This is a genomic window from Candidatus Erwinia haradaeae (genome assembly GCF_900698885.1).
In the GTDB taxonomy this organism is placed as follows: Bacteria; Pseudomonadota; Gammaproteobacteria; order Enterobacterales; family Enterobacteriaceae; genus Erwinia_E; species Erwinia_E haradaeae_H.
The window spans coordinates 57,672-288,357 of record NZ_LR217705.1 but is presented as its reverse complement, the minus strand read 5'-3'; the positions used below and the strand labels follow the sequence as shown (position 1 = coordinate 288,357).

The following is a 230,686-nucleotide window of genomic DNA, read 5'->3' as shown; positions in this document are numbered from 1 at the left end:
TTTTATTAGTATCATTTTATAAACATAAAGCAAGTTTTGATTCAAAACAAAATAAAAGTTAATATTTACTATCTATATTAATATTGGTAATAAATAAATTACAAGAATTAATGGATTTATTATTATAAGAATTCATAAATGGATCTTATCAGGAAATAAGTTAATCATTTAGATATTAATAATCCTATATCTAAATCAATAAAAATCACTTTATTTCTATTTAATTTTTAATAAATATTTAAAAGGTTATGCATATGCATATATAAAATATATATTTTTTCTCTTTATATAAATAGTAACCATGCTACTTATATCAAAATTTCATAATACTAGATATTAAAAAATTTTTACTAAACATTAGATTCATCTTGAGTAATTTTAGTGGAAATATTATATTTTTTTGCAATTTTCTTAATTAACTGTTGCAATTCGCCTTTTTGAAACATCTCAAGAATAATATCACATCCACCGCATAACTCACCATCAATCCATAATTGCGGAAAGGTTGGCCAATTAGCATATTTTGGCATTTCAGAACGTATCTCTGGATTCTTTAATATATCTATGTAAGCAAAACGCTCACCGCAGGCTTTAATAGCCTGTACAGCCTGAGCTGAAAAACCACAACTTGGTAATTCAGGAGAACCTTTCATATACAGTATGATAGGGTTCTCTATAATTTGACGTTGAATTTTTTCCAATACACTCATGAGTTTTTTCCTTCAAGTTACACTACATGCTATATTTTTTAGTAGTAGCTCTAATATCTAAAAATCCCTTTTATATTTAAATAATTCTTAAAAATGTTATACTATAAACAAACCTATAAATAATTATTTAATCAAATTTTGATCATAATTGCAATATTATCTTCCAGATAAAATACAAAAGAAGTAATATGAATTAGATAATATCGAACAAACATATTCTATTCGAACCACAAAGTATAAAACACTAGACGGATAAGACAGCTAATATTACTATACCAATAGCATAATGCAACCTTTCTCTGATATATGCATCTAATCATTATTAAGGTATAACAGATTTGGAAAAAATTTAATGCCTACTTGTCACTTAAAAATAAAAAAAGCAGTAATCCCAGTCGCTGGCTTTGGAACGCGCATGTTACCTGCTACAAAATCTATCCCTAAGGAAATGTTGCCATTAGTAGATAAGCCATTGATTCAATACGTTGTTGATGAATGTATTATGTCTGGGATTAATAATATTATACTAGTAACACATTCCTCTAAAAGCTCAATTGCAAATCACTTCGATACTAATTTTGAGCTAGAGACTATGTTAGAAAGGCATTCTAAACAGAAATTTCTGCAAGAAATCCAGTCTATCTGTCCGCCATCTGTTAATATTATGCAAGTTCGTCAAGGGACACCTAGGGGGCTTGGTCATGCATTAATGTGTGCATGGCCATTAATTGGTAATCATCCTGTCGCTATAATGTTACCTGATGTTATTTTAGATCAGAGCACATCAGATCTATCATGCGATAATCTCGCCGAAATGATTAAAAGATTTTATAGTACTAGATGCAGCCAAATTATGGTAAAACCAGTAATTAATGTTACTACTTATGGTATTGTGGATTGCTTAGGAGAAAAATTGACTCCTGGTGATAGTAAAATAATAGCCGGTATAATAGAAAAACCCAATATTAATCAAGCACCATCAAATCTTGCAGTAGTAGGTCGTTATGTTCTCTCTGCAAAAATTTGGCCTTTGCTAACTCAAATATATCAAAAAACTAACGAAGAAATACAACTAACTGATGCTCTATCTTTACTGATAGAGAAAGAAGCAGTACAAGCTTATTGCTTAAAAGGTAAGAGTTATGATTGTGGTAATAAATTTAGTTACATTAAAGCTTTTGTTACATATGCCATGCATCATAAAACACTAGGTAATGATTTTAGAATTTGGATAAAAAAAGCTTTGAATTATATCAATAATTAATATATTTAAAGATCTATCCATAAAATATGTATTAAAAACTTTTACCTACTTATATTATTTATAGCTTATAAATTTTATTAGTTTCTTAAAAAGAAACTATCAGTAGTTGCTGAATTTAACTAGATTTTAAATTTTTTCAATTTTTCTTTAATATCACTTACCTATAGTGTTCTGATTTTTTCTAGCCCAACTAAATTACGTAAAGAGTTTACAGAAAATAAATCTAGCTCTCTCCAATCTCCTCTTAATAAATCTCTAGGTAAAACCATACTACCATAACGTACACGTATTAGACGACTAACCTGTGCGCCTAATGCTTCCCAAAAACGACGTATCTCACGATTTCGTCCTTCTACTAAAATCATCTTATACCAACGATTGATACCCTCTCCACTAATAAACTCTAAAGATTTATATCCTATCGATTTATCTTTTAAGTTGATATTAGAACGCGCAAACTTAAATTCTTTATTATTAATTACCCCGAAAACCCGAACCATATACTCACGCTCTACTGCGTACTTAGGATGCATCAAACGATACGCTAATTCACCATCAGTAGTCAACAGCAGCAAACCTACAGTATTAATATCTAAACGCCCAACCAAAACCCAACGACTACCCTTTAACTTTGGTAAGCGATTAAAGACAGTATGGCGCCCTATTCTATCATAACGAGTACATAGCTCTCCATCTAGCTTGTGATAAGCTATTACCCGGCTTGCTACTAGCAAAGATGAAGCGATATTTGATACTACATGATTATCTATACTTATTTTTGGTAAATGGCGCGGTGCCACTCGATCTCCTAATATAGCTAATTTATTATTAACTCTCACACGTCCACTACTGATCATATTTTCAATTGCACGTCGAGAGCCACATCCAGCTCTTGCTAAAATTTTTTGTAATTTTTCAGTCATTTAGTCCTCTATAAAAATCAGCTTAGCTATTAAACGCATATAACAAAATAAAAAATCAAGTATTCCATTATATATTTTTATATTATCTTGATCTTATTCATTATATAATATGTGCAATTAAATTAATAAATTACAATAAGATTTTTAATGATTCTTTATGTATAATTATTCCCTATATATAAATGTAATTTATCTAAAAAATATTTTTACATAAAATTATTTAGGATAAAAATCCTTATCTACTAAGATTATTTTTATAAGTTAAATATTTGATATTAAAAAATGGAACTGCGCTAGAGAAATTGTTTTTTAATTTTCACTCATAGAGACCATATCTTATTATAATAATTTTTAAATTTTTTATAAAATGTCTCTAAAGATGGAATGAACAAACTGCATAGCCTCTTTCTCTATTGTCTTGCAATGCTCTATACCGATAAGACTTTCACAATATAGTTTATACGAATCTTCTGTACCAGATGGTCGTAAAGCAAACCAACCATTTTGTGTTATAATTTTTATACACCCAGAAGATTCCCCTTGGAATAGGGAATCCGTTTGGCAAGAAATAATAGCCTCTCCTGCTAAAACATCACTATTAATTCTACTAAGTGATACTGTTGATAAAGCCAGTTTTTCCCTAGGTGTGGCGGGAGCTTGAATACGAATGTAACTAGAATTTCCAAAACGCTTGCTAAGCTCATTGTAGTATTCCTGTGGATTTTTTCCAGTAACTGCAGTAATTTCTGCCGCTAATAAGCACATAATTATCCCGTCTTTATCAGTAGACCACGGCGTTCCATCAAAACAAAGAAATGAAGCACCTGCGCTTTCTTCACCTCCAAAACCCAAACTTCCATCAAACAAACCATCTACAAACCATTTAAAGCCAACTGGCACTTCTATTAGCGGACGCCTAAGATCATGCACTACGCGATCTATAATAATACTAGAAACTAATGTTTTTCCTACCGCAACCTGATCTCCCCATTTTGGTCTGTTTTTAAATAGATAATGAATTGCTACCGCCAAATAATGGTTGGGATGCATTAAGCCCGCAGGAGTGATAATACCGTGACGATCGTTGTCTGGATCGTTAGCAAAAGCTAAATCAAATTTATCACGCAATGCTAGCAAACCAGCCATTGCAGATTGAGATGAACAATCCATACGAATTTTTCCATCATAATCAAGATGCATAAAACGAAAAGTTTGATCCACAGAATCATTCACAATAATGAGATCTAGTTGATAGATATCTGCAATACGCTCCCAGTATGCAATACCTGCGCCACCTAAAGGGTCAATACCGATTTTTAATTTAGCTCTCTGTATTGCCGGAATATCTATAATATATAATAAATCCTCAACATATTTCTCTATAATATCCTTTTCTGTCAAATAACCACTAGCCCATGCATCGTCTAATTTCATTTGTTTTACTTCTTTCAACTCACCGCGAATTAACGCATTAGCGCGAGTTTCCAAAATTTTAGTACAATTATTATTTGCTGGACCACCATTAGGTAAATTATACTTAATTCCACCATCTTCCGGTGGGTTGTGAGAAGCTGTAATGATGATACCATCTGCTTTTAGACCACTGCGTTTATTATGCTCGATAATAGCATGAGAAATCGCAGGTGTTGGTGTATAACCATTCTCTTTTTGAATAATCACCGGTATTCTATTTGCAGATAAAACCTCTAATACAGATAACATTGCTGGTTCTGATAATGCATGAGTATCTTTCCCTAAAAATAATGGACCAGTCACGCCATTTTTTTCTCGTTCTTCTGCAATAGCTTGTGTGATCGCTAAAATATGTGTTTCATTAAAACTATAGCGCGTAGAACTACCACGATGCCCTGAAGTACCAAATTTAACCTCGTGCTCAATATAACCTTTCTTTGGGATAAGCGCATAATACTGAGAAGTCAATCTTGCCACATTAACTAAATCACTCTGCTGAGCAAGTTTTCCAGCTCTGGAGTGATACTGCATAAAACTCACCTCCCTTAAAAAATATAAGCGCTAAAGAATAATCTATGTACTACAGTAAAATCAAACCAAACATTGCGTGTAAAACACACCTAACTCCAGCTAAATGAAACGCCCCATGACAGTCTATTCTATCTGTGATTTTAATATATCGAATAACTACATTAATCTTTTTAAAAAATAAATTTTCCTAGTAATAACTAAGAATCAATTATTTTACAAATATATCTCCTCAGCAAAGATAATTTATTAGTTTTATGAACTTTTATAGACCTTATACTAAATACAATAACCTCAATTTTTTAATTCAAATTACAAGAAGTTAAACCAATGCTCTCTTAATTTTAAAAATTTTTCTATTATGTATAATAATGTTTTATTAGTATCTAGTAAATAAGTTCAATAAGCTTAATAGGTAATAATTATGGTTATACATCTTTAAGAAAAAATATCTTAATTATGTATTTATAATAAAATAATTTTTCATGAAGACAAAACGCCTTAAGTCACCAGCATAAAATGTTAGATATAAAAAATAATTTAATCTCTATTACTATTAATTATATAATCATAACTAGAAGTAATTTTATCTTATTAACAGATACATATAAAAATATAATTATTAATACAAGAGAAAATATTAGATCAAGGACAATCAATGTCGCTATATTGTCAAACTTTCAGATATGTAGTGCGAAAACATGACATGTAATGAGCACAGCTTTATTTAAAATCTCTCCAAAAAATCAACACAGACTTTCAGAGAAATTATGTATGAAAAATACATTAAAAATTTTATTTTCAAAACCCATAAACATATATAGTAATCTACTATATATCTCTTAGTTTAAGAATATTACTATTTTTACCCAGTAACACATGATACTGCTTACATTAACCAATAATCACTGTAATTATTATGATGATCTGTTAAAATATTTTTGATCTATTTCTTGGCGACTAACTAACATTATATGGTAAGCAACATGAGGCAGAAAATTGTAATATTTTAATTATTTCACCAATCTCAATATACGGTAAGTTTAAAAAAAGAAGTAAGACTAAAAATCTAATGACACAATTAATAATTAGTTATATTATATATTCTAGTATATAATCTTATAAATTAAGTATTTTTATACATTCTCTTTTTAACTCTACAGATACAAAATTTTTAGCACAATACATCTACATTATTATCTAATACAACTCTTTTATTCTTGCTATATTGCCATATTGCTCACACACTCCATTGTATCATGTATCGTATACATTAAATTTTATATTAAAATAACTCTATACTAATACATTATATTTTGTTGCGATATTAAGGTCTTGAGGTTTATAGATCACATAACTTACATAATATTATCTATTAAACTGACCTTAATATTCCTTGATGTTAATCATTAAATAAGTAAAATTTCATCTTGTTATTATCATATATTTCAACACATAAGCATTACATCAACAAATACAGATAAAAAATATTATAAGATTAATATTGATTTAATTATATTAAATGTCATAAATACGTAGGATCTACTATCATGGATACTATACGATTTGTAATTGTTCGACAAAAATATCGTCCAGATGGGGGGGCAGAAAAATTTATTTCTCACACGCTAGAAGCTCTAGCAACATCAAGAACCATCGAGCTAAATATTATTGCCCGTAAGTGGAAATACAAACCAAAAGAACGTTTAACTCTACATAAATGCGATCCTCTGCAATGGAATAGAATTAGCCGTGAACGCAGATTTGCTAATACTGCACGTGCACTTTGGCAACGAGAAAACTTTAATATTGTGCAGAGTCATGAACGTATTGCGGGATGCGATATATATCGCGCGGGAGATGGTGTGCACCAAATCTGGCTAGAACAACGCAGCCGCGTTCTTCCAAAATGGCATCAAAAACTACTATTCCTAAGTCCCTACCATCGTTATGTAATCAAATCAGAACAACTAATGTATCAAGCTCCAGAACTCAAAGCAGTTATATGTAATTCACGTATGGTTCAAAAAGAAATTACAGATCAATTTGGTTTACATAAAAATAAAATTCACGTTATCTATAATGCAATTAATACAAAAGAATTTTTCCCAGCTGATGAATTGCAGCGTCTCAAGATTAGAAAACTATTTTCTTTACCATTAAAAGCTTCACTTATGATTTATGTTGGCTCTGGTTTTGAACGTAAAGGGCTCAAATCAGCTATTTATGCAATATCTAAAACTCACTATTACCTCATAGTAGTGGGACGAGACAAAGCAGAAAAAAAATACCACAATATAGCTAAAGACCTTTCTTGTTTTAATCGCATAATTTTTGTTGGTGTTCAGATCAATATGTGTCTATGGTATCAGGCTGCTGATGGATTGCTCCTTCCTACTTTATATGATCCCTGTCCTAATGTTATTTTAGAGGCAATGGCTTGTGGTTTGCCGATTATTACCTCTACTACTTGTGGAGGAAGTGAATTTATCTTACCAGGTAAAAATGGCTATATTTGCGATGCAATGGATATTAAGTCTATAGCAGATGCTATTATGGCACTACCTCCATGGACCTTTAATAGCTCAGCTAGTAAATATGCGCGTTCACAAGTAGTGCCTCTATCGTCTCGGTACTTATCCCAACAACTTTTCTCTCTTTATAGAAAAATTCTTCATTAAATTGATTAAAATCATGCGTATATTAATGATTATTGATGGGCTACCTGGCGGAGGAGCTGAAAAAGTTGTACTTACTCTCTGTCAGGAGATGCATCAACTAGGGCACAAGATACAACTATTATCATTACGTGATATCTGTCAATATTCACTACCTCATGGCGTTAACTATCAGATACTTAATAGGTTAAATTATAGATCATTCTATAAAAAATTCATAGAGCGTACTAACTTTTCTGATGCACTCAGTCAAGTGATTAAGCTACATGAGAAGAAAAAAGGTAAATATGATCTAATTTTTTCTCATTTGCATAATACTGACCGTATCGTCTCTCAAGCTGATTTTGACTCTGTAGAAAAAATATGGTTTTGCATTCACGGGATGTTATCCATTTCTCACCTTGAGCATCGTCATGCTCTAGATCTTTGGCGAAAAAAAAGAACAATCACTAAAATCTACACTAATAAAAATATTGTATCTGTATCCAATGCTGTAGCAAAAGACTTAACAGTCGATCTTTCTGTCCAGCCTAATAGATTAGTTGTTATTAATAATCCCTTTCAGATTGAACGCATCCTGGCGCAAGCAGATGAAAAATTTCATTTACCAAGAGCACCATACCTTATCCATGTAGGTCGTTTCCATGCTCATAAACGTCATGATCGTCTACTCTTAGCCTATGCAAAATCAGGTATTAAAGCTAAATTGGTGCTAGCAGGTTCTGGAACTGTGCAGCAAATCGATATAATTAAAAAACTAGCGGAAAAATTAAAGATTGCAGAACGGTTGATTTTTACAGGTTTTCAGAGAAACCCCTATCCACTAATAAAACATGCAAAAATGTTAATTCTTAGTTCAGATAGCGAAGGTTTTGGTAATGTTCTAATAGAAGCCTTACTCTGTGGAACACCAGTCGTGAGCACACGCTGTCCAGGGGGTCCAATTGAAATTCTAGAAAATGCTGGCATAGGAGATGTTTTAACAGATTTAAATAGTGATTCTCTAGCAGAAAAAATGGTAAAAATCTATGACTTTCCACCTGACCCAATTGATCAAAAACACTTAAAAATTTATGATTGTAAAAATATCTGTCAAAAATATTTAAAACTTGCAATAGGCTCTTAAACAGCCATACTATAAATATAGATAATATATAATAGATTAAATAATAATTTTTATATAAAAGACCGCATAAAACTCCCGAAATATACATAATCCAGTGTAATCAGCGTAATATTTAAATCATGTTAAAATTATATATTCCTTGCATCAGACTTTATGATCAAGTTCATGATATATCTACTTTAGTATGATAACTTTTGTTCAAAATTATGGTAGCTATATTATTACAGATATAAACTATTTTAATATATTTCTATATATTTTTACTACTGCATAAAATATTAATCACATTATTATAAACAAAAATATCACGGAAAATCATATGCTATGATTTATTAGAGATAAATTTGTTTTAAATACAAAAATCACTTCTAAAATAAGAAGATGTACTAAGAGCTATACCGAGAAATATAATAAGACCAACCCAATTATTTTTTGAAAATGCCTTAAAACAGCGATCTTCCTGACGATCCGCAATCAAAAACTGTTGATAAACAAATAATATCGATGCTCCTAAAATTGCAAAGTAAAAAATTGGATGTAACGCTAACTTCCAACCAACCAATGTTAAAAATATTAATGATAATAATTGTAAAAAAGCAATAATGCGCCTATCATAATTATTGAATAAAATTGCAGTGGATTTAATACCTATTTTTAAGTCATCCGAACGATCAACCATTGCATATTGTGTATCATAAGCAACCACCCAAAAGAAATTTCCAAAAAATAGCAACCAACAAGAAATAGGTAGTTTATGACTTATTTCCGACCAAACCATCGGAATGGATAGACTAAACGAAATACCTAAAAATATCTGCGGAAAATAAATATATCGTTTCATAAATGGATAAACCCAGGTTAAAACTAATCCTAATATAGAAAATAAGATTGTTTTAATGCTCATAGTTAACACAATCAAACAAGAAATAAGTAGCAAACTTAAGTGCAATAACTTTGCCTTTTGCACAGAAATCTTTTGACAAGGTAATGGTCGATTTTGTGTGCGCTGAATATAGACATCAATATCTCGATCAATGATATCATTAATTACGCAACCTGCTGAGCGCATACAAAAAACCCCAAACGTAAATAAAAATAAAACTTTAAGTGGTGGAACTGACATACCTGATAGCCATAATGCCCACAAAGTAGGCCATAATAACAAAAACAAACCATTAGGTTGATTAATACGCATTATCTGACAATAGGTTACCAAATTACGTACTGGTAATATGTCACCCATATAATATTCTCCTGTTAAATTCTCCATCAAAAAACAAATAAAAAAACTTATAAACACTAATAAAGAACTATTCAGATGCATCAATATATATTAATATACCCTTAAAAAGTATTTTTTTATTATTTTAGATTTAGTTGAGGATTTTTAAAGCTAAAAATAATAGACACAATATAATACATATGATATCCTTAGATATTGCTAGCTAATTTTTTCAAACTCAACATTACACTAGTTGTTGTATGAGTTAAAATAACTAACATATAATCTAATTATTATAACATAAATTATTTTTGACAATCATAGTAATATTTTATAACGTTTCTTTTATGGTCATATAATCATTATTAACTACCTCTAAAGAGAGTTACTACATTTTAAATACAAATACCAACTCTTAATCACTCACTCATAAATATGTTTATCATACTAATTGTCCCGCGCTATAAAATTAAGTTGTAAGTATAAAATATTAGATAATATTACCTATAGCACACCTTTCAATTACCACGAAATATTAGACACTGGTAATAATTTAATATTACAAGACTAGTATCAATGATACATATCATAGTTGTATGATCAGTCATTATTAATCTTTACTATATTTTTATTTCTAAAGGATAGAATATTAATTCTCTCAGATAATTTCAAGTATGTAACTAACTAGACTCTACAGAATGCAGATGTTAGTATGATGAAAGTTTGTACTTAATAGCTATCTCTGAATCAACCAAATCTAATAGTACAGCTGTTAAAATTTTAAAAATGCAATAATTAAATCATGCGCCTCCTTAATATTAAAACAGATCTCTAAATTAATCTCTTATTAGGTAATGATATAGATAATGATAATTAATAGGTAATAATAATTACATTATAAATTCACCAATTAATTAAATTTTATTGCACCTGGATTCCAAGAAACTATTTTTATAGTTAAGAATATCTTTTATCAGTATATTAAGATATTAGTGATAATCAACTTACTATTGAATATGATAGGAAAAACTCCGTATAATTAATAATTTTGCATTAAGTATGTTCTATTATATATCGCATATAATATACTAACGTACACAGAACACAAAAATATCAATTAAAAACTAAAATATACTGAAATACTCTCAAGTAACCTCATTACAGAGCAAGCATTTTACTAGGAGATAAAAATGGTATATGGTGACAACAAAAAGATAAATCAATCGAATATGACATTAGTTCCTATGGTAATTGAGCATACTTCACGAGGAGAGCGTTCATATGACATCTATTCACGTCTGCTTAAAGAACGTATTATTTTTTTAACTGGACCGATTGAAGACCATATGGCTAATTTGATTGTGGCTCAGATCTTATTTTTAGAGGCTGATAACCCAGAAAAAGATATTCATCTTTATATTAATTCTCCCGGGGGAGTAATTACTGCTGGTATGTCTATTTATGACACTATGCAGTTTATTAAGCCAGATATTAATACAATTTGCATGGGGCAAGCATGTTCCATGGGAGCGTTTCTGTTAGCTGCAGGCACAAAGGGCAAGCGTTACTGTTTAGCTCAAGCACGCATAATGATCCATCAACCTCTAGGTGGATTCCAAGGTCAAGCTTCTGATATCGATATTCATGCACGTGAAATTATTAAAACTAAACAAATTATGAATCAACTTATGGCTAAGCACACTGGTCAAACCATTAAAACTATTGAGCAAGATACTAATCGAGATCATTTTTTATCGGCAACAGAATCTGTGGAATATGGCTTAGTAGATGCTATTTTTTTAAAACGTAATTAATTAACTGTTTTATCTCAATAACAACACAATCAACAAGAAGTAATTTTACATAATGAACAACTATATCAATATATGCGATAATAAAAGTAGAATTTTGATTCTATTTCCTCTATTGGAAACAGTTAATATCATTATAAAAATGAGAGGGAAATAAATGACAGATCAGCGCAAAGACGGTTCAGGGCAGATCCTCTACTGCTCTTTTTGCGGCAAAAGTCAGTATAAAGTTCGCAAGTTAATTGCTGGACCATCAGTATGTGTCTGTGATGAATGTGTGAATTTATGTAACGACATCATTCGCAAGGAAAGTCAGGAAGTGACACCTCCTGCTGATTGTAGTTCTCTACCCACTCCAAAAGAGATTCGAACTCATTTGGATGAATATGTGATAGGGCAAGGTCAAGCTAAAAAAGTACTATCAGTGGCTGTTTATAACCATTATAAACGCTTACATAACAGCGATGCTGGTAATGTTATTGAACTAGGAAAAAGTAATATTTTGTTAATTGGGCCAACAGGGAGCGGTAAAACTCTTCTAGCTGAAACCATGGCTCGCCTCCTGGACGTTCCATGCACTATGGCGGATGCTACAACTCTCACTGAAGCAGGATACGTTGGTGAGGATGTAGAAAACATTATTCAAAAACTTCTGCAAAAATGTGATTACAATATACAAAAAGCTCAAAGGGGTATTATTTATATTGATGAAATCGATAAAATCTCACGTAAATCAGATAATCCATCTATTACTAGAGACGTCTCTGGTGAAGGCGTGCAACAAGCTTTACTTAAGCTTATTGAGGGAACAATGGCCTCAGTTCCACCTCAAGGTGGACGAAAGCACCCACAGCAAGAATTTCTTCAGGTAGATACTTCCAAAATTCTATTTATTTGCGGAGGAGCATTTTCAGGACTTGATAAAGTTATTTCACAACGAGTAGATAATGGAGCTGGGATTGGTTTTAGTGCATTATTGAGCAACCAGTCACAAAAAACAAAAAAAAATAATATTTTATCTCAAGTTGAACCAGAAGATCTAATTAAATTTGGCCTAATTCCTGAATTCATTGGACGTTTGCCGGTGCTTGCAACACTTAGTGAACTAGATGAAATAGAGTTAATTCAAATTTTACATGAACCAAAAAATGCACTAACAAAACAATATCAAGCTTTATTTAGTTTAGAAGGGGTAGAACTAGAATTTCAAAAAGAGGCACTGAAAGAAATTGCATGTCAAGCAATACGACGAAAAATTGGCGCTCGAGGATTACGCTCTATCATAGAAAACATCTTATTAAATACCATGTATGAATTACCTTCCATACATAATATCAAAAAAGTTATTATTAACAAATCTGTAGTTACTGGAGAAAATGAACCAATAAAAACCTACAAACAAGAAGAACCTATGCAAAATTCAGACAACTTATTAACAAAAAGCTCTTTATTACCCTTGGAAAATTCAAGCACATCTCATTATATTCTCGAGAATGACAAAAGTTAATTTTAATACTAAATAGATGAAAATGGCTTGTAGAATTACTTTATATTTTAAATTATCACTAAATATTGTTGCATGAGAAAAATCTCATTTATGATTAGATTCTACTAATCCTTAGATCTTATGTGAACATTACAGTCATTAATGCGATATATTAAAAACTAATGAACAGATATACCTCTACAGCTTGATGATAAAAATATCATCTATAGACTGCATCAGTCTATGCTGTATAACACTATTAAAAAGATTTTTCATATACTTCTCACCTTCATGAGTAAATTAGTATATATGTAATCTTCCGAGTTAAAGAAAAAATATTACTCTGCGATTAATTGAAAATCGGAGTATATATTCTTTTTTTATTTTAAAGAAAACTTAAAGAAACATATTCTAATCAGACCTTCTTTTATAGAGAGCTAATATCTATTATTATCACACAGACTATATGATGCAAGAAATGTCTTATGCGCCTTAATGATTACACATAAAAGACCTTATGTTCTAAACGTTATTAAATGTGATCGTTTTAATAAACTTTAACCAAAATAAGTAAAAATTATTCTCAATCAATGATGATAAAATGCACTAGAAGCACTAAAAATTATCTGATAAGTCCAGGAAATGGCTTAAAATCTTTTCCCATCAAAGATCTTTATAAGAGCAAATCTAATCTTAATATGCAAGATAAATGTAAAAATAACTATTAGATTATACCTGAGATACTACAATAATGGATATTTTAAAATTTCTGTCTCAAGCCTTGTGGCAACATGACTATACTGTACTTACAGATCCATCTCTTGTCTTATCATTGTATTGTATATTCTTTTTAATCTTATTTTTAGAAAATGCTTTATTGCCAACATCTTTTTTACCAGGTGATAGTCTTTTGGTGCTAGTTGGTATCTTAGTGGCCAAGGGAGTAATCAATGGTGTACTTATATTATGCGTTTTAACAATCGCCGCTGCTCTTGGTTGTTGGGTAAGCTATGCGCAAGGTAAATGGTTAGGAAACACACTAATAGTGCAGAAATGGTTATTGTATCTTCCATTACATTATCATCAAAAGGCAGAAAAATTATTTCACCAGTACGGTATGTCTGCATTATTAATTAGTCGCTTTATTGCTTTTGTTCGTACACTATTGCCAACTATTGCAGGACTTTCTAGTTTAGATAATGTAAAATTTCAATTATTTAATTGGACCAGTGCTTTTCTTTGGGTGCTGGTATTGATTATGGTAGGTTTTTTATTTGGTAGAACACCAATTTTTATTTATTACGAACCTCAATTTATGCTATGCCTAATATTGTTACCAATAGGTCTAATGCTATGTGGTTTGATAAGCACACTATACGTCTTATATAAGAAAACCTATCGAAAAAATAAGACTACTCACTTATAGATCCTACTGTAGTAAAAGTATAAAACTTTTATAAAATTTTATCTCACATACTTTATAAACACTAAACTATTATAGAGTATATATACTCTAATGATGACATGATATGTGTTTTCAAATCATTAATAACCTACTTAACATATCAAGAAATAATCCTTATAAAAATAACACATTCTAATCTATCTAATGCAATGCTCATACTTAAAAAATAAGAGAGGTATAATACTTATATGCTGCACATACATATTCCCTTCTAAGACGCATTAAAATTAATCTATTAAATTACTATTTTACTATTGTTCATTTATCTGTAATAACTAGTCTAGAATATTTCTTAGTAATTAAGATTAAATATAGAATCATGAAGCTCTGACTTAAGATAGAAGATAATGTCGCTAATTTTAAATATCCTTTTTTGATTTAACGCTCTAGATTTATACTCAATTTCTTTATTTTGTAGATTATGCTCGCTAATTATTAAAATATGCGGTATCCCAATAAGCTCCATATCTGAAAACATTACACCTAGTCTCTCTGCTCTATCATCTAAAATTACATCAATACCTTCAGCTAATAAACGCACATAAAGATCTTCAGCTAAAGATCTTACATGAGATGACTGTTTTATATTAATTGGTAATATAGCAACTTGAAATGGCGCTAATACTGATGACCATATAATACCACGTTTATCATGATTCTGCTCAATTGCAGCAGCAATAATGCGGCTAATACCAATACCATAACAACCCATTCTAATAATCTCACTACAGCCATTTGAGGTTTGCACAATGGCTTTAAGAGCTTTAGAATATTTTGTCCCCAACTGAAAAATATGACCAACTTCAATCCCACGTTGAATTAATAATGTACCTTTACCATCAGAGCTCATATCACCTTCCACTACATTACGAATATCTTCAATACGCGGAAGTGGTAGGTCGCGCCCCCAATTAATACCCCTAAAATATTGACCATCAACATTAGCACCAACGATAAAATCACTCATAACGGAAACACTACGGTCAGCTATAATAGGCATGTTCAGGCCGACCGGCCCTAGTGATTCGAGTCCAGTTTGATAATATTGACGAATTTCTTGATCACCAATAAGGCGCAATGGAGCGGCTATGATATCAATCTTTTCCGCTTTAATTTTATTAAGTACATGATCCCCTCTTACTAAAAGAGCAACAAAACCGTTAGAGCTGTCTGTATTTGCTTTTACTACTAATGTTTGAACTATTTTTTTTATTGGAATATGGAGCTTTTCAGAAAGATCCTGAATAGTAGTGATGTTTTGTGTCGAAAATTGCGTTTTTTTTTGTATACCTGGTTTCCGTTCATCACTTGGAGGCAATGCTTCAGCTATTTCTAAATTTGCTGCATATGTAGATCCTGTAGAATATGCAATCACATTATCTCCACTTGGCGCTAAAACCTGAAACTCATGAGAAATATAACCACCGATAGATCCAGTATCTGCTTCCACAATACAGAAATTTAAATTCATCTTTTTTAAAATATTGCTGTACGCTTTATACATAACGGAATAAGTTTCTTGTAAAGATTCCTGTGTTGCATGAAAAGAATAACCATCCTTCATAAGAAATTCTCTAGAGCGTATAACACCAAACCGTGGTCGCACCTCGTCACGAAATTTTGTTTGAATCTGGAAAAGTTTTATAGGCAATTGCTTATAAGAGGTAATCTCATTACGAATAAAATCAGTCATGACCTCTTCGTGTGTAGGGCCGATCACAAAAGAACGGCGATTCCGATCAACCAATTTAAGTAATTCAGAGCCGTATTGCTCCCAGCGCCCACTTTCCTGCCATAAACTAGCTGGTTGCACAACTGGCATAGATATTTCAAAAAAACCAATACGCTGCATTTCTTCTCGTATAATAGCTTTTACTTTTTGCACTACCCGAAACCCAGTTGGCAACCAAGTATATAGCCCTGATGCTAATTGGCGTATCATCCCGGCGCGCAGCATAAGTTGATGACTTATTGTTTCAGCACTAGATGGCTTTTCTTTTAGAGTGGCAAGTATATATTGAGTAGTACGCATAGATTTATGAATTCACGTGAGCTGATCAGCTATAGAGCTAGAAAAAACTAATATTATATATCATACAAAAGTGATAAAAAATCATATATTATGCTCATATCAGTATCATAAAATTATATTTATTTAAAATATAAATTTCTCCATTCAATGCAATAATTATAGATATGATCTACGTCACCTTTAATACTATACATTACTGTTATGTTAAATAAAAATATTTTAATTCAGATAACGAAGTCCGTTGCTCATCTTAATTTATAAACATTGTTAATTGAAATAAATAATTTTATAAAAAATAAAAATATTAGTATTTATACCATTATATATAACGTAAGCTATATTTTTATATATCATTGCACCGCGTTACATGAAAAACTATTTTTAAAACTCTTTACAATATCGAAAAGAAATATTACTGCTTCTCTTAAGTGTATAAATTTCTTCTAAATTTGAAGAGACTTGATCATATTACGTATATAAACTATAGTCTAAGTATCTCTCAACAAAGTGTTTTTAAGTTTAACAATCACCTTAAAGCAAAAAAATATAACATACTCCATTCAGAATGCTTAATAGTTAATAGCCATTAATTTATTAATATAACTTCTACTAATAGAATCTCTTACCTATCGTTTCTGCACATATCAATAATTACTGCTATCTATCAATAATTCTTGCTATCTTAGAAAGATCTCGATAATTCTATAAGCATTGCATACATAAAATTTTATCTCTATAATCTATTTTCGGTGATCGTCTATTGTAACCCCTGGGGGTATACTAAATTGAAATTTTTCAGAATTAATAGGAGTAAAATTCGGTTTCGATAAAATATAACGAATGTATACTCCGTCTTTTTCAAAGAGACTGAGCTGATTAATATTGCCATTCTTTGAGACATTTATAGTAAATTCTTTGATATTACTATATAATTCTTTAGGAGTAAAAATAAACTTATCACCTTGCTGCAGTAAATAATATTGCTTCCAGTCATGGGACCTGTTACATATTGCTAACATTAATGGAGTATTTTGAATAATATTTTTCATACAATAGATACTGACCTGTTTTATGGATGGATTATAAAACCACAATGTATTCCCATCTGATATCAAATCACTTTCATTAGGGTAAAGCATCTTCCAGTATAACTGATTCGGTCGATGTAACCACATACAACCGTAACCTTCTTGAATTAAAATATTATTTTTGTCAATTACTTTCTGATAAAACTGAGCCTGAAAGTTTTTATTTTTCTCAAGGCGCTTTTGTAAAATAGTGGCTATATCATATTGAACACTACTAGAAAAACCAGGTATTATTAATAAAAAGAGAAAAATCAATATTTTATTGATCATTTTTTAGCTTTTATCAATAAAACTGTAACTCTTAATTTATACACCACTGCAGGTGCAATACTTGTAATATTAAACATTTTATTTTACTCTTTATGAAATTAAAATATTAACAATTGCATTAAAACTATTCAAAACCAAATTAATTTAAGAAGAAGCTGATCACCTACAGATGATTCTTGCAATTTTTCACAATTTAACATATCATCCATTAATTTACACTGACAAAAGATCTTATAAATAGCTAAAATTTATCACCCTATCAAATTAACTCATTTAAAAAATATCAATATATATTGCTCACATGTAGAGAGAAGGCTATGGAATGAAAGAATTAATTACCTAGTGCTGTGACCTGATCTTATAGATAACTATTAACAGTAACAGGTATTGTATATTGCTCTCTTAATTTATATGAAAATTAGTTATTATCCAATTGATTTTTAAAAATCTTTTTTAAAAAATTACTAAATTATTTTTTATGTAAAATCTCACTTCTCTTAATGAAATCAACACATAAAATATATAGATTATCTGCTAATTATTAGTAACTGCTAACCTAGTTCTTTTTGCAATTATACCATCATCTTACTATAATAAGTTTGCATTATATGGAGAAAAATCACGTTTACGAAAACCTACTATTAATAACATCAAGAAATAAACACTAATACCAATAAAACATACAACTACTAGTCGGAATAATCTTTCTGGCATATTTCCTATCGTCCAGTCTTGGACCATATTAGATACTTCAAATAGGACCATGGCCATAGCGAGCACAGCAATAAATAAACGTACAAAAAACTTCATCCATCCTGGCTTTGGTACGAAAAATCTCTTTTTAAGTAATTGCCAATAAAGCAGTCCAGTATTAAGACAAGCAGATAATCCAATAGATAGTGACAAACCAGCATGCTTCAGAGGACCAATAAAAGCCAAATTCATAACCTGTGTTACTATAAGAGTCAATATGGCAATTTTAAATGGAGTATGCATATCCTGCCTAGCATAAAAACCTGGTGCTAATACTTTCATGACAATTAACCCTATTAAACCTACTGAATAGGCTATCAAAGAACGCTGCGTCATGATTACATCACAGGATGTAAACTTACCATATTGAAATAAAACAATAGTAAGTGGCTTAGCTAAAATGCAAAGTGCGACAGAGCCCGGTACAGCTAAAAGAAAACAGAGACGTAATCCCCAATCCATTATCTGTGAATATAACTCTTTCTGACCCAACATTACACTTTTTGATAAAGCTGGTAACAGAATAGTTCCTAATGCCACGCCAAGCACTCCGATAGGGAACTCCATTAATCGGTCAGCATAATATATCCATGATACAGAACCTATTTCTAAAAAAGAAGCTAGAATCGTATTAATCATTAAAGACAACTGGCTAGCTGAAACGCCAATAATTCCTAATGTTATTTGACAAAAAAGTCGCCGAATAGTGTGGTTATGTACATCAAAACGTGGTAAAACTAATAATCCCAATTTTTTTAGAGAAGGTAGCTGATACAAAAATTGCAGAATTCCACCAACCAATACCGCCCACGCAAGTGCCATAATAGGTGGATGAAAGTACGGAGTCGCAATCAATAAAAAACTAATCATACTAAAATTGAGAAATATAGGCGATAGCGCGGGTACTATAAAATAATTCCATGTGTTAAGGATCGATCCAACTAATGACGCCAAGGAAATAAATAATATATAAGGAAATATAATACGAATCAGTGACAATGTCATAACATACTGCTCTGTAGTATCAGAAAAACCAGGTCCAGTGATAATAATGACCCAAGGTGCTACGAAGATTCCCAGTAAGCTCACTAATGATAACATTAATATAAGAAGACCAGATGCATATTGTATAAAAATTCTCGTAGATTCTATATTTTTTTCATTCTTATGCTCAATTAGCATTGGAACAAAAGCCTGAGAAAATGCACCCTCAGCAAATACACGACGCAATAGATTAGGTAACTTAAAAGCAACAAAAAAAGAATCAGTTACCATACCCGAACCAAAAATATAAGCTATAAGAGAATCGCGCAAAAAACCTAAAATCCGTGAACAAAAAGTTACAAAACTCACTCCTGCTAGTGATTTTAAAAGATTCATGTATGTCCTACTTTCAGCATTTAAATAATCTAGCCTATTAATTAATATACTAACAACTGCATTCGTGGTAACTATCGCAGGATAAACTGAGGCTGCTATAATATTAAAGCATTTCTTGTAGATAATCAGAGCTATTTTAAATAGAATTACTATAATTCTTGAATGCTATTTTTTGATATAAATGGATACGCCAGGTATCAATAATATATCTAAATAGTAAGGTGTGTTAATAACACATCTTATTTATTATCGTGCAATCTAATCTAAGTAATAATTATAAAACAATTAGCTCATACACCTAACTATCAAAGTAATATCTTAATTCTCTAATCTTCTGTGATAGTCTTTATTTTTAAGTAATATGTACATATGTAAAAAATTACACTAACTATAAAATCTTAATAAAATGACTCTCGGGCTCGCACCTATCTTATAATCTCTATCATATCTACTGATATACCCCGCCATACTTACAATACATGTTAGTTTAGCTCTATAAGAGCTATAGTCATTACTTTAATAACCTATATAAGATAGATGATACTAATTATTGAATTATTCCATAATACACGTTAACTAAAATATACATATCATATCTTTCACAGATGATCATCATTCTAATAAACATTAGAAAATGTATTGTGAGACATATTCATGAAATATCTTGATATATAATATATATATAAATTCTTATTATGTATAATACATACATTTATAATCATAAAAATCAATATATATATCGAACCCTTCCTTAATAAGGACCCCTTTTTCTTATACCTTATAAAAATCAAAAATAAAAAGATTTTATTCTATTTAATATGGCACTCAATTAATACAACATTATCCCTTCATTAGGAATTAACAATTATCTTCTTTTATCATCTTGTTTTGTAACTCGTATTAAGTCAATTCGGTAAGCAGTAGCCTCTACAATTTGAAATCTGAGGGGGTAGATATTAATGATATCACCAATTTTAGGTAATCTACCTATATGCTCAATAATTAGCCCAGCTAACGATGCATGGCGATCTTCCGGTTTAATTAATTCTTTATTATTGAATAAATGCTGTAATGAATGTAAATCGGCTCCACCTTTAACCAGCCAACCATCCCCATCAATAACAATATCTGGCGTCTCATCTTCATCAGGAAATTCACCAGCAATAGCTTCTAATACATCTAATGGCGTAATAAGTCCTTGAACCGCGCCAAATTCACCAGTTACCACAACAAAGCTACCTTTTGCTCGGCGCAATACACCAAGAAGATTCAATGGATTTAAAGTATCTGGTATAATAATAGGCGGGGTAGCACTTGCAAAAGCAAACATATCCACACCATGATCTAAAGCCACCAACAATTCTTTAGCTCGCACAACACCTATTATAGAATCTAATTCTCCACTACACACCGGAAATAAACTGTGCGGTGTATCTAACAACTGCATACGCACTTCATCTAACGAGCCAGTTAAGTTAACCCAGGAAATTTCTCTACGTGGTGTCATTATACTACGCACTGAACGAGCAGCAAGAGTTAACACTCCGTTCATCATATAGCGTTCTTCATCTTTAAATGCTTCTTTTGGGGATAGTGTTGTTACACTGCCATCTTCGATTCTATGATTAACGTGTTGCCTGTGTCCTCCCATTAAACGTTGAATCGCTTCCGCAGTTCTCTCGCGCATAGGGCGTCTTTCTTGATGACGCATAAAATTACGCCGTGCCATTTGATTGAATAATTCAATTATAATTGAAAAACTAATTGCAGCATACAAATAACCTTTCGGTATGTTAAAGTGTAAACCTTCAGCTAAGAGACTAAAACCGATCATCAGTAAAAAGCTTAAGCATAAAACCACTACGGTTGGATGAGTGTTTACAAATCCAGTTAATGGTTTAGAAGCAATCACCATCACACTCATAGCCATAATTACTGCAAGCATCATAATTGATAAATTGTTTACCATACCCACCGCAGTAATCACTGCATCAAGAGAAAATACTGCATCTAAGACAACCACCTGTACCACAACTGACCAAAAACTAGCATAACCTTTATGGTTTAGATCATGAATATCTCGATTTTCCAAACGTTCGTGCAACTCTGTCGTAGCTTTAAACAACAGAAAAACACCTCCCATAAGCAACATTAATTCACGGCCAGAAAAACTAAAACCACCTATACTAAACAGTGGGCGACTCATGGTAGACATCCATGACATTAAAGATAAAAGACCCAAACGCATCACCATGGCTAGCAGCAAACCAGTTAGGCGAGCTTTGTCACGCTGCTTTGGTAAGAGCTTATCTGATAAAATAGCAATAAATACTAAATTATCGATACCCAGGACAATTTCAAGAAGAATAAGAGTAAAAAGACCCGCAAAAACTGAAGGATCTAAAAGAAATGACATGGGCAGCTCCGGAAAAAAACACGGGACAGCATTAGCAATACTTGCATGGATGAGTTATAAATAGCTTTTATTAAAGTATAAGCTGAGGCTAAAAAAAACATCAAAATAATCATTTGACTAATAAAAAAAATATAATAACAGTACATCTTGGAGCGGAATCCCTGCATTCTTATATTGTAAAAATTGTTACTATTCTTAATTTCTCAGTATAGAAAAAGCAATAACTATTGGTGACCGCATTGATACTGATCACCCTAATTATATTAGAATCAAAGATGACTTTGATTCTATCAAAGCAAAGCTTTTATAAAATTTCTAGACTATTATAATCAAAATTACATAAACGATCTATTTGTTAATAGTAAACTACTATCTGCATACACTGTCACTACTGTATACACTATTATTAGCAATATAATATAATATTATATGTTATCATAATTGACAATTATCGTTATTATATAAATAATCTACTTCTAATATCGCACATCTTATACTGAGCATATTACTTCTCTTGCGTACTTCTTTAGGACTTCCTTGAAATTCTATGCTATTTCTACCTTATCAAGTTTTTGATTCATCTGCATGTTAATGTTTTTAATAAAAAAAGTAACATCTAGACACAATCCCTTTATACCTATATTATTTAATGAAGAGATTAGATAATACTTATCAGTCCATTGAATAGCTTTAACAACAGATGCTACACGTAGTTGCGCTTCTTTGTAATCTAAAAGATCTATCTTATTAAAAACTAACCAGCGTGGTTTTTGAAGGAGATTGATACTATATCTCTCTAACTCATATAAAATAATAGAGATATCCCTTGTTAAATCTCTTTCATTTATTGATGCTATATCAACAATATGCAGCAATAGGTGACAACGTTCAAGATGCTTTAAAAAACGAATGCCTAGCCCTGAACCATTAGAAGCTCCATGAATTAAACCGGGTATGTCCGCAATCACAAAACTATTATTAGAGTCTAATCGAACCACACCAAGACTAGGAACTAATGTTGTAAAAGGATAATCAGCTATTTTTGATTTAGCGGCAGATACTATACAGGTAAAAGTTGATTTACCTGCATTCGGTAACCCTAACATGCCAACATCTGCTAATAACATCATTTCTAACTGTACATTCCGTTTTTCACCCAATGTACCCATAGTCTTTTTACGTGGGGCGCGATTAATTGATGATTTAAACCGCGTATTTCCCATGCCATGCCAACCACCCTTTGCGAGAATCATTCTCTGAAGATGACAAGTCATATCACCTAGTACCTGAGTTGTATCACAATCAATAATTCTAGTCCCAACAGGAACCTGAATAACTAAATCCTTGCCTCGCTTCCCTTTACAATCACCACTCTGACCATTTTGACCATTATTAGCACAAAAAGTTTTTTTTAAATAAAACTGAACTAATGTATTCAAATTCTCATTAGCTTGTATATATACGTCACCTCCATCACCGCCATCACCGCCATCAGGACCACCACGAGGGATATACTTTTCACGACGAAAACTAACACAACCGCTTCCCCCATGACCAGCAATAACTAGAATCTTTGCTTCATCTACAAACTGCATTTAACTGCTCCACTATAGATACAACACTGTATCTTCCAGAATGGATAATATCTAAAGGTATCGAGCGCATAACTCTGAATAAATATTCACCATGAAACATAAAATTCTTGACGCCTGATTAACATTCCGCACAGTATAAAACGACTCGCTAATGCTCAAGAGATACAAACCATTCATGACTACTAGTCAGAGACTATGCGCTGACCTCAATATACACATTCATCTTTTTCAGTAAAAAGATAAAATAATATAATACTCTGACTTTATAAAAACAATTCAGCGATATCATTGCTTAATATTTTGCACTAAAAAACCATCTAGGCAACTCAACTGCTCTCTTGATAAGAATCCAAAATTTTTATGCCATATATAAAAATTTAATATTTTTACTATATATTCCACTAACACTCTTAGATAATATAGTTTTTAATAAAATTAGATTTTATCTAAATGCTATTATGTATAAATACAATAAAACACGTCACCTCATTTCTAAATAGCATAACCTGTGTTCATCTTTACAGATTGTCCATCTTCTCAATACAGAAAGCCATGAACTATGAGAAATAAATCACTCACAATAAAAATCCCATTCACAACCAGCCTTAACTAAAGAGTCACTGATCTATAAAGATAGATAAAATCTTTTAACTATTACGAGTAGCAGTGTTTAATAAATTCTATGTCTAATAACATATTTATATGACCAAAGAATAGAATATCAAATAACGATAAGATCTCAATAGTGAGTCTAATTCATAAAATCACACGTTTAAATCAGATGCTAAGCGAGAATCTTCTAATCTTTAGTTATGATTACCAGGGTGTAGATTCAGAAGATAGCTTAAATATTAGCTTGAAGTATATAAATTTTATATATCATCAAGATATGCTATATTTATAGGAAAGTGAATGGATGAACCATATCATATTGGTGATAACTATCTACCATAGCTAGTAGCACCTGTATATTATTTACACTAAAAAATCGTAACTAATATTTTCTGTACTTAAAATAAATAATATTTTTAGATGTGTTCTTGTCTATCAAAAACTCTCTGATGTTAGACATAATATTTTTATTATACTATGAATCTGTATTCTATTAAATTTAAAAAAATCTATATTTTTGAACTCTTAATCTTATTTTTAAAATTTTTTAAAATGCGTTATAGAAACACATACTATTATGCTAGTCCGTACAATTCGAAATTATGCTAATATATTTTCTTCCTTTTGCTCCTTTAATTTCAAATTTCACCTGACCATTAACAGTCGCGAATAGCGTATGGTCACGACCACACCCTACATTCTCACCGGCATAAAAATGAGTTCCTCTCTGCCGAACGATAATACTACCCGCTGATACAGTTTCCCCTCCAAAGCGCTTTACTCCCAGTCGTTTTGCATGAGAATCTCGACCGTTACGCGTGGATCCGCCTGCTTTTTTATGTGCCATGTGTTAAGTAATCCCCTGAGACTCTCACTGAATCTCTAATACTAATAATCTTAACGTCAGTAAAATGCTGACGATGACCTTGATGTTTTCGATAATGCTTTCGAGCACGAAATTTAATAATTTTTATTTTTTTACTACGACCATGAGCGATAATTTCTCCGTATATTGCTCCACCTATTATAAAAGGTGAGCCTATATTGATACGCTCATCATTGGCTATCATAAGAACTTGATTAAATACCACCATTTTACTAATCGAGCTATCTATCTTCTCTAGTCGAACCACCTGACCTTCGCTAACTCGGTGTTGCTTTCCACCACTTTGAAAAACCGCATACATAGCCAACTCCATTTCTGCGCCTTCCTGATAAATATAATGCTGCGCTATAAGTTTTATTAGATACGTAATTATACAAAACTCTTTGCTAAAAACAAGCATTTATTATCAATACAAAATAAAACACTATACAAAAAGTAAATATTTCTCAATACATAATTCGATATAATATACTGTATAATTTATTGTATATATACAGAATGTAGGTATACATCTATAACTCCCGTCGCAATAAAAACTAGGTGATAACTAAAAAATCATGAATTTAGAAGAAATAAACGTACTTATAAAACACGATATGGAAGATGTCAACACTGCTATAAGCAAACAGCTTGCCTCAAATATTCCTCTGATTAATCAACTTAGTTGCTATATAATTAGCAGCGGAGGTAAACGTATTCGTCCAATCATTACATTATTAGCAGCGCGAGCCATTCACAGTTACTCAGGAAAACAACATATTACTATGGCGGCGCTCATTGAATTTATCCATACTGCAACCTTGCTGCATGATGACGTCGTTGATCAATCAGAAGCTCGTAGAGGACAACCTACCGCTAATATTGCTTTTGGGAATGCAGCTAGCGTGTTAGTAGGTGACTTTATATATACTCGTGCATTTCAAATGATGACTAATCTTGGATCATTGAAAATTCTAAGGATAATCTCAGAAGCTGTTAATGTCATTTCTGAAGGGGAAGTACTGCAGTTACTAAATTGTAACAATCCAGATCTCACTGAAGAAAAGTATATGCATATTATCTATGCTAAAACAGCACGCCTTTTTGAAGCTGCAGCACAAACTTCTGCGATTTTAGCTGGATCTAGTCTAGCTCAAGAGCAAGCTTTACAGGCTTATGGACGTTATCTGGGTACTGCATTTCAACTTATTGATGACATATTAGATTATAGTTCTAATAATAAAACATTAGGTAAAAATACAGGTTCTGACCTTAAAGAAGGAAAGCTAACCCTCCCTTTATTACACGCAATGCATCATGGAACTCTTGAGCAAGCTAATTTAATTCGTTCAGTAATCAGTAAAGGAAACGGGCGCCACTTTTTTGATATTATTCGATCAACAATAAAAGAATGTGGTTCTCTAGAATGCACTAAAAAAACCGCTCAAAAAGAAGCCGATAAAGCCATTACGGCACTAGAAATACTTCCTGAATCACCATGGCGTAATGCATTAGAGGCATTAGTACATATTTCAATGAAGCGTATAAATTAATATCTTTAATATGATTAAACTCAATTTTATTTAAATTATATACTTTATTTAAATTATATACTTTATTTTAAATTTTTTTCAAACTATAGGATTATGTCTTTTGAAAAATAACTATTCTCAATAGAAAGCACATACCAGAATTAAAGTAAACATTTTGCTTATCTTTTATCAACTATACCTGTAAAAACAAAAAAAAATACTTTTAATGATTTATTTTTAAAATTATATTTTCATTACAAATGAATAACATCTTCAATAAAAACAATAAAAAATCTTTAGATAGATACACTGATGATGATGCATGTAAATACAAATAATCTTTTAGATATCAGAAATTTCAAAAAATTAATAAAGCTTACTAAAAGTAAGCTTTACATAAACTAATATTAATTATATCGGAGGATTAATCTAATTTTAAAAATATCAATAGAGATGTTATAAATTCTGAGTCTGCATATTCTTAGTATATCAATCTGTAGAAATCAATTATTATAAATTCTAAGATAGATATATCTGAATATCATTTTACTAATTAAAATAATTGCAAAATTTAATAATTTTATCTTTACTTTATATAATTACTTTTACTTTAAAGAATTTATGTTCTTTGCTAAGACTTCTTCACAAAAATCAATGGAAAATATATATCTAATTTTATTATGGCTCCCCTGACTGGATTCGAACCAGTGACATACGGATTAACAGTCCGCCGTTCTGCCAACTGAACTACAGAGGATTACTGAAAATAAAAATTAAATTTTAACTTATAAACCGTAAAATGTCAAATACTGCGAGTTACTTTTTATGGTTTATAGTGCAATAATGTTTATTATGGGTATATTCAGGACGTATCTACAGATCTACAGGGTGCATTACCTGATATATTCAAAAAAAAATTCTTATAAATCTACCAAAATATTAAAATTCATCTGTAATCTAATTACAATAAATGATAAAAATAAAAAATATATGGTTCTGACAACTAAGATATGAGAAATAATATAAAAATATTAACTTCACTTAATATCTTCAAAGCACTTTATGATTAATATCATATTGTGCATGAACCATGTAGTTCACATCAACATTAGAGGTTAATCTACAAGAATTACTAAGAGGATTATAACACAATCCAATCATGTCATATACACACAAATGTGTTGTATCTATCCATTCTAACAATTCATTAGGACGAATTAATTTTTTTATATTATGCGTCCCGCGAGGTAAAATTTTAAAAATATACTCTGCACCTAAAATTGCTATTAACCAGGATTTTTTAGTACGATTTAAAGTGGAAAAAAAAACACTTCCAGAAGGCTTAACAAGCTTGGCGCAAGCATAGATAATTGAATACGGATCAGGAACATGCTCTAACATTTCCATGCAAGTTACGACCTCATACTGACCAGAAAACTGCGCAGCATAAGCTTCTACTGTTTTTTTGACGTAATATACCTTTATATTATTTTTCATAGCATGCAAACGTGCGGTATGTAATAATTCTTCACTCATATCTAAACCAGTAACATTTGCCCCTTCTCGGGCCATGCTTTCTGTGAGGATTCCCCCGCCACACCCAACATCTAGAATATTTTTACCAAATAAACCATTCGTATGTTTTATTATCCACTCCAAACGTATTAAGTTCATACTATGAAGGGGTTGAAAGGGACCTTGTAAATCCCACCAAGACGACGCTAAGCGTGAGAATTTAATAATCTCATCACTATCAATATTCTGTGACCTATCTAGATGTTCTTCATTCATCCTTTAATTACTCCAGAGAAGCTAAAATTTAAAAATCCTTTTATTATTAATATGCATTAATAATGCATGACTTTAGCTATTCTAATGATCCTGTCCATTCTGAATTTCATGCGATTATTAGACCACGAACATTATTTCATCAGAAACTAGATATGGCACCTACTGCGTCTTATATTAAAACATAATAAAACATCTAATTTCATTAGTAAAATAAGTAATATTTTACTTTTACTATTTTTTCTTAATTAAAAAGATAATTAATTCCAAAAGTACCTAAAATCACTATATGATGCAAATCATACAAATTTCTTCATCGTGATCACTATCATATCCAAGCGATTATCATAGTAATCACGATTATTTTAGTTATTCTACTAATTAAATCTGATTAATAATCTGATTATTAATCTGATTAATAAAATATCTCAAAAAAAAGAAGACGTTTTATTAGAAAATAAAACAATAGTTATATTTTATATAAAAATAAGAATTCACTATCCAGTGATTATAATAAATATTCAAACATTATTAATAAACACAATTAATAAAAAAAACACTTAAAAACACCAACTTTCTTTATGCTGTCATAAACATTTTATAAAGCACACTCAAAAGTATAATTTTATACTTCATGAGGCCACTTTTATTTATATTGAAATATAATTAAGCATCACAACATAACGCTAATAGATCACTATTTATTCAATCAGTTCACATGAACATAAATAAAAAACATCATTAAAGTAAGTCAAATTTATTTATTTTTAATAAGTACACTTATGCTACATTATTAAGTATTGGTTACTTCATGATGCATATTAGTAGCGCGTCAAATCATCAAAAAACTGCTTTACACCATCAAAAAATGTTTTAGAACGCGGACCATGCCGCCCCTCCGAAGATCTAACAAAGCTATCATTTAATGTACGTAATATCATTTTTTGATCTTCATTTAAATTCACAGGAGTTTCAACTACTATTCTACAAAGCAAATCACCTGCAACACCACCGCGCACTGATCTAACACCTTTTCCTCGCATGCGAAATAATTTTCCAGTTTGTGTTTCAGGGGGAACTTTTAAACTTACGCGCCCATCTAGAGTAGGTACTTCAATTTCTCCACCTAATGCCGCCATTATAAAATTAATTGGGACCTCACAATATAAATTATTTTCTTCACGCTCAAAGATGTGATGTTTTCGCATCTGAATTTCAACATATAAATCACCTGACCGAGATCCTTTGTCACCGGGCTCACCTTCTCCACTCAAGCGAATGCGATCACCGGTGTTGACTCCTGCTGGTATTTTAACTGATAAAGTTTTCGATTTAGAAACCCGACCCTTTGCATCACAAACCTTGCATGGATCTTTAATTATTACCCCTCTACCTTGACAATACGAACAAACTTGCTGAACAGTAAAAAAACCTTGTCGCATTTGAACCTGACCTGCGCCCTGACAAGTTGAGCAAGTTTTTGGTTTAGTTCCTGCTCTAGCTCCATTTCCATGACATTTTACGCAATCTTCCATGGTTGGAATATGAATCTCTTTAGATACACCGCGTACTGCCTCTTCTAATGATAACTCTAAATTATATTGAAAATCGGATCCACGTGTAGCACGTTGCTGGCGTCGTCCTCCTCCAAAGATATCACCAAAAACATCACCGAAGATATCACTAAAATCAGCACTACCACTACTAAAACCACCTTGTCCGCCTCCACCTGAGCCACTATGCTCAAAAGCAGCATGACCATATTGGTCATAAGCTTTACGCTTCTGTGTATTCGTTAGAACCTCATAAGCTTCTTTAATCTCTTTAAATCGAGCCTCGGACCCCTTATCCCCAGAATTTCGATCAGGATGAAATTTCATTGCTAGACGTTTATAGGCCTTTTTAATTTCACGCTCATCTGCTGACTGAGTTATGCCTAAAATCTCGTAATAGTCTCTTTTCACCATTGCTCTTTATCCTGACATTAACCAACACACACGGATGTGGATTATATCCACGCCCGTGCAGTTATCATCGGTACTTTCGACGAGACACCTTACTATATTTAAAATAATTATTTTTTGCTGTCACTCACTTCTTCAAATTCAGCATCGACAACGTCATTATCTTTTTTAGTATTTTTAGTAGCGCTTGTGGAACCCCTAGTAGACTCCGCTTGTTGTGTAGCGCATTCTATAAGTTTAGAAGAAGATTCCATCAAAATCCGCATCTTGGCTTCAATTTCCGATTTATCTTCACCTTTCAGTGCTGAATTTAATGCATTTAGCGCAGATTCTATAGTCGCTCTATCACTTGCTGCTAATTTATCACCCATTTCATTTAATTGCTTACGCGTGCTATGTACTATCTGGTCGCCTTGATTTCTTATTTGAACTAACTCTTCAAACTTACGATCTAACTCGGCATTAGCTTCTGCATCATGCACCATTTTTTCAATTTCTCTATCATTTAAACCTGAAGAAGCTTTAATAGTGATTTTTTGTTCTTTTCCAGTGTGCTTATCTTTTGCAGATACATGTAAAATTCCATCAGCATCAATATCAAAAGTAACCTCAATTTGCGGCATTCCACGCGGAGCATTTTGAATACCATCAAGATTAAACTGTCCAAGAGACTTATTGTCAACTGCACGTTTTCGTTCACCTTGCACGACATGAATAGTCACTGCAGATTGATTATCCTCTGCTGTGGAAAATATCTGACTATGCTTAGTTGGAATGGTAGTATTTTTACTAATTAGCGAAGTCATAACACCACCCATGGTTTCAATACCCAAAGAGAGCGGGGTTACATCTAACAATAAAACATCTTTTACTTCTCCAGCCAGAACACCACCCTGCACTGCAGCACCAACAGCTACTGCTTCATCTGGATTAACATCTTTTCGCGGCTCCTTACTAAAAAAATCAGCCACTTTCACTTGCACCATGGGCATGCGGGTTTGACCACCCACAAGAATTACATCATTAATATCAGATATAGATAAATTTGCATCTTTTAAAGCCATTTTCAATGGCTCAATTGAGCGGATAATCAAATCTTCAACCAAAGATTCTAGCTTTGCACGTGTGACTTTAATGTTTAAATGTTTTGGACCATTAGCATCTGCTGTAATATACGGTAAATTAACATCGGTTTGTTGGGCAGAAGAAAGCTCTATCTTAGCTTTTTCAGCGGCTTCTTTCAAGCGTTGCATAGCTAAAGGATCATTATGTAAATCAACCCCTTGATCTTTCTTGAATTCAGATACAAGGTAATTAATCATACGGCTATCGAAGTCTTCACCACCTAAATGAGTGTCACCGTTAGTTGCTAATACTTCAAAGGTTTTTTCACCATCTACCTCATCAATTTCAATAATCGAAATATCAAAAGTACCACCACCTAAATCATATACCGCAATTGTACGATTACCTTGACCCTTGTCTAAACCATAAGCTAACGCAGCGGCAGTAGGCTCATTAATAATGCGTTTAACATCTAAACCTGCTATACGTCCAGCATCTTTAGTGGCTTGCCGTTGCGCATCGTTAAAATACGCAGGTACTGTTATAACCGCTTCACTCACTTCTTCTCCTAAATAATCCTCCGCGGTTTTCTTCATTTTTTTTAAGACTTCAGCAGAAATCTGCGGTGGCGCAATACGTTTGCCCTTAATATCCAGCCAAGCATCACCATTATCAGCATTAACAATTTTAAATGGCATTATTTTTATATCACACTGAACCTCTTTATCATGAAAACGGCGACCAATGAGACGCTTAATGGCAAATAAAGTATTTTGTGGATTAGTAATCGCCTGACGCTTAGCAGGCTGTCCAACTAAAGTTTCACCATCTTGAGTATAAGCAATAATAGAAGGCGTGGTTCTATCACCTTCTGAATTTTCCAATACACGCGCCTTTCCGCCATCCATAATAGCAACGCATGAATTTGTTGTACCCAGGTCAATTCCAATAATCTTACCCATAGAAATATCTCCCACTAAATTCTGATCGTCATTAGACGTATGTATAATTATATTTTCTTTAAAACTTAAATGCGGGCATATGTTATAATTTCAACTGCTTGTGTAATGTTTTTCTTAATTATCGGCTAGCGCATAAAACATTATTGATACAAAAATTATGTACTATTGATCTAGCATAATTATGTATAATTAATATTATTAAATTACATGTTTATCAATTTTTAAAAAAACTCTATCTTTCTGCTAACATCTCCATCTGTAATAAATAAAAATTTCATATATAAAACTATAATTTGGAATTATCCTTAAATAATTTTCTATTATAAATTCATTATAAATTCTATGAATAAAATTCAATCTTAAATAATTTTCTATTATAAATTCATTATAAATTCTATGAATAAAATTCAATATTAACAATTCGATTTTAACTAATTCAGATTTTTGACACATAACAAATAATTTTTGATACATAACAAATAATAAATAACAAATCATTTAACATATCTAAAAATTCTAAAAAATTTAATTAAAAAATTAAATAAAAACAAAAATATAAAAATAAAATACCTATATATTTAAATAAAAAATTTCACTCTATTAATTCTAATAAAAACTAAAAACAACTAATTCTAATAAAAACTAAAAACAACACTAAAACAGCTAATAAAGATAAAATCTTTACTTAGATATAGTATATAGTATATAGTATATAGTATATAGTATATAGTAAAAAATATAATAAGGGTATCTGTAAGTGAAATAAAAAAATTTATATAAATTTAATATAAATAATATAATAATATAATAATATAAAAAATTAATTATAATTATATAATTATTATATATGACTATATATTTTTTATATATGACCATATATTAATAAAATTTAATTTTAATAATCCATTATTTTTTATTATTTTTAATAATAAGGCTTAATATAAAGGTTAAAAGATTAAGTTAAAAATTAAATTAAAATAAAACAAAACTGTATGATGATAAATTTATTACTGTATTTTTCTATCATATGTATGATTTCTGTATCATAAAATAGATCACAATGATCAAAAATCTTGCATATTGATTTCATACATCATATGATAGGTTACTTTAGTACCTTATCAGGACATTATTGTATCGTAAATAGCTTTTAGTTTATTTAATGTATATGTAATGTAATAAATTAATTGAATTAATAAATAATTGAATTGTAATTTAATGAATTTAATGAATTAATAAATAAAATTTATAAAATTATCTAATACTAATAATTGCAGACATAATTATTTATTATAAGATAATATCTGGAAATAATATCTAGACATAAATAATATCTGATTGACATTACATATAAATGTAATAAATATTCGGCACGTAGCGCAGACTGGTAGCGCGCCGTCATGGGGTGGCGGGGGTCGGAGGTTCAAATCCTCTCGTGCCGATCAAAATAAATATTCTAAACATAATCTTCCTTAATTAATCAGAATTAATCGGTGTTACCAATAATAATTGAATAACTAATACCTTAATTTATCTTTTTATAATAATTTTTTATTTTATAATTTAAATAAATTTAATTATTTATTTTATATTATTTAAATATTATTTAAATTTAAATGTAATTAGTAATTAGTAAATTTTCCAAAATAATACTCGTTCTTTTTTTTAGACTGACTCATATTTTTAGTTTTTAGACTGATTTATTAAATAAAACTTTCCTAATAAAAATAAATATAAATAAAACTCTCATGTAAATATCATATAAATAATATGAATAAATAAAAACGACTAATACTAATATATTTTTTTGAAGCACTTTGAAAGTTTTAAAGAACAAAATTTAAAGAACAAAATTCTTAATGAAACAAGATGAGATAGATGAGGTGTAAACATTATACTTCAACCTGATATCTTAATATATTCCTGATATCTTAATATATTCCTGATATCTTAATATATTCCTGATATCTTAATATATTCCTGATATCTTAATATATTTTACTAAATTAGTTTGATTAACTTATTTTAAGATAATGCATGCAAATATTGAAGATTAAAGAATTTTATATTTAAATTTATACAACTTTTAAATAAGTTTTTAATTCAAATTTTATTACCTATTAATCGAACATTAATCGAGTAATTTTATACAAAACAAAACATTAGACAAATAGACATATAAATAGACATAGACATAGACATAGACATAGACATAGACATAGACATAGACATAGACAAGTGAGATCATTCTCATCATTGTAAAAATTACACATAACAGTTTATAAAATTTATAAAATAAAAAATAAAATTGTAAAATAAAAAATAAAAATTACTCTAGAAATTCTAATAAATTTAATTTCTATTTTCTATAGATAAACTAATAATTTTTATTTATTTTATTTCTTTTTAGAAAATATCTGTTATTTTATTTTTTTTTTCTAAACGTCTGGCCTAAATATAGATATATTACAAAGATGTAAGCTATAAAGTATATAAATCATGTAAAAATAATAATACATTACTATATGTATTCATCTATTATTATAATATTTGATATACAAAAAAATCATGTTAATAATCTTAATCTTAATCTTAATCTTAATCTTAATCTTATTATAATTATAAATTATAAAGTTAACTATTAGATTCAATTAATATTTAATGAATAAAAATCTATCTAAAATCTATCTAAATAGATATTTAATTTTTTTATTAATACTCACTTAAATATTTTTATATTAATTGACAATAGACAATATAGAGAATAAAATATAAAATTATACATATAATTTCTTCGTGACATTCTAAGATAGGCAAAAAGGTTATATGATATCCTTGTGCCCAGCTCTCAACTAAAATAAAATAATATATTTAATTGATTTTTTAAATCAGAATTACAGACCTATTAGAAGTATAGAGTAAGAATAGTAGGAATAGCTTTCTATACTGACTGCCACTTATTTATTTTTTACTTCTATTTTACTTCTAAAATCTAATAACTTCTAAAATTTAATAAATATACCCCCAATCAACTTATCATCCTTTCTGCCCTAAGAAGACAAGTGACATCATGCTTACTATTTATACAGCTTTTCTATATTTTCTTCAACCTATTATCTGGGTACGTCTCTGGCTCCGTGGACGAAACTCCGCTGCTTATCGCCAACGGTGGGGAGAGAGATACGGATTCTGCGCAGGAAAAGTGAAAGCGCAAGGTATCTTGCTTCATGCGGTATCCGTTGGTGAAACATTCACTGCAATTCCACTTATACGAGAACTCAATCGTCGTTATCCAAAGCTACCTATTGTCATCACCACCATGACGCCAACCGGCTCAGATCTTGCTGTATCTTCTCTTGGAAAAATGATTTCTCATGTATACTTACCGTATGATCTTCCTGGAGTCATGAACCGTTTTTTGGATGTTATTCGCCCAAAATTAGTGATAGTAATGGAGACCGAGCTTTGGCCGAATATGATCACATTATTATATACTCGTCACATTCCCCTCATCATAGCTAATGCCCGTTTATCAGAGCACTCGGCTAAAATGTATAAAATATTTGGCACCTTTACAAAATCCCTATTTCAGCGCATTACTCTAGTTGCCGCCCAGAGCAAAGAAGATAGCGAACGTTTTATTAATCTAGGTGTAAAACAATCTCACATAGTAGTTACAGGCAGTTTAAAGTTTGATGTTACTATCACACCAGAACTAACTAAAAAAGCTATACAGCTGCGGAGTAATTGGCTACTTAACAAGAGATCTGTATGGATTGCCGCAAGCACCCATCATGGCGAAGAGCAAATAATCTTAAAGGCACACTCTAAACTGCTTAAACGCTTTCCAGACCTTTTATTAATTTTAGCACCCAGACATCCAGAACGTTTTTCCAGCATTCATTGTTTAACTCAACAACACCATTTACGGTTTATTTCACGTAGCAATGGTCAAACACCTTCCGATAGCACACAAGTGGTAATTGGAGATACCATGGGTGAACTAATGTTATTATATGCTATTTCAGATCTAGCATTTGTTGGCGGTAGTTTAGTTAAACATGGCGGTCATAACCCATTGGAACCTGCAGCGCATACCATTCCAATATTAATGGGTCCACACACCTTTAATTTCAAAGAGATTTGCAAGCTCTTGCAACGAAGCAATGCTTTAATTACTGTTAGTGATGCTGAATCATTAAGCAATGAAATTGCCGCATTGCTCACTAATACAAACTATCGCCTCAATTCTGGATTATATGCACACAATGTCCTACGTAAAAACAAAGGTGCATTAAAACATTTACTAAAATTAATTAACCCTTACCTTTCGCAAGAAGATGATTGAATGCAACAAATACAAAAAATCTCGGTAGTAATTATCACTCATAATTCAGAAGAAGTACTAGTTAAATGCCTAGAATCAGTAAATTGGGCAGATGAAATTATTCTTTTAGATTTTAAAAGTAGTGATCAAACTCTAGATATTGCCGTTCGTTACGGAGTTACGGTTTATCACTCTAACGTATGGTATGGCTATGGTAAGCAGAGACAGATTGCACAAAATTATGCTACTTATGGAATGATTTTAATGATTGATAGCGATGAGCGAGTAACGCCAGAGTTACAGAAATCAATTAATTTAATACTAAAAAAACCGCCAGAAAAAATCGTATACAGTATAGCACGGTGTAATCTATTTCTCGGAAGAGCTATGCGACATGGTGGGTGGTACCCAGATCGTGTAATCCGTTTATATCCATCCTTTTGTGTCTATAATGACAACTTAGTTCATGAATCTTTAAATGTACCTGAAATACCTATTCAACCAATATATGGCGATTTATTACATATAACTAGTAGGGATTTTTGCGACTTTCAGTTTAAACAGTGTGCCTATGCCAAGGCTTGGGCTAAACAATGCTATCAACAAGATAAACATTATGGTATAATAAAAATTATTTACCACAGCTTATGGTCATTTATCAGAACATTAATAGTCCGTCGAAGTTTTTTAGATGGGACTCGGGGCTGGTTGCTAGCGATAGTTGTTTTTCAATATACTTTTAATAAATATGCTGCTCTATGGGCTCTTAATTGCACCTCTAGGGATAAAAACTAATGAGACAGAAAGCTATCTACCCTGGTACTTTTGATCCAATAACCAATGGTCATCTTGATATAGTTACACGAGCGGCAAGAATATTTGAAAAGATCATTCTTGCAATCGCAGATAATCCGAAAAAAAAGACAATGTTCTCTCTTCAAGAAAGAGAAAGCCTAGCACAAGAAACAGTCAAACATCTTCCAAATATATCAGTAATAAAATATAGTAATTTATTAGTAAACTTTGCTAAAGAACAAAAAATTCAGATAATTATTCGCGGTTTGCGAACAATATCTGATTTAGAATATGAAAGAAAAATAGCTGCCATAAATCATTTATTAGCTCCTGATATAGAAAGTGTTTTTTTTATGACAACCACAGAACATGCTTATCTTTCCTCATCCTTAATTAAAGAGGTAGCTCAACATGGTGCCGATGTGCAAAAACTTTTACCAATGCCGGTACATCAAGCGTTGAAACTACGTCTTTGCATGAATATAGATTGTTAAGAATATCGCATAAGCCCTAAAAAAACCTCCTTGTGAGCCTTCTTAACATTACATAATAAAATATTTAGTCTAATTAATTAATGGGCATATTTTTATATATATGCTAAAAATAATTATTCTATTTTAATTTAATGTAAGTGATATCAGCACTAAAAGACATCTTATAGATAGAACTAGCTGCACAGCATCTAATACACAGAAGCAGATGATTCATAACTAATAATTATTATTTTAATTCTTGTAATAACACTATAGATAATCATGACCAAATCACTATTTTTCATCATTGTTATAGAACGCATATATATTATTAATAAGCAGTATCAATAGTTAAAATTACATCACGATTCAAAGACGCTCCCACTATAAATAAAAATCTCTATCAAGAGATAACACAAAAAACTGCGTAAAAATATATTCTGTAAAAAAACTCTAATGACGGAATCAATTTTTATTTTTAGTGAATAATGAATATCCTAATTTTAGTTCACTCAAAGACCTACATTTTATCTTAAAACTTAAAAAACTAAACATAAGAATTATAATTTCATAATAAATTATTAAAAATTATTAATTGCGTTTAAATAACACTCTGTAATTATGATGAACACTATATTAGTTGTTTCTAGTATTGATATTTTATTGATATTTACCCAAAAACATAACATATATAACGTAATATATTTTACCTCCTTTTAATAATGACTATTTTCTATATTCATAAAAAAATAAAAAATATAAGCTGTAATATCTATTATAGATAAAAGCAATTGACAATATTAAAAAATATCTTTTAATGAATCCACTTTGTAAAATAAACCTCAGTTTAGCGTCACTAGGTCTATCTATAGTAGAGTATATTGAAGGTATTCCTATTTACACAAAGATATAGTACATCTTTGGATTAATTTTTAGGAACACATAAATTTCAGCTCATTATTTATACTGTGTGATATAAAACCTCTGAAACCGTTATAGATGCATATCTTTATTATTTTTTATAATATTATTATAATGCATTTAGTTAGCCTCATTATACTATCCTCATATAACATCATAAATAATAATTCTTACTACAGTATTATAAAGATACTAATGTTGTTTAAAGAAATTAACTAAAAAATTAAACTACTTATCAGATTTACTCACACTTATAGACACTGAATATCTTTAATCTGATAGCCATTTAAAATGTCACTGACAATAAAAATATAGACGTCAACCTAGAAATAGATTATGATTATTTTTTACCATTACGTTAAGTATACACGGTATAGAAGTATCTAATTTATAACTTTAGTTCTAAATTAGAGATGATTTTTCTTTTTTAAAAAAATATTTAAATTACCATAATATCTACTTGAATCTATTACCTAGCTGCTGCTATCTAAAATTCAAAAACTGTCAATATATGTCTATATAATATTAGAGATAGGTAAATAGATAGATAGACACCAACCTTACGATAATTTAGTCTTCTCTAAACAAAAAAAAATTCCCTTACTAATAGATACATATTTATTGTTTATTCATGATAAAATACATATTCATGAAAAATATATATTTACGAAAGATCTTAATATGTATTATTGTTCATTGTTTCCTGCATATACTTTCTTATAATCATACATTTATTCACTACAAATTACACAATTACCTGTTGTTATTGAATATAAAAAAATGTAAACAAAAACTTCTCAAAAATAATTTATGATAGGAGGATGCCATGTCAAAACAACAGATTGGTGTGATAGGTATGGCAGTCATGGGGCGTAATTTAGCTCTTAATCTTGGAAATCAAGGTTATTTGGTTTCTGTATTCAATCGATCTGATGCAATAACCAATGCGTTTCTTGAAAAAAATCAAACCAATATGCTAGTACCGTACTATACAATACAGGATTTTGCTCGCTCCCTAGAAAAGCCGCGATGCATAATGTTAATGATAAAAGCCGGCAAAGCCACTGACGCGACTATTTCATCATTGATTCCCTATCTGAATGCAGGTGATATTCTCATCGATGGTGGTAACACATTTTATAAAGATACCATAAGACGCCAGAATGAACTCTCTAAGAAAAACTTATATTTGATTGGGACTGGAGTGTCTGGTGGTGAAAGAGGAGCCTTAATTGGGCCATCCTTCATGCCAGGAGGCCATAAAGAAGCGTACGCGATTATAGAGCCAATATTAACTAAGATTTCAGCTATATCTGAAGGCAAAGCCTGTATTTCTTACATAGGGCCAGATGGTTCTGGTCATTATGTAAAAATGGTGCACAATGGTATTGAATATGGTGATATGCAGCTTATTTCAGAAGCATATTCTCTTCTAAAGGGTCCGCTAAATTTAAATAATGAAACTTTATCTCAAATATTTAGCGCTTGGAATAAAGGTGAGTTAAGCAGTTACTTAATTGATATCACTAAAGATATCCTGAGGAAAAAAGATGAAGATGGTAATTATATCCTAGATTCTATCTTAGACGAAGCGAATCATAAAGGTACAGGGCAGTGGACTAGTCAAAGTGCATTAGACCTTAATGAGCCAGTATCATTAATTACTGCATCAGTATTTGCCCGTTATCTATCCTTATTAAAAGATCAACGAATAGAAGCATCCAAAGTGCTATCCGGACCTAAGCTACAAACAATAAACATGAACAAAGAAGAATATATTGAAACAGTGCGTAAAGCACTTTATCTTGGAAAAATAATTTCCTATGCTCAAGGATTTTCCCAACTAAAAGCTGCATCTATAAAATATAACTGGCAGCTCAAATATGGTGAAATCGCAAAAATATTCCGCGCAGGCTGCATTATTCGCGCGCAACTACTTCAAAAAATTACTGACGCTTATGAAGAAAACGCAAACATTTCCAATCTAATTTTAGCTCCTTACTTTGAAGACATTGCAAATAAATACCAAAAATCACTACGTGATATAGTAGCTTATGCAGTTTTAAACGGTATACCAGCGCCTGCATTTTCTGCTGCTATTGCTTATTATGATAGTTATCGTACAAAAAAACTACCTGCTAATTTGATTCAAGCGCAACGCGACTACTTTGGTGCTCATACTTATAAAAGAATAGATAAACGCGGAATCTTTCATACAGAATGGATTATGTGATTCATATCAAATAAATAATCCTCAGAGCTTCCTGATAGAACTTCTGAGGACCAAATCAATATCGTTTAACATCGAATTATGAAATAACATCAACAATAAAGCGATGTCTATTGTTATTCTTTATTGTGATCAATTAAGACACACTAATAATAACTTAATTCTGATAAAAAAGAATTTTGTCTTATACCGAGATCATGCGATCAATACTGTATTGTTGCACAATAAAAAGCTATAAAAAGCTATAAAAAGTTGAATGTGATAAATAATTGAATAGATATGGGATCCGATCAGTATGTACTGATAGTTTTTATCTACTTTAATTAGATCTACTTTAAATATTATAATGCAAACAAGATATAGTTTTGCAATAAAAATAAAATATATAAAAATAAAAACAGTGTCGTTTTTCTAGTCTCGAATAATTAAAAAAGTATGATATCACCTTTTACTATTGATTCCGTCAACTATAGAGCCCTTTCAAAATAAACGACTTCACGCTGATCATGCGTGAGAAAAAAGTCATACAACCGATAAAATTTTTTTTACTCAAACTGCAAAATGATTTAGTCCTATAGATACAAGAAACAATCAGCTCATAACGTATGAATGACCACTTTCAATCTATCTTAGTGAAGAGTATAGATAAAATAAGTTAGTAAAAATAAATATTTTTCCTACTTTCATACTGATGTACTGGCATAGTATATACTTTAATAACAAATATTTATTTATTAAATACATATAGGTGCAAACTATTAGCGCCAAAACATGACATAGAAATCAGCTATGCTTTATCACCATCCATCAATTACTTACAGGATCATGACATATAAGAGAGCACACAAAAAAACAAAAATCATGATAATGTATGATTTTACAAGACACTTCTCCTCTTTAAAAATATGCTATGCATATATACTCAAGATATAAGATAATACATTTAGTTAATTTATACATTGATGTAACATAAAATATGATCTAATGACTTAAGTCAAAACAGATAATAACATTATGCGCATTCACTAACTCTAAGTCTTATCAAGACAATATCAATGGGTGTTGCCATAATAAGGAAAATAATAGTAAAAATATAAAAATAATTTTAAATAAAGCTTTATAATATATATTAATAATAACCATATTTAACTAAGCAAGCGATTTTTATATGGTACATATTATTATATGTATAAAATGATTACATATTAATTAGACTATTACGTTATGCGAATAACTTTTTTCTAAAACTAGGTGAATAGTCAGCACCACTTACTTCTACAAATTAAAAAACTAATAATATACAGTAATGCTACATCTTACAGCACGCATGTACTGTAAAGGTATCTTGTCTTAATCTGAACTTGACTGCTTAGGTTATAGTAAAGCAATTGTCAAGATCTGCAGATTAATCGTCAAATTCTGAAAATGGCGACAATACAGTAATTAGGTAATATTTAAACTACATACGAATATCCGCCTAATGGTTTAATGAATCACCCGTATTAGCACTACCATATGTATCAATACTACTTACCTGTAGCTCTACAGTAATAGCTAACATGCATCGCGATAGTAAAACATACGCTATCCTATAATAACTCCCAAGCATAACAACTTTCAGGAGGTAAGAGCTAAAATTTGCACACGTTTCGTTTCGTTTAAAGATCCAGCCTCGTTCAGCAAGCTAGGACTATAAGCCTACTAATTATTATAGTATATAATTATATATTTTATTATATATGATTATCCGTTGTGGTTAAAACTACCACCACTCCCATCCTATATGTAACATTGATCAACAAGGTAACTACAAAGATCTATCTGTATAGGACTATAGGAATTATTTGTTAAAGATAGGTAAAGCCCGACATGAATCAGAGTCTTTTTGTAACTAAACGCGATGGCCGAACTGAGCGTATCGATCTAGAAAAAATACACCGCGTACTCAACTGGGCAGCAGAAAATCTACATAATGTCTCTGTATCTCAGGTAGAATTGTGTTCTCGTATCCAATTTTACCCAGGTATCCGCACATTTGATATTCATGAAACCATCATCAAATCAGCTGCTGATCTTATCTCAGCAGATGCACCTGATTACCAATACATGGCCGCACGTCTAGCTATTTTTCATTTGCGAAAAAAAGCATATGGTCAATTTGAACCGCCTAAGCTCATTGATCAAGTGACACGCATGGTATCTATGGGAAAATATGACGCCCATCTTTTAACAGACTACAGTTTAGATGAATTTGAAAAAATGGATAACTTTATTGATCACTGGCGTGATATGAACTTTTCCTATGCCGCGGTAAAGCAACTAGAAGGAAAATATCTCGTTCAAAACCGTATTAACGGTGATATCTATGAAAGCGCTCAGTTCTTATATATCTTAGTATCCGCTTGCTTATTTTCTAGTTATCCCAATAGCACTCGTCTAGATTATATTAAACGTTTTTATGATGCTATCTCAACTTTTAAGATTTCATTACCCACACCAATTATGTCTGGAGTTCGTACCCCAACACGACAATTTAGCTCTTGTGTCCTTATTGAGTGCGACGATAGTCTAGATTCGATAAATGCCACTGCTAGTGCTATCGTTAAGTATGTATCCCAACGCGCTGGAATTGGTATTAATGCTGGTCGTATTCGTGCTTTAGGTAGCCCTATACGTGGAGGAGAAGCTTTTCATACTGGATGTATCCCATTTTATAAACATTTTCAGAGCGCGGTAAAATCCTGCTCACAGGGAGGCGTGCGTGGCGGCGCTGCTACTCTATTTTACCCTATGTGGCATCAAGAAGTAGAAAGTCTTTTAGTTCTAAAAAATAACCGCGGCGTAGAAGATAACCGGGTGCGTCATATCGATTATGGCATACAACTAAATAAATTAATGTATCAACGATTACTTCAAGGTGAAGATATTACTTTATTTAGTACATCAGATGTACCAGGACTCTATGATGCGTTTTTTGCTAACCAAGATGAGTTTGAGAGACTCTATACCCAATATGAGAGAGATGCAAACATCCGAAAACAACGCATTAAAGCAGTCCAGCTTTTTTCGTTAATGATGCAAGAACGCGCCTCCACTGGTCGAATCTATATTCAAAATGTTGATCACTGTAACACTCATAGTCCTTTTAATCCCACGATTGCACCAGTACGTCAATCAAATCTATGTCTTGAAATTACTCTTCCAACCAAACCACTTCAAAATATAAACGATGAAAATGGAGAGATTGCGTTATGCACTCTATCTGCGTTTAACCTTGGTGTAATTGACAATCTCGATGATCTGCAAGAACTAGCAACACTAGCGGTACGAGCACTTGATGCGTTACTAGACTACCAGAATTACCCTATTCCTGCAGCTAAACGTGGCGCCATGGGACGACGTACTCTTGGTATTGGTGTGATTAATTATGCGTACTACTTAGCAAAACACAGAGTTCGTTATTCTGATAGTAGTGCCAATGTATTAACACACCAAGCATTTGAAGCAATTCAATACTGGTTATTAAAAGCATCTAACGAACTTGCTATTGAACAAGGCGCTTGCCCATGGTTTGCAGAAACAACTTACGCTCAAGGTATTATGCCAATTGATACTTATAAAAAAGATCTAGATACTATCTGTAATACCCCCCTATTACTTGATTGGGAAGGTTTACGTCAATCAGTAAAAACTTACGGTCTTCGTAACTCAACACTTTCAGCGGTTATGCCAACAGAAACGTCTTCACAAATTTCTAATGCATCCAATGGAATTGAGCCACCTCGAGGTCATGTCAGCATAAAAGTCTCAAAAGATGGAATCCTTCGCCAAGTTATACCAGAGTATGAACGCCTTAAAGATTATTACGAGTTGCTCTGGGATATACCAAATAATGATGGATATCTGCAGCTCGTTGGTGTAATGCAAAAATTCATTGATCAAGCAATTTCATCGAATACACATTATGATCCGATGCGATTTATAAATGGCAAAGTACCTATGAAACAACTTTTAAAAGATTTACTAACGGCGTATAAATTTGGTATTAAAACACTATATTACCAAAATACCCGCGATGGAACAGAAGACTTAAAGGATGACTTTTTACCTGCTACGCCAGATGAAGACTGCGAAAGTGGTGCTTGTAAAATGTAACTGTTATTACAAAGGTAAATTTAGAAAAAAATTACGACTACTAGCTCAATGTTTTGGAATATAAAATGACTTATACAATCTTTTCTCAACATAAAAATAATCAGCTATTAGAGCCAATGTTTTTCGGTCAACCAGTGAATATTTCACGATTTGATCAGCAAAAATATCGAATATTTGAAAAACTCATAGAAAAACAGCTATCATTCTTCTGGAGACCAGAAGAAATCGATGTCTCACGTGACCGAATCGATTATCAGTCCCTGCCTGAACATGAAAAACATATCTTTATTAGCAACTTAAAATATCAGACACTATTAGACTCTATTCAAGGAAGGAGCCCAAATATTGCACTATTACCAATAATCTCAATTCCAGAGCTAGAAACATGGGTAGAAACATGGGCGTTTTTTGAAACAATTCACTCGCGTTCATATACTCACATTATTAGAAATATTGTTAATGAACCCGCACTAATATTTGACGATATTGTCACACACAAACAAATTTTATCGCGTGCTAAAGATATTTCTAAATACTATGATGATCTCATTCTCATGACAAATGCTTGGAATCTCTTAGGTGAAGGCGTGCACCAGATTAATCATTCCAGAACCATAAACGTCAATATACACCTATTAAAAAAACAATTATATCTTTGTTTAATGAGCGTCAATGCCCTAGAAGCTATCCGCTTCTATGTGAGCTTTGCTTGCTCATTTGCTTTTGCTGAACGTGAACTAATGGAAGGTAATGCTAAAATTATCAAGATGATCGCTCGTGATGAAGCACTTCATGTTACTGGAACTCAGTATATTTTAAACTTGCTTCGAAATGGCGATGACGATGCAGAAACAGCAGAAATAGCTAAAGAATGTCAACAACAATGTTATGATTTATTTTTTTTAGCAGCAAAACAAGAAAAAGAATGGGCTGAATATCTATTTAGAAACGGATCAATGATCGGTCTCAACAAAACCATTTTGTGCCAATATATTGAATACATCACCAATATTCGCATGAATGCTGTTGGTCTAGATCTACCTTTTAAAGCCCATTACAATCCAATTCCATGGATTAACTCTTGGCTAATCTCAGATAATGTACAAGCAGCTCCTCAAGAAGTAGAAGTAAGCTCATATCTAGTAGGCCAGATTGATTCTGAAGTTAATGCAGATGATTTTATTGATTACCGGCTATAATCTCATGCAAGAAACTATTATTACACTCAATCCTTCTGGTATAAAGTTAATATGGTGTGATCTACACCATAACCTTCTAACAACTCTAGAGTTACATCATATCTATTCTGCATACCAGTGCCGTGCAGGATATTGTGGCTTATGTCGTATACGCTTATTACGGGGCTTAGTAAAATATAGAACGCAGCCTCTTACTTTTGTCCGATCCGGTGAAATTCTCCCCTGTATATGTCACGTATGCAGTAATATTGAAATTGCAATACCTTATCAGTAACTATCTCTAATAGAGACCTGATTAATACATAAAAACGCATGCATAGATGCTTGTTTATGTGACCTCTTATATATCAACACAATAATAACTTATTTCAATTAATTTTTTAAATTAAAAGAATTACATAAAGTCGATATTATCAATTACTTTTATGAGTTCTCATGATACATGATGACAATCACAATATAGTAAGTTATTTTATGTAAAAATTTTAAAAACTGCCACTGCAGAAGAACTACTTGCATCCTAATTAGTTATAATTAAACTTTATAGAAGAAGAATTAACATGAAATTATAATGATAACTTTAAACTTTAATATTAAAAGAATGAGTATATGGATATATATAGCCATCAAACCAAAAAACTATTATAATATCGTTATCAAAAGAATATGAAGATTTCTCTTTCATAAATCTTAAGAAAATTATACTTCTCAATAGGAGAATCATATGATATACGCCTGTAAAACTATCATGCAGAAGGACCAGAATCTTAATAAAATAGAGCAAGTTTTTAAATACGATCAGAAATATATTGTTCTAGATATTCGCTCAAAAGATGAACAAGAAGACCAACCTTTAAAGCTTGCTAATTTTTTAGTAAAAACTTTACCATTCTATTATCTAGATAGCCAATTTAGCTCCTTAGATCAAAAAAAATCTTATCTTCTATATTGCAGTAATGGATTAATGAGTCGATTACAGATGCTTTTTTTACGTGAAAAAGGGTTTGACAATGTTTCAATCTATTTTACATAAATAAAATAGATAGGGTGTTAAAATATAAGATTGCTAAATAAAAATTTCACCAAACAAGATCTTTTTAATATCACTGTCTTAATGAGAGACCATGTCTCACAAAAAAACCATTTGAGTTAACTAATAAATTAGATACATCCATCGCATAAGTAATGCAAAACCAAAAAAAAGAAGAACAATTATAGCAATACTATCAAATCAGCTAGAAACACAGACAACTATAAAATCACAAACAAATATCTTATGGTATTAAAATTAACAACAATGTTGCTAAGTAAGTTTATATGTCTTTTCATATAAAAATACAGAACCTCCATAATCTCTCTTAGATATAGGTAGTAACACAGTAGATAATTAACACTTAATAAAATTTTCACACTGGATTAAATGCTTTTCTATAGGTTCTGTGCTTAAATTACTAAATATTTTTAAGATTCACCTGCTAATTAGATATTAGAAATTATATTATTTATTTTGATTCTAATATAATTTCTGATTACTAGATTTTACCCCTTTTTTTCCCTGCATTGTTTAAATAAAATACCTAGATAAATAATTATCTTACAAATTTTTAAAAAAAATAAATTTGATCTATTGAGGGTCTCATATAAAACTACCACAGAGATAGATTATTAGTAACAAATTCAAAACCAGTCCCATCTAGATCTGTTTCATGTCATTATTCGTTTATCTTGTGTTTTTATTTTTTTTTGTTTGCAATATTACGCTGGTACTATAATTCTTATAACTGCTTTATTTGATTCTAGAGAAACTTATATCTAACGTTTTCTATCTAAGATAGCGTGCGCAACGCCATTAAAAAATACGTTATCCTGCCTCATTAACAATTAAATATTAAATAATCATCGACACCTGCCTAACTATTGATATAATCTTTATAGATATATATATTATAAATAAGATTTCTCATACCTTGTAAACTAAGGTATCGTCAAGGATAGTGTCTATATTTATCATGGTACAATAATATTGTATTAATTATCTTAATAGCCCTGAATTATTATTCAGATCAATAGTTCCTGTTAATCGTCAAACTTAATTAATAACAAACACTTGATCTCTATAATCAACGTGGTACTAATGGGTCATAGGTAAATATTAGGCATGTTGTTATGATATAATAATCAAAAGTGTGCACCTATACTGCATTAATAAAAGGCACTGACATGACAAAATCATGCTTCATAATGAAATATTTATCACTGTATCTATCTGCTATATAATTTTGAAAGACTGTAAAGAGATCTAATATACATGCGCTTATATCCAAAGACAGATAATAAACTTATATAGATCTTTAGTGTTCTTTTTACGTATAATGCATTTGAAAAACTTAATCAAACAGCCGATTTACAGGACTAGTTTTATACACTTTTAGCGTAACTTTATAAAAGTATAAGAGCATATACAAATATATTAAAAACTCAGAGATTAAAAATACATAAAGATACACATAAAGATACAGTGATTATTAGATTAAGCATAATTAAACAAAATCACAGTCGGTCTTTTCAAGACTAGATTAACTTTCTGTTCTGTTAAAGCGATTCCGTCAATTCAAGCTCTAATAATAAAAATATATCATTTTTAAGCTAACATGCAGTAAAATTCTTCTATATTTTTTGCGAACTTAAGGAAATAAGACTAATAATAAGGCACGAATCTCTAATTTTAGAAATTAACTGAGATATACCAATATAGTATAAACATATAAGAATAAACCTTAAAACATATTTACCATCATACTAGTTTAAGTGATACCCTAATATTTTAAAAACATTACAATCAGCTATGTTCAACTAAAATAGTATATAAGATACTAATCTTATACATTGATTTGATGTTCATATAATCTCATTAAAAAATCATTCAAATATTAAAAAATTCATCATTGTTTACCACTATTAAATATTAACTCTAAACCCATGGTAAAAAACTTGTTATCACTATCCACACTATCTACGACTCTTGATTTTATAAACTCATCAACCTTATAAAGCTCAGTCATGTTTTGTCTTCTTTTATCTATGTTAACAACAATAATCAAAAATCATAATAACTACAGTAGTTATTTCATACTTATTAGATTTATGATTATAACAAATCCAGAATCTTATAGATTTTTACGCAATACGCATAATTGAATATTCTATATCAAGATATAGCTCTCTAATAAATGAAAAATTTCTAATACAACCAACCAATATAAAAAATTTTCATCAAATAATAATAAAGGTAACATTAAATTTAATCACCAGTGCCATATGATCAATAATATGTAATGTTACATATAAAAATCGTGTCAGCTATATCAGCTATATCAGCTATATCAGCTATATATTACAGATGGCTATAAGCCTTATTATATATTTTAATAGTATATATTTTTACTAGACGCTAGGAATAGCAATAGTACCAAATTAGTATATACGCTATCACATGATACATGCCAAACTAAAATCACAAGGTCTCAATTATATTTATCTATATAACTATAATTTTACGCATCTCAAGTGATTGATACGCTACTACAATATAATTGTTAAAATACCCCCTATAATAAGTCAATTAGCTTCAAAAGACTAAGAGAACGTTATTAGTCTCCGCACTGCATGTAAGATACACCCAAATTTTCTTAACTCTGGTGATAAAATTACTTGAGTAATCAAGAATAAGATTTATTATAAATTTTTTTCAAAAAAATAAACCACCATAAATCTATAAAAAGCTATTACCTCATATTATATTTATATTCCAGAAAAAATTTAGTAACATACTATCAACGTTACTCAGAATTAACGCAGTTCTTAAGATTAAATTGAGATTATCAAACACTAACATTACTATTAGTAAAATATCAAAAAATTAAAGCGTTAATAGTTACACCCAAAAAAAAAGATCAAATATGATTGTTTTGAGATAAATTTTCACACTTACAGATATTTAGAGATTATTTTATGTAAAAATATTATTTATAACAACTGACATCCAAGTATATAGTTCGCTCTATATACCCTTTCTTTAATACATTTGTATATAAAATACTCACCTAGAACCCTAAAGCAAGATGTTTAATCATATAAGATATAAAAATAAATAATACAAGGGGGCGAATATACACCTTAGTAACTGTTGTCTCATAATAAAATTTTTCGTCTTAAGAATAAAAATAGCGCTATGCTTGCTTCAAGTTTTCTTTTAAAAATAAATAGATAAAATTATCTATTAATCTCACTCTCACTAATCTCTTAAAAAAAACATTCGATTTTTATAAATTACTTCTTTATAATCTTGTAAATTAAGTATAATAATAAGTTTATTAAGCTTATAATGAAGATCTGCTGTACTCTATGACCTATGTGTCCAAAAGAAACAAAGGTGAAATCATTAATGTATTATATAGATTGATAAAATCTATAAAGATTTTAGCAACGCTTAGATTTTATCAATATACAATTTAACATGGATACGTATTTAGATGAGAACTTTTACAGCTAAGGCAGAATCGATCCAGCATAACTGGTATGTTGTTGATGCGGCATGTAAAACCTTGGGTCGTTTAGCAACAGAACTAGCCCTTCGATTACGTGGAAAACATAAAGCGGAGTATACTCCACATGTAGATACAGGTGATTATATTATAGTCCTCAATGCAAAAAAAATAGCTATAACTGGCAACAAACCCAATGATAAAATTTATTATCATTATACTGGACATATTGGTGGCATCAAAACACTAACTTTTTTAGAGATGATGAATCGTTACCCTGAAAAAGTAATTGAAATAGCAGTTAAAGGTATGCTACCAAAAGGTCCGTTAGGTCGTCAGATGTACAAAAAACTCAAAGTATATGCCGGTGATAAACATAAGCATACGGCACAAAAACCACAAGTTCTTGACATATAATTAGGATGTTAGAAAATGGTTGAGAATACAAACTATGGAACTGGTCGCCGAAAAAGCGCCTCTGCGCGTGTCTTTCTCAAGACAGGTAGCGGTGGTATCACCATTAACCAGCGTTCTTTAAAAGAGTACTTTAGTCGCAAAACTGCTTGCATGGTAGTTTGTCAGCCACTAGAACTATTAGACCTGGTAAATGCCTTTGATTTATATATTACCGTGAAAGGCGGAGGTATCTCAGGACAAGCAGGTGCTATTCGCCACGGTATTACACGAGCTTTAATAAAATACAATGAATCATTTCGTAGCGAATTACGTAAAGCAGGATTTGTAACACGAGACGCTCGACAGGTGGAGCGTAAAAAAGTTGGTTTTAGAAAGGCTCGTCGTCGTCCGCAATTTTCCAAACGATAACTTCTAAAATTATTAAAAATCTCACCCAGTGTTAAACGCTGGGTTTCTAGTTTTTAATAAAATAGTATCTTGATGAAATTATCATCATACACTTTCATTCTATAATTATATATTTGATATAGATTACAAGATCTGACTTAATAATAAGCGCCTATTTTATATATATTAATATGTATTGATATGTACATTAATATCTTCATATCAATACATATTGAATAACACATAAATTTAGCAACCTGCTAATCTGCTAATTTACTAACTAAAACAAAATAAAAAATAAAAAACCTAAAACTATTATAATTTTTCATCTCATATTGAAGTACATATGGTAGTCTCTACCATTTTAAGCTCTCTTATTTAATGCTACTGTTTTAACTTAACTGATTTTTTTTGAGTTATCAAATAAACATATACTAGTACGGGCATGTATAAACATTACTATATAGACAAATAAGATCACTGATCTACTAGAGATTTATTAATCTTGAACTGGGTCGCATCATGTTTATTCTTAGTTCATGGGCAGTTGACACCACATTAATCTCATATTAGTATAATATATAAAGCTGAATATTATTTTCATCAAAATCTAATATCAGATTGCCTACTACTTTTATTATGTACTACAATTTATTACACTAAAATTGATAAAATCTTATATGTCAGATAAATAAAACTATAATAAATCGCATTAAAAGAAAACGCTTTAAGACAAAAGCGTAAAAGGAGATATAAGCGATCTTAGAATTATTCTTGTAAATAAAAATTATTGTTGAGTAAAAATCGCACTTAGTATATTTTTCTTAAGTTCCTCTACTCTATATGCCTGCTCAAATAAAAACTTATCTTACAGCATTCATTCAAAAGCTAAAACTATATGAACAGCGTGTTTTAACATCATTATTTTGATACTCTAATAAAATTAAAATGTAAAATAATAATAAAACTATGGAGCTGTATACAATGACAGATTCTAAATTTACTTCTTGTCGTCCTTATCTAATACGTGCATTTTATGAATGGTTAATTGATAATCACCTCACGCCGTATTTAGTGATCAATATACATGTACCTAATGTTTTAGTTCCTTTAGAAAATTCATGGAATGGTCAAATTGTTCTAAATATTTCACCAAATGCAGTAAGTAATCTTGAATTACACAATGATAAAATCCTTTTTACAACCTGTTTTAGTGGTCTTTTGAAGAAAATTTCAATACCCCCGATATCTGTAATAGCGATTTATGCTCGCGAAAATGGAGAGGGAATGATCTTTGAGCAAGGAATGGAAGACAGGATAGATCAATCTCCATCTTTAAATAACTACACGAAACCAATCAAAGACAATACAATGCTATCCATAATTAAGAATGATTATAAAAATCAATATAACATGCTAAATAACAGTCCAGATAAAAATAACAAAAAACAATCTACAGAAGATAAAAATAATTTAGGCCTACATCTTGTTCAATAAGATATTATTCTTCTCTTTAACATAAAAGTTGACAGTGAAATATGCATCTTGATATAATTTATTTTTAATATTTATGTTATTTTATCTTAATATATAAATATATTTAATAAATATATATATACATGTACATTATGTCACACTAATTAAAATTTAATACAATAATGGATATTATATTAGTAAATAAATTTATATCACTATCTAATGCACTTAAAAAGTGTTCTACCGATAATTAATATTCACTTAAAATTCATTTATTATAAAAATAATAATTAATGTACAATCAACAAACATAGAATACTACTCCACAGACTACTGAAAATAATTAAATATTCTATAAGAAATTAGAAATTAACTAAGATTCTATTTAGTAAAAAAATAAAATTTCATATATATATCCTCTTACTATTAGAGATATCATATTTAATATCAAAGAAGTCGATCTAATACATTTTAGTTCTATCCACAATGTGTGATAGAATAATATTCGTAATTATTTTAGACTGTATGTTTTATACAGACCACAATATATATACTAATATTATGAAATAAAAGTTAATAAACAAACCAATATAACTTATAAACCATAGCTTGCGACTGGTAATATCAATAGAGTGATATGACAGAATTTAATTCTAAAACCTTTCAAGGGTTGATTTTTAATTTACAGACTTACTGGTCCAAAAAAGGTTGTAGTATTATACAACCCTTAGATCTAGAAATTGGCGCCGGGACATCTCATCCGATGACTTGTTTATGTGCTATCGGTCCAGAACCAATTTCTATAGCCTATGTTCAACCATCTCGACGACCCAGTGATGGCCGTTATGGTAATAACCCTAATCGTTTACAGCATTATTATCAATTTCAAGTTCTTATTAAACCGTCCCCTCCTGATATTCAGATGCTCTATTTAGAATCCTTAAAAGCACTGGATATAGACTTAAAGATGCACGATATTCGATTCGTTGAAGATAATTGGGAAAATCCAACCCTAGGCGCATGGGGCTTGGGTTGGGAAGTATGGCTTAATGGTATGGAGATCACACAATTCACTTATTTTCAACAAATCTGTGGATTAGAGTGTAAACCAGTCAGCGGAGAGATCACATACGGATTAGAGCGACTAGCTATGCACCTTCAGGATGTTGATAGCATTTATAATTTAGTCTGGAATCAAGGCCTGGAAAACACAATAACTTATGGTGATATATTTCATCAAAATGAAGTAGAACAATCCACATATAACTTTGAACATGCTGATATAAATTTTCTGATGACTTGCTTACAAAAACATGAAGAAGAAGTTAAATATCTCTTAACACTGGATCAACCTTTAGCAATCCCAGCATATGAGCGTATTTTAAAAGCAGTACACAATTTTAATCTATTAGATTCACGCAAAGCCATGTCAACTACTGAGCGTCAAGGCTGTATGTTGCGCATTCGCGCGCTTACTAAACATGTAGCACAGGCCTACCTAAACTCTAGAAAGATGCTAGGATTTCCACGCTGCAAAAAATATCCAATCAATGCAAATGACTGAAGAAAATTTTCTGGTAGAAATTGGCACGGAGGAATTACCTCCAAAAATATTACGTTACTTAGCTGAAACGTTTGCAAAAAACTTTATTTCTGAGTTAAAAATTTCATCTTTGACTTATAAAGAGATACGCTGGTTTGCAACGCCGCGGCGTTTGGCTTTATTTGTTGAGAAGCTAACCCTTATGCAACCTGATCGCAAGATAATCAAATATGGGCCAACAATAAGAGCAGCTTTTAATAAAAACGGAACCCCTACGCAAGCCGCTATAAGCTGGGCTCGTAGTTGTGATGTTAACCTTGAGCATGCTAATCGCGTGGAAACTAACAAAGGTCAGCGGCTTATGTGCTGCACTAAACAAAGCGGACAAAGGACGGCCTACCTATTACCACAAATCATTTCTACATCTATCAAAAAGCTCACACATCTTAAGCAAATGCGATGGGGGGAATCTAATTTTCAATTTATACGCCCTGTTCATACTGTGATGCTAATTTTTGGGGATACATTAATTCCTATTAATATTTGCGGCATTTTCTCTTCTCGTGTTATTCGAGGCCATCGCTTTATGGGGCAATCCATCCTTACTATTAATCATGCTGACAATTATCTTAAGGTTCTATTAGAGAAAGGAAAAGTTCAAGCAGATTATTCCTTGCGTAAACAAATAATTATCGCCAATGCGACTGCTACTGCAGCACGCATTGGCGGCTTAGCTGACCTACAAGAAGAGCTTCTAGAAGAAGTCACTGCTTTGGTAGAGTGGCCAGTGATTTTAATGGCTAAATTTGATAAAAAATTTCTCAAAATACCAACTGAAGCATTAGTACATACCATGGTCGATCATCAAAAATACTTTCCAGTTTATAACCAAGAAGGAACGTTGTTACCTTATTTTATCTTTGTGAGTAACATTGAATCCAGCAATCCTCAGAAGATTATATTAGGTAATGAAAAAGTTATCCAAGCCCGATTAGAAGACGCCGCCTTTTTTTTTCACAAAGACTGCCAACATCTTCTTGATGATTATCTTCCACGTCTCAAGAGCGTATTATTTCAGAAAGATCTAGGTAATCTACTCGATAAAACTTGTCGCATCAAGAAACTATCAGGATGGTTAGCAAAGAAAATAAATAGTAACGTTCAGAACGCAACACGCGCTGGACTGCTCTCCAAATGTGATCTAATGACGCACATGGTACGTGAGTTTGCGGAAACTCAGGGCATTATGGGTATGCATTATGCTCGACGTCAAGGCGAGCCAGAAGAAGTAGCTATTGCTCTAATGGAACATTATAAACCACGTTTCGCTGGTGATTCCATTCCCTCTAATCCTACATCCTGCGCGCTAGCAATAGCTGATAAAATAGATACAATAGTAGGGATATTTGGAATTTCTAAACACCCTACAGGGGATAAAGATCCGTTTGCGTTACGTCGTTCTGCACTTGGTGTTTTACGTATTATTCTCGAAAAAAAATTACCTATAGATTTACAATCTCTAACTGAAGAATCTATAAAACTATATGATAGAAAACTGTCAAATACTAATGTAGCAGAGGATATAATAAATTTTTTCTTTGGTCGTTTGAGTTCGTGGTATCAAGAGATAGGTTATAAAACTGACGCCATTAAGGCAGTTCTAGCATGTCGACCTACTAGACCAATAGATTTTCATACGCGAATAGAAGCTGTAACATACTTCTGCGCTACAAAGCACTCAATGAGATTATCAGCAGCGCACAGACGTATTTCTAGTATTCTCAATCAATCTAAAGAAATATTAAACCATAACGTGTATCATTCTCTACTATATGAAAAAGAAGAAATTCAGTTAGAAACTCGTATTAAAACTATCAAAACTAGCCTAGACTTATTCTTACTTGAAGAACGATACCAGGATGCATTGATTGCTCTCACACCGCTTCATAAAGACATCGAACAATTTTTTTCCAAGGTTCTGGTGAACACAAAAATAAAAGAGTTACGTATCAACCGCCTTACCTTATTAAATCAGTTAAAAAATTTATTTCTACAGATCGCCGACCTCTCTTTATTAGAGTAAGCCAAAATTTGGTATCATCTCAACATGTATATAATTTAATACTTTTTCTATAAGAACACCCTAACAGTTATATCTAATCTCTTCTAAAAAAGACACCTCTTAATAACCTAACCATCAATAAACAAGAAAAATTATCTATCTCAGAATATTTCGTGTAATATTTTATACGATATTGCCAAATGCTTTCATTTAAACCCCTAAAATGATGAATTAAAAACAACAATCAACGTATTACACCACAAAGGTTGTGTGCAATACGTCTGAAAAACATTAATACATCTGTAATATTTCATGGCATGTAATCTATCTTCACTTAGATTGCATATAATAAATATATAAATATTGCACCATCTTTTTATATGATCTTAATTATATCTTAATAGATTATTTAAAATTTTCTGGTTTAATGCTCTCATCCAAAAAACTACTCAATATGTTATCTTTATACAAATTACAATTAATATAAATATATTCAATTGAATATTAATAATAAATCTCTTAATATACTACTATTTTCTTAAAAATCTAAAATACTATTCTATAATAGAATTAATTATTTAAAGCATTATCATGTTCTATACATTAGAAATATCAGGTGTTATATGTAAAGTCACTATAATAAGCAATGCGTAAATGGTACTCTATATTTATATATTATACCATCACATGATCATGATACTATATACTAAATTCACACATATAAGGATACTTATTTTTTGTAAAATTCTTCACAAGGAATTTATAGACAGAAATAGAGCTTCTTATTAATATTATTATTAAATATAATTTTCTAGTATATTGATATCAGCTAAGTATATTTTAAAATTATTCTCTAGATTTTGTATTTAAATTATTTTATAGACATCAGAGGGAAATATAAGTATAATATTAATTATTATATAATTATAATATTTTAATGTTAATGAATTATTATAGTAGATATTGCTATTCTAGACAGGAAGAGTCATCATTATATTAAATTTATCATTTATAAAAAATTAACATTGATCATACTGAGAGACGTATGAGACATACTTAACAGATGGTATTTTCTATAAAAAAACATAAAAAACCTATAAAAATTATGCTGCAACATAATCTTACATCAGAATGATCATATAATAATATTTAATATGATCAAAAAAATCGATCTTATGATAATACATGTTACTACAACATGATTCACTTCATCCTAATTAATATCAGCCATGTAGTGAAATTTACCAAATTTATTTTCTACAATGAAAAGGTTAGTAACATGTTAGTTCCAATTTTTGAAGAATTAGAAACTAAAGTACATCAGGCCATTGATACAATAGCATTATTACAAATGAAAATTGAGGAATTAAAAGAAACAAATGACACCCTTAGTCATAAGATACAAGAGCTCTCTAAAAATAATGAAACGTTAGAGTGTAAAAATCAAAAATTAACAACCGATCAACAAATTTGGCAGGATCGTCTTAACAAACTTCTTGACAAAATACAAAAATTTGATCTTACTTGCCTGAAATAATTACACTTAAAACACTTGAAATAAAATACCAAGACTTTTCATAACATAAAGTAACTGTATGCTTTAAAAATACAATTTTTTATAACATTTTTTATTATTTACAATAGAAAATTAACGGTTTATCTAAAGATATAATATCAGAACATAATAAATTATTAGATATAAAAATGCGCAATGATATTAATCATTACATTAAAATTAAATCAGTTTTGCCTCAACTAAGATTATTAGGCATCGTAAATTTTAAAAATTACGTATATTTTATATTTTAAACAATATACGGGTCCATAATCCGAATTTTTCTATATAAAAAATTTTAATAACCTCCAGTAAGTGCTGATTAATTCTATTAATAAAAAATTTTTTTTCAATTAATATCTACTATAATTATTTATATCTAAAAATATCTTTAAATAATCAAATACAAGTGTCATTATATAAATAATTACATTACAAAAAATTTTTTTTATGTTTTAATCTGAAAAAATCACTAATGTATATATAATTTTCTTTCTTTATGTCATATATATTTTATTACTATAATCTATTATTATATCATTTTTCATGATACACTTTTTAAAAACATATCCTTAAAACTTTTAGTAGTTAGTGTTTCTCAGAAAACAACATATAAAATAATAAATATAAATATATATAAATATAAACAGTGCATATACAATACACAAGTAGATCAAAAAAGACTAATCCTAATTTCCTAATTGAAAAATTATCTTATTAATACTTATCAAGTCGTAAATAAAAAATACAATTTTACTAAATCATTATTAGATAATAAACCATTAACTTATCATAAGCCAAATCTTTGTTTTTAACATATATCGAGCATCTTTGTAATTTAAAAGCTCTAGCCACATTTTTAAAAAATATATCATATCCAGAAAACGCTACTTCTAACCCATCATAGACCTAAATAAGACAATAATAAATTTCAAAGAGAATCCTATTCGAAATTATTTTTAGAAAACTTCTAATTTTATATATAAAATAATCAATTCTAAATGTTATTATGTTTTTATTATATAAAAAATAATATTTATATATTATAAAGCTCAGCAATCAATACAATCAAATAATGTATAATAATTTTTATTATTCAAGTATATATAAAAATTATTATAAATATGATATAAAATTACAAATCATAGATAGACTAACCTCAATCATACTTAACTGTGGATATTTCTGCTTATAAAAGAATTTATTAGTTTAAACTCAACATCTCAATATGTATCTAATATCCTGATATAATAGAACCTTGAATTATGTGATAACATTTTTCTTAATAAGGTTAAATATCTTTTAAAACATACTGAGTCTTTTACTTCAGACTCTACACTGATTCCTATCTTAATAAATTGTATTATAATACTTTCCTGATATTATTTTTTAAATACCATATGGCCTCTTTTTTCACAAAATAAACCAAATGAAACAACAGAAATCCAATTACTCTGACAGTGCTCTAATTATTTTATATGATAACCATCCTCTTTTATCTCTTATACATATAACACTATTATTTATGTCAAATATTACCTAAAAATAGTCTAAATAAACTTTTCTGATTTACTATCAACAAGCAATACAACAACTGACACTCTACTTAAAATAATAAATCTAATAGCTATTATGATCCTAGATGTTCTTTTTATTTGTTTTTGCTAAAATAAATATTTTTGCAGGTCGCTTGCTATTTTTTCCCGTAAATTGTATAATTTTTTTGGTTTAATTTTTATATTACTCCATCTTATCATAATAGTGATAAGATATATAGATTAGAGAAATCGCATAATTTAGCTTTTTTATTAAAAACTCATTTATCAGAAAATATATAATATTAATAGGATTCTAGTAGAACTAGAAAATCTAGCTTAATACATATATTATATTATATTCTGTTTAAAACACTAAGTTACCTTCATAACTTTTAAAAATATTATTTCCTTAAGTGCACATCTTAATTACTTAACCTATATGTATGTTTAATGTATGCTTACCCTGTATTGATACTTTGTTTGATATGCCACAAATAAATAAAACATATTCTACGTAGTAGTAAAAATGTACAAAAAAAAATCTTCTAGAATTAGACGAATACGTATTATTTCTGGTCAATGGCGTGGACATTATATATCAGTTCCTAATAATGCAGAATTACGCCCTACCACTAATCGAACTAGAGAAACACTGTTTAATTGGATTGCAAACACTGTTATAAGCTCCAAATGTCTTGATTGTTTTTCTGGTAGTGGTGCGCTAGGACTTGAAGCGCTATCACGTTACGCTGATAGTGCCACCTTTCTAGAAATACAAAGATCTGTCACAGAACATCTAAAACGTACTCTTTTTACGCTAAAAGCAAAAAATGGAAATATCATTCATACAAATACATTAAAATTTCTCTCTAAAGAGAATGAAAGCTATAATCTTGTCTTCGTTGACCCACCTTTTCGCGCAGGACTCGTGGAAAAAACGCTTACATTATTAGAAAAAAATGCTTGGCTAAAAAATAAATCCTTGATTTATGTAGAGAACGAAGTGGAGCATGGACGACCTATAGTTTCAAAAAATTGGCATCTAGATCGTGAAATTATATCTGGTCAAGTAGCTTCTCGCTTGTATTATCGCTTGGATAAATAAAAATATTTTTAGATTTTATAATCAAAAAAAATTACCTAATCTTATATAAAACATTCAATAGATAACTGCACGAATAGTGGTATTCTTTTATCTATTTTAAAGCATCCTTTAAAATTTAGTTTTGTAATTTCATATTCACACCTTATAAATATTCAAAAAAATAACATTTTTAAATAATTTTATAAAAATTAGGTACTATGTGACATAGTGCGTCTCTCCTTATGATATAAAAACTAAAAACAATACTTAATCATTCTTCTCTTTATTCTACAAGCTACCCATTAAATACAAAACAACATATTAACAATAAAGCCCAGAATATTCTCGAATAATAGCGACGCCTTTAGATACCCTTTTAGCTTACCTAAAAACCATTCAATCTTATCTTATAGCCTGTATAATCTGATCCTCATGTAATTTTTGGTAACCTTATTATATATAACACTGAGTAAATATGTAGTATAATTGCATATTTACTCATATAACCTTAAAAATTTCTCGACTATATTTAAAATTTATAAAAAATTTACTATAAATGATAATTTGAATATAAAACAAAGGTAAGCTTAAAGCTTACTATGCTAGTATATCGAATAGTGTTTATTTTTTATATTATTAATATGTATTGTACTTGCTAAATATAAAACGCATATTAATTTATCTTTTATCAAAATTAAGCTTACATAATAATATATTGATTAAATTTTAAATATTTCGTATATCTGTCGCGGTTTGATAAAAAGAAATACCTCATTATTAATATCATTATCAATCACATATCATTTGTAATGTATATATTTTATAAATACATATAAAACTTATTTTTATGTATAAATTAACGTAATCCTGTGTAATACAAAACATAAAAACTCATTGAGTAATAATTAATATTAACAAAAGAAGCATCAATTAATAATACTCTATGTAAATTATGAATTATTAAAACATGTTATTAATATCTTTATAGTATAAAATATAAATTATTAATGATTCTACTCTATATGTGTTATAAGTAAAATGACATAATACATAAGATGTTGCTATTCTAAACTTCTCAACAAACTCTATTTATAATAGTAGTTGTTTATACAACTCAATTAAGAGCCTAATCCTGAGACTAAATAATATTTACTAATATAAATTTTTAAATATGGTCAATATAAAACATATAGATTCCAGTAAGATCTTTAACAATACTACTGTTAGTAGTATAATTTTTGCCACCTAATCTAATAATCACATTGTCAAAAGTTTTTAAACAAATCTCATAACAATACATAATGACTCTACGGTAAAAACAGCATATTTATTAGCATAATTATTAAGATCACTTAACCATGTTTTAATAAAAATTACTTTAAAATACCTATTAGCAATAATAACAACCTGCATCTGATACACTTATAAAGTAGATTTTACTTTTATATATAAAAAATTGCCTAAACAACAATTATAAAATTATTTATCAAAATACTAAAATACACACTACCAATAATTATTTATGTTGTGGGGTTATACTCTATAAGGGATACTGCTCTCTAATTAATTTTTAAGTATTTTTTAAAAAATACATACTTAGATAACAAAACTACAAAAAAATATTAAGCGAGTTTTTGAATCCTTTATAATTCAATGTGTAGATGCAGGATAAAAAAATCTATGTAATATAATATAATAATAAATATTAAAAGAAAATTACAAAACAGAGATTATAAATAAAGGTCATAACAATGTTTTATATAGATAGATAGATTGTATTATGGAATATATCCCAATAAGATTACTACCTATTAGATCCTCTATTATTGCTATAATATGTAAGCCTTTGTCACTCAAATCAACACATGATTCTAGTTAAATAGCATGAAAGATATATACTAAATATAATAAGATTAAATAAAACCCTATAAAATTGATACTATCTAAATCATCAATTGATGAAATTATCTAAAAAATATAATTAGGAATAGATTAAAGAGGAATATTGGTTTTGAAGCTACATTGTATCGCGACTCTTGCACTAGGAGTTTTTTCTCTTATATCTTGCTCTAGTAATAACTACACAAAAGCACCTGTGAGCATAATAAATAACCATATTTCAAAAAAAATAATATCAAATTCACCTTATATTAGAAAGATAAGCAATACACATATCGATCACATGATTCATACTAAACCCGTTGATAAATCATCTCAAGAAAAAAATATTCAAACGCAACATGAAATAAAATACTTAATTACGCAAAATAACTCTATATTGCACTTGCATTCTTATGATAACTTTTCTAAAAATAGCTATAAAGGCAAAACATATATAGTTCAAAAAGGAGATACGCTCTTTTACATTGCGTGGATTTCTGCAAATCAAGTCGATAATCTAGCAAAATACAATCACATTACTAAACCATATCTTCTTGCGGTGGGCCAAAAACTACAAGTGCCTCATTCAACTCTTCCATTGCTTTCCATGAAAAATATGGCAGCTATTCATGATAAAATACATAAAGACTATTCTGATTTTCTTATTGTGAATCATAAAATAAATACTGAAAAATCTATCCGAAAAATAAGTAAAACACATTCTAAAATGTTTTACTCAATACATAATAATGATGAATTTCAAGAAGATTTTAAAACGATAAAGATAAAAAAACTTACAAATAAAAATAAAATCAATCACATTTTCAATAAAAGCAATCCTATACAAATTTGGTGCTGGCCTAGTAATGGGAAAATTATTAATTACTTTTCTACTTCTGAAAGAGGAAATAAAGGAATTGATATTGAGGGTAATTATGGCCATGCTATCGTGGCTGCGGCGAATGGACGAGTAGTGTATACTGGCAATGCATTACGTGGCTATGGTAATTTAATTATTATTAAGCACAAAAATAATTATCTCAGCGCTTATGCACATAACGCAAAGATCCTCGTACAAGAAAACCAAGAAGTTAAATTAGGTCAAAAAATTTCTACAATGGGGAATAGCGGTACAATATCCGTTAGATTACATTTTGAAATTCGATATAAAGGAGAATCTGTTAACCCATTACTTTATTTACCAAAAAAATAACATACTAAAATCTGATCAAGGTATATATGTATCATAAATATCAACTACTATCTCAACATTAGATTCTCTAGTTAAAATACGTCTTACCATATCACGCATAAGATTAAGGTATAAACTAGTAACAAAGGTTATAGGCATAATAAATATTAAGTGCCGCAATACCCTACTATACTTAATAAATTATTATATATTTTCAAAATAATCAATATAAACAAAACGCTTAGTGATCTAGTTAATTTAACTAGCACGGATATCACAATATGTTATTATACATGAAAAAGATGTATCTAAGATCGTAGGATGTAATGGATGTAATTAAATTCTTCTAATACAAGTAGCTATTTTTATAAAAGACTCTTATAAAAAATAATATAAATGTATTATAATCATTGATTTAGAGATAAACCTGAATATCTTATAAGTAGTATATATACTACCATAATTTATGTTATGTAACACAAATTAGTCCAATTATATACTTAATAAAGTATAGATGCTACAAAAATAATAATCTTAAATATCATGATTATTATTTGAAACTACCAATCTTATGATAAATTATCACATACTTTACCAAAGATTATATATAATATATATAACTATAATATATTTATAATATAAAAGATATCGATACAGAATATAAAATATAAGATACCAACAGGTAATCCTGACAGCTTACCCAAATTTAATCACTTTAATATAACTTGAATAGTATAATATATATACTATAAAAGTCAAAATATAAATCTATATAAATCTTGTATTATATGCATCAACTTTAGGAGTATGCCTAAATATTACATCATAAAAATAATATAAAACTATATTAGTAATGCAATTACTACTGTTATATAACATATAAGGTTAGATATTCCAACGAATTATTCATGCATATATTTTTCTTTTGATTATAAAATTTTAATATTAATTCAAAGTAGATAAAATAAAATATGTGTATGTGATCTAATAGTATTATTTTGCACAATGAATGACATGATTATAATAAATAATATCTAAAATAAAATTTATGTATCATCATACGTTTGCGGCCAGGCGTAATTATCAAAACGAGACCACTGACCGTTAAAGGTTAATCTTATAGTGCCAACTGGACCGTTACGCTGCTTGCCAAAAATAATTTCTGCAACACCTTTAAGAGCGCTATTCTCATGGTAGACTTCATCTCGATAGATAAACATAATCAAGTCAGCATCTTGCTCAATAGCACCTGACTCGCGTAAATCAGAGTTAATTGGTCTTTTATCAGCCCTCTGCTCTAAAGAACGATTAAGCTGAGAAAGTGCTATGACAGGTACTTTAAGCTCTTTAGCTAAAGCTTTAAGTGAACGAGAAATTTCGGCAATCTCTAAAGTACGGTTATCAGATAGAGCAGGAACGCGCATCAACTGTAAATAGTCAATCATTATTAAGTTTAGTCCACCATTCTCTCGAAATACGCGACGCGCACGTGAACGCACTTCTGTGGGGGTTAAACCAGAAGAATCATCAATAAACATATTTTTTTTCTTTAAAAGAATCCCCATTGTACTGGAAATTCGCGCCCAATCATCATCATCAAGCCGCCCAGTACGAATACGAGCCTGATCAACACGTGATAAAGATGCCAGCATTCTTATCATAATTTGCTCACCTGGCATCTCCAGGCTAAAAATTAATACTGGCTTATCTTGTAGCATAGCTACATTTTCACACAGGTTCATCGCAAAAGTAGTTTTCCCCATTGAAGGACGGGCGGCTACAATGATCAAATCAGACTTCTGAAGACCTGCAGTTTTTTTATTAAGATCTTGGTATCCAGTATCTACTCCAGTAATACCATCATTTGGATTCTGATATAAAGATTCAATACGCGCCATGGTACCTTCAAGAATTTGATCAATACCCCTAGGCCCTGCATCCTGTTTTGCTCGATCTTCCGCAATTTGAAATATACGCGATTCAGCAAGATCAAGAAGATCTTCACTGCTACGACCCTGTGGATTATATCCAGAATCAGCAATCTCTTGCGCCGCGGCAATCATCTCTCGAACCACTGCGCGCTCATGAACTATATCTGCGTACGCACTAATATTAGCCGCACTGGGTGTATTTTTTGATAATTCTGCCAAATAAGCGAAACCACCTACTATATTTAGTTTTCCCTGCGTCTCCATCGCTTCAGAAAGAGTGATTAAATCAATTGGCTTGCCTTGATTTAATAGATCTTGCATTGCTAAAAAAATCATTCGATGAGGGCGGCTAAAAAAATCTTTAGCAACCACGCGCTCTACAATATGTTCCCAGCGATTATTATCTAGCATTAATCCACCTAGTACTGATTGTTCTGCTTCTATAGAACGTGGGGGTAACTTTAATCCTTCTAGCTGATGATCATATTGTTCATAGTTTATATAGGATTTATTGCTAGTTTTTTTATCTGTCATAGGTATGTAATACCAGAAATCTCGTAATGAAATGCAAAATGTAATTATCAATTTAGCACTATTAAAAATATTCATGTCCTATATTACTGCATATCTATACCTTGCAAATCTATAATAACAGCAAAATAATGCCAATAATTAGGAATCTCGTAACGAAAAAGCTCGATTGTTATTTATAATCTCAAATAACTGAGAAAGCAGTAAACTATATATCTTTATATACATATGTTAATATATATATGTTAATCTGCAAAATCTTAAATCTTTGTAAATATCCAATATATAAAAATACATCAGACTTTACTGAAAGACCTGGCATAATACAATCCACCTAAATTTTAGTGCTAAGAGACTTTACTAATTGAATCCACTCCGTGTTCTTTTATTTAGCATAAAATCATTGTATTTTGAGAGAAGTTATATACTGCTGAAATATTTCTTATGGAAACCTTCTATGTATGCTTTATATAAAATAAATGTTCAGAACACATAGAGCTCATCGTAGGATAGACATATCTTCCATCCTACAAGTTTTTTCTATTGATTCTTTATAGCATACATCGTTACATGGCCAGCCATCAGCATCCAGTGGTCACGGATCTGCCTTATTTCATTATGTGACTAATCAAGTCAAGCACTTTACTAGAATATCCTGTTTCGTTATCATACCAAGATATTAGCTTAACGAAATTATCATTGAGTGACATACTCGCACGAGAATCAAAAATAGAAGTCATTGTTTCACCATTAAAATCAGTAGACACTACCTGATCTGAAGTAAAACCAATAATCCCTTTCATCTCACCTTCAGATGCTAATTTCACTGTTTTACATATATCCTCGTAAGAGGCAGATTTTTCTAAACGAGCAGTTAAGTCCACTACGGAAACATTAGGGGTTGCAACACGAAATGACATCCCTGTAATCTTGCCACAAAGCTCAGGAATAACCTGACCCACTGCTTTCGCAGCACCAGTTTCGGCAGGTATAATATTCTGTATTGCACCGCGACCACTTCTCCAATCCTTAGAAGATACACCATCAACCGTTTTCTGAGTTGCTGTAGTGGCATGAATAGTTGTCATGAGAGCCTCTACAATACCAAACTGATCATTAATAACTTTAGCTAATGGAGCTAGACAATTGGTTGTACAAGAAGCATTAGAAATAATATCCTGCCCTTGATAAGACTGATGATTAACTCCCATTACAAACATCGGAGTTGCATCCTTAGATGGCCCAGTTAACACAACTTTCTTTGCACCAGCAGTGATATGTGGACGCGCAGATTTATCTGTTAAAAAATGACCAGTAGATTCAACCACAACCGAAGCATTTGCTACTGCCCATGGTAAATTAATAGGATTGCTCTCTGAACTAACAAAAATAATTTTATCGTTAACAACAAGATTACCATCAGAGTTTACTGCAATTTTTCCATGAAATCGTCCATGAGTGGAATCATACTGAAGCATATAAGCCATATATTCTGCATTTAATAAATCATTAATAGCTACAATTTCTATATCAGGTCGATTCACAGCAGCACGAAAAATCACTCGACCAATGCGCCCAAAACCATTAATGCCAACTTTAATAGTCATATATATCACCAACGTATTATTTTTATTCATGTGAGGATTTTAACTAGAACACAAATCATTACTATTCTTCTAGTTAATTATTATTAATCTTATAAAATTATATGCTCATGTGTTAAGCTTATTAAATGTTAGTAATTGGAACTCATAAAAGCTTACGTTCAATAAATCATTGATAATTATTAAAATCTCTACTTGTATTAAAAATACGAATCTATCTCACAAAACAATAAGTTTTATTTTTCAATAATTCAATTTTTTACTCTAATAGTTACTATTGTGTTATATTTTATATGATCACTGACAGCTTTATGTATTTTATAATGAATATGTTCATTAAAATATTAAAATAACTTTTACTGCTTATGTTCAGTAAAATATACCCAAATCTTTTAGAGATATTCTAATGGCGTATCCAAAATATAATCCTACTGAAGGTTTTATTATTTTTTAATATACAGCATCTATATATCCATAGCATACACAATAGAAAAATTTTTAAAAAAAATTAAAAAGACTGCACTCTAAGTTGGAATAACACATACAATCTTTGGATTCCTATATTCCGTTTTACTGAATTTTATTATTTTATTATCCGGATCTAATGAAAGCCTCTTACTATTCAAGAGGATTAATAAAAATATAAATTAAAATAAAAAAATAAAATATAAAAACAATACTCAAGCTTAGATGATGTAAATAATAATTTTTTAAATAGCACAATGCAGGAATTAGCAAATCTTTCTATTATGATCTATTTGCCTTCCTTGAAAATCGTACCTTATCATATGGCATGATGAAATCATACACACACTTCTTTAGTTTGTGAAACATATATCCGTGTATACTACATTACAATAGAATACTAATAATATTATATATTATTATCATAATAATACCCTAAAATTCTTAAGCGTTGGGTATATATTACCGTTACTAAATTACTCTTAAAAACTATCGATAGTGTTAAATTGATATAAAATTAAACATGATAGTTTTTATTATGTACGAATTTATCTTGCTCACTTTACTTGAATAAAAACTTCTATAAACCAAAATAGTGCAGGTATATTGTCCGATCTACTGTTGAATAACATGCGCTTATATATAATATTACACAAAACTATTTCAGTTTTTGCACAAAAAAGAAGCGCATAATATGTAACAAAAAATATATTATAATTTTATAGCATATAGTAGCTTTATTTTTTAAAGTTTTCTTCAGTAATAGGTACTGTGTCTTCTAATCTATTATGAGAGATATCATTATGAATAATCCAATCACATTGCTATCTGATTTTATTATCAGATAAAACAAGCGCATATAATAACACATGTTTAATAATACATGTGTGATCATACAAAGACAAAATCTCAAACACTATTCACATAAAACATTACTTTATAAATAAAATTTATTCATCTCTCCTAAGTTTTACATAATGTTAGTAAAAGATTTTTATAAAATGAAATGATAGAATAAGAGTGATTCAACCCCCTACAAACCATTATCCTATGCCATTCACTAATAATTAAAGCGAACTCTAAACCTACTATGCTGGATATTCTAGCTTATAGGCTTGAGATCTGCATCTTCCTTATTACGACTAAAGAGTAATGATGTTTCATCATCTAATATTGAGACCTCTGTAATGGAAATTTTTGTTACCGGTGCATAAGAGTGATTTATATAACGACCAGGTACTATCAAAATATTAGACTGATGAATAACCTTATTCTTATTTTGTCTTGGAGTGCAATCATCGGAGGTATTTTTTTTCTGAGCTATAACTCTGATTGAATGAGTACTAACAGATGGATGATCTACAGCGTTCTTTATTGTATTTCTTGGTTCTATGGCTACAATTCTTTTAGCATCACCACTTACTCCTGGTTTAGATACTACAGTAAAATCATTTTTGGCGCTTTTTAAGACACCTGTAGCATCTTCATTGATCGTCGTAGAGTCAAATTGACCTTCGAAGACTAACTTACTTTGCGCATTGATTGCTTCTATGTCACTAGAAGGCATATTACGATAATTTGATTTATAAGTTTTAAGTGGTATCATTGGATGTACAATCCAAATCTTACCCAATGCAAGCTCAAGTGATGCCATGGCATGCATTAATGGCATTGATGAATGTCTTCCATCATACTCATCAGAGTATCGACGACGACGATAACTACTAAAACGCGAATTTCTCATTGACCTGCGTGGTCGACGAGCGGTGGGACAATTACTTCTATTATCATTTTCAGATAAATCCAATGCGATTTTGTTAGGTTCTAAAATAGGAACTATTTCAGATAAGTTAGTTTCTTTTGATTGAGTAATGGAATCCATCATGCCATCAGGACTTTTAAAATCTTTTTTTATTTTTTTTAGTTCATATAAGGTATGATGACTTGATGCCATTGAGGAGCCATCAGTCTGTTTTTCTATCTTATCAGCCACTGGGATGATCGACTCAACACGTTGTTCATGTCGCCCTATTAAAGCATGATCTAACTGTTTAGAATCTAAACGACGACGATAACGAGACTGTCTCGATTGAGTCTGTGCGCTAACTTCAGACGCTTCTGAAGAAATTGGCTTATTATGATGAGACATCTGATGCGTATAGCGACGATTTCGGTAATCATTTCGCACCCCCCTAATATCGCGTTCATTTCGGCTGAGGCTATGATTACGATCATGGCATCGATGGTTATTAGAATTGATATTCTTATGAGAATGATCAACAAAATCATAATTTTGACCAGGATCCTGTGGATGACTGGTAGCAAGCGAGGATGGTTTGACAATCTTTTCAGAGGCTAGAGTATTCTCTGATTGTTTATTAAATTTCTCTGTTGCAAAAAATAATTTTTTCCATTCTGTTATAAGACGACTCACTAAGCTAGGTTTCCTTATGCAAGTATATCCAGATGTTTCAATAGAAACATTCGATTCTCTTATTGAATTATCAAGTCTATGTGATGTCAGTGAGGAGCCTGGAATTACAACAGTAGTGATAGCTGGCGTCTCTGGACGTTTACGCTCAGTCTGCGTAGAATCTATAAAAACCCCCATCTCATCTTGATGAAGTTTTGAAAGATGATAACTTAAAGTTTGCGTTTCTTCTCCGCTACGTATACGCAAAACAGAATAATGAGGAGTTTGCATATTATTATTTGGAACGATAATTGCACGTACACCACCGGGACGCTTTTCAATAGCGCTTACAGCATCACGTTTTTCATTTAGTAAATATGAAGCAACCTGCACTGGAACAATAGCATGTACTTCTTTTGTATTTTCTTTTAATACTTCCTCTTCTATTAATCGTAAGATAGATAATGATAATGACTCATTATCACGAATGGTCCCTGTACCGCTACAGCGAGGACATACGTGATGGCTAGACTCACCAAGTGACGAGCTCAGACGCTGACGTGACATTTCTAATAATCCAAAACGTGAAATATGACTCATTTGAATACGAGCTCGATCTTGGCGAACTTCTTCACGAAGTCGATGTTCTACGGCTCTTTGGTGACGTACTGGCCCCATATCAATAAAATCAATTACAATTAAACCTCCCAGATCACGTAGCCGTAGCTGACGAGCAATCTCATTTACTGCTTCTAGGTTTGTGTTGAATGCCGTTTCCTCAATATCAACACCTCGGGTAGCCCGAGCAGAGTTGATATCTATGGCAGTAAGAGCCTCAGTGCTGTCAATAACAATAGAACCACCGGATGGTAGGCGAACTTCACGTTGAAAAGCTGATTCAATCTGTGACTCAATTTGGTAATGACTAAATAATGGAATTTCACCTGTATATAGTTTAATTTTGCTAGTAAAATCTGGACGACCGAGTGCCGCGATATGCTGACGAGCTAAATCTAATACCTGGGGGTTGTCTATTAAAATTTCACCAATATCTTGTCGCAAATAATCACGGAAAGCGCGCACAATAACATTACTCTCCTGGTGAATTAGAAATGGCGCTGGCCGACTACCTGCTATCTTCTTAATTGCCTCCCAGTGTTTAATCCGAAAACCCAGGTCCCATTGCAATGCTTCAACAGATTTACCGACCCCAGCAGTACGCGCAATTAAACCCATACCATCGGGAAGCTTCAGTAAAGATAAAGTAGCCTTCAGCTCGATTCTATCATCACCTTCAATCCGTCGAGAAATACCACCAGCACGAGGGTTGTTAGGCATTAATACTAAATATGTTCCAGCTAAACTAATAAATGTAGTAAGGGCCGCCCCTTTATTACCACGCTCTTCTTTATCAATTTGCACAATAACTTCTTGTCCTTCACGTAAAAGATCTTTAATATTAGGACGACCGTGACTATTATCATTTTCTAAAAAATATTCACAAGAAATCTCCTTAAGAGATAAAAAACCGTGTTTATCTGCCCCATAGTCAACAAATGCAGCTTCCAGACTAGGTTCAACGCGAGTAATCTTACCTTTATAGATATTAGCCTTTTTTTGTTCATATCCCGGGGTCTCAATATCTAGATCATATAGGCACTGTCCATCGACAAGTGCAACACGCAACTCTTCTTGCTGCGTGGCGTTTATCAGCATTCTTTTCATCATAACTTACTCATTATTATTACATGATTAATAAAGCGACAGATAGAATCTTACTTTAAATAAGGATACAGATAACCCAGTTTTATTTAACTATTAATCTGATGGATGTCGCCAGAGAAGGGGTTAATAATATTCAGTAACCTATTATATGATACATAGAGAAGTGAGCCTTAGACACAAACGCTCGAATAGCTTAACCAATCTTAAATACATCATCTATCTGTAATTTTATATAATCTACCTGTAATCTCGAAATTCATCAATAAGCTCATATTTTCTTAAAGACCATCATACCTTATAATACTGTTCTTAATATAAAATATCGGTCAAGCTTTCTAACCAATATTAATCATTCGTATCTGATATCAATTCTATATGAAGCTATATATCTTATAGATTTTTAGGAAAGCACTGTTCTAGATGTTCTAGATAAAAGTATAAATTTATACTGTATTATCTCAGTCACTTGTATATCCATGATATAACATTTCTAAATAACTGATAAAAATAATTTTAATTTACCTAAATAAGGTATTTGTGTTTAGTTAAAAAGATCATTACGCCAATCTATAACTGTTATATTTATATAATAAATCTCAACTTATTTTGTCAGTATACTATATCTTTTTATGAGCAGAAATTATAACTACAACAATATCGCTCGAGTAACCTTTTGAATATCTGCATAAATCTCTAGATAAAAACAAACTAGTAATCATAAACAAGATACTATGTTTACCTTAAATGATATATGCATTCATTAGGTTGTATTATATCTAATTTTTAGATAATTCATATAATTTCTGTATGATTTTATATGTAGATATAATATTTTATATATTACTATCATCTCGTTTATGCCTCATCGAGAAGAGACGCTTAAAATCTCAGATTAGCTCAATACTTATGTAACTCCTTTAGATTAAATCTATAATCTTAAGATTAATGTCATTACATAAAATTGTATTTCTAGTACAACCAATATTGACCGATCAATAGTATTAAATACTTATATTATATATGGATGGGATGTATATTCCTGTACAGCGTCATTGCAGATCGAGGATCAAGCTAGTTAAGGAGTTAAAATCTAAACACGAATAAAAGAAGATGTTAATATTAAAAATAAAGTGACATCTTGCTCAGATCACTATATCATCTCTTAATATCTGATAAATTGCTTGAGGAATTTAAAATACTTAGAATAATAATTAATACTATTTTAAACGAAATATATTTTCCATATAGGGTATAGTTGTTATTTGATCTAATTGTTATTTTATCTAGTTCCAATGCTTATATTGTTCTTATATTATATTGCTTGCGTTGTATTTATGAGACCTTCTATAGCCACAAATATAATGCAACACAAAATATAACATCTAATCTATACGAAATAAACTGTAATAAACTGTAAAATTTATGAATATACTTATGATATTAATGATGATATCTTGTAATTCTACAACTTCCGATGAGATCTTATCTAATTAGCACTATACAGCACAATACTCTGCAGTACTGTATAGTGGAATATTAACTACAGATTCTATCATCAAAATAGAAAACATTAAAAACAACAACAATAAAAATAAACCTATTACTAAACTAATTATTATTAGTGCATTAATACCACTATTAATAATGATTTTTTGATCATACAATTTTTATATTTATATATGCAATACTAAAATAATTTTGAATTCATTAATTAAAATTCTTCTATTTCACCAGATATATAACCATTCATGTAATATGTCCCTGGAGAAAGAATGCGGTTAAATTCTAATCTAGCTACGAAGATAAATAAACGATAAAAACTAACTCATAAAATAGTTCACTGGAAAGATACACATAAATCTTTTCTTGTTTCTTAAATATTTTTCTTGCTTTTGAGCATTAAAGAAAAATAAGATAATTATATCATTTTTTTATAAAAACTTTTATAATCAATAATCTCATATTTTCATAAATTACAGTGCTATAAATAAGATGTAATCTTATGAAATTTTCTAAAAATTCACAAATTATCACTTATTATAACTCTAAACCAGTTAACTTAAAGTAAAAAATCTTCCAATTTTTTATTTTGTTCGTCTATAGCAATTCTAATCACTGCTGGAGTTCTGCCTTGTCCAGTCCATGTTTTATTTTCTCCATTCTTATCAGTATAAAAATATTTTGCAGGGCGCGCTAAGCGTTTAGACTGAGCTGTCGACCTTATTTTAATCGATTTTATCAATAATTCATTAGGATCGATACCATCAGTTATGAGCATATCACGGTATTTCTGAAGTTTACGGTAACGTGCCTCTACTTCTGCCTGCGCCTGTCTTTCTTCTGTACGACGCTCATTTACTACAGTTTCAAATTTAATCAGCATCTCTTCTAGAATGTCTAAATTACATTCTCTTGTTTGTGCACGTAACGTGCGAATATTATTCAGAATCTTAAGGGCCGCACTCATAGTTTGAATTCTCTAAATTATATTTATTGGGCTAGTACTGCATAATATAATAATAGTGATGCTTATCAAGAACTGCAATAGTTAATTTCTTAAATATATTTAAATCTAAAAAGTTAACGAAAGCTCAAATATTCTAAATAGATCAGCCATAAATATATGCTATTTGCAATAAACAGGATACTTTAATTTAGTATGTAAAATCTAGTTGTAGAAATAAAAAGAATTGATGTCAAATTTTTTATTGATGAGTCACAATCTCAAATATCACAATTTACATAATTATTTGAACTATACCTATTATATATCAGCGCTGCAGTAAATACTGCTATACTCAGTGTAAAGTAGTAAAATACTACTTGATTATAAAATACCTATATCTGATATACTATCTTAAAATAATTTATTAATAATTAAATTATTATGATTTATTAAAAATATAATGAAAAAATTTAAAAGAAAAAATATTTAATTTTACTCTGTACAGAGATTCTCTATGCAAAGTAGTTCATAAGAATTTTTACTTTATGTTATTTATTTCACATAAATAACAGAACTATAGCAATAAAGCTATGTCACAATATATTTAAAGATCCTCTGCAAGACTTACTAAATAAGTATATTGCTCAGTGTATTTTAAACTATCCATAAATTAATATATACAAAATATTCATCGGCAAACGATATAAGTTTAGTCTATATAAATACTTAATGATATATTAAAATAATTTATATGTTATATTCTCCAAAAATATAAAATACAAAATACAAACAGATAAAGGTAATAATTCAAACTTAATATAGCGTGAATAATGACTTTATATTAAATAATATAAATACCACCAGACTACTACCAGCTCAATAAACTATGATCTGATCATAATCAGCATCCTTACTATAGTCAGATTGATTATAATAAAATCAGTGAAATATATAATATTAACTAAAATAGACTAAACAAATAGACTAAACTCTATATAAGTATATGTAAAAATAATGAATATGTACTAAAAGAAAATTCTTTAATTTTCATTATCTTTAATAATTTATTCAAGATCTATAGATACATAATGCTCAGTATTATATACACGCATTGATACTAAAAACTTATTAACTCATGCACTGTTGATATCGCTTTTCAAATAAGATTTAGATGATAAAATTACCATCTAAATATTTTTTATAAAAAATACTACAAATATTAATATGCATTTTAAAAGTTTATTTTAAGAGTTATTTAAATATTTAATAAAAATCATAAAAATAATATAAACTTAATTAAAATTTAGAATCTGAGTAATACATGTATATACTAGTTCAAACTGCAGGTATAAATCAAAAATGATATCTTTACCCCTGAATCAAAGTTTTAAAAAATTTGATGGAATTTATTAAATGAGTATATATAAATTTTATTATATATTTGTTGGATTCAGTAAACTGCTAAACTCAAGATAACATTTTATTTTTATAATATTGTGATTAAATTTTCTGCCTAAATAATTATTCTTAATATATTCTAATTATTTAAGGTTTACAGAACTTTTAATTTTATCTATATAATATTTAGTTAAATACATTCTATACAATTTAAAGTTATTAACACACCATACTCTTCAATAATTATACTTTTCTCAAAATCTTTAGCATAAAATGTATTTTTATATAGTGAGATTATAATAAATACAAATTAAATTTGTTGTATGAGTAAATTAAAATTTACTATCTTCAGTATAAATATACTAATACTATTAGATATTAAAGAAAATGTGTGAAGTCTTTATTTCATTTAATGAAATCTTGTACACTATAAATTTTAATTTATATATAAAATATATATATGAAAACCATAATAATGCTATTCCACTTCATAATCTGTATTATACCTAGGAGAAAAGCGGATGGCACAACTCTATTTTTATTACTCAGCAATGAATGCTGGAAAATCAACAGCATTATTGCAATCCTCTTACAATTATAATGAAAGAGGCATGAGAACCTTAATCTATACTGCAAAAATCGATAATCGTTTTCATGTGGCCAAAGTCAGCTCACGCATTGGGATTTCATCTTCTGCTATGTTATTTCATTTTAAAACGAAATTTTTTCAAGAAATTAAAAGAGAACAAAATCATAAAACAGTGCACTGTGTTTTAGTTGATGAAAGTCAATTTTTGACACGAAGACAAGTTCAAGACTTGTCTGAGGTTGTAGATAAATTAGAGATCCCAGTACTTTGTTATGGCTTACGTACCGATTTCCGTGGTGAGTTATTTTCTGGTAGTCAATATTTATTAGCATGGTCAGATAAGTTGATTGAATTAAAAACAATTTGTCACTGCGGAAGAAAGGCGGGGATGGTCTTACGTATTGATTCTACTGGAAAACCTGTTACTCTAGGAAACCAAATACAAATAGGAGGAAATGAAAAATATATTTCTGTATGCCGCAAACATTACTTTCAGGCTTTAAAAATCACGTTAATAAAAGATTTTAAAAAAAATAAAATAAAGAAAATAATAGGAAAAACAATAAAAAAACAAAACCCCCCATAGAAACATAATATATTCATTATCTATCTTCAGATAAAAATAAAATAAATGGCACAATATCATATTGATTATTTCAGCAAAAAACCATAATGATAGCAGTTAGAGCATTCAATATCTAAAATTTACTAGCGATATCCATTTAAGAGGAGTTTTCTTATCGTCACAACGTTATGAGTATTGCAATTTTATTATTCATATCTACCTATAAAATATTATAATGATTAATCAAAATTACTAAAAATTTCTATAACGTTATATGCAAGCATTTGGCAATGAAAAGCACACTAAACATATCATAGACTCTGATTAAATGTAGTCACGAAATTTATCAAAAAATACTATAACATTAGTTACTGAGAAATAAATGAGGAAAACAACCTCATATTAATTGCAAATATATTATATCCAAGAAAATAAATTCATTATGCTTGCTCTTGTAGTAGATATCAATACATGATTAAAAAATGGGGGAGTATTTATAATATGATATGCAACCTATAGTACTCAATAGCTTTATAATTAATGACTATTATACGGATATGGTGTGATATATCTCATTATGTCTAAATTATACAAAAAATCACCATATTCATAATAGTAACTTGCTTGCGTACGCTTTAGATCATTCAGAAATAAAATGTACTATATTCAATACGTTAAAGAAAAATTATTCTTTTTCCATGCTACTATGAATGAATATAATTTAAAGAATTACATTAATAATAAATTAGAAATAAATAATAAAACTAGAAAGAATAAAACTAGAAAGGAACATTTCAAACTCAGTCACTTAGTAATGTAATTCTATCATGTCTTCTAAAAATATTTAGAATCTAAACCCTTTCTAAATAAGAATATTATTAACTTTTTATTATCTTAATATATAACTTTAGAGAATTATAATGAGTTTTGTATTTTTAAAATAATGCTTAAAAAATTATAACTACTATGAGGTAGACAGAATTATGAACAAACAAGAAACTCTTAGCTTTCAATCAGAAGTCAAACAATTATTAAAATTAATGATACATTCCATGTATTCAAACAAAGAAATTTTTTTACGTGAATTAATATCTAACGCTTCGGATGCTGCTGAAAAATTGCGCTTTAAGGCGCTATCTAATTCGGATCTGAATTGTAGTAACCTGCGCGTAAGGATAGAAGTTAACAAGGATAAACGAATTCTTATTATTAGTGATAACGGTATCGGAATGAGACGAGAGGAAGTTATTGAAAATTTAGGTACTATTGCAAAATCAGGTACTAAATCATTTATAGCATCACTTGGATCAGATAATGCTAAAAACAGTCAGTTAATTGGTCAGTTTGGTGTTGGTTTTTATTCTGCATTTATTGTAGCAGACAAAGTATCAGTGCGCACCCGTTCTGCAGAGTCCTCTGAAAATATGGGGGTATTATGGGAATCTTTCGGAGAGGGTGATTATACTCTGTCTGATATTGAAAAAATTGACCAAGGCACTGAAATTATTCTCCATCTACGTAAAGAAGAAGATATGTTCCTGGATGTATGGCATCTTCGGGGTATTATTAGTAAATATTCCGAACATATTTCTTTACCGGTAGAAATTCAAACAACTCATAAAGATGACGATACTGTTGTCTGGGAGAAAATTAATAAAGCTCAAGCGCTATGGACACGCAATAAGTCTGATATAACAAATGAGGAATATAAAGAATTTTATAAACATTTATCTCATGATAATAGCGAACCCTTAATCTGGAGCCATAACAGAGTAGAAGGAAAACAAGAATACACCAGCCTTTTATATATACCCTCTCAAGCTCCATGGGATATGTGGAATCGTGATCATAAGCATGGTCTAAAACTATACGTGCAGCGTGTATTTATTATGGATGATGCCGAACAGTTTATGCCAAATTACTTGCGCTTTATAAAAGGAATAATAGATTCTAATGATCTACCATTAAATATTTCACGCGAAATCTTACAAAGTAATCATATTACACAAACCTTGCGTTTAGCCCTAATTAAACGTTCTCTCCAAATGCTAAGTGAGATGGCAAAAAATCACAAAGAAAAATATCAAACATTTTGGCAACAATTTGGGCGAGTTCTTAAAGAAGGACCGGCAGAAGATAGAAACAATGCAGTAAGTATTTCTAAACTACTACGTTTTTCTTCTACTGTCCATCCAAGTTCGGCGCAAACTGTATCATTAGATGATTATATCACTCGAATGAAAAAAGAGCAGGAAAAAATTTATTTTATCGCCGCCGACAGCTATCTTGCCGCAAAAAATAGCCCTTATCTTGAAATGTTCCATAAAAAATCCATTGAAGTGCTTCTACTTTTTGACCGAATCGATGAGTGGATGATGAGTCATCTTACTGAATTTGAAGGGAAAAAATTCCAATCAGTTAGTACAGCTGACACTGAATTAAACAAGCTTGCCGATGTAACAAGTGAAGCTCAAAAACAAACCGAGCAATCGTTAGAACCATTTATTAATCGGGTAAAAAGCTTACTTGGTGATCGCGTTAAAGGTGTTAGCCTCACACACCGCTTATTTGATACGCCGGCCATTGTGACAACAGACGTGAATGATATATCTACCCAGATGGCAAAGTTATTGTCTTCTACAGGTCAAGATGCCCCAACAGTAAAATATCTATTCGAGATGAACCCTGAACATGCATTAGTAAAACAAGCAGCTAAAACACAAAATGAAACACATTTTGTAGAGTGGATTGAGTTATTTTTAGCTCAAGCTCTGTTTGCTGCAACGGGTACACTAGAAGATCCAAATCAGTTTATCCAGAGAATTAATCGTATGCTTTTGACATCTAGTAAATCAACAGAAAATATAATTATTGTCAATAAATAGAGATCAATAGAAATAATTATTCTTATACAAAAGCACTTTACAGAACACAAGCATGTACTGCACATATAGTGCATGCTTGTCATGAAAACAAATAAAAACTTTCAGCACTTTAAAATATAAAAGACTACGACTAAAACTATCTAAAAAAATAATAACTAATTTATATATGCTAATACAAAATCCATATGACATCGACATAAGTTGTGTTATGTCTTCCTACTTCGCACTAAAATATTAAGGTATTGACATACTGATATGCTAGTTATAATTCTTATGCCAGTTATAACTCTATTGCTAAGAGATCTTCTGTTATATTTTGCTACAAACCTTCTGAAAAAATTACTATTCTAGAAATTCTGTAAATCAAATACCTATGTAAACATCATTTAATCCTTATAGAGGATATCTAATAAAAACTAAACACATTGCCTATCTTGATTGATATCATTGAAGTAATACTTTTTTTTGTAATTCATCAGTAATAATCATCCAACGTATCAGGTTAAATTAGCACGCTTGTTAGCATGAGTTATTATTACGGAACATAATAGAACTCAACTATCTATTGACGGTTGATTTATACTTTTTTTGACGGTTGATTTATACTTTTTTAAAAGAACCCTCTAAATATTACTAAATTAATCTTCAAAAATAACTACTTATCAGGTGATAATATTAAAAATCTCAACCTGAAGAAATAGATTGACAATCAATATAATTGAGAAATTTTTAGATAAAACTAACCTTTTATTTCACTTAATCTAGATTTATACTTTAACTAAATTAATTCTTTAACCTGACTCTCTATCTATAATAACTATTCTGTTTATATTTTTCTATAAAAATTTAGTTTTTTAACTATATTTCCTTTCTGTGTTTCAATGATAAAAAAACACTAATTCTTTAGACAAAATCATTATCAATTAGTAATTTTAAAAGTATTAGATGTACTAATCCAACCTAAAATCAAATAGGCTGAATACTATTTTTTTGTACTACAGCATCAAAAATATGGCAAAGAGTTTGAATGTTACTATCTCTTAAAACAGATTTTCGTGCTTCTACTATTTTTTCTTGATATATTTTATGTCGCCACTCTACAGGGGTTAACATAGAAGGGTCGTCATCTTCTAAAATTATTAATTTCAAAGGTTCTACATTACCCTTTATGAAACTATTATATAATTCTTGATATGCTTTAGGTGTATTTAAGTGACTATGGATAGAACGAATATGCAAGCACAGTCCTTGCTTAGTAAACTCCCTCCAAGAATGTAAAGCTAGTTGATAACCTACCTCAGGTATATTTAATTTATCTAAATCAGATGACCAAGCATCCCGATTCCATGATTCTTCAACTATTTTTATTTCAATTTCTGAATTTCTTAAATACTGATCGATATCACTTGTTAAATCACTCAATTGGGGTAATAGTGTTTTTTTTTTCAAATCAACTATAGATACAACCTCTTGATGAGGCTTGGTGATATGTTTACAGCCCTCTATCTTTAAATCTGTCTCCGAATTTACTAACTGAGGCATTTTTATCAATAGATTATTTTTCTCAGCAACCTGCATATCTCTCTGATGACTGCCGGCATCCTTAATACTATATAGATTTTTATTATTACTATCCTGAAGGTTTTTAGCGACTGATTTTTTTAGATTTTTTTTTTCTAAATCGACCGATGCCTGAACAAGTTCTCCAATAGGAGGTTCATAGGATGACCCATCTGGCACCATCAAATTATTTGTTCCTTCTTCTTTAAAGTCTTCTGGTTTGAACGCCAGAGCGCGCAATAAGGTCATTTCGACCCCCATTCGTTGATTAGGTGCAAACTGCAACTCTTTACGTCCTACTAAAAGAATCTGATAATATAATTGCAGATCAGTTGGCGGTAGTGTTCTTGCTAATGCTTGCAACCGATCATCAATAGCTGCACAATCTTTACCAATCGAAGGAGGTAAGAGTTGCATGATTGCGATACGATGCAAAAAACTAAGCATTGCTATTAATAAACCATCCCAATCACCACCATGTATGGATGCGCTCTCTAACAGCTCCATCACTTTCACACCATCAGAATGGACCAAATACTCAATAAGAGATATTACGTATTGATCATCTAATATACTCAGCATATTACTAATAGAATTGATAGTAATTGACCCCTGACCCATAACGATGGCCTGATCAGCCAAACTTAGTGAATTGCGCATACTCCCCTTTGCCGCTTGCGCTATGAGTTTTATTGCTCCAGGCTCTGCGTGAATATTTTCAGTTTGCAATATATGTTTTAATTGCATAAAAATCTGATCTAAATTTAATATTGTCAAATGCAAGTGCAAACAACGTGATAGGATGGTTAATGGTATTTTTTGCGGATCTGTTGTAGCTAAGATGAACTTTACATGTAATGGTGGTTCTTCAAGAGTTTTTAGTAAAGCGTTAAAACTATGACGCGATAACATATGCACTTCATCAATTAAATAAATCTTAAAGCGACTCCGGGATGGGGTGTACTGCACATTCTCTAACACATCTCTAATATCCTCAACCTTTGTACGTGAGGCTGCATCAATCTCAATAAGATCTAAACAAAAACCTGCAGCAATATCACGACATTGACCGCATACCCTACAAGGATTAGAAGTAATACCAATTTCACAATTTAAACTCTTGGCTAATAATCGAGCAATCGTGGTCTTACCAATGCCACTGGCACCTGAAAATAAATAAGAATGATGTATGCGTTCAAGAGATAATGAATTTTGTAATATACTTAATACATGCTCTTGACCAACAACATCAGTAAATACTTGTGGGCGCCATTTTCGTGCTAATACTTGATAACTCATAAAACTTTAATCATCTAAGTAAAGTGTAAATATTATTCAGCATACATGCAATTAAATACATTGAGCTGAAGTGCATTACTCATTCATTGCCAGATCATAAGATTTAACATCTTAAAACAAACGTTAATCGAATCTTCAGGATATTCTATAATGTTTAGAACAGTTATTCTTCATCTTAATACTCACGCAATGATTTTTCATATTAGGTATTATACATACCTAATTTAATATAAAGAAATTAAAACTATCGTAAAGATATGATCTTCGATAATTATTGAAGATAAAATCAAAAAAATATAACATAATTATACAATTGATTTTATGTAGTGTACTGATTTATGTAGTGTTCTTAAATTAAGATAATTATTTTATATAAAATAATCAATTAGGTACACAGAGCACACTTAAAATTAATTCAGACATATTTTACTCACGAATTTTTACATACCATTACTATTAAATTTAAATGCATATCAATATTCTTCTATGTGATCAACATAAATTATGCTATATACTATTTTATATCAATCTGATAATAAGATATCGCTCCTCCAATCAGATTAAAACTATTAATTTTCCAAATCAATTATAGCGTGAAGATTACATGAACTCATAAAATAAAGATGAATTTACAATATCGTAAATGAAATTCTATTCAAGAGAAATTAATATCACTAAAAATGTCATAAAATGTAAGCCATCTATTTTTAACTACACTGACAACCAAGTTATATTATATTAACTATAATTATTGTAATATGCATGATAAGGTATCATCTCTTAGATAAATTAATCAGAGAAAATCAGCACATAAAGCAACTCATAATTAGATTCCGTAAATATTTTGTTTGCTAAAACAAAAAAATTTCTGCGAGACTCGTTCCATTTAAAAATTTCTGCTGTAATATTTAAGTGATTACAATATCTCATCAAATTCACTTTCATCTATTATGATCCATAATGCGATATGTTTTTAACATCTAAATATCTAAAAATTTCAACACTTTTATCTTAGCATCAAAAATAAAATTTTAGATCATACTCCAACGAAAACATTTATTATAATGTATTATCCATAAAAAATTATTCCGCTTAAATACAATTAGCTATATATACTGGGGAGCGTGGTTTTGTTTTTACAAAGAAAAAAAATAAAAAATAAAAACATAAGATAGAATGTCATTCTAAACACATGAACCATAAATAAAATCAGAAGACAAATTCACATTTCTCATTCAGTGTGATATTGTAGAGCACATGTAGTCATTAATATCGTATTAGTGCAGCTCTCTATAAGTGTATAAAAAACTAAACACATATTTTACTTTAGGTCTCATAAAAATTTTTGTTATGAATGCATCTCATTAGAGAAAACTTTCGCTATGAGCAAATATTTTCAATGCACTCCTAACTAAAATGCAAAATATTTTTATTTTTAACTAAAAATTAATCATAAATTTTAATTGTTATTAAAGCATTTAATTAGTATTAAAATTTATTAAAATATGAAGAAAATACAGATACATTTAGCTAAAAATACTAGATTTTATAAAAATAAAAATTAATTTATGTTTTCTATATTTGTTTTGTTTACTGCAAAATAATGTATTTTTTAATAAAACTAATACACTATTAATGAGGAGATGCTTTACTAATTTGAACTAATTAGATCAATGTGATATATACAAAAACTATACATATCATATGTAGGACATATTTTTACATCTTAGATTTATTACTATTAAAGATATTTAATTTTAAAAATAATATTTTTAAAATATTTTTAAAATTTATCCAACGAATACTGCGTAATAAACACTAGAAAATAATAACAAGACTATACTAAAAGTTTTTATAATATCAACTTACAAAGTAATATGATCTTTTTGTAACGATGCCATTTAAAATAATAATTTTAAATTATAATTTAAAATTATTATAAAACACCTCAAAAACCAAACAATAATCACATGAATTCCAAATAATCGTATGTAATTAAATGTTCCCAAAAACCACAAGACCGATACTAAACTATGTATTCTAAACCTATACTATTAGACCAAACACTGCTATTCTAAACTCAATAGCTAAACTTTATAGCTAAATATATGCTACAAGTAAAACTTGACAGGACTACATGCATCATGAATGTTTTTGCAAAAAATCTAGCGTTTTACGTAAAATACTGGAACAGATAGACGATAGCCTGTAAAAATTCTGTAGCAATATTATATACGTTTTATTAACTTTTAGATTGAGATATTGCTATGCTCAGAATCGCTAAAGAAACCCTGACATTTGACGATGTTCTTATTGTTCCAGCTCACTCTTCCGTTCTCCCAGAAACAGCTAGCCTGAGTACTTCACTTACCAAAACTATCCGTTTAAACATTCCCGTGATATCTGCTGCTATGGACACTGTAACTGAGTCTAGTTTAGCAATTGCTATAGCACAAGAAGGTGGTTTAGGATTTATTCATAAAAGCATGTCTATTGAAGATCAAACAATAGAAGTTCGTAAGGTTAAAAAATACGAAAGTGGAGTAGTAATTAATCCGCAAACTGTATTGCCAAGTACATCATTAAGAACAGTAAAGACCTTAACTAAACGTAATGGATTTGCCGGTTATCCAGTAGTGAATAGTAAAAATCAATTAGACGGTATTATTACAGGCCGCGATGTACGATTTGTTACTAATCTTGATCTGCCTGTTTCTGCAGTTATGACTTCTAAAGAACGCCTAGTCACTGTGAAAGAAGGCGAATCTCGCATGGTTATACTACAAAAAATGCATGAAAAACGTGTAGAAAAAGCATTAGTAGTAGATAGATACTTTCAATTAAAAGGAATGATCACTGTTAAAGATTTTCAAAAAGCAGAACGCAAACCTTATGCTTGTAAGGACAAACATGGCCGGTTGCGTGTGGGGGCAGCTGTAGGTGCTAGCTTAGGAAACATAGAGAGAATTGATGCTCTAGTATCTGCTGGTGTCGATGTTCTATTAATTGACTCTTCGCATGGCCACTCTGAAAGCGTTCTGCAATGTATTAGGAAAACCCGTGAAAAATATCCTGATCTTCAAATTATTGGTGGAAATATAGTAACCGCTTCTGGCGCATTAGCTCTAGCTGAAGCAGGCGTGAATGCAGTTAAAGTTGGCCTTGGTCCTGGGTCAATTTGTACCACCCGTATTGTCACAGGTGTGGGAATACCTCAAATCACAGCAATTTCAGATGCTGCAACTGCCCTAGAGGGTTCTGGTATTCCAATTATTGCTGATGGAGGCATTCGCTTCTCTGGGGATATCGCTAAAGCTATTGCCGCTGGGGCTGCAGTAGTTATGCTTGGATCCATACTCGCAGGCAGCGAAGAGTCACCAGGTGAAATTGAGTTATACCAGGGGCGTTCATTTAAAGCTTACCGTGGAATGGGTTCACTCGGAGCCATGACTAAAGGATCTTCTGATCGTTATTTTCAAGTGAATAATACAGGAAATAAGTTAGTACCAGAAGGCATCGAGGGACGCGTGGCATACAGGGGTCGCCTTAAAGAAATCATCTATCAGCAAATGGGCGGCTTAAGATCTTGCATGGGCCTTACTGGTTGCGCTACTATCGAACAATTACGAACTCAAGCGGTTTTTGTCCGAATTAGTAAAGCAGGTATCTCAGAAAGTCATGCGCATAATATCGCCATGACAAAAGAGCCTCCAAATTACTACATAGATTCTTAGTTTCGTATCTAAAAGGCTTCCTGATACGGATAAATAGTGATCTGTTACTATAAAATAACTATCCTCTGAACTTTAACTATAATAATGTATCATGTAACTTATAGCATCATCTAACTTATAATTGACAATATTATTTTCTCTGGAACTCTTTTCATGCTACCACAAAAGATTTACACTAGTCGCATTCTGATACTTGATTTTGGCTCGCAATACACTCAGCTACTTGCTAGATGCATAAGAGGTATTGGAGTATATTGTAAATTATTAGCATGGCATGCATCAGAAAAAGAGATTAGAGAATTTAATCCAAATGGTATAATTCTTTCAGGAGGACCTGAAAGCAGCATAAGTCATAATAGCCCACGTGTAGTCAATTATATATTTCATGCTGGAGTTCCGATTCTTGGTATATGTTACGGTATGCAAGTGATGGCCGTTCAGTTAGGTGGTACAGTGCAAAGCTCTAATAAACGCGAATTCGGTTCTGCACAGATAACAGTAACAAAAAATAGCCCATTACTTCCTCCGATTTTTCATAATACTAACACAGATAAAAAGATAGTAATGGATGTCTGGATGAGTCACTCCGATCATGTTAGCCAGATCCCATCTGACTTTATCGCTATAGCTCACACTGAAAAGTGTCCAGTTGTAATTATGACAAATGAAACAAAACGTTTCTATGGTGTACAATTCCATCCAGAAGTAACTCATACACCACAAGGACTAAGCTTAATAAAACAATTTGTGCAAATTATTTGTCAATGCAAAGCGCTATGGACTACGAAAAACATTATCGATGATATCATTAAAGACATAAAAAATCAGATAGCAACTGAAAGAGTTATGCTAGGACTTTCTGGAGGCGTAGATTCTTTGGTAACAGCATTGTTGTTACACCATGCCATTGGTGATCGTTTAATATGCATCTTTATTGATAATGGTCTTTTGCGCCTTGGGGAAGCTAATCATCTAACAACTATGTTTTCTAATTGCTTTAGCTTAAATATTATCCATATAAAAGCAGAAAAACGTTTTCTAGACGCTCTAATTGGTGTTCAGGAACCAGAAGCTAAACGTAAAACTATTGGTCGCGTATTTATTGAGATATTTGAAGAAGAAGCCGTTAGAATTGGCAATGTGCAATGGCTAGCGCAAGGAACTATCTATTCTGATGTAATTGAATCTGGTATAACTTCAACTTCTCAAACACACATAATTAAGTCACATCATAATGTTGGAGGACTTCCAAAAAAAATGAGACTAAAATTACTCGAGCCCTTAAAAACACTTTTTAAAGATGAGGTACGAGAAATCGGACTAAAGTTGGGATTATCGAACTCAATTCTATATCAACACCCGTTTCCAGGTCCTGGTTTAAGCATCCGTGTATTAGGTGAGGTCAAAAAAGAATACTGTGACCTTTTGCGATCTGCTGATTCTATATTAATTGAGGAGTTACATAAGGCTAATTTGTATAAAAAAATAAACCAAGCATTCACTGTGTTTCTTCCAATTCGCTCTGTTAGCGTTATAGGTGATAATCGAAAATATGACTGGGTAATAGCTATTAGAGCTGTTGAAACAACTGATTTTATGACTGCTCAGTGGACAAATTTACCACATGAGTTTCTTAGAACCGTCTCCAATCGCATTATAAATGAAATTCACAGTATCTCCCGCGTCGTGTATGATATCTCTAGCAAACCACCTGCAACAATCGAATGGGAATAAAGAGCTTATACATTATAGAGTGTTAACCAAATACTCAAAAATGCTTAACGTATAACTATCTCTATTAATTCACAGTCTGACAAAGTCACATGGATATCATAAACCTATAACATAAGTTTTATATTCAAAGCAGCATACTGAAGCAAGGTGGGCGTTATATATTCTATTTTTTTTTTTTGCAAATGCTCCTTTTTATCTAATTTTTAAACACTACGTAAATGCAAGAACAAATCTACTCAAAAAGAAATCTTATTATCTATAATAAAGATACACGTAGCAATATATAATAGAGTATCTAAAATTTATTGTCATATTTTCTCATGAATCCACCAATATATTTTTAAATATAGAAATATCAAATTCTATTATAGCGATAGTATTTTTTGGCACACTCTGCGGCTTATATAAGGTCACTATTCACAATATTCTCTTCTTATAATGTAAAAAGATCATTTGTAGACCACCTGATTTATGCATTAACAAACCTCTAGTTTATGACTAACTGCTGAATATATTTAGTAGTGTCTACTACATAATGGCTCTTAAAAATAATGTGAGTTATAAATTTACATAGACCGCACAAAAGATTCAGAAATCTATATACGCACGATCTCTTATATTTTTAGAACGATCTATTGAATAAATTAGAGTTATTTTAATATATTAATATTTTTTATTTTTTATTTTTTATTAGATTAATCACAATATCATTACCATTTTTTAAAAAACTAATGATCAGAAATACTATAAAGAGATTCTTGAATTTAAAATATAAAATGTAGTATAGTTCTATTATAATTATAGACTTTGCATAAATAGTACTTAGCGCATAATATAACCCCCCGGTTATCTTTTAATCGCTACAATGAATATAATTTTTTGTATTAGTTTATATTATGGGAAGCACAGTATTATTACCCGACAAAGATCTGTCTTCAGGGATAGATAATGATTCTGTTGTAATTGTTTCAGCTACCCGTTGCAAGGCTACTACGTTTTCATCTGTAGCGGTACGAATCAAAATTACACCTTGAGTATTTCGACCAATCATACTCACTTCAGATACTCGTGTGCGCACTAAGGTACCTGCATCGGTAATCATCATTATCTGATCTCCATCCATCACTTGTACAGCACCAATAACTAACCCATTCCTTTTAGACACCTTGATAGATATCACCCCTTGTGTAGCACGTGACTTAATAGGGTACTGAATATTTCTTGTTCGTTTCCCATAACCATGTTGAGTTACAGTCATAATGGCACCATTATCTCGTGGAATAATTAAGGACACCACCCTATCTTCATCGATTAACTTGATGCCTCGAACTCCAGCGGCGGCTCTCCCCATAGTACGAACTTCAGTTTCAGAAAAACGCACTACCTTTCCTTCAGAGGAGAATAACATAACCTCATCATGACCATTAGTGAGTGATACACCAATAAGCTCATCATCATCACGAAGATTTACAGCAAAAATACCTGCACTACGAGGCCGGCTAAATTCAGTCAATGCTGATTTTTTTACAGTTCCACTCGCAGTTGCCATAAATATATTCCATTCTTTAACATACGTATGTATAGGTAAAAGAGCAGTAATACGTTCATTTACTGCTAGGGGTAATAAGTTAACAATTGGGCGACCACGCGCGCCACGACTAGCTTCGGGCAATTGATAAACTCTTATCCAATACAAACGACCTCGACTAGAAAAACACAAGATAGTATCATGTGTATTTGCCACTAAAAGACGATCAATAAAATCTTCCTCTTTAATGCAAACCGCTGACTTTCCTTTTCCACCTCGGCGCTGAGCTTCATAAGAAGCTAGTGGTTGATACTTAATATATCCCTGATATGACAAAGTCACCACTACATCTTCCTGATGAATCAAATCTTCAAGATTTATACTGGCACTATTCATAGCAATTTCAGTACGACGTTGATCTCCAAATTTATCTCGAATTATTTCTAATTCTTCACGAATAACTTCTATTAATTTTTTTGGATTCTTTAGAATACAGATTAATTTATTAATGTGATCTGATAGACTTATGTACTCGTTAAACAATTTTTCATGCTCTAGATTGGTGATTTTTTGAAGTCGTAAGTCTAAAATTGCTTGGACTTGATCGGTAGTTAAAGAATATCTGCCAGAAGCAAGATATTTCTTTTTGTCTCGCCATTCCGGATAATTTATATTAGCATCTACAGATGCTAACATTTGAGAAACACGTCCAATGTTCCAAGTGTTAGCCATGAGCTTGTCTTTTGCTTCTTCTGGTGTACTTGAGCCGCGAATCAACTGAATCATAGAGTCAATATTCGCTAAGGCTAACGCTAAAGCCTCAAGAATATGAGCACGATGACGTGCTTTTCGCAACTCAAAAACAGTGCGGCGCGTGATTACCTCTCGGCGATGAGACACAAAAGCCCCAATGATATCTTTTAGTGACATAAGCTTTGGTTGACCTTGGTGTAACGCAACCATATTAATACAAAAAGACGTTTGCATCTGTGTGAGCGAATACAAGTTATTTAAAACTACTTCACTCAACGCATCCCGTTTCACTTCTATTACAACACGCATACCTTCTTGGTCAGATTCATCACGTAAAGCACTTATACCCTCTAGGCGTTTTTCTTTAACTAATTCAGCCATTTTTTCAATAAGATGTGCTTTATTTACTTGATATGGGAGTTCGTGTATAATGATAGTTTCTCGCTTACTTTTGGCATTGATTTCAATTCTAGTACGAGCCCGTATATAAATCTTTCCACGCCCTGTATGATAAGCTTCATGGATCCCCTTCTTTCCATAAATAATGGCAGAAGTGGGAAAATCTGGGCCAGGAATACATTGCATTAAAGCTTCAACAGTAATATTCTCAGAGTCTAGATATGCAAGACAACCATTAATTACCTCGGTTAGATTATGCGGTGGAATGTTTGTTGCCATACCAACCGCAATTCCTGAAGAGCCGTTAATTAATAAGTTCGGAATACGAGTGGGCATTACTTCTGGTATTTCTTCTGTGTTGTCATAATTTAACATAAAATTTACAGTTTCTTTTTCAAGATCTGCTAAGATTTCATGCGCTATTTTAGACATGCGCACTTCTGTATAACGCATCGCTGCGGCTGGATCCCCATCAATAGAACCAAAATTACCTTGACCATCAATCAAAATATATCGTAACGAAAAAGATTGGGCCATACGAACAATTGCATCATATACAGCAGAATCACCATGTGGGTGATATTTACCAATCACATCACCAACAATACGTGCGGATTTTTTATAAGCCCTATTCCAATCATTACCAAGAATGTGCATAGCATATAAAACACGGCGGTGAACTGGTTTCAAGCCATCACGCACATCTGGTAAGGCGCGACCAATAATAACCGACATAGCATAATCTAAATAAGAGTTTTTTAATTCTTCTGCGATATTAACCAATCTAATTTCACGGGCAAAGTCATTCATGGACGAACTTTCCTTTCTATGTTGATTCCTTATAAAAAGATAGTGAAGTATATCACATTAGGTATAGATGAATAATCAGCGTTATACTAATAAATCATACGATTTATTAGTATATAACACATCATTTGTAGAAAAATTTTAACCCTAACAAATATAGGAAATAAATCTTAAATGTCACAATTTAAAATAAAATTAACTATATTAAACTGAAATTACCTGAGTACTAATGAAAAAATGTGGTAGCATCTCTCTATAAAATTCTATTTCACTTAAAATATATTTTAATTATAGTGGTATTAATTCGTGAAGATTAAAACTCGATTCTCTCCTAGCCCTACAGGGGACCTACATCTTGGTGGTGCTCGCACTGCTTTATATTCATGGTTGTTTGCTCGTTACCACAACGGTACCTTTGTATTACGTATAGAAGATACTGATTTACAACGATCTAATAAAAACAGTAGTACTGCTATCATGGAAGATTTGCGTTGGCTGAATCTTGATTGGGATGAGGGGCCATATTATCAGACAAAACGCTTAAATCGTTATAATGAAATTATTAATCAAATGTTAAAAGATAATACCGCATATAAATGCTATTGCTCAAAAGAAAGACTAGACGAGCTACGTGAGAATCAAATGGCTATTGGGAAAAAACCACAGTACGATGGTTATTGTCGCGCTAATAACAAAGAGCCTATAGATCATAAAAAATATGTAGTACGTTTTAAAAACCCCAAAGAAGGTTCTGTAGTATTTGATGATAAAATTCATGGTCGTATCGAATTCAAAAATCAAGAGTTAGATGATCTTATCATTCGTCGCAGTGATGGCTCTCCAACCTATAATTTTTGTGTGGTGATTGATGACTCTGACATGGATATTACCCATGTTATTCGTGGAGTAGATCACATAAATAATACACCACGTCAAATAAATATCTTTAAAGCCATTGGTGCTGCTATTCCTATTTATGCACATGTATCTATGATATTAGATGCTAATGGTAAAAAATTATCTAAGAGAGAAGGAGCTTTAAAAATAATGCAGTATCGCAATGAGGGGTATTTACCTGAAGCATTACTGAATTATTTAGTTCGTCTTGGATGGTCTTTCGGTAATCGTGAGATATTAAACCTAAATGAAATGAAAGAGCTATTCACGTTAGAGGGGATAAGCAAATCTCCTAGCGCTATGAATATTACAAAATTACAGTGGCTCAATCAGCACTACATTAAGAATCTCCCTAAAAAATATATCACAACTCATCTTCAATGGCAGATGCAATCTGAAAATATTAATACCGAACACGGCCCAAAACTAGAAGATATAATAACATTATTAGGTAATCGCTGTAATACACTAAAAGAAATGGCATCTGCTTGTCGCTATTTCTATGAAAAATTAAAGGGATATCACATAGGTGCAGCTAACAAATATTTTCATAATCAAGCAAACACTTCTCAACAATCACTAGAAGCTATGCGCACTGAATTAACTTCCATAATCTACTGGACACCAATAGAAGTACAAAATGCTATTCGGAGAGCGTCTAATAAAATAGTTGGGGGTATACGTACCATAGGTATGCCAGTACGTGTCGCAATCACTGGATCACCAGAGTCTCCTGCACTAGATATTACTCTTTATACTATCGGGCAAAAACGCTGTATATTACGTATTAATGAAGCATTAGCATACATCAAGAGACATAAATCTTTATAAAGTATGTGCATCAAAATATTTATCGATTCTATAACAATATTGTTTTTATTTATGAATAATTTAGAATTCAATGTTATCTACGTAAAATAAACTGCGATAATAATTGATAATATTAAGATATTTTTATCTTCTTAATAAGTTCTAGCCCTGATAAATTACAAAAACAGCGCTAAGTTATTTTATTCGCCAAATTCTACATCTTAACATCACTATTATGACTATCACTAGATATAGTCTATACATTAGAGCTCTTTAAAAAAATTTTACTTTAAAAATACCACTTGATCTTTAAAAGTTTAAAAACACTATTTAGATCACAAAGAATATAATAAAAATTATATCATAAGTAATCAATGATTGCATCATGCTCTTTTGCACAATGCACAATATTAGTTACCTGCCTTTATTTTTATATAGCCTTAACATATCTTTATATTTCTACTCTAATAAACACAAAAAATCATCAAGCTGTAGTAAAAATATGCTTGCTGATTTTTGATTTTTAGATTTCTCATATTACTAACTAATATAATATTCTCAAGATAAATTAATTAACTTATCTGACATATAACACGCAATTACACAGTTCCATAAAAACATCACATACTATAATATTTTTCTTTATTGCTACCTACATTAGTAAAAACTGATAACACTAAATTATAACTTTTCGCTCAACTATAATACTAGACCCTCAATTTTGCACCAAATCTATTTTTTAGAGCTTTTATGCATTTTTCAATAGTATTAGAAATCTCATGATCTTCAAGGGTTCTGGTTAATGCCTGAACAGTAATACTAATTGTAAGACTTTTACAACCCGAAGCAACCTTATTTCCACGATATACATCAAATAAATAGATACCTGTTATGTATTTATCTCTAACTTTCTTACATTCTTCAAGCACATCTCCTGCTAATATATATTCTGCTACAATTACGGAAATATCTCGACGATTGGCTGGAAAACGAGATACAGGCAAAACGTGCGGCACAGTATATTCTGAAATTTTATTCCATATCAATTCAAAAACTATTGTTCGACCTCTAATGCCCACATTTCGCTCTATTTCTGGATGTAAAACCCCGATACATCCAATATAATCTGCATTAATATACATCGCTGCACATTGACCAGGATGGAATGCAGGATAATGTTCTCTGATAAATTTTATTTGATGTAGCTTATGCAACATATCAAAAATAGATTCTAAGTCTCCCTTTAAATCATAAAAATCAACCTCGGAGCGCGCTAAATCCCAGTGTTCGCTATATCGATTACCACTAATAACAGCTGACAACATTAACTCTTGACGAATACCATATGGTGCTCTTATGTCCGGAACAAAGCGAAGACCGCTTTCAAATAATCTAATACGTAACTGTTGACGATTCTGATTATACAGTACCGCCCCCAATAAACCACTGAATAAAGATAATCGCATTACCGACATGTCCCGTGACACTGGTCGGAGTAATCTTAAACTTTCTTCTTGTGGGTGAAGTATTGACTGAATTTTTGGATCAACAAAACTATAAGTAATTGCTTCCTGATAGCCCTTATCAATAAGTAATGCCTTAACTCGTTGTAATGGAAAATCTTTTTTACAATACGCATCAATCATTAAATTTGCTTGAACTGGTATATTAGGGATTTGACTGTATCCATAAATTCGCATGACCTCTCTTACTAAATCAACCTCAATATCAATATCAAAACGCCAACTTGGGACAACAACTTTCCACTGACTGTAATCTTTTCTAGTCAGTATTGTAAATCCTAAACGTTCTAAAATATCGGTCACTGTCTCATTAGGTATGCAATAGCCAATTAAGCGATCTAAATTTTTACGATATAGCTTAATGATTTTAGATGAAGGTAACGCGGAATAATTGGTAATATTAATTACTGGACCAGCAGAGCCACCACATATTGTTAATAATAAACTTGTTGCACGTTCAATCGCTTTATACTGCAGATTAAAATCTACACCTCGTTCAAAACGAAAAGCAGTGTCACTATGCAATCCATAACGACGCGCACGTCCAACGATAGATAATGGTCTAAAAAACGCAGATTCAAGAATGAAACTCTTTGTTTTTATTGTAACACTAGCATCTTTACTAATAGTAATACCTGCCATGGCTAATATCTTCTCTTCATCTGCTATAACTAAAGTATTACTATCTAATTTAACTTTACTCTTTTCAAGACAGACTAAAGACTCTTCTTCTTTGGCATAACGCACACTGAGACCACCATTAATTGCCTGAAAATCAAAAACATTTATCGGTTGACCAAGTTCTAATAATACATAATTAGTAATATCAAGCACTGAATTTAAAGAATTTATACCGCAACGACGTAATTTTTCTTGCATCCATAAAGGCGTATCGGCCTGGATATTCACTTCTTTTATTATCCTAGCAAGATAGCGTGGACAATCCTCAGGTGTATTAACACGAATTGAGATCACATCCGAAACAGCAGAAAATGCTGGCGTAACCTTCAATTCATATAACGGCGCTCTGCTCGCGACAGAAATATCACGTGCTATTCCCATTATACTCAAGCAATCTGCACGATTCGGTGTGACACCAATATCGATAATATTATCTTTTAATTGAAGGTACTGAGATAGATCTGTTCCAACGGAGGCATTCAAAGGTAATTCTATAATACCCTCTTTTTTAATAGGTATACCTAATTGAGAAAAGGAGCATAATATACCTTCCGAGGTCTCTCCTTGTAATTCGATTTTTCGAATAATATAATTACCGGGTAAAATTGCACCTACTGGTGCAACTGCAACTTTTAATCCTTCACGACAGTTACTCGCACTACAAATAATGCTTAATAAACTCTTAGCGCCTGTATTTACTGTTGTCATGTATAATCTGTTAGAGCGTGGATGACGTACACATTTAATCACCTCACCGATTAGAACACTATGAAAATTAGGAGAAACGGGCTCTATATTATTTACCTCTAAACCAGCCATAGCCATTTTATTGCAAAGTTCTAGGCTATTTATGGTAGGATTTACCCACTCTCTCAACCAGAGCTCGCTAATTTTCATTCATTGTTCTCTCTTTATTTAAATTGTTTAAGAAAACGCAAATCATTTTCAAAAAAGACACGAATATCACTAATACTGTAACACAACATAGCTAAACGCTCGATTCCTATACCAAATGCAAATCCAGAATAAATAAGAGGATCAACACCCATCGTGATCATAACATTAGGATGGATCATTCCACATCCTAGAACTTCTAGCCATTCTCCATTTTTAGTCATTACGTCAATTTCAGCAGATGGCTCCGTAAAAGGAAAATAAGATGGACGAAAACGTATTTGTATATCATATTGAAAAAAATTTTTGAGAAAATCTAATAGAGTTCCTTTCAGGTTGGCGAAACTAATCTCACGGTCAATAAGAAAACCTTCCATCTGATGAAACATGGGAGAATGAGTTTGATCATGATCATTGCGATATACCCGGCCCGGTGCAATAATACGAATTGGTGGTTGTTGATTTTTCATAGCCCGAACTTGAACTACAGAGGTTTGAGTGCGCAATAATCGCGTGGAATCAAACCAAAAAGTATCATGATCATTTCGTGCCGGATGATACTTAGGTATATTCAATGCATCAAAATTATGATATTCATCTTCAATTTCTGGTCCTGTAATCACTGCAAATCCCATATTACAAAAAAAATCTTCCATACGATCTATAGTACGCGTAATAGGATGTAAACAACCCTGATCTCTTCTGCGACCAGGTAATGAAATATCAATGATTTCTTTTGTGAGACGTGCATTAAGCATTTGAGATTCTAGAATTTTTTTCCGGATATTGAATGCATTTTGAACAAACTGCTTGGCATCATTTATTTCTAGACCCAAAGATAAACGCTCTTCTATAAGAAGTTCACGTAACGTTGCTGCTTTAAGCGTAAGATATCCATGCTTACCTAAATATTTAACTCGCACATTATCTAATGAAGAAAAATCTTTAGCATTGCTTATTTCTGTTTTTGCCTTCGTCATTAGATCGGAAATATATGTCATGCCACCCCTCTAAATGAGTCATCATAGATACCCTACACTAAAAATTAATTATCTAATTTTAAAGTAAAAGTACTAGAATATGTTATATTATGCATCTATTATGGTTAAAATCATCAATGTGTTTTTGATGTTATGCAGATATATGCAGATTGTTCAGGAAAGAATAACATGAACAGATCTAGCACATTAGGATGCCTGATTATGTATAGTACTAACTAATCTGACTATAAGGTATTCTATGCAACATCCTTAAAAACAAAAACACAATAATATTCTAAAAGCTAGTAATATATTAATTACACTTATAGCAACATACCAAGCAATATGTCCTTGTTATCTGAGCTATCTTATCTGATAAAAATAATTTTTACCTTCTTATCTTTTATCAAAATATTTCAATCTTCTAAAAAATAAAAGAAACAAATTATTTAATTTTATTAAAGCATCACAAATCCATTTGAGAAAATTTTAATACATCAAAGCGTAATATGTACGCATATAGTCTCGACTGTTTAAGGAGTAACACAAATATAGATTAAAAATTTTTCTATATCTTCTCTATGCTACTTAGAGCATAAAAGCAATATAAACACACATTAAAAATAAGTATGTCAAACTACTCTATCGCTTCAGATAAAATCACACAATGCCTATAAATTAAATAAAAAACCTAAATTATCCTTATGCTATACATCGTGTATTGTAAATCATAAATGTATACTAAAAACTAATAATTTGGTGTGGATAAAGGAATACAAAATAGGAGAGAAGAGTCATAGCAAATAATAGTTCTGTATACAATCATAGTGACATTGAGAACCTATTATAATAAAATATTGCATATATTACGAGAGGTCGACTAACGCGATGGTTCAAATTTAATTTGGCAATCTATTTTTTCTATTTACGCCATAAAAAACTACTACCCATATATAATATTTTAGACATAAAACATTTCTAGACTTTGATATATTAAAATAATTCATTTCATAACAAAGTCTCTTTACATATAACTAAAAATATTAAATAAAACTATATATATATCAATATATACTCCCTCTGATATGCTTTAAGCAAGATATATGTAAATAATTCGCGCTCAAAATTTTACTCGCCTTTTAAAATAACTCCAACCATATTACATTATCTTTTAATGATTAAGTCTCTTTCAATAAGACTTTGAGCGCTTTTCAATATATTCTTTCACTCTGATCTTAAGATGATGCTATGGATTCTTTTGCTTTTTTTACTAACTGAGAGAATATTATTTTGTCAAATACAGCTATATCAGCTAACATCTTCCGATCAATTTCAATTGAAGCTTTTTTTAAGCCCTGAACAAAAAAACTATACGATATACCATTAATACGAGCTGCAGCATTAATACGTGCAATCCATAATCGACGAAACTGACGTTTGCGTTGACGACGATCACGGTAAGCATATTGCCCGGATTTAATAACAGCTTGACATGCAACACGGTAAACCCGTGAACGCGCGCCATAGTAACCTTTAGCTTGATGTAAGATTTTCTTGTGACGCGCACGAGAAATTACACCACGTTTTACACGAGCCATTTAGCTCTCCTGTGAAGTATCTATTTATTTTATTCCGTTCTCCTGCGCATAAAATAATTAAGAAAAATGACCTAAAAGTTATTTAAAATTTAAGAGTACGGCAAACAAGCAATAACTAAGTTAAGATCATTGTTCGAAACCATTGTTACGGGGCGTAAGTGACGCTTGCGCTTAGTTGATTTTTTAGTCAAAATATGACGCAGGTTAGCATGTTTGTGCTTAAATCTACCAGAGGCGGTCTTTTTAAAGCGCTTAGCTGCGCTACGTATCGTTTTTATCTTAGGCATCTGCAATTTCCATTTCATTTGGTTCCCCAAATAATTAAATAAAACACTAAGCATAGTATACATAAAAGACTTAGTGTAATAGCCTCTCTTGCTATTATTTTTTCTTTGGAGAAAGAACCATAATCATTTGTCTACCCTCGATCTTTACAGGAAAAGATTCAACAGTGGCTATACTTGTATCTTCACACAAGTCTTTTCGAACACGATGGATAACTGCCATTCCAAGTTGCTGATGTGCCATTTCACGACCACGAAAACAAAGAGTAATTTTAGTTTTATTTCCATCTTCTAAAAAGCGAATTAAACTACGTAATTTAACTTGATAATCTCCATCATCAGTACCAGGACGAAATTTTATTTCCTTAATTTGAATAACTTTTTGCTTTTTCTTCTGTTCCTTATACGATTTGTTCTTTTCATAAAGAAACTTTCCATAGTTCATAATACGACAGACTGGCGGTTCAGCATTAGGACTAATCTCAACAAGATCTAAACCAGCTAATTGCGCTTTTTCTAAAGCTTCACTTAGGCTAATAATACCAATCTGCTCACCATCAATGCCTGTCAACCGAACTGAAGTAGCACGAATATCCCAGTTAATACGATTCGGGCGCACTGGTTGAACGCGTTTTCCACCTTTAATACTGTGCTCCTCCAAGTTTAATGCAGATTATTTTGTCTGCGAATATCATCTTTTAGTTGTAAAACCCAACTATGAAAATCTACACAACCTAAGTTCTTTCCACGTCGAGTGCGAACAGATATCGTACCTTCTGCTGCTTCTTTATCACCACAAATTAAAAGATAGGGGACACGACGCAAGGTATGTTCACGAATTTTTAAACTAATTTTCTCATTTCTTAAATCTGATTTAACTCGAATATCAATATCTTTCAATCTACATGTTAGTTCTGTGACATATTTAGATTGATCTCGAGTGATACTCATAATTACAACTTGTAATGGCGCCAGCCATATAGGAAAAAAGCCAGAATATTCTTCAGTTAATATTCCTATAAATCGCTCTATAGACCCTAGTATCGCGCGATGAATCATAACCGGGGCCCGACGTTCATTATTCTTTCCTACATATGATGCATTAAGGCGTGTTGGTAATGCAAAATCTAATTGAATAGTACCACACTGCCATGACCTGTCTAGACAATCATGCAATGTAAATTCAATTTTAGGGCCATAAAAAGCACCTTCTCCCGGTTGATACTCAAATGCAATTTTTTTCTCTTTTAACACAGACACTAAATCAAACTCTGATCGATCCCATAAAGAGCAACTACCAATTAATTTTTCTGGTCGTGTTGATAGCTTTACTGAAATTTTTTTAAAACCAAAAATACTATACATATCATATAGCATTTCTATACAATCACTAACCTCACTACGAACCTGCTCTTCCATGCAAAAAATATGAGCGTCATCCTGCGTAAAACCACGAACTCGCATTAATCCATGCAAAGAACCAGATGGCTCATTACGATGACAACTGCCAAACTCAGCCATACGTAAAGGAAGATCTCGATAAGATTTCAGACCCTGCTTAAAAATCTGAACATGCCCAGGACAGTTCATAGGCTTAATACAGTACTCACGATTCTCAGAAGATGTAGTAAACATTGAGTCTCTATAATTATCCCAATGACCTGTTTTTTCCCATAAATCCCGATCCATCACCACGGGGCCTTTCACTTCTTGATAATCATACTTTTTTAACCGACTGCGTACAAATTTTTCTAACTCACGAAAAATTATCCAACCATCATGATGCCAAAACACCATACCTGGCGACTCTTCTTGAATGTGATATAAATTCAGTTGTTTGCCAATTTTACGATGATCTCGTTTTTCTGCATCTTTTAAAGAAATCAGATAAGTCATTAATTGTGTTCTACTGGACCATGCAGTACCATAAATACGTTGTAACATTTTATTGTTACTATTACTTCTCCAATACGCACCAGAAATTTTCTGTAACGAAAAATGATGACAAAATCGCGTATTAGGAATATGTGGGCCATGACACATATCAACATATTCCTGATGATAATATAAATTCAGATGCACTTCTCGGCTAACGTTCTCATCTAAAATAGATATTTTATATCTTTCACCGCGTTTACTAAAAATATTATACGCCTCTTGCCAGCAAACATTTTTCTTTATTACGTCATAATTTGTCTCAGCTAATTGGTGCATGCGTTCTTCAAGACGCCTCATGTCTGCCTCTGTCAATTGATGATCAACATCTACATCATAATAGAAGCCATTTTCAGTAACTGGGCCAATAGCCATTTGAGCGCTTGGCCAAAGTTGTTTCAGCGCATGCCCTAATAAATGCGAACAAGAGTGACGGATAATTTTAAGACCATCCTGATCTTTTGCCGTAATAATAGTTATTGATGCATCTGATGAAACATAATCAGACATATCAATCATTTTGTTATTGACACGTCCGGCAATACATTCTTTAACTAATTCTGGGTGCATAGCCTCAACGATATCTATTAATCTAACAGACTTATTAAATAGGTTTTTTCTTCCGTTAGAAATAGTAATAAAAGGCATGAAACATCCTTATTGATTCATAATGTAACTATTGATTACAATATCACAAATCACAACTATTAGATATTAACGTCAGTTAATTATTACGTCAGTTAATTATTACGTCAGTTAATTAATTACGTCAGTTAATTATTATAGTGGAAAATATAGTGTTTTTGTTAATAAATAAAATAAATAGTGCAACAGATTTTTATTAGTCTGTATCTTAATTAAAATAAAATGAAATCATTTTGTATGATCAGACTCGTAACCTTTTGTCAGCTTCATCTGTATCATAAGGTACTTATCTGTATCATAAGGTACTTATATAGATAAACAGTCGTTCTAGTAAACGTCGTTCTACTATAAAAATTCAATTGCCAAGTTATATCTTAATTTCTTTATCTTCCCTGCATATCCACAACTCTGACAAGCTATATTGATTTTCTAAAAAATAAGGGTGACGTAATTTATAATGTAACCATTAAATTACTCGTTCAAACATTAAGTCCCATACCTTATGCCCTAATTTTTCCCCTTTTTTCTCAAATTTAGTATATGGTCTGAATGCCGGGCGCTGTATCCAATCACCATTATCAGAGCAATTTTTATAACCATATATGCTATTAATGACCATCAACATATATTCAGCGTAAGATTTACAGTCAGTTGCTATATGAAATGTACCACCCAATTTTAATTTTTTGAGCACTAATTTAGCAAAAGGAGTCTGCACAATGCGTCGCTTATTATGACGCCTTTTTTGCCATGGGTCTGGAAAAAAAAGCTGTACTGCATCTAAAGTATTTGAGGATATCATGGTCTCTAGAACCGCTACTGCGTCGTAACATATCAAGCGAAGATTAGTAATGCACTCCGCGCGAGCTTTTATTAAGCAAGCCCCGACACCTGGTCTATAAACCTCAATACCAAAAAAATTTTTTTTAGAATTACTTTTAGCCATATCTACCAGAGAAGAACCCATCCCAAAACCAATCTCTAATACTACTGGTGCATTACATCCAAATATATCGTAAAATTCAATTGGTTGTAACTGATATTCGATACCTATCTGTGGCAATAATTGCTCTAAAGCTAGTTTTTGACCCTTAGTGTAATGCCTGTTTCTGCTAACAAAACTAAGTACCCGATGCGTAGGATAATGTTTTTTATAGCAATCTTGCGCAATAAGATGATTCGTCATGATCTTTACTCTGGTGTAAACTATAAGGTCAATTAGATAACAAGAAAATCCGTCTATATATTCGACTATCTTATAATATAGCATCAAGTTACAATCCAAATCTATATTACACATTTTAGATATCATATTAAAAAGTCATAATATTTCAGATACCTAGAAGAGCCTGATAGAAATCATAATATCAAACAAAACTAAACATTATGTTATCAAAACATATTACATGTCATGTACCTACGACGTTATATTGTACCTATAATGTATCTTTATCTTACTGGAAAAATTAAATAAGCAGTCTTATTAACTTAAATATTATATATTTACACATTTATGCCATGAATGCACTATCTAAAAATTATTTTTCTAAAATGTTTTTATAAAAAATTTCATAAAAGAGTCTTTGCAAGACGTAAACTATTGTCTATCTTACCTCAAGACAGTTTTTATTTTAAAACTCTTTATTCTTTATTAATTAGCATAAATACTCTAAAGTCACTTTAAAGGTAAAATCGATTTAATTAGAATTTTATCTAATCTTTTCTTTATTACCTGAATTTAAACCATTGATTATATAAGATCTTCTTTATATATCATATTATTTAATTAAGATTCTATAATTGATGTGCACTATATAGGGTGTAGCTGCTCCTATTATTGTAGATCCACTCTCTAATTGAATGGATGTTAAATTTAACGCTTTAGTTTTAGGAAACCTAAAAAATGTATGACTGGATTACTGATCCTAACACATGGTTAACTCTTGGCACGTTAACGCTCCTTGAAATTATTCTTGGGATTGATAATATTATTTTCCTATTGCTAATAGTTGAAAAATTACCTAGAAATCAGCAACACACCGTTCGTTGTATAGGAATGTCTATAGCTATGCTGATAAGGCTCGTGCTGTTAACGTCTATGACTTGGACAATACACCTAACTAATCAAGCATGTACCGTGATGGATCATCATTTTTCAATACATGATATTATATTATTATGCGGAGGGTTTTTTCTAGTCTTTAACTCTAGCGTTGAACTTTACAAAAATATGAAAAATTTAATATTCTCAAAAAAAACTTATGCATCTCATCTCGTATGGACGATAATGCAAATTATCCTACTAGATATGATTTTTAGTTTAGACTCAATTATAACTGCAATTGGTTTATCTAATGACCTAGTCATAATGATGATAGCTGTAGTTATTTCTGCTATAATAATGATGTTTTTTTCGAAAATAATTAATCAGTATATTCAAAATAATCCCTCAATAAAAATTTTAGCACTTACTTCTCTTATTCTAATTGGCATGACATTGATATTAGAAGGCTTTGAAATTTATTTTGAAAAAAATTATATTTATTTTGCGATATTTTTTTCAACATCAATAGAAATTATAAGAATTTTGCAAAATAAAAAACAAACCTATTAAAACAAAAAATTTTCTAGCTTCACAATTTGTGGAAAGCTTTTTGAAAAATGTTAAAAATAATATTGTCATAAGGCTAAAACTTATATTGACGATGATAAATATAGTGATTAATATCATTGATTATATTGCAAACAATAAACATTATAACTATCTAAGTTCTATGTTCTATGTTAAAAGAAATTCTTAATTTCTTAATGGAAATAGTTATATTCCTGCTTTAGGATAAGAATCCATCATCTATATGATATAATATGAAAAGTTATCTATATAATATATTCAGTAGCATAAATAAATAAATTTAACTAATAAAAATTGCACTAAAAATAGTTTTTTAGCATGAATTTCCAACAATTGTAACCTTAATTACATGATCACATGATATCATTATATCCATATCAATACAAAATGAATCCTTATAGGATGAACACAACAATTCTCACTGTTCCCAATAATGGGTTACCATCTTCCTCATATTAAATGCAATCTATAATAATATTCGAGTATTAGAAATATTCAAAAAAATAGAACGCCTGATTAATTTTTAAATTGCATTGTACTAACCTAGTATCACAACACTTGAGTAATATTTTATTCAAGGATGATAAGGATTCTACATATAAAAAAAGATATTGTACAAATATTAATAAAACCAGTTGGATAATTTCCAGACCAATAAAAAACTAATAATTAAATACTATTTTTGGCATAGATAACATCTAATGTTTATCTTATTTTCTATTTTCTATTTATATATAATTATCTATAAAATATAACAATGTCTTAATGTTCAGTATTAAAATTTTTCTTTATCAGATGATAGAACACTTTTAAAATAAGATTACAATTTAAAAAATAAAAATATGAATTATGCAAATATATATAGTTATCTAATGGCGTATATCTAGTTAAGATATACGCTTGTTTTTAGCAGAACATTTATATAGTGTATTTTACAATTCCTTTTACTTATCTCCAACATAAAGTACAAGTACTGTAAAATAGTAAATTGTGAAAATATACACTTTAATTTGGTAAATTTCTTTTAAAAACATAATTACTGATAGGAGGATGAATAGCAGTAGCAACCTAATAGGTGCTGTTGTGGAGAATAATAAAAAATTATAAAGTAAGATTTACAATGCTATCACTGAAGTAATCGGCCAACCGCCAAGACGCTTCCAGCGATTTACAAGTTCACAAAATAAATTTGCAGTTTGCATCGTATCATATAATGCCGAATGTGCTTGCGCGTTATCAAATGGTATACCAGCTATATTACATGCTTTTGCTAAAACGGTTTGACCAAGAACTAACCCACTTAAAGCTGCAGTATCAAAGGTCACAAAAGGATGAAAAGGATTTCGTTTTAAACTAGCACGTTCAATTGCAGCATTTATGAAATTTAAATCAAATATAGCATTATGAGCTACTACTACGGCTCGATTGCACCCACTCTTTGTCATCCCCTTTCGAACAAGTTTAAAAATAGCATGTAACGCCTCTGATTCAGGAACTGCACCACGTAAAGGATTACCTGGATCAATACCATTGAATACCAGGGCTTCAGGGTGAATCGTTAACCCTGGGAATGGTTTAACATGAAAATGCAGTATATCATCCTTTCCAAGCCAGCCATAGTTATCCATTTTCAGTGTAATCACAGCGATTTCTAATAAAGCATTAGTCCTAGGATCAAACCCTGCAGTCTCTACATCAATAACTACTGGATAAAAACCACGGAAACGACTACTTAACATGGAATTTGGCGCATTTGAATCATGCATTGGTTATCTCATTTACAAAATATCAGTGAGAATTATAGAAGTTTTACTATTTTATATTTCTGTATTTTATACAGTTCAAAAGTACTTTATCTAATATAAATTCAATAATACAGATTATATCTGATATCTAATTTTGGTTTATTACACCAACCCTGTGAGTTTATTTTGATAATACACTCAATGATGCGCTATATTTATAATAATTTATAATAAAAGTATCACATCTAGAGTGTGCATTAAAATATTTTTAACTAAAAAAGAATAGCAATAATTACTAATTTTAAAAATTACAAGACATAATCTGATTATGCACTTAGCAAATCAAGTGCTATTTTACTGTAATTTATTATACCGATATTATGAGTCACATACTTTTATGTATCCTAATAAATAGATTAAAAAATCTTAACATGCTATTTGATGAAACCCATAATACATCCAAAAAAAATCTATGCATATATTCATATTAACAAAGTTTTTTCAGTACATTTAGTGTCTGCTCAAATCAATCAAAACTAAATCCATAATTTCATATATATGCTAGATTTTATTCAGAGCTCATAGTAAAGGTATATTACCTCAAAATAAAATGTAAATACTTTTGTGATCGGTGAATACTAATAAATCTTATCTCGTACGTGCCAGTAAACTTACCTAACAATTACAGTAACATGGGCATGTGTTCTGTGTTTTAAATTAATTCTCATTCGCAGCTAAATCTAAGTTTTACCTGATATAGTTAAACATAAAATATTCTTTATATTATAAAGTATCCCCCTCCCTATTATAAATGCATATAATAAGTATTGGTTTTATCTATATCAAATTTGTTTATTCTTTTGAAACCAAAATAATAAATAGTCTTTATAGGATATAAAGATATTATCTTTAATCTTTAATAAAAGAATTAGTAATAATGTTTTAACTTTATCTATAAAATAATATCCATAAAATAATAGATAAATAAATTATTGCTAGTATAATATTACTATTAATAATAACATTACATTCAATAATCATTATTATAAATTATAATATATTATATACGATTCTAATAAAATTCGCAAATCACATCAAAAAGACATTTATGATAAAACTTAAAGTATTAAAACTTATCTCTATTAAAGTTAAAATTAAATAGATATTAAAATATCTATCTATATTTGATATATATCAAAATACGTAGTTAATACAATTGACTGACATAAGTAGTAAAATCAATCATTTATATTATATATTCAGAATAATGATTAAACAACTGTAATTAATAAAGATTATAAGATTTTTGTGCATGATATACCTTATGTAAATATCGTCGTGATTCAGCTGTAGGATGTTTACTGATAAGTATGTGATACACTTCAGCTGGAGAAAGTGTGTTTATAATATAAATCGCACGATTTTTATTACTAGAAAACACTCGAAGAACGCTACCAGAACCACTGTGGTATGCAGTAATTACTGCATACAATCTCGAAATAGGATTTTTAATAGCAGAGAGATAATTTCTCTGCAATAAAAATAGATAAGCCGCTCCAGTATCGATATTATTTTCTGGATCTAATAAATATCTCCGACTCGGTTGACCAGTTTTTCCGTGCATTCGAAAAACATCTAGCCCTGCTGTATTCTGTACGATTTGCATCAAACCTAGCGCATTAGAATGACTAACAGCATATGGATTAAAACTAGATTCAATTTTGATGATAGCTAAAATCAGAGATTTAGACACACCATAACGTTGTGCTATTTTTTGCACCATAGGTAAATATTTATGTGCTCGTTGGTCGATATGATCGGATACCATGGGAATAGTCACCGACCAAACCACGTGTAAGTTAGAATATCGATACTCTCGTTTATTTTGTATCAGATAATCAGCATACATCGCTGCTATCTTTTGGCTATCGATTAATCTTCCAGTATTATCTAAAACCTGCCCATAAAGAAGTGGCTCTTGATTCTCTTTAGATATATCTTTTATAAAAGAAAGATGCGTATCACAAGAATCTTTACTCATGAGAAGAAGATTGACAATAGCCTGCCGTAAACAAGCGATAGGATTCCGGTGTACGATAGTTGATAGAGTAATCCTACCAGCCTCAAAGTTAATGTGACTACGAGTGTGACACTGGTCACTGTACTTTATATAATCTTTCGGACCAGGGATAAGAACTTCGCTTCTTCCCCAAAGGATTTCAATATTATTGGAAAATTGTTCCATTAAGATATCGAAACCATTCGTATCCTTAATTAACCCCCTGCATAAAGCCTCATGTGTTTTCTGTGAGCAAGATATTAATAATATTGATACCGGGATAAATGCCAATATAGAAAAAAATTTTTTTATTATGTGAATATCTGTCCATATATAAAACGTTTTTCGCATGAAGCGCCTACGATTCTTCTGCTCGAAAACCATACTCTTCAGTAATATTAATCTTGCGTGTTTTGAATAGAAAGGCAATCATTTCTTTTTCTATTACTTGTCGGTGCTTTATATCAAGCATGCTCAATTTTCTTTCATTAATAATTATAGTCTGCCTGTCCATCCATTGCCTCCATGCTTCTGCAGATATCTCATTAAAAATACGCTGACCTATATTACCAGGATACAACTGATAATCCTGACCTAAGGCGTTACGCTGCAAAAATGTACAGAAAATCGTTCGACTCATAGTTTGTCCTTATGTATAATTTTCTTGCTATTTTATAGATTCTGTATCGAGCGTAATTTATCTAGTAAACCAATCACCAATGAGGGGAGACCAACACAAGGAGGCTTATATAAGTTATACCAGCAACCTTCTCCATAATTTACTGGCGCATAAGAAGAAGGCAATTTAATCCACATAGGTCTAGCATCAAGATAAAAATGACTAAAAATATGTTGAGTCATATCCATCTGGTGCATTGGATATATGTCTAGCTTCTTATAAATAAGGGCCAGATTAAGTGTAGCTATAGATTCGTACTGAGGGAATGAAAATAACCCGCCCCATAAACCATGTATTGGCCTCTTATCTAACCATATCTCCTCACCTTGTTGTATAAGTAATAACCAATTAGTACGTTTAATCATTGTCTTCCTAAATATCTTACCTGGAAAAGATTCCAAGTTATTATATTTTTTCGCACAACAATCAACATGTAAGGGACAAATTGCACACTTGGGATTAGATGGAGCGCAAATAACCGCTCCAAGATCCATCATGCCTTGATTAAATTGTCCAAAATCTTGTACTGGGGTGACTATTTCACTTATGCGCCATAAATATTGATTTAATTTTGCTGTTAAAGAGTAACCCGGTATACCATAATAACGACAGAGCACTCTCTTAACGTTTCCATCTAAAATACATGCACGTTGTCCTAATGCTAGGGACAAAATAGCACCAGCAGTAGAACGCCCAATTCCGGGTAAAGCCATTATCTCTACAATAGTGGTTGGGAAAATACCAGCATACTGTTCAGCTATTATTGTCGCTGTTTTATATAAATTACGCGCACGCGCATAATAACCGAGACCAGACCAAAAGTATAAAACCTCATCTAATGATCCCTGTGCTAAATTATTTATAGTAGGAAAGCGAATCCTAAAACGTTTAAAATAAGGTATCACCGTAGTTACTGAAGTCTGCTGTAACATAACCTCAGATAACCAAACTGTATAAGGCGTTATATCTATCTGCCATGGTAAATTATGACGACCATAGTCATGGTACCAATTTAGAACTCGTTCTGAAAAAAACGATGCTTGCATCATTATATCTATCGCATTTTATATTAAGTAACACTGGTTGAAATATATGAATATATCACTATTGAATATATCAATATTACAATATTAATAAAGACCTATACTTAGTAATTATAGATATTAAAATCTTATGCTTTAGGCTATACGCTTAATTTTATTTAATGAGATAAAGTCTCTAGCAGACTTAACTATAAATGCATATCTCTAACAACATTTAATATTTTTACATGCAATAAAAACACATTTAGGATACAAATAAAAATAATGCTCTACCACTTGCAATATTTTATTCTTGATATTTTTATTTTCAAGTTAATCACTTAACCCCGAAAAATCTCATATAGAGACCGCACTCATAAAATGTACATGCATTTTTTCTCCTATTCGTTATCAACTATTATATAGATATATTTCTTAATGGCTAATAATCATCAAGTTTATTGATCTTATGTCAAGAATACATTCCCTTTTAAGAGATTAAAACGATTTATAATCGTAATATATATTATAAAACTCGTTTTTATCTTTTTTCACACACAATTAGACGATGATAAAAATCATTAAAGTAATAAAGATCAACAAGATCCTCTATAGCTATTCTACACTTTTACTGAGGAAAAGTAAGCGCCTAGCTTATATACTTTCTTTTAAATTACCAAGTATAAATTTCTTATTTTTTCTCAAAAATAAGAACATTCACAACAACATATCACATATTACTATATGCATTCTGCAGAAATAATTAAATTTTTAATCCTGCTTATATATGGTGTATGATTCTAATGTCTTTATTAAAAACATACAAAATCAACCAATAAATAAAATAAATAAAATTACCATTACATCACCCCACCGTAACCATACGGTCAATAATCTTTGTATTAAAAATAAATAAATATATCAATTTATAACAAAATATAGTAATTTTCTTGGATCATTTTACTTTTAATTATAAAGACTTCAGTATGCCTAATAAATTAGTTCTAGTTCTTAATTGCGGGAGTTCTTCCTTAAAATTTTCTATTATTGACCCTAAAAATGGCTATAAGCACTTATATGGTTTAGCTGAATGCTTATACCTTTCTGATACATGTATTCATTGGACATTGAATAATGTTACAAAAACACAACATCTAGGAAATAAAAAAGAACATAAGGAAGTCTTGCACTTTATAATAAATACTATTTTAAAATCACAATCTAAACTCTTAGAGCAAATTTATGCTATTGGGCATCGTGTTGTGCACGGTGGCCCAAAGTTTACACGTTCCGTAATTATTGATAAACAATTTCTTCGAAAGCTTCAACAATTATCATCATTTGCGCCACTACATAACCCCGCAAACATACTTGGTATTACAGAAACACTAAAAAACTTTCCAAACTTATCTCATAAAAATGTTGCTGTATTTGATACTGCATTCCATCAAACAATGCCAGAATCATCTTATCTCTACGCATTACCTTATAAGTTATACGAAGAATACGGTATACGTCGTTATGGAGCGCATGGTACTAGTCATGATTATGTAATGCAAGAAGCAGCCAAATTTCTAAAAAAATCAGTGCAAGAACTACATATGATTACGTGTCATCTAGGTAATGGTAGTTCAATTGCGGCTATTCTTAAAGGTCGATGTGTGGATACTTCTATGGGACTAACCCCACTTGAAGGTCTAGTGATGGGGAGTCGTAGTGGTGATATTGACCCCGCTATCATATTTTTTTTACATGAAAAACTAGGTATGAGCATAAATACAATTAATCACATGCTAACCCATAAATCTGGCTTGTTAGGTCTTACCGAGGTTACTAATGATTGTCGTTATCTAGAGGATAACTATTCATCTCAAACCAATGCAAAACGTGCTATGGATGTTTACTGTCATAGACTTGCAAAATATATTGCATCCTATACCGCAGTGATGGATGGACGCTTAGATGCAATTGTTTTTACTGGGGGTATCGGAGAAAATTCTTATATGGTTCGTGAATTAACACTAAATAAATTAAATCTGTTAGGTGTTAAGGTAGACCATGATCGTAATGTAGTCACTCGTTTTGGTCGATCTGGGTTTATTAATAAAGATGATAGTCTTGTGGTTCTTGTTTTACCAACCAAAGAAGAATTGATGATCGCAAGAGATGCAATATTATTAACGACATGATTTTACTATTAAGATTGAGAGTTAAGCATATCAATGCTATTGAAACAATATAAAATGTATAATTTTATATATAAAAATTTTATATATTAAAAATAAATAGTACAATATGCACTCACTATATCAGATCAAATGCGCTATCATCACACGTTAAAAGAATCACAAACTTAAAAATCTTATAATACAAAAAAACAATGGTCATTTTTAGTAACAGCCTATTTTAAAGCAATCAACCAAAAGAATTTTCTCTACCATAAATAATATAACAATATAAATTACTATATATCGTTACGTTATTAAGAACACTAAAGGAGAATCTATTATGGCACGTACTATTATGTTTATTCCTATAGATACATTAGATACATGCATGGATTTTAGTAATATCCTTAGGGGTGTTTTATTAGCTATAAAACATTCAAAAATACGTAGCGGTCTTTTTATACCCATTGCTCAAATATGTGATAACCAACATCCAACTACTACCAAGATTAATATCAATACTAATCTAGAAAGCATTAATCTAGCAGATTCTGCTATATCCGCACACCATGCTCTTAAGCGAATTCTATCAAGTCAAATTGATATTTTGATGGAAGAAATCTTTATAAACTATAAAAAAAATATAGATAAGTATGATACTATGTTAGTACAAGGTCTAATGCCATCACATACAAACCCATATGTTTATATACTAAACACTAAAATTGCTCAAATATTAAATGCTGAAATTATCTTAGTTGGCACGGAAAATAATAATTCTTTTCCGCAGCTAAAAGAACGAATAACGTTAATAGAAAATAGCTTTAACAGTAATAAAAATAAAAATGTTATAGGCATTATTTTAAATAGCATTGATAATATTGATTTTAACAAAATAAATATTAATGATGCATCTTCTAAAAAATTAACGGCAGTTAATAATGTTCGTAAAGCTAGCCTGTTTAATCTTGACACAAAAATTGACACACAAAATCTTATCAAAGAGACATCACTTCCACTGCTAGGATATATACCATGGAGCTTGGAAATCATTGCTCCTTTATCTATTGATCTCTTTTGTTATTTGCATGCCTCGCCAATTAATCAAGGTAAGATTAGACCCGTCACATCAATAATTTTTTGCATAAATCCTTTAGAGGATATGCTTGAGATTTTTCAACCAGGCGCGTTACTAGTTATCCCTTCTCATCGATTAGATATGCTATTAGCAACCTGCTTAGCTGCATTAAATGATATATGCATCGCAGGCATCTTATTAACTGACAGTTATTCCATAAACAAAGCTACCTGGAAATTGTGTAGAATAGCGTTTCAAACTAAACTAGCAATATTCCAGGTTACAACAAGCGTTCAGCAAACAATCTCTAATTTAAACAAATTTATACTAGCAGCATCCAGTGATAATGTTAAAAACATTGAACGCATACAGACATATGTAGCTCATCATGTTTCTAGGAAGTGGGTTAACTCTTTACATCAGTCTATTTTAAATAAACCTATTATAAATAGATATCAATTATCTGCAGCAGAATTCAAATATCAGCTCACTCAACTATCTCAAAAAATTAAGAAACGCATAATTCTTCCAGAAGGGGAGGAACCTCGCATTATTCAGGCTGCTACTATGTTTGTTGAGCGAAACATTTCAAGCTGCATACTATTAGGAAATCCAAAAAATATTAAACGTATAGCATCTCAGTTAGGCATTGAACTCAGTGCACGCATTCAAATCATAAACCCAGAAATAATACGTGAGAAATATGTAGATCACCTTGTAGAACTTCGCCAAATGCAAGGCATGACTAAACTACTTGCGCGTCACCAGCTAAAAGATAATGTCATACTTGGAACCATGATGCTTGAGCGGAATGAAGTAGATGGTTTAGTATCAGGATCAATAAATACTACTGCTAATACTATTCGACCTGCATTACAACTAATCAAAAAAGCACCAAAGAATCTACTGGTATCTTCTGTATTCTTTATGCTTTTACCTAAACAAGTATTAGTATACGGTGATTGTGCTATTAACCGAAATCCTAATCCAGAAGAGCTTGCAGAAATTGCTATACAATCTGCACATTCAGCAATAGCATTTGGAATCGAGCCACGTATAGCTATGATTTCTTATTCTACTGGTGACTCAGGGTCCGGAGATAGCGTAGAAAAAGTAATGGAGGCAACGCATATTGTGAAAAAAAAACGACCGGATCTACTGATAGATGGCCCTCTACAATATGATGCTGCCATTATTCCTAATGTAGCGCAATCTAAAGCCCCTAACTCACTAGTTGCCGGTCAAGCCACTATATTTATTTTTCCAGATCTCAACACTGGAAACACTACCTACAAAGCAGTACAACATGCAACAAATATTAATGCTATTGGACCAATGTTACAAGGTTTAGGTAAACCCGTGAACGATCTATCACGCAGTGCTTTAGTGGAGGATATTTTGTATACCATTGCCCTCACAGTTGTGCAAGCATCAAAATCCTATTAATGTTATACATTAAAGACGTCTTCAGAACAGATTCAGCTTAAAATCAAACATTAAACATACCTAAATTTTATCAAATGTGCTATTAAAGTCATAATAACCGGTTAAAAAAGAAATATGTATGATCAATATCATATGAAAATCACAATCTTAATACACACAAAATACGAGAAATTAGAGTAATCTTACTATTTGAATTCGACATAATTAAATCATTATTTTTTTAAAATAACATATTAGATATCTCTACATAATACTATTATACAGATTATTATCTTTTCTATTTGTCAGGGATAAATTACAACATACACACATACACACATACACACATCTCTCAGATGAATAGATCTTTCTATAAAGAAATTATTACAATTTTACAAAAAATTAAACAATTTATACATCAAAATCGCTTATTTTGTACGCATACTAGGTACTTTTATTATAAAATAAATAATTATATATTTGTACTATATAAGTATCTTCATCAATAAAGATAAAATAAAACCTTATTTTTAATAATTAATTATTACTTAACATCTCTATAAACTGACATAGGTCCTAATAAACAACCTCCAATCAGATGTAAGTGAAGATGATATACCTCTTGTCTACCGTTTTTATTGCAGTTAATAATTAAGCGATATCCATCTTCTGCAATTCCTTCATCTTTAGCAATTTTAGAAGCTAAAATAATCATTCTCCCCAATATAACTTCATGGTCATCAACCACATCATTAAGTGTTGGGATTAAAAGATTTGGTACGATTAAAATATGTATTGGAGCACAAGGAGAGGTATCACGAAACGCTGTAACTAAATTATCCTGATAAATAATATCTGATATTATTTCATGTTTGATAATTTTGCTAAAAATAGTATCCGTCATTACCATAATAAACATTCCATTTTTAATTAAATCTGAAAAACCAGAAAGCAATTAGAAAATAGTAAAAATTTTCTCACAATATACTAATATCACAATATTAAAGTAGAATTTGTCTAACTAACATGTTAATAAAAAATCTAAGAAAAATCTTAAAAAAGAAAAAATAGGAGAAAATATACAAAAATCAAAAAATAACACAACAAAATTGATTAAAATAATATAAGAGAATATATTAAGAAAAACCGTAATGAAAAGACAATAAATTCTAAGACAAGCGATTATCAGATCGATCTATTGAATGTTTATCAAAATATGTTTGCTCAATGATATACGTTTTATATAAATAATTTTATTATATATGATATTATTCAGATATAAATTATTTAAATATATACTAGAGAATCATTCTCTTTTAAAGCGCAAAGTGCATCATCAGTATAATAAATACCATTCATAATGGTAGAAATGAGTTACTATTACATTAACAACGCTGTAGATTATTCATAACACTGCGCTTATGTTTTTGAATAAAATCTTCTACTAGAAGAAAGAATTTCATCCTTTGCAGCTGTAACGTTTTTCCAACCATTTACTTTAACCCATTTCTCTCCTTCTAAGGCCTTATACTGTTCAAAAAAATGTTGAATTTGATTACGTAATACGTCTGATAAATCAAACACATCCTGAATATGCCCATACTCTTTGCTTAACTTCTGAACTGGAACTGCAATTATCTTCGAGTCTGGTCCTGATTCATCAGTCATTTGAAGCATGCCAACAGGACGACAACGGATAACTGAACCTGTATGAAGCGGATAAGGTGTCGGTACTAATACATCCACCGGATCTCCATCTTCCGATAAAGTTTGATTTATATAACCATAATTACATGGATAAAACATAGTAGTTGCTATAAATCTATCTACAAATAAAACCCCAGTTGATTTATCAACTTCATATTTTATAGGATATGAATAAGCTGGGATCTCCGTAATAACATAAATGTCATCAGGTAAATTATAACCATCTGGCACATTTTTTATACCCATAACTGCTCCTTAATGTTATGAAGCAAAGCAATAAATTATTGAATACATTCATTGGATGAATGGCATATAAAAAACTACATGACAATCAATAATATTTTTAATCAATCATTAAAAACTGAGATCTCCCCGTAGATCTACATGCGTAATATAACGTAATATAACAAGAAGCCTTTAAGATAAGTCAAAATGATCTCGTGCTTCTAACTCACGGGTTGCTAAACTAATTTAGTTTATGCTATAATCAATCTATTACAATCTATTAATTAAGAGATTTTTAAGATTTTTAATAGAGCTTCTATTATATAGATATATTAAAATCCAATGTGTATAAATTTATTATAGAAACTATTTAAAGATATAATTTATTATAGAAACTATTTAAGGATATAATATTTAAGGATATAATAATACTGAACTAAATACTCAGTCTACAACTAAAAATAAAATAGTAAAAACCTATAATTTTTGATGATTTAATTAATTACATTGATTACTGTTTCTCTAATCATTGGCTCGGATGCTATATATTAGGTAGATAAAAACCACAGAATAGTCTAATAACCATAGAATGCAATTACTATTACATCATATTCTTTACTTAAATTTTATCAAACAGTGCAAAGCTGATTTATTTTTATATTGTTCATTATGCAGCTTACTATACAACTTTGAATACTGGTAAGAGATTTATTCATGCCTGCTGGTCTAAATAAAAACAACTTGAAATAAAAACTAATCAGGTAACAGTAATTTAATAACGGATTTTTACTTTATTTTTATTGAGTTAAACCACAGAACTCACAGAACTAATATTGCATCAAATATATTTATTGATATTACTTTATTACCTACTACTTTCTTTTATTATAAAATATAAGTTTTTTTAGCGATTGATAAAATATTAGTAATAATCACTGTTATAATATATTTCACCAAATACACTGGAGATATAAGATGAGTTATACACTACCACATCTACCTTATGCATATAACGCGCTAGAACCTTATTTTGATCAAAATACGATGATGATCCATCACACTAAACATCATCAAACTTATATTAATAACGCAAATGCTGCTTTAGCAGATACTGAGTTTTTAGATATTCCAGTTGAAGATCTAATTTCTAGATTAGATCAAGTACCTGATAATAAAAGAAATATATTACGAAACAACGCCGGGGGACACGCTAATCATAGCTTCTTTTGGAAAATCTTAAAACCTAATACATATTTAAAAGGAAACCTAAAAAAAGCCATCGAAAACGATTTCGAAAATATCGATTATTTTAAAGAGACCTTTGAAAAATCTGCAACTTCTTGTTTTGGCTCTGGCTGGGTATGGCTAGTAAATAAAAACAACAAGCTATCAATTGTATCTACTGCCAATCAAGATAACCCTATTATGGGAGAATTAATCTCTGGCGCATCTGGAACTCCAATCCTTTGTTTAGATGTCTGGGAACACGCTTACTATCTGCAGTATCAGAACCAACGAATAAATTATGTTAAGGCATTCTGGAATATAGTTAACTGGGATCAGGCATCCATAAATTTTTTAAAATCTATATAATATATCAAACCCTACCTTAATGCTAGATGTTTATGATTTATTAAGTAATTACATAATCTTTTAGTATTAAATTACTTAAAAACAACATGCTTATAACCTCAAAGAGTAAACTATCAACTTAGCTTAAATGATATTAAGTGACATTTTTATTGCTCAGATTAGCTTTCAGTAATCTATTTGTATACATTTCTTCATAAAGTTAATGGTCTGATTGAATATCAAATAGAATGGAATCCTTTTCGACAAAAAAGGATATCAAAAAAAATTTAAGAAGGTTTATTTTTATAAAGAGCGACAATGTATCTAAAACAATAAGGAATGTAATGATATTTATTAAGTTCTTGATAAGAAACTGGATATTACTCACTTTACTGAGTGGATGCTCATGGTTTAGTGGTGTAGATAATTCTACAGAAATATCAGCACTCCCAAAAATAAAAAATCAGTTTAATCCAGATACAGTCTGGAGCATTAGTATTAGTAATAATATCAGTCACTTTTACTCTAGTTTACGCCCAGGATACTCTGATAACATTTTTTATGTTGCTGATCGTAATGGTATAGTAAAAGCTATTTATGCAATTAACGGTAAAGAAAAGTGGAAAATAAATCTTGCAGATAATGCACGCCTTTTCTCTAAAAATCGTCCAGCATTGCTGGCCGGTGGAGTTACACTTGACGGTAATTATATCTATATTGGAACCGAGCGTGCTACCGTATTTGCTCTAAATCGTCACGATGGGTCAATCGCCTGGAAGACTCATGTTATGGGTGAAGTACTATCTACTCCGGTAGTAAGTGATAATCTTGTGCTAATACATACTGGCAATGGCATGCTACAAGCTCTGGATCAGTTTAATGGTATAGTACAATGGTCGGTTCACCTTGAAGTGCCTAAATTTAGTTTACGGGGCCAATCTTCTCCGGTCACTACATGCGGCGCAGCAATTATAGGGGGGGATGATGGCTCTATAAGCGCAATTCTCCTGAATCAAGGGCAAATTATTTGGCAACAGCGTATTGCTTATCATAAAAGAATGACTGGAGCGCAGCAATTATCTGATGTTGATACCACCCCTTTAATCATGAACGGAGTAATATATGCTTTAGCGTATAACGGTGATCTAGCGGCGCTAGATGTAAAATCTGGTCGCGTTCTTTGGCACCGTCATATTGGTTCAGCACACGATATGATCATTGATGTTAATCGTATATTTCTAGTCGATCAAGATGATAGTTTATTAGCTCTGAGTATAGAAGATGGTGCTAAAATTTGGCAACAAAATGACCTTCTATACCGTCGTCTAACACCACCAATACTATATCATAAACATTTAATTGTAGGTGATAGCAAAGGTTATCTTCACTGGATAAATCCAAAAAATGGCACTATCATATCTCGACAAAAATTAGACAAAACAGGATTTCAGACTAGACCGCTCGTGACTAATGAATCCCCACTATTAATTATTCAGTCAAAAGGTGGTAAAGTTTATGCAATTAGATATTAATCCATGTTACCTATAGAAAAAATCAAGATATAATATATTTTATTTTTAATATTACCTCAAGGAGCCCTCAAGGAGCTATTTAAGCTAATTTTCAACATAGCACCCACTTTTAAATTATAGGGGCTAGTTATATCTTAGTATGTACTATTTGTTACTCCGCTATATAACATCATATATAACAAAATAATCTAAGATATATAGTTCTTATAAATTGCAAATCTAGTTTTACAGAATTAACAACCATATTACATTACAATAAATTTCTTTGAAACAACACAAAATATTCAAATAGCGTAACAAAATATTTTTTAAAAACATATGTTTTCTTAAAGTCTACAGTCTTTTTCTAGAAAAAGACTGCGTATGTTCATATATAAGGCTTAATTTTAATGACCACCTTGATTAAGTCAAACAACACATCACCATCGAACTTCTGAAGCGGCAATTAATCTAAAACAATCACTCTTAATACTTCTATTCAGTCTAGAACCTATTCTTCAGAAAAAATCGCATCTATAAAAGAACTTACTTGAAAAACACGTAAATCTTCTAAATTCTCACCAGAAGTAATATACCGAATCGGAATATTAAATTTATCAGCTATTGAAAATATTACACCGCCTTTTGCTGTAGTGTCTAGCTTAGTTAAAACAATTCCAGTTAGACCAATAGCTTCATGAAAAAATTTAGTCTGACTGATAGCATTCTGTCCAGTGCTAGCATCAATTGTTAATAAAACCTCATGAGGAGCGCTACAATCTAATTTTTTTATAACGCGAATGATTTTTTTTATCTCAGCCATCAGATATTCTTTATTTTGCAGTCGCCCAGCAGTGTCTGCTATTAGGACATCTATATGACGCGACTTCGCAGATTGTATCGCATCAAAAATTACTGCAGCAGGATCTGAACCAGTTGATTGCGCTATTACTGGAATATTATTACGCCCCCCCCAAACTTCTAACTGCTCAATAGCTCCGGCACGAAATGTATCCCCCGCAGCTAACATCACGGATTGCCCTTCGTCCTGAAACTTTCGCGCTAGCTTTCCAATAGTAGTTGTTTTTCCTACACCATTCACACCAATCATCAAAATAATGAATGGTAGCCTTCCTGAAGTATTAAGAGGTACCTCAACTTTATATAAAATCTCAGATAAATTAGCTTTTAATTGACTATAAAACGATTCCGTATCATTAATCTTCTTGTTATCTATTTTACTTTTTAAAAGACTAATAACACGATTGGTAGTATCTAAACCGATATCAGCCATTAACAACTGATTCTCTAATGCTTTAAGTAAATTACTGTCAATAGACTTTCCCCGCAATAAATTCATTACCCCATTAACTAGATAACTACGTGTCTGCTTTAAGCTACACTTTAAGCGATTATAAAGTTTGATCTTTGTTAAACTTTTCTCTTTATTAGGATGTTCACTATCTAGCATAACTATTATTTCACCTATTATAAATTATGAAAAGAGTTATGTAATAACTGCTCTAAAATATTAATAATCCATTGTAATGTAAAAAAAATTACACCTAGTATATATTCTTTGTTAGACCTATATAAGAAGACTTATTAGAAAACTAGTAAACCAGAATATTATTATAAAATTCATCTTAGGTTGATTCTGTTAAAAAATTCACCTTAGTCTTATCTTTTGCTAATGTTAATGTAAGAGTATTTTCAATTTATTTTTCCTTTTTAAAAACTAAATTAGAATCCTTATCTATTCTAACATTCTGAGTATTTTCTATATACAAGAATGATAACGCTTTAATCTTCAAATACATAACAATGTCTCTATCTCATAGATATTCTATCTCTTAACTAATCTCAAGAAAACTATAGATACCATCTATGTTAATTATTTTAAACATATAGTACGTTATTTCTAATATACATCAGGTGGAATATTGAACATGCTTAGTAACAAATATCTTACTTTAAAAACTGTTTGTATGCTAAAGTACGTATAATCTAATGTGATTAAATTACACAAAAATAATAACTCTGATGACACTGCATTTCTGTCATATATTCTTTATATATGATCACTGGTAAACAATATAAAAATATTAGAGATATGAAACCTATAATTCCTGCCACATAAAACATAGAAGAAGAGCATAGTGTTATATATTAAAGAGAATGATATCACTCTGATAACTAAAAATATATTGTAGTTATCAAAGTAACATAAGTACTACTATTATTTATTTCTCATAAATCAATCAAAATTTAACTAATGAATTTTTATAAATCTTACCAATCATCTATGAAAAAAAATTCACACAACACCTAACATAAATATTAAAAACATAGGAAATACTTTATTTTAATAACATCACATAAAATATATTATGTATTATATGATTTTTATATACTTTATATTATGTAATTCACTCAACAAATGACTATCAAAAAAATATGACACGATAGAAAATAAAAATAAACACACTGATATTTGAAACTATCAACTCATGTAAGAGGCATGCATTCTTTTTGACATATAATAAAACGCTAAAACATAAAATCTAAACTAAGTGAATATTTTTATTACTGCATAAAAGATAATATATAAAAATCATTAATTATCCTCATCTCTGTAGCGATAAAAAATACTATTGACTGATGATGAGATAAAATCACCACCTATAATAGTATCTATTAGAAATAGAAAAAATTTTTTCTGCCGTTTGTGTTAATTAATATTAATATATTTAATATAAAAACTGACGCCTTGTTCTTAATTTTTCCTCTCTCTTGACCTTGTGGTATATATGATTCAAATCAGAGCCACAGTCAAGACTTTAAAAAATCATTTATTTTATATATGCTATATAACACTAGCTAATAGCTATACTCAAAGTAATTTTTTATCAATCATTACGCAAAAATTAAATAAATATCATTATCTAGTATTCTCTTTCAAATTACCTGATTTCTAGCGTAGCATATATAGCAAGTAGCCATTTAACCCCTTGATTTCGAAAGTCAACCTGTAAGCGCGTCTGCGCGCCATAGCCTGTAATATGCATTATAACCCCTTCGCCAAATTTTACATGCCACACTCTCTGGGCAATTGAAAACCCACTGTCGTGCATAACACCTCTATCTTTTTTATTTTTATATTCCACCAGTTGTTTTTCTTGTGAATTAAAATATAATTTTTTGATACATAAATCTGGTATTTCTTTTACAAAACGAGACAGCGGATAAGATACCTCCTTACCATAAACACGTCGATTTTTTACATAACTCAATATCAGTCTTTTCATTGCGCGGGTAACGCCAACATAAGCAAGACGGCGCTCCTCCTCTAACCTATGGCTTTCTTGTAGAGCAAATTGGCCTGGAAATATACCTTCCTCCATCCCAACAATAAAAACTTGACTAAATTCAAGACCTTTGGATGCATGTATCGTCATTAACTGTACAGCATTCTGGTTCTGAACATTCTCTTCTGTATTTATATCTAGTGCAGATTGAGATAAAAAAGACTTAAGAGAAACAAGATCAGTATCCTTACTGTGGTGACTATAATACTGCCTAGTGGTATTTATTAATTCCTCTAAATTCTCAATACGTATTTGACCTTTTTCGCTTTTCTCTGTTGCATACATACGCCACAAACCAGAATCTTGAAGAATACGCTCTGTTTGCATATGCAATGGCATATGAGTAGTTGATGCCTCCAAAGAGTCAACCAACTGAATAAAACGCTTTAAAGCAGAAGCAGCTACATGAGCAAATAATACTTCATTTTTTAACAATTCCAGGGAGGCCGTCCATAATGTTATTTGACGCTGACATGATATTTGACGAAGAATTTCAAGGGTGTTAAGGCCAATTCCTCGGCGAGGGGTATTGACGATACGTTCAAAAGCGAGATCATCATTTCGATTAGCAATTAAGCGCAAATAAGCGATGGAATCTTTTATTTCCTTTCTCTGAAAAAACCGAATACCACTGTAAATCTGATATGCAATGTTTTTTTGTACTAACGCCTCTTCTATCTCTCGCGACTGCGAATTATTACGATATAATATAGCGCAATCACGCAAAGACTTTCTGTCTTTTGCCCATAATTGAATACAATTAACTACAAAACGCGCTTCGTCAAATGCATTTAAAGCATAGTAAAGAAGAATGGGCTCCCCGTCAGAAGCTTTTGTCCAAAGTTCTTTACCTAAACGATTATTATTATTAGATATTAAAGTGTTTGCAGCTTTAAGAATATTTAAGGTTGATCGGTAATTTCTTTCCAAGCGTATAGTGGTTGCTAACGGAAAATCTTTAAAGAATTGCTGCATATTTTTTGTTTGTGCACCTCGCCATCCGTAAATTGATTGATCATCATCACCAACAATCACTACTTTACTCTGTTCTCCAGAAAGTGCACGAATCCAAGAATATTGAAGAGCATTAGTATCTTGAAATTCATCTACCAAAATATTGGTAAACTGTCTATGATAATTTTTTAAAATATCTGATTTACACTGCCACAATTCACAGACGCGTAATAATAATTCAGTAAAATCTACTAAACCAGAGCGATCGCAAGCCTCCTGATACACCTCATAAATACGTAACCATATCTGATCAGACTGATAAAAAGATTTTTTTAACTGACCCGGACGCAATCCTTTTTCTTTCTTATCATTAATATACCAAACACCTTGACGAGGTTCCCATTTTTTTTGATCAATATTCATACCTTTCATTAAATATGTTAGTAAACGCAACTGATCATCAGAATCTAAGATCTGAAAATCTTTTGGTAGATTAGCATGCATATGGTTAGAACATAAAAAACGGTAAGATAAAGCATGAAAAGTACCAATCCACATATCACTCTGATTAGTTCCAATGAGTTCTCTTACTCTTTCGCTAAGCTCTTTAGCTGCTTTATTAGTAAATGTGACTGCGATAATTGACTGAGGAGAGAATTTTTCTTTTTCTATCAGCCAAGCAATACGATAAGATAATACACGAGTTTTTCCACTACCAGCTCCAGCTAATACTAAAAAATTTTCACGTGGTGCAGATACAGCTACGCGTTGTTGATTATTTAAATGCAATAGCAAGTCAGAGGCATTCACAGGCATCATAATTCGTTTAAGTAGTCTGATCTTCTTTTTAAAAAATATTTTATTTTATATATTATTATATGACGCTACATTAATTCTTTCAATTTCAAATGTATACATTATAATTTTTCTATTATTACCTTAAGCATTCAAAGATATATTATAAGCCACGGATATACATAAAGTGGATAAAACATCTATTTACACTTTTAATAAAACAAGTGACTTGATTAAAAGCAACTTATCTGGTGTAGATCAATATTATAATCTCAATCTAAATATAAAAATACACCTGATTAATTATTTAATCTTAGTTATATTGAATCTATAAAATATATATTTATGTATACCTAGCTAATATAAAAAATATAACCTATGATCAATCTTTTAATACCTTAGCATACATAAGTATTATGCTATAATATACATATCTTAATCAAAAAAAGATAAAATCTCAGTAAAAATCTTTTTCCTATTTTATCCCTATAAACTTTACAAACAGTAGTGAGTAATAAAAATCCAGTCACTACAAAAGCAAAATACTCATTAAAAATAATTAATTAATAAAATTTCATATATCCTAAACCAATATAGTAAATAGGTAATCAACTGATTAAAATCTAATTCTCTTAAATCATGATAACATAAACACAAAATAATCTAATAAAGGATTTCTAAAAGATAGAAAATATAACATTTATTCAAAAAAATACACATCTCTAGAGTTAATTATATTAGACAGTTAACGAATAATATATCTTCAAAATCATACCTATACAGAGCATTATCGCAAAATAATTTTATTAGATATCCAAAAAATGATCTTTATTCATGCTTAGAAAGCAATTCTAGGTTTAATAGATGGCAACAAGCAGCCTTTTGCGTCTTGTTACAGAAATTCATAAATTCATGCAGATTTGGGATTAGGCATCATCAACTAATATTAAATAATCTTAATGTTATCATCTCACAAACTGATAATCATTTAACTTAGATGGGGTATATGAATGATACCCATTGGATCATCACATAATGCTCATCTATTCATCTAAAGCGCTAAACCAAATCTATATAAATATAATCAGTTTTACTTCTATAAAAGTTATAATATGTACGCTATATTAATAAATAATAGTAATTAATAATATTATATGATTTCATATATTTTTGTTACGTGTTCTCGCCTTTAAGACAAATAATCATACAACAATATTTGTAGATAACCCATATAGTTATATTTTTATACTACTAAATTACATGATTTTATCACGAAACAAGCAGTCTTTGCATACAAAACATACTACAGCAATGATTAAACTGATCAGCACATGCTGGGCATTGAATAAAAAGTTTATGGCAGTGGTTATTTTTACAGTTTTGATAACTATCATAACTATTACCACACTGATTACAATGCGCTAAAACATCTCGAGAGATACACTCAGACATCCGCTGATCAAATACAAAATTTTTTCCTATAAAGTGCACCGGTAAACCTTGAACACGTGCCTGACGAACATAATTAATTACGCCACCCTTAATTTGGTAAACATTTTCATACCCATGGTGACGCATCCAAGCGCTAGCTTTTTCACAGCGAATCCCTCCTGTACAATACAAGACTATTTTTTGTTTTTTATATTTTTTTAGCATATCCACGATAATTGATAACTGCTGACGAAAAGTATTTCCTGGAATAGATAATGCTTTATTAAAATGTCCTACTTGATACTCATAGTAATTTCGAACATCTACAAATACAGCCTCACAATCATCCTGCAATAAATTTACAGTCTTTGCGTTTATATGCATACCCACATCACTAGAATTAAAACTTACGTCAGTAATACCATCTGCAACGATACGCGGACGAACTTTTAAACGCAACACCCAAAAAGATCGTCCATTATCATCTAGCGCTATATTCATATGCATAGAGGACATATGGGGATCAAATTCATGCAGCATCTTTTCCATCTTTGAATACAAACCGCAGGGTACACTTACTTGCGCATTTATACCTTCTTTAGCCACATAAATACGACCAAAAACCTTTAAATTAGCAAGAACTACATAAAGAGAATCTCGAAACTCATAAGGGCTGGTGATAGTGAAGTATTTATAAAAAGAGACAGTTATGCGCTTTTGAGGTTCTAATAGCAAGCGCCTCTTTAACTCCTTATTAGGAGTGGTATTATATAACAATGACATAGGTATGCACATCCTGCGTTTACATATTTAAACATAATATTGGGTGGAGTTTATTTTACAAGTTTTTATTTTGTAATTTTGTAAAAATATATTTTAGATCTCACGGGCCCCTATCATCTATTAAGCCAATAAAAAACTATCGTGCTAATATTTTAATTACTAATTAACCAATATCAAAATATAAAGATTTTTATGCATATTAAAATAATATACATGGGCGTGCTTGCATATACATAATTATTCAATGTTATCAGTAGATATTAATAATTTAAAAATCTGAATTAATTATCTAATTATGTCAATTAATTTATCTCATTGATAGTATCAATAAAAATTATCCAAAAATAGCCAACGCATATTACATATTTTTTATCACGGCTTCACCAAACTCAGAACATGTTAGCAAAGTTGCGCCGAGCATCATGCGCTCAAAGTCATAAGTTACAGTTTTAGCAGCAATAGTCTTTTCCATTGCTTTAATAATAAGGTTTGCTGATTCTACCCAACCCATATAACGTAACATCATTTCAGCGGAAAGAATCATAGAACCAGGGTTAACTTTATCCTGACCAGCATATTTAGGTGCAGTACCGTGAGTAGCCTCAAATAATGCACAGGTTTCACCAATGTTAGCGCCTGGAGAAATTCCAATACCACCTACCTGTGCTGCTATTGCGTCAGAAATATAGTCACCATTAAGATTCATACAAGTAATCACGTCATATTCAGCCGGACGCAACAAAATTTGTTGTAAAAACGCATCAGCAATAACATCTTTAATTACAATATATTTTTTATTATAGGGGTTCTGTATTAGAACTTGTGCGTTATAATCGTTTAAGACCCCACTGAATTCCTCTATAGCTACTTGATAACCCCAATCCTTAAAAGCTCCTTCAGTGAATTTCATAATATTGCCTTTATGCACCAGGGTAACAGAATCACGGTTATTAGTAATCGCATATTGAATCGCAGCGCGTACTAAACGTTTTGTCCCAGATTCTGAGCAAGTTTTGATGCCAATACCGCATTGCTCTGGAAAACGAATATTCTTAACATTCATCTCCTGGCGTAAAAATTTTATTATTTTATGTGCTTCTTTAGTGCCAGCTGCCCATTCAATACCTGCATATATATCTTCAGAATTCTCACGAAAAATCACTACATCAATAGCTTCTGGATGTTTTACGGGACTAGGTGTGCCACTATAATAACGTATTGGGCGCAAACAAATATATAGATCTAATAATTGACGTAAAGCCACATTTAAAGAGCGAATACCACCTCCTACTGGAGTAGTTAATGGACCTTTAATAGCAATGTGATATTTTTTAAGAAAAGACAGGGTTTCTTCTGGTAGCCAAACACCCTGACCATATAATTTTACTGCTTTTTCACCAGCATATATCTCCATCCAACTTACTTTACGTTCACCGGCGTATGCTTTCTTAACGGCAGCATCAACAACCTTCCTCATTACAGGAGAAATATCTCTTCCAATTCCATCTCCCTGGATAAAGGGAATAATTGGGTTTACTGGCACATCAAGTATCCCTTTATGATACGTAATCTTCTGACCTTCTATTGGAATAGATACTGGACTTTTCATTCAACCCCCTAACAATGCTATTATTAATCATTCAAGAACTTTGACATCTTGTGAAAAATATAACTTCTCAAAAAAAATCTATACATAATATAATTTGTTACCAACACCTTCATTAAGAATATATGTTATATCTTATGTACTTATGTATAAAATGATGATTGAATCCCATTAAATATTAAATCTGTATGTTTCCAAAAACATCAAGATTCGATCTTAATATTAGTAATCATCAATCTATCTTGCCTAATTAGTCACCCATCATAAATAATATCAATATTACATTTTATATAGTCTTTATTCAGTCTTTTTTTTTAAAATCATTCATTTAAATTAAAATCTAATATATATTAATTGACTACAATATAATACAAAGCATAAACTTATAATTCATACATAAAGCTCATAAAACAATAACATTCCAGAATAAGGGCAAGTGGTTCACAATATGATATATATACAATATGATATATATACGATTAAATTAAATAAGTATTTTTTCTAAAACACTACATCACTGAAAACTCAACATTGTAACTGAATATTGAATGATAATCATTTCTACAAATCAAAAAAAATGCCTTGATTTTATTTTATTTAACCTACAAAAAAAACGCGGTTAACTGAAAGACCACATATCTATTATGTGACTGTTAATTAAAATAATTCAAATAGGTATATATTTGTAATTATACAATAAATATCTTTATATTTAATTTTAAATAGGTGTATATTAAATACCTTTATCTTTATATTTAATATTCTCTGAATTTATTTGAATTTATTAGTGTTATATCATATAAAATTTATTTTTATTCTAAATACCTATATATATTTAAGAAATATCTATATATATAAGATATTAAGATATATTTAAGAAAATTTAAAAAAGCTTACTTAAGTGATCTCTATCACGATCATGATATAAAACATCATGCTATACAACCAATAAAGATCATATAACTAGACTAAATTATTTTGTCATTTGTTGACTAATTTTATTTTATTTAAAACTGCAGAACTATAATTCTAATATAAAAATATATTAAATAATAAAAATCTGTTCAATTCATCCTATTATAAAAATCATTATCCATAACTATTAAACTACAAATTTTTAAATACTATTCTTTCAATACTACAAAAAAAATTTTTTACAATATTCCATGATTGACGTATTCAGTATGATTTAAAGAACGAAAAAAATTTAAGTAAACAGTCTATTATTTACATTGTTGATAATCTATGCATAAACTTTTTCTTAATTTTAAAAGAACGTAAATTAAATGGACATATCAAAAAATGTTTGAATTAATTAAAGAATCACAACCAGACCCTATTCTAGGTTTAAATACTAAATTCCATACAGATCAACATATGGACAAAATTAACTTAGGCATTGGAGTATATACAGATCACACTGGAAATACACCTATACTTTCTAGCGTAAAACAAGCAGAGAAATTTCTTTTAGAACAGGAAGTAACTAAAAATTATCTACAAATTGATGGTCTTTCTGATTTTGGGTATTACACTCAAGAGTTACTATTTGGAAAAAATAGTTCAGTAATTAAACAAAAACGCATACGTACCGCACAGACACCTGGTGGTACAAGTGCATTACGTATTATAGCAGACTTTATTTCAAATCAGACAAATATAAAAAACATCTGGATTAGTAATCCTGGTTGGCAAAATTATAAAAATATTTTTTCTGCAGCAGGACTAAAAGTCTACATGTATGATTATTATGATTCAGTCAATCATGCACTAGATTTTAGCGCTATGAAAAACAGCCTGAACTCTGTTTGTCCCGGTGATGTAGTAGTTTTTCAGGGTTGTTGCCATAATCCAACCGGAGTAGATCCATCTCACGAACAATGGAAATATCTGTCTAAAATGTCCCTCGAAAAAGGCTGGCTACCATTATTTGACTATGCTTATCAAGGATTTTCTACAGGAATAGCGCAAGATTCTATCAGTCTAAGTGTTTTTTCTGCTACACATAAGGAGCTTATTGTATGCAGTTCCTATTCAAAAAATTTTAGTTTATATAATGAACGCGTTGGCTCCTTAAGTATTGTCGCTAGCCAATCTAATATTGTTGATACGGCTTTTAGTCAGATAAAATCAACTATTCGTTCTAATTATTCTAGCCCGCCATCGCATGGTGCAGCAGTAGTGTTAACTATTTTGAGCAATCCGTCTCTACGTCTTCAATGGGAGAATGAGCTATCTATTATGAGAGAACGTGTTAAACTCATGCGCCAATTATTAGCAGACACACTAAAAATAAAAATAAAAACAATTAATTTTAGCTTTATCACATCACAGACGGGTATGTTTTCCTTGATCGGATTATCACCTAACCAGATCAACCGTTTGCGTAATGAATTTGGAGTGTATATGCTGCAATCAGGTCGAATAAATATAGCTGGTATTACTCTAAAAAATCTCTTTCCATTATGCGCAGCTATTAATCATGTGCTCTAAAACTAACTATAGTTATCACCGATAAGTGATAGTATATCTTAATATACAGTATACAACTCATGAGTTTATAAAAAAATATATCATTAAAATATATCAAGGATAAAAATTTTTATATAAATATTCCTTATTTTAATCAAACAATAGTAAAACTACTATAACATATAGGATATCTTTTAAATATTTTTAATAAAGATCTTCGAGACTAAATCGTCCAGCAATACTACTATATCTTTTTCTGCTTCACCTCAATCTAAATCTAAATAAGTATCTAGAGCGTATTTTATGAATAAAACTGTTTTCAATATAAAAAACTATACTATCTTACATTAATGATATGCTAAGCACTATAATCTACTGAGCGCCACTTACTTAGCTTAATATTCAATTGAATTGACAGTAAGCCTATATGCATACATAACAAATCAGTATACTAGTAGTAATCTGTCATCATTAATTAATGATGACATCCTGTTGCTTTTAAAGAAATCGGTAATTCTGTAAAATGAAAAAAAATGTCGTAGTACTTGGCACCCAGTGGGGTGATGAGGGAAAGGGAAAAATTGTTGATCTTCTTACTGAATGGGCCAAATATGTAGTACGTTATCAAGGCGGTCACAATGCAGGTCACACGCTAGTTATTAACGGTAAGAAGACAATCCTCCATTTAATTCCATCAGGGATCATGCATCAGCATGTTGTTAGTATTATCGGGCATGGTGTGGTCATCTCTCCCTCTGCTCTTATGGCAGAAGTTCAAGATTTAGAGTCTCAGGGTAAATCCGTTGAAAACTCCCTCTTAATCTCTACAGCGTGTCCACTATTATTAGAATACCATGTTGCTTTAGATGTTGTACGTGAAAAAGAACGAGGCCTTCAGGCAATCGGAACAACTGGTCGTGGCATTGGTCCTGCATATGAAGATAAAATCGCTAGAAGAGGACTCAGATTAGGTGATTTATTAAATAAAAAAACTTTTGCAGAAAAACTTAAGAAAACGATGGAGTATCATAATTTTCAGCTTGTTCATTACTACAAAACCAGCGCAGTAAACTACTATACAGTGCTCAAAAATATCATGAAAATCTCTGATAACCTAACACGAATGGCCATTGACGTCTCTGGATTACTGGAAACTGCCCAGAAGCGTGGTGATCTAATTATTTTTGAAGGGGCACAGGGAACACTGTTAGACATAGATCACGGTACATATCCATATGTAACATCATCAACCACTACTGCCGGAGGTGTGTCACCTGGTACTGGAATTGGTCCATGTTGTGTAGGTTATGTTTTAGGCGTGCTAAAAGCCTATTCCACTCGCGTGGGATCAGGTCCATTTCCAACCGAGTTGTGTGATCATACTGGTGAATTTCTTTGTAAACGAGGTAATGAGTTTGGCGCAACCACTGGTCGTCGTCGTCGCACAGGGTGGTTAGATGCTGTAGCTGTGCGTAGAGCCGTCCAAGTAAACTCTATTTCAGGTTTTTGCATTACTAAATTAGATGTCTTGGACGGTCTTAAAGAAGTTAAAATCTGCGTAGCTTACCGCATGCAAGACAATAGTCATATCACTGTTACGCCGCTAACCAATGAACATTGGGAGGAGGCTGTGCCAATCTATGAGATCCTACCAGGGTGGAGTCAAAGCACATTTGGCGTAAAAAATTTAGAACTTTTGCCACCTGAGGCGCTACATTACATTAAACGCATTGAAGAAATCACAGGTGTTTTCATTGATATTATCTCTACTGGACCAGATCGTAGTCAAACCATTGTGCTACGTAATCCTTGTACTTTGTAATCTTTTATACTAAAAATACCCCTTTTTTAATATTAGAATTCTAATTAATATTACTACAATGGTTTCATACCCTTCTTTGCTATCATCATTTGCCCCTTCTCTCTATCTATATAGACATATAAAGCCTTCACACTTAGAATCTTTACAATTCCAACCGCTCTCGAGAAAAGAAAACTATCATCTATTATGATATGATTTTAATCATCACATCTATAATATATTTTTCTATAACAACTCAATGAGTAATGCAGTAGCTGTATTGATAATGAAATTATTTTTAGAAGTAGATATGTTTTATACTATCAAGATCAATAATAATTGAACAGCTCACGTCACTATCAGTGATTATAATATATACTATATATTTATAATATAACTCAATATTTCTTAAATATTCTAGTTGTAGACCACTATCTATTATACTGCATCATCATAAATCAATGTGTTACTTGGCAGATCAGAATGGAGAAACCTTGATGTTATACGACCTATTTAAGGAACGAGAAGCTCAAAAATACGATAACCCCATTCCTAGTCGAGAATCTATCCTCTATCATATAGAAAAATATAAAAATCCGATTCATCGTGATGAGTTAGCGAAAGAGCTACTTATTTATGAAAAAGAAAGAATCGAAGCCCTACGAAGAAGGCTGCGAGCCATGGAGCGCGATGGACAACTAGGATTTACTCGCCGAAAAGGTTATTCAGTTCTTAAAAAGATTAACCTAGTACAAGGAAAAGTAATCGGGCATCGTGATGGATTTGGTTTTTTACGTGTTTCCGGTAACAAAGATGACCTTTATCTTTCAATGACACAGATGAAAATGTGTCTACATGGCGATATAGTGCTTGCACAGAAAATCAGTTCTGATCGTAAAAATCGCCAAGAAGCACGCGTTATTCGTGTAATTGAGCCACGGAATACCCACATCGTGGGTCGCTATCTGCGTAACTCTGCAGGGGGCTATGTAGTTCCAGATGATCATCGCTTAAAATTTGAGATCTTTATATCTAATAACAATCTACTTACCGAATACTTAGGTTTTATTGTAGTAGTGGATCTAGTGCAGCGTCCAACATTAAAAAATCAAGCAATTGGCAAAATTATTAAAATACTTGGCAACACAATAGACACAAGTACAGCAATAAATATTGCATTATATACCCATAACATTCCTCATCAATGGCCACAAGCACTAGAAAAACTTATTACACAATTAAATGTGGAGATACCAGAAGACATTAAACGCAACCGCATTGATCTACGTCAATTACCATTAATCACTATTGATGGAGAAGATGCTTGTGATCTTGATGATGCCGTGTTTTGTACAAGCGAAAAAGATGGTGGATGGCGTCTTTGGGTTGCGATTTCTGACGTTAGTTACTATGTTAGACCCAACACCCTGTTAGATGATGAAGCCATACATCGTGGAACTTCTGTATATTTTCCATCACGGGTGATCCCAATGCTCCCAGAAGTATTATCCACTAAACTATGTTCGTTAAATGCAGATGTAGATCGTTTATGCATGGTTTGTGAAATGACAATCTCTTCTAGCGGGGAATTAACTAGCTATAAACATTACGAAGCCATGATGAAATCCTCTGCGCAACTGACTTATAATACAGTTTGGAATATTCTACAGGGAGACAAAAAATTACGAGAATACCACTTACCTATAGTAAAAAATCTAGAAGAGCTGCACTGCATGTATGTAGCATTAAAAAAATCTCGCAAGAAACGCGGAGGGATCGTATTTGATATTGCTGAAGCTAAATTTATCTTTAATGTGCATAATCGTATCGAGCGAGTGGAAAAAATGGTGCGTAATGATGCGCATAAAATTATCGAAGAATGCATGATTCTTGCAAATGTTGCATCAGCATGTTTTGTGGAAAAACATGGCGCACCAGCATTATTTCGGGATCATGATCGCCCGATAGGAGATAACATTAAAAGTTTTCGCATAGTTCTAGGAGAACTAGGCCTTACTTTATGTGGCGGAGAACAACCCAGTCCACTAGATTACTCAGCCCTTTTAAAAAATATTCATGGACGTTCAGATAAGGACATGATCCAAAGTCTACTATTACGCTCAATGAAACAAGCAGTCTACGATGCCGAAAATCGTGGACATTTTGGCTTAGCGCTGACATCATATGCACATTTTACCTCACCAATTCGCCGCTATCCTGACCTAATACTGCATCGCACTATTAAATATATCTTAGCACAAAACAAAAAATATCTAAATAAAGATTGCATACTTAAGGGCAGATATCATTATACCACAACTCAAATGCTACAGCTTGGCCAGCACTGTTCTATCACGGAACGCCGTGCCGATGATGCCACGCGTGATGTAACTGATTGGTTAAAATGCGATTTTATTAAAAATAAAGTTGGAGCAATCTTTAACGGTACTATTTCTAGTGTTACCAGTTTTGGTTTTTTTGTACGTCTTAGTGATATTTTTATTGATGGGTTAGTGCATATATCCACATTAGAAAAAAACTGTTACCGTTTTGATTCTATAAGACAACGCTTAATCGGAGAACGTGTAAGTCTTACCTATCGTTTAGGTGATACTGTAACGGTACAATTAGATTCTGTGCATTTAGAAGAACGTAAGATTATTTTAACACTAATAAGCCATACAAGCACATTCTTGCATACAGGTGACGCCTTAAAAAAAGACTTACACTTGAAAAACAACAAAAGAAATAAAAATAATGCTAAAAAATCTATATAAAAATTTTATAAATATACAGACTTGCTTGTAATACTGTATAAGGCTAACTATAATGCAAAATTTCGAAAATAATTTAAAAAAGTATTTCTCGATAGATTATAATCATGAAATAATAGTTAACATCATAATCAAAAAGTATAGCGAAAAGATCATTAATCATAAAATGTTTGAAAAAACTAAGAATTTCTTAATAATATTACCCTATAAAAGCATTTCTCTAGCATCAATTTCTCTAGCATCAAATGTTACTTAATTTATTTATGCAATCCATTACACTAAAAACATTAGAAGATTGCATCCACTAGATTAAATCTAGTAATCATATTATATTATACTCAGAATGAAAATCAGATAAGCTCTAATATATTAGAGACATGATATATTCCTGTAATCTAAAGCATCTAAAATATGAATGAAATAGTTTTTGGTATCTACGCTGTAGAAGCAATAATTCATAGTGCTCCTCATCGCTTCAAAGAAGTTTGGATTCTTCAAGGACGAAAAGACCATCGCCTAGAGGCTCTAATACAATTGTTAGAAATAAATAAAATTACCATCTATACAAAAACTCGAAGCAGAATGGATCAACAATCAGAAGGTGGTGCACATCAAGGTGTTATTGCCTTTGTGCGATGCAGGCGTCCATATCAAGAAAATGATCTATCGGCCTTGTTATCTAAAATAAATAATCCGTTTTTTCTAATCCTTGATAGTATCACAGATCCTCATAATCTTGGTGCCTGTATTCGCAGTGCAGATGCAGCTGGTGTACACGCTGTAATCATACCAAAAAATCGCTCTGTACAGCTAAACTCTACAGTAAGAAAAGTCGCTAGTGGTGCGGCAGAAAATATACCCCTCATTTGTGTTACTAATTTAGCACGAGTTATGCGTTTCTTACAACGAGAAAATATTTGGATTATTGGCACAACTGATAAAACTCACCAAACTCTTTATCAAAGTAACCTAACAGGTCCATTATCTTTGGTGATGGGTTCAGAAGAAAAAGGTATACGACGTCTCACACATGAGAACTGCAATGAACTAGTGCACATTCCTATGCTAGGAGGTGTCTCTTCTCTCAATGTTTCAGTAGCTACTGGTATTTGTTTATATGAAGCAGTACGTCAAAGACACTTGTATTAAACAAAGTAATTGAACAAATTATTAAATTATATGTTAAGCTATATTATAATATAAAAAATTTTTTAATTAAAAATTTTCATACATTACACATACAATTAAACGGTATACGTAATGGTTCAAAGTATATTAGTGATATAAATGATTGCCTGTAATTTGCATTTAGATTGCTTTTTATTATGTTATCAACCATAACTATGTTCAATATAAAAAATTTTATTAGACTATTTTACGAGATAGTATATTATGCAAGTATAATTTAAAAATATATTACTATAATATAATGAGATTAATATAATGAGATTGTTACTATACAATCCATGTTAAAATTAATGAAATGAAGGCTTTTTAGTAAAAATTTTATTTTTTACAAAAAACTATTAAGTTAAACTTTAATTAGATCATTAGAGGTAGATAGGTCAAAAGGTGGTCATTATTCTATCTGTCTTAAGTAGATGTGCCTTTTATTTTTAATTAAGGATAAAAATATAGATCTAAAATATAACCTATATCGATATTAGTAAACAGTAATCAGTAATGTTAAAAATCTACCATAGTCAATACTACTAATTCTATAAGTCTTTAAAAGTGATTTTTTTTTTATCATATAATCAAATAATTTCTAAAGTGGCATATATTTTTACTCAATAATACATTAGATATAGATCTTCTAATCGTGAATCTATTTCTCATTTTAACAATAATGTATCTGCAGATACAATAAAGTTATAAATCAAGATTTTCAGTACACTATGAGGCCATTGTGAAATCATACAATAAAATATATAATTTTACTGTTTCTTGCTCCTGATCAACTATATTAAGAAAATTTAAAAATATTTCTTTTGTTGTTTTACACCTTTTTATATATAAAATGTATATATGCAAAAAAGATATAAATAAAAAATTATACGGAAAAATATATATATTTATATCGTGCATCATTATTAGTTTTTATCATACTTCTATAATTAATCGATATTAAGCATTAAAATCTTAAATAAAATTGACAGATTAGTGGTACTCAATAGTTATCTTAAGTTCTACACAATTATATCGGCAGAATACCTTTAGAATATAGTAATTTAATATACATAAAATTTTCCATGTTATTAGGTAAATACTAGGAGACTGATATGCGCATAGTTTCTATAGCAGATATCCTAAAAGGATGCATCACTACAGGAAGTACAGTCACCGTATGCGGATGGGTTCGTACTCGCAGAGACTCAAAGGTTGGTATTTCCTTTGTTTCTATATATGACGGCTCCTGCTTTCATTCACTTCAAATAGTAGCAGAACAAAATCACCATGATGTCTTATCTCTCACAACTGGTTGCTCATTATCAGTAACCGGAAAAATTATAGAATCACCAGGTAAAGGGCAAACTTTTGAAATGCAGGCTGCTAATATAAAAATCATAGGCTTAGTAGATAACCCTAATACCTATCCAATATCAGCAAAAAATCATAGCCTAGAATATCTTCGCGAGGTAGCTCACCTTAGGCCGCGCACTAATATAATTGGAGCTGTTACGCGTGTTCGTCATTCCATAACACAAGCTTTGCACCGTTTTTTTAACAAAGAGGGATTTTATTGGGTTGCAACACCAATCCTCACTTCATCTAATACTGAAGGAACTGGAGATATGTTCTGCGTCTCTACATTGGACATAGAAAACCTACCCAGAACAGCATTAGGAAAAGTAAATTATGATATGGATTTTTTTGGTAAAAAAACTTTTCTTACTGTTTCCGGTCAGTTGCATGGTGAGACCTACGCTAGCGCTATATCAAAAATTTACACCTTCGGCCCCACTTTTCGCGCAGAGAAATCTAATACTAGCCGTCATTTATCAGAATTTTGGATGATAGAGCCAGAGATAGCATTTTCTGATTTAGAGGGAGCCTCTGCTCTTGCAGAATCTATGCTTAAGTATGTTTTTCAAGCAGTTATAATAGAACGTTCTGATGACATGGATTTTTTTTCTCGTCGAATAGATTCAAATGTAATGGTACGATTGAAAAGCTGTATCTTGACTAAATTTGCCCAAGTAAATTATTCTGATGCGATTGATATCTTGTTATCATCTAAACAAAAATTCGAGCATCCAGTTCAATGGGGGCTAGATTTCTCATCAGAACATGAACGTTATTTAACAGATCAATATTTTAAAGCGCCAGTAGTAGTAAAAAACTACCCAAAAGATATTAAAGCATTTTATATGCGCTTAAATAACGACGGAAAAACAGTGGCCGCTATGGATATTTTAGCACCAGGTATTGGGGAAATACTTGGTGGATCACAAAGAGAAGAGCGTATTGAAATCCTAGATACCCGTCTCACCGAAAAAGGTATATCGATAGAAGATTATTGGTGGTATCGTGATTTACGTCGCTATGGCACGGTACCACACGCAGGGTTTGGATTAGGTTTAGAGCGATTGACTTCCTATATCACAGGAGTAAAAAATGTAAGAGATCTTATTGCTTTTCCACGAACGCCACGCAATATATCTTTCTGAGTATTTATTGTGGTGTCTATATACTTAATGCACATAATATATGTATACTTCATGTATTCAGCTTAGGTATAATACAATTATTATATAATGATTATTATGCAAAAATCTTTTATATATTCCGTAACATCCTCTACCTTCGCTGAATTATCATGAGCACTTAGATTTTTAACTACTGTTACTAGACTACACCAATTATTTCAGTAATAAAGACTAGTAATATTTTCAAGCTAGCTTCATTCAACTAGCAATAATAAAATCTCTAAAGAGTATAAAAACAAAAACTCTCTGAGAGGTTACACAAAAATTATTGTCGGAAAATTTAGGTGATAAGTTTCCGGATAATCACTTCAATGAGGATCATACAATGATACATCGCAAAATTCTTGCAGTAATGATACCAGCTCTTCTAAGCTCTGGATATGTTAATTCTGCAGAGATATACAATAAAGATGGTAACAAAGTTGATTTATACGGTACAATTAATTTAAAACATCAATCCTCTAAAAATACTGATGATGATGGTGATAAATCCCATATACGCATTGGTTTTAGAGGTGAAACACAAATTAGTGATCTTCTAAGCGGCTATGGTCAATTAGAGTACAGCGTTCAAGATAATATGTCTGAAAAAGAAAGCAATTCCGGTTCTCAACCTCATGTTGGGTTTGCTGGTTTTAAGTTTTCTGATTATGGAACTTTAGACTACGGTAGAAACTATGGAGTAGGACATGATCCATTAGCATGGACCAATGCTCTACCAATGGGTAGAAATGATTCAGCGCAAGCTAATAATGGAATGATTGGCCGCTCTAATGATTTGGTAACTTATCGAAATAGTAACCTATTTGGTTTAATTGATGGTTTTGATTTTGCACTTCAATACCAAGGAAAAAATAACACAGACAAAACTACAAAAGATATTAAGACAGAAAACGGAAGAGGATTTGGTAGCTCAATGAGCTACACTACACCAATGGGTATCGGTGTATCTGCAGCCTATACTACTGCAAATCGTACGGAGAACCAAAAAAGCGCTTATTTAGGTTCAGGACATGATACTGCTGAAACCTGGGCTGCAGCAATCAAATATGACGCAAATAATATTTACCTAGCAACAATGTATGGTGAAACTCATAATAATGCTTATATTAAAAATCAGGTTGAAACAAAAACAGTCGAAGGCGTAGTTAATAAAGAACAAAAATTTGAAGCAGTTGCACAATATCAGTTTGATTTTGGTCTTCGCCCATCCTTGTCGTATATACAGTCAATAGGTAAACAAATTACCCATTTTAACCATAAAGAGCTCTATAAATATATTGATGTAGGCACTTACTATAAGTTTAATACTAACTTGTTAACTTACATTGATTATAAAATTAACCTTTTAGAAAAAAATCATTTTACTAGTAACGCCAATATCTCCACTGATAATACCATTGGTCTTGGGTTAATATACAAGTTCTAATTTTATCACTCTTACCACTGCCTATCATCTAGACGCATGTTAATAAACGGGGCAATTGCTCCGTTTATTATTGATTTTTATAAAAATACTCCTTAATTGCATTAACATGAAACACATTGTCATAGCGCGTTCTTTATATACTCAGCGCTAAATCTATAAACGCTCCCTATAAATCCTAACCAATATTATAATATAAAAAATAAGAATCACGCCACTTGTCAGGAGATAGTAATTTTTTTTTAAAAAAAAAATTCTTTCTATTGATAACTAATACCAACCTTACAAGCTATAAATTATCTTAAAATTACACAGTGATAGGAGATTCAACCCCAACCAATCCTATGTTTTTCTAAGGTCTTATTATATTTAAAAATCACTTAATAAATGCTACAGAGCAGCTATTACTATGTATGTATAGTTATATAACTTTTAAAATAATAATTCTATAAATAAAACTTATATCCATAGAATATTTAGATCCTTATCTAAACCATATAAACATAAATTTTTACCTAAACTAAATAAAAATTTCCAGAACCAATCGCATTTGTACAATTATGTACTAATTAAATTACAAAAGAATGCTATCATCATGTTCAGTTTTGATGAGTTATACTATATAATATGAGCTTTACTGAAAATATGAAATTATAAATATCCTGCTAAGATAGCTTTTATCTGATTCTTACTTACTGCCTTGCCATTATAAATTATTGAAATTCAATACCATGAAAAAAATACACAACACTGGTTTAAAAAGAGAACTGAAAACTCGTAATTTAATGATGATGGCTATAGGTGGCTCTATTGGTACCGGTCTTTTTGTCGCTTCTGGAGCTACTATTGCCAAAGCTGGCCCAGGCGGAGCTCTAATTGCATACGCAATCATAGGTCTTATGGTTTATTTCTTAATGACTAGTCTCGGCGAATTAGCTTCCTTTATGCCAGTTTCTGGCTCCTTCTCTACCTATGGCTCCAAATATGTTGAAGAAGGTTTTGGATTTGCGCTAGGGTGGAACTATTGGTATAATTGGGCTATAACTATAGCAGTAGATCTTGTGGCGGCACAACTCATCATGAGCTGGTGGTTTCCAAATACACCTGGATGGATTTGGAGCGCTCTATTTTTAGGAGCGATCTTTTTGCTTAATAATATTTCAGTAAAAAATTTTAGCACGGCTGAATACTGGTTGTCATTTATTAAAGTAACCACAGTGATTATGTTCATAATCGTCGGTATTTTAATAACTTTCCACATGCTACATTATTCTTCTAGTGCAATCTGGAAAAACTGGACGATTGGTGATGCTCCTTTTGTGGGTGGCTTTTCTTCAATTATTAGTGTGGCAATGATTGTAGGTTTTTCATTTCAAGGAACTGAGCTTATCGGTATAGCTGCTGGTGAATCAGTTAATCCTCAAAAAAGCATTCCAAAAGCAGTACGTCAAGTATTTTGGCGAATTTTGTTATTCTATGTTCTTGCAATAATTGTTATTAGCATGATCATTCCATATACTGATCCTAATCTTCTTAAAACTAGCGTTCAAGATGTTAGCATTAGTCCATTTACACTAGTTTTTCAACATGCTGGGCTTTTATCAGCAGCAACTGTGATGAATGTTGTAATCTTAACTGCAGTATTATCATCAGGAAACTCAGGTATGTACTCCGCGACGCGTATGTTATTTTCTCTAGCGGTTGACGGAAAAGCGCCACGGATTTTTGCAAATACATCTAAGAAAGGAATACCTCGTGCTGCACTATATGCTACAACATTAGTAGCAGGACTCTGTTTTTTGACCTTAGTGTACAGCAAAACAATCATCTATCTATGGTTGTTAAATGCCTCAGGGGTTACGGGATTAATTGCCTGGTTAGGTATTGCGATTAGCCATTACCGTTTTAGAAAAGGATATATATCACAAGGTTGTAATTTAGATAGATTACCGTATCGTGCTAAACACTTCCCAATTGGACCTATATTTGCTTTTATTATCTGCCTAGTTATAACGCTTGGGCAAAACTATCAAGCGTTTTTTTCTGATCTTTTTAAATGGAACGAGGTAGTAGCGACCTACATAGGAATTCCTTTATTCCTGTGTTTGTGGATTGGATTTAAAGTAAAATATAAAAGTCGTTTTGTCAAATATAGTGATATGCACTTTCCAAAATCAGAGCACGAAGATAATTAGAGGAACTTATTAACGATAAGTACACTCTACAGCAAGATATTCATATATATTTTTACATCACGTATATATTTTATATAAAATAAAATTTAAATAAGAATAATATTCTCTTATTTAAGTACTGCTAATTATTTTTGATAAACTCTAATACAAATAAAAAACACTAAATTTTATATCATCTGCAGCAGAAACTCTTAGAATCATCAACACATAGATACATTACCCTAAGTAATTTATAGCGCTTGTAGTTGCTCTTTTATTTATAAAAAAATTACGATCTGTATAATTTTATTTTAAATATCATAAAAAACTAAAAAATCATAAAAGAATGCACGAATTTAATTAACATACTAGAAATATTATACGACATATCTGCATGATCATGACAGGTGTCTACGTGTGATATATATCACCTGAATATCAAAAACCAAGAAAGCGATAAGTTGAGGAATACCTCTTTTATAGCACTATGAACTCTTAATAGTAGGTGATATTATCGAATCTCTATTTTATTTCGTAATATGTAAGATAAAAATCTTATAAAACATTAATAAAGAAGAAGCTCAAAATCACCATTATTTTTTAAAATATGTTAATAAAAAAAAATCAAACAAACACCTTTAAGCAATCATCTTTCCTATAGTGCACCATGGATGATAAGAATTAAGAAAAGCTTGCACTGTCATTTTATTTTTTCCAGCAAGCTGTAATTCCTGTATATTTAAGATACCATCTGCGGTCAAAACCTGAATGCCTTCTTTTTCTGCTTTTATGATTTCTCCAGGTCTTCTGTTGCTCACGCTAGGTATCACGGACGCCTTCCAAACTTTAATACATTGATCGCCAATCATAAAATAACTTACAGGCCAGGGATTAAAAGCGCGAATACGACGCTCTAATTGCACAGCAGACAATGACCAATTAAGACGAGCTTCTGCTTTACTAAGTTTGTATGCATAGCTAGCTTGTTTCTCGTCTTGTGTTCGTAAGTTATATGTATTATTCTCCAACTCTGTGAGAGTGGTTAATAAACTCAGTGAACCAAGATTAGCTAATCTATCATATAATGTAGCGGTTGTGTCAGAAAAATGAATAGGACATGATGCTCTATGCAAAATATCACCAGTATCTAGTCTAGAATCCATCTTGATAATGCTCACCCCAGTTTCAGAATCTCCGGCACATAAAGCACGCTGAATTGGTGCTGCCCCTCTCCATCTTGGCAATAGAGAAGCGTGAATATTAATACAACCAAGGCGTGGAATCTCTAAAATTGCCTGAGGAAATATCAATCCATACGCGACAACTACTATAATATCAGCATTAAATGCTGATATTATATCCTGATCAGCTTGAGAATCTAGTGAATCTGGCTGAAGGATAGGTATTCGACTTTCTTTAGCTAATTGTTTAACTGGACTCACGCTATTTTTTTGACCTCGACCAGATGGTCGATCCGGTCGAGTTATAACTGATACTACGTTATAGTGAGACAAGAGGAGTGTATGTAAATGATACTTAGCAAACTCTGCGGTACCAGCAAAAATAATCTTTAAAGAATGAGACACATGCGCACCCTGATACCTACTCAGTTAGTAGTGATATTGTTGACGATAAAATTTTTTCAATTTCTGACGGATACGTTGACGCTTCATTGGTGACAAATAATCAATAAACAATTTTCCAAAAAGATGATCTATTTCATGTTGAATGCAAATAGATAAAAGACCATCTGCTTCCAGTTCATAGTAATCGCCATGGCGATCTATGGCTTTTATCTTTACCTTCTCTGCACGAGGAACTAATGATCTCTGTTTTGGGATGGATAAACACCCCTCTTCTGCTATTATATTAGCACTCTTATTTAATATAATAGGATTAATTAATACCAAACCAGTATTCTTTGTTTTTGAAATATCTATGACAATGATACATTGATGAATATCAACTTGCGTTGCTGCTAATCCAATACCTTCCTCAGAATACATCGTCTCAAACATATCATCAATAATATTTTGAGTACGAGTATCTATTTTTAACACAGGTTGAGCGATTATCCGTAGACGCTCATTAGGAAAATACAATACCTTTAAAACAGACATGGCTTTTATTCTTAGTATCAAGAAATAGAAAATTTCGTTTCTACCCAACTATCATGAACGATATGTTAAATATTGTGTATATTACAACAAATTTAGCTTTATTAATTAATAAATTTCTACTCAATATTAAAATTCTAATTATTATCTTTTTCTCGTTAGTTTCAGAAGTATGGTTATATAAAACACCAAAAGTCAGCTCTTGAGGTAACCTAATCCAATAGATTAAATGAAACAACATCGCTATTAGCGTAGAATCTGTAAATATTGCAACATCAATACATTTTTCAAAAAAAAACGCTAAATGGACATTTTACCTTATATGACGTATAGTTTTGACAAAATTTAAATGCCATCATCATGGGCTTTTACGCAAGCACTAGACAACATTTAATTCTAAAATATTTTTTACATTATGATTTTCGTATTATGTTAACATGCATATCTGATTACTATCAGATCACTCTTATATGGTAACCATGATAATATAGTGTTTGTTCACTTTTATATGCCTCTATCTTTTTTTCAGTGTACTATTATTAGCTCTATAAGGTTAATAAAACTTACGCATCATATCATAAATAACTCTTCTTTATTTAGTGAGCACACCTGAATAAAAAAATCTTAAGATCTAATAGTAATGTCCTGGCGGAGGAGCAGAGATTCGAACTCTGGAACGGTTTCCCGTCGCCGGTTTTCAAGACCGGTGCCTTCAGCCACTCGGCCACTCCTCCATGTTTTTCTTCTTAATGGTTCTTCTAATGTTTACTATCAATGAACTACTCTGAACTACTCTTATAGTCTTATAAGGTGAAATCTTTTTTCAAAAAAATTATAAAATATATAAACACTAAAAATATTAGTTTGATTATGATCAAAAATAATATTTATACTAAAAATTTTTTATTTTTTGCGTAATCAAGAAATAATATTGCCTAGTAATCATTGTATATTTTTACTATATATATTTTATATTATGACTTTTAACTTATTTTATCTACAACCTGTAATATAACATTATTTCAACGGAACTATCGTGCATCATCATTTTAAGCTAAATAATATCCAAAAAAATAAAATCTAAAAAATACTTTTAAGTACACTGTTAAAATGTACACATCTTAGATGTAAATACGTATAAAACATCAAAGCTTACAGTAACATATTAAGATATAATTCACTAAGTGCAAATTATTTTCAAAGATAACCACATGATCTTTTGTTTAGTAATTTTAATACATCTGTAAGAGAATTTCTACCTCTTTAGTCAGTCTCATATATTATGTTATCATTAATAATTATCCAAAAAATAAACAAAAATATTATAACAGAAAATATACGCATAGCTCAAGTAAATCTGTACCATAAAAGCATCTATATTCTTTTTTAAAACGAATTCACTTAGGTGTATCAATATAAAATAATAATAGTGATTTTCATTACTTGCACTATTACTTATTCGGCGCTATTATCAATAATATTGAATTTTTAAAAAAAATAATGATATATAGTTATACTACACATCCTTTGAATTATTTTATGTCAAGGATATCTGCGCGTGAATAATCAAAAAAAATCTGCCATTATTTTAGAAACAACAAGAACAATTTCAATAACAGAAGATAGCTACTTTTAGAGAGAGTATAATTATTAAGGATAATTGTTTTTTATTTTATTAACATCCTGACTACACTCTAGTTCTTATAATACAAATATTTATTAAGGTTGATTGACAATGCATCAATTGATACTTTCCCAGTTTGGAACGCCTAAAGAACGCGTGCTTAGAGCTATTAAGGCCTTGCAATTAGGCTCTGGAGTAATGGTATTAGACGATGAAAATCGTGAAAATGAAGGGGATATGGTTTTTGCTGCAGAAAAGATGACATTGGAACAAATGGCACTAAGCATTCGTTATGGAAGTGGTATCATTTGCTTATCCCTCAATGAAGAGCGCTTAAATGCACTTAATCTACCAATGATGGTTCATCATAATACAAGCACTTATGGTACTGCCTTTACAATCACTATTGAAGCCGTTAAAGGTATCACTACGGGGGTTTCTGCTGCTGATCGTTTAACGACCATACGAACCGCTATTGCTGATAATGCACAACCTAGTGATTTAAACCGCCCTGGTCATGTTTTTCCTCTACGCGCTCACGCTGGAGGTGTATTAGAACGTAGTGGGCATACTGAAGCTACAATTGATTTAGTTACATTAGCCGGTTATAAACCAGCAGGTGTTTTATGTGAACTGACTAATGATGATGGCTCAATGGCAAGAACCTCAGAAGTTATTTCATTTTCCTATCAACACCAGATGCCAATAGTAACTATAGAAGATTTAATAATATATCGAAAGTATAAAAAAATCTAGCCAACATTCTATTGCTTGAATAGAATAATAATAAATTCAATCATATACTTTTCATTAAATATGAAAATTATACTAAGCATCCTACACTATGTCGATATATCAAGATTATACAATTAAAAAAAAGAAATATTTCTGCAATACAGATAAATGTTTTAATCAGTCTAGCGTTAGCACCAAAATCAATATTGTTTGAAAGATGTTTTATTAAATCCCTATACTTATAATGTAGTTATGTAGTTATTTTGTTTTTAGTTATCTTAAGATAACCTCATAACACTAAAATCACTCAAAAGTATCGCATATAATAAAGTTAAATTTTTCTCTTCAGAAAAAATTTTATAAATATTTTTATATTTTCCTAATAAAATACATCTCCCCTGATGTATCTGCATTTCTAAATTTTATACAGATCCTGACTTATTAAAAGCAAGCTGCTCTATATGAGGATTTTTATCAAAAAAATCATTGTGCATTACTTCTTATATATGCAGATGTAGTTTTTATATTAAAAGCACGAGTATATCAATTCTTATGACATTTAAACTTAATATTTCATTTTGATTAATAATTAATATGGTAGCTATAAATATTCTATTATAATATATCTGATATGAGCCTGTCAGCGTTTTATTTTACATTTAGCACTTGTTATCTCCAGTATTATATCTCTTTATAATACTAAAATTAAAGTACAACTCTTAATGCGCAACAATATAATATATCCTTATATTTATCTGCTTTTAAATTTTAACATTTCTGAAAAACTATATATTTTATCGTCTAAATACTTATTTACACTGCAATTTAGGAAAAATTAAAAATTGCTATATATTGAAAATATATACTAAAATCACAAGTTTTATCTTTAATAAAAGTAGTTTACATATCTGATTCCTGTACAGAGAACAACATAACACAGTTAAATAAAAATTTAACTATTTCAAATTCTTTTGTTAAATCTATTTCATTATTATCAATACTATAACAAAAAATACTAAAATAAGTAAAATCTAACTACCCATTGATTTTTTTTTACCTCTATAACTCATTATAACTCATTAAATTTAATAATTTAATGCAAAACTATATTTTTATATAATAACTAAACTCTGCTATGAAAATTTTTTTAATGTTGTGATGCAACTCTTAAGCTAAAATATGACCTCTATATACACTTCTATGCTAATAAAAGAATAGAAAAATTATTTTTCACTCCACTTTGTATTTTTTAAAAACCAAAAAATTCTCAAGCATTATACCACCTACTGGTATAATTTTTTATATAGTGCGTCAGAAAAACACTTATCATTAAAACGGAGCTATAAAAAATAATAGATATGTCATTCCTAGAAAAATTTTTATCAATTCATTCATTAGATATGGCGTAAATTTTAGATCAGTTAATTTAAAACCAAATATACAATAATCAGTATTCCAGGTCTAAGAGAAAAACTTACTTTTAAATATTTTTACATACTACATTTTTCTCTTGTTTTATGTAAAAATTTTTAACATAAAAATCTTAAATTATTATACTCATTAACAGATAATGCAGATTTATATTATCTGTTAAAAAAGTTTATAACAAATAATCCAAAATATCTTTAAGTTACTATCCAACATTAAAGATTAGCATTGAGAATAAATATAAAAATTTTGTATAGATAAATATACTAATATTTAAAACTACTGAAAGATTTTATAGTAATTAGTCAACAGCTACTTTATAACTTACGAAAATTACAATTAAATATCCCTTTTATATATTAAATTAATATATTAGGTAAAAATAAAAAATACAATATCTCAGCTGATCTGATTTAAACATTATACCCATAATTTTCTTAAAACTATACACAAAAGATCGCGCACAAAATCAATTTTACCAAATAATTTGATTAATAAATTCTATGATATAGATTAAATATCTTATGTCTAAATATAACCCTTGTTACTATCGTAATGAAAACGGAGTATGTTTTATGTCTATTGTTGATTATCACCTGACTCACTTTATTGCCAGTGCCCCTAGTTTGCATCATTTACCAGCTGACACTGGTATTGAGATTGCGTTTCTTGGTCGCTCAAACGCCGGAAAATCTAGTGCATTGAATGCATGCACAAATCAAAAAAACTTAGCTCGTACAAGTAAAATGCCAGGATGCACGCAATTAATCAATCTGTTTCAAATTTCTAAAGGTTTTCGGTTAGTAGATTTACCTGGTTATGGCTATTCAAATGCCCCAGTAGTAATTAAGAAAAAAAGAAACACAATTCTCAGAGATTATCTAAAAAATCGACAGTCCCTCAAAGGATTATTGATCCTCATGGATATCCGACACCCATTAAAAGAACTAGATCAAAAAATAATTATATTAGCAATAAAATACAATATACCAATATTGATACTTTTAACAAAAGCAGATAAATTAAATTATAGAAATTGCATTATACAACTCAATACAGTACGTCAAGTAACAAAAATTTTTTCTAGTATAATAAAAGTTCAAATCTTTTCTGCAAAAAAAACAATAGGCATAGATACACTTCATCAACAATTAGATAATTGGTATCATAAAGCTCTTACTATAAGATAAGTTGAGTTATAAGAATTCTCAAATATTCATAAAAAGAAATGCTAATATTATAATAAGTTTTAAAACTTTTTCTCTGTATTTCGATTATCTAATAACACAATCCTCTTATAGATATCTATGCAACAAAAATATTATTCACTGAGGTTAAATTTTGATATTTTTAAGCTTCTAAACACACTTTAATAGCTTAATTTCTCTCTCAGTCAAAAAATTAGAAGAATAGAAAATAGTCATGCTGCTAATGAATAAATAATTTTACTAATGTTCTGATAAAAGAAATAATATCAATATATATCTTAGTGATAATCCTAAATATAGGATGATCACTTAACAAATTCAAGCGATATCGTATACTTATTTAACAAATAAAATTATTTTAAAATGATAATTCTTCTTTATTTATTTGATTTATTTGTTTATTTATTTATAATAAAAATATATTACACTTTACATCCATTTAAAAATATTTATTTTTCTCTTGGTTGCTAATGAAACTTTTTTTAATGCGTCACGGTGAGGCTGACTTACTAAGTTGCAGTGATTTTTCTAGACCTTTAACTGCGCGTGGATACAGTGAATCTTATAAAATTGCAAATTGGCTCCGTATAAAAAATATCAATATTCAACAAGCATTAGTAAGCCCCTATCTTCGTGCACAACAGACGCTAAGCGTTCTTTGTGAGGTGTTTCCTTTAATAACAACAAATCAAATAAATACACTACATGAACTTAGACCGAGCGGGGAATCTAGTCAAGTTTTATCCTATTTACGACTACTAAACAATAAGATTGCTCAATCAGTTATAATCATCTCGCATCTTCCTTTTATTCATTCTCTTTTAACAGAGATATTTTTAAATGAAAGTAAAATCATACTTCCACCCTCATCTATTGCTTACATTGATCTACATTTTTATTTTTTATTAAACAAGTTACAATGGATAATTTCTCCTAAAGAGATTCCTGACAATGCATGATTGTTAATCTAAAATCATCACTATCTATAGTTTTCTTTTTAAGCGCAGAATATTAACTCTTAACATTTTACTGTATTTTATTTTAGTTTAACTTTGGAATATAAAGCTGATCCTTATAAGAAACCTTACATTGCGTAAAAAATAAATATATAATATATTCTGTATTTGCCATGTATATAAAAATAATCCGAAAGATACCTTTAGATTTTAACCGCTAACTCTTTGTGTCTAATAAATAGAGTTTATGCTCTACATTGAACTCTCTTAATATTACTCTAAGCAAAACTATTACAGAAAGAAAACTAAATATAATTCTCTACGTATAAATATGATTTTTATAATATTTATTAATCGATCAGCTCAATTAATACAAGTAATGCAGCATCTCCTCCAAATTGTTTGGGAGCTTGATGAAAAGCCAAAACTAATGGATGTTGAGCTAACCAAAAAGGCATTTGCTTCTTAAGAATATGTTTACCATGCCCATGCAAAATTCTAGTACAATGCAGATTCTTTTGTCTACAAGTAGTAATCAGCGCGCTTAATTCTTTTTTAGCTTGTATTTGAGTTAAACCATGCAGATCAAGAATAATTTCCGGGGCATAATCGCCACGATATAGTTTTTTTAACTCATAGTGATTTACGCCATGACGTACATAACGTAACATTCCTTCGCTAGCTATAAGTGGTTGAAACTCATCAGAAAAATAGTAACTATGATCTTTTTGTATTAGTGAAGAACGATCAAATGTCCTGTAATTTAAATTTTTTCGTACTGGCTTATGCACTATAGTATCTTGCACTAACTGACGAGTACCCTTCATTAAATCAAAAAATATTTTTTTTTTCTTCTATGCTAAGATTTTTTTTATCATTCATTATTAGTGTCACCCTTCTCAGAAGAAAAATTTATATATATTTAAAGTAATTATTCTTAATATAACTTTATAAACCTATATAATATCGTTTAAAAATTCACGTTAATTCCACGCTATCAAATGAGAAAATATATCATCATAGAATGCGCTAATGAATATTATTTGACAGCATTCACTCTTAACATCTTTTTTATAATCTAGTGTAATATCAAGCGTTTGTATATACCACCACTAGTGATGTGCCACCGAAAAAATCTACAATCATCACTAAAGTGACTTTATTACTAATAATCTGCTAAATATCTAATTATTATTACATCACAACATACTATCGAAAAATATTCACTCTGAATATTACAAGAAGACCTATAACTCATAACTTACAGCATCTAACATAAGGGTATGATATATGATACAATCACACCTTAACAAAAACTTCTAATTGCATCATCAGACAAGCTAACCCCTATAGCATCTAAAACAAAATTTTTTCTGAATAATATTATTATTAATATATGACGGCACAATATGCCAATCAATACATCAATTAAGAGCACAACAAAAGAATAAAACTGCTTCTAATCATATGATCAGAAAAGGAAGTGTGGATATAATTCTTATACACGATCCAATAATCTCAGAAGAACCCTCAACCTTAAGGACAACATAAAAAATAAATTTTACTAAACAAATAATCATCTATAATTTTTTTTAAAAATACTAGCCTAACTGGTGAATTTGTATTATGTCCTATACTTTTAATATAAATATTTACAATTTACCAAGATTCATAGAAATTTTTACAGTGAAAAGTTTAGAGACTTTTACCAAAAGTTTATTTTGATTTTTAAAATATATTAATTTCATATTATTGTTCTTTTCTTTATTTACATCTTCCATTGAATATAAATACTTTCATAAACCAATATTAATCAAACATATATTTCTAACTATAATACGCTACTAATAATTCCATTAATGTCAAAATACAGATAAATCACCTAATTAGAAAAAGACGCTATGCTTTCAACCTCTTTAATTGCATGATAAAATATCAGAAATAATTCATTTTTAAAGCTATTACTTATATATAAATAATGTATTAAAACTCAAAATAAAACAAAGCTAAATTCTGCTAAAATTGAGAATAAAATTCTATATTTAAACAAATAACAGATATTTTCTCATCCACCTGCCATAAAACCTCTTCATTGATATCAATAAAAAATAGTTATAACACCATAATAAAATTATAATCTTAATACTGTTACAAATATATTATAAATAATTCTCACTATTAGTATCTATGCTAGTCCAACTCAATCGTTCATTCTATAAATATTTTATTCATTAGAAGAATTTTTCTCTATCGATCGCTATCAACATCTAATAATGAAAACCTTAATACTATAGAAAAACAATTTCATCCTGTCAGATTGCTATAAATATCATGAAACTAAATTTAATTTAAAAATAAACAAACTTGTAATTGATTAAATACAATCCATGTAATATTTTTAATTGTCTACTCAGTAATCTACCTTTATCACTAGAATTTTATATTTATTCTATCTGCCTATAGCAAAATGTTATTAATAGTATTAAGCTACTTAATTTATTCTCATTATGAATAAATGATTACTATTCGTAACCAGTTATAAAAATATGTATTACTCTCTTTAATCGAAAATTTATTAATTTTTATAAAAAGCAGTTGAATTGATTACATTTTACAGGAGTTGCGCTAAAGCGTAATCTTTTCAAGCAATTGTTTAATTGCTTGTCTAGCGGAGCACTAATCAATATAATTTTTTTCGTATGTGGATGTATAAAAGATAATGTAGCTGCATGTAAAAAAAGACGTTGTAGTCCAATACCTTTAAAATGCTTACTAAAATCAGAATTTCCATAAAGATTATCTAGAATAATGGGATGACCTATATGTAAAGCATGTGCGCGAATTTGATGCATACGTCCAGTTACAAGAGATGCTTTAACTAAAGTTGCAATATGAGCATAGTTCTCTTTTATTTGAAATAATGTTTTAGATGGTTTTCCATTTTGATGGACTCTTACTTTAGATTGATGATTGCATTGAATGGTTTTTAATAATGGAGCGTCTACTATTTTTATATGCATTGGCCACCGTCCTTGAACTAAAGCTAAATAATTCTTCTCCATACTATTTTCACGTAATTGCTCATGGAGCATGCGTAATGAGGATCTTTTTTTAGCTAACAATAAAACACCTGATGTATCTCGGTCCAGACGGTGGACTAACTCAAGAAATTCTGTAGCTGGCCGTAATGAACGTAATGCTTCAATCACTCCATACTGTAGACCACTGCCACCATGTACTGCTATCCCAGAAGGTTTATTCAGCCCTATTATATATTCATCTTCATAGATAATAGCATCTTCTAATGCAGTCACTACAGCCATCTTTTTCGATAAATTCGCATCTTTTGACCGAATGGTGCGAATTAATGGAACGTATATTTCATCTCCAATTTGTAGTTTATACCATGGTTTAACACGTTTTTTATTAATTCGAACCGCTCCAGTACGTAAGATCCGATAAATCATACTACGTGGAACTCCTTTTAGTTTATTATGCAAAAAATTATCTATACGTTGTTCTTCAAACCCTGGGAGAATCATAAAAATATTTTTAGAAAAAATGTCATTATGCATAATAAACAATTCTATGTTGTGATCTATTGTAACCCTGATTTTTATTTATTAGATGCCTATACATACTTACTTGAGCACTAATCAAATATCTCACTCAAATGTAGACACAAACTTATTTAGTATATATTAAATATTATTTTTAATTATTTTCATTAAAAATAAAATGCTCTTTTTTTAAAAACAAATATTATCAATATGTCCACCTAATTGTTTTCTATATTAGCATAATAAATACCACCACATGTCAGAGTATAGTACACCTTAAACTAAGATAGCTCTGCGTAATTTTTGCATAGCATTTTTCTCTAACTGTCGGATACGTTCAGCAGAAACACCATAATGATTCGCTAATTCTTGGAGAGTAGTTTTATTATTCTCGTCTAACCATCTTGCTTTAATAATATGTTGACTGCGATGATCAAGAGCATGAAGTGCTATACTAAGCTTATCGGAAGCATAATCTCCCCAATTGTCTTCTTCAATGCCAGTGGAAAAATTAGATGATAAATCTTGCAAATAAAACATTGGAGTTAGCGCCTCCTGTTCAATGCTATCATCTGGCTGAGGATCAAAAATTAAGTCCTGCGCAGACATTCTTGATTCCATTTCACGAACATCCTTACTACTCACTCCAAGCTCTCTAGCAACCATGTCAACTTCATCTTGATTAAACCATCCTAAACGCTTTTTAGTTTTTCGCAAATTAAAGAACAACTTTCTCTGTGCTTTTGTAGTGGCAACCTTAACAATGCGCCAATTACGTAATACATATTCATGAATTTCTGCTTTAATCCAGTGCACAGCAAAAGAAACTAAGCGTACACCGACTTCTGGATTAAAACGGCGTACTGCCTTCATAAGACCAATATTACCCTCTTGTATTAAATCCGCTTTCAGTAACCCATAACCAGAATAATTACACGCAATATGCACCACAAAACGTAAATGAGATAAAATTAATGTCTTAGCTGCCACTAAATCACCATGATAATATAACCGCTCAGCTAACCCCTTTTCCTCAACTGCTGTTAACATTGGCCAAGAATTGACTGCCCGAATATATTCATCTAAGTTTCCTAAAGAAGAAACAGTGAGAGTTTGTATTTCTTTAATCATTCGCACCCTCTCTTGATAATGAGATGTAGTAATAAAATATCTCTCAGGCATTACTAATGCCATACTTAGTAGTGAATATTAATTATACCTCTATTTATGGATCTAAACCTCCCTATGGCCAGATATGCTCATCCTAGATAACAAAACTTATTTATATTACGATTTCATGCAATATTTAAAAATGAATGATAACTATCACTATATATACACTATCTTACCAAAATCTATTAAAATCAGATCTTTAATACTATTAATTACCTAAGAATCATAAAAACAAATAACTGAACTTTATTAAAGCGAGACTGAAATATGACCTAAGATCAACTACTACTGATTCTTGATTCATAATTGACATTACAGATTTATATTATACCTCTATCCTAGATATAATAAATTCACTCATACAATAAAATTCTTCTATGCTATTCTGAGTGTTTATCACGAAGACACAAGCCACACTTTTCTAAATCTCGATAAATCATATGCTGTTGTAATAAAGTTACTAGATTGCTGATGATATAGTATAAAACTAATCCTGAGGGAAAACACAAGAAAAACATAGTAAAGATAACTGGCATAAAAGTAATAATTTTTTGCTGTATAGGATCTGTTGCTGTTGTTGGTGATAACTTCTGAATAAAAAACATAGTAGCACCCATTAAGAGTGGAAGAATATAATATGGATCCTGTGCAGATAAATCTTTAATCCAAAAAATAAACGATGCATGTCTAAGTTCTACTGATCCGATTAACATATAATAGAGCCCTAGAAATATAGGCATCTGAATTATTAGAGGTAAACACCCTCCCAATGGATTAACTTTTTCTCTTTTATATAACGCCATCATTTCTTGATTCATGCGCTGCTTGTCTTCTCCAAATCGCTCACGCATCGATTGAATTTTTGGTTGAAGAATACGCATACGAGCCATAGAAGTATACTGAGCTTTGCTAAGTGGATATGTAATACTACGCACAATTAACGTAATAAGAATAATTGAAAAACCCCAATTATTGATAAAACGATTAATAAACTGCAATAACTTAAATAAAGGTTGAGAAATAAACCACAACCAACCATAATCTACTGTTAGTTCTACATATGGCGCTACGGTTCTCATGCGCTCTTGTACTTCTGGTCCAATCCATAATGTAGCTTCTAGAATCTTTTGAGAGCCGGATGCAATAACCACCGGATCTGATTGATAATTAATAGAAACTATGTTATTATTCAAAGTATTTGTATATAATATATTATTACCTCTTGTTTTTGGAATCCATATAGAAGCAAAATATTGCTGTAACATAGCTATCCAGCCATTCATAGTTATTACACGCAGGTGCTTATTTTTCTGAATAGTATCAAAATCATACTTAGAGTATTTACTCTGACTACTGGAGTAAGCCGCACCACGAAAAGTACGTAGAGCAAAATTATTGCTATTCGTGTTGCGACCTTCTGGTAACTCACTGGTCTGCCTCAGCTGACCGCACATTGCGACCTCTATGGGGTTTATAGATTTATTATTAATCTGATAAGAAACATCAATAGCATAATTACCGCGGCGTAAAACAAAGGTTTTAACATAAGTTATATTATTTTTTGAAACAAAAGTTAATGGGATGCGTAATTCATTTTCATTCTTTAAGAGCTCAAAATGCTTTTGCTTACTAACATAAATTGGTCGTATATCATTAGATATATCATCAGGTCCATCATGACCTATTAATCCACTTTTAGCTTGATATAAAAAATCTGGGCTAGACTCTAAAAGTAAAAAAGGGTGATGCGAGCCTAATTTATCTGAATAGGATAGTAATGCAGCCTGCTCAATATCACCCCCGCGCGTATTAATACATAAAGACAAAACATCAGTTTTGACCGTGATCCTTGTATCTAAGTCGTCATGCAATATATTCTGCTGTATATTGTGACTCTCTGGACTCACGATCTTCTCTGTCGTCTGATATGATTCTGGCTGAATAGTTTTTTCCATGTAAAAAATTTGCCACACAACAAAAGATAAAAATAGACAAATAATTACCAAGAATTTACTTTTAGAGTGCATTCTTCAGACTCTCTGAGATCAATGTTTACGTGGCGGTAATGGATGCTTACCACCAGAACTAAAAGGATGACATTGTAATATACGTTTTATGGACAACCATCCACCTTTAATCGCGCCAAATTTTTGCAATGCTTCAATACTATACTGAGAACAGGTTGGCTGAAACCGACAACATGGTCTTACTAATGGACTAATAGCGTATCGATAAACTCTTACCATAAAAATTAAAATCTGTGCACTAATAGGCAATGACGACGCCATAATTTCTCCAATATTATTACAAGAGAAGGGTTATCAAGAGACATAATCCCACGCCTCACTATAACTACAAAATCCATCCCCGGGAGCTGATGTTGATTTTGACGAAAACTTTCCCGTATTAATCGTTTAACTCTATTACGTTCATGTGAATGCTTAAGATTTTTTTTAGAAAGAGAAAATCCAATCCTTGGGTGACCTAGTTTATTCAAACGCCCAAGAATCGTGATATAAGTTACACTAACTCGTTGTGGCCTCTGAAAAACAAAATTAAAATGCGCGGAAGTTAACAAGCGCAACTTCTTTGTGAATAAATATTCCTTCATATTATGATGCGTAGAGATTAATACTTATCACTTGAGACAGTTAAACGTACTCGCCCTTTAGCTCGTCTATGAGATAAAATTTTTCGACCGTTTTTGCTTTTCATGCGAGAACGAAAACCATGAGTTCGATTACGTTTAATCACAGAGGGTTGGAAAGTACGCTTCATACCTTTTTCCTAAATTCTAGTTAAAATGTTTTATCTAGCACACATCAAACATCTTACATACAACTATGTGTGCACCCATAGCAGGCTTGCCTTGCATATAATACTTGTAAAATTTAAGTAAAATGCTACAAAAATCATAAATAAAAATATAATAGCGCAAACTATAACAATATTTATATTTTTTACTGTCTATACTAATATAATTTTTTAAAAAATCCTACAGTACTACACTAGTTAGATAAAAACTATCTTGTAATATTTCAGAAAATTTCATGACCTAAGAGAAAAATTTTTAATAATATGAATAGATAACATTTTTATTGAAAAATTATAGTAAATTCCACTATCTATTCATAGTTACAGATAATAATTGTATTAGTAAAATCCTCTATGATTTTATTTTCACACACATCATATCATCAAAATAACTAGCAAAATAAATAAAGGAAATTTAAAAATATTTCAGTATTCAACATATAACTTAGTTGACATATACATTAATATCATAGAACCTTTTCAGTATCTATAATTATAGTTCATCCATAGAAGAACAATGTATCTATAATAGTATTATACACTAATTAGTTATTTTAAATGACCAAATCATAATATATATATAAAAAAAATGCAATATACATAGGAGTTCTTACAAATTTTTCCTTATTTAAATAAACTGTTCGATTGCTAACGCTACACCATCCTCTTCATTACTTTTTGTAATAAATTTTGCCACCGACTTTACTTGAGAGATACTATTGCCCATAGCTATGCTTGTACCTGCATACTCTAACATAGCCAAATCATTTTCTTGATCGCCAATTGCCATAATCTCACTCCTTGAATATCCTAAAATCTCCGCTATAAATTGTACAGCTGCGCCTTTATTTGCTCGTTTGTCAAGAATTTCTAGATAGTACGGTGAACTTTTCATGATAGTATATTCCTGAAATACCTTATCTGGGATGCGAGCGATAGCAGCATCTAATCGATCCGGAGGATCTAGCATCATTACTTTTGGGAAGGTTAAATTACAGTCCATATTACCTACAGAGCAATAACGCAAAGGAATTCCAGTCATCCAAGCTTCATGAACAGTATATTTGCTAATGTTTTTGTTCGATGTAAACATTTCTGTTTTAGTTAAGGCCTGGAAGTGAACCCCTAATATTCGTGATAATTTTTCAAAATAAAGATAATCATCAAAACTTAATAACATTTCAAAAAGACATTCTCCACTTATTGTTTTCTGAATTAATGAGCCATTATTAGTAATGCAATATTGATCATCCTTATGTAAATCTAGCTCATTGAGATAATACTCAACACCAATAAACGGTCTTCCTGTAGCCAAGACCACTTTAACCCCCGTATTGTTAACTCTCTTGATAACCTTTTTTACTTTGGGTGTTAACTCATTCCTCGGGTTAAGTAATGTGCCGTCTATATCAATTGCAATTAATTTAATTGTCATTCTATCCTCAGAATATTACTATATCTTCTTACGCTAGCATCATACAGCAAAAATTTATAACGCAAAGTGAAAAAAGTGAAAACAATTATCCCGCTATAATGTAATTTATCTAGAAGAAAATTTTTCTATACCTAACCTGTAGAATAATACTGAGCTACTATAAAGTGTATCGTGGTAATACTGTTTTGCTTGATTATTTAAAAATTTTATTAAATATTAAATATCGATATGAGCTGCACGTAAGGCATTAGTTTCAATAAAAGCGCGACGAGGTTCTACTGTATCTCCCATTAAGGTACTAAATAACTGATCAGTTTTCAAAGCATCTTGAATAGTTACCAAAAACATACGCCGACTCTTTGGATTCATTGTTGTCTCCCATAATTGCTCCGGATTCATTTCACCTAAACCTTTATACCTCTGCACTGATAAACCCCGGCGTGATTCTGAAATCAACCAATTAACTGCCTGCTCAAAACTGAACACCGATTGACGACGATCTCCGCGCGCTACATACGCGTCTTGTTTAATTAGACCACGCAATTCCCTGCCTAATATAGAGATTCTTTGATATGTCTCACTACATATAAAATCATTATCTAGAAAATATTCCATCTCCACGCCATGTATACGTCCGCGTAAGATTGGTTCAAATAAATCTAATTGATGGTTTTTCTGAACAATTCCCTCATAAAATCCACCATTTATATTATTGTCATTTAAATCATTTAATAAATCCTGCAGCCACTCTTCTACGACCATCTCTCCTGTTAAATCACTTAAAGTTTTGTGATAAATGAGCGCATTAAGTAATTCTGTTGGATAATAACGCTCTAATTTTTTAATCATTCTATGTGTATCCTGGAATGTATTGACTAATATTTCAAGCTGCGCTCCTCTTAAGTCTAGCCCGTCATTCCCAACATGTAGCACAGCCTTCTCAAGAGCAATGGACATTTGATACTGATCCATAGCATCATCATCTTTAATATATTTTTCTTGCTTACCTCTTTTAACCTTATACAGTGGTGGTTGCGCAATATAGAGATGCCCTCGCTCGATAATTTCTGGCATTTGACGATAGAAAAACGTTAAAAGTAATGTGCGAATATGCGATCCATCAACATCTGCATCGGTCATAATAATAATGTTATGATAACGTAACTTATCTGGATTGTACTCATCACGACCAATACCACAACCCAAAGCGGTAATCAGCGTTGCAACCTCCTGCGATGCCAGCATTTTATCAAAACGCGCTTTTTCTACATTAAGAATTTTCCCTTTTAATGGTAAAATAGCTTGATTTTTACGGTTTCTCCCCTGTTTTGCAGATCCACCAGCTGAGTCACCTTCCACTAAATAAAGCTCAGAGAGAGCTGGATTTTTTTCTTGGCAATCAGCTAACTTTCCAGGTAAGCTAGATAAATCTAATGCGCCCTTTCGGCGAGTTATTTCTCGTGCGCGACGAGATGCTTCCCGAGCACGAGCTGCATCAATAATCTTTCCAACTATTATTTTCGCATCACCTGGGTGCTCTAATAAATAAGCGTAAAGCAACTCATTCATTGTTTGCTCAACTACCGTTTTTACCTCAGATGAAACTAGTTTATCTTTAGTTTGTGAAGAAAATTTTGGATCTGAAGATTTAATTGATATGACAGCAATCAATCCTTCACGCGCATCATCACCAATAATAGACACTTTAGATTTCTTAGTATATCCTTCTCTGTCCATATAAGTATTTAGAGTGCGAGTCATAGAAGACCGAAAACCAACAAGATGAGTCCCACCATCACGTTGTGGAATATTATTAGTAAAACAGTGTATAATTTCCTTAAAACCATCATTCCACTGCAAGGCTACCTCTACACCAATGTTATCTTTCTGGGTGATGTAATAAAAAATATTAGGGTGAATCGGTGTCTTGTTTCTGTTTAGGTATTTAATAAACGCTTGCAACCCACCTTTATAATGGTACACATCTTCTTTATTATGTCGTTTATCTTCTAAAACTATGGACACCCCAGAATTAAGGAAAGATAATTCCCGTAAACGTTTTTCTAAAATTGAATATTCAAAATCTATAACATTTTTAAAAGTATTGTGACTAGGCCAGAAACGAACTAATGTGCCTGTCAAATGAGTATCACCTATTATATCTAGCGGAGATTGTGCTTTACCATGCATATAAGTTTGAAAATATATTTTTCCTTCACGAAAAATAGTCAACTCTAATTTTTCTGATAGTGCATTTACCACGGATACACCAACGCCATGAAGACCTCCAGATACTTTGTATGAGTTATCATCAAATTTTCCACCAGCATGTAAAATCGTCATAATCACTTCCGCAGCAGAAACCCCCTCTTCTGTATGTATTCCCGTAGGAATACCACGACCATTATCTTGTATTGACACGGAGCGATCGGAATAAATAGTTACACTAATATGCGAACAATAACCTGCAAGCGTTTCATCAATTGCATTATCCACTACCTCAAAAACCATGTGATGTAAACCAGTTCCATCATCTGTATTACCAATATACATACCAGGGCGTTTTCGTACTGCATCAAGCCCTTTTAACACCTTAATACTCGAAGAGTCATACATGTTTGGCATCAATCTTTCTCATTAATTTTAATTTTTAAATAAAAAACTATTATACTATCACTTCTACACTACCTGCAAAAACTTACTATGCACGTATTATAAACGAATTGGCATAATGATGTAACTTGCAAATGGCATCACCGCATCTTTGATATGCACACTGGATGTAGAATCACTTAGCGATATACAAACATTGTTACATTTTAATGTATTTAACACATCTAAAATATAACTAACATTTAAACCAATTTCTATCTGACTTCCGTGATAAATTACATCTAAAATTTCTTCCGCCTCTTCCTTTTCTTGATTCTGTGCTGTAATTTTAAACTGATTCTCACTAATATGCAGGCAAACACTACGGGATTTAGAATTAGATAAAATAGACGCACGCATAAGAGATTTTTTCAATGCCTCACGGTTCACCTCTATAGTTTTAATAGGTGGCGATGATATGGCACTGCGATAGTCCGGAAACCGACCATCAACTAACTTAGAAGTAAACACACAAGAACCAATAGAAATACGAATATTATTTTTTCCAAGTTCTATCTCTAATGGTGTTTCACTATCATCTAATAAACGAGAAAGTTCTGTAACACCTTTACGTGGAACAATCACAGAGTAACTCGCCAGTAACTTGTCTAGTGACATAGAACCTATTGATAATCGATGCCCATCTGTAGAAACGATATATAACATTGTTCCTACTGTCTCAAATAACATTCCATTTAAATAATATCGCACATCTTGATTCGCCATAGAAAACTGTGTAGCTTCAATTAAGTGTTTGATGCTCCTTTGGTTCACAATAAATGCCACTTCACTCGTCGAGTGATCTAGATTAGGAAAATCAGTAGCTGGTAAAGTAACGAGGGAAAAACGACTGCGATCAGATCGCACAAAAATCCTATCTCCTTCCAGGTACACAAAGATTTCTGAACCTACTGGTAATCCACGACAAATCTCAAAAAATTTACGTGCAGGAATAGTAGCCATGCCCAATTGACACTCTTTAGTTAATAAGATGCGCACTGCTATCTGCATTTCTAAATCAGTACCAATCAAAAACAATACCCTGTCTTTAACCTCTAACAGAAGATTATAAAGAATGGGCAATATAGGACGGCTACTTAATGCAGCGCTTACATGTTGCAATGGTTTTAACAAACGTTCACGTTCTACACTAAATTTCATAATATAAAAACCTGGCGTATTATCAATTTAAGAGGATAAGATTTTAATGAGAGTAGAAAAATCTTCTTGAATATCCTTACTCTCTTTATGCAGCTGTTCAATTTTTCGGCAGGCATGCAAAACCGTAGTATGATCACGCCCTCCAAAAGCATTACCAATTTCTGGGAAACTATGATTAGTTAATTTTTTAGTGATCGCCATTGCCATCTGTCTTGGGCGGGTAACTGAACGGGATCTCCGTTTTGATAATAAATCAACGACTTGAATTTTATAATACTGAGCCACTGTTTTCTGAATAAAATTAATAGTTATTAGTTGATTCTGTAATACTAGCAGATCACGAAGCACTTCTTGAACAAAATCCATTGTAATTGAACGACCAGTCACTCTTGAATTAGCTATTATACGATTCAATGCGCCTTCTAATTCTCCTATATTAGAACGTAATCTTGTGGCAATAAAACATGCCACTTCTCTCGGTAACAGGATATTGTTTTCATAAGCTTTTTTCGTTAAAATAGCTACACGGGTTTCCAGCTCTGGCGGCTTAATAGCAACTGTTAATCCCCATCCAAATCGCGATTTTAGTCTATCCTCTACGCCATTAATTTCTCTTGGGTAACGGTCAGAAGTTAAAATAATCTGCTGGTTACCTTCTAGCAGGGCATTGAAGGTATGAAAAAACTCTTCTTGAGGGCGTTCTTTATTGGCAAAGAACTGAATATCATCAATTAATAGCGCTTTTACTGAGCGATAATAACAGTTAAACTTTTCAATTGCATTGCTTTGTAATGCTTTAGCTATGTCCTTTACAAGACGCTCAGAGCGCATATATACCACAGTTTCGTTAGATTTTTTTGCTAAAATCCCATTCCCCACTGCATGCAATAAATGCGTTTTACCTAGCCCTGTTCCTCCATAAAGAAAAAGAGGATTATACGTTTCACCAGGATGATCTGCTACTTGCTGTGCTACTATATGTGCTAGTTGATTTGACTGACCATCAACAAAGTTTTCAAATTTATATCTAGCGTTCACATTAGATTGATAGGAAACATCTGAAAACGTTGCGACATGACACCATCGCGTCGAGCTCATGAATGATGGGCTACGAATCTGACTTGTAATGGTACGGATGCTAGTTATATCAGGTTCGTTGGCTATATGATAGCTAGACTTTCTACCCACCTTAAAAAGAAGCAAAGGAACATTAACACCGCCAAAATTTTTTAAGAGGGTATTAATATGATGAATATATTTATCTCTCACCCAGTCTAGCACAAAACGATTGGGTGCGTATAAAGCTAACGTATTATTATTTATTTCAGCTTGTAAGGGTCGTATCCAGATTCTGAATTCAGTCTTAGGTAAATCATCCTTTAAACAAGCAAGACACTGTTGCCAAAGTGTAAGTGACACGGCGGGCCCCACTTAAAAAATCAAAAAACACCAAAACTAAAATAATAAATTATATTATTTTTTTGTAAAATATGACAAAATTTTACAAAAAGAATAATCTTCTCCTAATTATTGTATTTTTACAAAATCAATGTATTAATAATAATTATAATAACTTTTAATCATTATTTATAGTTTTTGCTAACAAACAAGCATAGTGTAACATTCAGTAAGGCTTTTTGAGCTTATTAAATAGTGTTTTTCATTACTCTAAAACATAAAAACATAAACAATTATACAAAAACTATGCAGGGCATAGTAACTAATGCATAGTAAATCATATCTAACAGAATTTACTGTTTAGAAAATTATCATAATCCTATATATATTGCTTTCTATAATGTATTACTTTCTCGCAAATATCAGATAATGCGAAATCATCATTATTAAGGTAGAGATAATATGTTAATTATATTGTATACTGACATTAATTAAAGATAATCTATTGTTTTTATTATGGCGAAATTAGATCACTCGATAATCTTAATAAATATATTTTGGATAATATATTATACACCCCTATGCATAGGCCACTATATCTATAGATATAAGGAAAGATTATGTCTCGTCCAATTGTGGCAATAATCAATCAAAAGGCATTAAAAAATAATCTCTCTATAGTGCGTAAGATGATTTCTACTGCACAACTTTGGGCTGTAGTAAAAGCTAACGCCTACGGTCATGGCATTAAGAGAATCTGGAAGAGTCTATGTCAAGCAGATGGTTTTGCTTTGCTTAGTATCCATGAGGCCTTATTGCTCCGAGACAGTGGATGGCAGAAACCTATTTTGTTATTAGAGGGTTTTTTTCATCCAAACGATATAAAAATCTTAGCACAGTATAATTTAACTACAGTTGTACACAGTCAATGGCAAATTAAAGCATTAGCAAAAGCTAAATTATTAGCTCCATTGCATATTTATTTAAAAATGAATTGTGGTATGAATCGTCTTGGTTTTCAACCAGATGATATCCACTCTGTTTGGCAACAACTAAAGGAAATAAAAAGTATAGGCACATTAACACTTATGGCACACTTTGCGAACGCGGAGAATGCAGAAGGCGTCATCGAACCAATGCAGAAAATTTATCAAGCCTCAAAGAATCTTAATTGTCAGATGTCACTAGCCAATTCTGCCGCTATTCTTTTGCACCCTCAAACTCATCTTAATTGGGTTCGTCCTGGGATTATATTATACGGTGCCTTTCCAAAAAGAGATGGTAATCAGAGTATCATGTCAAATAGTGGCTTTGAACCTGTTATGACACTCAATAGTAAAATTATTGCCATTCAGGAGATTGCCTCTGGGTCAACAGTAGGCTACGATAACAGCTATCGAGCGAATTGCAAACAACGCATTGGAATAGTTGCCTGCGGTTATGCTGATGGCTATCCACGCCATGCCCCTTCTGGAACCCCTGTAAAAATCTTAGAACATATGACAAAAACTATTGGGACTGTTTCTATGGATATGATGGCAATAGACTTAACCCTATGTCCACAGGCTTATATTGGCAGTAAAGTAGAATTATGGGGCAAAAATGTTAAAATTGACGATGTTGCCACAGCATCTAAGACTGTGGGATATGAACTTATGTGCGCGCTATCTCCACGAGTTCCGGTTCAACTTGAGTAACAAAAAAAAGGTATAAAATAACCTGTATATAAAAATTTTAGTTAAGATCAGAACTTTTAAGGTTTTTACTAATATAAGATTTTTATGAAGTATTTATTTTTATAAAGTATATATAAACCATACGATCTATAAATTATATTTTTATACTAAAAATACCAAGAAATAAAAGAATATTATTAGTTTTTATACGTAAAATTTTTTACCATTCTGTAAAACGCATTAGTAACATACATTATAGATTTTATTTTTCATTGCAGCAAAAAATAACAAAATATTTATATCAAACAACTGTCATCATAAAAATAGCATAATTTATCTAAAAATAACTATCCATAGTATAAATTTGAGAGTAAACTAAAAAAACTACTAGTAGATACTATATAAAATCTGTAGTTTTATTTTAATATTATACAATATTGCTTCATATAAGATATTTTAAAAGCAGATTATTTTAAATATTAGTGCATCACCACATGTCATTCATGTTCAATTTCAATAAAATATTAATAAATCTACACTAATTAGTGTATACTCTCTGCTATTTCATCAAAACCTAACAAAATCTTATAACTAATATCATTAATAAGAAATTCTATTAATAATATTAATTGATATCAATCAATATCATTAAAATATATGGTATTGAATATTCTAAATGTTAGAAATATTCCCAAGCTAAACTTTTATACACCTAACGCATAAAACAAGCGATGCATGTTAATTTAAAACATTCCCAGCCAAGTCATGATCAAATTAGAAAATATACGGCTCATACTAAATATGAGTTTAATATGAGGCTATTAAAATAATAATTTTTTTACTAAAAAATATCAACTAAATAGGATATCCTCTCACTGAATGGCATATATGCTTATCATATAATATTCAAAATAGTTTTTATTATACACCAGTAGATAAATTTTATTTTATTATAGAATATAATACTTCATATGAATATACAGTATATTTTTAGATATCAACGCAGCATTGTTTGATTTTTTATCAACGCAACACTTATCATAAGGCTGCTTTTTTATATAAAATCAATAATCAATCAGATATTATTGAAAACTGTTAATCTAAAAATTCAAACTTTTGATAATTTTAAATTATTTAACAAACTATAACTTTTTATAAAATATTTTTTATCAACAGAACACCATATTACAAAGTAATTTTTTCACTTGTTTCACAGGCATATAATGTATTCTGCATAAGAGTAGCAATAGTCATTGGCCCAACTCCTCCTGGAACTGGCGTAATCCAGGATGCCCGATAAAAAGCTTGATCAAAATCAACATCACCCACTATCTTTCCATTTGTTAAGCGATTAATACCAACATCAACCACTATAGCACCGTATTTAATCCAATAGCCTGGAATAAATCTAGGTTTTCCAACTGCTACAACAAGAAGATCAGCTTGTGATACAAAACGCTCTAGATTTTTTGTAAAACGATGTGTAATAGTTGTGGTACAACCAGAAAGAAGTAGCTCCATACTCATGGGTCTCCCAACAACATTAGAAGCTCCAACAATTACTGCATGAAGACTGCAAATATTAATATGATAACGCTCTAATAAAGTTATTATACCACGAGGCGTGCACGGTCGCAAAAAACTTGGTGAACGCTTACACAAACGACCAAGATTATGCGAATTAAAACCATCTACATCCTTAATAGGAGATATGCTGTCTGTTATTAGAATTGGATCTATTTCTGCTGGAAGCGGTAACTGTACTAAAATTCCATCAATAGCGGAATCCTGATTAAGTTGATGAATTAGATCTAGAAGCTGAACTTGGGTGGTATTAACTGATAAATCATATAAATATGAAAAAAATCCAACTTCTTCACACGCAGAACGCTTTCGAGTAACATAAATCCGCGAGGCTGGGTCTGAACCTATTAATATCACCGCTAGACCTGGGATACGCTTGCCTTCAGCTAAGCGTATTTGTATACTTTTAGCAATTTCTTTACGTATCTGGTGCGCAATTTTTTCACCATTAATAATTTTTGCAGGCATTAAATAATGCGTCCTTCTGAATTACATCTGATAATTGTAAAACACACCAGTGTTAAATTATACTAAAATTGATAGTCGCGTCAAATTAATACAACCTGCCTATATATCTTTATATATGTTACTTTGGTCGCGCTGATCATGTTTTTATAAAATACTTGTGTATATAAAAGATCAATAAATCAAAAATATATACGAAGTATATAATCAACATACCTTAAAATATCCAAGATAATAATACTTTATTTTACTACATGATCATTATTCATTCATTCTAACAATTATCACGTCAATGCTATATTTCATTTTTTATTTTTTTATATCTTTGTTATTCATTGTGAAAAAGTTATTTTAAATAACTATCAAAATTGATTTTATTTGATATAATTTATAATTTTCAATAGATTATATCAAAATATAACTAATATATTATATTATATATAATAACTATCCTAAATTTTTCTAAAACTAATATCATATATTATGTCATCTATAACATTTGACGTCATAGATACAATCTATATAGCATGCTCAGTACTATTTGAGGCAAAGTATGTAATAAAAAACATTAGAACTATACTAGTGTATAAGTTATTTTTGTGAAAAGTTTTTAAAAGATATTCCACGCTGCCATCTGATGATAATCAGAGTATTAAAAACTACATATCTAAAGATTTTAAAGTTTTTTTATTATGCTTCTTTTAGATTGTTAGTATGTTCATCAATTAACAACTAGCTAAGTTAATTACCTAAACAATTGAAAAAATATATCTACAACACATGCAGACATTATTTTTTAAAAAAATCTCATGCTATATATAGGTTATCATAACAATAAAAAACCATTATTTTACAAATCAATTATTATCAATACACATTAAAAATATTTCTTATTTATCTTAATTTTATCAATACACATAGGGACTATCTTATTAAAAATTTTTATTAACACTTATAAAAATAGAAACCTATATAACTTAATCAAAAAAGAAAAATACTTTTCTTTAATACCAAGGCTCTGTAAATATACATAATAAACACATTAACTTGCAAATATTAAACTTTTGGGGATGTATATAAAGTATTATATTTTTATTAATCTGAAAGATATAATAATACTAGACTACAACTAATCAGTATGTATTCAACAATTCAAGATCAATCATCGCTCTCTTGATAGATGGTTCACCCTTACTAGAAAAACCATTAAATATAATCTATATTAATATATTAAGACCTAAAGACATAACAGATTATGTGACTCTATATTAATAATATTATGTAATGTCTATAATTAATGTTAAGATATATATCTTAATAAACTACATTGCGATGAGAAATACACTTGTCTTATCTTACATGAAATTATACATAGCGCGTGTAATATTACAAAACAGAACAATCGTAAATATTTTAGAATAAAAACAATAATTTTTCAGATTCAATCTATTGAATAGATGCACAATAAAGATATCAAGAAATGAGCAGGTCTTACATCAATAAATAATAAAAAAGTATGTCACTTAAAAACGTCGAAATAATTAATAATCACATAAAATTTTCAGGACTAATAATACGCTAAGATCTTATCTTTTAAGTTTCAAATAAACACAAAAACAAATTAAATCTGACTGTAGTATTACATATCATAGCAACATGCAGTATATAAAAATATCTAAAACTCTAGAAGTAAAAGTAACTCTATAAAATTTTTTTGGTGATATTGCCAAAATCTCATGACTAATAATTAGATTGAAATACATATTGCAAGTAATATAGTTAATACACTGTATAATCTAAGTGCCATTTATAATACAACTTAATCAAATAAAAAGCTTTTAATACGAAAAAAACATAGTATATCTGCTCAAAGCAAACTAGTTGACTCATTATATACATAATATATAATGTATCTACATTAAATGCGCCCTTAGCTCAGCTGGATAGAGCACCGGCCTTCTAAGCCGTAGGTCACAGGTTCGAATCCTGTAGGGCGTGCCATAACTAAAGTGAAAATTATTTCACAAACAAATACAATATTTTACTATATTTTACATCATCACAGCATGATTACTATAATAATCTCTAGATTAAGTAATCTTATTTATTATAGTTTCTATGTTTATATCTATAGTTTAAGATCTTTGTAATGTAGCAAAAATTTAAATTCTGACAAAAATTTTAAAAACTAATAATCTGATATCAAGCATTAGGTTTAATGACAATTAATATAAAATATTTTTACAATTTATTTGATAATCATGTAATTAAAAACCTACTACCTACGAGTAAATTTTATTAGAAACAATAAATTCATATAAACAAAGAAATCTGATATAGAGGACAAAATTATAATTTATACTTTAGTGTTATTATTTTATCAAAGTTTAAATTAACCTTAATTACTGTAATAATTTTTTATAAAACACTTTCAAGAAAACATCAAAACTCACAAAATCATAATATTTTATCAAAGAAGATACAAAGACACTTTTAAAATAACAGATCATTGATAAGACCACTTTTTAAAAAAAATCATATAGACCGTTAAAATATTCAGTTCATTAACTTTTTATAAAAATAATCTAAATAGCTTAAAAAGAATGCACAAAAGACTAGTTTCCGAACACTATCAACCAAGTTTGCAAAACATTTATAGTTGATAAATAACTTTACCGCTTCATTATATTACTCTAAATATTATTTTATATATACATCATCGCTAAAATATATGAGAAATATATTTTCTTAATATACTTAAACTAAAAAAACCAATGATAAATCAATTACACCATATATATCATGCAAAAAAACGTTTTGGACAACATTTTTTACATGACCAATATATCATTAATGCTATTATTAATGCTATTTACCCCCAGTATTGGCAAGTAATGCTCGAAATTGGGCCTGGGCTTGGTGCATTAACAGAAAAAATAGAACCACTGGTAAATAGGCTCACAGTAATTGAAATTGATAGAGATCTAACATTACATCTGAAAAATAATTCACGGTTAAAACAAAAAATCAATATCTTTAATCAAGATGCTTTAATATTTGATTTTTCAGATTTTTCAAAAAAACAGGGCCAATTATTACGTATATTCGGCAACTTACCTTATAATATTTCCACGCCGCTGATATTTTATATTTTTAGTCACATTAACGCTATTCATGATATGCATTTTATGCTACAAGAAGAAGTAGCTAATCGTCTATTGGCCAATCCAGGAAATAAAAATTATGGTCGCTTATCAGTTATGTCCCAGTATTACTGTCAGATATTTCCAGTAATTTCAGTTCCAGCAAATGCCCTGACCCCGACCCCAAAGGTCAACTCTACGGTAGTACGATTGACCCCCATCAGAGCTATCACACAATCACCAAACCGTATCCATGCCTTGCATCGAATAACTAAAGCAGCCTTTAATCAACGTCGTAAAAAAATAAGCAATAGTCTTCAATATTTAATCTCTGTTGATGAATTGATAAAAATGAATATTTCACCAGACTTACGTGCAGAAAATATTAGCGTATTGCAATATTGTCAATTAGCAGATTGGTTAACAAAGCACTGTTAATAACTTATTAATCTTCTCTTTTAATGTGGTAATATAAATAATTGAAATTATCTTCTATAGCACTTGAATAAAATAAGGATATATACGCAAAAACCTATGCATACCAAAGTCTAACATCATTTATGTTATTCAAACGTAAACTCTATTTTAAGAAAAGGAACCTGAAAAATATATATTATATATAGAGCTAACAAGATTAAATTATATACAATTTGCACTAAAATTTAGTATTTATTCCAATCTATATTATCAATATATAACTAATGTTTACCTTATTAACAATAATGTTTTACTATATAAGCACTCATTGTCCCCAGAATTCATAGATAGTAAAATAGAGTATTTTACTATTAAAGATTAATCTAAGTATTTCTGTAATGGTATTATATTTTTATATTCTATATTTGGTACTATGTCCTTATAATCTCGCTCACTAGATATAATCTTCACCCATAGCTCAAGATAAACTTTTTGTCTAAAAATTGTCTCCATATTATGACGTGCTGCAACACCAATGCTTTTAATCTTAGCTCCGTTATATCCAATTACTATCTTTTTATGGCTGGCACTGTGTACTAAAATCACCCCGCAAATAATTAATCTACCATGCTTATTAACAATAAATTGCTCTATTTCAACCGTCGCTGCATATGGAAGCTCGCCTCCAAGATATCTTATAATTTTTTCACGAATAATTTCTGATGCCATAAATTTTTGAGAACGATTTGTAATACACTTTTCTGGAAAATAGTACTCTGACTGTGGGAGATATTTATACACAATGCTACTAATAGTATCGATATTCGTTCCTATCTTTGCAGAAATAGGTACTATATCTACAAAATGCCTCTTCCGGCTTAACCACTGAAGATGCGGTAATAAAAGACTTTTATTAGTAATAAGGTCAATCTTATTAAGCACTAAAAGAACCAATGATTTATCTTTTAGATAATGCATGATCGTTGTGTCAGCGATGGTCCAATTTATACCCTCTATTATAAAAATAACTAACCTGGCATTAGTAATGGAGTTTTTTATTACACGATTCATAAAACGATTAATAGTATTTTTTTCTTCTATACATAAACCTGGTGTATCAATATAAATAGCTTGATATACACCTTCACTCTTAATTCCTACAATCTCATGACGAGTAGTGTGCGGCTTACGTGAAGTGATAGAAATCTTCTGTTTTATTAATTGATTTAATATAGTAGACTTTCCTACATTTGGGCGCCCTACAATAGCAATAAAACCACAATAGGTAGTATGTTCTCTCATTTTATACCTAGCATAATTAAGGCTGTTTGAGCAGTTTTTTGTTCAGCCTGCCGACGACTAAAGCCAGTTTCTACCACTGGTTCTTCTATTCCAGTGACTATGCATTGAATCGTAAATAACTGATGATGCTCTGAACCTTGCACCTGCAATACAAGATAAGATGGCAACGGAAGATGATTTCCTTGTAGGAATTCTTGCAAACGTGTTTTTGGATCTTTTTGTTCATCTCCTGGCGAAATAGTATGTAAACGAGAGTCATACCAGTTAAGAATCAACCGCTCTATCGTCTGCATATTACTATCTAAAAATATACCACCAATTAAAGCCTCCATGGCATTAGATAAAATAGATTGACGCTTATAACCACCACTTTTCCATTCTCCCCGGCTAAGAGTTAAATACGAACCTAAGTTAAATTCTCGCGCTATTTCTGCCAAGGTGTAGCCGCGCACTAATGTAGAGCGCATACGACTCAAATCACCTTCGTCAATACATGGAAAGCCACGATAAATTGCATAAGAAATTACACAATTTAAAATAGAATCTCCAAGAAACTCAAACCTCTCATTATTTTGACGACTAAAGCTGCGGTGTGTTAATGCCTGTTGTAGTAATTCAGTTTTTTTAAAAAAATAACCTATCTTTCTCTGTAGCTGATTCATGATTACCGTATCTATAGTTTAACACTGGCGATATGCAATAATTTTACTTTTATAAGGAAGCATACTTAATCACAATACAGGCTCAATATATATTGTATATATACCGTACAGTACTATCACTCACGCAATAAAAATTATCCATTCAAGTCATCTATTTAAAATCATTCTTTAATGAATTATTCCAATACGCCCCAGGCGTAAGCCAGTTGGAAACTTGCCCTCCTTTTTATCAAAACTCATCCATATAGCAGTTGCCTTACCAACTAAATTATTTTCTGGCACAAACCCCCAATAACGACTATCAGAGCTATTATCACGGTTATCCCCCATCATGAAGTACATATTCTCTGGAACCAACCAGCTAATCTTTTGATGAAGGATCCCATTCTTAGCTTTTAACTCAAAATCTTTCTGCTCTCCATTTAACAATAAAATAAGATGTTTTACGCTATCGAGCATTTCTACACGAGTTACCGGGCGATTACCTTCAGGTTCTAATGCTTGAATGTATTCTTGATTGATATTATCATTTAATGAATCTTGATTAGATTTTATGAATTTTTGAGAATCTATATTGGTATGAGAATAAGTCACCTTTAATAAACGTTTACAATTTTTAACATTCATAAAATCTGGCTGAATTGACAATTGTTTACTAAGAAGGTCGTAACTAACCAAATCACCTGGTAAGCCAATCACGCGTTTAATATAATCTTGGCTTGTATCTTTTGGATATTTAAATACAACAACATCACCACGATGCGGATGTCCAGTCTGTATCAGAGTATGTTGCGTAATGGGATTCTTCAGGCCATATGCATACTTTTGTACTAAAATAAAATCACCAGCTAATAAAGTTGGCATCATGGATCCAGAGGGGATCTGAAAAGGTTCGTAGCCAAATGCACGCACTATAAATACTAAAAAAAGCACTGGAAAAATTGATGCTATACTTTTCATCCAGGATTGTAATTTGTACGATATAGTAATTACGTTATTAACAGGTTTCTGTATTATCTGTTCTTTATCTTTATTTATGATTCTTCTGGAGATCATAATACACCATAATAAACCACTAATAGACGTTGCAATTACTAAAACTATTATAAATGTATGCGCCATATCTAAAACCTCTTCAATAAAATGCTATAAATCTTATTTATTTTGTATGGAAATATTCATTATTGTAAAAAATGCTTCCTGCGGAAGTGCAATTTTTCCAATGCTTTTCATGCGTTTTTTTCCATCTTTTTGTTTCTGAAGTAATTTTTTCTTACGACTAATATCACCACCATAACACTTAGCAAGAACATTTTTACGCAATTGCTTCACCGTATTGCGAGCAAAAATATTCTTTCCGATGGTCGCTTGTATAATAATTTCAAATTGTTGGCGAGGAATGATCTGTGTAAGTTTATTCACAAGCTCCCGCCCATAAAATTGTGCGTGCTTGCGATGAGTAATTAATGATAACGCATCAATTCGATCGCTGTTAATTATAATATCAACACGAACCATATCAGCCACGGAAAATTTTTTAAAATGATATTCCAGCGAAGCATAACCACGTGTCGCGGATTTGAGGTGACCAAAAAAATCACGAATCACTTCAGACATGGGTATCTCATAAATTAGCGAAACTTGTTTTTCATAATAAACTATACTAGTTTGAATACCACGCTTGTTAATACATAACATAATCACATTACCGAGATACTCTTGTGGCACTAATATTTGACACTCAGCAATTGGTTCGCGTAATTCTACTATGTTGTGATCTATAGGTAACTTAGTAGGATTGTCTACATAAATTAGATCCCCGCAAACTGTTTTTACTTCATAGATAACGGTAGGGGCAGTAATCATGATCTCCAGGTTGTATTCACGCTCAAGACGCTCTTTAATAATTTCCATATGTAGAATACCCAAAAATCCACAACGAAAACCAAACCCCAAAGCTGTAGAATCTTCTGCTTCATAAAACAATGAAGCATCATTTAGACGCAATTTTCCTAAAGAATTCCTTAACAATTCGTAATCATTAGATCTAATCGGAAATAAACCAGCATAAACTTGTGGCGTAACCTTTTTAAATCCAGGTAATGCATGCATAGCCATATTATTAGCTAAAGTAAGCGTATCCCCTACTGGAATACCAAAAATATCCTTTACCCCACATACAATCCAGCCGACTTCACCACAGCATAAAATACCGGTATCTGTGCGTTTCGGAGTAAAAACACCCACACGATCTATTGTGTAAACTCGATCAGTACTCATTACTTTAATTTTTTCACCTGCACGTAAGATACCATTTTTAATACGTGTCAGAGAGATAACACCAAGGTAATTATCAAACCAAGAATCAATTATCAGTGCTTGTAGTGGTCCTTGTGGATCTCCTGTAGGTGATGGGATTTCCCGTATCAAGCGTTCTAGCATATCAGATATCCCAGCGCCAGTTTTAGCTGAACAGACTACGGCATCAGTAGTATCAAGCCCTATTATTTCTTCAATCTCTTTAAACACCCTGACTGGATCTGCTGTAATTAAATCTATTTTATTTAATACAGGGATAACTGTTAAATTCATTTCTATTGCACTATAAAAATTAGCTACAGTTTGTGCTTCTACTCCCTGTGTAGCATCAACTACAAGAATGGCGCCTTCACATGCTCCAAGAGAACGAGAAACCTCATATGAAAAGTCAACATGTCCTGGTGTATCAATAAAGTTTAGTTGATATTTCTTGCCATCTTGTGCATGATAAGTGAGAGTAACACTTTGCGCCTTAATGGTAATACCACGTTCGCGCTCTAACTCCATTGAATCTAGCACCTGCTCCGTAATTTTGCGCTCTGTTAAACCACCACACATCTGAATCAGACGATCCGCAATCGTTGATTTTCCGTGATCGATATGAGCAATAATAGAAAAATTTCGTATTTGATTCATTGATATCATTTGATAGACTTTAAATAATTTAGATATATATGGATAATAGCTACAATCTTTTTAATTTTTAGCTTTCTGAATATTGCTAGATACTTTAACATAGAAGTTCGGATCTTATTGTTAACAAGATTAAAGTCTATATGATGAAATTTAAAGATCGAGGAGACTTTTAGTGCGTACTAACATATACTTAGATCTAAATCTTTCTATTGTTATAATCATAAAATCCAAGCAATACTAGTAAAATAATAACAAAATATATCCCTTTAATATAAAATCTAGATCCGTTAATAATAGAAATTTTGCCTATCATCTACCGATGGTCAGATGCATCAAAATTTAATTAACCTGATACAACAAGTTATAACCTGATAAAACAAGTTATTAGAGAAAATCTTTAAGTAACTACATCTATATGTAAAACAATGTAAATTGTAGGCATATATTTCTTTAGATGACCTAAATATATCTATGGAATCTAATGATTTATATTAAAAATATATATTTTATTGTTTTTCTCTATAAGAGATACTACATTAAGATATTATATACAATCTATAAAATAGATAAATATGATCTTTAAAGCAGATATAATATAATCAAAGGAAAGAAATAACTTTTATGTATTATTGAAAAAAAATTAAAAAATTAATGATGATATCAACAAACATTATTCACTATATTATCAAAAAAAGTCTTTCTAACTTTTTTAACAAAAATTTTACTTAGATCGATATCTATATATGATTTGAAATTTAGCATGCATTTGCGACATTATGAATTTTTTGAAAAATGTAAATAATTCTGATTTAATGCGATTACTCGCCGATTTAGCATATCTAATGAACCATTGTTGTCTATAATATCATCTGCAACAGAAATGCGTGACAAGGATGTTGCTTGAGCGCGAATAATTTTATTCACTGCATAATAAGTAATACAATCACGTTTTGCAGTTCTCTTGATTTGTAATTTAAGGTCAACATCTGTTAATAAAATACGATTAGCATAATGTTGCAAATTATTTTCTATTAAAAGTGGAACCACCCACAAGCACCATAAAGATTGTGAGGATGCTAACTGAGCATGAGAATCCCGGCAGATAATTGGATGTAATAAATTATTAACCCATAACCTATCTTCTAGAGAATTAAAAATTTTTTTTCGTAACAAGGGACGATTTACAATCCAATCCTTTATAAATATTTTTTTACCAAAATATTTATATATTTCCATTAAAACTTCCCGATTTGCTACAAGAATCTGGCGTGCAATAGCATCAGAGTCAACAATTTTTACACCTAACTTTGCAAACATATTTGCAATAGTGCTTTTTCCGCTACCAATACCACCTGTTAAGGCTACAATATAGGACATAAACTTAATATCTCGTTATCTAACTAATAATCTATTTATAATGCAATGAATAATTTGTATCACTTTTGAAAAAAAATTAGTGATATTTAAATATCAGTTTATTATTTTTATTTTGAGATAGTAATCGTCAATACAAAATTACTTCTAATGCATAGAATAACTTTAGTTATTAAAAGACAGATCTCTTTCGTAAAGTGCTTTTTTATAGAAATCAAAAATTAACCATTATAAAAGAAAAATATATTATTTAGCTCATCAAATGGATTTTTACATAATCGACGCTATTTCCTCATAAAAATAAGTTATAAGCTCATTAGCGAAGAAACACTGATAGAATCATCTTTATTTTATAGAGATAATTTAACTAATGTTTCTTTTGCCTAATAAAATCTTATAACACTTCTGATTGATCAACATTCTAGTACCTACCCATATGCATCTTATGACTTATATATTTTCCAGAAAACAGAAAATCTACTATATGATAGTATCAGGATTTATGAAATTATTATTAATAATCAACTCATGTTATCTACAGAAACCTTTTATATCAATGAAGTTAATAACAATATCTCAAATATATATTATATAGATAATATCTAATTCTGTTTATAATAAAATTATAAAAAAATTTTTAGTTAAAGCTAAATGTTATAATCAAATTATATCAATCTTAAAATACAAGACACAATATACCTATATCTCAGATATATATAACAACATATACAGTAAAATTAACAACATATACAGTAAAATGGAAAAAATTTTTATTAAATTTTATTCTTCGCATGCATATATCAATCTATAAAAATTAAAAATATATCCACATGAGAGGTTAAAAAATGTTACAAGTAAAATACTTAATAGACTATATAGCGCAATTAATAGATAGATATCATTTATCTAAATTAGATATCATATCATAATTAGGCATATAGTATAAAACTTTAAGCCGGCTCCATTCACATAACAAGTATTATTTTTAACATAAAGAACATATAATTTAAAAAATCATCTCACTCCATTTTAAAGAATTATAAAAAATCATTAAACGAAATTTCCCTCTAAAATTTTTTAAATGCATCCCTGTTTAAAACATTTATCATACACTATACAAATATTTTTCTCATCACTCCATTAAGGTTCAGAGTAATTTTTATCAAAATATTTGAATTCATGAAATTTTAAAATATATCAATATATTATGTTTCTTAATTTTGAGCTACCATTGCATATAAATATACATCATCAGACTTATATATAAATTATAATTCTATAGTCAAAGTGATCCTTAGTTGTTCTTCAAAGAACACACTAAATTTGCTATGCATCTTAAATTTAGCTCACCAAAGAAGATCCTTGTATAACTATATCTACAGATAATAATTATTAATTAGTATAAATCATAATAGATGGTTTATATTTTTAAGATATATCAAGCTTCACGATTAGGTCTATCACGTCTACTAAAAAACTATTAAACATAATCTAATGATTAAGATAGAAATATAGTAGCTATGCTAGACACACTTATAGTAATATATAAAATATAGATTATTACAATAATATATTAAATCATGCTTAATAGCACTTATTTAAAACTAAGCTATTTTATTATTCTGATTAACAGGATAAAATAATAATAATAAAATATTAGATGTGTAGAGATCATAATCAAAATGAAAATATTTTATATTAACTAAATTTTATATATTTAGCACGTTCTGGGATGTTTATGTGTTCTGTACAATGTTTACTTATAACTTTTAAAAAAAATCATTAAGTTTACTGTTACGCTAGATATAATAAGAACATGATCTGAGAATATTTTAAGAATGAAACTACCAATTTACCTTGATTATGCAGCCACTACACCAACTGATCCACGTGTAGTAAAAAAAATGCTACAATATTTTACTCTAGATGGTAATTTTGGCAATGCCTCTTCTAGATCTCACAAATTTGGTTGGCAAGCAGAAGAAGCGGTAGATGTTGCCAGAAATCAGATCGCAGAACTTATTGGAGCTGACTCAAGAGAAATTATTTTTACCTCTGGTGCAACTGAATCTAATAACCTAGCTATTAAAGGTGCGGCAATTTTTTATCGCAAGAAGGGTCTGCATCTTATTACCACCAAAACTGAACATAAAACGGTGCTAGATACTTGTGCTTATCTAGAATCTGAGGGTTTTCAGATCACTTATCTTAATCCATCAAACAATGGCGTTTTTTCATTAAAAAATTTAAAACAATCACTACGTCCTGACACTATACTCGTTTCTATCATGCATGTTAATAATGAAATTGGTGTTATACAAGATATTACTGCTATGGGAGAAATATGCCGAAAACATGGTGTAATCTTTCATGTTGATGCGACACAAAGTGTTGGCAAACTACCCATAAACCTCAAGAACCTAAAAATTGACCTTATGTCATTTTCAGCACATAAGGTATACGGACCAAAAGGTATTGGTGCTCTTTTTGTTCGAAATCAGCCGCGTATTTATCTATGTGCGCAAATTCATGGTGGCGGGCATGAACGGGGTATTAGGTCTGGTACACTACCAGTGCATCAAATTGTTGGTATGGGTGAAGCTTTAACAATTGCTAAAGATGCGATGAAAGAAGAGATGCTGCGTATTTGCAAACTACGTATACAACTTTGGAAAGGTATTCAAAATCTTCAAACAGTATCTCTTAATGGGTCTTTGAATCAAGGAGCTGGGCACATTTTAAATATTAGTTTTCATAATATCAGTAAAACTGCATTACTGATATCACTAAAAGATCTGGCTATTTCTACCGGATCCGCTTGCCTTTCTAGCAGCCTAGAACCTTCTTATGTACTAACAGCTCTTGGTGTAAATCGAGAAGTTGCACTTAATTCTATTCGATTTTCTTTAGGACGCTTCACTACTCAAGAAGAAATTACTCACGCTGTTCATTTAATAAATAAAATGTATAATTAATAGTAGCACTAGAATCATCAAGGTCCAACTAAAAGTTGACAACTATTACTTAACCTCCCGGCATTAAGATATCGGTAAAAATTTTAATTAGATCGCTGTATAAACGATATAAATTTTTATATGTTGCTTATTATAACAAGTTATTGCGTTGTTATAATAAAAATAACTTAACAGAATAAAATTTTTTTTGGTAAGATTTAATATAATTTGATATCATATGTTGCAGTATTGTTACAAAATCACCGCTTTCTCTCTTCTATGTAGATTCTAGTTACCTCTAACTGCAATAATAAAATTATTTTTACTATAAAATCCATTCTAGAGCCTTATAAGCTGCGCTAACCCAATAATTGGTTGTGGATAAATTCCAAATATTATAGAAAGCATAGCAAATAAAACTACTGTAATATTAGTCAGCTGTAACTCCGAATGGTGCTGTGGTGATAAATATTTTAAAGATTTGCTAGGTGCCAAATATAAACTAATAATAATGCGAAGATAATAGTATAAACCAATAGCACTTCCAAGCACCATCGCTATTGTTACAGCCCACAGGTGAGCATAAACTCCTAGAGATATCAGGTAAAACTTACCTATAAAACCAAAAGTCATAGGGATGCCAGCAAGTGAAAACATCGTTATCGTTAAAGCAATTGCTAAAACAGGATTACGCCAAAATAAGCCCCGATAAGAAGATAGCGCCTCAGAAAAATCATTTTTTGTATTCAACATGAGACTAACTACACCAAAAACTCCTAAAGTGCTGAAAAGATAACTTGCGAGATAAACAGCAGCTGCTTCTAATGATAACTCAGAATATCGTACTGCAATTAAAGTAATTAATAAATATCCAAAATGTGCTATAGATGAATAACCTAAAATACGTTTAATATTTTTTTGCCTAAGAGCCATCAAATTTCCAAATAACATAGACGCTACTGCTAGTATACTTAATGCAGAATATATACATTCAAAATTTTTGATAGATGTATAGATAAATAAACGCATTAAAACACTAAATACTGCTATTTTGCTAGCACTTGCCAAAAAGGTCCCTACTGAAGAAGGCGCTCCTTGATACACATCTGGTGTCCAAAGATGAAAAGGCACTAATGAAAGCTTGAATCCAAAACCTACAATCATTAAAGAAAAACCTACTATAATTAATGCTTCTGAGCTCAAACTATTACTTTGTAAATAAATTAATTCCTCAAAACCAAGACTTCCTGTATGCGCGTAAACTAACGCTATACCAAAAAGAAGAAATGCAGAAGAAGCAATAGATAATATAGCGTATTTTAAAGTTGCCTCTAAGGAACAACCAATATTTACCGCGTAACCTACTAAACCAACTAACGGCAAAGACAGCAATTCGATGCCAATGAATAATGATGAAAAATGATTAGCGCTAACTAAAACAACACCACCAAGCGTAGAAAGCATAATAAGTAAGTAAAATTCTTCACGGTTCTTAGGGTATTGTGTTATCCATGGATAAGAAAAAATACAAGCAGATAAACTTGAAAGAATCACCAAACTAGTATAAAAAATTGAGTATCTATCTATGCGAAGTAGTGCAGTAACATCTCCTGCTTCCACCTGCTCTACAAAATACAAAGAAAACAATGCTAAACTCAAACCGGCAAAAACAATAAAATCGTAAAAACGATGATTACGCTTTAATCCAATACTTAGCATCATAATCACTACGGTTAAACTAAGGATTAATAATGGTATAATCAGAATTAATTGTTGATTAATGACTGTCATAATAACTTACGATCTTATTGTGAGCATGGGAGCGTTGAGTAATTTCTGAATATTTCCCATAGCAGCATAAGAGGTATCCAGGATTGGCTGGGGGTATAGACCTAAAAAGATTAATAAAAATAATAACACCAAAATAATAATCAGCTCACGAGGTGACATGTTATGCAATAGCACTGCTGATTTTGATTTGCCATAGTAAGTTTTTTGCATCATAACTAAAGAGTATATAGCAGAGAATACTAGACTACATGTAGCAATTATAATAATCCATGGCACTATATGAAAACCGCCAATAAAAATCATAAATTCGCCAATAAAATTACCTGTACCAGGCAGTCCGAGATTGGCCATAGCAAAAAATAAAGATAATCCAGGAAGCCATTTTATTCTTGACCATAAACCCCCCATATATCGCATATCGCAAGTATGCAAACGTTCATAAAGTTGTCCAGCAATAATAAATAACGCAGCAGCAGACAAACCATGTGCGATCATATGAATAACAGCTCCTTGGTATGCTATCAAATTTCCTGTGTATATTGCAATAAGTAAAAAACCCATATGGGAAATTGAGGTGCATGCAATCAAGCGCTTCATATCATTCTGAGAAAAAGCCATCCAAGCTCCATAAAATATACTAATAATTCCTAACCACATAGCAATTGGAGCGAATATAGTAGATGCATGAGGAAATAATGGTAAAGCAAAACGCAATAAACCATACGTAGCAGTTTTTAACACAATACCTGACAATTCGACTGAACCAGCAGTAGGGGAACAGCTATGCACGTCTTGCAACCAACCATGTAAAGGAATAACTGGTATTTTTACCGCAAATGCAATAAAAAAACCGATCATTAATACTTGTTCGACTCTAAGTGACATAGGTGTCTGTAATAGATTTTCATAATAAAAAGTTAAATCTCCTGTTGCTATATAATGAACAAAAACTAAGCCTAGAATAGCCATAAGCATTAGCAACCCACTCACCTGTGTGTATATAAAAAACTTAGTAGCAGCAGAAATACGATTCCTGCCTTCTGCGGATCGATTACCCCATAGCGCAATTAAAAAATACATTGGCACCAACATCATTTCCCAAAAAAAGAAAAATAAAAATAAATCGATAGCAAGAAATACACCAATCACTCCTCCTAATAACCAGAGCAAATTCAGGTGAAACAAGCCATGGCTTTTATTGATCTCTTTCCATGAACATAAAATTGCCAAAAAACCCAATAAACTCGTGAGAATCACCATTAATAATGATAAACCATCAATAGCTAAAGAAAAAGTAATACCAAATCGAGGGATCCATGGAATAGAGAACTGACTTTGCCACTGCAAGCCACTATGTATCTGCGATAACTCATGTTCACTATGCATCCAGCATATCAATGAAAGAGTTAGTGTGAGCCCCATGGTGATTAGAGCTATCCAGCGAGGTTTTTTAGTGCCAAAATTCTCCGAAAAACAACAAATTAAGCCACCAATAAAAGGTAATGCAATAAGCCAAGGTAATAACATTATAATAATTCTTCTTTAATTTTTGAGACAACCTGGCTATATCTTTTTCAATCTAGACATAACCTGAATTGAGCTTATGTACTTTTATATTCACCTAAAAATGTTTAAAAATACGGCCTTCGCAAAGTAAATAATGCGTCCTTTTTACAAATTAAATCTAAAGCTTAAGGTATATTATTAAATTGATCATAGAATTTAATGCAAATTATTAGATAAAAACAAAATATTGATTTTTAATATTTTACCTCACTATTATCAATGCAAGTAAAAAAACAGCACCACCGCTCATTACAGCTAAATGCCAACGCACATAACCACTTTCACTCATAATTAGTCCTTTGCTACTACTATGCACTATATAAGCTAAACTATTTACCGCCATGGCCAAGGGGTCACCTGATAATATCCTAGCAACTTTTAGATATGTCTGAGTAAAAACTCTATCATATAACCAATCAAAACCCCATCCAGATAACCACCATATCCTTAAAAAACGTCCTAGTTTGCTTTGTGTAATATTCTGTAAATATAAAGAAGGACCTAACCATAATAACGCTGATATGACACAACCTGTTATTACTATTACGCTTGAAGTAATTTGTAGAAAAAATAAATGATTATTTATTAACATGCTACTGCTCGGGAACACTGTCTTTATCGGCGGAAAAACCAAAACTCCTATTACACTTGAAAGTAGCGATAAAATAACTAGAGGTATATAATACATAAAATTCGGTGATATTTGCGCATATAGAATCTTTAATTCACCATGAAATACCAGAAAAATCATTCGACATGTATAAAGTGATGTTACCAATGACCCGATTAACCCCACAAACATTAACATTACATATCCATTATCTAATGCTGCTACTAAGATTCTTTCCTTACTAAAAAAACCTGATGTAATTAGTGGAAAGGCCATCAAAGAAGCACCTCCAATAATAAAAAAAGAATAAACTAAAGGAGTCCTGAAGCGCAAACCACCCATCTTAAACATGTTTTGCTCATGGTTACAAGCAATGATAAGAGATGCGGCAGAAAGAAATAATAACGCTTTAAAAAATGCATGCGTCATTAAATGAAAAATGGCTGGCTGCCAAGCTTGAACGCCTAGCGCCAAAAACATGTATCCTATTTGGCTCATAGTTGAATAAGCTAATACACGTTTAATATCAGTTTGCACTAAAGCAGAGAGACCAGCTAAAAGTATAGTCATCGCCCCAATTATACCCACTAAATAAAGAATTTTTGGTGTTAGCAAAAAAAGAACATGCGTACGAGCGATTAAATATACACCGGCCGTTACCATAGTTGCAGCATGAATTAATGCAGAAACTGGGGTTGGACCAACCATGGCATCCGCCAACCAAGTCTGTAATGGTAATTGAGCAGATTTCCCGACCGCGCCAACTAATAGCATTAAGGTAATCCATGGTAGCATGTATAAATTCTTAAAATAGGAATCTTCTGAAACTAATTCTCCGATATTATTAAAATTTAAAGTATGTGTTATACTATAAAGCATTAAGATCGCAATAAACAAACATACATCCCCAACACGAGTTAGAATAAAAGCTTTTAAAGCTGCTGCGCCATACTCTGGGTTGGTATAATAAAAACCTATCAATAAATACGAGCAAAGACCCACACCTTCCCACCCAAGATACATTAAAACTAAATTATCCGCTAAAATTAGCACGAGCATGCTAGCAATGAAAAGATTAGTATAAGCGAAAAATCGTGAGTAACCCTCTGCACCTCTCATATACCAAGATGCAAAAACATGAATTAAAAATCCAACTCCAGTCACTACAGAAAGTAAGATCAATGAAAGTCCGTCTAACATTAAACTAACATCTACCCTAAGCATCTCTATATCAATCCATGTCCACAAAGTTTGATTAAATGCCTCTTGGTTACTTCTTAAAAAATCATAACCAATATAAACTGTTATTAGTACTGTTAAGCCAATTGACATAAAACTAATAACAGAGCTAAACGTCTCTGATACGCGCCCAGATGAACAAGAAAGACATAAGAAACCCATGAATGGGCACAGTATAGTAAAATAAAGAAGATTCATTAATGCATCCCGCTTACTGTATCAATATCAAGGTTTTTAGCACGATAATAGAGCTGCAGTAACAAAGCAAGGCCAATACTGGTTTCAGCTGCTGACAAACTAATAGCAAAAATAAACATAATCTGCCCATCCGCTTGATTCCAATAACTACCTGCCACTACTAACGCCAATGCTGCAGCATTGAGCATAATCTCTAGACTGATTAGCATAAATAGCAAATTACGACGAATCATAACACCAGTTAACCCAAGGCAGAATAAAAATGTCGCTAGAATCAGTCCATGATATAAAGGAATCAAAACTACTTCTCCAGTTGATTTTTAAAAGTATTTTTATGTGAAGTAGATAATCGTTTCTTCTGTAATATTACACCTGTTTTTCGTGAATCCTGCCCAATATGACACCCTACAATAAGACCGGATAAAAGAAGCATCGAGATTAATTCAACCGCTAGAGCATAAGGGCCAAATAACTTCATACCTACTTGCTTTCCATCAATCATAATACAGTCAATTCTAGAGCTGTTTTTTAAAAAAATAGAATATGAAATAATCAAAAACAATAAAAAAGATAAGAATCCTGGACCAATCCATGCTCGTGGTGGAAGCCAAGTTGTTTCTTCTTTAACAACACTTTCACTAAGATTTAACATCATCACTGAAAACATGAACAATACTACTATTGCCCCAGCATAGATAATAATTTCAAGCGCCGCAGTAAAATAGGCACCAACTGAAAACAAGACACCAGATACAGCCACGAATGACATAATTAAGTATAATAATGCATGTATAGGTTTTTTATGCCAAATAACACGCATAGTTGTGAGCGCGGCTATTAACCCGCAAATATAAAATAGACATTCCATGCCCGTATCCCTTACTAAGGTAACAAGCTTTTAACATTAACAGGCTGCATCTCTTTTTCAGCAAAACCTTTGCCTTTACCTGAAATTTCCATACCTGACATCCTATAAAAGTTATATTGTGGATACTTTCCTGGACCAGAAATTAATAAGTGTTTTTTTTCATATATTAAATCTTGACGATTAAAGTCACTTAATTCAATATCTGGAATTAATTGAATTGCAGTAGTTGGGCAGGCTTCTTCGCATAATCCGCAAAAAATACATCGCGAAAAATTGATACGAAAAAATTCTGGATACCAGCGCCCGTCTTCCATTTCAGACTTTTGTAATGCAATACACCCGACTGGACAAGCTACTGCACAAAGATTACAAGCTACACACCGCTCAAGGCCGTCTGGATCGCGTGTTAAAATAATACGTCCACGGTAACGAGATGAAAGAACCAAAGGTTCTTCAGGATACATTAAAGTTTCTCGCTTAGCAAAGACGTTTTTACCAATTAACCAAATACTACGCAGAATTGTACTCAATCCGATGACAATATTCTTCAATGTCATTATCAATATCCTATTGGCTATGCCCTATATAAGATAACTGCAGCAGTTACAAGCAGATTTACAAGTGTTAACGGTAAACAAACTGTCCAACCGAACCGCATTACCTGATCATACCGAGGTCGTGGCAACGCAGCACGAATTAAGATAAACATAATTATAAAGAACACTGTTTTTAATACAAACCAAACTATCGGAAAAAAATACGGACCATGCCATCCACCAAAAAATAATGTAACAATTAATGAAGATATAGTAATAATTCCAATATATTCTCCAATAAAAAATAATCCGAATTTTATACCAGAATATTCAATATGATATCCATCAGCTAATTCCTGTTCAGATTCCGGCTGATCAAATGGATGCCGATGACATACCGCAAGGCTAGCTATTAAGAAGGTTACAAAACCAAAAAACTGAGGAATAATATTCCAAATATGTTTTTGACTACTAACAATAACAAGCATATTAAAAGATCCAGCCTGCGCTACCACACCCATCAAAGATAGCCCAAGAAAAACCTCATAACTTAAGGTCTGCGCAGAAGCGCGTATAGCACCTAAAAGGGAATATTTGTTATTACTAGACCACCCGGCTAGAAGTACTGAATAAACCCCTAACCCTGCCATAATTAAAAAAAATAATATACCAATATCAAGATTAGATGCCATCCAGGTAGGCGTAATAGGGACTATTGCCATTACCATTAGCAAAGATGTAAATGCAATAATTGGCGCTAATATAAAGATTATCTGATCTGAAAAAGGCGGGATCCAATCTTCTTTGAAAAAAATTTTTATCATATCGGCTGCTAGTTGTAATGAGCCACCCCAGCCTACACGATTTGGACCATAACGATTCTGAAATAAACCCAAAAGACGTCTTTCAGCAAAACTCATTAAAGCGCCACAGATCACCACAACGCAGAGTATCACTAAAGATTTTATAATAGCGATAATAATAGCAAGCTTTGTGTCTGTTAGCCAGATCATGATTGAATCACTATCTGAAAATTATACACACCTTCTCCGCGCAAAAAGAGACCAAAACCAGGAAACCCAAGAGGTAATCCTATTTGCCCAGACTGTAAGTGATTTGAGAAATACACTGGCAATACAAAATCTTCCCCTTGGCAACTAAAAAGTAGAGTAACACCCTCTTGTATCTTAAGTTGTATCGAGTCCTGAAAATTCATAATCATATATGGTGCTGGCATGCGCTCGCGAACAATTTGTGAGCGTTGACTCATCTCCTCACTACCAAAAATATGAAAATAAGGTATGATACGCCAGCAATGATGTTGCCTTGTGAAAGACGAAGGAATATCCTTAAACCAGCTAAGATTTACTTTATCTGACGCAATCAATCGTACACCTAAAGCATCATTAGATAACTGCTTATCCGCTACTATACTTTCAAATTTATTGAGCGCTTGTGGAGAATTCCAGCCGGGAAGCCAAGAAAAAGGAATCTGTACGTGATTATCAGGTGATGGATTCATACCCTCCATAGAAAAAGAAAACATACTGTCTCGATCTTGTGGCTGTTGTGGTTCATGGACACTAATGTTAGACAGCATTGCAGTACGCCCACTAAAACGATGTGGTGAACGCGCTAATTTCTGACCATGAACGCGAAAACTAGAATCTGGTGACGCTTGTTTTATACCAGACAACTGTGGCATTTCTTTAACGCAATCGTTAATTATATCATCTAGTAGATTGCAGTCTACTTTTCGACCATGCATAGCTTGTTTGGTCATATTTAACCAACACCAACTAGATAATATCTGAGTTGTATTGTCATAAAAAGCCGGATCGTAAACCTGAAAAAACCTCTGAGCACGGCCTTCTTGATTAACAACAGTACCATGACTTTCTGCGAAGCTTGCACTAGATAAAACCAAATGGGCCTTCTTAGTCGTCTGAGTATTTTGATGATCAAGAACAATAACATTTTTCGTCTCTCTTAAGGAAAAATTTATTACATCCTTTGATATATGACGATAAAGATCATTTTCTAAAATAATTACCGAATCTGCCTCGCTACTGGCTAATGTATCCAATGCCTTATTTAGCGAAAAACCCCCCATTAAACCAACCCCTATACTATTTACTTCTGGGGTCAAAAAACTAATACCTACTTCTTTTTCATGCCCTATTAAAGATTTCCCAATATTTGCTGCCGCTTGAATAATTGCCTCATTTCCAGAATTAGATCCTGAAATAATAAGTGGCTTCTTAGCGCTATCTAACGCTTGTGCAATTATAGCAATCTGAGTAATCAAATCTTTATCTAGACCATTTACTTTTGGAGCGCTATTATCTAATTGATGGGCTATAGCAAATCCTAGCCTAGCTTGATCTTCTATTGGGGCATAATAACTCCAAGTGGCAACATCATCCAATCTAGTTTTATCTACATTGGTTACAAACAAAGGATATTTAGAATTCAGGCTCATATTAAGGATTGCAGCACTATCCCAAGTAGCCACTTTTTGTCTTTCTGCCATTACGCGGGTTTTTCCCTTAATAGCCTGACGTACCGCAAGCGCCATTCGCGCCCCTGTTTGGGTTATATCTTCCCCGAGAACTAATATTGCGTCGTAATTTTCAATTTCAAAAAGTGAAGGGGTGTATATTCCACTATTTTGCAATATCTTAATAATTAAATTTATACACGCTTGTTCAACTAATGTCATACCAGTAGAAAAGTTAGCCACCCCTACTATGGATAGTAAAGAAAAATTACTTTCTATGCTAGCACGTGACGAGCCGATACCAATAATCCTTTTTGCTTGACGAAGATTGTTTGATAAAACATCTATTGCTTGATTAGTATTCAGTGTCATCCAATTTATTCCATGACGCTGCATAGGTTTACGTGGGCGATTTTTTAAGTTCAAATAACCATAACCAAACCGACCTCGATCACAGAGAAAGTAACGATTTACCATACCATTGTATCTATTTTCAACACGACGTAACTCCCCGTAGCGTTCACCGAGGCTAATATTACAACCAAGACTACACTGCTGACAAATACTCGGAGCAAACTGCATATCCCATTTTCGATTGTAACGCGCAGAATGCGTTTTATCAGTAAATACTCCAGTTGGGCAGATTTCCACTAAATTCCCTGAAAACTCATTTTCTAATGCACCATCTTCAATACGACCAAAGTACACATTATCACTAACCCCATACACACCAAGATCGGTTCCATCTGAGTAATTTTTATAGAATCTGATGCAGCGGTAACAAGAAATACAACGATTCATTTCATGAGAGATAAATGGCCCAAGATACTGATTCAAATGAGTTCGCTTAGTAAAGCGGTAACGACGTGAGATATGACCATTCATTACAGTCATATCTTGCAAATGACAGTGCCCACCCTCCTCGCATACTGGACAATCATGCGGGTGGTTAATCATCAGCCACTCTGAAACACTTCTTCTAAACTCTTTCGCTTCACTCTCATTGATTGAAATCCGCATACCATTACTTACTGGCGTCATACAAGACATCACGAGACGTCCATGATCATCTTTTTCGTTCTGATATTGTTTTACTGCACATTGACGACAGGCGCCAACACTACCTAATGCCGGATGCCAACAAAAATACGGAATATCTAATCCTAAAGATAAACAAACATGCAGTAAATTATCTGTATCATTAACCAGATATTCTGTACCGTCTATATATATAATTACAGGCATAATATCTATGCTTCCATGAAGCTCATTCTATTATGAGCGTTATACTATGTTAGGTGGTCGTACTTTTCACATAAGATAAATTTGGCTGAATACCAACAATCACACGCGAGTCTTCATAAATATTAGAGGATTTAATGCCCGCCTCAAATTCTTCACGAAAATATGCAATAGCACTTTTCAGCGGCGCTACTGCTCCTGGCGCATGAGCGCAGAAAGTTTTTCCGGGGCCCAAATTCCGACAAAGATTTAATAAAATTTCAAGATCACCTACGTGCCCTTGGTGACACTCTAGGGATCGTAAAATTTTTAAACTCCAAGGCAATCCTTCACGACAAGGTGTGCACCAACCACATGATTCACGAGAAAAGAACGCTTCTATATTACTAACTAAAGACACCATATTGATTCTATGATCCACTGCAATAGATAATGCCGTTCCTAAACGACTACCGGCCTTACTAATACTCGAAAAATCCATAGGTATGTCAAGATGCTTGTCAAGTAAAAACTCAGTGCTAGCGCCGCCCGGTTGCCAAGCCTTGAATTTTAACCCGCTCTTCATGCCACCAGCATACTCGTCAAGGACTTCTCGAGCAGTAACGCCAAACGGAAGCTCCCAAACACCAGGGCTCTTGACTTGACCAGAAAAACCCATCATTTTAGTTCCTGTATCTACACTTTTGGAAAGATTTTTATACCATTTAGTTCCATTAGCAAAAATTGCAGGAATATTTGAAAGAGTTTCAACATTATTAACACAAGTTGGCTGACCCCATAACCCTATTGATGACGGAAAGGGTGGTTTTGATCTTGGATTAGGGCGACGTCCTTCTAGCGAATTCATTAAAGCCGTCTCTTCACCGCAAATATAACGACCTGCGCCAGTATGCACTAAAAGATCTAGACTAAAATCAGTGCCAAAAATATTTTTTCCTAGGAAGCCTGCTTCTTTTGCTTCTAAAATCGCGCGGCGTAAATTTCTTGCTGCTTCAATATATTCACCTCGCAGAAAGATATACGCCCGATATGCTCTTAATGCATAAGCACTAATCAACATGCCCTCTATTAATTGATGCGGCATTTGTTCCATTAACAAACGATCTTTATAGGTTCCTGGCTCCATTTCATCTGCGTTACACAATAGATAGCGAGTAGTTCTTGATAAATCTTTCGGCATTAAACTCCACTTTAAACCAGTTGGAAAACCAGCTCCACCTCTCCCGCGTAGACCAGACTCCTGCACTAGCATAACAACTTGCTCTGATGTCATGCTTTTGAGAGTTTGCTCTGCACTAACATATCCATTGGTATTTTTGTATTCTTTTAAAAATACTGGCTGCTGATCTTTGCGAATTCGCCAAGTAAGAGGGTGCATATCAGATGTACGCTTAATCTGTCTCATTGATACTGTTCCAGTAATTGAATAATATCTTGTGAGGTTACATTACTGTAAGTATGTTCATTAATCATTAATGTTGGGCTCTTGTCACAATTACCCAGGCAGCAGGTTGGCAGTAACGTAAAACGCTGATCTTCTGTAGTTTGTCCTGTCTGGATATTCAGGTGTTCTTCTAGTTTTTTTTGAATGCTCTGGTAACCCAGGATATAACACACTACACTATCGCAATACCTAATAATATGACGACCTACTGGCATACGATAAATCTGACTATAGAAAGTAGCTACCTCTTCTACATCACTAGTTGGAATTTCTAAAAGATCAGCAACACCTTTAATTAAACTATCAGACACCCATCCGCGATATTTTTGAATAATATGCAACGCTTCGATGATGACAGCATGAGGCTCCTCATAAAAAATCCTCTCCTTAGATATAGCAGCACACTCTAAAGGGCTTAGTGTGATATCATTGGGTTTATTTCTAATCTTTATTAAAATCTTATTCTCATGCATATTTATCGGTCCACATCTGACATAACAAAATCAATACTACCAAGATAGACAATTAAATCTGATATTAAACTTCCATTAATCACCGAAGGAATCTGCTGCAAGTGTGGAAAACTAGGCGTACGTACTCGCGTACGATAGCTCATCGTATTCCCATCACTAATAAGATAGTAACTATTAACCCCCTTAGTGGCCTCTATCATTTGAAAGGATTCATTAACTGGCATTACCGGACCCCATGAAACTTGCAAAAAATGAGTAATTAAAGTTTCAATATGTTGTAAAGTACGCTCTTTAGGTGGTGGTGTAGTAAGCGGATGATTAGCTTTAAATAAACCCATGGGCATATTATGCAAACACTGCTCTAAAATGCGCATACTTTGGCGCATTTCTTCCATTTTAATCATAACTCGCGTATAAGCACAACTTATACCATGACCGATAGGTACATCGAAATCAAAATTCTCATACCCAGAACAAGGTCGCCATTTACGTATATCAAAATCCAAACCGGTTGCACGTAACCCCGCTCCCGTCACCCCCCAAGATAATGCTTCCTCCATGTTATAAGAAGCCACACCTTTAGTGCGAGCAATAAAGATAGAGTTTTTTAACGCAGCCTGTTCATATAATTTCAGGCGCTTCGGTAACCAATGAAGCAACTCATAAAGCAAACGTTCCCATCCTTTTGGAAGATCATTAGCTACACCACCTATCCGGAACCAGGCTGGGTGCATTCGAAAACCAGTAATAGCCTCTATAATATTATAAATCTTTTGACGATCAGTAAAAGCTAGAAAAACTGGTGACATGGCACCTACATCCTGGATAAATGTAGAGATATATAATAGATGGCTATTAATGCGAAACAACTCAGATAACATTATTCGAATTACCTCAGCACGCTCTGGTACTTTAATATCAGCTAGTTTTTCTACGGCTAAAACATAAGGTAACTCATTAATGCAACCACCTAAATATTCAATGCGATCAGTATATGGAATATAGCTGTGCCATGACTGTCTCTCCCCCATCTTTTCTGCACCACGATGGTGGTAACCGATATCTGGCACGCAATCAATAATCTCTTCGCCATCCAACTGAAGAATAATACGAAATACTCCATGAACAGAGGGATGATTAGGGCCAAGATTTAAAAACATAAAATCCTCGTGAGCACTTGATCTTTTCATGCCCCATTCTTCTGGCCTAAAAAGTAAAGACTCCATGGCTAAATCTTCTGTTTGTTTGGTAAATTCAAAAGGTTTGAATTCAGTAGCTCGCGCTGGATAATCCTTTCTAAGTGGGTGGCCCTGCCAATTTCGTGGCATCATGATACGAGTAAGATGAGGATGCCCAGTCACATGGATACCAAACATCTCCCAAGTTTCACGCTCATACCAATTCGCATTTTTAAAAATATGACTAATAGTTGGAACCTGTAAATTCTGCTCTGATAGCGGTAATTTTATCATCAAATCACGATTTTCTTTAATAAAGATAAAATGATAAAAAATAGAAAAATCTGCTTTTGGTAAACCAATGCGATATATTCTTTGGCGTTCATCTACGCCATGTAAATCATACAACATCACATATGGTTTAAAAAACTCATAAAGGAATGTCACAATTTCTAATATTTGTTCACGCTTTACCCAAGCTACAGTCATACCGGTGCGTGTATCTTGCAAACTCAAAGCGTGAGGGCCAAAATGATGGTAAAGCTTCGAAAGAACTGGATCATCGCGCTGATCTAAAGTTTTTTTTACTGTTTGCACAATACCTTTCCTGGGTGAATTTGTCATAAATTATTTCACTATTCTAACCACGCAACGGATATAGAATTCTTATTCTAATGGTATCATTACAATCTTAATTGTAGATCTATCTTGAATTACTTCTAAAAATTAAATTTCATCTGGCTTGCACAAATATGTAGTAGAAATTCGCTCTGCATTTTTTCTGTCTCTTTCAGATTGCATCTTAGGACGATATACGTTTTGATCATGCATAACCGATGATAATGGTCGACGCTCTTTTCCAATAGATTTTTGTAATAATAACAATGCCTGCATATACGCCTCCGGCCTAGGCGGACAACCCGGGATATATACATCTACTGGTAAGAATTTATCCACACCTTGCACTACTGAATATATATCATACATACCACCAGAATTAGCACATGAGCCCATAGAAATTACCCACTTAGGTTCTAACATTTGATCATATAAACGCTGAATTACCGGAGCCATCTTAATAAAACAAGTACCAGCTATTACCATCAAATCTGCTTGTCGTGGCGACGAACGAATAACCTCTGACCCAAAACGAGCCACATCATGTACTGCAGTAAATGCAGTAGTCATTTCTACATAACAACAAGACAATCCGAAATTCAATGGCCAAAGAGAATTTTTACGACCCCAATTTACCATCTTATGTAAGAGAATTTCTAATTTTCCAAGATAAATATTTTGATGCCTATGATCTTTTAAAGGATCATCTGCCTCTTCTTTTTTATGTAAAGGGTAAACATCATTATCACTATTTTGATTAGGGCGAGTAAGGGTATAATCCATATATTTTCTCTATTTTTATTAATAGATCACTAAACATATCAATTAGGATGTTTAGTACCTAAAATATTATGTATAATAGTAGTTTTATGAGCATGAAGTTTAGAATAAGCGGGAGACCAATCCAGAGCCCTGATACGAGCTAGATAAAATAAACTTACCAGCAAAATAACAATAAAAACTGTAGCTTCAATGAACCCAATCCAACCGACCTCACGAATTGAGACCGCCCAAGCATAGAGATATAAAGACTCAGCGTCGAAGATAACAAAAAACATAGCTACTAAATAGAATTTAATCGATAGTCGCAATCTAGCGCTTCCAACAGAAGCAATACCTGACTCAAATGGTGTATTAGTATATCTTCCATAGGTTTTGCTACCCAAAAACCATGAAATTAATAGCATGAATAAACATAAACATATTGCAGAAACCAAAAAAAGAATAAAACCATATTGATGAGCAAGAATTTTTATAGTTGTAGGCATATTAATTTTACTCAAAAAAGCTAAATTTTATATAGTATCAGCATCTTACTGATGTACTGGACCTTAACCTAAAGAATCTATAGATAATATGTCATAAACCATTACAAATTAATTTATATAAATAAAAATCTACAAGTTATGATTTTAAACTGTAAGTAATAAATTTTAGTGTTCTGATAAAATAAATCACAGATGACGCCATGAATTCCATGCATAGATTTCTAGCCAATTCAATTATTACATCAATTTACACTAACAATAAAAGAATAACTAAGTGATAATAACATATCAATAAAATACCAACATATCCTATAATACCATGAACCTACAATATAAGAAGATAACATTAAATAAAATAATTGTACTACGCACAATGCATTATGTTAATTGATTTATAAGTCATCAAAATAAATATTATCATTATTTTATATCATATCACCATGTGTTATTTTTATGTAAATATCTAACAATCTGGATGAAATATTATTCTTGCTTAAGACGGAGGTGTTAATAATAAAAAAATCTTGCTAAGAGCTCTCAGGCTATATGCTACATAGCATTTTTAAAAATGAATATTAGACTTATAGTCTAATAAAAATTATTATATAGAACATTAAAATATATGAAGATAAGAAAATTCATTTATTCTACTACTTATATATATTGATACATATTTTAAATAGACAGTAAGATATTTATAGTACCACCAGAAAACTTGTATATGGATTAGAATCATCCCTCGCTAATAGAAATAATATATAAATTCTCTGATATTCCTTGAATTGATAAACCATATAGTACTTATTATTTGATATAGTTTTTTAAAATATTAAAAATTACTATAAGTGGTAATTTATATAAATAAAACGAATAAACTATAGCAAATCTTCTTTTAATAAATTATTCAAATATCTTATAGTGCAGAAGTTGTATTATCCTTTCAGCATTGTCAGTAGGTGTTAAAAAACAGAGTGTAAATTGAGGATAACTATTAAAAACCATACGTATATTACATAAATCTAATAAACTTAAAATTTTTCTCTTAGAGCTGTCAAACTGAGAAAGCTTATTTCCAATAATTGACACTAACGCTAAATTTTCTTCTACCTCTAATTTACAAAAATTAGTTAGCTCAGTAAGTAATACTGGATTTAAAAGATTGCTGGTCATTACAAAAGACCAGCTTGTATCTAATGTTACTGCTAATTTTACTTCAGATCGCATTATCAAATCAAGATGAATGCCATGACGTATTAATAATTTACACACTGCTTCAAAAAAACAAAATGTATCTAATAGATAAACATTGTGTAACGTTAGCAACGTCTGCTGAGAACGTAACGCAAGAGCTCGGAACAGAGGTAAATCATGAATCTTGTGACATACAATAGTACCACCGGCTCCTGGATGCTTACTAGAGCCAATAAATATTGACATATCACCACGTACTACGGGTAATAAGGTTGCTGGATGTAATATCTTTGCACCACAAGTTGCCATCGTGAATGCTTCTTTAACAGTGATCTTATCAATACGCTTAGCGGATGGAACTAATCGTGGGTCTGCAGTATAAATTCCAGAAACATCAGTCCAGATATCAATCCTTTTAACATTTAGCGCTTCTCCAAGTATTGCCGCGGTATAATCGCTACCCCCACGACCTAAAGTTGTAGTTCGTCCTTTTTCTTCTTGACCAATAAACCCTTGTGTCACAATTAATACTTCTAAAATCAGAGGCTTTAATTGATGTTGAACAAGCTCCTTCAGTATGCTAATTTTTGGCTCTGCAGAACCAAAACACGCGTCAGTGCGCATTACTTTACGTACATCAAACCATTCTACTTCCACCTTACGCTCACGAAGGATTTCAACAAAAAGCAAACTAGACATTAGCTCACCATAACTAATTAACTTATCAGTTCGCTCAGAAGATTGTGAAAACTCTGCAATTTTAGAGAGCGCTTGAATATTTTTAAGTATGTGATTTATTTTATTACGAATGACTTTTTGATCAATCAACCGTTTAATGATAGCCTCTTGCATTTGTATGATTTTAGATAGTATAGCAATACGTTTTTTTTTACACTGACCTTCAGCTAACAAATAAAGCTGATTAGTTACCCCTGCAGATGCTGATAATACTACTAAGCGTATAGCCGGTTTTTGTAAAACTATATCAGCACTATGCTGCATAGATATATAATCAGCCATACTACTACCGCCAAATTTCGCTACAATAAAATTGTGAGACATAACGAGAGCCAAACTGGTGTGAAGGTTAATTACATTAGCTCAATACAGAGCACGCCAGTAATATAGGCATATTTTATTAAAACATAAATTCCCTAAACCATGATACTGTCAAAGCATAAGAACTTACCCTACTCTAATCATTTACCCTACCCTTGATAGATTTACCATTGATAGGTTTTGATAGATTTTTAAAATACTAAATGTAGTTATTTTACAAACCTTTGACCAAAACTCACTGAGTACATCAAACCTATAGAAAATGTTTAAAATCAATAACGCTAACCACTATTCTTTTACAAGGCCGCTATCTAATAGATAGAATATTTTTTAAAAATTCTCTTGTAATTGTGTTAAGCTAAAATTATAAATTATTACATACATTAAACGAACTCATTAAAACACAACTATTAGATAACTATTCACAGAAAAAAGACTCTATCAATCTGATAATTTTTTAAAAAAATATATAGGTATCATATTGATATATATACAGATAAAATATTCAAGTAATATATATACTGAGATTTTTTTATTTATTATAAACAACTAAATAGTACATATTGAATATTTTTATTATACAAAAATATGCCATACGCTTCACTAAAAACCACTAAAAGTGGTATAATTATTGCGCAGTATTAAAAGGTAAAATAGTGTAAAACTACAGTGCAAAACTATATAAAGATATTTTTAAAAATAAAAAAATTCATCCATTGATGATAAACTTAATCCAAATAAAAATATAAAAAAATTAGCTTTGTATATAAAAATAATAAAAATTGTTACCTTTATTCTAAATTTTTTGGTGTCCTATTAATTTTTTCCCTTTAACGAACCACCTTCATGATTATCATCATCTTTTGTATTCTACCTATGCAAGTCTTACCTGAAAGAATCTTCATGTTCACCACGCCTTTCAATATATCTTTATTACTCATTTATAAATTACATCATTCTTACTTTTAGATAGCGTGTAATGTACCGTGTATTACAGCTCTTATCTTTTATTCTGAAAATAAATGAGGATTCTTATAATAAGATGGATGAACTTAAGTTTTTATTATAAGATTTTTATACTTATGCAAGAAATAAATGCATTTTTGTCTAGTTTTACTTTGAAGAGTAAAAACTTTGTTTTTAAACCTATATCATCATACAAACTAACAATCCACAGATAATCGTTAATAACTTGTAAAATTATTTTATATACATAAATTAGTTTAGGTTTACCCCTAAACGATTAGCAACTTCTTCATAAGCCTCTATTAAGCCCACTTGATTTTGCCGGTAAAGATCTTTATCCATTTTATTAAGAGTTTTTTGATCCCACAATCGGGCGCTATCGGGAGAAAATTCATCACCTAAAATTACTTCATTCTGAAATATTCCAAACTCTAATTTAAAATCCACTAAAATCAAACCTCTTTCAGAAAAAAGTGTGCTTAAAATGTCATTACTCTGAAAAGTTATCTCTCGCATACGTGACAGATCATGTTCACTTACCCAGCCAAATGTTTTGCAATAAGATGAGTTGACCATAGGGTCATGCTTACCATCATTTTTAAAAAACAAATCAAACACCGGAGGAGAGAGAGGAGTTCCCTCCTTAATGCCCAATCGTTTTACCAATGATCCTGCAGCGCGATTACGCAATACGAATTCCAGTGGCACCATTTTTAAATTTTTCACTAATGTTGAATCATGAGAATATAATTCTTTGATCTGAGTTTGTACGCCGGCCTTCTGTAATTTTGACATTATAAAATAATTTAACTTATTGTTAATAAACCCTTTGCGATTCAACTGATCAACACGCTTACCATCTAGGGCAGAAATATCATCACGGAATTCTAATACTAATACATCCGGTTCATCTGTGCTATATAGGGTTTTTGTTTTACCACGATATAACTCGATCATCTTACGCATCGTATTTTCTCAATTTGCAATAAAGTATTAATCTTACGTTTTCTAGGCAAGATTTGAACATTTCTAATTATGATCACACTCTTTTTATAAAAACGTATTATTATATAATAAATATATTATTTGGTCGATTATATCAACTTACCTAACCTCTTAACATCTTTTATGTAAAACCACTCCTTATCATTATAAATTCAATATTCAATTATATATTTACTAATACATTAATTTTCCTACGATTTCCTTTTAATTCTTTTATAAAATCTAAAAAACCATTATGAAAAATTAAAATCCTATCTCTCTTAAAATAATTAATATCTGACTGAATTTATCAAGATCTGAAAATAAATAGTTGACGCTACTGTTCTAAATGCTTTTTGTGCTATTTATTTTTTATAAGCTATTTTCTGTCTTACCTCTGTCTTATCTTAAATCTTAATAATTGATACTTGAGTATTTTTAGAATAAAAGTACTATTACAGATTACAATTTATCAATTATAAGTTAAAGTTAATATTAATATAAGACAGTTTATATACATATAGATTAGATACTTCTAATCCATTTCGCTATCTATCTAAATAGATCTAACCAAAAATATATACATACACTATATTATCTAAAAACAGGTATGATAAAATATACTAAGAATTCAAATATTTCACATGATGATAATGTACACACTTTTATCAGAAATTTATCTAGACTACCTAGTGTTAGATGATCTCTGTGAGGTAAAATAGTTAGATTTTGACTAGAATTTTTCTCATAAGTAAAGAATTTATCAGTTTATTATACTCATGCCTGCTTATTTTTTATTGTAATTAACTTCAAAATAGATAATATTTTCTCATGCTGCAATCGATTTACTAGGTGACCTGTTGGATCAAAAAACTGCAAACTACTATAAGATCCTAGATCGCCAACCTGAAGTTTATAGTAACCATTTTTAAAATTTATATCCGTAACACCTAATTTGTGAATAGTTTTTCTACTCAATGAGGTATATTTGACCTTTAAGCTTCCATGTGAATAATTACTCTCTTTTAATTCTATATTCAATATTTTTAGAATTTCTGGCAACCAAGACCAAATATGATCAAAAGAAGCGCATAAAATTATATTTGATAAACCAATATCACTGGTACTACTGTATGCATGAATGTTCTGTTTATAATTTTTAAATATCACCGGAACTGTTTGGTTTTGATGTATCATCATATTTAATTCTTTAGCTAAATAGCTACACATCCTTACAGTGTAATTCTGAATTTGAGAGGAAGAAGTTACCTCCTTATCTTTTTGTCGTAAATCAATTAAAGTTACTTTTATCTTCTGATAACTACCATTCTCCTTCATGCTAATTTGATAACGCCCAGAATAAACATTCTCTTCGTTATCAGCGTGAGAATTCCACCGAACCCAATTGGTAAATAAATTTTTATGTATATCTTGACGATAGAAAGTTATAAATCCATTTTTCTGTAAAATATTAATTATTTGTGACCAAACAAAACCCGATGAACCCTTAATAACTAATCTGCCTACATTTCCAGATATTTGAGCCTGCGAACTTTGCTCATTCATTAAACTTTGAGTTGGCGGTTTAAGATCTACCCGCGTATCATTCTGACTATTTATATCCACGGAAGGAATATAGAAATACTGATTTCTTGTTGGTAAAACCATTCCAGGCGGAGCTTTTAACTCTTTAGGGTTATCTATTTTTAAAGTCGATACATAACTAATTGCTTGATACTTATCATATCCATTTCTAGAGCAAGTTGATAAAAAAAATACTGATAATAGTCCTAAAATCATGACTATCACGGGCTGATGTCCTAAGTTAGACATGTATATACTCCCTTAGTTAAAAGACAATCAGCATCTTTAAGCGCCTGCTGAACAACAGAATAATTAATTTCAGTTAATGGCGTCATTGGTAAACGTAATGTATCATTCTCTATTAATCCTAATTTTTTTGCTGCCCATTTAACAGGAATAGGATTAGGCTCAATGAATAATTTTTGATGGAGATTCATCAACTTCTGATCTAAAAGGCGAGCCTTATCGATTCTTCCGTTTTGAAATAAATCACATAGATTTGCCATCTGATAAGCAGCGATATTAGCTGTTACAGATACAACGCCACACCCACCTAGCTCCATAAAATTTAATGCAGTAGCATCGTCACCACTAAGCAGAATAAAATCTTCTTGAACTAATTTTTTAATTTCAGTTATACGTAGCAAATCTCCAGTTGCTTCTTTAATTCCGATAATATTTTTAATGTTAGCAAGACGTTGAATGGTAATTGGTAGTAAATCTACACCAGTACGTAAAGGAACATTATATAGTATCTGTGGAAGATTAGTGCTTTCAGCGATTGCTCTGAAATGTCGATAAAGTCCTTCTTGTGTGGGGCAATTGTAGTAAGGCGTTATGCTTAAACATGCAGATACACCAGAGTTTTCTAAAGATTGAGTAATAGAAATACCTTTTGCAGTACTATTCGCGCCAGTACCAACTATAATAGGAATGCGCCCTTTGGAAAATTTTAACATTAGCTCAATCACATGACTACGTTCTGCATTAGTTAAAGTAGCTGACTCTCCTGTTGTACCTAAAACAACTATCGCTGAAGTTCCGCTTTTCACGTGATAATTAATAAGTCTTTTAAAACTATTAACGCATACCATACCTTTCTTATTCATTGGCGTGATTAGCGCCACAATGCTTCCTTTAAACATTATTCTTCCTTGTTAGAAAAAGTTTAAGATAGTTATTTCCTAACAATCTCTCCTGAGACTATAATATTTTGACATATCACTGTTTATATATCTTAGCTATTTGTATAGTTATATCTGTTTGCATAGTGATTATTTATAAATTATAAATATTACTAATAGTGGTATATAGACAGGTTCATAACAATGCGATTCTAGACCAACGATACAAGAAATTCTTAACATGATAATTCATTCTCTAAAGCTCTGATATCATAAAATGATTAAAACCTTAAAAAATCTTTCAAATAAAATTTTTATGTACCCAATATGGATAATATAATAACTAAATACAATCAAAATAAAATTTACAAATAGCTCTATTTTTAATGTTATGACTTTAAATTTTATTATTTTCTGGTAGGGTAGAAAACAAAAGCACTATAAAATATAATAAAAAAATCAAAAATGCAAAATTGATATACATTTTGTATATGTATATCTTTTCACTTTAAATTCACTAAACATTAATAACTCACTAAAAAAAGATTATTTTTCTCTAACGTTTATATAAAGATATTTATATAAAACACATTTTATTAATAAAAATTACTGACAGAACACTGATAAATTTAATTAGATAATTAACTCAAGATTTTTTATCCAACTCCTCCAGGAATAAATTAAATCTTTTTATTATCTATATTAGTTAAGATTCCTTGATTGTTAAAAGTTAATTTTAATGTCTTCTGCTGAAGAGGTTGATGCCTAATTTTTTGACGAGATACGTAATACCAAATATTGCTACTAAATGGATCACTAACCTGAGGTGTGCCGAGAATGTATCTAACTTGTTCTTGTGTCATCCCAATGTGAATTTTTATTAAATGAGAGTCCGATAAATAATTACCTTGAATTAGATCCGGATGATAAACTAATTTATCAGCGATAGAGCAACCATCGCTGACCATTAAAGCAATTAAGATTATAGTTAAAATTTTATAGCTTATCATAATATCATTCCTTATTAACTATAATAATTATTATCGTTACTATTTTAAAATCATTACTATTGTAGATATACTAAGGGGTCAACCCTCTGATATAAACTATCGATTTAACATATCATTTTTACTACATATCATTTTTACTTATGCATGAATTAAAGGTAAAAAGTAATATTTCACCTAATACATTCATATATTCTAAACTTTTTATCTTCTAGGGCTTCTTCTTTGTTAGCATGAAAATAATATATAGTCTTTGTGCATAAAATTATGCATATTTTAGTATCCAGAATTATATTATTTTAGATATATTAGACGAGCTATCTTAAACTAATGAAAAAACTCATCATGACACCTCAGCATACCCTAGATACTCAAGGGCTACGTTGTCCTGAACCCCTTATGCTGATACGAAAAACTATACGTCATATGCATAATGGCGAAACCTTGTTAATTCTTTCTGATGATCCAGCCACCATATATGACATTCCTAGTTTTTGTCATTTTATGGATCACGCTTTAATGTTACAATCAATTGACTCCAGGCCATATCAATACCTTATAAAAAAGAACAAATCTCTAAAATAGAGTTACTCGTATTAGTGATAACATGTTATAGTTATAACATGTTATTAACCGTGCACTTTTCATGCAATTCATGCAATCAAATACAAAATTAACTCTTAAAGATTTTATTCATTTATTTCTATTCATCCATAAGGTTAATTCATTGACACACGTGATTACAGAAATTTCTATTATGAGCTTTATTATCTTTATTGATAAAAATTAAACACGTGATAACTCGATTTTTATATAAAAATATAATAATTTTATCCTAATTTAATAATTTTATCCTAATTTAATATTAAAAATTGTTCAATTAAATTAATTTACTGTCAAAAGTTTCTAGCAAGATAAAATCTTTACATAAAAAGTAAATTTACTGACCGAGCTCAATGAGTAATATATCAAAACTAGAAATTTATAATGTTAATCTTTTTGAAAATATTATGTATTTTTGCATTTTACTTGATACAATTATTAATAATTATCAAAGGTATTAATAATTATCAAAGGTTATCTAAAAATATAAAATATATAAGTTTTAATCCTTCCGTGCTAAAAATTAAAAGAATTTTCATAATAAAAATAAATATTTTTCTAAATCTTAAAGCATTGAAATATTTTTCTGAAAACATTATAATTTTACAGATATATTGCTAAATAAAGATGTATTACTAACTGCATATTTCATTAAATATCTTATTATATTATCAAATGTATAATGTATAAAAATTAATTATAACTATCTAAATTAATTATAACTATTTAATATAACTATCTAAATATAAGAAACAGTTTACCTGTAAATTTTATTTACTAAAAATTTTTCTAAGTCAAATACTAAATAATTGATACTGCATATTGTTTTTTTAATCAAAAAAATAATTAATTAAAAATTCAAGAAAAACTTTCATAATGCAATTAAATTAAAACTTATTAGATTAGAAAATAAAATTTAATAACAATTGTAGAGATCTATTTGATCTCAACTGAATACCTGCGTCTGCGTAAGATAATATTACTCGAAGATCGCTATACTATAGTTAAAATTACAAATAAAAATAATTATTTCGTCTCAATACTAAGGTTAAGAAATATAATGCAACCCGCTGATTTATAAAACTAAAACTCTTGCTTCGATTCACAATAATAGGATAAAATATCAAGTTACATGTTATTTTGCATTTTATATAACCTTGATTCACGCTATAGTTTATAGAGCTTGATGTATTATATCTACTATCGATGCATTATATCTACTATCATTCTCTAGCTATATGGTATTTTACTGTAAAATATTATAAAATCGATTTCATTAATCATAATTGCAGTTTTCTATTCTATAGAATGCACAGAATCATTAAGCAATGAAAAATACAACCAAAAATAAAACAAAATACAGTAGAGATTGATTTAATCAAAAATATTCATTATAGAATACACTAGGATATACCAGACGATAAACAACGTAAACAACGTGAATCATAAAAACTTACAGACATACCGTATTAACTTTACAAAAAATAATATCAAAATTATTCTAGATTAGAACGATTAACTAACATTCTATAATAAATAATCATTTATACAAAAACCACCTTATTAAACCAGATATACAATTAAAATTAGTAAAATATTGTAATAGACAAATATAGTAAAAGTTGTTAAAAAATTTTTTTCACATTTAAATAGTAACCCTAATTATTCAAATCACAGCCCCTTTTTCTTTTAAAATAAGACGCATCCTTTAACAACACACACAATGTATAAATACAACTGAAAAATATTCACCTCAATTACACATACTATTTAATCGTAATAGAGGATATAAATTTTTAGAAAAGATCTACAATTAAGAAACATATTATACCACCAATCTCATTAATACTACATATTCACTATCAAAAGCACCAAAAAACATCAAAAGTATACACAAGACTTAAGATAATTATATTGTACCTAAAATCTCTAAAACTAACTAGTCTTAAAACACGTTAGCAGCTGAATTCACTCACTCTTACGAGATTTATCACGCACACTACACAAATATTATAAATAAATATTTCACCATCTTTAATATCAGTAACGAGTATTATTTAAAATAAAATACAATTAAACTGACTATTAATCTTACATAAAAATTTTCTTAATTAAAAAATCCAAAAAAAATTCTAACTTACTTCTTAATCTTAACTCTATATAAAAAATATTCAGAATACTAAATGATATTTGGTGCGTTATAAAATTCATATAGTAATTTTAAAAAATACCAGGAAGCAGGCATCTTAATGACGTTAATTATGTGTTTTATTTTAAAATACAACGTATAAATAATAAATTGATCAATTATATTATAATAAATAAAATAATACGTAAAACACTCTATATCTTTATCGTAGAATACGAATTCTTTATTATGATTTTTAAAAAATTTTACTCATTACAACACGTAGTAAAAAATAATATTAAAATTTCACCATAATAATATATAATATGTTTTAACAAAGTACATCTAATAATTTCTATTAATCTAGTGAATTTTAGGTAAGCTAAAAAACTATAAAATTTCTTTTGTTATGGATAATTACACCTGTTAATTACAAGGTATAAAATTTACAAATACAACTATTTAAAAAAATTAAAATCGCCTGTAGACATATCAGATAGAGATCACTTTTATCTTGTTGCTGTGTGGTACACACCATATAGGATAATGTGTGATCTTGTCTAAGATCTTTCATCTTTTAAAATTTAAAAAACAAGAAATACATCCAATTATTTTGATTTAAAGTTTTAATCTAAAATAGATATGATTTTAACTAATATGGTATCTTATAGAAACAGAAAGATATAAGATGATCATAAAAACCTTATTTAGAAGACAGATCCATGCTTACGTATAACAATTTAAAATTGATCTTCTTGTAAAGAGAATGGTTTTTTGTTCTATATCACTTACATCAGTAAAAATAAAAATCATTATTTAAATTACTACCTACTTATCTTTCTTAGTATCATTAATGTATATAATCTAAAATATTTATGATATATAAATAAAAAATTTAAAAATTACTTGAAGATACCCCTTGAGGATATCGAAAAATATTCAGATACATCTAAAACGGCTCATAGTAAAATTACTGAATTTTAATGATTCCAAATTCTATTAATTTTGTAAAATATTTTGCACCCCTCCATAATCATCTAGGGCAAAACCATAAACATTACAAACCATTTTACACTCTTAAATACAATCATATCTTACTAATGAATAGGATTACAAAGTTTCTATGTTAGAAAAATATCATAGTGATAAATCTCTTCAAATTAATCGAATTTACACTAAAAACATCTCTTTTGAATCACCCCAGGCACCACAAATATTTCAAGCACCTTGGGACCCTCAGGTGACACTAAACCTAGGCACTAGTTCTACTCACTTGATAGACAAAATGTACGAGGTAATACTACGTGTGACTGTTATTACAAACCTTGCTAAAAATATTGTTTTTCTGTGTGAGGTAGAACAAGCCGGGGTCTTTTCTATTGAAGAAACAGAAAAAAATAAAATAGCACATAGCTTGGGTTCACGCTGTCCAAATCTTCTGTTTCCATATGCACGTGAATGCATTGCTAACTTAATATGGCATAGCACTTTTCCACCATTACATCTTGAGCCGGTTAATTTTGACACACTATTTATGGGGTACCTTCAAAAATCAAAACATACAGAACATACTCCGGATACATAAATGAAAAAATCTGATTCAATCATGAGCATTATTGGAGCTGGTTCATACGGAACCGCATTGGCCATTATGCTGTCTCGTAGTGGCCGTCAAGTCATGTTATGGGGGCATAATCCTTATCATCAGGCTCAACTAAAAACATACCGATATCATCATAATATTCTTCCCAAAGTACCTTTTCCGGACACTTTAATCATTAAAACTAATCTTGCCAAAACAATAGCGGCTAGTCGTAATCTACTGTTAGTAGTTCCAAGCTATGTATTTGGCGACATGTTACAGCAAATTAAACCTCATCTTCGCACTGATTCACGTTTGACCTGGGCAACAAAAGGTCTCGAAAAGCATACTGGGCGATTACTACAAGAAGTCGCATCTGAAATACTTGGTAAACATATCCCTCTAGCTGTTATATCAGGACCAACATTTGCCAACGAAGTGGCAATAGGTGCACCCACTGCAATTACCTTAGCAGCAACAGATAAAAAATTTGCAGTAGAATTACAAAAATTATTGCATTACAAAACAAAATTCCGAGTTTACAATAACCCTGATATGATTGGCGTGCAATTAGGCGGAGTGGCAAAAAATATAATTGCTATTGGAGCCGGTATATCTGATGGTATTGGTTTTGGCGCCAACACTCGAGCTGCACTTATCACTCGAGGGTTAGCTGAAATAAGTCGGTTAGGTACAGCTCTCAATGCTAATCCTGCTACATTTACGGGAATGTCCGGCCTAGGAGATTTAGTATTAACGTGCACAGATAACCGCTCTCGTAATCGACGCTTTGGTGTATTGATAGGAAAAGGTTATAATGTTCACCATGCAAAAAAAATAATAGGGCAGGTTATTGAAGGTTGGTGCAATACAAAAGAAATTAAAATGCTAGCCATGCGCTATAGTGTTAACATGCCAATTACTGAAGAAATTTACCAAGTAATATATTGTGGGAAAAACGTTATAGATGCCGCAGAAAGTCTGCTCAGTAGTTCCAGTAAAGAGGAAATTAACAGCAACTAAATTATGCGACTTCATTTTTACTGCGGAAGATTTAATATTTTATTAGAGAGCGAATGATGCTATATATAGATCCTAAAAAAATTTGGCATGACATTAGAAAAGAAGCTTACCAACTCATTCAATCTGAACCTATGCTGGTCAATTTTTATCGCTCTTCTCTATTGCAATATAACGATTTAGGGACTGCTTTAAGCTATATTCTTGCTAATAAGCTCGCTAATCATATTATATCTAAAATAGATTTATATGAGATTATTCAGGATATTTACCAACAGCATCCAGGCATAATTATTTCCGCCGCTCATGATATCTATGCCGCGCGTCATCGTGACCCAACCGTTGATAAATACTCCACAGTAATATTATATTTAAAGGGCTTTCATGCTCTGCAAATGTATCGTCTTTACCATTGTTTATGGAATTCAGGTCGTCGCGCTCTTGCCCTTTATCTGCAACATGAAAGCTCTGTTTTATTTGCGATTGACATTCATCCTGCCGCAAAACTTGGTCAAGGTATCTTACTAGATCATGCAACTGGAATTGTAATAGGTGAAACCACGGTTATTGCAGATAATGTGTTAATTCTGCAATCAGTGACACTTGGTGGTACTGGCAAGGATAACGGCGATAGACACCCCAAAATTCAGGAATGGGTTATTATTGGAGCAGGAGCTAAAATTCTTGGAAACATTGAGGTAGGGCGCTGGGCAAAAGTTGGAGCTGGATCTGTAGTTCTACGGCCTGTTCCTGCTTATACTACTGTTGCCGGCGTTCCGGCTAATATTGTAAAAAACAAAAATCAAAATCATATATCATCTATTAATATAAATCAATACCCTATAGCATTATCTCCAGGTTTTGAATATGGCGACGGCATATAATAAACTATTCATTAAAGATGAATAAGACTATAACTTGGCGCAGTCAAATACTAATAGTTACCTTAAAGATTATTTTAAATTCTAAAAATAAAAATAACTCATAAATGTAAGATTCTGTCAGCAGATTTTGCTATCGAGGCTATCTTAATATTTTACAACTATACCTATTTAAATATCTAGTAAAATCTAGATGTAAAGATTTTCTAAATTAATCACTAAAAATATGCTATTTTTAACTAAAGTGACAAACTATAACTAAACTATTAGAAAAATAACTCACGAAAACTATTATAATCGTCTTGATTTAGAAAAGTTTTTATTTTTGTGCACACACAATCTAAGGTATAAGCACAACCTGAGCTAAAAATTATCATCACCTAAGGTACTGAATCATAAGATTTACTCTAATGACGCACTCACACCTGAGTCATGTATAATAAATATTATATAATGATTCATATACTATAACTGCACCTCAATAATACTGATAAAAATCTATTTATTTAAGATAAAATGATTCTATACGCTATTATCACGTGATAACTATTCTTTGGCTCGAAATTAAAAAGAGAGCTTCATGATAGAATTTTAACGTCCTGTATCTTTATGTATCTTATTATGTTGTATCTTGCGATAAACATCTGTTGTATCTTGCGATAAACATCCAATCTATTTATATAGATAAAAATTTAATTTTATATGCTAAATAAAAAATTCAAATAAAGATTTTAAAAAAATAAAATAATTTTATTAGATTTTATATGATAAAATTTTACTAATCTTATCTCAGAACGTAGACGGTTATTTGTCTTGTGACCATAATTTTACAGGCTCTATATAATAATTTCTACATGTAGAATAATGGAATATCAAGGCCTGGCTTTCATAGAGAATTTATTAAGCACATCCTAAAATTGCGAATAGTTTCCATAACCACGTTTTATTCATAATAAATAATCAGCAGACACTGAAAAAATCCAGTGCTATTTATAGAAAAACTTCATAAATACGATTATTCTAATATTTATTTTAAAATACATAAATGTTACAAAAATACATAAAATATTTAAAATATATAGAGCGATTGTTGAACTTCGCTACTCTTGAAATATAAAAATTATTAAAGAAAATATTAATTTTGACACATAGCGTACGGATTAAACCATAAATGTTACTGAAGAAAAGTAAGTTATAATGTACTATGCATATGCAATATTACATGATGGTTATTTTGCACAACTTTGGTCTTTATAATGACATAACATTTAAAACTGATAACATATAGCACTATAGATATTTCATGCCTAAGTTAGAGGATTAATATAGCTTCTTAGCAATATCTAACCAATCATATTTAAACGGACGTTTCATATTTTTAATGGCATAAACAATATTATGATGCACTATCTTCTCATTTTGAATACCTACACAACATCCGTAAGAACCATCTAATAATAGTTTAGTGGCATAAGCGCCCATGCGTGAGGCTAAAATCCGATCATAAGCCACTGGAGACCCACCCCGCTGAATATGCCCCAATACAGTAACACGTGTATCTCGTTTGGTTTTTTCTTCAATATATCGCGCTAACGCATTAATATCACAAATATGCTCAGTAATAGCAACAATGGCATGTTTCTTACCTTTAGAAAATCCATCCCCGATCTCATCAACTAACTTTTCACGAGTTTCAGGAGTTTCCGGTAAGACAATAAACTCACAACCCCCAGCAATTGCTGCTGCCAAAGTTAAATCTCCACAATATCGCCCCATAACCTCTACAATAGAAATACGTTGATGTGAAGAAGAGGTATCACGTAAGCGATCTATGGCTTCTACCACTGTTTCAAGTGCAGTAAAATATCCAATAGTATAATCTGTACCAGCTACGTCGTTATCAATAGTCCCCGGCAAGCTGATGCAAGGAAACCCCATGTCTGTCAAAGCTTTAGCACCCATGTAAGAACCGTCACCCCCAATTACAACTAAAGCATCAATTCCACGTGTTATCATATTTTGAATAGATGTTCTACGTACTTCTTTTGAACAAAATTCAGGAAAACGAGCAGAACCTAAAAATGTACCACCACGGTTAATGATATCTGACACGCTGTAACGGCTAAGAGCTACCATTCTATTTTCATACAACCCTAAATAACCATCATAAATTCCAAAAATTTCCAAACCCTCACTGATACCTGTACGAACAACACCGCGGATTGCTGCATTCATGCCTGGCGCATCACCACCACTGGTGAGTATACCGATTTTATTCATCATAAAAACCTCTCAATATAGTGATATTGGTTATATATGATGCACGACAAGAACAATCACATATATCATTTTCTAACTAAAACCTTATGAGACGCGCAGATTAAAAAGGAACAATTCAGAATGGATCAACCTACAAACTAAAACATTTACCAGACATGTAACAGACTGGTAACAAAATTTTTCTTTTCAAATAATACTTGATGCCTAAAGTTACATCATTGAGTGATCTTTACTTATAATGTTAATACACTACTCTATATAAACTTACTTACTTAGTTTGAGATGATCACTATTCTCCTGATAACTTCTATAACAATTTGGCATAAATTCTAATACACTTAATACTGGAATATATTCTAAAAATCATTTTATGATCCAATTGTTCTTTGATGTTCTTGAGATACTACAGAACATGGATCTTGATGAATAATCACATCAGAACCAGGAAATCGCATAAGCAACGCCTGCTCAATATGATTTGATATGCTATGCGCCTCACATAAGGGTAAATGATCTTCCATTTCCAAATGTAATTGAATAAAACGTGTTGGGCCAGCCTGACGTGTACGGATATCATGCACTCCGCATATACCAGGCCATGTGGCAACAATTTTCAAAATCGCTTGATACTCTGTTACAGGTAAGGAGCGATCTAGTAATACCTGCACAGCATCACACGCCATGCGCCATGCAGAATACAAAATCCATATACCGATATTAAGAGCACATAATGCATCAGCCCAATAACAGCCAAGCCAACTCAACACCAGGGCGAATAAAATTGCACTATTTATTACTATATCTGATTGATAATGTAACATATCTGCACGTATAGCCTGACTTTGAGTATTTTGCACTACCCAGCGCTGAAAGGTAACTAAAATTAATGTTGAAAATAAAGCTATAAAAGTAACTATAACTAATACTAGAGGTTCCTTGAGTTCTTGAGGGGCGGCAATATGTTGAAAGCCAGTAAAAAAAAGAAAAAGAGCTGAACCACAGATAAATAAACTTTGCACTAATACCGCCAAAGACTCGGCTTTTCCATGACCAAATGCATGTTTAGAATCAGCTGGCTGCATCGCATAACGTATAACTAGTAGATTTGTCAATGAAGCAGCAATGTCCACTAACGAATCTATTAGTGCTGCTAGCACACTAACTGAGCCCGTATACCACCAAGCGCAAAATTTTATAATTAATAAGAGGAACGCAAGCGCTATTGCTGCCATAGCCGCCATAAAAACTTGTCGTGTATATTTTATATTCATCGCGGCTATCCACCAGACATGATCAATTAGTTATACTAACAGTCCAAGACCTCATCTATATTATATGTGAGAGATAGACCAAAAGAATACTACATGATCCTATAAACCATCGATGAGATCGATCTCATTACTATATGCTCTTAATAAAAAATGAAAGATCTTTAAAAACCATAATATATTAAATGCAAAAATTACAATATTTTAAATCTTACAACATCAATGTATATGCATACATATTGATGTTGTATATATTAGATAAGTATAAAAATCTCGCAGACATACGATAACTCAACCCCGTAAAGCATAAAAATCTTTTGATTACATTTTTGCTCGTTATTTAGAATAACAGCGAGGAATATAGTGTCCGCATTATGCACAATTTTAATAGTCTGAATCAGTCTAGTATAGAAAATACCAATATTATCTCTAGTTTTTCTTATATTCTTGATATCATTCACTTTTAACTCATTTAACTAATTTCACTAATTTAACTAATTCAACTAATTAAAAGCATACGCTTTGTTTATGTTTTCTATATAGTCTTTATTACTTTATTATGTAAAACATTAATTAAAATTAGTAAAAAATATTATTAAGAGTGATCTGTTAATAACATTTCTCTACATTTTATATATTCTATTAAAAATAGTATTTTCATAAAAAACTGAACTACAGTTATTAACTAACCTAAAAATCAAAATTAATCTTACTTCTAATAATTTTTATCATTCATAAAATGAATTTCTAATAATTTTTAATTATTAATAATATTTTTATAATTAGCACAAGAATCCTGTATATTCTATATAACACTATTTTTAAAAAAATTTTCGTTATTTATCAGAACCTAGTAAGTCACGAGTAATACCCATGGATATACTAGTCCATATAAATAACATATATACTGATAGCATTTTTAGCATTTTTATTTATATAAACATCAGAGCTTATTGATTTCATCAATATATATTTTCATTAAATTATATCATGATTAAGAATCATAATTCTCAAGCCCGCTTAATAACAAATCTAACTTTAATATAAAATACTGCTTGTAAAATATATAAACACTTGTAATCAATAAGCAATTAACCATATAATGATTTAAATAAAATACATAAATACTTTATAGTAACTTTAATTTTTGAGTCTGTAACTTACCATGCTATAAATCACAAGATTCAAATGCTTTCAATAAAATCTAAAGAACAATAAAATATGGGGTAATATTTATTATAGTTATGCTTATATCTATAATGTATTAGATAATTTTATAAAAAATTCCATAAAACATACGAATAATCCATATTTTTTATACTAAAATAATTAATCTTTTTCGATCTTAATCTTAATCGAATAATAATAACTTTGATGTAATCTTTTGCCTTATGAATATTAATATCGTATATCTCACGCAAGATGATTTATAAAAAATACTTACAAAAATTATAGTAAATTAAAAATTCTAACATAATTAAAAATTTTTTAAAAAACTCTACTACAAGTATCTTATTTATTGCGCTCGCAGGATACAAAACACATAAAAAATCTGGATCACATAGCATGTTGTTTATCACATAACTATGTGGATGCATATTGAGCATATAAGTAGGATTGCTCTTGTTACATAACTAATTACACTAGTGTAATTAGTTATGTAACAATATTATTTATTTCTTGATAAATCTATATTTTTACCCTTGAGAAAATACAAAAATTAAGAAATAATCTCAATTAAAGGATTGATTAATTCTTAATTAAAAACAAAACTATAAAATAGTTCACCTTTCATTTAACCTATTAATCCAATCATTATATGTTTTTCTGATGATTAAATGCATTTAACTTAAGATTTTTAATATTTTAGTGTATAAAATCTTTTATATAAAGTTATGTTCAATAAGTTATTATCTCAATATTGTATACACACAAATCTAACATTTTATATATAGCATCATAAATCCAGTTGCATAAATAGAAAAAAACAATGTAATATAACTCTATTACTTAAAAACTCTCTAAAACAGCCGAAGTGGCGAAACTGGTAAACGCAGTTGACTCAAAATCAACCGCCGAAAGGCATGCCGGTTCAATTCCGGCCTTCGGCACCACCGTATAAAATTCTGACAATATTTTAGTGATATTTGGTGATATTTAGTGATTTTAACATAATGAGGTTTATGTGATACCCATCCATATATGATCTCTATTGGCTCAAGTTATTTATATTAAAGCATGCAATCATATTTTATCGTGTCATACGTACTAACATACAGTAATACCATCTATTGCCTGAGAAATAGCACACATGGAAAAAAGGTATAATCCAAAAAACATAGAAAAACTACTCTATCAAAATTGGGAGAAAAAAGGCTATTTTAAACCAAATGATGACACATCTCAGGAAAGTTTTTGTATTATGATGCCACCACCAAATATCACTGGTAACTTACATCTTGGTCATGCTTTTCAGCAAACTATTATGGATATCATGATTCGATACCATCGCATGCAAGGAAAAAACACCCTATGGCAAACAGGAACTGATCATGCAGGTATTGCCACTCAACTATTAATTACAAGAAAGATTAGTGAAGAAGAAAATAAAACCAGTCAAGATTATGATACTGATGCCTTAATTGAAAAAACTTGGCAATGGAAAAATCATTTCAATAATATAATCTCTCATCAAATACGTCGCTTGGGCAACTCTGTTGACTGGACACGTGAACGCTTTACCATGGATCATGGTTTTTCAGATGCGGTAAAAAAAATATTTATTCTTCTATATAAAGAAAAACTTATTTATCGTAAAAAGAGCTTAGTTAACTGGGACCCAAAACTACGTACTGCCATCTCTGATCTAGAAGTAGAAAATCTCGAGAAAAAAGGATCCATGTGGTACATTCGCTATCATCTTGCGCATGGTGTTAAAACTGCTGAAGGAAAAACGTACATAGTGATTGCGACTACACGCCCAGAAACTATATTAGGCGATACAGGAGTAGCTGTCAACCCTGAAGATATACGCTATAAAGCTCTCATTGGTAAATTTTTAGTGTTGCCCTTGACTAATCGTTTAATCCCTATAATTGGTGACAAATATGTAGAAATATCAAAAGGTACTGGCTGTATGAAAATTACTCCTGCTCATGATTTTAATGACTATCATATAGGTTGTCGTCATCAATTGCCAATGATTAATATTTTTACTTGCACTGCACACATTCGAGACTGCGCCCAGGTTTATGATGCTTATGGCCAAGAATTGAATAACTGTGATTCAACAATACCTTTATCTGTTCGTGGATTAGATCGTTTTGAAGCGCGCAAAGTAATTATTGAAGAGATTCAAAAAATAGGTTTGCTAGAAGATATCCAAACGCATCATCTTATGATTCCACATGGTGAACGTAGTGGCGTTGTGATAGAAGCTATGCTAAATACGCAATGGTATATCCGCATGACACCGTTAGCTGAAGTGGCTATACAAGCAGTTCAGTCAGGAGAAATTCAATTTGTACCAAAACAATACGCTAATATGTATTTCTCTTGGATGAAAAATATCGAAGATTGGTGTATTTCCCGCCAACTATGGTGGGGTCATCGCATTCCAGCCTGGCACGATCCATCTGGCAATATCTACGTTGCATATAACGAACAAGAAGCTCGCACAGAGAACAAACTGAACTTTGATCTACCTCTAACTCAAGAGGTAGATGTGCTAGATACATGGTTCTCTTCTGCTCTTTGGACATTTGTAAGTTTAGGGTGGCCAAAGAATACTAAAGAGTTAAAAACTTTTCATCCAACTCATGTATTAGTTAGTGGTTTTGATATTATATTTTTTTGGATTGCCCGTATGATTATGCTTACTATGCACTTTATAAAAGACGATAGCGGCAAAATCCAAGTACCCTTTAAAACTGTTTATGTAACTGGTTTAATTCGAGATGATGAAGGTCAGAAAATGTCAAAATCCAAAGGAAATATCATCGATCCATTAGACATGATCGATGGAATTTCACTGGAAGAATTAATTAAGAAGCGCACTAAAAATATGATAAAGCCTCAATTAGCAGAAATAATCCGTCAACGTACTAAAAAGCAATTTCCATGTGGCATAGAGGCGCATGGCACGGATGCATTGAGATTTACTTTAGCATCTTTAGCATCAACTGGGCGTGATATTCACTGGGACATGAAACGTCTAAAAGGTTACCGTCACTTCTGCAATAAACTCTGGAATGGTAGTCGCTTTGTCCTGATGAATACTGAAAAACATGACTGTGGTTTTTTCGACGGCGAATTAGAACTCTCTGTACCTGATCGCTGGATCATTTCAAAATTTAACTATACAGCACAAGCTTGGCACGAAGCCTTAAATCACTACCGTTTTGATCTTGCTGCTCATATTCTATACGAGTTTACATGGAATCAATTCTGTGATTGGTATCTAGAATTAACAAAACCAATCTTAAATAACGGCACTCAATCTCAATTAAGAGGAACACGCAACACACTGGTCAGTGTATTAGCGGACTTACTTTGCCTGGCTCATCCACTGATTCCATTTATTACCGAAACGATCTGGCAACGAGTAAAAGTGATAAAACAAATTAAAGATGAGACTATTATGTTCCAACCTGTACCAACATTTTCTGCAACTTGCATTCATGATAAATCAATAAAAGATATCGAGTGGATTAAACAAGTTATCGTTGCCATACGCAATATGCGCAATAAAAATCATATTCCCCAAACACACAGTCTAGATCTGCTTTTGCATACAAAAAGTGATCATGTAATTCACAGAATACACAATAATTATTATCTAATAAAAACTCTTGCTAATCTAAAAACAATACAAATTGTACCTAAAGATACTAATCATCCATTAGCCTATAATCAATCAATAGAAGATGCAGACTTACTACTACCCTTAGAAAGTTTAGTAGATAAGAATATCGAACTAAATCATATAAAATCTGATATTATCAAATTGGAAGCGGTAATCAAACAGATTCATAGCAAACTGGATAATAAAAACTTTATCAAACTAGCACCGGAAGCCGTTGTAATTAAAGAAAAAAAACGCCTCAAAGACTGTGAGTTAAAAATATCAAAATTAATAGAGAAAAAAAGATTAATATGCGCTATGTAACATCAAAAATATTGTGCAAATTACTCTAATCTATCCAAACTTATCTGTCGGTCAATAAATTGATCGTCTTAGAATCGGATATTTACCAAAGGTAAGAAAATAAAAATATAAAATATTCACGTAACTACTATCTCTTTTAGAGTACATACCTTATATATATTCTATAAATCGCCTTTAGTTCTGTATTTTGTAAAAATAGATACTTTAGAAAGAAAACTATATTAAAATTATCTACTATTATAGTATACTTAATATACTCAAGGTAACGACAAAAGAAAATATCTAACAAGTCTCACTTTCTAAATCGCAATATGAGAAAAAAAATCGACATTAAAATTCTAGATAATAGAATCGGTACTTCTTTTCCAATACCAAGCTATGCTACTCCCGGCTCTGCTGGCATAGATTTACGGGCCTGTATAGAAAGTACACTCATCGTACATCCTGGGGAAACACACTTAATAGGAACAGGTATAGCTGTACATATTTCTGACCCCAAGGTTACAGCAATCATACTGCCACGATCTGGCCTTGGTCATGCAAATGGTGTTGTACTTGGGAATCTTGTGGGTTTAATCGATTCTGATTATCATGGGCAGATTATGATCTCACTCTGGAATCGTAAACAGTATCCGTTTATGATCACAGCCGGTGAGCGTATTGCACAAATGATCTTTTTACCTGTTATACAAGTAGAATTCAATCTAGTTCATAATTTCACTAATAGCCAACGAGGTTCAGGTGGTTTTGGACACACAGGACGTCAATAACTTTTACTGTCAATGAAAATAGTTGCATTACATGATTATAGTCATATTGATGGATTTTATGATATTATTTTATTTCTAAAATATCTTTTAGAAAAACAATAATCTAAATAAAATATCTATAGAAAGTTTTATCTAGACATCAATAGTAGTAATTTGATGACGTGATCATTTATCATGATATAAGTATTATGATAATATGAATGCATAAATCTTAATTTTAATTATCTATAACATATATATTGTTAGTACTTGTTCAAACGACAATTACAAATTAATATACTGAAGTGTATAGTATTTTATTGGATGCTATATTGGTCATGATTTCTATTTCCTTTTGGAACATATTAAAATAATCGCATAATACATCAGATACTAAATGCGCTTTTGTAAAAGTATCAACAGAACTTTAATAGTTAACTTATATTTATCTATATAATAACCACGGTTCAGATGAGACATCTCATTACATATTTTACATAAAAAAACTATTTATTTATACACTTAATACACTGAAAATATACAAAAAACTAAATTAATAGTTATCATCTATCATGTGTGATATTCTATCATAAGACCCTTAATAGATACTCATTTCACTTTTTTTAAAATCAAGAAATCTATACTTTATGTTTAAAACATAACCAGCGATTCATAAAAATCTTAATTTTTTAAAAATGATAAAAAATCTCAAAGTAAATGAATAAAATTTAGATAGAATATTTCTTAGAATATGGCATCTATTATTAGAAGGTAATAATTATTCCTGCACCCTCACGCCAATCTTAACAATTCCGTGATCTGATTTTTCTGCGACCGTCCATAATATATTTTTCCATTCAATTTGATCCCCAACTACAGGTGCTGCTCCTATAATATCTGCAACCATCTCGCCAAGTGTTTGTTGATTATTTGTCTCATCATCAAGTTCAATCCCATAAATATGAGCAACATTCTGTAAAGAAACGTTCGCCTGTAAAATAAAGTCACCAAAAAATCTTTGATCCGAAACAGGCGGAGACTGACTAAATAACTTCCCTAAAGCAGATAGATCTCGGTCGCGACCAATAACGCACAAAACATCATTTTCTTTTAGTCGAGTGCTACCAGATGGATGAAGTAATTGATTTTTACGAAATAATGCAGCAATTCGTGTTTGAGAAGGCATACGTAAATCACGTAATGCAGCACCAATACACCACTTATCTTCCTTCAGTTGGTAAATGAATTGTTCCCATGGATTCTCAGGATGAATATCCAGACCAATACGAGAAATTGGTGATGCTAACGGCGGTATAACTACACGAGCCTTTCGTGCCGCCCAACTTAGCGAGGTACCTTGAATCGTTAGTGATACTAAAACTACAAAAAATGCAATATTAAAAAAAAGAGATGCCTGGGGTAATCCCGCCATCATAGGAAAAACCGCAAGTATAATAGGCAGCGCTCCACGAAGACCAACCCAGCTTATAAACATACGCTCTCGAATATTAAACCCACGAAATGGTAATAAACCAATCAAAATTGAAAATGGACGAGCAACAAGAATAAGACAGATAGATAGTAATGTAGCCGGAAGTGCAATAGACCAGAGATCTGCAGGATTAACTAATAATCCTAATACTAAAAACATACCAATTTGACTTAACCAAGCCAGGCCATCAAAAATTTGCAAAATACCATGACGATTACGGATTGGGCGGTTTCCAAGAATAAAACCACATAAGTACACCGCGAGGATGCCGCTTCCTTCTAACATCGACGTTACGGAAAAAACTAGAATGCCTCCGCTAACTGCCAATAATGGGTATAAACCGCTAGCTAATGAAACACGATTAATAATTTGCAATAATGCCAACCCTCCACCTAAACCTAGCAGAATGCCCAACCCAAATTGCTGTATTATTTGAAAAATAAATATCCAATTAATTCCTATTTGTTCATTTTGGATCATTTTAATCAAAGTAACAGTTAAAAAAACAGCCATTGGATCATTACTTCCAGATTCAATTTCCAAGGTGGCGCTAACACGTTCATTCAGTCCTTTGCCACCTAAAAGTGAAAAAACTGCTGCAGCATCAGTAGAACCGATAATTGAGCCGATAAGAAAACCATTAGGTAAGGTAAGATCAAACAACCGTGCAGCAGCTAAGCCAGTTAAACCAGCTGTAATTAAAACTCCTACTGTAGCTAATGATAATGCCGGACCTAAAGCCACCCTAAAAGAACTTGCTTGAGTACGCATGCCACCATCGAGAAGAATTACAGCTAAAGCAAGATTACTGATCAAATAGGCAGCAGGGTAATTATCAAAAGCAATTCCACCAATACCATCAACTCCAGCTAACATACCAATAGCAAGAAAAATCACTAAAATAGGAATGCCTAACCGTGATGAAAAAGAGCTCAGCAAGATACTTGTAGCAACCAGTATTGAACCGATAATAAAAAGACCGTAAATCGCACTAGATTCCAATAGACATTTCCTTTATTGAAGATCAAATATTTATATAGTTAAATATATATTTGAATTATTCAAATACAAAAACACCATAAGGTGAACCATTAAAAAATCATCGGCCGAAAAAATATTTAGTTTTAGAAATAAAACCCTGCTCACATGAATAATTCAGTTATTATATTTAGTATAATGCAAAATCATAGCCTCATTTATTTCGAGGGCGAGATGAAAAAAATCTGAAAACATATTAAAATTATTTTTTAGAATTATCGATATTAATACATCTTATGTTCTAATATCTTATATATCATAGACTGATTATGGTCTCTTATTATGCATTCTAAGCTTTGGAGATATATGACAATTATAGATTTGAACTTATTAGTATAGCCAGCGCACAAATTAGCTATAAAATTAACACTATATAAATCTCCGTGTTTTTTACATACATATAATAAATAAAATAAAAATATTATTATTAAACTTCCAAAAATATTAAAAATATTAAAAATATTAACTTAATTCATATTAAGCGACTAAAATTCAAATTATTTATTTTATATATTCAAAAATACGCAAATAATTGGATCTTTTATACTAAAAAAAGTATCATTTTATGATCGAAAACAAAAGATACGATATATAACATTCACTACCTGCACTCAAGACACCACTATATTAAACTCATGCCTATTATTCATTGTGTATTACATACAGCGTAATATTTTAACACTAAAATACTAACAAACGTTTAATAAACTATCTGCTTAGTACAAAACTATTTAAAATACACAGAAATATATAACGCATAAATAAAGAAACAATAAAATAACAACCTATTTTTATCAAACTACTTTCAAACTGACTACCATACACAAGATAATCTGGTAGGGAACCATAATAAATTTATCAAAATAATATGACTATTTTGACTGATGATAATTATGTTGCTACAAATCACTATATGATTACTATACTGTCGGTATACTGTCGGTATTGGTGAAATACATATCTTAAATATTTAGGATAAAATATGCATATACGAAATACAAAATGTCTCATGCTTTGCAGAGCTGCGAGTTTTTTGCTGGTTTTTGTTGCACTGATTGCTCTGTTTCCCTTACGTTTACTGCCATGTTTTTTAGCAGGATTTATTATGTATGAAATTATCTTAGGACTCACTATTCTTGTGGGGTATCTAGTAAAGGCTCCCGCAGCACGCTGGGTCAGCATTATGTTTCTTAGCGCTCTGTTAATCCTCTTAATAGTTTCTGGGGCTACTAAACTCATCGGATTTCTTTTGCACGATTGTCAAGATTTTTCTAGTTTTCAAACTAATGCTAGTAATCTTCTTAGAGATGCACAAAATACTCTCTCTCCATTGATTACACGTTACTTACCATTAAATATAGATGACTTAAAGAATCAGGTAATCAACTGGTTACATGAAAATTTGGTGATGCAAACTTTTAGTCGTAATGCAGCACACACTGTGGCTACTATGCTTATTGGAGCAGTCTTAGGCGTAATGATTTCTCTGCAAAATAATAGCAAACAAAGATTGAACACACCTTTACAAAATGCCATCCTGGATAGGTTAACCATACTTTCAGAAGCTTTTCACAATGTGATTTTTGCCCAAATTCATGTATCGCTATTTAATACACTATTAACTAGTTGCTTTCTATTCGGAATACTACCTCTTTTTGAACTGCATTTTCCATTTTCTAAAACCATAATAGTACTAACTTTTTTTACGGGATTGTTACCAATTATTGGGAATTTGATTTCTAATACAGTTATTTTTTTGATTGGGCTTTCTATATCACTTGAAGCTGGTCTTGTTTCTCTAACTTATCTTATCATCGTTCATAAGTTAGAATATTTTATTAATGCGCATATTTTTAGTGGTCGAATTCACGCAAAAACCTGGGAAATTCTATTAGCTATGTTAATATTTGAAGCTACTTTTGGCATTACCGGGGTAATTGCAGCTCCAATTTATTATGCCTACCTTAAAGCTGAATTACGAAAATATGAGCTAATTTAAATACAATATATCAAACAACCAATCTAAAATTCAGTATTATTAGTACACTGTTATTTTAGGAATCGCTTAATCATAATACAAACCATTGGTTAATTACATATCACGCACACTAACTCTATAGAATTCTAATTAATTATTTTCCAAACACAGGTACAGTTGAATTAACTGAATATTATTTTTCAATCTTGTTATATATATTCTAACTACAAAACAAAAGAAAGTTTATAAATATTATTTATTAGTTAAATATTATAGTTAAGATCAACCAAAATAATAAAATTTACCAACTTATTAACCTATATTATATATCATGCTGCTCAGCAGAAAAACCTAAACGTTTTATTAACTAGAAAATCTACTGAATATGCTAATATAACTTATAATGTTCTATATTCTAAAATCAATAAAATCTTCCTATATAAAAAAGCTTAATCAGAATATAATCCTTATATGTATTAAGTGGGGTTACTAACAAACCATTTTATGAGAAAAAGCTAAATAATCTATTATAAAAGAAAATTCTATTTTAGAAAAATAGCGTATCTTTGTAAGTAAAACACAACTTTTAGTTACAATAAACAATAAACTAATCAACTAAAACCTAACAACTTCTGTATATAATATAATAAAACATACAAAAAGTTTCTATTTCACCTATTCTTTTAGCAATAACACTTAATTTAAAATATTTTAATCATTTTTATTTTTAATCTAATAAAATTAGAAATCTTCTATTAAACGTCATTAAAAGAAAAATAATTAAAAGATAATTTTTCATGAGTCACAAAAGATCGTTTTTTTATTTTTCAAAATAGATTTTATCATTGACAATTGCAGAATAATACATAGATTTTCGGATGCGCATCGCATTAAATGCTTTTATCTTTCCTAACTAAATAGAACCTGAAAGCATTGGCAGAGCATTGGTAAATTCATATTATTAAACATAAATCTATATCTACAATAAAAAAGACAAAAATTAATATGCAATATTACCCATCTATAACTCATTTTTTCGTGTAAATATAGATCTCTTAATATAGCATGTAGCTTACATTACTTTTTATTTAAAACAAAAAACACTCACTAGTAGTGAAAAATCACATTTCTCTAAATGAAAGCATAAATAGTTTTATGTACGTGCGTATTAATAATTTTTAACTATATATATTTATGAACTATATATATTTATGATATATAACAAGTATTGCTGGATTTAAATTAAAATAAATAATTAAGAAATAATATTTTTCAAGAAAATAAAATCCGAACGTCATTCCCCGTTATTACTAAATTTTGCGCTTATAAAAACAAATTTACTATTAGGTATCTGGTGTTCGTACAAGTAGACGCGATTAATTTTTTACCAGAAAATTTATATAGACAAATAAATATAGAAATCAGCCTCATGCTATCTAAAGAAAAAGAATAATACGTGATCTATCACAATATAAAATATCTATATTTTACTTTTAAAACCTATCATTTGGTCTTAACTGTTATCTCATATTGCACGTATTGATTCTTACTATACATGATTAATATCAAGTGATCTGATTTATTTTAAATAAAAGATATACACAAGTATCTTAAAATACTATAAATAATGATATTATATACTCTATAAATCTTATTAACTAATTTTTGATCATTATTTTATAACGACACGAACTTAAATCATAGCTAATAATGTATTCTTCATCAGCATAAAGTTCTATACCTAACTTAACTTATAAAAAATTGTATACTTGATTATAGGAACGCTATACACTGAAACTATATTTATGCAACCTACTTTTCTATTTTATGACTATGAAACCTTTGGAATAAGTCCATCATTAGACAGACCAGCGCAATTTGCAGCAATACGCACTGATATGGATTTCAATCTTATAGGCGAGCCTGAAATTATTTATTGTTGCCTAGCAAATGATTATTTACCGCAACCGGAAGCAGTACTTATAACAGGCATTACACCACAAATTACCCAGTTACGGGGTATAAATGAGGCAAAATTTACTAAACGTATTCATGAAATATTTTGCGTACCTAACACCTGCATTGTAGGTTATAACAATATTTGTTTTGATGATGAAGTCAGTAGAAATTTATTCTACCGAAACTTTTATGATCCTTATGATTGGAGCTGGAAACATTCTAATAGTCGATGGGATCTGTTAGATGTAGCTAGAGCTTGCTATGCTTTACGCCCAGATGGTGTTCGTTGGCCAAAAAACCATCAAGGCTTTCCTACTTTCTCTCTAGAAAGCATCACCAAGGAAAATCAGATAATTCATCACAGCGCACATGACGCATTATCTGATGTATATGCGACAATTTCTCTTGCAAAATTAATTAAAAAAAAACAACCGAAATTATATAATTTTTTATATACTCATCGACAAAAACATAATCTCCGTGCATTAATAAATTATTCAAAAATGCGCAGTTTTGTTTTTATTTCTAGCAGGTTTGGAAAAGAAAAGAGTAATATTAGTTGTGTTGCTCCACTAGCATGGCACCCTAATAATAAAAACGCTCTAATAACGTGCGATCTTGGTAAAGATATTTCGCCACTTATAGCTCTTAATGCTAATATATCATGTCAGTCTCTTAGTAATGATTACAGTCTAACCAATAATAACTTTAACCTTCCGTTACAACTAATTTATATAAATAAATGCCCTGTTATTGCACCAGCTAATGTCTTAAGAGAATCTGATGCTCTTCGTGTCGGGATAAACTTAAAATACTATGATAATAATCTAGCTCAATTGCTCAAATATACAAAGATACGTGAAAAAGTTATAGAACTGTATAAAACAAAGGCAAAATACATCCATTTAGGAGATATAGATACACAAATTTATAATGGTTTCTTTAGTTATGTTGATCGCTCTACAATCAATACTATATGCAATTCTCCTATAGAAAACCTATCAACCTTAAATCTCACGTTTTATGATAAACGTCTTGAACAGTTATTTTTTCGATTTCGTGCGCGAAATTTTCCAGATTTATTAACTTCTGCAGAAAAAGTAGCATGGTTAAAGCATCGACGTACAATATTAAATCCGATATACATACAAGAATATAAAAATAAAATTAAGTTACTTTATGTAAAGCATCACGTTGATCCAAATAAACAAGCAAAGCTTCAAGCACTATTAGATTACACAAAAGACATTGAGCTTTCCTTAAATGTTGAATCTTTTTAACTAACCTTTAATTTTTTAATCTAGATTAAAATATCCCAAGCATATTTCTATATATCATCGATACTAAATACTTCAACCTAATGTGATGACACAGAATGCTATTAAGCTATATCATAAAAAAATTAATCACACAAAATTTAGAGAAAAAATAATGTCAATATTGCATATTTAGCATAAAATTTTACAAAAACTGAAAAAAAATAATTAAAATATCAGTGTGTATTTATATCTTGCTTTTGCGCTTTTTTAAAAATCAATCATAGATATACTATAGTTTTTATCTTTATCTCATAATTTCTTAGAATCTTCTGTCAACCGTGAAAACCTCAATATAAATATTATACAATAATAAAAATAAAGGTAAAAATTATTCGGTTATCTACTATAACTGCAAGTGAATTAATAAAAACATTATATATATCGATGGTATCATCTAATCGAGTAATTAGATAAGGCCGGTACAATAAGTAATAAAGCAGCTCTGTATTAGTGCAAAAGTTTTATG

General features: G+C 31.0%; 126 protein-coding genes, 5 tRNA genes and 6 pseudogenes. 58 read left to right on the top strand and 79 right to left on the bottom strand.

The genetic code is table 11. The annotated features are described in order from the left end of the window. Positions 1-350: 350 nt before the first annotated feature. Positions 351-710, bottom strand: a complete 360-nt coding sequence (locus ERCISPPS3390_RS00860; protein WP_197094978.1) for a Grx4 family monothiol glutaredoxin — start codon at positions 708-710, stop codon at positions 351-353. 352 nt (positions 711-1,062) lie between these two features. Between ERCISPPS3390_RS00860 and galU the strand changes: the two genes are divergently transcribed. Next, a complete protein-coding gene (galU, locus tag ERCISPPS3390_RS00855) occupies positions 1,063-1,974 on the top strand; it encodes a UTP--glucose-1-phosphate uridylyltransferase GalU (RefSeq protein ID WP_197094977.1) in 912 nt (303 codons plus the stop codon). A 182-nt stretch (positions 1,975-2,156) separates the two neighbouring features. On the opposite strand, the pseudogene rluB reads toward galU, so the two are convergent. Further along, a pseudogene (gene rluB / locus ERCISPPS3390_RS00850) lies at positions 2,157-2,897 on the bottom strand (23S rRNA pseudouridine(2605) synthase RluB); the annotation flags it as partial. Positions 2,898-3,257: 360 nt separating this feature from the next. Further along, complete coding sequence (pgm, locus tag ERCISPPS3390_RS00845; RefSeq protein ID WP_197094975.1) at positions 3,258-4,901, bottom strand: phosphoglucomutase (alpha-D-glucose-1,6-bisphosphate-dependent); 1,644 nt, start codon at positions 4,899-4,901, stop codon at positions 3,258-3,260. Between the two features lie 1,547 nt (positions 4,902-6,448). Here pgm and ERCISPPS3390_RS00840 point away from each other — a divergent pair. Then, positions 6,449-7,579: a glycosyltransferase family 4 protein gene (locus tag ERCISPPS3390_RS00840; RefSeq protein WP_197094974.1), complete on the top strand. Its 1,131-nt coding sequence runs from the start codon at positions 6,449-6,451 to the stop codon at positions 7,577-7,579. Between the two features lie 13 nt (positions 7,580-7,592). After that, a complete protein-coding gene (locus ERCISPPS3390_RS00835) occupies positions 7,593-8,702 on the top strand; it encodes a glycosyltransferase (protein WP_197094973.1) in 1,110 nt (369 codons plus the stop codon). Between the two features lie 349 nt (positions 8,703-9,051). On the opposite strand, the gene ubiA is transcribed toward ERCISPPS3390_RS00835, so the two are convergent. After that, positions 9,052-9,945 carry a 4-hydroxybenzoate octaprenyltransferase gene (ubiA, locus tag ERCISPPS3390_RS00830; protein WP_197094972.1) on the bottom strand — a complete coding sequence of 298 codons (894 nt, stop codon included), beginning with the start codon at positions 9,943-9,945 and terminating at the stop codon, positions 9,052-9,054. 1,169 nt (positions 9,946-11,114) lie between these two features. Here ubiA and clpP point away from each other — a divergent pair. The 3 genes and pseudogenes from clpP to ERCISPPS3390_RS00815 all read left to right on the top strand — a co-directional run bounded on the left by clpP (position 11,115) and on the right by ERCISPPS3390_RS00815 (position 14,647). Continuing rightward, positions 11,115-11,738 carry an ATP-dependent Clp endopeptidase proteolytic subunit ClpP gene (gene clpP / locus ERCISPPS3390_RS00825; protein WP_197094971.1) on the top strand — a complete coding sequence of 208 codons (624 nt, stop codon included), beginning with the start codon at positions 11,115-11,117 and terminating at the stop codon, positions 11,736-11,738. A 154-nt stretch (positions 11,739-11,892) separates the two neighbouring features. Beyond that, a pseudogene (gene clpX, locus ERCISPPS3390_RS00820) lies at positions 11,893-13,158 on the top strand (ATP-dependent protease ATP-binding subunit ClpX); the annotation flags it as partial. 814 nt (positions 13,159-13,972) lie between these two features. Next, a complete protein-coding gene (locus ERCISPPS3390_RS00815) occupies positions 13,973-14,647 on the top strand; it encodes a DedA family protein (protein WP_197094969.1) in 675 nt (224 codons plus the stop codon). A 331-nt stretch (positions 14,648-14,978) separates the two neighbouring features. Here the strand turns inward: ERCISPPS3390_RS00815 and ERCISPPS3390_RS00810 are convergent, their stop codons facing one another. From ERCISPPS3390_RS00810 to rplU, 7 genes and pseudogenes are all read right to left on the bottom strand, one after another. Beyond that, complete coding sequence (locus ERCISPPS3390_RS00810; protein WP_197094968.1) at positions 14,979-16,718, bottom strand: proline--tRNA ligase; 1,740 nt, start codon at positions 16,716-16,718, stop codon at positions 14,979-14,981. A 740-nt stretch (positions 16,719-17,458) separates the two neighbouring features. Further along, a complete protein-coding gene (lolA, locus tag ERCISPPS3390_RS00805) occupies positions 17,459-18,076 on the bottom strand; it encodes an outer membrane lipoprotein periplasmic chaperone LolA (RefSeq protein ID WP_197094967.1) in 618 nt (205 codons plus the stop codon). A 588-nt stretch (positions 18,077-18,664) separates the two neighbouring features. After that, entirely contained in the window at positions 18,665-20,209 is a 1,545-nt protein-coding gene (gene murJ, locus ERCISPPS3390_RS00800) for a murein biosynthesis integral membrane protein MurJ (RefSeq protein WP_197094966.1), read from the bottom strand. 865 nt (positions 20,210-21,074) lie between these two features. Then, a complete protein-coding gene (locus ERCISPPS3390_RS00795; protein WP_197094965.1) occupies positions 21,075-22,625 on the bottom strand; it encodes a TerC family protein in 1,551 nt (516 codons plus the stop codon). Positions 22,626-23,185: 560 nt separating this feature from the next. Beyond that, a pseudogene (gene cgtA, locus ERCISPPS3390_RS00790) lies at positions 23,186-24,220 on the bottom strand (Obg family GTPase CgtA); the annotation flags it as partial. A 1,192-nt stretch (positions 24,221-25,412) separates the two neighbouring features. Beyond that, positions 25,413-25,679 carry a 50S ribosomal protein L27 gene (rpmA, locus tag ERCISPPS3390_RS00785; protein ID WP_197094963.1) on the bottom strand — a complete coding sequence of 89 codons (267 nt, stop codon included), beginning with the start codon at positions 25,677-25,679 and terminating at the stop codon, positions 25,413-25,415. Next, positions 25,669-26,019: a 50S ribosomal protein L21 gene (gene rplU / locus ERCISPPS3390_RS00780; protein WP_197095388.1), complete on the bottom strand. Its 351-nt coding sequence runs from the start codon at positions 26,017-26,019 to the stop codon at positions 25,669-25,671. Before rplU ends, rpmA begins: the two co-directional genes overlap by 11 nt. Positions 26,020-26,275: 256 nt before the next feature. Between rplU and ispB the strand changes: the two genes are divergently transcribed. Continuing rightward, entirely contained in the window at positions 26,276-27,250 is a 975-nt protein-coding gene (gene ispB / locus ERCISPPS3390_RS00775) for an octaprenyl diphosphate synthase (RefSeq protein ID WP_197094962.1), read from the top strand. Positions 27,251-27,910: 660 nt separating this feature from the next. Here ispB and ERCISPPS3390_RS00770 read toward each other — a convergent pair. Both ERCISPPS3390_RS00770 and ubiG read right to left on the bottom strand, forming a co-directional pair. Continuing rightward, positions 27,911-27,986, bottom strand: a tRNA-Asn gene (locus tag ERCISPPS3390_RS00770). Between the two features lie 293 nt (positions 27,987-28,279). Beyond that, positions 28,280-29,020 carry a bifunctional 2-polyprenyl-6-hydroxyphenol methylase/3-demethylubiquinol 3-O-methyltransferase UbiG gene (ubiG, locus tag ERCISPPS3390_RS00765; RefSeq protein ID WP_197094961.1) on the bottom strand — a complete coding sequence of 247 codons (741 nt, stop codon included), beginning with the start codon at positions 29,018-29,020 and terminating at the stop codon, positions 28,280-28,282. Positions 29,021-29,082: 62 nt separating this feature from the next. Between ubiG and ERCISPPS3390_RS03380 the strand changes: the two genes are divergently transcribed. Next, positions 29,083-29,205, top strand: coding sequence for a hypothetical protein (locus ERCISPPS3390_RS03380; protein WP_269319455.1), 123 nt, complete (start codon positions 29,083-29,085; stop codon positions 29,203-29,205). Positions 29,206-29,838: 633 nt separating this feature from the next. Here ERCISPPS3390_RS03380 and dnaJ read toward each other — a convergent pair. Both dnaJ and dnaK read right to left on the bottom strand, forming a co-directional pair. Then, positions 29,839-30,984, bottom strand: coding sequence for a molecular chaperone DnaJ (gene dnaJ, locus ERCISPPS3390_RS00760; RefSeq protein WP_197094960.1), 1,146 nt, complete (start codon positions 30,982-30,984; stop codon positions 29,839-29,841). A 107-nt stretch (positions 30,985-31,091) separates the two neighbouring features. Continuing rightward, on the bottom strand, positions 31,092-33,008 hold the full coding sequence (gene dnaK / locus ERCISPPS3390_RS00755) for a molecular chaperone DnaK (protein WP_197094959.1): 1,917 nt from the start codon (positions 33,006-33,008) through the stop codon (positions 31,092-31,094). Between the two features lie 1,368 nt (positions 33,009-34,376). On the opposite strand from dnaK, the gene ERCISPPS3390_RS00750 reads away from it, so the two are divergent. The 17 genes from ERCISPPS3390_RS00750 (at position 34,377) to nlpD (ending at position 64,808) form a co-directional block, all read left to right on the top strand. Then, a tRNA-Pro gene (locus tag ERCISPPS3390_RS00750) sits at positions 34,377-34,450 on the top strand. Positions 34,451-36,078: 1,628 nt separating this feature from the next. Next, entirely contained in the window at positions 36,079-37,356 is a 1,278-nt protein-coding gene (gene waaA, locus ERCISPPS3390_RS00745) for a lipid IV(A) 3-deoxy-D-manno-octulosonic acid transferase (RefSeq protein ID WP_197094958.1), read from the top strand. Beyond that, positions 37,357-38,130 carry a glycosyltransferase family 2 protein gene (locus tag ERCISPPS3390_RS00740; protein WP_197094957.1) on the top strand — a complete coding sequence of 258 codons (774 nt, stop codon included), beginning with the start codon at positions 37,357-37,359 and terminating at the stop codon, positions 38,128-38,130. It begins immediately after the preceding gene. Then, a complete protein-coding gene (gene coaD / locus ERCISPPS3390_RS00735) occupies positions 38,130-38,624 on the top strand; it encodes a pantetheine-phosphate adenylyltransferase (protein ID WP_197094956.1) in 495 nt (164 codons plus the stop codon). The genes ERCISPPS3390_RS00740 and coaD overlap by 1 nt, the downstream gene beginning before the upstream one ends. Before the next feature lie 1,726 nt (positions 38,625-40,350). Then, positions 40,351-41,757 carry an NADP-dependent phosphogluconate dehydrogenase gene (gndA, locus tag ERCISPPS3390_RS00730; protein ID WP_197094955.1) on the top strand — a complete coding sequence of 469 codons (1,407 nt, stop codon included), beginning with the start codon at positions 40,351-40,353 and terminating at the stop codon, positions 41,755-41,757. A gap of 1,866 nt (positions 41,758-43,623) precedes the next feature. After that, on the top strand, positions 43,624-45,909 hold the full coding sequence (nrdA, locus tag ERCISPPS3390_RS00725) for a class 1a ribonucleoside-diphosphate reductase subunit alpha (RefSeq protein WP_197094954.1): 2,286 nt from the start codon (positions 43,624-43,626) through the stop codon (positions 45,907-45,909). Positions 45,910-45,974: 65 nt separating this feature from the next. Next, a complete protein-coding gene (gene nrdB, locus ERCISPPS3390_RS00720) occupies positions 45,975-47,108 on the top strand; it encodes a class Ia ribonucleoside-diphosphate reductase subunit beta (protein ID WP_197094953.1) in 1,134 nt (377 codons plus the stop codon). 4 nt (positions 47,109-47,112) lie between these two features. Further along, a complete protein-coding gene (gene yfaE, locus ERCISPPS3390_RS00715; RefSeq protein ID WP_197094952.1) occupies positions 47,113-47,382 on the top strand; it encodes a class I ribonucleotide reductase maintenance protein YfaE in 270 nt (89 codons plus the stop codon). A 450-nt stretch (positions 47,383-47,832) separates the two neighbouring features. Beyond that, entirely contained in the window at positions 47,833-48,141 is a 309-nt protein-coding gene (thiI, locus tag ERCISPPS3390_RS00710) for a thiazole biosynthesis protein (RefSeq protein ID WP_197094951.1), read from the top strand. A gap of 3,499 nt (positions 48,142-51,640) precedes the next feature. Next, positions 51,641-52,069, top strand: a complete 429-nt coding sequence (gene rplM, locus ERCISPPS3390_RS00705; RefSeq protein WP_197094950.1) for a 50S ribosomal protein L13 — start codon at positions 51,641-51,643, stop codon at positions 52,067-52,069. Between the two features lie 15 nt (positions 52,070-52,084). After that, entirely contained in the window at positions 52,085-52,477 is a 393-nt protein-coding gene (gene rpsI / locus ERCISPPS3390_RS00700; RefSeq protein WP_197094949.1) for a 30S ribosomal protein S9, read from the top strand. 963 nt (positions 52,478-53,440) lie between these two features. Continuing rightward, positions 53,441-53,953: a ClpXP protease specificity-enhancing factor gene (locus ERCISPPS3390_RS00695; RefSeq protein ID WP_197094948.1), complete on the top strand. Its 513-nt coding sequence runs from the start codon at positions 53,441-53,443 to the stop codon at positions 53,951-53,953. A gap of 616 nt (positions 53,954-54,569) precedes the next feature. Next, positions 54,570-55,496 (top strand): glycine--tRNA ligase subunit alpha, encoded by a 927-nt coding sequence (glyQ, locus tag ERCISPPS3390_RS00690; RefSeq protein ID WP_197094947.1) that lies wholly within the window; start codon positions 54,570-54,572, stop codon positions 55,494-55,496. Then, positions 55,489-57,558 (top strand): glycine--tRNA ligase subunit beta, encoded by a 2,070-nt coding sequence (glyS, locus tag ERCISPPS3390_RS00685; RefSeq protein WP_197094946.1) that lies wholly within the window; start codon positions 55,489-55,491, stop codon positions 57,556-57,558. The genes glyQ and glyS overlap by 8 nt, the downstream gene beginning before the upstream one ends. A 1,258-nt stretch (positions 57,559-58,816) precedes the next feature. Next, a complete protein-coding gene (gene zapB, locus ERCISPPS3390_RS00680) occupies positions 58,817-59,074 on the top strand; it encodes a cell division protein ZapB (RefSeq protein ID WP_197094945.1) in 258 nt (85 codons plus the stop codon). A 2,082-nt stretch (positions 59,075-61,156) separates the two neighbouring features. Next, positions 61,157-61,735, top strand: coding sequence for a 16S rRNA (guanine(966)-N(2))-methyltransferase RsmD (gene rsmD, locus ERCISPPS3390_RS00675; protein WP_197094944.1), 579 nt, complete (start codon positions 61,157-61,159; stop codon positions 61,733-61,735). Between the two features lie 1,990 nt (positions 61,736-63,725). After that, positions 63,726-64,808, top strand: coding sequence for a murein hydrolase activator NlpD (nlpD, locus tag ERCISPPS3390_RS00670; RefSeq protein WP_197094943.1), 1,083 nt, complete (start codon positions 63,726-63,728; stop codon positions 64,806-64,808). A gap of 1,025 nt (positions 64,809-65,833) precedes the next feature. On the opposite strand, the gene dnaB is transcribed toward nlpD, so the two are convergent. From dnaB to hns, 4 genes are all read right to left on the bottom strand, one after another. Beyond that, the gene (dnaB, locus tag ERCISPPS3390_RS00665) at positions 65,834-67,252 is read right to left on the bottom strand and encodes a replicative DNA helicase (protein ID WP_197094942.1); all 1,419 of its coding nucleotides are present in this window, start codon (positions 67,250-67,252) and stop codon (positions 65,834-65,836) included. A gap of 605 nt (positions 67,253-67,857) precedes the next feature. Then, positions 67,858-68,856, bottom strand: a complete 999-nt coding sequence (gap, locus tag ERCISPPS3390_RS00660) for a type I glyceraldehyde-3-phosphate dehydrogenase (RefSeq protein WP_197094941.1) — start codon at positions 68,854-68,856, stop codon at positions 67,858-67,860. Between the two features lie 1,564 nt (positions 68,857-70,420). Next, on the bottom strand, positions 70,421-73,456 hold the full coding sequence (gene rne, locus ERCISPPS3390_RS00655) for a ribonuclease E (protein WP_197094940.1): 3,036 nt from the start codon (positions 73,454-73,456) through the stop codon (positions 70,421-70,423). A gap of 2,059 nt (positions 73,457-75,515) precedes the next feature. Continuing rightward, positions 75,516-75,923: a histone-like nucleoid-structuring protein H-NS gene (gene hns / locus ERCISPPS3390_RS00650; protein ID WP_197094939.1), complete on the bottom strand. Its 408-nt coding sequence runs from the start codon at positions 75,921-75,923 to the stop codon at positions 75,516-75,518. Positions 75,924-77,821: 1,898 nt separating this feature from the next. Between hns and ERCISPPS3390_RS00645 the strand changes: the two genes are divergently transcribed. Beyond that, complete coding sequence (locus tag ERCISPPS3390_RS00645) at positions 77,822-78,475, top strand: thymidine kinase (RefSeq protein WP_197094938.1); 654 nt, start codon at positions 77,822-77,824, stop codon at positions 78,473-78,475. Between the two features lie 962 nt (positions 78,476-79,437). Next, entirely contained in the window at positions 79,438-81,339 is a 1,902-nt protein-coding gene (htpG, locus tag ERCISPPS3390_RS00640) for a molecular chaperone HtpG (protein WP_197094937.1), read from the top strand. Between the two features lie 966 nt (positions 81,340-82,305). Here htpG and dnaX read toward each other — a convergent pair. Further along, complete coding sequence (dnaX, locus tag ERCISPPS3390_RS00635) at positions 82,306-84,198, bottom strand: DNA polymerase III subunit gamma/tau (RefSeq protein ID WP_197094936.1); 1,893 nt, start codon at positions 84,196-84,198, stop codon at positions 82,306-82,308. Positions 84,199-86,465: 2,267 nt separating this feature from the next. Between dnaX and guaB the strand changes: the two genes are divergently transcribed. Together guaB and guaA are read left to right on the top strand one after the other, a co-directional pair. Then, on the top strand, positions 86,466-87,932 hold the full coding sequence (gene guaB, locus ERCISPPS3390_RS00630; RefSeq protein ID WP_197094935.1) for an IMP dehydrogenase: 1,467 nt from the start codon (positions 86,466-86,468) through the stop codon (positions 87,930-87,932). 153 nt (positions 87,933-88,085) lie between these two features. Then, positions 88,086-89,666, top strand: coding sequence for a glutamine-hydrolyzing GMP synthase (gene guaA / locus ERCISPPS3390_RS00625; RefSeq protein WP_197094934.1), 1,581 nt, complete (start codon positions 88,086-88,088; stop codon positions 89,664-89,666). Between the two features lie 889 nt (positions 89,667-90,555). Here guaA and gyrA read toward each other — a convergent pair. After that, a complete protein-coding gene (gyrA, locus tag ERCISPPS3390_RS00620) occupies positions 90,556-93,156 on the bottom strand; it encodes a DNA topoisomerase (ATP-hydrolyzing) subunit A (RefSeq protein ID WP_197094933.1) in 2,601 nt (866 codons plus the stop codon). Between the two features lie 303 nt (positions 93,157-93,459). Here gyrA and gltX point away from each other — a divergent pair, with 303 nt between their 5' ends. Beyond that, positions 93,460-94,881: a glutamate--tRNA ligase gene (gene gltX / locus ERCISPPS3390_RS00615; protein WP_197094932.1), complete on the top strand. Its 1,422-nt coding sequence runs from the start codon at positions 93,460-93,462 to the stop codon at positions 94,879-94,881. Between the two features lie 686 nt (positions 94,882-95,567). Here gltX and pheT read toward each other — a convergent pair. The 7 genes from pheT to trmB form a co-directional block, all read right to left on the bottom strand. Continuing rightward, positions 95,568-97,961 carry a phenylalanine--tRNA ligase subunit beta gene (pheT, locus tag ERCISPPS3390_RS00610; protein WP_197094931.1) on the bottom strand — a complete coding sequence of 798 codons (2,394 nt, stop codon included), beginning with the start codon at positions 97,959-97,961 and terminating at the stop codon, positions 95,568-95,570. A 14-nt stretch (positions 97,962-97,975) separates the two neighbouring features. Further along, positions 97,976-98,959, bottom strand: coding sequence for a phenylalanine--tRNA ligase subunit alpha (gene pheS, locus ERCISPPS3390_RS00605; protein ID WP_197094930.1), 984 nt, complete (start codon positions 98,957-98,959; stop codon positions 97,976-97,978). Between the two features lie 1,214 nt (positions 98,960-100,173). Then, positions 100,174-100,536, bottom strand: coding sequence for a 50S ribosomal protein L20 (rplT, locus tag ERCISPPS3390_RS00600; RefSeq protein ID WP_197094929.1), 363 nt, complete (start codon positions 100,534-100,536; stop codon positions 100,174-100,176). An 89-nt stretch (positions 100,537-100,625) separates the two neighbouring features. Next, a complete protein-coding gene (gene rpmI, locus ERCISPPS3390_RS00595; protein ID WP_197095387.1) occupies positions 100,626-100,823 on the bottom strand; it encodes a 50S ribosomal protein L35 in 198 nt (65 codons plus the stop codon). Positions 100,824-100,917: 94 nt separating this feature from the next. Continuing rightward, positions 100,918-101,466, bottom strand: coding sequence for a translation initiation factor IF-3 (infC, locus tag ERCISPPS3390_RS00590; protein WP_197095386.1), 549 nt, complete (start codon positions 101,464-101,466; stop codon positions 100,918-100,920). A gap of 17 nt (positions 101,467-101,483) precedes the next feature. Continuing rightward, the gene (thrS, locus tag ERCISPPS3390_RS00585) at positions 101,484-103,403 is read right to left on the bottom strand and encodes a threonine--tRNA ligase (RefSeq protein WP_197094928.1); all 1,920 of its coding nucleotides are present in this window, start codon (positions 103,401-103,403) and stop codon (positions 101,484-101,486) included. Between the two features lie 463 nt (positions 103,404-103,866). Beyond that, on the bottom strand, positions 103,867-104,586 hold the full coding sequence (trmB, locus tag ERCISPPS3390_RS00580; RefSeq protein ID WP_197094927.1) for a tRNA (guanosine(46)-N7)-methyltransferase TrmB: 720 nt from the start codon (positions 104,584-104,586) through the stop codon (positions 103,867-103,869). 717 nt (positions 104,587-105,303) lie between these two features. Here trmB and ERCISPPS3390_RS00575 point away from each other — a divergent pair. Then, positions 105,304-106,014: a TerC family protein gene (locus tag ERCISPPS3390_RS00575; protein ID WP_197094926.1), complete on the top strand. Its 711-nt coding sequence runs from the start codon at positions 105,304-105,306 to the stop codon at positions 106,012-106,014. Positions 106,015-107,147: 1,133 nt separating this feature from the next. On the opposite strand, the gene rnt is transcribed toward ERCISPPS3390_RS00575, so the two are convergent. The 4 genes from rnt to mutY form a co-directional block, all read right to left on the bottom strand. Then, entirely contained in the window at positions 107,148-107,798 is a 651-nt protein-coding gene (gene rnt, locus ERCISPPS3390_RS00570; RefSeq protein WP_197094925.1) for a ribonuclease T, read from the bottom strand. Between the two features lie 1,264 nt (positions 107,799-109,062). Continuing rightward, a complete protein-coding gene (mltC, locus tag ERCISPPS3390_RS00565; protein WP_231517349.1) occupies positions 109,063-110,148 on the bottom strand; it encodes a membrane-bound lytic murein transglycosylase MltC in 1,086 nt (361 codons plus the stop codon). A gap of 46 nt (positions 110,149-110,194) precedes the next feature. After that, positions 110,195-110,476: an oxidative damage protection protein gene (locus ERCISPPS3390_RS00560; RefSeq protein ID WP_197094923.1), complete on the bottom strand. Its 282-nt coding sequence runs from the start codon at positions 110,474-110,476 to the stop codon at positions 110,195-110,197. A gap of 32 nt (positions 110,477-110,508) precedes the next feature. Next, a complete protein-coding gene (gene mutY, locus ERCISPPS3390_RS00555) occupies positions 110,509-111,561 on the bottom strand; it encodes an A/G-specific adenine glycosylase (RefSeq protein ID WP_197095385.1) in 1,053 nt (350 codons plus the stop codon). Positions 111,562-112,523: 962 nt separating this feature from the next. Here mutY and ERCISPPS3390_RS00550 point away from each other — a divergent pair. Continuing rightward, a complete protein-coding gene (locus ERCISPPS3390_RS00550) occupies positions 112,524-113,726 on the top strand; it encodes an acetate kinase (protein ID WP_197094922.1) in 1,203 nt (400 codons plus the stop codon). Positions 113,727-114,045: 319 nt separating this feature from the next. After that, positions 114,046-116,229 (top strand): phosphate acetyltransferase, encoded by a 2,184-nt coding sequence (gene pta, locus ERCISPPS3390_RS00545; protein ID WP_197094921.1) that lies wholly within the window; start codon positions 114,046-114,048, stop codon positions 116,227-116,229. A gap of 523 nt (positions 116,230-116,752) precedes the next feature. On the opposite strand, the gene ERCISPPS3390_RS00540 is transcribed toward pta, so the two are convergent. Both ERCISPPS3390_RS00540 and ppa read right to left on the bottom strand, forming a co-directional pair. Then, on the bottom strand, positions 116,753-117,112 hold the full coding sequence (locus ERCISPPS3390_RS00540; RefSeq protein WP_414626230.1) for an HIT domain-containing protein: 360 nt from the start codon (positions 117,110-117,112) through the stop codon (positions 116,753-116,755). A 515-nt stretch (positions 117,113-117,627) separates the two neighbouring features. After that, positions 117,628-118,161: an inorganic diphosphatase gene (gene ppa, locus ERCISPPS3390_RS00535; RefSeq protein WP_197094919.1), complete on the bottom strand. Its 534-nt coding sequence runs from the start codon at positions 118,159-118,161 to the stop codon at positions 117,628-117,630. A gap of 954 nt (positions 118,162-119,115) precedes the next feature. On the opposite strand from ppa, the gene ERCISPPS3390_RS00530 reads away from it, so the two are divergent. Then, positions 119,116-119,733 carry a Fe-Mn family superoxide dismutase gene (locus tag ERCISPPS3390_RS00530; protein ID WP_197094918.1) on the top strand — a complete coding sequence of 206 codons (618 nt, stop codon included), beginning with the start codon at positions 119,116-119,118 and terminating at the stop codon, positions 119,731-119,733. 323 nt (positions 119,734-120,056) lie between these two features. Continuing rightward, positions 120,057-121,244, top strand: coding sequence for an outer membrane protein assembly factor BamB (bamB, locus tag ERCISPPS3390_RS00525; RefSeq protein ID WP_197094917.1), 1,188 nt, complete (start codon positions 120,057-120,059; stop codon positions 121,242-121,244). A gap of 490 nt (positions 121,245-121,734) precedes the next feature. Here bamB and ftsY read toward each other — a convergent pair. The 4 genes and pseudogenes from ftsY to icd all read right to left on the bottom strand — a co-directional run. Then, a pseudogene (ftsY, locus tag ERCISPPS3390_RS00520) lies at positions 121,735-122,688 on the bottom strand (signal recognition particle-docking protein FtsY); the annotation flags it as partial. Positions 122,689-124,186: 1,498 nt separating this feature from the next. Then, positions 124,187-126,355, bottom strand: coding sequence for a DNA helicase II (uvrD, locus tag ERCISPPS3390_RS00515; protein WP_197095384.1), 2,169 nt, complete (start codon positions 126,353-126,355; stop codon positions 124,187-124,189). Between the two features lie 1,254 nt (positions 126,356-127,609). Then, positions 127,610-128,554: an oxygen-dependent tRNA uridine(34) hydroxylase TrhO gene (gene trhO / locus ERCISPPS3390_RS00510; RefSeq protein ID WP_197094915.1), complete on the bottom strand. Its 945-nt coding sequence runs from the start codon at positions 128,552-128,554 to the stop codon at positions 127,610-127,612. A 358-nt stretch (positions 128,555-128,912) separates the two neighbouring features. Then, the gene (icd, locus tag ERCISPPS3390_RS00505) at positions 128,913-130,163 is read right to left on the bottom strand and encodes an NADP-dependent isocitrate dehydrogenase (RefSeq protein ID WP_197094914.1); all 1,251 of its coding nucleotides are present in this window, start codon (positions 130,161-130,163) and stop codon (positions 128,913-128,915) included. A 1,299-nt stretch (positions 130,164-131,462) separates the two neighbouring features. Between icd and ERCISPPS3390_RS00500 the strand changes: the two genes are divergently transcribed. The 7 genes from ERCISPPS3390_RS00500 to ERCISPPS3390_RS00470 all read left to right on the top strand — a co-directional run bounded on the left by ERCISPPS3390_RS00500 (position 131,463) and on the right by ERCISPPS3390_RS00470 (position 144,538). Next, positions 131,463-132,653: an amino acid aminotransferase gene (locus ERCISPPS3390_RS00500; RefSeq protein ID WP_197094913.1), complete on the top strand. Its 1,191-nt coding sequence runs from the start codon at positions 131,463-131,465 to the stop codon at positions 132,651-132,653. Positions 132,654-133,155: 502 nt separating this feature from the next. Next, a complete protein-coding gene (locus ERCISPPS3390_RS00495) occupies positions 133,156-134,454 on the top strand; it encodes an adenylosuccinate synthase (protein WP_197094912.1) in 1,299 nt (432 codons plus the stop codon). A gap of 476 nt (positions 134,455-134,930) precedes the next feature. Continuing rightward, complete coding sequence (gene rnr / locus ERCISPPS3390_RS00490) at positions 134,931-137,210, top strand: ribonuclease R (protein WP_197094911.1); 2,280 nt, start codon at positions 134,931-134,933, stop codon at positions 137,208-137,210. 408 nt (positions 137,211-137,618) lie between these two features. Then, entirely contained in the window at positions 137,619-138,356 is a 738-nt protein-coding gene (gene rlmB, locus ERCISPPS3390_RS00485; RefSeq protein ID WP_197094910.1) for a 23S rRNA (guanosine(2251)-2'-O)-methyltransferase RlmB, read from the top strand. A 1,133-nt stretch (positions 138,357-139,489) separates the two neighbouring features. Continuing rightward, the gene (asnS, locus tag ERCISPPS3390_RS00480; RefSeq protein ID WP_197094909.1) at positions 139,490-140,878 is read left to right on the top strand and encodes an asparagine--tRNA ligase; all 1,389 of its coding nucleotides are present in this window, start codon (positions 139,490-139,492) and stop codon (positions 140,876-140,878) included. Between the two features lie 364 nt (positions 140,879-141,242). Further along, complete coding sequence (locus ERCISPPS3390_RS00475) at positions 141,243-142,346, top strand: porin (protein ID WP_269319457.1); 1,104 nt, start codon at positions 141,243-141,245, stop codon at positions 142,344-142,346. Between the two features lie 728 nt (positions 142,347-143,074). After that, the gene (locus ERCISPPS3390_RS00470) at positions 143,075-144,538 is read left to right on the top strand and encodes an amino acid permease (RefSeq protein ID WP_197094908.1); all 1,464 of its coding nucleotides are present in this window, start codon (positions 143,075-143,077) and stop codon (positions 144,536-144,538) included. Between the two features lie 617 nt (positions 144,539-145,155). Here ERCISPPS3390_RS00470 and fmt read toward each other — a convergent pair. The 3 genes from fmt to ERCISPPS3390_RS00455 form a co-directional block, all read right to left on the bottom strand. Further along, positions 145,156-146,103 (bottom strand): methionyl-tRNA formyltransferase, encoded by a 948-nt coding sequence (fmt, locus tag ERCISPPS3390_RS00465; RefSeq protein WP_197094907.1) that lies wholly within the window; start codon positions 146,101-146,103, stop codon positions 145,156-145,158. Positions 146,104-146,127: 24 nt separating this feature from the next. Then, on the bottom strand, positions 146,128-146,637 hold the full coding sequence (gene def / locus ERCISPPS3390_RS00460; RefSeq protein ID WP_197094906.1) for a peptide deformylase: 510 nt from the start codon (positions 146,635-146,637) through the stop codon (positions 146,128-146,130). A 643-nt stretch (positions 146,638-147,280) separates the two neighbouring features. Further along, positions 147,281-147,368 (bottom strand) — tRNA-Ser (locus ERCISPPS3390_RS00455). 1,001 nt (positions 147,369-148,369) lie between these two features. On the opposite strand from ERCISPPS3390_RS00455, the gene ribB reads away from it, so the two are divergent. The 3 genes from ribB (at position 148,370) to sixA (ending at position 152,588) form a co-directional block, all read left to right on the top strand. After that, the gene (ribB, locus tag ERCISPPS3390_RS00450) at positions 148,370-149,014 is read left to right on the top strand and encodes a 3,4-dihydroxy-2-butanone-4-phosphate synthase (protein ID WP_197094905.1); all 645 of its coding nucleotides are present in this window, start codon (positions 148,370-148,372) and stop codon (positions 149,012-149,014) included. 1,982 nt (positions 149,015-150,996) lie between these two features. Then, the gene (gene yihA / locus ERCISPPS3390_RS00445) at positions 150,997-151,611 is read left to right on the top strand and encodes a ribosome biogenesis GTP-binding protein YihA/YsxC (RefSeq protein WP_197094904.1); all 615 of its coding nucleotides are present in this window, start codon (positions 150,997-150,999) and stop codon (positions 151,609-151,611) included. 488 nt (positions 151,612-152,099) lie between these two features. Then, entirely contained in the window at positions 152,100-152,588 is a 489-nt protein-coding gene (gene sixA, locus ERCISPPS3390_RS00440; protein WP_197094903.1) for a phosphohistidine phosphatase SixA, read from the top strand. A gap of 347 nt (positions 152,589-152,935) precedes the next feature. Here the strand turns inward: sixA and smrB are convergent. The 11 genes and pseudogenes from smrB to dnaA form a co-directional block, all read right to left on the bottom strand. Further along, positions 152,936-153,467: pseudogene (gene smrB, locus ERCISPPS3390_RS00435) on the bottom strand (endonuclease SmrB). Between the two features lie 1,700 nt (positions 153,468-155,167). Then, entirely contained in the window at positions 155,168-156,160 is a 993-nt protein-coding gene (gene rluC / locus ERCISPPS3390_RS00430; protein WP_197094902.1) for a 23S rRNA pseudouridine(955/2504/2580) synthase RluC, read from the bottom strand. A 261-nt stretch (positions 156,161-156,421) separates the two neighbouring features. After that, positions 156,422-157,276, bottom strand: a complete 855-nt coding sequence (gene rpoH / locus ERCISPPS3390_RS00425) for an RNA polymerase sigma factor RpoH (protein ID WP_197095382.1) — start codon at positions 157,274-157,276, stop codon at positions 156,422-156,424. Between the two features lie 422 nt (positions 157,277-157,698). After that, positions 157,699-159,345, bottom strand: coding sequence for a membrane protein insertase YidC (gene yidC, locus ERCISPPS3390_RS00420; protein WP_197094901.1), 1,647 nt, complete (start codon positions 159,343-159,345; stop codon positions 157,699-157,701). An 18-nt stretch (positions 159,346-159,363) separates the two neighbouring features. Continuing rightward, positions 159,364-159,606 carry a membrane protein insertion efficiency factor YidD gene (gene yidD, locus ERCISPPS3390_RS00415; RefSeq protein ID WP_197094900.1) on the bottom strand — a complete coding sequence of 81 codons (243 nt, stop codon included), beginning with the start codon at positions 159,604-159,606 and terminating at the stop codon, positions 159,364-159,366. Next, positions 159,570-159,929 (bottom strand): ribonuclease P protein component, encoded by a 360-nt coding sequence (gene rnpA / locus ERCISPPS3390_RS00410; protein ID WP_197094899.1) that lies wholly within the window; start codon positions 159,927-159,929, stop codon positions 159,570-159,572. The genes yidD and rnpA overlap by 37 nt, the downstream gene beginning before the upstream one ends. A 17-nt stretch (positions 159,930-159,946) precedes the next feature. After that, positions 159,947-160,096 carry a 50S ribosomal protein L34 gene (gene rpmH / locus ERCISPPS3390_RS00405; RefSeq protein ID WP_197094898.1) on the bottom strand — a complete coding sequence of 50 codons (150 nt, stop codon included), beginning with the start codon at positions 160,094-160,096 and terminating at the stop codon, positions 159,947-159,949. Between the two features lie 664 nt (positions 160,097-160,760). After that, positions 160,761-161,567: a sugar-phosphatase gene (gene yidA, locus ERCISPPS3390_RS00400; protein WP_197094897.1), complete on the bottom strand. Its 807-nt coding sequence runs from the start codon at positions 161,565-161,567 to the stop codon at positions 160,761-160,763. A gap of 216 nt (positions 161,568-161,783) precedes the next feature. Further along, on the bottom strand, positions 161,784-164,192 hold the full coding sequence (gene gyrB / locus ERCISPPS3390_RS00395) for a DNA topoisomerase (ATP-hydrolyzing) subunit B (protein ID WP_197094896.1): 2,409 nt from the start codon (positions 164,190-164,192) through the stop codon (positions 161,784-161,786). Between the two features lie 87 nt (positions 164,193-164,279). After that, on the bottom strand, positions 164,280-165,380 hold the full coding sequence (dnaN, locus tag ERCISPPS3390_RS00390) for a DNA polymerase III subunit beta (protein ID WP_197094895.1): 1,101 nt from the start codon (positions 165,378-165,380) through the stop codon (positions 164,280-164,282). A 27-nt stretch (positions 165,381-165,407) separates the two neighbouring features. Next, positions 165,408-166,799 carry a chromosomal replication initiator protein DnaA gene (dnaA, locus tag ERCISPPS3390_RS00385; protein WP_197094894.1) on the bottom strand — a complete coding sequence of 464 codons (1,392 nt, stop codon included), beginning with the start codon at positions 166,797-166,799 and terminating at the stop codon, positions 165,408-165,410. 599 nt (positions 166,800-167,398) lie between these two features. Here dnaA and alr point away from each other — a divergent pair. Next, positions 167,399-168,475: an alanine racemase gene (alr, locus tag ERCISPPS3390_RS00380; protein ID WP_197094893.1), complete on the top strand. Its 1,077-nt coding sequence runs from the start codon at positions 167,399-167,401 to the stop codon at positions 168,473-168,475. A 1,164-nt stretch (positions 168,476-169,639) separates the two neighbouring features. On the opposite strand, the gene folD is transcribed toward alr, so the two are convergent. Beyond that, entirely contained in the window at positions 169,640-170,506 is an 867-nt protein-coding gene (gene folD / locus ERCISPPS3390_RS00375; protein ID WP_197094892.1) for a bifunctional methylenetetrahydrofolate dehydrogenase/methenyltetrahydrofolate cyclohydrolase FolD, read from the bottom strand. A gap of 1,921 nt (positions 170,507-172,427) precedes the next feature. On the opposite strand from folD, the gene ERCISPPS3390_RS00370 reads away from it, so the two are divergent. Both ERCISPPS3390_RS00370 and rsmA read left to right on the top strand, forming a co-directional pair. Continuing rightward, positions 172,428-172,504 (top strand) — tRNA-Arg (locus ERCISPPS3390_RS00370). 773 nt (positions 172,505-173,277) lie between these two features. Further along, entirely contained in the window at positions 173,278-174,084 is an 807-nt protein-coding gene (rsmA, locus tag ERCISPPS3390_RS00365; protein ID WP_197094891.1) for a 16S rRNA (adenine(1518)-N(6)/adenine(1519)-N(6))-dimethyltransferase RsmA, read from the top strand. A gap of 357 nt (positions 174,085-174,441) precedes the next feature. On the opposite strand, the gene era is transcribed toward rsmA, so the two are convergent. From era to coaE, 5 genes are all read right to left on the bottom strand, one after another. Next, the gene (gene era, locus ERCISPPS3390_RS00360; RefSeq protein WP_197094890.1) at positions 174,442-175,365 is read right to left on the bottom strand and encodes a GTPase Era; all 924 of its coding nucleotides are present in this window, start codon (positions 175,363-175,365) and stop codon (positions 174,442-174,444) included. Beyond that, a complete protein-coding gene (rnc, locus tag ERCISPPS3390_RS00355; RefSeq protein ID WP_414626229.1) occupies positions 175,362-176,027 on the bottom strand; it encodes a ribonuclease III in 666 nt (221 codons plus the stop codon). Before rnc ends, era begins: the two co-directional genes overlap by 4 nt. A 168-nt stretch (positions 176,028-176,195) precedes the next feature. Beyond that, positions 176,196-177,149 carry a signal peptidase I gene (gene lepB / locus ERCISPPS3390_RS00350; protein WP_197094889.1) on the bottom strand — a complete coding sequence of 318 codons (954 nt, stop codon included), beginning with the start codon at positions 177,147-177,149 and terminating at the stop codon, positions 176,196-176,198. Positions 177,150-177,182: 33 nt separating this feature from the next. After that, positions 177,183-178,982, bottom strand: coding sequence for a translation elongation factor 4 (gene lepA / locus ERCISPPS3390_RS00345; protein WP_197094888.1), 1,800 nt, complete (start codon positions 178,980-178,982; stop codon positions 177,183-177,185). Positions 178,983-179,756: 774 nt separating this feature from the next. Continuing rightward, the gene (coaE, locus tag ERCISPPS3390_RS00340; protein ID WP_197094887.1) at positions 179,757-180,359 is read right to left on the bottom strand and encodes a dephospho-CoA kinase; all 603 of its coding nucleotides are present in this window, start codon (positions 180,357-180,359) and stop codon (positions 179,757-179,759) included. Positions 180,360-182,194: 1,835 nt separating this feature from the next. Between coaE and ERCISPPS3390_RS00335 the strand changes: the two are divergent. After that, positions 182,195-183,319 (top strand): annotated as a pseudogene (locus ERCISPPS3390_RS00335) (IscS subfamily cysteine desulfurase); the annotation flags it as partial. Positions 183,320-183,649: 330 nt separating this feature from the next. Here ERCISPPS3390_RS00335 and nuoN read toward each other — a convergent pair. From nuoN to bamE, 18 genes are all read right to left on the bottom strand, one after another. Beyond that, the gene (nuoN, locus tag ERCISPPS3390_RS00330) at positions 183,650-185,101 is read right to left on the bottom strand and encodes an NADH-quinone oxidoreductase subunit NuoN (protein ID WP_197094885.1); all 1,452 of its coding nucleotides are present in this window, start codon (positions 185,099-185,101) and stop codon (positions 183,650-183,652) included. Positions 185,102-185,107: 6 nt separating this feature from the next. After that, positions 185,108-186,628, bottom strand: coding sequence for an NADH-quinone oxidoreductase subunit M (nuoM, locus tag ERCISPPS3390_RS00325; protein ID WP_197094884.1), 1,521 nt, complete (start codon positions 186,626-186,628; stop codon positions 185,108-185,110). Between the two features lie 241 nt (positions 186,629-186,869). After that, entirely contained in the window at positions 186,870-188,714 is a 1,845-nt protein-coding gene (gene nuoL / locus ERCISPPS3390_RS00320) for an NADH-quinone oxidoreductase subunit L (RefSeq protein WP_197094883.1), read from the bottom strand. Continuing rightward, positions 188,714-189,013 carry an NADH-quinone oxidoreductase subunit NuoK gene (nuoK, locus tag ERCISPPS3390_RS00315; RefSeq protein WP_197094882.1) on the bottom strand — a complete coding sequence of 100 codons (300 nt, stop codon included), beginning with the start codon at positions 189,011-189,013 and terminating at the stop codon, positions 188,714-188,716. The genes nuoL and nuoK overlap by 1 nt, the downstream gene beginning before the upstream one ends. Positions 189,014-189,015: 2 nt before the next feature. Then, a complete protein-coding gene (nuoJ, locus tag ERCISPPS3390_RS00310) occupies positions 189,016-189,582 on the bottom strand; it encodes an NADH-quinone oxidoreductase subunit J (RefSeq protein ID WP_197094881.1) in 567 nt (188 codons plus the stop codon). A 14-nt stretch (positions 189,583-189,596) separates the two neighbouring features. Further along, positions 189,597-190,139, bottom strand: coding sequence for an NADH-quinone oxidoreductase subunit NuoI (gene nuoI, locus ERCISPPS3390_RS00305; RefSeq protein ID WP_197094880.1), 543 nt, complete (start codon positions 190,137-190,139; stop codon positions 189,597-189,599). Between the two features lie 17 nt (positions 190,140-190,156). Further along, complete coding sequence (gene nuoH, locus ERCISPPS3390_RS00300) at positions 190,157-191,131, bottom strand: NADH-quinone oxidoreductase subunit NuoH (protein ID WP_197094879.1); 975 nt, start codon at positions 191,129-191,131, stop codon at positions 190,157-190,159. Continuing rightward, positions 191,128-193,863: an NADH-quinone oxidoreductase subunit NuoG gene (gene nuoG / locus ERCISPPS3390_RS00295; protein WP_197094878.1), complete on the bottom strand. Its 2,736-nt coding sequence runs from the start codon at positions 193,861-193,863 to the stop codon at positions 191,128-191,130. Before nuoG ends, nuoH begins: the two co-directional genes overlap by 4 nt. 49 nt (positions 193,864-193,912) lie before the next feature. Next, entirely contained in the window at positions 193,913-195,265 is a 1,353-nt protein-coding gene (gene nuoF, locus ERCISPPS3390_RS00290) for an NADH-quinone oxidoreductase subunit NuoF (RefSeq protein ID WP_197094877.1), read from the bottom strand. Next, on the bottom strand, positions 195,262-195,777 hold the full coding sequence (nuoE, locus tag ERCISPPS3390_RS00285; RefSeq protein ID WP_197094876.1) for an NADH-quinone oxidoreductase subunit NuoE: 516 nt from the start codon (positions 195,775-195,777) through the stop codon (positions 195,262-195,264). Before nuoE ends, nuoF begins: the two co-directional genes overlap by 4 nt. A 2-nt stretch (positions 195,778-195,779) precedes the next feature. Continuing rightward, positions 195,780-197,579, bottom strand: a complete 1,800-nt coding sequence (gene nuoC, locus ERCISPPS3390_RS00280; RefSeq protein WP_197094875.1) for an NADH-quinone oxidoreductase subunit C/D — start codon at positions 197,577-197,579, stop codon at positions 195,780-195,782. A 102-nt stretch (positions 197,580-197,681) separates the two neighbouring features. Beyond that, the gene (locus ERCISPPS3390_RS00275; protein WP_197094874.1) at positions 197,682-198,356 is read right to left on the bottom strand and encodes a NuoB/complex I 20 kDa subunit family protein; all 675 of its coding nucleotides are present in this window, start codon (positions 198,354-198,356) and stop codon (positions 197,682-197,684) included. 38 nt (positions 198,357-198,394) lie between these two features. Continuing rightward, positions 198,395-198,841, bottom strand: coding sequence for an NADH-quinone oxidoreductase subunit A (locus ERCISPPS3390_RS00270; protein ID WP_197094873.1), 447 nt, complete (start codon positions 198,839-198,841; stop codon positions 198,395-198,397). Between the two features lie 900 nt (positions 198,842-199,741). Further along, a complete protein-coding gene (lysC, locus tag ERCISPPS3390_RS00265) occupies positions 199,742-201,094 on the bottom strand; it encodes a lysine-sensitive aspartokinase 3 (RefSeq protein WP_197094872.1) in 1,353 nt (450 codons plus the stop codon). 1,215 nt (positions 201,095-202,309) lie between these two features. Further along, positions 202,310-203,023, bottom strand: coding sequence for a phosphoribosylaminoimidazolesuccinocarboxamide synthase (purC, locus tag ERCISPPS3390_RS00260; RefSeq protein ID WP_197094871.1), 714 nt, complete (start codon positions 203,021-203,023; stop codon positions 202,310-202,312). Between the two features lie 795 nt (positions 203,024-203,818). Then, complete coding sequence (bamC, locus tag ERCISPPS3390_RS00255; protein ID WP_197094870.1) at positions 203,819-204,874, bottom strand: outer membrane protein assembly factor BamC; 1,056 nt, start codon at positions 204,872-204,874, stop codon at positions 203,819-203,821. Further along, positions 204,862-205,770, bottom strand: coding sequence for a 4-hydroxy-tetrahydrodipicolinate synthase (gene dapA, locus ERCISPPS3390_RS00250; RefSeq protein ID WP_197094869.1), 909 nt, complete (start codon positions 205,768-205,770; stop codon positions 204,862-204,864). The genes bamC and dapA overlap by 13 nt, the downstream gene beginning before the upstream one ends. A gap of 659 nt (positions 205,771-206,429) precedes the next feature. After that, entirely contained in the window at positions 206,430-206,759 is a 330-nt protein-coding gene (gene bamE, locus ERCISPPS3390_RS00245) for an outer membrane protein assembly factor BamE (protein WP_197094868.1), read from the bottom strand. A gap of 327 nt (positions 206,760-207,086) precedes the next feature. Between bamE and tusA the strand changes: the two genes are divergently transcribed. The 4 genes from tusA to cysE all read left to right on the top strand — a co-directional run bounded on the left by tusA (position 207,087) and on the right by cysE (position 212,973). Further along, positions 207,087-207,341: a sulfurtransferase TusA gene (gene tusA / locus ERCISPPS3390_RS00240; protein ID WP_197094867.1), complete on the top strand. Its 255-nt coding sequence runs from the start codon at positions 207,087-207,089 to the stop codon at positions 207,339-207,341. Positions 207,342-210,610: 3,269 nt separating this feature from the next. Further along, the gene (gene secB / locus ERCISPPS3390_RS00235) at positions 210,611-211,072 is read left to right on the top strand and encodes a protein-export chaperone SecB (RefSeq protein WP_197094866.1); all 462 of its coding nucleotides are present in this window, start codon (positions 210,611-210,613) and stop codon (positions 211,070-211,072) included. After that, positions 211,073-212,092, top strand: coding sequence for an NAD(P)H-dependent glycerol-3-phosphate dehydrogenase (gene gpsA, locus ERCISPPS3390_RS00230; protein ID WP_197094865.1), 1,020 nt, complete (start codon positions 211,073-211,075; stop codon positions 212,090-212,092). A gap of 56 nt (positions 212,093-212,148) precedes the next feature. Next, positions 212,149-212,973: a serine O-acetyltransferase gene (cysE, locus tag ERCISPPS3390_RS00225; RefSeq protein ID WP_197094864.1), complete on the top strand. Its 825-nt coding sequence runs from the start codon at positions 212,149-212,151 to the stop codon at positions 212,971-212,973. Positions 212,974-214,290: 1,317 nt separating this feature from the next. Here cysE and pfkA read toward each other — a convergent pair. Together pfkA and fieF are read right to left on the bottom strand one after the other, a co-directional pair. Beyond that, positions 214,291-215,253, bottom strand: a complete 963-nt coding sequence (pfkA, locus tag ERCISPPS3390_RS00220) for a 6-phosphofructokinase (RefSeq protein ID WP_197094863.1) — start codon at positions 215,251-215,253, stop codon at positions 214,291-214,293. Between the two features lie 365 nt (positions 215,254-215,618). Beyond that, a complete protein-coding gene (gene fieF / locus ERCISPPS3390_RS00215) occupies positions 215,619-216,521 on the bottom strand; it encodes a CDF family cation-efflux transporter FieF (RefSeq protein ID WP_197094862.1) in 903 nt (300 codons plus the stop codon). A gap of 2,026 nt (positions 216,522-218,547) precedes the next feature. Here fieF and ERCISPPS3390_RS00210 point away from each other — a divergent pair. The 3 genes from ERCISPPS3390_RS00210 to dut all read left to right on the top strand — a co-directional run bounded on the left by ERCISPPS3390_RS00210 (position 218,548) and on the right by dut (position 222,455). Then, positions 218,548-218,632, top strand: a tRNA-Leu gene (locus tag ERCISPPS3390_RS00210). A 197-nt stretch (positions 218,633-218,829) separates the two neighbouring features. Then, positions 218,830-221,685, top strand: a complete 2,856-nt coding sequence (locus ERCISPPS3390_RS00205) for a valine--tRNA ligase (protein ID WP_197094861.1) — start codon at positions 218,830-218,832, stop codon at positions 221,683-221,685. A gap of 311 nt (positions 221,686-221,996) precedes the next feature. Then, entirely contained in the window at positions 221,997-222,455 is a 459-nt protein-coding gene (gene dut / locus ERCISPPS3390_RS00200; RefSeq protein ID WP_197094860.1) for a dUTP diphosphatase, read from the top strand. Positions 222,456-223,212: 757 nt separating this feature from the next. Here dut and ERCISPPS3390_RS00195 read toward each other — a convergent pair. Next, the gene (locus ERCISPPS3390_RS00195) at positions 223,213-224,928 is read right to left on the bottom strand and encodes a potassium/proton antiporter (protein ID WP_197094859.1); all 1,716 of its coding nucleotides are present in this window, start codon (positions 224,926-224,928) and stop codon (positions 223,213-223,215) included. A gap of 1,018 nt (positions 224,929-225,946) precedes the next feature. Here ERCISPPS3390_RS00195 and ERCISPPS3390_RS00190 point away from each other — a divergent pair. Both ERCISPPS3390_RS00190 and sbcB read left to right on the top strand, forming a co-directional pair. Next, the gene (locus tag ERCISPPS3390_RS00190) at positions 225,947-226,963 is read left to right on the top strand and encodes an AI-2E family transporter (protein ID WP_197094858.1); all 1,017 of its coding nucleotides are present in this window, start codon (positions 225,947-225,949) and stop codon (positions 226,961-226,963) included. A gap of 1,784 nt (positions 226,964-228,747) precedes the next feature. Beyond that, the gene (sbcB, locus tag ERCISPPS3390_RS00185; RefSeq protein ID WP_197094857.1) at positions 228,748-230,181 is read left to right on the top strand and encodes an exodeoxyribonuclease I; all 1,434 of its coding nucleotides are present in this window, start codon (positions 228,748-228,750) and stop codon (positions 230,179-230,181) included. Positions 230,182-230,686 lie beyond the last annotated feature (505 nt).

Excerpts from the sequence above, each read along its gene's own strand:
- ERCISPPS3390_RS00860 (WP_197094978.1), bottom strand. The coding sequence starts at position 710 with ATGAGTGTATTGGAAAAAATTCAACGTCAAATTATAGAGAACCCTATC.
- galU (WP_197094977.1), top strand. The coding sequence starts at position 1,063 with ATGCCTACTTGTCACTTAAAAATAAAAAAAGCAGTAATCCCAGTCGCT.
- pgm (WP_197094975.1), bottom strand. The coding sequence starts at position 4,901 with ATGCAGTATCACTCCAGAGCTGGAAAACTTGCTCAGCAGAGTGATTTA.
- ERCISPPS3390_RS00840 (WP_197094974.1), top strand. The coding sequence starts at position 6,449 with ATGGATACTATACGATTTGTAATTGTTCGACAAAAATATCGTCCAGAT.
- ERCISPPS3390_RS00835 (WP_197094973.1), top strand. The coding sequence starts at position 7,593 with ATGCGTATATTAATGATTATTGATGGGCTACCTGGCGGAGGAGCTGAA.
- ubiA (WP_197094972.1), bottom strand. The coding sequence starts at position 9,945 with ATGGGTGACATATTACCAGTACGTAATTTGGTAACCTATTGTCAGATA.
- clpP (WP_197094971.1), top strand. The coding sequence starts at position 11,115 with ATGGTATATGGTGACAACAAAAAGATAAATCAATCGAATATGACATTA.
- ERCISPPS3390_RS00815 (WP_197094969.1), top strand. The coding sequence starts at position 13,973 with ATGGATATTTTAAAATTTCTGTCTCAAGCCTTGTGGCAACATGACTAT.
- ERCISPPS3390_RS00810 (WP_197094968.1), bottom strand. The coding sequence starts at position 16,718 with ATGCGTACTACTCAATATATACTTGCCACTCTAAAAGAAAAGCCATCT.
- lolA (WP_197094967.1), bottom strand. The coding sequence starts at position 18,076 with ATGATCAATAAAATATTGATTTTTCTCTTTTTATTAATAATACCTGGT.
- murJ (WP_197094966.1), bottom strand. The coding sequence starts at position 20,209 with ATGAATCTTTTAAAATCACTAGCAGGAGTGAGTTTTGTAACTTTTTGT.
- ERCISPPS3390_RS00795 (WP_197094965.1), bottom strand. The coding sequence starts at position 22,625 with ATGTCATTTCTTTTAGATCCTTCAGTTTTTGCGGGTCTTTTTACTCTT.
- rpmA (WP_197094963.1), bottom strand. The coding sequence starts at position 25,679 with ATGGCACATAAAAAAGCAGGCGGATCCACGCGTAACGGTCGAGATTCT.
- rplU (WP_197095388.1), bottom strand. The coding sequence starts at position 26,019 with ATGTATGCGGTTTTTCAAAGTGGTGGAAAGCAACACCGAGTTAGCGAA.
- ispB (WP_197094962.1), top strand. The coding sequence starts at position 26,276 with ATGAATTTAGAAGAAATAAACGTACTTATAAAACACGATATGGAAGAT.
- ubiG (WP_197094961.1), bottom strand. The coding sequence starts at position 29,020 with ATGAATGAAGAACATCTAGATAGGTCACAGAATATTGATAGTGATGAG.
- ERCISPPS3390_RS03380 (WP_269319455.1), top strand. The coding sequence starts at position 29,083 with ATGCATGACTTTAGCTATTCTAATGATCCTGTCCATTCTGAATTTCAT.
- dnaJ (WP_197094960.1), bottom strand. The coding sequence starts at position 30,984 with ATGGTGAAAAGAGACTATTACGAGATTTTAGGCATAACTCAGTCAGCA.
- dnaK (WP_197094959.1), bottom strand. The coding sequence starts at position 33,008 with ATGGGTAAGATTATTGGAATTGACCTGGGTACAACAAATTCATGCGTT.
- waaA (WP_197094958.1), top strand. The coding sequence starts at position 36,079 with ATGCTTACTATTTATACAGCTTTTCTATATTTTCTTCAACCTATTATC.
- ERCISPPS3390_RS00740 (WP_197094957.1), top strand. The coding sequence starts at position 37,357 with ATGCAACAAATACAAAAAATCTCGGTAGTAATTATCACTCATAATTCA.
- coaD (WP_197094956.1), top strand. The coding sequence starts at position 38,130 with ATGAGACAGAAAGCTATCTACCCTGGTACTTTTGATCCAATAACCAAT.
- gndA (WP_197094955.1), top strand. The coding sequence starts at position 40,351 with ATGTCAAAACAACAGATTGGTGTGATAGGTATGGCAGTCATGGGGCGT.
- nrdA (WP_197094954.1), top strand. The coding sequence starts at position 43,624 with ATGAATCAGAGTCTTTTTGTAACTAAACGCGATGGCCGAACTGAGCGT.
- nrdB (WP_197094953.1), top strand. The coding sequence starts at position 45,975 with ATGACTTATACAATCTTTTCTCAACATAAAAATAATCAGCTATTAGAG.
- yfaE (WP_197094952.1), top strand. The coding sequence starts at position 47,113 with ATGCAAGAAACTATTATTACACTCAATCCTTCTGGTATAAAGTTAATA.
- thiI (WP_197094951.1), top strand. The coding sequence starts at position 47,833 with ATGATATACGCCTGTAAAACTATCATGCAGAAGGACCAGAATCTTAAT.
- rplM (WP_197094950.1), top strand. The coding sequence starts at position 51,641 with ATGAGAACTTTTACAGCTAAGGCAGAATCGATCCAGCATAACTGGTAT.
- rpsI (WP_197094949.1), top strand. The coding sequence starts at position 52,085 with ATGGTTGAGAATACAAACTATGGAACTGGTCGCCGAAAAAGCGCCTCT.
- ERCISPPS3390_RS00695 (WP_197094948.1), top strand. The coding sequence starts at position 53,441 with ATGACAGATTCTAAATTTACTTCTTGTCGTCCTTATCTAATACGTGCA.
- glyQ (WP_197094947.1), top strand. The coding sequence starts at position 54,570 with ATGACAGAATTTAATTCTAAAACCTTTCAAGGGTTGATTTTTAATTTA.
- glyS (WP_197094946.1), top strand. The coding sequence starts at position 55,489 with ATGACTGAAGAAAATTTTCTGGTAGAAATTGGCACGGAGGAATTACCT.
- zapB (WP_197094945.1), top strand. The coding sequence starts at position 58,817 with ATGTTAGTTCCAATTTTTGAAGAATTAGAAACTAAAGTACATCAGGCC.
- rsmD (WP_197094944.1), top strand. The coding sequence starts at position 61,157 with ATGTACAAAAAAAAATCTTCTAGAATTAGACGAATACGTATTATTTCT.
- dnaB (WP_197094942.1), bottom strand. The coding sequence starts at position 67,252 with ATGACAGATAAAAAAACTAGCAATAAATCCTATATAAACTATGAACAA.
- gap (WP_197094941.1), bottom strand. The coding sequence starts at position 68,856 with ATGACTATTAAAGTTGGCATTAATGGTTTTGGGCGCATTGGTCGAGTG.
- rne (WP_197094940.1), bottom strand. The coding sequence starts at position 73,456 with ATGAAAAGAATGCTGATAAACGCCACGCAGCAAGAAGAGTTGCGTGTT.
- hns (WP_197094939.1), bottom strand. The coding sequence starts at position 75,923 with ATGAGTGCGGCCCTTAAGATTCTGAATAATATTCGCACGTTACGTGCA.
- ERCISPPS3390_RS00645 (WP_197094938.1), top strand. The coding sequence starts at position 77,822 with ATGGCACAACTCTATTTTTATTACTCAGCAATGAATGCTGGAAAATCA.
- htpG (WP_197094937.1), top strand. The coding sequence starts at position 79,438 with ATGAACAAACAAGAAACTCTTAGCTTTCAATCAGAAGTCAAACAATTA.
- dnaX (WP_197094936.1), bottom strand. The coding sequence starts at position 84,198 with ATGAGTTATCAAGTATTAGCACGAAAATGGCGCCCACAAGTATTTACT.
- guaB (WP_197094935.1), top strand. The coding sequence starts at position 86,466 with ATGCTCAGAATCGCTAAAGAAACCCTGACATTTGACGATGTTCTTATT.
- guaA (WP_197094934.1), top strand. The coding sequence starts at position 88,086 with ATGCTACCACAAAAGATTTACACTAGTCGCATTCTGATACTTGATTTT.
- gyrA (WP_197094933.1), bottom strand. The coding sequence starts at position 93,156 with ATGAATGACTTTGCCCGTGAAATTAGATTGGTTAATATCGCAGAAGAA.
- pheT (WP_197094931.1), bottom strand. The coding sequence starts at position 97,961 with ATGAAAATTAGCGAGCTCTGGTTGAGAGAGTGGGTAAATCCTACCATA.
- pheS (WP_197094930.1), bottom strand. The coding sequence starts at position 98,959 with ATGACATATATTTCCGATCTAATGACGAAGGCAAAAACAGAAATAAGC.
- rplT (WP_197094929.1), bottom strand. The coding sequence starts at position 100,536 with ATGGCTCGTGTAAAACGTGGTGTAATTTCTCGTGCGCGTCACAAGAAA.
- rpmI (WP_197095387.1), bottom strand. The coding sequence starts at position 100,823 with ATGCCTAAGATAAAAACGATACGTAGCGCAGCTAAGCGCTTTAAAAAG.
- thrS (WP_197094928.1), bottom strand. The coding sequence starts at position 103,403 with ATGCCTTTTATTACTATTTCTAACGGAAGAAAAAACCTATTTAATAAG.
- trmB (WP_197094927.1), bottom strand. The coding sequence starts at position 104,586 with ATGACGAATCATCTTATTGCGCAAGATTGCTATAAAAAACATTATCCT.
- ERCISPPS3390_RS00575 (WP_197094926.1), top strand. The coding sequence starts at position 105,304 with ATGTATGACTGGATTACTGATCCTAACACATGGTTAACTCTTGGCACG.
- rnt (WP_197094925.1), bottom strand. The coding sequence starts at position 107,798 with ATGCATGATTCAAATGCGCCAAATTCCATGTTAAGTAGTCGTTTCCGT.
- ERCISPPS3390_RS00560 (WP_197094923.1), bottom strand. The coding sequence starts at position 110,476 with ATGAGTCGAACGATTTTCTGTACATTTTTGCAGCGTAACGCCTTAGGT.
- mutY (WP_197095385.1), bottom strand. The coding sequence starts at position 111,561 with ATGCAAGCATCGTTTTTTTCAGAACGAGTTCTAAATTGGTACCATGAC.
- ERCISPPS3390_RS00550 (WP_197094922.1), top strand. The coding sequence starts at position 112,524 with ATGCCTAATAAATTAGTTCTAGTTCTTAATTGCGGGAGTTCTTCCTTA.
- pta (WP_197094921.1), top strand. The coding sequence starts at position 114,046 with ATGGCACGTACTATTATGTTTATTCCTATAGATACATTAGATACATGC.
- ERCISPPS3390_RS00540 (WP_414626230.1), bottom strand. The coding sequence starts at position 117,112 with ATGACGGATACTATTTTTAGCAAAATTATCAAACATGAAATAATATCA.
- ppa (WP_197094919.1), bottom strand. The coding sequence starts at position 118,161 with ATGGGTATAAAAAATGTGCCAGATGGTTATAATTTACCTGATGACATT.
- ERCISPPS3390_RS00530 (WP_197094918.1), top strand. The coding sequence starts at position 119,116 with ATGAGTTATACACTACCACATCTACCTTATGCATATAACGCGCTAGAA.
- bamB (WP_197094917.1), top strand. The coding sequence starts at position 120,057 with ATGATATTTATTAAGTTCTTGATAAGAAACTGGATATTACTCACTTTA.
- trhO (WP_197094915.1), bottom strand. The coding sequence starts at position 128,554 with ATGTCATTGTTATATAATACCACTCCTAATAAGGAGTTAAAGAGGCGC.
- icd (WP_197094914.1), bottom strand. The coding sequence starts at position 130,163 with ATGAAAAGTCCAGTATCTATTCCAATAGAAGGTCAGAAGATTACGTAT.
- ERCISPPS3390_RS00500 (WP_197094913.1), top strand. The coding sequence starts at position 131,463 with ATGTTTGAATTAATTAAAGAATCACAACCAGACCCTATTCTAGGTTTA.
- ERCISPPS3390_RS00495 (WP_197094912.1), top strand. The coding sequence starts at position 133,156 with ATGAAAAAAAATGTCGTAGTACTTGGCACCCAGTGGGGTGATGAGGGA.
- rnr (WP_197094911.1), top strand. The coding sequence starts at position 134,931 with ATGTTATACGACCTATTTAAGGAACGAGAAGCTCAAAAATACGATAAC.
- rlmB (WP_197094910.1), top strand. The coding sequence starts at position 137,619 with ATGAATGAAATAGTTTTTGGTATCTACGCTGTAGAAGCAATAATTCAT.
- asnS (WP_197094909.1), top strand. The coding sequence starts at position 139,490 with ATGCGCATAGTTTCTATAGCAGATATCCTAAAAGGATGCATCACTACA.
- ERCISPPS3390_RS00475 (WP_269319457.1), top strand. The coding sequence starts at position 141,243 with ATGATACATCGCAAAATTCTTGCAGTAATGATACCAGCTCTTCTAAGC.
- ERCISPPS3390_RS00470 (WP_197094908.1), top strand. The coding sequence starts at position 143,075 with ATGAAAAAAATACACAACACTGGTTTAAAAAGAGAACTGAAAACTCGT.
- def (WP_197094906.1), bottom strand. The coding sequence starts at position 146,637 with ATGTCTGTTTTAAAGGTATTGTATTTTCCTAATGAGCGTCTACGGATA.
- ribB (WP_197094905.1), top strand. The coding sequence starts at position 148,370 with ATGCATCAATTGATACTTTCCCAGTTTGGAACGCCTAAAGAACGCGTG.
- yihA (WP_197094904.1), top strand. The coding sequence starts at position 150,997 with ATGTCTATTGTTGATTATCACCTGACTCACTTTATTGCCAGTGCCCCT.
- sixA (WP_197094903.1), top strand. The coding sequence starts at position 152,100 with ATGAAACTTTTTTTAATGCGTCACGGTGAGGCTGACTTACTAAGTTGC.
- rluC (WP_197094902.1), bottom strand. The coding sequence starts at position 156,160 with ATGCATAATGACATTTTTTCTAAAAATATTTTTATGATTCTCCCAGGG.
- rpoH (WP_197095382.1), bottom strand. The coding sequence starts at position 157,276 with ATGATTAAAGAAATACAAACTCTCACTGTTTCTTCTTTAGGAAACTTA.
- yidC (WP_197094901.1), bottom strand. The coding sequence starts at position 159,345 with ATGCACTCTAAAAGTAAATTCTTGGTAATTATTTGTCTATTTTTATCT.
- yidD (WP_197094900.1), bottom strand. The coding sequence starts at position 159,606 with ATGGCGTCGTCATTGCCTATTAGTGCACAGATTTTAATTTTTATGGTA.
- rnpA (WP_197094899.1), bottom strand. The coding sequence starts at position 159,929 with ATGAAGGAATATTTATTCACAAAGAAGTTGCGCTTGTTAACTTCCGCG.
- rpmH (WP_197094898.1), bottom strand. The coding sequence starts at position 160,096 with ATGAAGCGTACTTTCCAACCCTCTGTGATTAAACGTAATCGAACTCAT.
- yidA (WP_197094897.1), bottom strand. The coding sequence starts at position 161,567 with ATGACAATTAAATTAATTGCAATTGATATAGACGGCACATTACTTAAC.
- gyrB (WP_197094896.1), bottom strand. The coding sequence starts at position 164,192 with ATGCCAAACATGTATGACTCTTCGAGTATTAAGGTGTTAAAAGGGCTT.
- dnaN (WP_197094895.1), bottom strand. The coding sequence starts at position 165,380 with ATGAAATTTAGTGTAGAACGTGAACGTTTGTTAAAACCATTGCAACAT.
- alr (WP_197094893.1), top strand. The coding sequence starts at position 167,399 with ATGTCTCGTCCAATTGTGGCAATAATCAATCAAAAGGCATTAAAAAAT.
- folD (WP_197094892.1), bottom strand. The coding sequence starts at position 170,506 with ATGCCTGCAAAAATTATTAATGGTGAAAAAATTGCGCACCAGATACGT.
- rsmA (WP_197094891.1), top strand. The coding sequence starts at position 173,278 with ATGATAAATCAATTACACCATATATATCATGCAAAAAAACGTTTTGGA.
- era (WP_197094890.1), bottom strand. The coding sequence starts at position 175,365 with ATGAGAGAACATACTACCTATTGTGGTTTTATTGCTATTGTAGGGCGC.
- rnc (WP_414626229.1), bottom strand. The coding sequence starts at position 176,027 with ATGAATCAGCTACAGAGAAAGATAGGTTATTTTTTTAAAAAAACTGAA.
- lepB (WP_197094889.1), bottom strand. The coding sequence starts at position 177,149 with ATGGCGCATACATTTATAATAGTTTTAGTAATTGCAACGTCTATTAGT.
- lepA (WP_197094888.1), bottom strand. The coding sequence starts at position 178,982 with ATGAATCAAATACGAAATTTTTCTATTATTGCTCATATCGATCACGGA.
- coaE (WP_197094887.1), bottom strand. The coding sequence starts at position 180,359 with ATGTCCTATATTGTAGCCTTAACAGGTGGTATTGGTAGCGGAAAAAGC.
- nuoN (WP_197094885.1), bottom strand. The coding sequence starts at position 185,101 with ATGACAGTCATTAATCAACAATTAATTCTGATTATACCATTATTAATC.
- nuoM (WP_197094884.1), bottom strand. The coding sequence starts at position 186,628 with ATGTTATTACCTTGGCTTATTGCATTACCTTTTATTGGTGGCTTAATT.
- nuoL (WP_197094883.1), bottom strand. The coding sequence starts at position 188,714 with ATGAATCTTCTTTATTTTACTATACTGTGCCCATTCATGGGTTTCTTA.
- nuoJ (WP_197094881.1), bottom strand. The coding sequence starts at position 189,582 with ATGGAATGTCTATTTTATATTTGCGGGTTAATAGCCGCGCTCACAACT.
- nuoI (WP_197094880.1), bottom strand. The coding sequence starts at position 190,139 with ATGACATTGAAGAATATTGTCATCGGATTGAGTACAATTCTGCGTAGT.
- nuoH (WP_197094879.1), bottom strand. The coding sequence starts at position 191,131 with ATGATCTGGCTAACAGACACAAAGCTTGCTATTATTATCGCTATTATA.
- nuoG (WP_197094878.1), bottom strand. The coding sequence starts at position 193,863 with ATGCCTGTAATTATATATATAGACGGTACAGAATATCTGGTTAATGAT.
- nuoF (WP_197094877.1), bottom strand. The coding sequence starts at position 195,265 with ATGAGACAGATTAAGCGTACATCTGATATGCACCCTCTTACTTGGCGA.
- nuoE (WP_197094876.1), bottom strand. The coding sequence starts at position 195,777 with ATGCATGAGAATAAGATTTTAATAAAGATTAGAAATAAACCCAATGAT.
- nuoC (WP_197094875.1), bottom strand. The coding sequence starts at position 197,579 with ATGACAAATTCACCCAGGAAAGGTATTGTGCAAACAGTAAAAAAAACT.
- ERCISPPS3390_RS00275 (WP_197094874.1), bottom strand. The coding sequence starts at position 198,356 with ATGGATTATACCCTTACTCGCCCTAATCAAAATAGTGATAATGATGTT.
- ERCISPPS3390_RS00270 (WP_197094873.1), bottom strand. The coding sequence starts at position 198,841 with ATGCCTACAACTATAAAAATTCTTGCTCATCAATATGGTTTTATTCTT.
- lysC (WP_197094872.1), bottom strand. The coding sequence starts at position 201,094 with ATGTCTCACAATTTTATTGTAGCGAAATTTGGCGGTAGTAGTATGGCT.
- purC (WP_197094871.1), bottom strand. The coding sequence starts at position 203,023 with ATGCGTAAGATGATCGAGTTATATCGTGGTAAAACAAAAACCCTATAT.
- bamC (WP_197094870.1), bottom strand. The coding sequence starts at position 204,874 with ATGTCTAACTTAGGACATCAGCCCGTGATAGTCATGATTTTAGGACTA.
- dapA (WP_197094869.1), bottom strand. The coding sequence starts at position 205,770 with ATGTTTAAAGGAAGCATTGTGGCGCTAATCACGCCAATGAATAAGAAA.
- bamE (WP_197094868.1), bottom strand. The coding sequence starts at position 206,759 with ATGATAAGCTATAAAATTTTAACTATAATCTTAATTGCTTTAATGGTC.
- tusA (WP_197094867.1), top strand. The coding sequence starts at position 207,087 with ATGAAAAAACTCATCATGACACCTCAGCATACCCTAGATACTCAAGGG.
- secB (WP_197094866.1), top strand. The coding sequence starts at position 210,611 with ATGTTAGAAAAATATCATAGTGATAAATCTCTTCAAATTAATCGAATT.
- gpsA (WP_197094865.1), top strand. The coding sequence starts at position 211,073 with ATGAAAAAATCTGATTCAATCATGAGCATTATTGGAGCTGGTTCATAC.
- cysE (WP_197094864.1), top strand. The coding sequence starts at position 212,149 with ATGCTATATATAGATCCTAAAAAAATTTGGCATGACATTAGAAAAGAA.
- pfkA (WP_197094863.1), bottom strand. The coding sequence starts at position 215,253 with ATGATGAATAAAATCGGTATACTCACCAGTGGTGGTGATGCGCCAGGC.
- fieF (WP_197094862.1), bottom strand. The coding sequence starts at position 216,521 with ATGAATATAAAATATACACGACAAGTTTTTATGGCGGCTATGGCAGCA.
- ERCISPPS3390_RS00205 (WP_197094861.1), top strand. The coding sequence starts at position 218,830 with ATGGAAAAAAGGTATAATCCAAAAAACATAGAAAAACTACTCTATCAA.
- dut (WP_197094860.1), top strand. The coding sequence starts at position 221,997 with ATGAGAAAAAAAATCGACATTAAAATTCTAGATAATAGAATCGGTACT.
- ERCISPPS3390_RS00190 (WP_197094858.1), top strand. The coding sequence starts at position 225,947 with ATGCATATACGAAATACAAAATGTCTCATGCTTTGCAGAGCTGCGAGT.
- sbcB (WP_197094857.1), top strand. The coding sequence starts at position 228,748 with ATGCAACCTACTTTTCTATTTTATGACTATGAAACCTTTGGAATAAGT.